This is a genomic window from Pantoea phosphatilytica, from assembly GCF_051025615.1.
In the GTDB taxonomy this organism is placed as follows: domain Bacteria; phylum Pseudomonadota; class Gammaproteobacteria; order Enterobacterales; family Enterobacteriaceae; genus Pantoea.
In genome coordinates this window covers 273521-502250 of sequence record NZ_JBPFDF010000001.1, presented here as the reverse complement: position 1 = coordinate 502250, position 228730 = coordinate 273521, and the positions used below count along the sequence as shown (strand labels likewise).

Below are 228730 nucleotides of genomic sequence, written 5' to 3'. Positions count from 1 at the left end.
GATATCGCCCTGCAGCTGGCGCCGGAAAGCGCCCGCGCGGAGTGGTATCCGCCGCAATTGCCGCAGGTCCTGCCCCAGCCCGCCGAACTGGCGCAGCTGGCCAAGACGCTGAACGAAGCCTCAGAGATTACTCTCCTGTGCGGCAGTGGCTGTGCCGGAGCGCATCAGGAAGTGGTCGCGCTGGCTGAGGCGCTGCAGGCACCGATCGTTCATGCGCTGCGCGGGAAAGAGCATATCGAATATGACAACCCCTATGATGTGGGCATGACCGGCCTGATCGGCTTCTCATCCGGCTTTCACGCCATGATGAACGCCAGCACGCTGGTGCTGCTGGGCACCCAGTTTCCCTATCGCGCCTTCTATCCGGAAAAGGCGCGGATTATCCAGATCGACATCAACCCTGGCAGCCTGGGGTCGCACTGTCACGTCGACCAGGCCTATGTCGGCGATGTGAAAAGCACGCTGCAGGCGCTGCTCCCTCAGCTGACGCCGAAAAGCGACAGCCGCCATCTCGACAGCGCGGTGAAGCACTACGGCGAGGCGCGTAAAAGTCTGGACGAGCTGGCGCAGCCCAACGATAAGCAGGCGATCCATCCGCAATATCTGGCGCAGCAAATCAGCCACTACGCCAGCGACGACGCCATTTTTACCTGCGACGTCGGCACCCCGACCGTCTGGGCGGCGCGCTATCTCAAGATGAACGGCAGACGCCGCCTGCTGGGTTCGTTTAACCACGGCTCGATGGCGAATGCGATGCCGCAGGCGCTGGGGGCGCAGTCGATCGATCGCGATCGTCAGGTCGTCGCGCTGTGCGGCGACGGCGGCTTCAGTATGCTGATGGGCGATTTTATCTCGCTGGCGCAGCTGAACATGCCGGTGAAGATCGTGATCTTCAACAACAGCGTGCTGGGCTTCGTGGCGATGGAGATGAAGGCGGGCGGCTATCTGACCGACGGCACGGAGCTAAGTAATCCCGATTTCGCCGCTATCGCCAGGGCCTGTGGCATCCGGGGGATCCGCGTGGAGAAAGCGTCGGATCTCAACGGCGCGCTGGAAGAGGCCTTTGCCCATGACGGCCCGGTGCTGGTGGATGTCATCACCGCCAAAGAGGAGCTGGCGATGCCGCCGCAGATCAAGCTGGAGCAGGCCAAAGGCTTCAGCCTCTATATGCTGCGCGCCATTATGAATGGCCGTGGCGACGAGGTGGTAGAACTGGCGAAAACCAACTGGCTGCGGTAAAACAGAGAGGCCATCAGGGCGGGCGCGAGGCCCGCCTTTTTTTTCCGCCACGTTCAGGAGCATAAGGTGATCGATTTACGCAGTGATACCGTGACCCGGCCCAGCGCCGCCATGTTAAGCGCCATGATGTCTGCCGAAACCGGTGATGACGTCTATCGTGACGACCCTACCGTGAATGCGCTGGAAGCGGAAGCGGCACGGCTGAGCGGCAAAGCTGCCGCGCTGTTTTTTCCGACCGGCACCCAGGCCAACCTGGTGGCGCTGCTGAGTCACTGCGAACGGGGCGATGAATATATCGTGGGCCAGCAGGCGCACAACTACAAATATGAGGCGGGCGGTGCGGCGGTGCTGGGCAGCATTCAGCCACAGCCTGTGCTGGCCGCAGAGGATGGCACACTGCCGCTCGACGTGGTGGCGGCTGCCATCAAGCCGGACGATATTCACTTTGCCCGCACCCGTCTGCTGAGCCTGGAGAACACCCATCACGGCAAGGTCCTGCCGCTGGCCTATCTGGAGCAGGCGTGGGCTTTTACCCGCCAGCATCAGCTGGCGCTGCATATTGATGGCGCGCGCATTTTCAACGCGGTGGTCGCTCAGCAGACTACGCTGGCGGCGATCGCGCGTTACTGCGACACCCTGACCATCTGTCTCTCCAAGGGGCTCGGCACACCGGCTGGCTCCCTGCTGTGTGGCGACACGGCGCTGATTGAGCGCGCCCGTCGCTGGCGCAAAATGACCGGTGGCGGCATGCGCCAGGCGGGTATCCTGGCGGCCGCCGGTCTCTACGCGTTCGGGCACAATGTGGCGCGTCTGCAGGAGGATCATGACAATGCCGCCTGGCTGGGCGAGCAGTTGCAGGCGCTGGGTGTCAGCGTCATCGATCAGCAGACCAACATGCTGTTTGTGGCGGTGCCGGAAGATCAGGTCAGCGCCCTGGGTGACTGGATGAAAGCGCACGGCGTGTTAATCAGTGTCGGCACCCGCACCCGGCTGGTCACTCATCTGGATGTGGACCGGGCGGCGCTGACGCAGGTTGTCGCCCACTGGAAGGCTTTCCTGCAGCAGCGCTAACCGCACTACTCCGCCGCGCCATACTTCTCCAGCAGCGCGGCGGCGATCGCAGCAGTTTCTGCGTCCGGCAGACCGCGATAATCCGCAGGCCGGAAATGCATCTGAAACGCGGCGATCACCTTCTGCGCCTCACGCGCGCTCATCCCGGCGGAAGCCGGATAGCCATAGCGTTGCAGGCGCGCCAGTAAGGCGTCAGCCGGCACCGCGGCATGCGGATCCTGCCCGGCCAGATAAAAGGCGACCCGGCTGGCGTCGGGCCAGGCACCGATGCCGTGCTGCGCCAGCTGCTGCCAGGGAAACAGCGGTCCCGGATCCTGCTTGCGCTGCGGCGCTATATCACTGTGGCCGACAATGTTTTCCGCCCCGATACCGTAGCGCTGCGTAATGTCGCGCAGCAGCGCCTCCAGCGCGGCGATCTGCGCAGCGGTAAAGGGCTGCCACTCCAGTCCCGTCAGGGTCCGGCGATAGCCCCGGTTGACCAGCTCAATGCCAATCGAGGTGTCATTGATGCGGGTGGCCCCGCGCCAGAAGCTGGGACCGGCGTGCCACGCGAGCTGCTGCTCCGGCACCAGCTGCCAGATGATCCCTTTTCCGGCGCGCTGCGGCGGATTACGCGGGATAAGATAGTGGGCGCTGACCTCACGATCGGTGAGAGTTGCCAGCGATGAGGAGAAATCCTCAGCGGTATAGTGAACCACAATCACTTTCACCCGCGGCCGCGCCCCCTGGGCCGGATAACGCTGATCGGCCCAGTAGCCTTCACGGGATTCCATTCCGGCGTGGCAGCCTGCCAGCAGCAGCGCCAGTATCAGCAGCAGGCCGCGTTTCAACGGATAATCACCGCCGTTCCGGTAACGCTGACCATCAGCATGCTGCCCTCTTTGCCCACCGTTTCGTAGTCGATATCAATACCGACCACCGCATTTGCGCCCAGCGATTTAGCCTGCTGCTCCAGCTCCTCAAAGGCGATCTCCCGCGCTTTGCGCAGCTCCTTCTCATAGGCACCGGAACGGCCACCGACCACGTCGCGGATGCCCGCAAAGAAATCGCGGAAGATATTGGCACCCAGAATCGCTTCACCGGTGACCACACCGCAATATTCGCTGATGCTGTGACCTTCCAGCGTGGGGGTTGTTGAAAATTTCATCCTATTCTCCTCGTTGAAAACCGGACCAGGGCTCTTTCGACTAAAAAGCACGACTATACTCTATGCTAAAAAGGGCACCTTGCCAGAGAACCATAAGGAAATCGAGATGAGAAACAATGCGTTTGCGCTCCTGATCCCAGCGGCGCTGCTGCTCAGCGCCTGTACGACCGTTGAGCCCGTGACAAAGGATAATGGCCCGCGTACCGCACCCTGCATCGAAGGCGGTCCTGACCAGGTGGCCCAGCAGTTTTACGACCTGCGTATCGCGCAGCCTGTCCAGGGGGTGCCTGACAGCAACACCCTGGCAAAATATCGCCCTTACCTGAGTGATGCGCTCTACCACTCGCTGCAGACCGCCAGCAGTGGCACCGTGGGCGCACAGTGGCGCAACGGCGATCTCTTCTCCAGCCTGTCACAGGGTCCGACGGCGGCCAGTGTGGCTGACGCCTCCACCATCCCGAACCGCGATGCGCGCAATATCCCGTTGCGGGTCGATCTGAGCCGTGACGGTAAAAAGTGGCAGGATGAAGTGCTGATGATCCTCCAGGGCAGTTGCTGGGTCGTGGATGACGTGCGCTATATGGCTAATCCTGCTCACGCCACCGGCGGCAGCCTGAGCCAGATGCTTGAGCAGGCGAAAAAATAATCTCCGGCCTGACGCTCAGACAAGCGCAGCTGCCCTCCGGCACTGCGCTTTTTTTGTGTCTGTCATCCGTCGGCGGCCCCGCCATGGCGTCAGACAGCGCACGATATTGTGCTAAACTTTAGGTGTTCAGGACTGTTTTACAAATTTTAACCCACCTTATTTGCATAACTATTCTGGTGACGTTAAAATCCGCGACACTAATAGCTATTCAAATCTGGCGCATGAGTATTCAACTAAACGCAATAAACTGCTTCTACGGTGCTCATCAGGCGCTGTTCGACATCAACCTTGAGTGTCCGCAAGGCGAAACGCTTGTGCTGCTGGGTCCCAGCGGTGCCGGGAAGAGCTCCCTGTTACGGGTGCTTAACCTGCTGGAGCAGCCCCGTTCAGGTCAGTTGCAGATTGCCGGCAATCAGTTTGATTTCAGCCAGAAACCCTCTGACGCCGCGATCCGCGAACTGCGGCAGAATGTCGGCATGGTGTTTCAGCAATACAATCTCTGGCCGCACCTCACCGTGCTGCAGAACCTGATCGAAGCGCCCTGCCGGGTCTTAGGCCTCAGTAAAGGTGAGGCCCACGCCCGCGCCGACAAGCTGCTCGATCGTCTGCGTCTGACCCCTTACAGCGATCGTTTTCCGCTGCACCTCTCGGGTGGTCAGCAGCAGCGTGTGGCGATTGCCCGCGCACTGATGATGGAGCCGCAGGTGCTGCTGTTCGACGAGCCGACCGCCGCGCTGGACCCTGAAATTACCGCACAGATTGTCAGTATCATTCGCGAGCTGGCCCAGACCCGTATTACCCAGGTGATCGTAACCCATGAGGTGGAAGTGGCCCGCAAAACGGCCAGCCGCGTCGTCTATATGGAGAACGGTCATATTGTGGAACAGGGCGATGCCAGCCGTTTTACACAGCCGCAAACCGAGGCGTTTGCTCACTATCTTTCGCACTAAGTCAGGATGCTAAAAATGAAAAAAATGGTACTTGCTGCACTGCTTGCTGGTTTCAGCCTGAGCGCCACAGCGGCGCAGACGATTCGTTTTGCGACCGAAGCCTCCTATCCTCCTTTTGAGTTCGTGGACGCTGACAACAAGATTCAGGGTTTTGATGTCGATCTGGCCAATGCGCTCTGTAAAGAGATCGACGCCACCTGTACCTTCACCAACCAGGCGTTCGACAGCCTGATCCCAAGCCTGAAATTCCGCCGCTTCGATGCGGTGATGGCGGGCATGGATATCACCCCGGATCGCGAAAAGCAGGTGCTGTTCACTAAACCTTATTACGACAACTCGGCGCTGTTTGTGGCACAGAAAGGCAAAGTCGCCAGCGTTGACGCGCTGAAAGGCAAGCGTGTCGGTGTGCAGAACGGCACCACGCATCAGAAATACCTGACGGACAAACACAGCGAGATCACCATCGTTCCTTACGACAGCTATCAGAATGCGGTGCTGGATCTGAAAAATGGCCGTATCGACGCGGTATTTGGTGACACCGCCGTGGTCAACGAGTGGCTGAAGAAGAACCCTGCGCTGGCCGCCGTTGGCGACAAAGTGACGGATAAAGCCTACTTTGGCACCGGCCTGGGTATTGCGGTCCGTACCGGTAACACCGATCTGCAGACGAAATTCAATGGCGCGCTGGATAAGATCAAAGCCGACGGAACCTACAAAACCATCTACAGCAAATGGTTCCAGCAGTAATTCCTGATGAATGAAATGATGACCCTCGCAAGCGCCGCCGGTATGACCGTCGGCCTTGCTGTTTGTGCTCTCATCGCTGGCCTGGTGCTGGCGATGATTTTCGCTGGCTGGGAGTCGCTGCGCCTGAAACCGCTGGCGTGGGCAGGCACCGGACTGGTGACGCTGATCCGCGGCCTGCCGGAAATCCTGGTGGTGCTGTTTATCTATTTCGGTGCCTCGCAGCTTCTGCTCACTCTCTCCGACGGCTTCACGCTCAACTTCGGGCTGTTTCAGCTGCCGGTTCAGATGCAGATCGAAAACTTCGATGTCAGTCCCTTCCTGTGCGGTGTGATTGCGCTGGCGATGCTCTATGCGGCCTATGCTTCGCAGACCCTGCGCGGTGCCCTGAAAGCGGTGCCGGTGGGACAGTGGGAGTCGGGTCAGGCGCTGGGCATGAAGAAGTCGGCCATCTTTATGCGACTGATTATGCCGCAGATGTGGCGTCACGCCCTGCCCGGTCTGGGCAATCAGTGGCTGGTGCTGCTCAAGGATACCGCGCTGGTGTCGCTGATCAGCGTGAATGACCTGATGCTGCAGACCAAAAGTATCGCGACCCGCACCCAGGAGCCCTTTACCTGGTTTCTGGTGGCCGCTGCGATCTATTTAGTGATTACCCTGTTAAGCCAGGCGGTGCTGCGTCGCATCGAACTGCGCACGACGCGGTTTGAACGGGGGAACAGCTGATGCTCGCCTATCTGCCCGAACTCCTGAAAGGCCTGCACACCAGTCTGACGCTGACAGCCGCCTCGCTGATCGTCGCCCTGCTGCTTGCGCTGCTTTTCACCGTGGTACTGTCCCTGAAAACGCCGCTATTTTCGCCGCTGGTCAAAGGCTTTATCACGCTGTTTACCGGCACGCCGCTGCTGGTGCAGATCTTCCTGATCTACTACGGGCCGGGACAATTCCCCTCGCTGCAGCAGGTGCCGTGGCTGTGGCACTTACTGTCGCAGCCGTGGCTCTGTGCCATGCTGGCACTGTCGCTCAACAGTGCCGCCTACACCACGCAGCTCTTTTACGGAGCCGTGCGCGCCATTCCGGCCGGACAGTGGCAGTCGTGCGCGGCGCTCGGCATGAGCCGCAAAGATACGCTGCGCATTCTGCTGCCCTATGCATTTAAACGCGCCCTCTCCTCCTACTCCAATGAGGTGGTGCTGGTGTTTAAGGGCACCTCGCTGGCCTACACCATCACACTGATGGAAGTCATGGGCCACGGTCAGCTGCTCTATGGCCGCACCTATGACATCACGGTCTATGCCGCAGCAGGTCTGATCTATCTCTGCGTTAACGGCTTGCTGACGCTGATGATGCGACTGATCGAGAAGCGCGCCCTGGCGTTTGAACGTCGTCACTGACAGGCGGGCGGGATCCCCCGCCCTTTTTCGCCTGAAAAATCACACCAATTGCATAGAAATTCATTTTATGGCAGGGTATCGCCTTCTCTGGCTGACCTCATCACAGGACTCATAAAATGAAAAAATGGATTATCGCCGCCGCACTGGTTTCCCTTGCTATCAGCGCCCAGGCCGCCGAAAAAATTCGCTTTGCCGCTTCAGCGACCTATCCGCCTTTTGAATCGCTGGACCAGGAGAATAACCTGGTGGGATTCGACATCGATCTGGCCAAAGCCCTGTGTCAGCAGATGAAGGCGGAGTGCTCCTTTACCAACAACGCCTTCGACAGCCTGATCCCGTCACTCAAGTTCCGCCGTTATGACGCGGTGATCTCCGGCATGGATATTACCGCCGAGCGCAGCAAGCAGGTCGATTTTACCCAGCCCTATTACGCGAACTCCGCCATCGTGATTGCCCCCAAAGATAAATTCAGCAGCTTCGCTGACCTGAAAGGCAAGCGTATCGGCGTTGAGAACGGTACTACCCACCAGAAGTACCTGCAGGATAAGCATCCGGAAGTGAAAGTCGTGGCGTATGACAGCTATCAGAATGCGATTCTGGATATGAAGAGTGGCCGGCTGGATGGCGTATTTGGCGACAGCGCAGTCGTGAATCAGTGGCTGAAGAGCAACCCGGAGCTTGCCACAGTCGGCGATCATGTGACCGATGCAGACTATTTCGGCACCGGCCTGGGTATCGCCGTGCGCAAAGGCAACACCGCGCTGCTTAATGAGTTCAATCAGGCGCTGGCTGAGCTGAAAACCAGCGGTCGCTGGCAGCAGCTTAATCAGAAGTGGTTCCCGGAGTAATGTCAGGCCGCGCCCCATGCGGGCGCATGGCCGGCTCAGTGCTGACGGCGGGTTAACAGCGTCAGCACTTCAAAATGGGCGGTATGCGGAAACATATCGAACAGCTGCACCCTGGTTATCTCATAGGCGTCCAGCCGGGCAATGTCCTGCGCCATCGTCTGCGGATTGCAGCTCGAATAGAGCAGATAATCCGGGGCCATCTGGCTCAGATAGTGACACAGCGCCTCACCAATCCCGCGACGAGGCGGATTCACCAGCACCAGCTCAGGCACCGCATCACGCGTGGTCGCAAACGCTGTGGAGTCCAGCGCCGCAAACTGCACCTTTTCCAGCCCCAGCATCTCAGCGGAACGCCGGGCGCATTTGATCGCCTCGGCGCTAATTTCGATACCGGTCAGCGTCATCTCCGGTGTCGCACAGTGCAGACCGAAACCGCCCACGCCGCAGAAGAGATCCCACATGCTGCTGACCGGCAGCGCCCGCACCCAGTCACGCGCGGTGGCATAGAGGGCGCTCGCCACCTGCGGGTTGGTCTGAAAGAAGCTCTGCGGCCGGATCCAGAGCGGCACGCCGTTGAAGTTCTCCGGCAGCGCCTGGGCGGGCGTCAGCGCAATCTCCTCATCCCCTTCCAGAATCGCCATATGCACCGGCTGAATATTGGCCGAGATCACCGTCAGCTGTGGCAGCTGCTGCTGCAGCCACGGCAGCGCGGCGCGCAGCTGGTCCAGTTTGGCGGCCGAACGCAGAACGAAGCGCAGCATCACGCCCCCCTGCTGACTTTCGGTGATCAGCAGGAACTTCAGTTCGCCGCGTCTGCGTGCCACGTTATAGGGTGTCAGCCCGGCCCGGGCGATAAACGGCTTCAGCGCCGCAAAAAGTGGCTGAAAGGAGGCGGGATAGAGCGGACATTCGCAGAGGTCAACGGCCTCGCCATCGGGCCGGACCAGACCCAGCACCGGCCGCTCGACGCTGCCGCTGACCACCATCTTGGCTTTATTGCGAAACGCCTGCTGCGGGGACGCCACCGGCGGCAGCCAGGCCGCGACCGGCTGCCCGGCCAGTAGCTGCGCCAGGATTGCCTGTTTGTCGCTCAGCTGCGTGGGATAGGGTTTTTCCAGCCACTGACAGGAGCGGCAACGGTTAGCGTCATAAAGTGCGCAGTGCATGGTAAAGCCTTAACGATCGGGTCGGGCGGAGCGCGATTCTATCACCGCTTTCCGAAAAATGCGCGGCTGCTGGCGGGCAGAAACAGCAGCATCAGCACCAGCAGATCGGGGATTTTCTGCGCCAGCGTGTGGTGGATGATCTGGACGTTATTGTCGCCATGAATACTGAATATCTCCGGATAGATCCCACCCAGCGAGGCAAACAGCATGTAGATCAGCACAATCACCTGGGTCGCCACATAGCCCCAGCGTCCACGGTTACTGCCGCGCATCAGGGTAAAGGCGCAGCGCAGCTCAAACAGGAAGATCAGCTGGCTGGCAATAAAGATCAGGGTTGCGTCCCAGGACTGGGCGCTGCGGTGCACAAAGTTGGCGAGTTCGCTGTAGCCCAGCTCGTTTGCCAGCATCAGAACGCTCAGGCAGCGGGTCGCAATAATCGCAATGCCCGCTACCGTCACCGGCACCGGCGCGCTGTCCAGCGTAACGCTGCTTTTGAAGATGTCTGACATAGTCCCTGGCTCCACCGGATCAAAAAACGGGCCGGTTAAACCGGCCCGTTCATATAGTGGCAAAGGTTAGCCATTTCAGCCACGTTTAGCTTTCTGAATATCGCTTAAACGTTGCTTTTCTTCGTGTGCCATAAACCGCCAGGCGATAAAACCGACAAGGCCGACCACAAACAGGATCAGGGAAGCCAGGGCATTGATTTCCGGGTTAACGCCGCGTCGCACGGTGGCGAAGATTGCCATCGGCAGCGTGGTCGCCCCCGGCCCGGTGACAAAGCTGGCGATAACCAGATCGTCGAGCGACAGGGTAAACGCCAGCAGCCAGCCGGTGACAATCGCCGGGGCAATCATGGGCACCGTTATCACGAAAAAGACCTTCAGCGGGGTGGCACCCAGATCCATCGCCGCCTCCTCAATTGAGCGGTCCAGCTCACGCAGACGCGAGTTGATCACCACCGCCACATACGCCGTACAGAAGGTGACGTGCGCCAGCCAGATGGTCAGCATACCGCGTTCAGACGGCCAGCCAAAAGCGTTACCCATCGCGACAAACAGCAGCAGCAGCGACAGGCCGGTGATGACGTCGGGCATCACCAGCGGCGCGGTCAGCATAAAGGCAAAGCCGTTGTGCCCGCGAAAGCGGCCAAAGCGCACGATGATCACCGCCGCCAGTGTGCCGAGCACCACCGCCATCGTCGCGGAAAGCCCGGCGATGCTCAGGCTCAGCAGCACCGCATCGATCATCGCGCTGTCCTGGAACAGCACCTTATACCAGTGGAACGAGAAGCTCTCCCACACGGTCACCAGCGGTGAGCTGTTGAAGGAGTAGACCACCAGCAGCAGCATCGGCGCATAGAGAAACAGAAAACAGCAGGCCAGGATGGCGGTCCGCCAGGGCGAGCGGATGGTGGGCAGATTAGTCATGCCTTCTCTCCCATTTCACGGTTTTGATGCTTGTGGAACCAGATAATCGGCAGAATCAGGATGAGCAGAATGATCACCGCCAGCGCCGAGGCCACCGGCCAGTCGCGGTTGTTAAAGAACTCCTGCCACAGGATACGGCCAATCATGATACTGTCCGGCCCGCCCAGCAGTTCCGGGATCACGTACTCCCCCACCGCCGGAATAAACACCAGCATCGAGCCGGCAATAATACCGCCTTTGGTCAGCGGCACGATCACGCTGAAGAAGGTCTTCAGCGGGCGCGCACCCAGATCCAGCGACGCCTCCACCAGCGAGTAGTCGATGCGGGTCAGCGCGGTGTAGATCGGCAGCACCATAAACGGCAGATAGCAGTAGACGATACCGATGTAGACTGCGGTGTTGGTGTAGAGGATCACCAGCGGATGGTCGATCACGCCAAGCCACATCAGGAAGCGGTTCAGAATCCCGTTGTTATTCAGCAGCCCCATCCAGGCGTAGACGCGCACCAGAAAGGAGGTCCACGACGGCAGGATCACCAGCAGCAGCAGAATGGTACGCATCGACGGCTTGCTGTGCGCCACCGCCCAGGCGAGCGGATAGCCAATCAGCAGGCAGATTACCGTGGAGATCGCCGCCACTTTCAGCGACTGCAGATAGGCGTCGATATAGAGCGGATCGTCAGTCAGCGTCAGATAGTTGCCGAAATTCAGCACGATGCTGAACTGGTCGTCGGCCCAGCTCACCAGCTCGGTGTAGGGAGGAATCGCTCGCGCAATGTCGGCGAAGCTGATTTTCAGCACCGTCAGAAACGGCAGCAGAAACAGCAGCACCAGCCAGACATAAGGCAGGGCGATGACCAGTTTGCGGCCATGCTGCATTTTAACCCGCGTGGCCCAGCGCTGCAGCGGCGTGCCAACCAGGCGGGCAGGCGCTTTGGCGCGTTGAAAAATCTGGCTCATAGCCGCTCCTTAAACCGTCAACACCACGCAGCTGTCGCTTTCCCAGCAGAGACGTACTTCATCTCCCCAGGTCGGCAACCCTTTGCGATAGCGATGCGCGTTCTGCAACTGTGCGCTGATCATCTGTCCGCTGTGCAGACGAACATGGTAGATGGAAAGATCGCCGAGATAGGCGATATGCACCACTTCACCCACCGCAAAGTTACAGCCGTCGGCAGGCACCTCTTCGCACAGCATCACTTTTTCCGGCCGCAGTGCGACATGCACCGGCACGTTATCCACCACGGAGACATCGGAGTCGACCTTCAGCGGATGCATCAGGCCGGGACTGTCGATCACCAGGCCATCCGCCTGACGTTCGCGCAGTAAGCCTTCGAAGACGTTCACGGAGCCGATGAACTCCGCACTGTAGCGGCTGGTCGGATGCTCATAGATCTCCTCCGGCTCGCCAATCTGCACGAACTTACCGCGATTCATAATCGCGATGCGGCCTGCCATCGTCATCGCCTCTTCCTGGTCATGGGTCACCATCACGCAGGTAGCGCCGACGCGCTCCAGAATATCGACCACTTCGAGCTGCATCCGGTCACGCAGTTTTTTATCCAGCGCGCCCATGGGTTCATCCAGCAGCAGCAGCTTAGGGCGTTTCGCCAGGCTGCGGGCCAGCGCCACACGCTGACGCTGTCCGCCGGAGAGCTGATGCGGTTTACGTTTCGCATACTCCTGCATGTGCACCAGCGCCAGCATTTCGGCGACGCGGCTGGCGATCTCCCCTTTCGGCAGCCGATCCTGCTTCAGACCAAAGGCGATATTCTGCTCCACGGTCATGTGGGGAAACAGGGCGTAGGACTGAAACATCATGTTAATCGGGCGCTGATAGGGCGCCACATGCGACAGATCCTGACCATCCAGCACAATCTGACCGCTGGTGGGCGGTTCAAAACCGGCCAGCATGCGCAGCAGGGTCGATTTTCCGCAGCCCGAGGCACCCAGCAGCGCGAAAATCTCACCTTTGTAGATGGTCAGGCTGACATCATCCACAGCGTGCTGGCCGTCAAAGGATTTGGTCAGGTTGCGAATTTCCAGCAGGGGCGTTAATGCCTTTGCGGTTTTATGGTGAGGACGGGGAATAGCATCGTTCACAAAGGGTTCTCTCCGGAGCCAGGCGGAACATGGCGGCAAAATCCGCCGCTAAAAATGGCACAACAGAGGCCGACACTGCGCCTCTGTTGCTGATGCGTGACAGGTCAATCCGCTCGGGACGAACTACTTACCACTTTTTACTTTAGTCCATGCGCGCGTACGCACACGATCCAGTTTTGGATCCTGGACTTTCAGCACAAACAATTTCGACATCGCTTCCGGCGTCGGGAAGATACCCGGATTGTTGCGGATGTCGGCGTTGATCAGCGGCAGCGAGGCTTTGTTGCCGTTGGCATAGTTCATTTTGTTAGAGACATCAGCGATCACTTTCGGATCCATGATGTAGTTGAGCCAGGCGTAGGCACCGTCCAGATTTTTCGCATCTTTCGGGATCGCCATCATGTCGAAGAAGGCCAGCGCCCCCTCTTTCGGCACGCTGTAACCCAGATGCACACCGTTTTTCGCGGCATCGGCACGGTTTTTCGCCTGCAGAATATCGCCTGACCAGCCGATCGCTACGCAGATGTTGCCGTTCGCCAGATCGTTAATGTACTGCGACGAATGGAAATAGCGGATATTCGGACGCAGCTTCAGCAGCAGATCCGTGGCCGCACCGGAATAATCTTTTGCATCGGAAGTGTTCGGATCTTTGCCGAGATAGTTGAGCACCGTAGCGAAGATCTCCTCTGGCGCATCCAGGAAGGAGACACCACAGCTTTTCAGCTTCTCCAGGTTTTCCGGCTTCAGCACCAGATCCCAGCTGTTGACCGGTGCATCCGCGCCCAGCGCGGCTTTCACCTTGTCGATGTTGTAGCCGATGCCGGTGGTGCCCCACAGATAAGGGATGGCATATTTGTTACCCGGATCGTGCTGCGCGACTTTTTCCATCAGCGCCGGATCGAGGTTTTTGTAGTTCGGCAGTTTGCTCTTATCCAGCGGCTGGAAAACGCCAGACTGCAGCTGACGCGCCAGGAAGCTGGAGGATGGCACCACCACATCGTAGCCGGTGCTGCCCGCCATGAGTTTGCCTTCCAGCACTTCGTTGGAGTCAAACACATCGTAGACCACTTTAATACCGGACTGCTTTTCGAAGTTCGGCACCGTGTCTGGCGAGATATAGTCGGACCAGTTGTAGACATGCAGCGTTTTATCTTCCGCCATGCTGCTGGCCGAGGTGGCCATCAGCGCAGCAGCTACCACAGCTGACAGCCATTTCTGACGTGAGTTGAACATATTTTCCATCCTCCTGAGCGGGTCATTACAACGCTGCAAATCAGAGATCCCTGCATTGCGTTCTGTACAAGACGTCAGTGACACAATGAATCATTATTCAGCGGGAGTTTAATATCAAAAACCTATAGCCGGGGCGAAGTTACGCGCCTGTTACAGCCCCGCAAGCATAGCCCCCCCGGTCTGGCTGTACCAGACCCCAGCGTAAAAAACGCCTGAAACCGATATTTTATGCATGTTTGAGCTATGAGGTTCGGCTTTGATGGCATAAACCACGACAAATATCTGGCATTAAAGGGCAAAATGCAGAATAAAAAAAGGCGACGGCGGGCGGCGGGTATAAAAAAGCCGTCTCGTGGACGGCTGAGTGGATGACAGTGTCAGGCTTAGTGCAGCACGGAATGGACGCTGGTCACCGGAACGTGCTCCTCTTCTTCGCCGACAATCAGCAGATTGTTGGCAAAGGCTTCCAGGATCACCATAGAGATCTGCTCTTCGCTCTGTTTCATAAAGTGCGAGAACTGACCAAAGGTCAATCCGGCAGTCGTGACCATAGACTGACAGACAATGAGCTTCGGCAGATTGTCATCCTGAATGTCGATAAACGCTTTTACCGTCAGTGAACTGGCGTTGATTTGCGACAAATCGCCGACCAGCGGGATCAGCGCCGTCGGTTTCACTTCCGCCAGCGCCGAAAAGAGAATGACGTTGTCGACCAGATCGATTTTGGCGTCAAACACCCCATCGAAGTTTTGCATGTGTGGCAGATGAAGTGCCTGACAGGCATCGCATTCGAACCAGGTGATATTTTGCTGATCCAGCCAGCGACGCAACAGGTCGATATCCGGAACGACAAGAGAATCCATCGTAAAATCTCAGTGGGGTGATAAACAGGCGACTTAGCTTACGGAAAAATGCACGACGATGCCACGAAAACTACTGAAAAGCGCGTGTCAGCCAGCGGTTTTAGGACGGAGCCCGGGGATGGCCTGCTGCTCAATATGCGCAATCATCAGGCCGGCGATGTTCAGCTCACAGCAGTGCTCAATGCCTTCCAGACCAGGCGAAGCGTTAACTTCCATCACCAGCGGGCCACGACGGGCGCGCAGAATATCGACGCCCGCCACTTCCAGCCCGAGCGTTGCCGCCGCCTGCACGGCGATCTGCCGCTCCTGCTGCGTGATCGTTACCGGATGCGCCGTGCCACCACGATGCAGGTTTGAGCGAAAATCGCCCTCTTTCGCCACCCGTTCGATGGCGGCCACCACCTGATTGCCGATCACCAGACAGCGGATATCGCGCCCTTCAGCTTCTTTGATAAATTCCTGCACCAGGATATGCGCATTCAGGCCGCGAAAGGCATCGATCACGCTCTCCGCCGCCTGGCGGGTTTCCGCCAGTACGACGCCGATGCCCTGCGTGCCTTCGACCAGTTTAACCACCAGCGGCGCCCCGCCCACCATCGCGATCAGATCGTGGGTGTCATCGGGTGAAGAGGCAAAGCCGGTGACCGGCATGTCGATCCCCTCCCGCGCCAGCAGCTGAAGCGAGCGCAGCTTATCGCGGGTACGGGTAATGGCGGCGGACTCATTAAGCGGATAGCTGCCGCACATCTCAAACTGCCGCAGCACCGCCGCACCATAAAAGGTAATGGCGTTACCGATACGCGGGATCACCGCATCAAAATGGGCCAGCGGTTCACCCCGGTAGTGAACCGCCGGAGAGGCCGGGTTGATATTCATATAACAGGAGAGCGGATCAATGATCTGCACAGCATGGCCGCGCGCCGCCGCCTCGTCACGCAGTCGCCGACTGGAGTAGAGCGTCTCATCGCGTGACAGAATGGCTATCTTCATCTCCGCTCTCCGTTTCAGGCTTAACGTGTGGCCCAGCCTTGCTGATGCAGATAATCCAGCATGAACGGGCGCGTCTCTTTGATAATCAGGCGCTGGATCAGCTCGCTCCAGGTTTCGCTACGCTGGTTACTGTCGCGCTGCTGATAGTAGAGTTCGGTGCGGCTATCGTATTCTGCCAGCACCGCCGGATCCAGCGGATGATAGCGGTTCTCATGCACCAGCATCGCGTGCGGCATACGCGGTTTGACGTCCGGTTTTGACTCCGGGTGACCCAGGCAGAAGCCAAACAGCGGCAGAACAAATTTTGGCAGACCCAGCAGTTCGGTTACTTCCGCGATACTGTTGCGGATCCCGCCGATAAAGACGCCACCCAGCTCAAGGGATTCGGCGGCGACCATCGCATTCTGCGCCATCAGCGCGGTGTCCACGCAGCCCAGCAGCAGCTGCTCGGCACGGCCCAGCTGCGCATCCGGACAGATCTGCAGGTGACGATTGAAGTCAGCGCAGAAGATCCAGAACTCCGCCGCGTCCGCCACCCAGGTCTGGCCGCCGGTCAGGGGCACCAGCTTGTCGCGCAGGGCCTTATCGGTGATACGGACGATGGAAGAACACTGTAAAAAACTGGAGGTGGAGGCCGATTGCGCCGCAGTAATGATCGCCTCACGCTGCGCGTCGCTGACCGGCTGGTCAGTAAACGCACGGATAGAACGGTGGCTACACAGTAAATCGATGGTCGGTGTCATAAAATCTCCAGCAATATTATCTTTTTTTATCAATCTGATTGAACAGCTGTGGGGCGATCTCTTTCGCGGTGCGCCACATTAACAGCCAGGCCGCGGGCAGCATCAGGAGCACGCCAGCCATAAACAGCACGGTGGCCAGCGTTCCGGCATCCATCTGACCGGGCAGCGGCAGCCAGTGATTGATCAGCAGCAGCGCGCCCAGGATGAGCAGGCCACCAGCCGCCTCCAGCAGCAGCACAACACGCGGTAATCGGGCTACACTCTGCATCACAACCTCCTGCCTTCGCGGGTGACTGAGCGTCAATTATGGTCAACAACCCAAAAATTGCGCGGGATACGCCGCGCCGCGGGACGAAAAAGCATCAGATTCAGACGCTTCCTGATCGCACGGTCATAGCGAGCGGGCATCAGACTAACAGGCAATTCCTGCTTTCTTTAAGCGATACGAGCGGGCATCATGGTTGCCATTCTCTGTTTTGTTGTGTGATACCCATCACATAATAGCCGCTGTAAGGAGTTCTCAATGATTGCTGTAATTTTTGGCCGTCCCGGCTGTCCCTACTGTGTCCGTGCTCATGAACTGGCCGATAAACTGACGGCTGAACGTGATGATTTCAGCTACCAGTATGTTGATATTCAGGCGGAAGGCATCACCAAAGCCGATCTGGAAGCAAGCGCCGGTAAACCGGTCAGCACCGTGCCGCAGATTTTTGTGGATGAGAAGCATATCGGTGGCTATACCGAGTTTGCCGCCTGGACCAAAGAAAATCTGGGCTTTGTCGCGTAAGCCGTGATCTCAGAAACAGAAAAGGCGAGGCAGGAAATCCTGTCTCGCCTTTTTCTTTGTCCGCCGGAAATGAGCGGCAGCGATTAATGCAATGACGCCATCACGATCTGCATCAGCCGTACCAGCAGAGCACCGCAGCCCGCCCAGAAGAGTGCACTCAGGCACCAGGCGAGCACAAAGAGTGGGCTGCTGTGAACAAACAGGCTGTTATTTAACAGCAGTGCGCCCAGCAACGTTCCCCACAACCCCATCATCAGCGTGCTTTTTAACGGGCTTTCCACCTGCAGCAGGGCCATTACAATGCCGGGTAACATAAAAAGTAGAAGTTCGGGCTGACCCCGAAGCGGGCCGGGACCGACCTGCCAGAAATGACAGGTAAAGACAAACACCAGACTGTACAGCACTACGCCGCACAGGCGGGTAGTCCAGAGATAAGAACGCTGCGGCATATCACCCCACTGAGTAAAAGTAATTCTGACAATAACCTGCTTGTTAACCCTGATGCGTTCAGATGGAAATAAAAAGAAACAGTTCGCCGTGGCAACGAAAAGAAAGAGCCAATGGCTGAGGATGATATTTGTGATTAGAATAGCGCCGCACTCAAGGTTCCCTTTGCAGTGCTGATACAACGGTTCCTCAACGGCCTGCTCACGATAGCGAAAAACAGGCCACTCTTCAACAGGTTACATGTAAACAAGAAGTTAAACAGTGAATATTAACGTCGCAGGATTGTTAAGCGGAAACGACATTTTGTTATTATTTGTCGTTTTAGCGCTCGGCCTCTGTCTGGGTAAGTTGCGCCTTGGTTCGGTTCAGCTGGGAAATTCAATTGGGGTATTAGTGGTTTCCCTGTTATTAGGCCAGCAGCACTTCACCATCAATACGGATGCCCTGAGTCTGGGCTTTATGCTGTTTATTTTTTGTGTAGGTGTGGAAGCCGGCCCTAACTTTTTTTCTATTTTCTTTCGCGACGGCAAAAACTATTTCATGCTCGCCATCGTCATGGTGGTCAGCGCGCTATTACTGGCGCTGGGACTGGGCAAACTTTTTGGCTGGGATATCGGCCTCACCGCGGGGATGCTGGCCGGGTCGATGACCTCTACGCCGGTGCTGGTCGGGGCGGGCGACACCCTGCGACAGAGCATCGGCGATCCGAAACAGCTCGGCATGATGCAGGATCAGCTGAGTCTCGGCTATGCCGTGACCTATCTGATCGGGCTGGTCAGCCTGATATTCGGCGCGCGCTACCTGCCCCGCCTGCAACATCAGGATCTCCCGACCTGCGCCCAGCAGATTGCCCGTGAGCGTGGCCTGGATGCCGACAGCCAGCGCAAAGTCTTCCTGCCGGTGATCCGCGCTTATCGTGTCGGCCCGGAGCTGGTGGCGTGGAGCGGCGGCAAAAACCTGCGCGAGCTGGGTATCTATCGTCAGACCGGCTGCTACATTGAGCGCATCCGCCGCAACGGGATTCTTGCCAGCCCCGACGGAGATGCGGTGTTGCAGCTCGGCGATGATATTTCGCTGGTCGGTTATCCCGATGCCCACGCCCGGCTTGACCCCAGCTTCCGCAACGGCAAAGAGGTGTTCGACCGCGACCTGCTGGATATGCGCATCGTCACCGAAGAGATCGTGGTGAAGAACCACAATGCGGTGAACAAGCGCCTGAGCAAGTTAAATCTCACCGATCACGGCTGCTTCCTGAACCGGGTTATCCGCAGTCAGATTGAGATGCCGATTGACGACAGCATCATGCTCAACAAAGGGGATGTGCTGCAGGTCAGCGGCGAGGCGCGACGGGTGAAAAGCGTGGCCGATCGCATCGGCTTTATCGCCATTCACAGTCAGATGACCGATCTGCTGGCCTTCTGCGCCTTCTTTATTGTCGGGCTGATGATTGGGCTGATTACGTTCCAGTTCAGCAACTTCAGTTTTGGTATCGGCAACGCGGCGGGCCTGCTGTTCGCCGGGATCATGCTCGGCTTCCTGCGCGCCAACCATCCGACCTTTGGCTATATTCCGCAGGGCGCCCTGACGATGGTTAAAGAGTTCGGCCTGATGGTATTTATGGCGGGCGTCGGCCTGAGTGCCGGCAGCGGCATTAATCACGGCATCAGCAGCGACGGTGCGCTGATGCTGCTGTGCGGGCTGCTGGTCAGCCTGGTGCCGGTGATCATCTGCTATCTGTTTGGGGCCTACGTGCTGCGGATGAACCGCGCCCTGCTGTTCGGCGCTATCATGGGCGCACGCACCTGCGCGCCCGCTATGGAGATCATCAGCGACACGGCGCGCAGTAATATTCCGGCGCTGGGCTATGCCGGAACCTATGCCATCGCCAACGTGTTACTGACGCTGGCAGGCACGCTGATTGTGATTATCTGGCCGATATTGCCCTTATAAAATTATTTTGACGGCGTCCAGAACTTTATTGTTAAGCCGCAGTCATAATAAGTGCCACTGCTTTTCTTTGAAAATCCCCAAATTGTGGAGCCCGCTGGTCTTTTTCCCGGCGGGTTTTTTTATGGCTTTTTTTCGCCGCCAGCCTGCGCTGACGCCGCCTGCTCCTCATCTTACTGTCTCTGAACCGTCATAAAACTTAAACCATTCCACAACTTCCCCCCAGATTAAGAGCCTTTCTATGGACGAACTGCGCCGTTAAAAGCAGGATGGATCGCTGTTTGATTAGCAATTTGTGCTGATTAATTGGGGGAGCGCGCTGTCGCCGATCGTTTTTGCCGTGGTTATCGGGCGGGCCGACGCCATGTCGTCCGCTGTCGTTAACCGCACTGCCTGCTGAGGAATTTATCCCGAAATGGAAGAGCTGAATCACGCCCTGTTTACTGCCATCAACGCCACACCAGCATCGCCTGCCTGGTTACTGCACCTGGCGACCTTTATTGCCAAAGATCTGATCGCTATCGTTCCGCTGTTAATCGTGGCGATGTGGCTCTGGGGCCCGCGCGATCAGGTCTCTTCACAGCGGGTGCTGGTCCTGAAAACCGGTATGGCGCTGATCTATGCGCTGGCAATCTCCTGGTGTGTCGGCCAGCTGTTACCGCATCCCCGCCCTTTCGCCATTGGTTTCGGTTATCAGTTCCTGCATCACGCTGCCGATGACTCCTATCCCAGCGATCACGGCACCACCATCTTTACCTTTGCGCTGGCCTTTATCTTCTGGCATCGCCTCTGGTCAGGTGTAGTGCTGATGGTGGTGGGTTGCGCGATCGCCTGGTCGCGGGTCTATCTGGGCGTGCACTGGCCAATGGATATGCTGGGCGGCTTCCTGGTGGGTCTGCTGAGCTGTCTGGCTTCGCATCTGGCGTGGCAGTTCTACGGCGAACGCCTGCTGGCGGTGATCAACCCGCTCTATCGGGCGCTGTTTGCCGTGCCGATTCGCAAAGGCTGGACGCAGAATTAAGAAAGGGACGCGATAGCGTCCCCCTGGATTGTCGGGAAAAGGGGCGTCATCTGGCGGTAAGGTGACGCCCGCACCGGAAATGGGATCAGGCTGGAAGGAGGCGAAAGTGCTGTTACTGTCGCAGGCCGCTTTCCTCATCTGACCCGATTACCTGCATAATAAACGCCTGCGCTGTTACCAGATTCTGATCGGGAAATTACACCGGTGCAGGGACGCCTCAGCGTCCCTGTTCACTTATGAGAACCACTTCCCGAACCAGCCGTTGAACTTCATCATCACGAAGTCAAACATCCGGCTGAAGAAACCCCCTTCCTGCACATCCTGCATCACCACCAGCGGCCGCTGTTCGATCGTCTTCCCATCCAGCTGGAAATCGATGGTGCCGACCACCTGATTTTTCTTCAGCGGCGCTTCCAGCTGCGGCGTAGTGAGTTTGTAGCTTGCCTTGAGGTTCTTCATCTGCCCTTTCGGGATGGTCAGCGCGGCATCTTTCGCCACGCCCAGATTGACCTGGCTGCGATCGCCGAACCAGACCCGCTGCTGCGCAAAAGGCGCATCGGCCTTAATCGGCGTCACGGTTTCATAGAAACGGAAGCCCCACGTCAGCAGCTTTTCGCTCTCCCGGAAGCGGATTGCATCGCTGGCGGTGCCCAGCACCACCGAGATCAGACGCATGTCGCCTTCGGTGGCCGACGCCACCAGGTTATTGCCCGCGCCGGAAGTATGCCCGGTTTTGACACCATCCACGTTGAGGTTGGTGCTCCACAGCAGGCGGTTACGGTTAATCTGGCGGATTTTGTTGAAGGTAAACTCTTTCTCTTTGTTCAGCGCATACTCTTCGGGCACATCGCGGATCAGGGCCTGCGCAATCAGCGCCATGTCGCGCGCGGTGCTGTATTGCCCCTCGGCATCCAGACCGTGCACCGTCATAAAGTGGGTATTCTGCAGCCCCATCGCCTTCACGTAGTTATTCATCAGGCCGATAAAGGAGTCCTGGCTGCCCGCCACATAGTCCGCCAGCGCGATACAGGCGTCATTGCCGGACTGGATCACGATACCTTTATTCAGCTCGTGTACCGGGATGCGATCGCCCGGCTTGAGGAACATCAGCGAAGAGCCGCGCAGCTTAGGGTTGCCGGTAGCCCAGGCATCCTGACCGACGGTGACCATATCATCCGGCTTGATTTTGCCCGCCTTGATCGCCTGACCGACGACGTAGCTGGTCATCATTTTCGTCAGGCTGGCGGGGTCGAGACGCTGATCGGCGCTCGATTCGGTTAACACTTTGCCGCTGGCGTAGTCCATCAGGATCCACGCCTTCGCGTCGATGCCTGGCGCGGCGGGGGCCTGCTCAGCAAATACGCTGACGGGGGCAAGGATCAGTATGGAGGTGGCAGCGAGGTGCCGGAGGCGAGATGTAAAGCGAGTGTTTGTCATGGGTTTGGCCGGATTGTCCTTGTTGAAACGAAATTCCCGAGGCAGAAAATTCTCACTCAAACGCTAACCGTTGGCGGCGGCGAAAAAAACCGTCGAATCGTAAAGTTTTTTAAAGTTCGGTCGAATCAGCCTGACAGGGTCGCCGCTGCAGGGTACTCAGCCACCATAGTAGCGCCATCAGAACTGCGTGAAATTCCGATTTTTCGCAGAAGAGTTAAGCCCGTCACAATTTTCGGCTAACCTGAAAGCCACTCAGCCGAGGAGACCGACCATGGACTTAGCCCTTTTTGATCTCGATGAAACCCTGATTTGTGAAGACAGCACCAGTCTGTGGCTGCGCTGGCTGGTCTCACAGGGTTTCGCCCCCAGCGAACTGATCGATCAGGAACAGGCATTAATGAGTCACTATTATGCCGGTACGCTGTCGATTGAAGAGTATATGAACACAACCCTCTCCCCGCTGGCCGGTATGGCAACGCTGACCGTCGAAGGCTGGGTGCGCCGCTTTATCCATCGTGACATCCTGCCCCGCGTCTTCCCTGCCGCCCGTGAACGGATTGAGTGGCATCGCGCGCGCGGTGACAGAGTGATGATCATCTCCGCCAGCGGTGAACATCTGGTGGTGCCGATTGCGGAGAAACTGGGTGCCTGCGGCGCGCTGGCGATTGGCGTGGAGATCGTCGACGAACGCTACAGCGGCAACACTTACGGCACTATGACCTACAAACAGGGCAAAGTGACGCGGCTGGGCGACTGGAAAGCGCTGCAGCAGGATGAGATCTTCGATCGCACCTGGGCCTACAGCGATTCGATGAACGATCTGCCGCTGCTGGAGCAGGCCGACCACGCCCATGTCATCAACCCGGATGAACAACTGCATCAGGAAGCCGTTAACCGTGGATGGCAGGTCTGCCACTGGTCGCGCTGACCTGAAGTCTGCACTGGCAAACGGTCCGGGCAGGAAGCGCGCAAAACAGCCCGTCCTGCACGCAGGGAGGGTGAACACTGTCCGGCCCGGACTGACAGATAAAACAGGCGATTAGCCGCGTGACGCGCCAGCATCCTGCGCTAAACCCACCTTCAGCAGCTTACCATTGGCCTCATCGGTCAGCACATAGAGATACCCATCCGGCCCCTGTCGCACATCGCGGATCCGCGCCTTCTGATCGTCCAGCAGGCGCTGCTCCTCTACCACTTTTTCGCCGTTGAGCGTCAGCCTGATCAGGTTTTTCTCTTTTAACGCGCCGATAAACAGCGAGTTTTTCCACTGCGGAAAACGGGCGCTGTTGTAGAAGGCCATGCCGCTGATCGCGGGCGACACCTTCCAGTGCCAGAGAGGCTGTTCGGTGCCCGCAACGTGAGTGCCCTGCGACTCCGGCACCTTATCACCGCTGTAATCGATGCCGTAGGTTGCCAGTGGCCAGCCATAATTTTTTCCCCGGCCCATGATATTCACTTCATCGCCGCCGCGCGGGCCATGCTCACTCTCCCATATCATCCCGGTCCAGGGATTAAGCGCCAGCCCCTGCGGATTACGCAGGCCATACGCCCAGATCTCTGGCCGCGCACCACGCTGTTTCACAAACGGATTATCGTCCGGCACGCTGCCATCCGCGTTAAGCCGCAGTAGTTTGCCCTGCAGCTTATCGAGATCCTGCGCTGCGCTGCTGACGAAGTTGTCGCCAAAGGCGATCCAGAGGTAGCCCTGGGTATCAAATGCCAGCCGGGTGCCGATGTTATTGCCGCTGGAGAGCTGTGGCATCTGACGGATCACCTCGCGGAAATCGTTAAGCCTGCGGTTATCCTGGCTCAGCGTGCCCACGCCGACCACCGCGCCCGCTTTGCCGTTGCTGTTCGCTTCGGTGTAGCTCAGCCAGACGTGACGACTGGTGGCGAAATCGGGTGCCAGCACCACATCCAGCAGGCCACTCTGCCGCTCTGCCCAGACCGCAGGCACGCCCCCGATCGGCTGCGACAGCCCCTCCTGCGGGTTCCAGCTGCGCAGCTGGCCGCTGCGTTCAGTAATCAGCAGGGTCTTATTATCGGGCAGGAAGGCAACCGACCATGGATATTGTAACTTATCCTGCAATACCTCCACGTTGACGTCAGCGGCAAACAGCGGCGAGACGCAGAACAGCGTGCTGCCTAGCAGCAGGATAGTTGAAAGACGGGACATAGGGTTCTCCTGACGGGATAGCGTGCCCTTAAGCGTAGTCACGCGCCGTGCAGTGAACCTGAGGATTTACAAAAGATTAAACAGGAAGCCCGCTGCCGGTTGCAGCGGGCAAGAGGCACTATTCGAAGCAGGTGTCAGGGTTGTCAGACAGGGTGATGAACTGCTTGCCGCCCTGGGTCAGCGCCATAATGGTGCCGCTTTCGATATCGTAAACCCAGCCGTGCAGGCGCAGCTTGCCGTTACGCAGCGCAACGGAAACCGAAGGATGGGTTTTGATGTTGTTGAGCTGAGCGATAACGTTCTCTTTAACCATCTCGTTCAGCTTCTTCTCTGGCGAGTCATACTCACGCTGCTCGACCACGGCTTTCGCCGCATCAGCGTAGCGCAGCCAGTGCTCAACGGCAGGCATGGTATCCATGCAGGCGCAGGAGGCGATAGCGTTCATCGCGCCGCAATTGGAGTGACCGCAGATGATGATGTCAGACACGCCCAGCGCCACCACGGCATATTCGATCGTGGCCGAGACACCGCCTGGCTCGGGACCAAAAGAGGGAACGATGTTGCCCGCATTGCGGATAACGAACAGCTCTCCTGGCTCCTGCTGCGTGACCAGTTCAGGCACCAGACGGCTGTCTGAACAGGAGATGAACAGCGCTTTCGGATTTTGATTTGACGCCAGGCTTTTGAAAAGATCCTTCCTTTCAGGAAACACATTCTGCTGGAAATTCAGAAATCCGTTGATGATCTCTTTCATTATTTAGCTCTCACATTATCCATTTCATTACCTGAGGGGCATAGCCCCCTCAGTGGGGTTAGCCGGTTTATTATTAATGAAAACAAGTGAATATCAACCCGCGTTTTTCAGTAAGCGCGAAAACGCCACGGCGGTCAGCGTTTCGCTTATCCGCCGTTCAGAGGCTTTCGCGCCAATTTCTTTTTACAGCACCGCAGGTTACTGGACATGAGGGGATGCAATCCTGCCTCATCGCTCTCCCGGTCAGGTGACGGGCTTTTACGCGTTTTTTCACTACTTTACGCCGTGGAGGGTCGCAGGGGAACGTTTTATGCGCCACCCTGGCCCTGACAGCGTGGCTGGCTCAGACGGTCATGGGGGGCTGCGAAAAGAGGAGAATGCAGAGACGCACGGCCAGAGGCGTCGCGTGCACGGAGGAAAAGAGCCTGCCGGTTCCGCCGTTAGCCATACTGCTGCTGGTGCGCCTTCTTGCGGCGCAGGTAGTCCTCATCCTCACGCAGTCTGTCCCAGTAGCTTTTGAAAATTGCCGCCGCCGCCGCCTTCTCTTCGTTGACGCCGCGCGGCAGCTCCCTGCCGTCGGCATCATATTTTCGTCCCCCTTTATGGTTGCTGTAGCGGCGCGCTCGGGTGTAGCCCATCTGGATAAATTTGCGGGCCATATCCATGCCAACAAAATCATCCTGACGCCGGTACGCCTCAAACAGCGCCATGATCTTTTCTGCCGACGCTTCAGCAATGGGAACGGTACGAAATCGCCAGTGCGGCAGGATTTCGCTCTTATAGGGCTCGACCATCAGCACACCCTGCTCGCCACGCCCGACCTGATAACGTTCGGGATGCTGGCGGAAGTCGATCGTGCTGAAGTCCTGGTCATAATCAAAAGGTTTTATTGTCATCGTTTCAGTTTAGGATCAAGCGCGTCGCGCAGCCCGTCGCCGAGTAAATTAAATGCCAGAACAGTGAGGAAGATCGCCAGGCTGGGGAAAATGGCGACGTGCGGGGCGATCACCATGTCGGCCCGCGCCTCATTGAGCATCGCGCCCCACTCCGGCGTGGGCGGCTGCGCCCCCAGGCCGAGAAACGACAGGCTGGCCGCCGTAATAATCGAGGTGCCGACCCGCATGGTGAAATAGACCACGATCGGCGAGACGGTGCCGGGCAGGATATGGCGCATCAGAATGGTCCAGTCTGAGGCCCCGATACTGCGCGCCGACTCGATATAGGTCTGATGCTTCAGCACCAGCGTATTGCCGCGCACCAGACGGGCAAAGGCCGGGATACTGAAAATCGCGACCGCCACAATCACGTTGCTCATGCCGCTGCCCATGATCGCCACCACCGCAATCGCCAGCAGGATGCCGGGAAAGGCAAACAGCACGTCGCAGATGCGCATGGTGATGCGATCCCACCAGCCTTCGTAATAGCCTGCCAGCAGCCCGAACAGCGTGCCAATCAGCGCGCCGATCACCACCGAGAAGAAGCCGGCAATCAGGGAGATGCGCGTACCCACCAGCACCCGGCTGAAGATATCGCGCCCCAGTGAATCGACGCCAAACAGATGCATCAGCGACGGCCCGTCATTAAGCCGGTCATAATCGAAGTAGTTTTCTGCATCATAAGGGGCAATCCACGGCGCGATCACTGCCAGGACAATCAGCAGCAGGACAAAGGCTCCCGCCAGCATCGCCACCGGCTGACGCCTGAAGCGCCGCCAGAACTCACGCCACGGCGTACGCACCCGGTTCTCCGCGATGGGCGGCATCGTTTTCAGTGCCGCTTCACGTCGCCAGTTTTTCATCGCGACTCCTTAAAGCGAATAGCGGGGTTGATCACCGCATAGAGCATGTCGACAAACAGATTGATCAGAATAAACTCCAGCGAAAAGAGCAGCACTTCGGCCTGAATCACCGGATAGTCGCGCATCGCCACCGAGTCCACCAGCAGACGCCCCAGACCCGGCCAGTTAAACACCACTTCGACGACGATCGAGCCGCCCAGCAGAAAGCCGAACTGCAGCCCCATCATCGTCACCACCGGGATCATGGCGTTGCGCAGGCCATGTTTCACAACCACCAGCGACTCCCGGACCCCTTTGGCCCGGGCGGTACGCATATAATCTTCCTGCATCACCTCGACAAAGGCGGCGCGGGTAAAGCGCGCCATCACGGCCGCCACCGCCGCACCCAGGGTAATGGAGGGCAGGATGTAGTGCTGCCAGCTCTCCGCCCCGACGGTGGGCAGCCAGCCCAGCTCCACTGAGAAGACCTGCATCAGCAGCATCCCCAGCGCAAAGGCGGGAAAGGAGATGCCCGACACCGCCAGCGTCATGCCCAGCCGGTCAGGCCAGCGGTTACGCCAGACGGCGGAGATGATGCCGATAGCCATACCCAGGATCACAGCCCAGACCATGCTGGCCAGCGTCAGCCACAGAGTCGGCATAAAGCGTGTGGCGATCTCTTCGGCAACCGGCCGCTTCGAAACCATCGACTGACCAAAATCGCCCTGCAGCGCGTTCAGCATAAAGTGCCCGAACTGCTGCGGCAGCGGCAGATCCAGCCCCAGCTCCTGACGCACCAGCGCCACCACCGAGGCATCGGCTTCCGGTCCGGCAATCAGACGTGCCGGATCGCCCGGCAGCAGATGGACAAACAGGAACACCAGCACCGCCACAATCAGCAGCGTGGGGATCAGCCCTAAGAGCCGTTTGAGAAAATAGTTAAGCATGTAACATCCTGCAGCTGCGGCCAGCCACACGGGCTGGCCGGCTCCGTTACTTCAGAGTGGCCTCATCGAAATTGAATGAGGTATCGGGCATCACATAAAAACCACTGAGGTTTTTACTGTTGGCAGAAACCAGCTGTTCGACCACCAGCGGGATCCACGGATGGTCCTGCCAGATGGTGTCCTGTGCGTCTTTATAGAGGCGCGCTTTCTCTGCCCGGTCGGTGGTCTTCAGCGCATCGGCCAGATCTTTGTCGACCTTTGGATTGCTGTAAAACGCGGTATTAAAGATCGCCGGTGGCCAGGCCGCGGTCGCAAACAGCGGCGTCAGGGCCCAGTCCGCCTCACCGGTGGATGCAGACCAGCCGGTGTAGAACATCCGCACCCCGCTCTCTTTCTGGCCTTTGCCTTCCACTTCGGCGGCACGCTGACCTGCATCCATCGCCGTAACTTTTACCTTCACACCAATCTGCGCCAGCTGCTGCTGGGTGAACTGCAACACTTTCTGCGCGGTGCTGTGGTTATGGGACGACCAGAGCGTCGTTTCAAAGCCATTCGGATAGCCCGCCTCTTTCAGCAGCGCCCGGGCTTTGGCCGGATCGTAGCTGATGGCCGGATAGGTCTGGGCAAAATCGATGGCGGGCGGCACGATGCCGGTGGCCGGCGTGGCGTAACCGGAGAAGGCCACTTTCGCCAGCGCCTGACGGTTGATGGCGTACTCCAGCGCTTCACGGACCTTTGGATTGTCGAACGGTTTCTGCGTCACGTTCAGGCTGATGTAGCGCTGCATAATGGACGGCGTGGTCACCACATCGAGCTTGCTGTTGCTCTCCAGACGCTTCGCCTGCTCATAGGGCACCGGGAAAGCAAAGTTCGCCTCACCAGTCTGCAGCATCGCGGCACGGGTGTTGTTGTCCACCACCGGACGCCAGGTGATGCTGTCCAGCTTCGGATAGCCTTTCTTCCAGTAGCCATTCCACTTCTTCACCTTAACGAAATCGGTCTGGTTCCAGGTGTCGAAAATAAACGGGCCGGTGCCCACCGGGTGGAAACCGATCTCTTTGCCATATTTCTTCAGCGCGGCAGGCGAAATCATCGCCGCCGCCGGATGCGCCAGGTTGTTGATAAAGGCAGAGAATGGCGTCTTCAGCGTCACCTTCACCGTGGTCGGATCCACCACTTCCGTGCTGGCGATATTTTTAAACAGGTTATAGCGCTTGAGGTGATTGTCCGGGTTGCTGGCGCGGTCGAGGTTGACCTTCACCGCCTCCGCGTTGAAGTCGGTGCCATCCTGGAATTTCACGCCCGGGCGCAATTTTATGGTGTAGGTCAGGCCATCAGGGCTCGCCTGATAACTCTCTGCCAGCACATTGGTCAGCTTCATCTCTTTATCGAAGCCAAACAGTCCCTGATAGAAAGATTTCGCCACCGCCTGCGACAGCGTGTCGTTGGCATCATAGGGGTCGAGGGTGGTGAAGCTGGAGGCCACGGCAATCACCGCATCCTGTGCTGCCCAGGCGGGCAGGGTCATTGCGCTCAACACGCCAGCCGCCACTACCCCTTTACGCATCGTCATCTGCATCTTGTTCTCCTGTAATCCCTGTCGGGTTGGTCGCCGGGGCGACATCGTCACTGTTCAGGTCGCGCTGATAACATGGCGGGCGACGAAATGGCCCGGAGCCACCTCTATCAGCGGCGCCACTTCAGGTTCATCCCCTAACGCATGGATCGGGCTGGGGATCTCATCGACCAGTAAGGCTCGTTCACGACGACGGTGAGCCGGATCGGCTACCGGCACGGCCGCCATGAGTTTTCGGGTATAGGGGTGCTGAGGCCGCTCAAACACCGCCTGACGCGGCCCCATCTCGACAATCTGACCGAGATACATCACCGCCACGCGATGGCTGATACGCTCCACCACCGCCATATCGTGAGAAATAAACAGGAAGGCGATGCCCAGCTCACGCTGCAAATCGAGCATCAGATTAATAATCTGCGCCTGAATCGACACGTCCAGCGCGGAAACAGACTCATCAGCGATCACCACTTTCGGGTTCAGCGCCAGCGCGCGGGCAATACAGATGCGCTGACGCTGTCCGCCGGAAAATTCATGCGGATAGCGCTGAGCGTGCTCCGGCAGCAGTCCGACCTTCTCCAGCAGCGCGGCGACACGCTGTTCGGCCTCGCGGCGCGGCATCACCTTGTGTACCAGCAGCGGCTCCATAATCGAAAAGCCAACCGTCAGCCGCGGATCGAGCGAGGCGTAGGGATCCTGAAAAATAAACTGAATATCGCGCCGCAGGTGTGCCAGCGCCGCCCCTGAGAGGTGGTCTATCCGCTGTCCATCAAATGTCAGGGTGCCGCCCTGGCTGGCCACCAGCTTCAGCAGCGATCGTCCGGTGGTCGATTTACCACAGCCCGACTCCCCCACCAGCGCCAGCGTCTCACCGGCATAGAGATCAAAACTGACTTTTTCCACGGCGTGAACCCGGCTTTTTACGCGATTCAGCAGGCCGCCGCGAATATCAAAACGGGTGACCAGATCGCGCACCTGCAGGATGGGCGGCTGCTGGCGACGGACGGTGTCCTGAGGGGGCTCATCCGCCGCGTTGCCGTGCAGCAGCGGGAATCGGGCTGGCAGAGGCTGGCCCTGCATTGAGCCAAGCTTTGGCACCGCCGCCAGCAGCGCCCGGGTATAGGGCTGCTGCGGGGCGCTGAACAGATCGACGACCGGGGCACTTTCGACTACGTCGCCGCGATACATCACCTGCACCCGATCCGCCATTTCGGCCACCACGCCCATATCGTGCGTGATGAAAATCACGCCCATCTGCATCTCTTTCTGCAGTACGCGAATAAGTTGCAGAATCTGCGCCTGAATCGTCACGTCGAGCGCGGTCGTCGGCTCGTCGGCAATCAGCAGCGCCGGTTTGCAGCAGAGCGCCATCGCGATCATCACGCGCTGGCGCATCCCGCCCGACAGCTGATGCGGAAAACGGGACAGGACACGCTGCGCATCGGGAATGCGCACCAGGTCCAGCATCCGGCGCGCCTCCGCCAGCGCCCCGGCGTGACTCAGCCCCTGATGCAGCCGGATTGATTCGGCGATCTGCTCGCCCACAGAGAAGACCGGATTCAGCGAGGTCATCGGCTCCTGAAAAATCATCGCCATGTCTGCGCCACGCACCCGCCGCATCTGAGCGGTACAAGCCCGCATCAGATCCAGCACCTCGCCGTTGCGACGGCGCAGCCGGACATCGCCGCTGACGCTTCCGCCCGCCTGCTCAATCAGGCGCATCAGCGCCAGCGAGGTCACTGATTTCCCGGAACCGGACTCCCCCACCAGCGCCAGCGTTTCGCCGCGAAACAGATCGAGCGACAGGTGACGCACCGCGTCCGTCACGCTGCTTTCGTGCCGGAAGCGCACACTGAGATCGCGCACTGCCAGCACCTGATCCGGTGCCAGCGGCGGTAACGTTTGCCTGTCGCTCATCTCAGCTCCTTAATTTTCGCGATAGATAGCGACGTCCGCCGCTTCGCCGACCCGCGCCACGGCCCGGTACATGCCTTCACTGTTAAACGGCAGCGCCACGTTGCCAGCGCGATCCACGGCTATCAGCCCGCCGCTGCCGCCCAGTTCCAGCACGCTGTCATGAATGACATTGACGCTGGCCTGCTGCAGCGAGCGTCCGGCGTAGCGCATCTGCGCGGCAACATCGTAGGCGGCCAGCGTACGCATAAAGACTTCGCCCGTGCCGGTACAGGAGACGGCCACGCTGTCGTTGCTGGCATAGCAACCCGCACCCGGCAGGGGCGAGTCGCCGACCCGTCCGGCCTGCTTATTGGTCATGCCGCCCGTCGAGGTGGCTGCGGCGAGATTGCCCGCCAGATCCAGCGCCACCGCGCCGACGGTGCCAAACTTGCGGTCCGGGTCGAGTGGGTCATCGCTGTGCGCGACGCCATCGTGATCCAGCACCGCAGCATCACTGTTCAGAGCGCGCTGTAACTGCTCCCGGCGCGCCGGCGTCGAGAAAAAGTCAGTCGCCACCGGCTCCAGTCCCTGTGCCAGGGCGAACTGCTCAGCGCCTTCGCCGATAAACAGCACATGCTCGCTGTGTTCCAGCACCGCGCGCGCCGCCAGCACCGGGTTACGCACCCGCGTGACGCCCGCGACCGCGCCCGCATTCTGCGTCCGGCCATCCATCACGCAGGCATCCAGTTCATGCGTGCCCTGATGCGTGAACACCGCGCCTTTTCCGGCGTTAAACAGCGGACACTCTTCAAGCAGACGCACCGCCTCAGTCACCGCATCAAGTGCGCTGCCGCCCTGCGCCAGGATCTGCTGCCCCTGGGTGACGATATCCTGTAACGCCTGACGAAATGCCTGCTCCTTTTCGGCGCTCATTGCTGAGCGCGTGATGGCACCTGCGCCCCCATGAATGGCGATCACTGCATTGACCATAAGGCTCTGTCCTGTGGTTGCATCCGGACGAAAAACACTGATTTAAAATGAGTTTCATCTTTTTTGGGTGGATTTTGACTATAGGAAGCCTGCTAAGTGTTGTAAAGCGGAAACTCTCCCCGGGGTTATAACCTTTTCTTACCATCCCGGTTATTTTTGCCATAACAACAGCGGCATCAGGCCGACACCGATGTGACTCAGCGGCCAATTCCCACCATAATAGGCAGCATCTGAAACCACCAGGCTGGACTGTTCATGGAAAGCTTTACCGCAGGTTTAATCTCCCTTGAGGAGGCGCAACAAAAAATGCTGTCACAGCTGACGCCCATCACTGACTCGCTCAGCGTGACGCTGGCGGAGGCCACCGGCCGTATTACGGCCAGTGCCGTCACCTCCCCGATTGCTGTGCCACCCTTTGATAACTCCGCGATGGATGGTTACGCCGTCCGGCTGGCCGACGCCAGCAGCGGTCAGCCGCTCCCCGTGGCAGGAAAAGCCTTTGCCGGCGCTCCGTTCAGCGGTGAATGGCCAGCGGGCAGCGTGATCCGCATTATGACCGGCGCGCCGGTTCCCGCAGGCTGTGAAGCGGTGGTGATGCAGGAGCAGACCGAAACCGAGGGCAACGCGATTGTGATTACCGCCCCGGTGCGTCCGGGACAGAATATCCGCCTGACGGGTGACGATATTCAGCCCGGCAACGTGGTGCTGGCGGCGGGAACGCGCCTGGGCGCAGCAGAGCTGCCGCTGCTCGCCTCGCTCGGCATCGCCCAGGTCAGCGTGCTGCGAAAACTGCGGGTCGCGATTTTCTCCACCGGTGATGAACTCCGGCCGGTCGGTGAACCGCTGGCGGAAGGCGAGATTTACGACACCAACCGCTTTGCGGTGTCGCTGATGCTGCAGAAGCTGGGTTGCGACGTGATCGACATGGGCATCATCAAAGACGATCCCGCCGCGCTTCGCGCCGCGTTTAAAGAGGCGGATCGGCAGGCGGATGTGGTGATCAGCACCGGCGGCGTCTCCGTCGGTGAAGCGGATTTCACCAAAAGTATGCTGGAAGAGCTGGGCGCCATCAGCTTCTGGAAACTGGCGATCAAACCCGGTAAGCCCTTTGCCTTTGGCCGCCTCAGCAGCAGCTGGTTCTGCGGTCTGCCGGGCAATCCGGTCTCTGCCGCCGTCACCTTCTATCAGCTGGTGCAGCCGCTGCTTGCCACCCTCACCGGCCAGCAGAAACCGGCTCTGCCGCCGCGTCAGAAAGTGCGCTGTGCCTCGCGCCTGAAAAAATCACCGGGCCGGCTCGACTTCCAGCGCGGCATCCTGCGGCAGAACGCCCGGGGTGAACCGGAAGTGGAAACCACCGGCATGCAGGGTTCCCACGTCTTCAGCTCGTTCGCTCAGGCAAACTGCTTCATTGTGCTGGAACGGGATCGCGGCAACGTGGAACCGGGCGAGTGGGTGGAAGTAGAACCCTTCAACACCCTGCTGGAGGCGTAAATGCTGCCCGAATTAAGCGATGAGGAGATGCTGCGCTATAACCGGCAGATTGTCCTGCGCGGCTTCGATTTTGACGGGCAGGAGCGGCTGAAAGCGAGTCATGCCCTTATCGTCGGACTGGGTGGACTGGGCTGTGCCGCTGCGCCCTATCTGGCGGCGGCCGGTGTCGGCAACCTGACGCTGCTCGACTTTGACACCGTCTCGCACTCTAACCTGCAACGGCAGATCCTGCATCATGATGCCGATATCGGCCGTGCCAAAGTGGATTCAGCCGCGCAGAGTCTGGCCGCCATCAATCCCCACTGCCAGCTCAGTCCGATCAACGGGCAGCTGGACGATGCGGCTCTGCTGGCGCTGATTGCCCGACAGCAGGTGGTGCTGGACTGCACCGACAACGTTACGGTGCGCGAACAGCTTAACCGGCTCTGTCGTCAGCAGCAGGTTCCGCTGGTGTCCGGTGCGGCGATCAGGATGGAAGGTCAGATTAGCGTATTCAGCTGGCAGCCCGGCACCCCCTGCTATCGCTGCATCAGCCGCCTGTTTGGCGAGCAAACGCTGAGCTGCGTGGAAGCGGGGGTCATGGCGCCGCTGGTGGGTGTCGTCGGCGCGATGCAGGCGATGGAGGCGATTAAGGTGCTGACCGACTTTGGCTCACCCGCCACCAGCCGGTTGCTGATGTACGATGCCATGAGCGCGGAATTCCGCAGCATGAAGGTGGCGCAGGACGCGCACTGTGAAGTCTGTGGCAATGGGGCTTAACCTGCGTGGGCCCGGCCACAGGCGCAACTCAGGGATGGGATATGTCATCGCCCGCACTGCCCTTTTCAGCCAGCTCAATGTCCAAAGCCAGGGGAGCATACGCCTGAAGAAAAGCATAGCGGGCCAGGGATGGCGCTACTGCGTCTTTGCGGAAGGCGTATGCTTCCTGAAGCCCGCACAGGAGCAGCCGATTGCTCAGCCTGGGTCAACTAAACCGGGAAAAGCCTGTGCTGCCCCACTCATCAGCCAAAAAAAACGGGGTGGCCCGCGCCACCCCGTTTTCATCAGACGATGCCCTGACTCCGCAGGTAATCCTCATAATTACCGGTGAAGTCGATCACGCGATCCTCTTTCAGCTCGATCACGCGGGTTGCCAGCGAGCTGACAAACTCACGGTCGTGCGAAACAAAGATCAGCGTGCCTTCATACATCTCCAGCGCCATATTGAGCGATTCAATCGACTCCATATCGAGGTGGTTGGTCGGCTCATCCATAATCAGGATGTTCGGTTTTTCCATCATCAGCTTACCGAACAGCATACGACCCTTTTCACCACCCGACAGCACTTTCGCCGGCTTCTTAATATCGTCCTGGGAAAACAGCAGACGCCCCAGAATACCGCGAATGGTCTGCTCATCATCGCCGGGCTGCTTCCACTGACTCATCCAGTCAAATACCGTCAGGTCATTAGCAAAATCGTCGGCGTGATCCTGAGCGTAATAACCAATACGCGCATTCTCTGACCATTTAATGCTGCCGCTCTCCGGCGTAAGCTGACCCACCAGCGTTTTCAGCAGTGTCGATTTACCAATACCGTTCGCCCCGATGATCGCCAGCTTTTCACCCACTTCCAGCAGCAGATTTAAATTTTTAAACAGCGGACCATTATCAAACCCTTTGGTTATTCCTTCCACTTCCAGCGCATTACGGAACAATTTTTTGTCCTGCTCAAAGCGGATAAACGGGTTCTGACGACTGGAGGCTTTGACTTCATCCAGCTTAATTTTATCCATCTGTTTAGCGCGTGATGTCGCCTGACGTGATTTAGAGGCGTTGGCGCTAAAGCGGCTGACAAACGATTGCAGGTCGGCAATCTGCGCTTTTTTCTTGGCGTTATCGGCTAACAGACGTTCACGCGCCTGGGTCGCCGCGGTCATATATTCGTCATAATTACCGGAATAGACGCGCAGCTCGCCATAATCCAAATCGGCCATGTGCGTGCAGACCATATTAAGGAAGTGACGGTCATGCGAAATGATAATCATGGTGCTGTCACGCTCGTTCAGCACCTGCTCCAGCCAGCGAATGGTATCGATATCCAGGTTGTTCGTCGGTTCATCGAGTAACAAAATATCGGGATTCGAAAACAGCGCCTGCGCCAGAAGAACACGTAATTTAAAGCCCGGCGCAATTTCACTCATCGGGCCATAATGCTGCTCAACCGGAATGCCCACGCCGAGTAATAACTCACCGGCGCGAGACTCGGCACTGTAGCCATCCATCTCACCGTAAAGCGCCTCCAGATCGCCAACCTTATATCCCTCTTCTTCGCTCATCTCCGGCAGAGAATAGATACGGTCGCGCTCCTGCTTCACTTCCCATAATTCATGGTGACCCATGATAACGGTGTCGAGAACGCTGAACTCTTCGAAGGCGAACTGATCCTGACGCAGCTTACCAATGCGTTCATTGGGATCGTAAGAGACGTTGCCGCCTGTCGGCACCAGATCGCCACCCAAAATCTTCATGAAGGTGGATTTTCCGCTGCCGTTCGCACCGATTAAACCGTAACGATTACCGCCGCCAAATTTAACGGAGATATTTTCGAACAGTGGCTTGCTGCCAAACTGCATGGTGATATTGCTGCTAACTAACACGGCATTGACCTTTGTGAAGAAATGGATGAAAAAACGGCGGCTATTATGCCAGATGTGACGCAGCGCACGCCAGCGCCAGGCGTGGATTCCTCGCGGGGCGATTGATATCCCGGCAGAAATAAAAAAGCCGGGAGGCCATTGTGGCCCCCCGGCTCCCGCTTACAAGGATTGTGTCGATCAATCGATCAGGAAACTTTCCAGGGTTTTGCCGGAATCCAGCGCTTTTTTAATCGCTGCCGGGGTACGGCCCTGACCCGTCCAGGATTTCTGCTCACCGTTTTCGTCGGTGTAAGAATATTTAGCCGGACGCGGCGCACGCTTGGTACGTTTTTTTCCGCTTTCCAGCGCGCCTAATAATTCATTAGGGTCGATGCCGTCAGCCAGCAGCATTTCGCGATATTTCGACAGCTTTTCTTCTTTTTCGCGATTCTGCGTCTCTTCCGCTTCTGCTTCTTCACGGCGTTCAGTAACAACGACGGTTAATTTTTCCAGGATCTCTTCGAGATCGGTAAGTGGAAGTTCACGAGCCTGGGCACGTAATGTGCGAATATTGTTCAGAACCTTAAATGCGTCACTCATCACAATGTCCTTGATTAAGGGGGGTTAATAAAACTGTAGCGCCAAGACTACCTAATTCAAATAAAAAAATAAATTATTTTTACGCTACAGATAATTCTTAACTATTAATTGCGCTGAAACAGGACTATTAAAATCGCGCTGGCCTGACGTTTTATTAACGGCTAATTAACAACGAACTGCGTTTCTGCTCCGGGATTGAAAACGATTTCAGCCTCTTTATCCCGCCTGCGGGTCTTAAAACGGCGTGGCAAAAAGCGGGCTGCGCAGCCAGAATATTTCGTGCAACGGCCCGGCCTGCACCGATAAAAAAAGCGTAGCAAACGCGATCTCAGTCACAATACCTTACATATTATGCTTAAAAAACCGCCCCCGCTGCCGGTAAATAGCGCAAAAGAATTAACGCTGTGCGGTTTTTTTATAATACGACTTACCGCCTGTTAACTTTTTCCTGCCGCTGCGGTTTCCGGCAGGGTCAGATTATTCGCAGTTTGCTAAGCAGGACAATAACAGTCGCATCCGGTGCCGCAGAACGAATAGCGCCAGGCTTCCTCTTCACGGAGTCTTAAGGCGCACTGAACAAATCTTCAGGCAAATAAATTCAGAAAAGTGACAGGGTTCAAAATCCTGAATCGACACAGGCCGGTGACTTAAAAATAAATCCGGGCGGCAGAGACGGATAATAAACGGGTGCGTTACACGGCGTTATTTTTCGTCACCTGCCGGGGCAGTTTCACTGAGATGGCCCTTTATTCAACAGGTTAGATCAATACTCGCGTAAGAATAACCTGGAAAATCAGCGGGGAGAGTGAAGCGAAGGAGGTCGGGCGGTCAGGGCCTGTCAGCCGCGACCGCCAGAAGATTAATTCGCCTGCGTGGCCGGGCCAAAGACCGGGAACTGCGGCATATCAACGTTCTGATAGGTTTCCCAGCCGCCACCCAGGGCTTTATAGAGCGCCACAAGGTCGAGCGCGCTCTGCATCCGTGCCTGTGTCGCCTGCTCCTGCGCCTGGGCGAGTTGCCTTTGCGCATCCAGCACCTCCAGGAAGGTGGAGAGCCCCTGACGATAACTGTCGCTGGCAAGATCGAAGGTGCGCTGCAGGGCGCCGGTAGTCTCATCCAGCGCCGTAACACGCTGCTGATCGGCGCGGTAGCTCACCAGCGCGTTCTCCACATCCTGCAACGCCGTCAGAACCGTCTGCCGATATTCCAGCGCGGCGCTGGCCTGCTGCGCCCGCGCCAGCTTCACGCTCGATACCAGCTGTCCCCCCTGGAAGATGGGTATCGATAACGATGGACCGTAACTGTAGAAATGGCTGCTCCAGTTATCCAGATAACTGACGTCGGTGTTGCGGACCCCAAGCTGCCCGGTCAGCGACAGGCTCGGGAAAAGCTGCGCCACAGAAACCCCGATCTCCGCGGTTTGTGCATGCAAGGTCGCTTCAGCCTGACGAATATCGGGCCGACGCCGCGCCAGCGTGGCGGGAATGCCCACCGGCACAAACTGTGGCAGCGTCGGCAGGGCTTTCGGGGTCGCGAGCTCTGCATCCAGCGCTCCGGGCGTTTTCCCGAGCAATACCGCTAATCCATTCATCGCCTGCCGCGCCTGTGACTGATACTGCGGCAGTTGCGCCTGCAGCGAACTGAGCTGGGCACGCGCATTTTCTACATCAGTCAGCGGAGCCAGACCATTCTGCTGCTGACTCCGGGTCAGCTCGGTCGTCTGCTGTGCCACATCAATCTGCTGCTGCAGCGTCTGAATGGTGCTCTGCGCGCCGCGCAGCTGTAGCCAGGCGCGCGCCACTTCCGCCTCCAGTGAAACCAGCGCGTCGTTACGCTGCTCAATCGCCGCCTGCTGCTGAGCATTGGCAGCCTCAACCTGGCGGCGTACTTTGCCCCACAGATCGAGCTCCCAGCTGGCATCGAAACTGCCCTGGTAAAGGTTAACCGGCTGGGTTAACCCGTTAAGCTGGCTGGCCACACTGCTGTCCAGCTGGTCGGTTGCACCATTGGCCTCCAGTAATCCTTTCAGCCCGAGCTGCTGACGCGTCACCTTCGCTGAGCCGCCCAGGCTGGGGAACAGGCTGCCCTGCGCCTGTGTCAGCTGTTCACGCGCACCGGCAATGCGCAGCACCGTCTGTTGCAGGCTCAGGTTGCCCGCCATTGCCCGTTCGATCAGGCTGTCGAGCTGCGGATCGTTGAAGCTGCGCCACCAGCGGGTGTTGATCGCGCGGGTCTGCGGCTTCGACCCCTCCTGTGAATCCAGGCCGTGATAGCTTCCCGGCACCACCGGTTTCGGCGCCTGATAGTCCGGTCCGACGGCGCACCCCGCCAGCACCAGGGCGAGCAGAAGGCTCAGGGGTTTCAGGCGATGAGAGTAAAAAACCTTCATGTTAGTGTGCTCCTGCACTGCCTTCGCTCTTAATCGGCGACAGCAGCCAACAAAATGGAATCAAAATCAGGGCGACAATACTCAGGCCTGAGAAGACATCGATATAAGCGAGAATGCGCGACTGGACGATCATCTCCTTATAGAGCTGACCGGTGGCCAGCGTAATCGGATCGCCCACCGCTGAAGTAAAGTCACGGATAGCCTGTGCCCAGTGCTGCAGCGTAATGTTGAACGGCTCGTTCAGTGGCGTCATGTTGTGCACCATGTGAGCCGACCGTACCTGTTCGCGCTCTGTAATTGCCGCCGTTGAGAGCGAGATCCCGATGGATCCTGCCACGTTACGGAACATGGTGAACAGCGCCGAGGCGTCAGCGTTGAGCCGCTGCGGGATGGTGATAAAGGCGATGGTCGTCAGCGGCACAAACAGGAAGCCCAGTCCGATAGACTGCGCGCTGCGCATCATCACCAGCGTAGTGAAATCCACATCCGGCGTCAGGGTCGAGGAGTAGAAAAACGCCATCGCCAGACAGCTGAAACCAAAGGCGATGATGTAGCGCGTCTGCACGACTGGCATCAGTTTCAGGACCAGCGGGATGGTCAGAACGATCAGTATCGCACCCGGCGAGAGCACCAGACCTGACCAGGTAGCGGTATACCCCAGATCCTGCTGCGCCAGCTGGGGCAGCACCACGGAGCTGCCATAAAGAATCATCGCCATACCCGCCATCAGCAGCCCGGCGACCCAGAAGTTGCGGTCCTTCATCACCAGGATATCAACCACCGGTTTGCGGGCATACATCAGCCAGTAGATCGCACCGACGATACCGACCAGCGCCAGCACCGCAAACAGAACGATAAAGTGTGAGCCGAACCAGTCCTCATCCTCGCCGCGATCCAGCATCACCTGCAGACAGCCCAGCCCCAGGGTAATCAGACCGATGCCGATATAATCGATATTCAGTTTGCCTTTGGCCCATTTACGCTCCCACGGCGGATCTTCCAGCAGCTGATAAATCGCCAGCACCGTCAGCACGCCCACCGGAATGTTAATAAAGAACACCCAGCGCCAGCTGTAGTTGTCGGTGATCCAGCCGCCTAATGTCGGGCCGATGACCGGCGCAACGATAATGGCGATAGAGGAGAGACCAAAGGCCTTGCCGCGATCCTCCGCCTTAAAGTAGTCCAGCAGCACGGACTGCTGAACCGGCTGCAGACCGCCGCCGAAGAAGCCCTGCAGCACACGGAACAGAATGATCTGCCACAGTTCGGTGGCGATACCGCACAGGAAAGAGCAGATGGTGAACATCACGATGCAGATCAGGAAAAACTGTTTCCGGCCAAACAGTCGGCTGAAAAACGCAGAGATAGGCAGGACGATGCCGTTCGCCACCAGATAGGAGGTCAGCACCCAGGTTGACTCATCGTAACTGGAGGAGAGTGAACCGGCGATGTGCGGCAGCGCCACGTTAACGATGGTGGTGTCGAGGATCTCCATAAACACTGCCAGCGTCACCGTGATCGCCACTAACCACGGATTGCTGGCGGGTTTCCAGCTCTGCGCCGTACTCATTCCACTGTGACCTTAGGTTCGACAGAGAGGCCCAGCGGCAGCGGATGGTTCGGGTCCAGACCTTTGTCGATGACGATCTTGACCGGCACGCGCTGTACGATCTTCACGTAGTTGCCGGTAGCGTTTTCAGACGGGAAGGTGGAGAAGCGTGAACCGGACCCCATCTGGATGCTGTCGACATGCCCTTCCAGCTTCATGTCCGGCCAGGCATCCACGCTGATTTCCACTTTGTCGCCCGGATTCATGCGCTCCAGCTGCGACTCTTTAAAATTCGCGGTGATCCAGATATCGGGTGAAACCAGTGAAAACAGCGAGGAGCCCGCCTGCACCAGCGTACCCAGCTGGACGTTACGTTTGGTGATGAACCCGTCATAGGGCGCACGCACCTGGGTGTAAGAGAGATTGAGATCGGCGGTGCTCAGCTGGGCTTTCGCCTGCTCAACCTGCTGCTGACGCGCTTCAACATTGGTCTGCTGCTGACGAATCTGCAGGGCAACCTGAGAGGCGACTTCGACCTGCGCTTTGGCGCTCTGGAGCTGCGCCTGCGCCGAACGTAACTGCGCAGAGGCGCTGTCGATATTGCGCTGGCTTGTGGCCCGGGGATCAACACCGCGCTGGCGACGGTAATCCGCCTGCGCGTTAAGCAGGTTAGCCTCAGCTTTCGCCTGCTCAGCCAGCGCCTGATCGCGCTGCGCCGGATACTGAACCCGCGACAGGGCCAGTTGCGCCTGCGCCTGATGCAGTTGCGCCACGGCCAGACCGAGCTGCGCCTGCGCCTGTTCACGCTGGGCACGGTTGTCGCTGGGATCGATCTCTACCAGCAGATCGCCCTTCTTCACCCGCTGGTTATCGTTCACCAGTAACTTCACGACGTAGCCAGACGCTTTAGGCGCAATGGTCACCGCATCGCCCTCAGTGAAAGCATCATCGGTGGTTTCCAGATTCCGGTTAGCAAACCAGAACCAGAAGCCGACAATCAGCATAATCACCACCACTACCGCCAGAATAATCAGCGGCTTTTTACCGGGGCGTTTACGCTCCGGCTGCTGGTCGTTGTCCTGATTATCGTCTGACTGAGAGTTGTTCTCCGTCTCGTTATCTGCGTCCTGCTGGTGTGGATCGCGTTGCTTGTTCTCGCTCATAGTTTCCATCACTGGCTAAGGCCCTGATTCCGGGCATAAAGGTCCTGTTAACCTTATATCGGAAACTGACAAAATCCAGCGCAACTTTACGAAACTTGAGAAATGGCGCACATCCTGCCACCTGTGCGGGGTGGCAGGACGTGTCAGTGCTAATTGAGCAGCCGCAGCAGCAGCCAGCCGCTGGCCATTGACCAGGCCAGCAGAGGAAGGGAAAAGAGATGGAAGCGCCACCAGACGGCCCGATCTTTCGCCATTCGCAGGGCGATCAGATTCGCGAGCGATCCCGGCAGCAGACCGAAACCACCAATGTTAACCGCCCAGGCAAGCAGATCCGTTGGCGGCACTTTTTGCAGTAGCAGAATGGTCGCGGGCACATTACTGATCACCTGCGACAGGCCAATCGCCAGCAGGTAGAGTTGTCCCTGACCAAAGTGTGACACCGCATCAAAATGAGCCTGCATCACCGGCAGGCGCGTCAGCAGGAAGACATCGATAAACATGGCGATAAACACCGCCAGCAGACTCCAGTCGATGCGCATCAGCACCGGACGGGCCATCACCAGGAAAGTGGCCAGAATCAGCAGCAGGATCCAGCCTGTGATTTCGAGCTCCAGTCCGGCGATAAACAGCAGATAGAGAGCCACGCTGACGATAAATAGCGGTTTCTGCCACTGGGGCTGTTCCGGGTTCTCATGTTTATCAATCGAACGCTTTGAAAAGCTGAACCAGGTCAACACCACCAGACTCAGCAGCAGCCAGACGGCCAGCGGCAGCATCTGCACGATAAACGCGATCACGCTGAGTTTGCCGTGGCTCCATAACAGGATATTCTGCGGATTGCCGACCGGTGTCAGCAGCGATCCGGCATTCACCGCCAGCGCTTCAAAGATGATCAGACGCGAAATCGGCAGATGCGAAAACTTGCGCAGCGTCAGCGTTAACGGCACCAGGATAAACAGCGCCACGTCGTTGGTCAGAAAGGTAGAGAGCAGCGCCGCCGCCAGCACCATAAACAGTGCCAGCGCCCGTTCGTGGCGGAAACGTGCAATCAGCCGGCTTCCCAGCACATCAAAATAGCCGCTGGTTTCCAGCCCCTTGGTCAGAATTAACAGGCCGGTGAGCGTAATAATGGTGTGCCAGTCTACGGCGCCCGGCAGATCGGCCCAGCGAAAATCCGCCAGACATGCCAGAACAACACCAATCACGATTAATAAATGCAAAATTGAGTCATGCAAAAAAGATCGAAGCAGTTGAGGCATGATGAGGGTACGCCTTAGCGTTAGCGGGTTTCGGAGAATTTCTTAAATACAGCCAGAGTTTCATCACTGACGTGATGTTCAATACCTTCTGAATCGCGTCGGGCCGTTTCAGGGCTGATGCCCAACGCCAGCAGAAAACTTTCCACAATATGGTGACGGGCGCGACTCTCTTCCGCCAGCTTTTCGCCTTCACTGGTCAGAAAGACGCCGCGATAAGGCACCTGCTCAACCAGCCCGGCGCTGCCAAGCCGTTTCAGCATTTTTGCTACGGTAGGCTGCGAAACGCCCAGACGGGCCGCCATATCAACCTGACGCGCTTCGCCAAATTCGCCAATTAAATCAGAGATTAACTCAACGTAGTCATCAATTAACTCGCGACGATGCGCTTCGCGCACCTGCCGAAACCCTTCGACATGCTCTTCAATATCTTTCAGTGGTCCTTTCGGCGCAGAAACCACGCTCTTAGCACGACGACTCATTAAGTTTCCTCATTATTATTTTCCGTACGACTGCGGCTGTACGGATTTAGCTGCGCTTATTGTAAACCAGCCGCAAAGAAGCTCAAATTTTTCGTCATTAGCCTTGGCTAAGGGATATAGCCAGTGCTATATTTGATGATAATGTAAGCAGCAAAACGACGATCCTGCGGGATCCCGCTACAATGGTGTTGAGCATGTCTCTCACCCCGGCTGCTGACGATTGCGTCGACAATGATTGGGAGGTGATTCTATGAGCACCCTGAAATGTTGCCTGGATTGCAGCAAATGCTTCCAGATGGAGAAGAAAACATCCACAGAGATGAAATCCTGGCTCTGCCTGCTGACGCGTTCCCCCTTTACACTGCGTCTGATGTTGATTGAAAAACTGCTGGGCCATAAGCCTGCCGACCCCCGCTGTCAGAATCTGATCTGGCGCGGCTAAGCACGATTCAGCGCCTTTCAGCCCCTGGCTGAGAGGCCCCTCTTCTTTCTCATTCTCAGATTTCTTTCTCAGTGCACAAGGTAACGCGTTCAGCGGCGGCACAGTCACGTCCAAAAAGTACGTTGAGGTAGCACAGGGAAAAAGCGGTGCGCGCCAGAGGCGGACATAAATTGCAGGCAATAAAAAACGGCCCGCAAGGGGCCGTTTTCTGGCAGGTCAGCTAAGATTAGAAGCTGTAACCTACGCCAGCAATCCAGGTACCCACGTCGACGCTGCGGATACGGCTCTGCTCGTAGCCCACATCCAGTGCAACGTTTTCGATTGGGTTGAACTGCAGGCCTGCGCCGTAAGAGAAGCCTACGTCGCTTGAATCAGTTTTAGCGCGTGATGCAGTATCGTTCTGCTGGAATTTACCGTAGCCGATACCTACAACACCGTAGATGCTTGCCCAGTCGTTCAGACGGTAAGCAGGACCACCCGTCACACCGTAGTACTGACCTTTGTTGTATACGCCAGCGTCAGTGCGATCTTTTTCGGTGTAGGTGAATGAACCGATCCAGCCCAGTGGGTTAGAACCGTCTTCGTAGCGGTATTTCAGGTTGAAGCCGTTAGCTTTGTTAGCCACGCCCTGATAGTCGCTCTGAGCATAGCCACCAGTTACGGTGCTCTGTGCCATTGCTGAACCTGCAGATACTGCCAGTACACAGGCTAATGCTGAAAGACATGCAATTTTTTTCATAACCACCTCAAATGTGAAAGTACTTCTCTCCTGACAACGCTAAAAATATAACAAAAAATAGCGAGAAACTCTGCCCGGATTTTGTTGTCTAAGAGAATGTTTGGTGTAACAGGAAGTTAATGCGACATCCTATGTCATTCATTTTTCTTATAAAATCCGTCATCTTCCTGCAACAATCATTTTGTGCTCATTTCGTGCTTTAAGTAAATTCCTAAAAAATCCTGACATTTCTTTACCTTGATGGCCCTGATTCTGACTAAAAATCGTACAGTTAACGCAAATTTAAAACGCAAAACTGTGATTTTTTGTTCGTTATTTCCTTTACACTGGCTCTCTCACTATGTCGATGACCAGGAAAAGTACACAGGATGTCTGCCTCTCCCGCTTCTAAAAATCTTACCCCGATAGTGATGCCTGTGGCCGTACTGCTGATCGCGATGCTGTCGCTTCAGGGTGGCGCGTCGCTGGCGAAAAGCCTCTTTCCCGCCGTCGGGGCCACCGGCATTACCGCGCTGCGTCTGACCTTTGGCACCCTGATTCTCTGCGTCATCTTCAAACCCTGGCGTCTGCACTTCCGGCGGGAACAGCGTCTGCCGCTGCTGATGTATGGCGTGGCATTAGGTGGAATGAACTTTATGTTCTATCTGGCGATCCGCACCGCGCCGCTGGGTGTTGCCGTCGGGCTGGAATTTACCGGCCCGCTGGCGCTGGCGCTGTTTGGGTCGCGCCGGCCGCTGGATTTCATCTGGGTGCTGCTCGCTGTGGCGGGTTTATGGTTTCTGCTGCCGTTTGGCTCCGATATGACGGCAATCGATCCGCTGGGCGCGGCGCTGGCCGTCGGCGCCGGTGCCTGCTGGGCGGTTTATATTCTGGCAGGTCAGCGGGCGGGCGCAGAGCATGGCCCGGCCACGGTCGCCCTCGGTTCACTGATCGCTTCGGTGATTTTTGTGCCGCTGGGCGTGTTTTTCGCAGAAAGTGGCCTCTGGCAGTGGGAAGTCATGCCGCTCGCCCTGCTGATTGCTCTGCTCTCCAGTGCCATCCCCTACTCTCTGGAGATGATTGCACTGACCCGCTTACCGGCGCGTATCTTTGGCACGCTGATGAGCCTGGAGCCGGCGATGGCCGCCTTTTCAGGTATGCTCTTTCTGGGTGAGACCCTGACTGCGCTGCAGTGGCTTGCCCTGCTGGCGATCATTGCCGCGTCGGCCGGATCAACGCTGACGATGCGACCCAAAAAGAGCCAGTTAAACAGCGTTGAATTATCAGACGATAAACCTCAATAACGCCTTTCAGCCCATCCCGCCGATGGGCTGAATAACAATCATGATTATCATGAGAATTATTCCCGCCTCTGCATCCTCAACGACTTTTTCTATTTGAAACAGACATTTACTCTTACGCGACAACTAAATATAACGCTTTGATTTGATTACATAAAACAGGCTATTATATTTTAACAAATAGTTAACCCTACGGATTCCGCGGCGTCCTGAGTAAAGAAATACGCTATTTCAGTCATCGTTGAAGCCGTTCCTGCAAAACCGAAAAGCGCTGCTATACTTATCCGGTACTTGATTAGGACAACCATCAAAGAGAGGACTGAAACGATGAGTACCGCTAAATTGGTTAAAACTAAATCTTCCGACCTGATTTACACCCGCAACGACGTGAGCGATGAAGAAAAGAAAGCCACGATTGCGGTGCTGAACCGTCTGGTTGTCGAATTTATCGATCTGTCATTGATCACTAAGCAGGCGCACTGGAACATGCGCGGTGCCAACTTTATCGGTGTGCATGAGATGCTGGATGGTTTCCGCACCACCATCACCGATCACCAGGATACCATTGCAGAACGTGTTGTTCAGCTGGGCGGCGTGGCACTGGGTACGACTCAGGTGGTTAACGACCAGACCCCGCTGAAAAGCTATCCGCTGAATATTCACAGCGTTCAGGATCACCTGAAAGCGCTGGCCGACCGCTACAGCGTCGTGGCTAACGACACCCGCAAAGCGATCGACGAAGTCAAAGATGAAGATACCGCTGACATTTTCACCGCGGCATCACGTGACCTGGATAAATTCCTGTGGTTCATCGAAGCCAACATTGAATAAGCGTAAGCAGAAGCCATCAGGCGGGGAAACCCGCCTTTTTTACGTCTGCGTTACCGCATTTTATGACCCTGTTAACAGTTCTTCCCTCCTCTGCTTCACAGCCTTAACATCTCAGGCAAACTACCGCTTGCACCAAAACAGTCACCTGCACCAAACTTGATCACCATAATGGTGCAAAGGCAGAATTAACTGCAAAATCGTGTCAGCTGTGTTATTTAACTCTCTGATTTCGCGGATTTTGCAAAGTTGGCATAATTCTTTCATATGACAAGCCGCAAACGCAGGCCCTGCCGCCTGATCCTTATAAGGAAAAAATGATGAAGTCACTGTTTAACGTTTCTGTGGCCGCGCTGGCGCTGGCCTTCTCCCTCTCTTCGACTGCAGCAGAAAAGAAGCTGGTTGTTGCAACAGATACCGCTTTTGTTCCGTTTGAATTTAAACAGGGTGACAAATATGTCGGTTTCGATGTGGATCTGTGGGATGCCATTGCGAAAGAGCTGAAGCTCGATTACACCCTGAAGCCGATGGATTTCAGCGGCATCATCCCTGCACTGCAGACGCGCAATGTCGATCTGGCGCTGGCAGGCATCACCATTACCGAAGAGCGTAAAAAGGCTATCGCGTTCTCTGACGGCTACTACAAAAGTGGTCTGCAGGTGATGGTGCGTAACAACGAAAACGATATTAAAGGCATCAGCGATCTCGATGGCAAAGTAGTGGCAGTGAAAAGCGGCACCGGCTCGGTGGAATACGCGAAAGCCCATATCAAATCTAAAGATCTGCGTCAGTTCCCGAACATCGACAGCGCCTACATGGAGCTGGGTACAAACCGTGCCGACGCCGTGCTGCACGATACGCCTAACATCCTTTACTTCATCCACACCGCCGGTAAAGGTCGCTTTAAAGCAGTAGGCGACTCGATCGAAGCACAGCAGTACGGCATCGCCTTCCCGAAAGGCAGCGACGATTTACGTGAAAAGGTCAACGGCGCGCTGAAGACCCTGAAAGAGAACGGTACCTACAACACACTTTATAAAAAATGGTTCGGCACCGAACCTAAATAATAAATGTCTGTATCCGGCTTTCGGCAGGGAAAGTTTTTCCCTGCTTTTTTCCATTGCAACCTATCTGGAGTGACACCATGGAGTTTGACTGGAGCGTCATCTGGCCCGCCATGCCAGCGCTGCTTGAAGGCGCCAAACTGACCTTAATTATCTCAATCATTGGCCTGATTGGTGGACTGATCATCGGACTGATCGCCGGTTTTGCGCGCGCTTACGGTGGCTGGATTGCCAACAATATCGCCCTGGTCTTTATCGAAATTATCCGCGGTACGCCTATCGTGGTGCAGGTAATGTTTATCTACTTTGCGCTGCCGATGGCGTTCCCCGACCTGCGTATCGACCCCTTCACCGCGGCCGTGGTGACTATCATGATCAACTCCGGCGCCTATATTGCCGAGATTACCCGTGGTGCGGTGCTGTCGATCAATAAGGGCTTCCGTGAAGCCGGACTGGCGCTGGGCCTGTCGGGCCGCGAAACGCTGCGTTACGTGATTATGCCGCTGGCGCTGCGCCGTATGCTGCCGCCGCTGGGCAACCAGTGGATTGTCAGCATCAAAGATACCTCGCTGTTCATCGTTATCGGTGTGGCTGAACTGACGCGTCAGGGTCAGGAGATCATTGCCGGCAACTTCCGCGCACTGGAGATCTGGAGCGCCGTAGCGATTATCTATCTGGTGATTACGCTGGTGCTGAGCTTTGTGCTGCGCCGCATTGAGAAAAGGGTGAAAATCCTGTGATTGAGTTTAAAAACGTTTCCAAGCACTTTGGCCAGACCCAGGTGCTGCACAATATCGATCTGAAGATTAACCAGGGCGAAGTGGTGGTGATTATCGGCCCATCCGGTTCCGGTAAATCAACCCTGCTGCGCTGCATCAATAAGCTGGAAGAGATCACCAGCGGTGACCTGATTGTTGATGGTCTGCACGTTAACGATCCGAAGGTAGACGATCGCCTGATCCGTCAGGAAGCGGGCATGGTGTTCCAGCAGTTTCACCTGTTCCCTCAGATGAGCGCCCTGGATAACGTCGCGTTTGGCCCGATTCGGGTGCGCGGCGCCAGCAAAGAGGCGGCACGCCAGCTGGCGCGTGAGCTGCTGGGCAAAGTGGGTCTCGCCGAGCGGGCGCACCACTTCCCGTCTGAACTTTCTGGCGGTCAGCAGCAGCGTGTGGCGATTGCCCGTGCGCTGGCGGTAAAGCCGAAGATGATGCTGTTCGATGAGCCGACCTCTGCGCTGGACCCGGAGCTGCGCCATGAAGTACTGAAGGTGATGCAGGATCTGGCGGAAGAAGGCATGACGATGGTGATTGTGACGCACGAAGTGGGCTTTGCACAGAAAGTGGCCTCGCGCCTGATCTTCATCGACAAAGGACGGATTGCGGAAGATGGCGACCCCGACAGCCTGATCAGTAATCCGCCCAGCGAACGTCTGCGCGAATTCCTGCAGCACGTCTCCTGATCATAACGGGCCGCTTAGCGGCCCGTTTTGTTGAGTGGCTCAATTGCCCGGCACGGCACTTATACCGGGCCTGCACCGGCTACCCGCCCTGCCTTTACTGGCGACGCAGCAGTTTGCTGCGCGCGGCGGCAGGCATAAAACTCCACGCCAGGAAGCGGCTCTGCTTCTGTCCCTGCGCCATATTCACTACGCGCAGTTCAGCCACATCGTGCGCCTGTAGTTGTTTCTCCAGCGCCGCTAAGTTCTCTTTGCGCGACACCAGCGAGGTAAACCAGCCAATCTGGCGACCCAGCGCAACGCTCTCGGCAATCATCTTACCGATAAACGCCTTTTCGCCACCGGGATACCACAGCTCATTGTGCTGCCCGCCAAAGTTCAGCGGCGCGCTCTTATGCAGACCGAGATTGCGCACCTTACGCTGCGTCCCCATCGCCGCCTCTTCTGCCGACGCATGGAACGGCGGGTTACACATTACCGCGCTGAAAAATTCATTCTTACTGACCACCCCGGCCAGAATCGCGTCGCTGTTTTTCTGCCGGCGCAAGCGGATCTGCCGTGTCAGGCGCGGATTGGCCGCGACAATGCGGTTTGCGGCTTTAATGGCGGCCTCGTCAATATCGGTGCCGGTGAAGCGCCAGCCATATTCCGCCGCGCCGATCAGCGGATAGATGCAGTTGGCCCCGCAGCCGATATCCAGTATGTCTGCGGCAGGGATCACCCCGTTGTTGTCCAGCGCCAGCAGATCGGCAAGATAGTGCAGATAGTCGGCACGGCCTGGCACCGGCGGACAGAGTGAACCGGGTGCGAGCTGCCAGTCGATATCGTAAAACAGCTTAATCAGCGCCTGATTCAGCAGCATCACCGCGTCCGGATCCGCAAAATCCACGGACTGCACGCCGTAACCGTTAGGCCGCACTTTCGCCGCCAGCGGCGGATGAGCAGCGGTTAACGCGGCAAAATCGTATTCACCCTGATGGCGATTGCGGGCGTGGAAAGGCGACGTGCGGGCTGACTTTTTCATACGTTCTCTCAGTTATTCAGGCGCGCGTACAATACGCTGTAGGCGACGGAAAATAAACCCGCACCATCCGCTAACCGCTTTCTGTTTTCGTGGGCGATGCTGTCGGGCTAAGATAAATAAAATCCTCTGCCGGAGACGTTATGACCACCAAGCGCTATTCCTATCAACCCCGTGCCGGGCACGGTCTGCCGCACGATCCCCTGAATGCGATTATCGGGCCACGACCGATAGGCTGGATCAGTTCGATCAGCGCCAGCGGCCAGCGCAATCTGGCCCCTTACAGCTTCTTTAACTGCTTTAATTATCAGCCGCCGATTATCGGTTTCGCCAGCAGCGGCTGGAAGGATAGCGTCAGGAATATCGCAGAAACGAAAGAGTTTGTCTGGAACCTGGCGACCCGCTCGCTGGCTGAAGCGATGAATGAAACCTCAGCGTCACTGCCTGCCGACCAGGATGAGTTTGCCTTTGCCGGCTTAACGCCGCTGGCGGCTTCTCAGGTCGCTGCCAGCCTGGTAGCCGAAAGCCCCGTGAACTTCGAGTGCCGCCTGACACAGCTGATTCAGCTGCAGGATGCCAGCGGCAATCCGCTCGACAGCTGGCTGGTGCTGGGTGAAGCGGTGGCGATCCACATCGATGAGTCGCTGCTGGAAGAGGGGATCTACCAGACGGCCAGAGCCGAGCCGGTTCTGCGCGCGGGCGGCCCCAGCGCCTATTACGGCATCAGCGAGGCGCAGCGCTTTGATCTGGTCCGCCCGGACGCGCGCCCTAAGTAATCCTCGTGCCACAAGCGCATCGGCCCGATGCGCTTCTCCTGCCCTCTTTCCAGTGATGTCTGACACTGGCGGCCCCGCTTCCGGCTGCCAGTCAGCATGCTTCTCCTGAACGTGGACCGCCCACGATTCAGCGCGATTCCGCCTGTGCCAGCATGGCGTGGATCAGCGCCTTCAGCACTTTCTGGAGTTGCGCCGCCCGTGCCTGCTGCCAGGCGTAAGGCGGCGTCTCATCCATGTAGTTAAGCTGTGCCAGTTCCAGCTGCACGGCCTCGATCCGCTGTTGCGGCTGACCGTAAGCGCGGGTGATATACCCGCCTTTAAAGCGTCCGTTGATTACCCAGCTGTAGGCCTGCTGACCTGCGCACACCGCCTCAATAGCCGCGCTCATTTCAGGCGTGCAACTGGCGCCATCGTTGGTGCCCATGTTGAGGTCGGGCAGCCGTCCCTCAAACAGCCGGGGAATTTCGCTGGCGATAGAGTGCGCGTCAAACAGCAGCGCGTAGCCGTGCTGCGCCTTAAGCCGCGCCAGCTCCTGCTGCATCTGCTGATGGTAAGGCTGCCAGATCCCGTCGATGTAGCCCTGCCGCGTGGTGGCATCCGGCGTTTTGCCTGGCGCAAAGGTCGGCGTGCCGTCGAACAACGTCTCCGGAAACAGGCCGGTGGTGGCGCTGCTGTAGAGCGGCTGGTTGTCGGGCGGCCGGTTGAGATCGACCACAAAGCGGGAGTAGTGACCGATCAAGACGCTGGCGCCCAGATCGCGGACAAAATCGTAGAGCAGCGGAATATGCCAGTCGGTGTCGGGTAAGCCGCGCGCGGCCTCACTTAATCCCGCCTCCACCTCCGGCGTCAGCCGGGTGCCGGCGTGGGGGATACTGACCAGCAGCGGCAGCGTGCCCTGGGTAAAATCAAAGGGATTCATTGCATTTCTCCACGATAGACAACGGTACAGGGCAGTTCACCGCCCAGCCAGTAAACCAGTTCCGCCGGACGGGCCAGCGGCCAGTGAACGAAGTTTGCCACCTTGCCCCTTTCCAGCGAGCCGTGACTCTCTGCGAGCCCCAGCGCCTTTGCGCCCCACAGGGTCACGCCCGCCAGCGCCTCTTCCGGCGTCATGCCAAACAGGGTGCAGCCCATGTTCAGCATCAGGCGCAGCGACAGCGCAGGTGAGGTTCCGGGGTTGGCATCGCTGGCCAGCGCCATCGGCACGCCGTGGCGCCGGAAGAGATCGACCGGCGGACGCTGCGTCTCGCGCAGCAGATAAAAGGCACCGGGCAGCAGTACCGCGACCGTGCCATGCTGCGCCATCGCCCGGGCATCCTCTTCGGTGGCATATTCAAGATGGTCCGCCGAGAGCGCGCCATAGCGGGCCGCCAGCGCCGCCCCGCCCAGCGCCGAGAGCTGCTCCGCATGAAGCTTCACCGGCATCCCCAGCGCCACTGCCCGACCAAACACCCGCGCTACCTGCTGTGGCGAAAAAGCGAGGTGCTCGCAGAACGCATCTACCGCGTCCGCCAGCCCCAGCGCCTGGACGCGCGGCAGCAGCCTCTCACAGATAATATCGACCCAGCCCTCCGGATCCTCTCTGAACTCCGGCGGAAAGGCGTGGGCCGCCAGACAGGTGGCCCGGACATCGGCGGGCACGCGCTCCCCGAGCTGGCGAATTGCCCGCAGCATCCGCAGTTCGCTCTCCTCATCCAGCCCATAACCGGACTTGATCTCCACGGTGGTGACCCCTTCTGCCAGCAGGCGATCGAGACGCCAGCGGGCCGACGCCACCAGCGCCTCTTCGGTGGCGGCGCGGGTGGCGCGCACGGTCGAGAGGATGCCGCCGCCCTGTGCGGCGATCTCCGCATAGCTGACGCCATTCAGGCGCTGCTCAAACTCTTGGCTGCGGTCACCGCCAAAGACCAGGTGAGTGTGGCAATCCACCAGCCCCGGCGTCACGATGCCGCCCGGCAGACGATGGTGCCGCTCGGCGACGAAGGCGGGCATCTCCGCCTCCGGCCCGACCCACACCAGCCTGCCCGCCCGCACCGCCAGCGCCCCCGCTGGTATCAGATGGTACTTCCCGTCACGCATGGTAACCAGGTCGGCCCCGGTCCACACCGTCTCTACGTGCATCTCATTTCCCATCGCGCGCTCCCGCCTCCGCCGTTTACAGGCTGCCTCAAAGTATGTATATGTATATACAACCACATCCAGTGAGGATCAACCATGGCGACTTTTTTTGCTCCCCGCGCCCTGCTGGCGACGGGATGGCAGCAGCAGGTACGGATCACGGTCAGTGAGACCGGTTTTATCGACGCGATCACGCCGGACAGCCACGCGGACCAGGCGATCCGGCTCGACGGCGAAGTGATCCCGGCGATCGCCAACCTGCACTCTCACGCTTTCCAGCGCGCCATGGCGGGCCTGGCGGAAGTCGCGGGCGATCCACAGGACAGCTTCTGGACCTGGCGGGACCGGATGTACCGCATGGTGCAGCGCCTGACGCCACAACAGGTGGGGGATATCGCCGCCCTGCTCTACATCGAAATGCTGAAAGGCGGCTACACCCAGGTGGCGGAGTTTCACTATCTGCATCACGACCCCGAGGGGACGCCTTACAGCGACGACAGGATGCTGCAACAGCTGATCGACGCGGCCGGGATCGCCGGCATCGGTCAGACGCTGCTGCCGGTGCTCTACAGCTACAGCGGTTTTGGCAGCCAGCCCGCCACGGCCGGCCAGAAACGTTTTATTCAGCAGACCGATCGCTATCTGGAACAGCAGGCACGGCTGGAGAAGTGGCAGCAGCAGCGGCCGCTGCTGAATCGCGGCCTCTGTTTCCATTCGCTGCGGGCGGTGAGCGAAAGCCAGATGCGGGAAGTGCTGGCGGCCAGCGACCCGACGCTGCCGGTGCATATTCATGTGGCTGAGCAGCAGAAAGAGGTCAACGATTCGCTGGCGTGGAGCGGCGAGCGTCCGGTCGCCTGGCTGCTGAACCGCTTTGCGGTGGATGCGCGCTGGTGCCTGATCCACGCCACCCATCTGGATGAGGATGAACGCACCCGCCTCGCCCGCAGCGGCGCGGTGGCGGGTCTCTGTCCGACCACCGAAGCCAACCTCGGTGACGGCATCTTTCCGGCGGTGGCCTATATCGCGCAGGGCGGACGCTGGGGCATCGGCTCCGACAGCCACGTCTCGCTGAGTGCGCAGGAGGAGCTGCGCTGGCTGGAGTATGCTCAGCGGCTGCGCGACCAGCGTCGTAACCGGATTACCCTGCCCGACCAGCCATCGGTAGGTGATCTGCTGTGGCAGCAGGCGGCCGCAGGCGGTGCGCAGGCGTGCGGGATCCGGCAGGGCACGCTGGCGGTGGGACAGCGCGCCGACTGGCTGGTGCTGCGGGATGAGGCCTGGCTCGGCAGCGTGGATTCCCCGGCGCTGATGAACCGCTGGCTCTTTGCCGGGCAGCGCGACCAGATTCGGGATGTCTATGTCGCGGGCAAGGCGGTGATCAAAGAGGGGGTTCATCCGCAGCAGGCGGCATGTGCGGCGCGCTTTGCTCAGGCAATGGCGGTGCTGCGATGATCGCCCGCTTTGCCTATCCGGCGCTGAAGGTCAGCCGCTGGCGTAACGGCGGCGGCGAGACCCGCGAAATCGTCACTTTTCCGCCAGGTGAGGAACGCTTCGGCTGGCGCGCCAGCATCGCCACCCTCGCGCAGGATGGCCCCTTCTCCGCCTTTCCGGGCATCGATCGGGTCATTACCCTGCTGCACGGCGACCCGGTATTACTGACCGCACCCGATGTGCAGCAGCTGCTGCTCCCTCACCAGCCCTGGGCGTTTGCCGGTGAACTGGCTTTAACGGCTCAGCTGCAGGGCGGCGTCAGCGAAGATTTTAATATCATGACGCGGCGGGATGCGTGGCAGGCCAGCGTGGATGTGGTCACCACCTCCGTACACAGTCTCCACGGGGTCGCCTGGGTGCTGGCTGGCAGATGGCAGACGGCGGCTGGGGAAAAACTGTCCGCGCAGCAGGGCCTGTGGTGGGTGGATGAAGAGACCCGCCTCAGCCCGTGCGAAGCGGATGCCAGACTGCTGTTTACCCGCCTCAGCCGTGTCCCCTGAAGCGCCCCAGCAGCTTGTAGCGTGAGCCGGGATAGAGCAGCCGCGCATAGGTCACGATGCGGGTGTCGCTCCACGTCTGACGCCGGATCAGCAGGCAGGGTTCGTGCTCATCCAGCGACAGGTGTTTACGCTGACGCGCATCGGGCAATACGGCTTCAACAATGTGCTCGCCTGCGGTCAGGGGGGCGACCCGCATCAGATAGGTGTAAGGGGTCATCTGCTGATAATCCTGCGTCAGGTAGTCGGGGGCGACCAGCGGATTGACCAGACGATCCTCCAGTTGCACCGGCAGATCGTTTTCATAGTGCACAATCAGCGAGTGATAGAGCATCTGCCCGGTGGTCACGCCCAGCACGGCGGCCTGCTCAGGATCGGCTTTGGTCTGGCCGATAGCGAGAATTTTACAGCTGTGCTGGTGACCACGCTGGGCGATCTCATCGGCGATATTGTGCACCTCCAGCATCGCGGTATATCCCTTCATCTCCGCCACAAAGGTTCCCACGCCCTGCATCCGCACCAGAAAGCCTTCGCTGGTGAGTTCCCGCAGCGCCCGGTTAATGGTCATCCGGCTGACGCCCAGCTCATTGACCAGTTCGCTCTCTGACGGCACGCGCTGATTCGCCTTCCATAATCCTTCGCGGATCTGACTGATAATCGCCTGCTTGACCCGCTGATAGATCGGCGCGGGTTCGTCGCTCATCGCCGCCGCCAGTTGTGCCAGTGCCGTCTGCTCAACCATGTGCTGTTCCTTATGCTGATAATACGTTCAGTTTACTGTCTCATAGCATGAATGTATATACATCCAGTAGCGGGCGCTGTGCCTTTTTCAGGGCAGCGTCTGCCTCCTTATCGTGCAGCGCCAGCAAGGCGATCCTCCCTTTCCCCGCCGCTGCCGGGCGATCCATTTTTGTGATCGGTCTGGCATGCCTCTTGCTTCATCTGTTTAATTGTATAGACAAGCATAGACAGGAATGACGGCTTATGATTCACTCGCATTATCCCGCTGGTCAGGGCAAGGAGAGCAGCTCAGCCACGCCAGCACACACGTACAGACAGGAGCAGACTATGTCAGGTTCGTTTCAGGCATTACGCCTGGTGCCAGGCGAGGTGGATCTCGCCACATTACGCGCTATTTATCAGGGTCAGGTCACACTGACACTCGATGAGGGCGCGCGTCAGGCGATTGCCGCAGCCCAGCAGACCGTAGAGACGATTGTTGCCTCCGGCAACGTGGTGTATGGCATCAACACGGGTTTTGGCAAACTGGCGCAGACGCAGATCCCGGCCAGTCGTCTGGCGGAGCTGCAGCGTAATCTGGTGCTGTCACACAGCGTCGGCCTGGGCGACCTGCTGCCCGACAATGTCACCCGACTGGTGGTGGCGACCAAAATTATCAGCCTGGCGCGCGGCCACTCTGGCGTGCGCATCGAGCTGGTCGAGGCGCTGCTGGCGCTGTTTAACGCGGGTGTGATGCCCTGCATCCCGGAGAAGGGATCGGTGGGCGCGTCTGGCGATCTGGCACCGCTGGCGCACATGTCGCTGATGCTGCTGGGGGAAGGTCAGGTCCGCCACAATGGCGAACTGATCCCGGCAACCCAGGGGCTGGCCAGCGTCGGGCTGTCGCCATTTGTGCTCGGCCCGAAAGAGGGACTGGCCCTGCTCAACGGCACCCAGGTCTCGACCGCGCTGGCGCTGCGCGGCCTGTTTGAGGGCGAGAATCTGTTTGCCGCGGGCCTGATGGCCGGTGCCCTGTCGCTGGAAGCGATTAAAGGTTCGCTGAAACCGTTCGACGCCCGCATCCATCAGGCGCGCGGTCAGCAGGGGCAGATTGCCGTGGCGGCGGCGGTCAGCGCCCTGATCGAAGGCAGCGAGATCCTCTCTTCACATACCCATTGCGGCCGGGTTCAGGATCCCTACTCCATCCGTTGCGTGCCGCAGGTGATGGGTGCCTGCCTGGACAATATATGCCACGCGGCGCGGATCCTGGAAATTGAGGCCAACGCCGCCTCTGACAATCCCCTGGTCTTCAGCGACAGCGGCGATGTGATCTCCGGCGGCAACTTCCATGCCGAGCCGGTGGCCTTTGCCGCAGATATCCTGGCGCTGGCAATTGCTGAAGTGGGCGCCATCTCTGAGCGGCGACTGGCGCTGCTGCTGGATAGCGGCCTGTCAGGCCTGCCGCCCTTCCTGGTGCGGGATGGCGGCGTCAACTCCGGCTTTATGATCGCGCAGGTGACCGCCGCCGCGCTGGCCTCGGAAAACAAATCGCTGGCGCATCCCGGCAGCGTCGACAGCCTGCCCACCTCCGCGAACCAGGAGGACCACGTTTCGATGGCCACCTACGCCGCGCGCCGTCTCGGCAGCATGTGCTTCAACAGTGCGGCGGTTGTCGGCATCGAGGCGATGGCCGCCGCACAGGGCATTGAATTTAACCGGCCGCTGCAAAGCTCCTCGCTGATTGAGCAGGCGCTGGCCACCCTCCGCGAGCAGGTCGCTTTTCTGGAGGCGGACCGCCTGATGGCACCTGATATTGAGGCCATGCGTCAGTGGGCAAGCCGCGCTGACTGGCCTCAGGCACTGATCGCGCTGCTGCCGAGCATGCGCACGACTTCTTAATTAAAGGAATCTTTCATGAGCGAAACCCTTTCTCAGGCTGTAGCGCGCGAGATTCGTGCGCCGCACGGCACCACGCTGCACTGCGCCAACTGGCTGATCGAAGCGGCTTACCGCATGATTCAGAACAACCTCGATCCCGACGTCGCCGAGCGGCCGGAAGATCTGGTGGTTTATGGCGGCATTGGTAAGGCCGCGCGTAACCAGGCCTGTTTCGAACAGATCCTGCGCTCGCTGCAGGTTCTGCAGCCCGACGAGACGCTGCTGATCCAGAGCGGCAAGCCGGTCGGCATCTTCCGCACCCATGCGGATGCCCCGCGCGTGCTGCTGGCCAACTCCAACCTGGTGCCCCACTGGGCAACCTGGGATCACTTCCACGAACTCGATAAAGCGGGCCTGATGATGTATGGCCAGATGACGGCCGGCTCCTGGATCTACATTGGCGCGCAGGGCATCGTGCAGGGCACCTATGAAACCTTCGTCGAGGCGGGACGTCAGCACTACAACAACGACCTCAGCGGACGCTGGATCCTCACCGCCGGACTGGGCGGCATGGGTGGCGCGCAGCCGCTGGCGGGCGTGCTGGCCGGGGCCTGTGTGCTGGCGATCGAATGTCAGGAGTCGCGCATCGATTTCCGCCTGCGAACCCGCTATGTCGACTACAAGGCCACGACGCTGGACGAGGCGCTGGCGATGATCGGCGAGGCGACCGCGGCGAAGAAAGCCATCTCGGTCGGCCTGCTGGGGAACGCGGCGGAGATCCTGCCGGAGCTGGTGAAACGCGCGCAGGCGGGCGGGCCGAAGCCGGACATCGTGACCGACCAGACCTCGGCGCATGACCCGATCAACGGCTATCTGCCGATTGGCTGGGATCTGGTGCGCTGGCAGCAGGCGCGCGTTTCACAGCCGAAAGCGGTCGAGAAGGCGGCGCGCGCCTCGATGGCGGTCCACGTTCAGGCGATGCTCGACTTCTGTCATATGGGCATCCCGACCGTGGATTACGGCAACAATATCCGTCAGGTGGCGCTGGATGAGGGTGTCAGCAACGCCTTCGATTTTCCTGGCTTTGTTCCGGCCTATATCCGTCCGCTGTTCTGTGAAGGTAAAGGCCCGTTCCGCTGGGTCGCACTGTCGGGCGACCCGGAAGATATCTACAAGACCGATGCAAAACTCAAAGAGCTGTTCCCGCACCACAAAACGCTGCATCGCTGGCTCGATATGGCGCAGGAGCGCATCGCTTTCCAGGGGCTGCCTGCCCGTATCTGCTGGCTGGGGCTGGGTGAGCGGCATCTGGCCGGTCTGGCCTTCAACGAAATGGTGCGCAACGGCGAACTCAAAGCGCCGGTGGTGATTGGCCGCGACCATCTCGACTGTGGTTCTGTCGCCTCACCGAACCGCGAAACCGAAGCGATGAAAGATGGCTCGGATGCGGTCTCTGACTGGCCGCTGCTGAATGCGCTGCTGAACACCGCTGGCGGCGCGACCTGGGTCAGCCTGCATCATGGTGGCGGGGTCGGCATGGGCTTCTCGCAGCACGCCGGGGTGGTGATCGTCTGCGACGGCAGCAAAGAGGCAGATGCGCGTCTGAGTCGGGTGCTGTGGAACGACCCGGCCACCGGGGTAATGCGTCACGCCGACGCAGGCTATGAACTGGCGCAGCAGTGCGCGGCAGAGCATGGCCTGAACCTGCCGATGCAGAAATAGCTGTTTACGGGGTAAGCAGCCGCTTACCCCGCTTTGATCCTTATTCCCGTTTCTCCCTCTGCCTGACATCGCTTTCTTATTACTTATTCCATTTTGGTTTAGCCTATAGCCCGATTTCATCCCGACGGCGATAGACGCCGCGTCACCCGATCACTAAAGTGAAATCTTCTCATTCTGTATGGAGCGCGACTCTGCATGACCCTTTCCCCTGCCCTGCTTGAAGATGCCCTGCGCTGGCGCCATGATTTTCATCGCCAGCCCGAACTCGGTTACCAGGAACATGTAACCAGTCAGTTTATTGCGGAAGAGCTGGCTCGGGCCGGATTGCAGGTGTTTCGCGGCCTGGCAGGTACGGGGGTGATCGGCACGCTGGAAAACGGTCCTGGCCCGGTGATCGGGCTGCGTGCGGATATGGATGCGCTGCCGATTACGGAAAAAGGCGACCCCGGATGGCGCTCCGCAACGCCGGGCGTGATGCACGCCTGCGGACACGACGGCCACAGCGCGATTCTGCTGGCTGCCGCCCGGCAGCTGGCCGCCACGCGCCGCTTCAGCGGCACGGTGCATTTCATCTTTCAGCCCGCCGAAGAGAATCTGGGCGGCGCACGCAAAATGGTGGAAGAGGGCCTGTTTCAGCGCTTCCCGATGGATGCCATCTATGCAATGCACAACTGGCCGGGGCTGCCGCTGGGGTCGCTGGCGGTTAATCCCGGTGCGATGATGGCGTCGCTGGATTCCTTTGAGATTACCCTGCACGGCAAAAGCTGCCACGCGGCGATGCCGGAGAGCGGAGCCGATCCGATGGTGGTGGCGGCCGAACTGATTCTGGCGCTGCAGACCATCCCGTCGCGCCGCCTGTCGCCGCTCGCCTCGGCGGTGGTCAGCGTGACGCAGATCCACGGTGGCGAAGCGATTAACGTGATCCCGGAACAGATTGTGCTGCGCGGCACGGTGCGCTGTCTGCAGACCAGCGTGCGTGAAAAGGTGCGCGGGCTGATTGATGAGTTCGTGGGGACCCTGCCGCGGCCGTTTGGCGTCAGGGGTGACATTCACTGGCTGCCGGGCTATCCGGTTACCGCCAACCATGTCGCCCCGGCTGAACAGGTGCGCGACGTGGCGCTGGCGACGCTGGGCGCGGAGCAGGTTCACTGGCAGGTAAATCCGTCGATGGCGTCCGAAGATTTCGCCTGCATGATGGAAGCCTGTTCCGGTGCCTACTTCTGGCTGGGTGCGGATGGTGACACGCCCTCCGCACCGCTGCACAACGCCCGCTATGACTTCAACGATGCACTGCTGCCGATCGGCATCCGCTTCTGGCAGAACCTGGTCGAGCAGGCGCTGCCCGTCGCCTGATTCAGTAACCGGCGGCGCGAATCCTCTGCTCTGCCGCGTCCAGCGAGTCACACTCACCGCTGGCGCGCAGACAGCAGGCGAGCTGCAGCCGCAGCGACGCAGGCACCGGACGCTGCTGGTTCAGCACCTCTTCGATCCAGCGCGCGGTCACCGCCGCCGTTTTATCTGCCGGCAGCTCAACGGCCACCTCCGGCTGACGCTCCACCCACACTTCCGCTTCCGCGCCTGCGCCCTGGATCATGCTGATCGCCGGGCAGCGCAGCGGATTAGCATAGACCTCCCCTTCGGTGCCGTTGAGTAACAGCGCCGGGGCATCGATGTCACTGAAGAATTTCGCCACGCGCGGCACATATTCCGGATGCGAGACGCTCGACAGGCGCAGCGCCGCACGCTCCGCAAACGGGGTCGCCAGCTTTGCCAGCGTATGCGCGCTGTTGCGCACCCCCATCCGCCAGCGCAGCGACAGCTGTTTCGCCATCGGCGGGCAGAGATGATCGATGGTGATAAACGCCAGCCCCTGCTCCAGTTTCGCCTGCGCTGCTGCCGCCGTCGTCACCGGGGCGATCCCCAGCGCCGCAAAGACCGCTTCGCTGGTGATGCGCGTTGCATCGTCGCTGACGCCGTGCACCAGCACCGGAAACCCGAGTTTCGCCAGCAGCAGCGCCAGCAGCGGCGTCAGGTTGCCCTGTCGGCGCGCGCCGTTGTAGCTGGGAATGACAATCGGCATCGGCCGGTTTTCCGGCGCCCGCAGCGACATCATCTGCGCCTGCATCGCCTGGTAAAAGCCGCGCATCTCCGCTTCGCCCTCGCCTTTAATGCGCAGCGCAATCAAAATAGCGCCCAGCTCCAGGTCCGGCACGTCGCCCGCCAGCATCGCGCTATAGAGCGCCACAGCAGTATCAAAGTCGATGTCGCGGGCATGATTTTTACCGCGGCCCACCTCTTTAATAATTTTATTCAGTTCCATCTCTCGCTTCCGGTTAAGTGCGCTCAGCGCCGCGTGGGGCGTCGTTTACGCACGGTATTTTTTGGCACCACACTGGCCGGTATCGCGGCCGGCTCCGGCGTTGCCGGCTGCTCAATCGGAAAGACCGGCAGCGCGGCTAACAACCGGCTGCCGTAGGGTTTGCTCAGCAACCGGCGGTCATAAATCACGATCTCGCCGTAGCATTGATGGCTGCGGATCAGGCGTCCGACCTGCTGGATCAGGGTAAATGAGGCGCTGGGTAAGCTCTGCACCTCAAACGGATAGCGCTTCAGGCTCTTCAGCCACTCGCCTTCGGTCAAAATTACCGGACTGTCCACCGGGGGAAAAGCGATTTTATGGATATGTACCTGACTCAGCAGATCGCCTTTCAGATCCAGCCCTTCCGCAAAGGACTGCAGGCCAATCAGAATGCTGGTTTCTCCCCCGGCGACGCGCTGACGGTGCAGCTCGACCAGGCGGCTGCGCGGCTGATCGCCCTGCACCAGCATCGAGAGCCGCAGATCGGTCAGGCAGGCGACAAACTGCTGCATCGCCCGGTTGCTGGCAAACAGCACCAGCACCCCTTTATGCTTTTTCTCTGCCATCTGCTGGCGGAAGAAGGCGGCCATCTCGGCGATATGTTCGGCTTCATGGCTCATCAGCGGCTCATAGCGCATCTGCGGGATCACCAGCCTGCCCTGCTCTACGTGATTAAACGGGGAGTCCAGCGCCACAAAACGGTCGCCCGCCTTTTCGCTGAGGCCCGACATCTCCTGCAACCGGTTAAAACTGTTGAGCGAACGCAGCGTGGCGGATGTGACCACGACATGGGCGATTTTGCGCCACAGCATCTTCTCCAGCTGGTCGCTGACGCGGATACCGGCGCAGTGAAACAGCAGATGCGCCTGGCCTTCGCGCAGTTCGCGGGTGATCCATTTCGACACCGGCGCACCGGAGGCTTTCTCCATCGACGCCAGCCGCCACAGCTTACTGACGGATTCGAACCAGCCATACTGACGGTTGAGCTGCAGCAGATTACGATGCAGCCGCACCATATCCACCTTACCCGTCTGCTCGCTCAGCGCATTGATCAGCCCTTCGCTCAGGCCACGCAGCGCGTCGCTGAGTTTGAACAGCCGGGCGCAGAGATCGAGCAGCTCCTGCGGCAGCGCGCCCAGCACGAAGCGGAACTCCCCCGGCTGGTTATGCGGCGGCAGCAAGGGGGTCAGCGCCTGGGCGGTAAGCGTCATCAGTTCGCGCAGCTCGTCGCAGTGGGCTTTCAGCCGCTCCGCGTTGGCCAGCGGCGGCGGGGATTTGGGCCGCATCTGCGTCATAATGCTCTCCACCAGCTTCACGAAGAGGTCGAACTGCAGGCTGCTCCAGCCGGGGGTGATATCGGCGCTTATCTCCAGCGCATCGCGGGCCACCTCGGGCAGATGATGTCCTTCATCCAGCACCAGCATCAGATTTTTAGCGGGCGGCAGCACCGACTCATTTTCCATTGCCGCCATCACCAGCGCATGGTTCGCCACCACCACATCCACCTGCTCGATCTCGCGCCGCGCCACGAAAAACGGGCATTCGCGATACCAGCGACAGTGCGCGCCGAGGCAGCTCGCTTTATCGGTCGAGAGCCGCTGCCACAGGCTGTCGCTGACGTTCTCGTCGCTGTGATCGCGCAGGCCATCCCACTGATAGCGATCCAGCGATTTCTGCAGCCGGCCACACTGGGTCTGCTCCTCTTTGGTGCTGCTGACGGCGTCATCATCCAGCCAGAGCAGCAGATCGCCCTGCTGATCATCATCTGCCGCCAGCGCGGCCAGATTGCGCGGACAGACGTAGCGCCGGCGACCAAAGGCGGCGGTAAAAGTCAGGTCAGGGATAATTTTTTTCAGCAGCGGCAGATCTTTGGTGAAGATCTGATCCTGCAGCGCCACGTTAGCGGTGCTGATGACCAGCCGCTTCTCCTGGGCGCGGCTGGCCGCAATGCCCGGGATCAGGTAAGAGAGGGTTTTTCCCACGCCGGTCGGCGCTTCAATCGCCAGATGGCGCGCGTCGTCACCTGACAGGCATTTCGCCACTTCGGCGATCATCTGCCGTTGCGGCGCACGCGGAATGAAGTCAGGCACCTGCTGCTGAAGCGCTTTATACCACTCCGCTATCTGGCTTTTTATTGCGGCTGTCAGGGCCATGATTAGCGTTACCACACCGGAAAAAATGGCCTGTATTTTTACACAGTATCCTGGCGGCGTCAGCTTTCGGGCCGGATTTTTCGTGCGCCGTCGGAAATTTCAGCGTAAGTCAGGGAGCCGCAGCGCGCTCCCGCCGTGCTATGTCAGTACTTTATACATCAGGGTAGTAGCGTCCAGCACGCCCGCGGTGGATTCCGCATAAAACGGAATCGATCCCGCCACCTGCCAGCCCAGCGAGCGATAGAGATCGCTGGCCACGTCGCCGCTGCGGGTGTCGAGCACCAGCAGCGTTTTGCCCTCTGCGCGCGCCTGCTGTTCGGCACGCTGCATCAGCGCCCGGGCAATGCCCTGACGGCGCGCCTGCGGATGCACCAGCAGTTTGCTGACCTCCGCCCGGTGGCGGCCATTCGGCATGGCACTGTGGTTTATCATCACCGTCCCCAGGAGGGTCTCCTGCTGACGGGCGACGAATAGCTGACTCTCTCCGGCGGCCAGGGCGGGAATGCGCTGCTGCCAGAAGTGCCGGATCGCCTGCTGGTCAGCGGCATCCGTAAACCCCACGCTGGCACCCTCCGCCACGCACGCCTGCAGGAGCGCACTGAGGTCACTGAGCTGCTGCTGCGCCTGCGTGGCGCTGAAGCGGGTGTAATCGATCATGGTCTGGCCACCACCAGCAGATAACGAGCCCCGTCGGTGAGGTGCGCCTCAAAGGCGGATTTTCCCGTCAGGTGAAACCGCAGGCAGTCACCGGGCTGCAGCGTCCACTGCTGCAGCCCCATCGAGATGGTCAGGCCGCCCTCGCGCAGCCAGATATGCTGCTCCAGTCCCTGAACGGGCGGCGTGTCATAATCGATCCGCGCGCCGGGTCGTAACTTGCCCTCTACCAGTTCGCATCTAAAATAGAGGGCAGGCGGTGAAACATTGCGGCGGACAAATCCGCTGGCGGCATCCTGCCACACCGGCTGCTGTTCCGCTCTGACCAGCAGAGTGGACTCCTCCTCGACTTCACTCAGCAGACGCGACATCGTGAGTCCATAAGCCGCACACAGCCGGTTAAGCAGTGCCGCCGTGGGGCTGGTCTCGCTTCGCTCAATGCGCGATAATGACGCGCGGCTGATGCCCGTGGCGACAGAAAGTTCATCTAATGACCAGCCGCGTTGCAGTCGTAATTCTGACAGCCTCACCGCCAGTCGCTGCTCAGTATTCAGCTCCGACATGGGTTATTCTCATATGTGGGAAATATTCTCATATTTGAGATGTAGCCTGGAAATGCCGTATCAGTCAAGTTGTACATAGCGAAATGTATTGTACAACTTAAATTGCTTCGTTATGGTAATTGCACTCAGACCAATCGAAAGAGGATTTTATGACCTTATACAGTATCGGTGACGTCGCCGAGCGCTGTGGCATAAACCCAGTCACCTTACGCGCCTGGCAGCGTCGTTATGGCTTACTGAAGCCGCAGCGCACCGAAGGCGGACATCGTCAGTTTGATGAAGAAGATGTTCAGCGCATTGAAGAGATCATGCGCTGGATTGAAAGCGGCGTGCCCGTCGGCAAGGTCAAGGCACTGCTGGAAGGTGGCGATGTGGATGCGCATGATGGCTGGACGACATTACAGGATGAGCTCATCAGCGTCCTGCGTCACGTCAGGCCCGCTAAACTTCGTAACAAAATTGCCGCGATTGGCCGCGAACATCCGATTGATGCGCTGATCGACCACGTTTTTATGCCGGTGCGCCAGAAGCTGAGTCTGGACCAGAACACCGCCCGCACCATGTGCAGTCTGCTGGATGGGTTACTGATTGACTATGTGGCCTTCTGCCTGACCGGCAGCCGCAAAAAGTCAGGCAAAGATGCGCTGATAATCGGCTGGGGTATCGAAGATCGGACCCGTATCTGGCTGGAAGGGTGGCGTCTCTCCCAGCACGGCTGGCGGATTGATGTGCTGGCTGAACCGCTGGATGTGCCGCGCCCTGAACTCTTTCCTGGCATGAATATGTTTGTCTTTACCGGTAAAAAACTGACCCGACGCCAGCAGGAACAGCTGACACACTGGCAGGAACAGGGTTACGCTGTACGTCTGCACGAACCTGCCTGATAACAAAAACGCACGCCGGGCGCTTTGCCTGCTGCCTTGCGCGCGCTATTATCCCCGCCTCACTGTTCACAAGCTCAGGTTTTAACCATGAATGTCAAAAAAGCCTTTTTCGCCACGCTCTTTTTTATCATGGCCGTCGGCGGCACCAGCGGTCTGATGCTGGTGGGATACTCCCTTATCGTTCATTCACGCTAAGCCAGCGTTGCAGGCGTTCAAACAGACGATCGCTGACGATAGCCAGCAGCGCCACCAGCAGCGCCCCCTGAATCACGTAGGCCGTGTTAAACCCGCTTAACCCGATAATCACCGGTGAGCCGAGACTTTTGGCCCCCACCGTCGAGGCGATGGCCGCGGTTCCGATGTTAATGATCACCGACGTGCGTATTCCGGCGATGATCACCGGCGCAGCCAGCGCCAGTTCAACCTGCCACAACCGCTGCCAGGCACTCATCCCGACCCCGGTTGCGATCTCCCGGCTGCTCTCCGGCACACTGTCGATGCCCGCTAGCGTGCCCTGTAAAATCGGCAGCAGGCCATAGAGCAGCAGTGCCACCACCGCAGGCCACGCGCCAAAGCCCATCACCGGTACCGCAATCGCCAGCACCGCCACCGGCGGAATCGTCTGTCCGGCGGCCACAATCGTCTCTGTCAGCGGCCGGAAGGCGCGCCCTGCCCGTCGCGTCACCAGTACGCCGCTGCCGACGCCAGTCACGATCGCCAGCAGGCTGGCGGCGATCACCAGAAACAGATGCGCCAGGGTGAGCTGCCAGAAGCTCTCCTGCTGATAGAGCGGCCGCGCCAGATCGGGAAACCAGCGGTGAAACAGCGGCCCGCTCCAGGGCATCAGGCTCAGCAGCGCGACATAGAGCAGCACCAGCCACAGCAGCGGATCCCTTAACCTGCGCATGGGGCTGCCCCGTGCCGTTGCAGCAGATCGCTGAAGTGGAGAACGCCCAGCGGTTGCTGCTGCGCGTCGACCACCGGCAGCTGGTCGGTTCGCCGGGCGATAAACTGTGAAAGGGCCTCCCGCAGCGTCAGCCCGGCCGCAATCGGTTCGCCCGCCAGCCACTCCCCGTGACGCACGGCCTGGCTGACCTGCTCCAGCGACAGCAGCCGCACCCCGATTTCGCTGCGGCCAAAGAAGTCGCGCACAAACGCATTTTTCGGCTGCGTCAGCAGTTCTGCCGGTCTGCCCTGCTGAACGATCTCGCCGTTATCCATCAGCACCAGACGGTCGGCCAGCGTCAGTGCTTCGTCGATATCATGGGTCACCAGCACAATCGTGCGGCCCGAAAGCCGGTGAATGCGCAGCATCTCCTGTTGCAGCATGCCGCGGGTGACCGGGTCGAGCGCCCCGAACGGCTCATCCATCAGCAGGACTTCCGGGTCCGCCGCCAGCGCACGCGCGACCCCAACCCGCTGCTGCTGTCCGCCGGAGAGCTGATGCGGATAGCGGTCGAGCAGTTGTGTGTCCAGGTTCAGCAGGCCCAGCAGCGTCGCGATGCGCGCATTGATCTGCGCAGCCGGCCAGCCCAGCAGAACCGGCACCGTGGCGATATTCTTCCGCACCGTCCAGTGCGGAAACAGGCCGGTCGACTGGATGGCGTAGCCCATGCGGCGACGCAGCGCGCGGGCATCCAGCTGGCGAATCGACTCACCGGCAAAGCGGATATCTCCGCTGTCAAACTCCACCAGCCGGTTAATCATCTTCAGGGTGGTCGATTTGCCGGAGCCGGAGGTGCCGAGCAGTACGCAGAACTCACCGGCGGCCACCTGCAATGTCAGATCTTTCACCGCCGCTTTGCCGTTAAACGCGCGTGATACGCCCCTGAATTCAATCATCTCTTCTCTCCAGCAGTGAGATCAGCAGGCGGAACAGCGCATCGACTGTCACCGCCAGCGCAATTACAGGGATTACGCCCAGCAGCACCAGATCCAGCGCACTGCTTAGCAGCCCCTGAAAAATAATCGCGCCGAAGCCGCCTGCGCCAATCAGCGCCGCCACCACGGCCATCCCCAGCGTCTGCACCACCACCACCCGCAGCCCCGCCAGCCAGACCGGCAGCGCCAGCGGTACATCCACCGCCCGGAACTGCTGCCAGCCGCTCATTCCCATGCCACGGGCACTCTCGCGCACCTCGCGGGGTACCTGCTGCAGCCCTACCACCACGCTCCGTACCAGCGGCAACAGCGCGTAGAGCACCAGCGCGATCAGCGCCGGAGCCATGCCGATGCCGCTGATCCCCCACGCGCCCAGCCAGGGAAAGTGCTGAGCCAGACCGGCCAGTGGCGCGATCAGCAGGCCAAACAGGGCGACGGAGGGCACCGTCTGAATCACATTCAGCACGCCGAAAATGCTGCCCTGCCAGCCCGGACGCCGGAACAGCGCCACACCCAGCGGCAGCGCGATCAGCAGCGCAGGCAGCACCGTACCCGCCAGCAGAGTGAGATGGCGGCTGAGTGCCGCATCAAACACGGCCTGGCGATTGGTGTACTCCCTGAGCAAAGAGAGATCGGCCAGCTGACCGCTGAACAGCAACAGCAGCGGCAGCAGCCAGACCTGCAGATTGAGCAGCAGCTGAACCAGCCGGTGACGGGTCAGTTGCCGCACCAGGTCGGTGATCAGCAGAACTATAAGGGCGGCGCTGCACCACAGGCCGCTGGCGAAGCTGGTGCGCGCCAGGCGACTGCCCTGCTGACTGAGCAGCGTGGCCTGATGACCGCCCAGCCAGATGAGGAGTGCCAGCATCACCTCTGCGGCCAGCAGCGCCAGCATCAGCGTACTGCGACCGGGCCGACGCCACAGCAGCAGCCAGAGCGCCGCCAGCGGTAACAGCAGCAGCCCGAAGCGGCTGATCTGCCAGAGCCTCAGCGGTTCGCCCGCCACCAGCCGGTTCGGGGCAACGTTGAGAAACGGCAGCACGATCAGCGCCAGACTCAGCAGGGTCAGCAGCAGCCAGGCCACCGGCTGCTGCACCGGACGGCGTATCGCTTCCCGCGCTATCGGCATCGGTTACAGGATCTTCTGCTGCTGCAGCCACTCAGTCGCAACGCTGCTGGCATCCTGGCCGTCGACCGCGATTTTCGCGTTGAGCTGTTGCAGCGTCTTCTCATCCAGCGCGCTGAACACCGGCTTCAGCCACCCCTCAATGCCGGGATAGGCTTTCAGCACCGATTCACGGATAACCGGCGTCGGCGCATAGATCGGCTGAACGCCTTTGGGATCGCTGAGCGTCTGCAGGCCCAGCGCCGCCACCGGCCCGTCTGTCCCATAGGCCATCGCCGCATTGACCCCGGATGTCTGCTGCGCCGCCGCGCTGATGGTGACTGCGGTGTCACCGCCCGCCAGCGACAGCAGCTGATCCTGTTTCAGGTTAAAGCCGTACGCTTTTTCAAAGGCGGGTAGAGCATCACTGCGCTCAATAAATTCTGCCGACGCCGCCAGCTTAAAGGTGCCCCCTTTTTTCAGCCAGGCACTGAGATCGGCCAGCGAGGAGAGCTGATTTTTTTCCGCCAGTTCTTTGCGCACGGCGATGGTCCAGGTGTTATTGGCCGGTGCCGGGGTCAGCCACACCAGGTGATTCTTCTCTGCATCGAGCTTCTTCACTTTCTCGTAGCCGGCGGTAGCACTCTTCCAGGCGCTGTCTTTCTCGTCGTTGAAGAAGAAGGCGCCGTTGCCGGTATATTCCGGATAGATATCAAGTTCGCCCGCCGTGATGGCACCGCGTACCACCTGTGTCGAACCGAGCTGGATTTTATTGACGGTTTTGACCCCATGCTTTTCCAGCACCTGCAGGATCACATTGCCCAGCAGCGACCCTTCGGTATCAATTTTTGAGCCGACCCGCACAGGATCTGCCGCCTGTGCCATTCCCATACTGAGCAGCAAAGCGCTGACGCCGATCCAGCCCCGGGTTCTGATCATGATCTTTTCCTTATCGCGTTTTCGTGTGTCGTTTTTGCGCCGCGCAGGGCGTTATGCGTTCAGGCTGCTCTTCTGCCGCGCAGCCGCAGGCTGACAGACCCGGCAGCGGAGAGTTTCTGCCTTAAAAGCGTAGCCTGGCCTGTGGGTGATGCGGCGGACTTTCTCGAAGCAGAACAGCATTCTGAGATGAGAATCTTATTTCATATAGCTGAAATGAATTTACTTCTGGACGTCTGAATGGCTATCCTTCCAGGCCTGGTATAAATAATCAAAGATGCAGAACATCATGTCAGACCTGATCTCTTCCGCCCATGTGGCAACAGCAGGCCGTGCGCCTGCGGGTGAAACGCAGTGGATCCGCAATGCAGCAGATGTCTCCCGTTTAGTGAACAGCGGCGACAGCGCCCGTAATAACGCCCGTATCGTTATCGCGATTGCGCTGGGGGGCGTGTTTCTCGATGCCTACGACCTGGGTGCGCTGGCCTTTGGCATGAAAGACATTACGCGCGAATTTAACCTGACGCCCTCCGGCACCGGCATGGTCGCCTCGGCCATTACCTTCGGCGCCATCATCGGCGCCCTGATCGGCGGCTATCTCACGGATAAAATTGGCCGTTATCGGGTGTTTATGGCCGATATGTTCTTTTTTGTCGTGGCGGCTTTCGCCTGTGCGTTCGCGCCCAACGAGTATGTGCTGGCGGCTGCGCGTTTTGTCATGGGGCTGGGCGTCGGCATCGATCTGCCGGTGGCGATGGCCTTTCTGGCCGAGTTTTCAAGACTGCGCGGCAAGGGGAACAAAGCGGCCAGCGTGGCGATGTGGTGTCCCACCTGGTATGCGGCGATCAGCATCTCCTACCTGCTGGTGCTGCTGCTCTATGCCGTGCTGCCGGAAAGCCACACCGACTGGCTCTGGCGGCTGATCCTGGGGTTTGGTGCCGTCCCGGCGATTATCATCATCGCCATCCGCAGCCGTTACATGAGCGAATCGCCGGTCTGGGCCGCGAACCAGGGCGACCTGAACGGCGCGGCGGCGATTCTGCGCAGTGCCTGGAACATCAACGCGCAGGTGGCCACCGACGCCGGGCTGACGCCTGCTACGCCGGTGCGCAAGGCAGGCTGGCGCAACTATGGCGCGCTCCTGAAGGGGGTTTATCGCCGCCGGACACTGCTGGCGACCATCACCTCTGTCGCCTCCTCGTTTGCCTATAACGCCGTCGCTTTTGGCCTGCCGGTGATCATCTCCAGTTTCCTTGCGCAGTCGATGCTGACCACAATTCTGGTCTCGCTGGCGCTGAACCTGCTGTTTGCCTTTGTCGGCGGCATTCTGGCCGTGCGGCTGGTGCCGCGCCTGGGGGCGTGGAAAATGTCGGTGGCAGGTTATGGCTGTCAGTGTGTGGCGCTGCTCGGGCTGGCGCTGATTGGCCGCCCGGAAGGGGGACAGGAGGCGGCGCTGGCTATCGCGATGCTGGCGCTGTTCCTGTTTGGTCAGGGATTCGGACCGGGGTCACACACCATGACCTTTGCTTCGCTGAGCTACCCGACCTCGCTGCGCGGCGTGGGTGTCGGCTTCAATCAGACGCTGATGCGCGGCAGTTCGACCGTTTCACTGTTTCTGTTTCCCGTGCTGGTTGCGGCGCTCGGCACCGGCGTCTTCTGGGTGATCTTCCTGGCACCGCTAGCCGGTCTGCTGGCCCTGCTGGCGATCCGCTGGGAACCCTCGGGCTACGATGTGGATGCGGAAGATTTCAGGCCGTTGTGATGGTCAGGGCGGAAAGGCAGTCAGGACACTTAGCGGCTTTAACGTGAGGGGCATCCCGGTGCGTTGTTAAGCGTCGCGGGCCAGGGATGGCAACGTCGCGGAGAAAGCAGGATCCCGCGCAGACAGAGAAACCGCACCGCAGTGCGGTTTTTTTATGCCGTCACGGCCGGAAAAGGAAACTGCGCCAGATAGTCCGGGATGCGCGGAAACGTATGGATAAACCACGGCGTAAACTGCTGTGGCTGCTGCTGCATCTGCTGCTCAATCAGCGCCATCGGGCGATAGTCCCAGGCATCCGCCTCCTGCGGATTCAGCTCAGGCAGGCTGTCGCAGACGGCAAAAAAGACGTGACCATATTCATGTTCGGTCAGGCCATTGCTCAGCTTCAGGTTGTAGCTCAGTTCAAATACCGGCGTCAGCGTCAGCACCATCCCCATCTCCTCCCGCAGACGGCGCTCGGCGGCGTCACGGGTCGACTCATGCGGATAGGGATGGCCGCAGCAGGTATTACTCCATAGCCCGCCACAGTGATATTTATCACTGGCGCGCCGCTGCAGCAGGAGCTCCTGCCGGGAATTGAAGACGTAGACCGTCACCGCACGGTGCAGTAATCCTTTTTCATGCACTTCCAGCTTTTCCATTTTGCCGGTGGGACGATCGAGGTGGTCAACGAGGATAACTTCAATAGCAGACATGGCGTTTCCTTGAGATTAATCCCATCTATTCTGGCACAAGATTAGCGGTTTGGGCGCTCTGCAGAGGATTTTTTGCCTGGGTCGGACGACGGTAAGCAGATGAAGCAGAGAGAAAATCAGGCCAGCGAGGCTGGCCTGAAGAGGGATTACAACCGGAAACTCTGAACGACCCGCTCCAGCTGAGTGCTCTGCGCTTCCATCGCCTGCGCCGCGGCGGAAACCTGCTCCACCAGCACGGCGTTCTGCTGGGTGGTGCCATCAAGCTGCGTAATCGCCACGTTAACCTGTTCGATACCCATGCTCTGCTCACGGCTGGCGGACATGATTTCGCTCATCAGCGTCGTGACGCTGCTCACGCCCTGCATCAGCTCATCCATGGTCTGCCCCGCCTGCTCAACCAGCGCGCTGCCGGTGTCGATGTTGGCCACCGACTCCTCGATTAACTTTTTAATCTCACGCGCCGAATTGGCTGAGCGCTGCGCCAGGTTGCGCACTTCCGATGCCACGACGGCAAAACCGCGCCCCTGTTCACCGGCCCGGGCGGCTTCAACCGCAGCGTTCAGGGCCAGGATGTTGGTCTGGAACGCGATGCTGTCGATGACGCTGATGATATCGACCACTTTGCGTGACGAGTGATGAATTTCACCCATCGTGCTGACGACCTGACGAACCACTTCGGTGCCACGCGCCGCCACCTGTGAGGCATCGCCTGCCAGCTGGTTAGCGTGAGTCGCGTTGTCGGCGTTCTGACGCACGGTGCCGGTCAGCTGCTCCATTGAGGCGGCCGTTTCTACAATCGAACTGGCCTGATCTTCCGTACGGGAGGAGAGATTAGCGTTGCCGCTGGCTATCTCACGCGAAGCCGCAGTGATCGCCAGTGCGCTGTCACCCACCTGCTGCATCAGCCCCTGCAGGTAGCTGATGAACTGGTTAAAACTCTGCGCCACGGCGTTAAATTCCGGGCTGTTGCTGGCGGGCAGACGCTGGGTCAGATCGGCCCCGCCGGTCGAGAGTGCTTCAATATTGCGATTCAGCACGCCAAGACGTTTCATCATCGCCCGGACAAAGCCCAGTGATACCAGCAGCAGGATCACCGCCAGCGGGATCTGCACCAGTCCCAGGCGGGTCAGCATGTTGTGCGACTGCGCTTTCAGCAGGCTGGTCGGCAGACTACTGGCGAGATACCAGGGGCTGCCAGGGATAGCCTGTACAAACAGCGTCTGCTCGCCTTCGCTGCTGTCAAAGGTGGTTTCCAGCGGCTGGCTGCCAACGCCATTCAGCAGGGCTTTCAGTGGGGCCGCCATAGGCATCTGCACGTCAGCCAGATTTTCCAGCTTCGGTGCAGCATTCACCAGCGCGCCGTTACCCACGACTTTGCCATCCGCCTCAACGATCAGCACGTTGCCATGAATCGTTTCGCCCATCTGTTTCGCCAGCTGGTTAAAGAAACCCAGGGTCACGTCGATGGTTGCCACACCCCATGCTGAGCCATTGCGGTAAATGGCCATAGCGCAGTTGGTACGGGGCTGCGGGCTGGCGGCATCCTGATAGGCTTTAGCCCAGGCGCACTGCCCTTTGGCCGCTGCCAGACCATCTTTATACCAGGGTTGTTCCCAGTATTTGTCGGCGGCATCGGAGTTCCAGTAGGTGTTAACCTGCAGTTCGTTGCTGGCATTACGGGCAAAGAAGCTGCTGTCTTTCTCTTTAGCCGGATCGCGACGATTCGGCAGTGGCCAGATACCGCCACCAAACACGTTGCTGTCCTGATACTGGTTTACCAGCGTCGGTAACAGGTTATCGATAGTGGCGCTGTCCATCACCGCTGCAGCTTCGGTGATGGCCCTTTGCTGCGCCTGAACGCGGTTCATCTGTTCGACGATGCCGGAGGCGAGCGAATCAACCTGATAGCGAACCAGACGGCTTTCGCTGTCGACCAGCTGCGGCGCGACGAACTGATTGATGACCCAAACTGTAACGAGTAAAAGCGCAACAAAGAATGCGATCATTGTTGCGGTAAAGCGGGATTGTGTTGTTTTAAACATCTATGTTCCCCTGAACCTGGTGTGGCGCGATTGCCTGATCCGGGTTAACGGCTTGTTAAAGAGGAACTTGAGATGAGCGGGATCACATATTTGAGAAACAATTGATCTGCATGAGGATTTAATTTCATTGCGCGACTATCACCACCTGGCAGGCGCAGGAGTAAGGTGAAACGTCGCGCAATAACCGGCCTACTCTTCCGGATTGACGACCTGATGGCGCGGGCGGAAAATATGATTACTGCCCTCGGCGGTTAACCGTTCCCGTAACTTCTGACCACCATGCTCGTCGGCCTGCGCAAACTGCCGTTCCGCTTCCGTAATCGGCGTGGTCCAGAGTAAGGTGGGTCGATCACCCTCGCGCTTGGGCAGGGCAAACTGCGCCTGTTCGCTGGCCAGTTCATTCGCCAGCAGGAAGCTTTCAAAGCCAACGGGCGCCACTTCCGATGCCAGCGTGTGACCCTCGCCAAGCCATGTCAGCCGTGCCCACGGCAGATGCACAAACTCCGCCAGCGCACTCGCCATCTGCACCGCGTTGCTTTCGGTCATAACCTCGCCGTCCACCGCCATGCCCAGCTCGATGCGACGATACTGCGGGGCCAGCTCATCAAACAGAAAGTCGACCTGCGGCATGGGGCGGATGCTCATGCCGATCGTCAGGAAATACCAGACGCCCTGATGCCAGTGCTGGGAGATCGCCATCGGTGGCCAGCTCCCCTGGTCGATCGCGTAATACTTCACCGACTCGCCGAATCGGGCCTGATAGCAGGCCATCAGATCCTGCTGGACCCTGTCCCACTCGCTGCCGTCGTGCCACTCGCGCCAGAACTGGCGCTGATGTTCCGCACGGGCGTAGTAGTCATTGGTGGAGGCCGAACCCAGCGGCGCCGTGAGGCGATTCTTTTTAATGCAGCCTGCGGAGAAGCTCACCTGCTTCTCCTGGTAGAGGCTCCAGCCTGGGATCACCGCCAGTAGCTGGCCGTAATACCACAGCGCCGCACCATCATCGCTGGGCTCCCACAGCACCTGCAGACCGGCCGGGTCCAGCTCGGGTTCCGCTTCCAGATTACGGCAATATTCGGCGCTGAGCAGCGGCGCAATGCCCTGCTCCATCGCCTCACGATCTTCCTGCGCCGGCGCCGGCAGCAGATTGCGCAGCCAGCAGCCCCGCACCGCATACTGACTGCGGAACAGGTCGGTTGGCCAGATATAGAAATAGGCGGTGCGCGCATCCTGCTCAACGATAGCGGTCAGGGTGCGCTGCTGATTGTGGACTTCAGCAATCAGGGATTTGTACGTCATAGTGCCTCGACAAAGCCTGGAGGAATCCATTTTCCCCGAGATTAGAGCAGGATCCTGGCTGGCGCTATCTGAGACAAGGGTAAAAATCTCAAAGTGTGGGCGGTTAGGGGTAACCCACGGGGATCGGCCCGGCCAAAGCCGCGTTCTCCGATGTTCTGCCCCTGCGCGACGAAACGGCAACCCTCTGTGATTGAAAATCATCAGTACATCCTCACCCCTATTCAGACGATGATCAAAAGCAGAGCAGCATTTATTGATCGCCGCAGGTGTAATGACGCAGGAAACGAATGCTGACATCATCAGAAAAAGAATGAGGATCAAGAGACGGGTCTGGCTGTCCCTGACCTCGGGCCTTTATTTATCGGGATCACGCGAGCTGCTTTTTAAAACGGAAATATTCACAAAAATTCAGGCGTGCGTTTTTTATCGCCTGCGTCCAAACACAGACAATTACCAGGAGACTTCGGAAAGCAGGTTCCTATAATGGCCCCACCCATTAAATAAAAAGGAACCGCAATGCTTTTATTATTCATTCTGATATTGATCGTCGTGATTTTATTTTCGTTAAAAAAGCACGCAGCCTTTAAGAAAAGCAGAGCGCTACCCCGGAGAGATAAACGATAACCGTGATGGCAAAGGCCACGGCCCCCAGCGGAGCCACATCATTATAAAAACAACAAAATCAGAGAGTTAAAAACCAACCAGGTTTTATTTTCAACCATCACAGACGCTCAGACCCACGATGAGAAAGATAAATTTATCGGAAAATTTTATTTAAGAAAATTAAATAAAAAGTAATGGCGATTTTATTTACAACCAGAATCGATGAACCTATGGTGGATACTGACAGGAAGGCCTGTTTAATTTAATCACTCTCCCGCTGGCATGGAGCCTTACATGACAATTCACGCTTACCCGCCTGAAAACAGTTTTCTCGAAGAGGGCATCCGCTCTTACCTGAATAGCCTTCCCGTCCGGAAAAACCGGTTAGAGGAGTCTCTTTTTTTATTGCTGAATAAAAACAGCATCAGTGAAATCATCGTCAACAGAGTGATTGAAAACACCCCTTACTACAGAGTGTTTATCCTGACCTGCGAAAAATTTATGCCGCTGGCGCTCTATTATCTGAATGCCCATCCCGGCAAGGTTTCGATTTTAAGCCGGGATGAGAACCAGTCAGAGGAGCGCGCTTCGGCCGGCTTTACAACCTCTATCACTCATCTGAAAGAGGTCACCTCCATTACACCGGGCGAATATCGCGCGCTGACGCTGACGCTGAGCGAAAAAAGCCTGTGCAGACAGACGGAAAGAACGCGAAAAAAGGTGTTTTATTACCACCGTTCAAGTGCCCTGCAAAAAATGGGATTGAAAAGAATCAACGCGCTTTTTATCTGAGAGGCGGAAGACTGAATAAATGAATGAACTCTATCCCGGCAGTGCGAAAGCGTTAGCCTGCGATTATATCCTCTCTGTTAAAAAGATTGCCCTGGCCCATCAGCAGGGTGCTGATGTCGGTGCCGGAAAGAAAGAGATCGATCTGCTGCTGAAAAAACTCCGGAAAACGATAAATATCTCCTCCCCTCTCAGCCTTTATATCTGGACAAAGATGGAGGCTGAACTCAGGAAGCTGATTGTGATCACCTGCGATCCCGGTTATCTGTCGATCATACGTCACGCGAGATACCGCTCGAGGATATACAGAGATTATGCGTTAAGAAAAGTTCAGGGCGCGCTCTGAGTGTGTCTGGTAATTCCCCGGCCTGCCGGATAACTTTCTGAAAAGATTCCGCGGCTGTTCAGCGCGCGTCGGCACGACTCTCCAGCTCAAGGTTTCTTAAATCTCCGGCATCTTTTTTGTCGGCCGGTCGCGCATCCTCCCGGCGGTAAACCTGAAATCTGCGGCCTCTGACGTGCGGCCGAATAAGCTGACACGTATGCCAGCCTGGAAAAAATAACTGTTTAAAAAGCGTGTATTTATTGATCCTGCTGATAGCCGTTGAATTTCCTCAGCAAAAAAATCCGTTCAATAAAATTTAAGTTAATTAATCATTCCTCACCAGAACAAACAGAATCCGTGCATTTTATCTGCGATAAAATTTAATTTAACTTAATAATAACCTGCTCGATTTCAGAGATTCTCCGTTTTAGCGTTGAAAACAGCGTCAATGCCGGCGCGATAAGGAGAAACCTATGAAGAACGTCAATCCGTTAAAAAAAAATCATGCTGATTTGCGATGACATCTATTTTACTTCGGGTTTTACTGCACTCGCAGAACGGGAAGGGATAGCGTGTCAGCAGGTGACCACTGAACAGTATGCCGCGGGCCTGGTTTTTACAGGCACCGTGCTAATCGACCTTGTTTCATGGTGCAGGTCCGGCCGTGTTGAATCATCCTCGCTGGCCTGGCCCGGTAACTATCCTCCCGATGCCGGATTTATCATCTCCTGTCCGGGACAGAAAAACATCATGGATTTAATCTGCGAGGGCTGTTTTAAACTGGAGAGGAAAAGCACGCCGGGCGAGATCAGCCGATTATTTGCCGCAGATTCGCTGCCTCAGCCACCCTGTGCCTGTAAACCGCTGACCTTACGGGAGAGTGAAATCCTGACCCTGCGGCTGTCCGGGATGAGCACCCGGAAAATCGCCCTGACGCTCCGAATACATGTGAAGACGGTCTATGCGCATCTCTACAATATTCTGATGAAGTCCGGCTGTAAGAGCCTGATCGGTTTTTATGCGCTCGCCCTGCCGCTCAGCGAAATGCTCTGTCGGCTAAGCGCCGGGCAGAACGGGGAAGAAACGGCCATGGAAACACGCCGCTAAAGCCCTGACGGGATTACACTATGGCCTGATCGCCCTGCGCAGCACTGGCAGGGCGATACGTCCCCGCCATGTCGCCGCTCAGGCGCCGATCCGCATCGGCGCAGGGTGATGCGGTCACGCATCGCGCGCCGGAGAGAGGCCGTCATCTGACACGCCGGATGCCCGGCTCGGCTATGCAGGGTTGCGCCCCATCCTCACCATCGCGCGATACCAGGCCCCGCGCTGAATCGACCAGCGCAATCCCACCGCGATCGCATTAATCTTCTGATCGATGAGCGTCTGCTGCAGACGACCGATCTCGCGTCCGGACATCGCCTGCGCCCAGGCGGGCATCAGCCCGAAACCTGACTTCAGCATGATTTTCATCACCGGTTTCGCCTGCCAGCTCGGCGCAGGAGCGTTCATCAGCAGCCGCGTGACTTCTGCGGTGCGCTCGTCAAAGCGCAGCTCAGGCCGCATCTGTTGCAGATAGTCCGCCACATCGACGACGCTTTTGGGCACCCGCTCCGCTCCCAGGGCTTCGGCAATCAGCGCCGCTTCCTGATAATAGCGATCCTGCTCAGCACGGGTGAGGTGCGGATTTTTATAGCGCAGATGGGCCGCCAGAAAACGGCTGGTCTCCGCGACATGAACCCAGGTCAGCAGATGGGGATCGCTGGCCGCATAGGGCTTCCCCATACTGTCCACGCCGCTGACTTTGAGGTGGATGCGTTTTACCCGCGCGATCAGCGTCTGCGCATCCTGTTGGTTACCGTAGGTCGTCACCGCAATAAACTGACTGGTGCGGCGCAGACGGCCCATCATATCTTCGCGGAAGTTGGAGTGATCCCAGACGCCCGCCAGCGCCGCCGGATGCAGCATCTGCAGCAGCAGCGCGCTGATCCCCCCGCACATCATGGCGGTGAAATCGCCGTGGACGCGCCAGATCACGCTGTCCGGGCCAAACAGGCCGGGATCGCCAGGCGGCTGAGAAAGGTCAAATTCATTCATCGACAGGCCATTAAGGCGGAAGACCTGCTGCTGAATGCGGTCACGCAGATTCATAATGGTGGCTCTGATAGTGGATAGGATGCGGCGCGCGGCAGCAGGACGCTGACAACACGCCGCATCCCCCTTTCCCCGGATTCAGGGAAAGGGCTGACGGTTAGAGATAGTTGAACTGCCCATTCTGGGTACGAACGGAGTCGAGCCCAATCATCACGTTAAACCGGCCGGGTTCTGCAACGTGCTGCATCTGCTGATTCCAGAACTTCAGCGCATCGACATCAATCTTAAAGGTCACCGTCTGTGATTCACCGGCTTTCAGCATGATGCGTTTAAAGCCACGCAGCTCCTGCACCGGGCGGCTCATTGAAGCAACCGGATCGTTGAGGTACATCTGCACCACCGTCGCCCCGTCGCGCTGACCGCTGTTGGTCACCGTCACGCTGGCCTCAATGCTGCCGTCATGCGCCATCGTCGGGGAGGACATTTTAACCGGTGACACGGTGAAGCGGGTGTAGCTCAGGCCGTAACCAAATGGATAGAGCGGGCCATTGACCGCGTCATAGTAGTGCGACGTATATTTGTTCGGCTTCGCAAAGTTATAAGGGCGGCCGGTTGGCAGATGGTTGTAATAGATCGGAATCTGACCCACCGAACGCGGGAAGGAGACCGGCAGCTTGCCCGATGGGTTGTAGTCGCCGAACAGCACATCGGCGATGGCGTTACCGCCCTCGGTGCCGCTGAACCAGGTTTCCAGCACGGCATCGGCCATCCGGTCCTCATTCACTATCGACAGTGGGCGTCCGTTCATCAGCACAATCACCAGCGGTTTACCGGTGGCTTTCAGCGCGGCTAACAGCTTCTGCTGATTCGGCGGAATGATCAGATCGCTGCGGCTGGAGGCCTCATGCGCCATGCCCTGCGCTTCGCCCACGGCAGCCACGATCACATCGGCCTGCTTCGCTTTGGCAACCGCCTCATCGATCATCTGCTGCGGCGAACGGGTATCAATCGAAACCGCCGGTTCATACAGGTTCAGGAAATCCTGAATCCCTTTATTGTCGGAGACGTTGGCCCCTTTCTCATAGAGCAGTGTCGCTTTGCCTTCGGTGGCGTTGCGCATCCCCTGCAGCAGCGAAACAGACTGCTTCGCCACGCCAGCGGCCGACCAGCTGCCCATGATGTCGCGCTGGCTGTCTGCCAGTGGACCAATCAGTGCAATGGTGCCCGATTTTTTCAGCGGCAGCGTCTCCAGCCGGTTTTTCAGCAACACGATGCTCTTACGCGCCACGTCGCGCGCTTCAGCCCTGTGCAGACGGCTTTCCGCGTTAGTATCCTGCGGATCGCTCTCTTTCGGGCCTAAATGGCTGTAGGGATCGTTGAACAGGCCCATGTCATATTTGACGTTAAGCACATGGCGCGCCGCATCATCAATTTCCGCCATGCTGACGTCGCCGCGCTTCACCAGATCCGGCAGATATTTACTGTAATATTCGTCGCTCATGCTCATATCGACGCCCGACTTCAGGGCGATCCGCACCGCTTCCTGCGGATCGCTGGCGACGCCATGCTTGATCAGCTCTTTAATCGCGCCATGATCGCTGATGGTAATGCCTTTGAACTTCCACTTATCGCGCAGCAGATCTTTCAGTAACCAGCTATCTGCAGTGGCTGGCACCCCGTTGATGGAGTTGAGCGCCACCATTACCCCGCCGCTGCCCGCATCCAGCGAGGCTTTATAAGGCGGCAGATAGTCCTGAAACATGCGCTGCGGACTCATATCCACCGTGTTGTAGTCGCGGCCACCTTCCACCGCACCATAGAGGGCGAAGTGTTTTACGCTGGTCATCACGCTGTAGCGATCGGCGGCGCTCTTACCCTGCATCGCCTGCACCATGCTGCGCCCCATTTCGCTGGTGAGCCAGGTATCCTCACCGAAGCCTTCGGAGCCACGGCCCCAGCGCGGTTCACGGCTGACATCCACCATCGGTGCCCAGGTCATGTTCAGGCCATCATCGGCCGCCTCATAGGCAGACACGCGCCCCACCTCTTTTACGGCATCCAGATCCCAGCTGGAGGCCAGGGCTAACGGGATCGGAAAAATGGTGCGCTGACCGTGAATGACATCGAAAGCGAAAAAGAGTGGGATCTTCAGGCGGCTGAGCTGCATCGCCTGATCCTGCATGGCCCGGATATCCTGACGGGTTACGGTATTAAAGATCGCGCCAACCTGACTCTTCTGAATCATGTCGCGAATGGCTTCTTTCGGATTATCAGGTCCGACACTGATTAAACGCAGCTGGCCGATCTTCTCGTCCAGCGTCATTTTTTTAAGCAGTTGAGTGACAAAGGCATCCCGCGCCTGTTCGGTCATCGGGTGGTTACCTGGCACTGTCTCAGCCAGTGCGGGTTGCATCGCGAGGGAGACAGCGAGACTAACAGAGTAAATCCATTTCATCAGGTTGGGTTCTCTTAAGTAACTGCGCAATATCGAATAAACAGGCGGCAGTGTGCCACAAGATGAGAATAGCAGGTAGCTGCTGCTGTCACACTGCGTTCAGGTGAGCAGCCGTGCTACAGTTAAGTCGCACTGATAAGACAAGGGAATTGCTCATGATACCAACCTCTGCCCTGCTTTCTGATCTGCGCCGCCTCGTCGGCCCGGCCCATCTCCTGACTGAACCTGAACAGACCGCCCGTTATCGCAAAGGCTTTCGCTCTGGCGACGGCGAGGCGCTGGCCGTGGTGTTTCCTGGTACCCTGCTGGAGCTCTGGCGGGTGCTGCAAACGCTGGTGAAAGCCGATGTTATCATTCTGATGCAGGCGGCGAACACCGGCCTCACCGAAGGTTCCACACCGCACGGCAACGACTACGATCGCCCGCTGGTGATTATCAGCACCCTGCGGCTCGACAAACTGCAGCTGATCGACAATGGCCAGCAGGTGCTGGCGTTCCCCGGCAGTACCCTCTATCAGCTGGAAAAAACGCTCAAGCCGCTGGGACGCGAACCGCATTCGGTCATTGGCTCCTCCTGCATCGGCGCCTCGGTGCTGGGTGGCATCTGCAACAACTCCGGTGGCTCGCTGATTAAGCGCGGTCCGGCCTACAGCGAAATGGCGCTGTTTGCGCAGATTGACGCCAGTGGAAAACTGAAGCTGGTGAACCATCTCGGCATCGATCTGGGCAGTTCACCGGAGGAGATTCTGGGGCGGCTGGATGACGATCGCTGGCAGCCTGGCGACGTTCAGCATGATGGCCGTCACGCCTCCGATCACGACTACGCCGATCGGGTGCGTGAGGTCGATGCCGACACGCCCGCCCGCTACAACGCGGATGCGCGGCGTCTGTTCGAGGCGTCCGGCTGTGCCGGAAAGCTGGCGGTCTTTGCCGTGCGACTTGATACCTTCGCCAGCGAACCCCAACAGCAGGTCTTCTACATCGGCACCAATGATCCCGGCGTTCTTACCGAGCTTCGCCGTCACATACTGGCCCATTTTACCCATCTGCCCGTGGCTGGCGAATATATGCATCGTGACATCTACGATATTGCGGAGGTTTACGGAAAAGATACCTTCCTGATGATCGACAAGCTGGGCACCGACAAAATGCCGCTGTTTTTCACGCTGAAGGGACGGGTCGATGCCTGGCTGAGTAAATTCGCCTTCATTAAGCCCCACTTCAGCGACCGGCTGCTGCAGCGGCTGAGCAGGATGTTCCCGGCCCATCTGCCCAGACGCATGAAGCAGTATCGCGACAAATATGAACACCATCTGATGCTGAAGATGTCTGGCGAGGGTGTGGCGGAAGCGCGTAACTATCTGCGTGACTACTTCCGTGAGGGCGGTGGCGAGTTCTTTGAGTGTGAAGGCAAAGAGGGCGCGCACGCCTTTCTGCATCGATTTGCGGCGGCGGGCGCGGCAGTACGCTACCACGCCGTGCATGCCGATGAGGTGGAGGATATTCTGGCGCTGGATATCGCCCTGCGTCGAAATGACCCTGACTGGTTTGAAAATCTGCCTGACGCGATCCGCGCCTCGCTCAGCCATCGCCTCTACTATGGTCACTTCTTCTGTCACGTATTCCATCAGGATTATATCGTCAGAAAAGGGGTCGATGTGCCTGCGCTGAAAGCGCAGATGCTGGCGATTCTGCAGGCGCGCGGCGCGGAGTATCCCGCTGAACACAACGTCGGTCATCTCTATCAGGCTAAACCGCAACTGGCCGCCTTCTATCGCCAGCTCGATCCGACCAACAGTTTCAATCCTGGCATCGGCAAAACCAGCAAACAGAAAGGCTGGGCGGTGAAACAGGGTTAACTGCGTTTCCGGTCAGCCTGCTTTTCTGAGCAGGCTGATCGTCCGGGCATCGGGTTCCTCCGATGTTATTATTGTCGTCGTTAATGGCCATAATTTTCATCAAAAAATTAATTTTCCTTCCCAGATTGCACCTGCTTTATTTTCTCTGATCGTGTTCTGCGCAACCCCTCACAAAACATCACCCCCGCAATTGATAATTCGCGCCGCGAAAAATAAATTACCGACAGAAAATAGCCACAGCATGTTAATTATGAATTTTTCCAGGGAGGGATAAAGATGCGTAAAATTAATTACGCGCTCGCGTTAATGGAAATAACGGCGGCAACGCTTGCGCTGACCGCAATAAATGCTTTACCGGCTTATGCTTCCGGATTTATTGAAGATGCGTCGCTGAAAGGCAATGTTTTTTACTGGCAGCGACAGCGGGATCGCAAAGAGACCGACCCCGCCAGCGATGCACACGGGAAATATCGGGCCAATCTGCATCACGCCTCGCTCAACAGTAATCTCGACTATACGTCCGGCTATGCCGGCGGCTGGATCGGACTGGACTTTGCCCTGTTTGGTGCCGCAGAGCTCTCCAGCAGCGGCCCCGCAGCACCCAACGAAATTGGCTTCAGCAAGGCACGAACGCGCTGGGAAGAGAAATGGAATGGCGACAGCAGCGGCGCCGCCATTTATAAAGCGGCGCTCAAATTAAACTATCACGACTACTGGTTACGTGCCGGTTATATTCAGCCAACCGGTCAGTCACTAATTGCGTCGCACTGGAGTTTTTTACCCGGCACTTATCGGGGCGTCGAAACAGGTGCGCGGTATGATTTTCAGGCGGCGGGAGAATTATCGCTCTCCTGGATATGGAGCGACAAATATAAAGCCCCCTGGTATCGGGATTTATATGATTTCCGCGAGGCAGATGGTAAAACGGGTATTCGCTACCTGCATTCGTTCGGCATGAAATATGACTTCAAAAATAGTCTTGTTCTGGAAGGGGCATTTGGTCAGGCTGCAGATTATATGGATCAATATTTCGCTAAAGCGTCCTGGTCAGCCACACCGGGCGGCCATGCCCTTAATACCAGCTATCAGTTTTATGGTGCACATGACCACGTTACCGGTGGGGCAGCGAATGTCCGCGATGTCTATGATGGTCTGGCCTGGCTGCAGGCGCTTACGTTCGGTTATAACGTCGGCCCGGTTGATCTGCGCCTCGAAGGCACCTGGGTCAAAGCCGAAGGCAATCAGGGTTTCTTTCTGCAGCGCATGACGCCTGCCTATGCCAGCTCGAATGGACGACTGGATATCTGGTGGGATGCCCGCTCAGACTGGAACGCCAATGGCGAGAAAGCGATCTTTGCCGGGGCGATGCTCGATCTCACTCCCTGGCAGCTGGCTGGCTGGAAAGTGGGAACATCTTATGTCTGGGGCTGGGATGCCAGACCCTCTACGCTGCCCACCGTTGATCAGAGCCAGCGGCTGAAGGAGTCCGCCTGGAACCTCGATCTGATCTATCAAATTCAGCAGGGCCGCGCGAAGGATACACAGTTCAGACTCCACTACACCCGCTACGACAATCACAGCGACCTGCCCAGTTACAGTGGCGGTTACGGCAATATGTTCCAGGACGAAAAGGACATCAAGTTTATGGTTATTGCGCCGTTTACGGTGTTCTGACGCCCTGCACACACGGACCTTTTTCAGCAGCAAGGATGAATCACTATGTTTAAGTTAAGCCTTATCGCGTTTACCCTGCTCGGCGTGGCCACGACAGGCCACGCCAGCCCGTCCGATCAGCAGGTGGTGGATCAGATCAGCAAATTTGGCGTGACCTATCAGGTCACTGACAACCAGGCCGCCCTGCATGGCACCGACTGTGCCGCCCTGGGCGCCGACTACGCCGCCTGTAACCGCGCCACGATCACCCTCACCAATCATGGCCCCGCGCTGAACAGCCGGCACTGGGCGATCTACATGAGCAACGTTCATCAGACGCTGCGGGTCGACAACGAGCAGTTTAAAATGACCCATCTGGTCGGCGACTTAACCCGGCTGGAGCCGACAGAGAAGTTCACCGGCATCGGCGCGGGCGAATCGGTGCAGATCCCCATCGTTAACGAGTACTGGCAGCTTTTCATAACCGATGTCATGCCGCGCTGGTATGTCACGGCTGGCGAGGCCACGCCAAAAATTATTGCCAGCACCGATCATGAGGATCTCAGTCGTTTTGTCTTGCCGCTGGGCGATCACTGGCGGCGCAGCGCCGATGATCACAATATCCTGATGCAGCCTGCCAGCCGTTTTGATCGCAACAACGATGTCGTTACCCTTCCCGCTTCCGCGCTGCGCGGTCAAATAACCCCCACCCCGCTCGATGTGAAACTGCGCCCGCAGAATGCCGATCTCAGCCGGGGCGTCAGGCTGTCGCTGACCGGGCTAAGCAGCGAAACTGTGGAGGCGGTAAAACAGCGCCTGACGCTGCTCGGGCTGAAAACGTCGCCAGAGGGGTTCGCCATCACAACGCAGGTTAAGCCAGGGCATTTCAGCGGCGTGCTGGCGAAATCGGGCGCCTACGATCTGGATATTACCCCCCGTCGTGCCAGCATAACGGGCTACGATGCGGCCGGTGCTTTCTACGGCCTGATGTCACTGTTTTCGCTGATACCCGGTGAAGATGCACCCCGTATTGCCAGCCTGGAAGCGCACGATGCGCCGCGCTTTGCTTATCGCGGCGCACTGCTGGATGTTGCCCGGCATTTTCACAGTAAACAGGCGGTCATGCGGCTGCTGGATCAGATGGCGGCATGGAAGATGAACCGCTTTCATTTTCACCTGAGTGATGATGAGGGCTGGCGGATTGACATTCCTGGCTTACCCGAACTGACCGGGGTGGGTGCAAAACGCTGTCATGACCTGACCGAACAGCGCTGTCTGCTGCCGCAGCTCGGTTCCGGTCCGTTCAGCGATAACAGTGGCAGCGGCTATTTCAGTCGTGACGACTACATCGCGATAGTGAAGTATGCGCAGGCCCGGCATATTCAGGTGATCCCGGAAATTGATATGCCCGCCCATGCCCGCGCCGCCGTGATCGCCATGGAAGCCCGCTACCAGCGGCTGACGGCAGAGGGCAAACCTGAAGAGGCCACACGCTATCGTCTGATGGACCCGACCGATGATTCGCAGACCACCTCTGTTCAGTTCTATGACCGCACCAGCTACCTGAATCCCTGTCTTGAGAGTTCACAGCGTTTCGTCGATAAAGTGATCGGTGAAATCCAGGCCATGCACCAGGAGGCGGGACAACCGCTCACCGTCTGGCATTTTGGCGGGGATGAGGCGAAGAATATCCGGCTGGGTGCGGGCTACTCGGACAAAAACGATCCGAAACCGGGCACCGGCCTGCGCGACCAGCGTCACGAAGATCTGCCGTGGCAGAAATCACAGGTCTGCCAGGCCCTTGTGAAAAGCGGCAAAGTGGAAAATCTGGCCCATCTGCCGGGCTATTTTGCCCTGGCCGTCAGCGATATCGTGAACCGGCACGGCATTGGCAAAATGCAGGCCTGGCAGGATGGCTTAAAAGAGGTCAGCCATGCCGCCGCCTTTGCAACGCCGCGTGTGGCGGTCAATTTCTGGGATACGCTCTACTGGGGCGGTTATGACAGTGCCAGTGACTGGTCTCAGAAAGGCTATGACGTGGTGATCTCCAGCCCTGATTACCTCTATCTGGATTTTCCGTATGAGGTGAATCCGCTTGAGCGCGGCTACTACTGGGGCACCCGCTTCAACGATGAACGCAAAATCTTTGGCTTCGCGCCCGACAACCTGCCGCAGAATGCGGAAACTTCTGTCGACCGTGACGGCAACGCGTTCAGCGCCAAATCGGTGAAGCCCTGGAGCGGGGCCTATGGGGTCTCGGCGCAGCTGTGGAGCGAAACCGTGCGTACGGATGCCCAGATGGAATATATGCTCTACCCTCGCCTTTTTGCGGTCGCAGAACGTAGCTGGCATCGGGCCAGCTGGGAGCGGGATTATCAGGTGGGTCAGGAGTACACGGGCGGCAGTACGCATCTCGTCGATCAGCAGGCACGTCTGCGTGACTGGCAGCGATTTGCCAATCTGCTGGGGCAGCGCGAACTGATGAAACTGGACAAAGCGGGCATCGATTATCGCCTGCCGTTGCCGGGTGCAAAAATCGTCGATGGCATTCTGTCGATGAACGTGGCCTTACCTGGCGTGACGCTGGAGTACAGCCTGGACAACGGCGTTAACTGGCAGCGTTACGATGCCCGCCAGCCCCCCCAGGTCAGCGGAAGTGTATCCGTTCGTTCGGTAAGCCGCGACGGCCAGCGTAGCAGCCGCGTCGAAACGCTCTAGAGAGCCAGGAGGCAGGCGGCTAAGAAGCCTCTGCCTGAAAAATAACATGGCCGACAGATGTCGGCCATGTTACTGCTAAACCAGCTTCTCTTCGGGTTCCGCACCCGGCATCTGACGACGCTCAATAATCATCGTCTGCGGAGTCGAGAGCAGGATGCCCTCCTTGCGCAACCGCGTCAGAATGTCGAACAGCAGGTCGCTTTTGGCACCGGAGATCTGCCGCTGACCCGCCACGTTGCCGGTGACGCTCAGTACAATCCCCTGCTGTGTCAGATCTTTAAACGACACAGAGGGTTCCGGCGTCTCCAGAATACGTTCGTTTTCGTTATACACTTCCAGCAGAATATCGCGCACCTTGCCCGGATCGGTGTTAAGCGGGAAGGTCAGCGTAATCGTTACCACCCCCTGTGCGTTACCCATCGTCGCATTGCGCACGTTCTGCGAAATAAACTGTGAGTTCGGCACGATCACCGTGGATTTATCGCCCAGCTGAATTTCCGTGGCGCGCACGTTAATCCGGCGAATATCCCCTTCGATACCGCTGATGCTGACCAGATCGCCCACCTTTACCGGCCGCTCGGTTAACAGGATCAGCCCCGAGATAAAGTTCTTCACAATCTCCTGTAAACCAAAACCGATACCGACTGACAATGCACTGACGATCCAGGCCAGCTTGTTCCACTGCAGTCCCATAATCGACAGGGTCAGCAGGATGATCAGTACATAGCCGATGTTGCTGAATAGCGTTACCAGCGACACCCGCATACCCACATCCATCGTGGTTTTCGGCAGAAAATCAGTATCGAGCCAGCGGCGCACCGAACGCAGCACATAGATGCCGACGATCAGGCAGATCAGCGCATTGACCATGTGCGCCGGCACGATATTCATCGACTCCAGGCCTTTACCGCCCCAGAATTCAATCACTTTCTGCAGCAGCTCAATCGGCGTGGAGGAGGCAAAGGTCCCGTTAACCAGCGCCAGCGCCACGACCAGCACCAGGAACGTTTTCCCGATGGCTGTCAGCAGCGTCGCCGCCTGCTGAAGGTGACGTTCATTGATGTTCAGCGAATTCTGAATGCGACGACCGGTCGCATTACTGGTCGAGAAGAAACTCTCACAGCCATCATTCAGCAGGTGGCTGAGGAAGTAGAACGAGCCAAACAGCAGGCCGCACCAGATCACCTCGTAACTCAGGAAGCGCGCCAGGGTCACGTAGCCGATCAGCAGCGACACCAGAATAGCGATTGCCGTCAGCGTCAGGCCCATCTGAATCAGCCCGACCAGCGTAGAGCGCGCCTCTGGCGGGGTGCCCGCCAGCGTCATACGACGGCGCACGCGGTTAACCCGCACACTGATCGCCAGCGCAGTAGTGCCGATTAGCAGCGCGGTCAGGCCGTTGGCAAAAATCGTGGTGTTCAGGCTGGTGCCGACACTGTAGTTAAAGGCTTCCACCGTCTGGAAGATAAAGACCAGCACGGCGGTAATCGGTGGAAAGGGCTTTAACGCCATCGCCACCTCATTGGAGATGGTCGGCAGCCGCCAGCTGGGGCGACGCGTAGAGAGAAAAGCGCGGCCCAGTCCGGCGATCAGGCCGCAGAAGACGCTGAGCTGCACCAGCCGATCGACAAAATCCTGCACGTTTTCAGAAACCTCATCGCGGCGCGTAAAGGCCAGCGCGATAAAGTTAAAGGTCAGCACCACCGCCGCCAGCGTGGTCAGGGCTATCGCGGCCGCCAGGAAGCTGCGGCGCAGTTTGCCCTCCGGCAGTTTGTGAATGCTGACCCAGGCGAGAAACTCCTCCCCGTAGCGGCGGCCCACCGTCATCACCAGCAGCGCCGCCAGCAGCCACATGACGCTGCCCACGCGCCAGCCTGGCTCCCAGGAGAGCGCGGCGGTGTCCTGCAGCTCCTGCAGGAATTCAGTGATTTTTTCGCCGTCGAGATCCTGACTGTTGAGCAGCGGTGACCAGAAGCGCGCGCCCAGGATCGTACCGGAGTTCAGCGCCAGCTGGCTTTTCAGCTGATCACGACGCAGGTTGACAATCTGCGAAGAGAGCGTCAGCGCCCCATTTTTGATGCCTTCGGCCTGCTTAATCTGGTCGTCGAGCTTACTTTTCTGACTCTCCAGCGCATTACGCTTACGCGTCACTTCCGGCGTCTCTTTGACGCCGCTGTCGGCTTTAGGCGCGGGGCCCAGCACCTGCAACTGCGCCTCCACCTGCTGCCGATCCGGCACCAGCGCCTGACCCAGCGTATCAGCATTACCCGACAGCTCCAGCGCCATTTCATTCAGCTGAGTCAGCTTGTTTTCACCGGCATCACCCGACACCTGGCTTTTGATTTTATCGAGGATTTTCTGCATCTTCGGCAGTTCTACGGCGGCATTCAGCTTCGGCGCAGCATCCTGTTCCTGAGCAGCAGTGGCCGTATCATCCGCGGCCAGCGTCAGCGCCGGGGTGAACGCCACCAGCACCAGCATCAACAATGCAAAAAGGGATCGTATAAACATATGAGTAAGATTCCGGCAGCTTAAATCAGGCGATCGTCCCTCGCCATTCGCGCGTAGTGTAGGGCTTTACAAGGGATGGCAATATAGGAATAACGGGTATTTTTCAGGCGCATTCCGGGCGGACAGCGGCCTGAAGCGGAACATCGGCTGCGGCCCGGCCGGGTCTGGCGGCTGGTTAGCGCCGCCAGTCAAAGCGGCGCGCGTGGCGCCGCAATCCGGCTGTTATTCTACGTCAGTCGTGCCGCCACCGTTGCTGGCCACCTGGCCCGACTTCTGTTTTTTATACGCCAGCGCGGCGGCAGGCACCGGTGCCGCTTTGCCGGTTTCCAGCCAGCTGCGCAGACGGCTGGCGTCAGCGAAGTGGGTATATTTGCCAAACGCGTCCAGCACCACCAGCGCCACCGGACGATTGTTGATCATCGTGCGCATCACCAGACAGTGGCCCGCCTGATCGGTGTAGCCGGTCTTGGTCAGCTGAATGTGCCAGTCATTTTTATAGACCAGATGGTTGGTGTTGCGGAACGGCAGCGCATAGTTCGGATGGGCAAACACCGCCGTCTCCTCTTTGGTGGTGCTGAGCGCGCCGAGCAGCGGATACTCCCGCGTCGCCTTGAGCAGTTTAACCAGATCCTGGGCACTGGAGACGTTCTGCGTCGACAGGCCGGTCGGTTCGACATAGTGGGTCTGCTTCATGCCCAGTGCGCGTGCCTTAGCGTTCATCGCCCGGATAAAGGCGTTGTAGCCGCCCGGATAGGCGTGCGCCAGGCTGGCGGCGGCGCGGTTTTCAGAGGACATCAGCGCCAGCAGCAGCATATTGCGGCGGCTGATCTGGCTGTTGAGCTTCACGCGTGAAAAGATGCCCCGCATTTCCGGCGTCTGGCTGATATCGACGGTTAACATCTCATTCATCGGCAGATGCGCATCCAGCACCACCATCGCCGTCATCAGTTTGGTGATCGACGCAATGGGCCTGACCCGGTCCGGGTGGCTGGAAAAGAGCACTTTATTGGTGGTGAGGTCGACAATCATCGCACTGCCAGAAGCGATCTGCGGCTGAGCAATAGGCGCAAGTTGCGACAGCGACGTGGTCGCCTGCGCCGGAAGTGACACAATCTGCCCTGAAGCGAGCAGCGCCAGCGAAAGCAGGGTGGAACGAATTTTTGCAGGCATCGTAGAAAAAAACCCGGTTATGATTATGTACTGTGTCAATCCGACACAGGCCGCCCGCTCCCGTCACGTCAGTGCGCGGGCTGGCTGCGGTATCATACGCTTAAGGTTAAGAAATTTCCTGGCGAGATTGTTTCCGGGCGTAAAAAGCACGCTGCCGCCACAGGGCGGCAGCGGTCGGTCAGAACAGATGCGGTCCATAGCCCCACAGCACGACGGTCAGTGCCAGCAACACCTCAAATACCAGCACGCCGATCGCCAGCGTCGAGCCGGAGAAACGCAGGCTCTCTTCACGGTCGATATTGAGGAACAGCGGGATGCCGATATAGAGCAGATAGCCGGTGTAGAGCAGTGCCAGTGCACCCGCCAGCACACAGAGCCAGACCAGCGGATAAAGCGCCACCAGCCCGCTGAGAAACAGCGGTGTGGCCACATAGCCCGCAAATACCGTACAGCGCGGCACGCCAGGCCGCTGCGGATAGTCGCGTGCCATCCAGTGGATCACGCGTCCCATCACAGCCACGCCGCCCAGAATAATCAGATAGAACAGGATGCCCAGCCCGATCCCGGTGGCCAGATTCAGTTGCACATATTGCCCATCGCCCAGATTCCAGCCCAGCTGCGTGGTTCCGATAAAGGCGCAGATCACCGGGATCGCCGCCATCAGCAGGACATGGTGGGTGTAGTGATGCGAAACGCTTTCGTTCTCTTGCTTGATATGACGCATTTCCAGGTTCGGATGCGCCAGAAGTCCCCAGACATGGTTCATACAGTCACTCCTCTGATGCAGTGGGCCGCCCGATGAAGCATGCGTCTTAAGGGCAGCGTCTTCTCAAGTATAATCGGCAGCAAAATTTTCGTGGCGACCGGACAAAAAAACAGCATAAATAAACGCAGCCGTGGGTGCGGGCGGAAGCGAAACGAAATCGCGTATAGACTTGAACAAACAGCCACTGAACAGGGAGTGTCATTTTGCATCTGGACATCAACGCATTAATTACGCAGTACGGTTATCTGGCACTTTTGATTGGCTGTATCGCCGAGGGGGAGACATTCACCCTGCTGGGCGGCGTTGCCGCGCACGAGGGATTACTGCACTACACGGGCGTCGTGCTGGCGGCGATGGGCGGCGGAATCATCGGCGATCAGCTGCTCTACTGGATCGGCCGTCGCTGGGGCACCCGGATCCTGCGCCGGTTTAAAAAACATCAGGACAAAGTGGTAAAGGCTAACCGCCTGATAAAACGCCGCCCCAGCCTGTTTGTGATTGGTGTGCGCTTTATGTATGGCTTCCGGCTGATCGGGCCGGTCATCATCGGTGCCAGCCGCCTCAACCCGATGAAGTTTTTTATTCTTAACGTCATCGGCGCGGCAATCTGGGCGCTGATCTTCGTGACGCTGGGCTATTTCGCGGGCGGCATTATCGCGCCGTGGCTGCACAAGCTCGACCAGCACTTCAAGCATCTGCTCTGGCTGGTTGCAGCAGTGGTGTTTGCCTTTGTGCTGCGCTGGGTGATCCGCCGCTGGCATACCCGTCGCGCCGACCAGTAACCGCGGCTGCGGCCTTCCCTCCTCATTCCTGCAGAATCCGCCACAGGGCCGGACGTTTCAGGCGTCCGGCCAGCTTTCCCCTCTTCCTTTGCAGCCCCCGGCGTTAACCCTCTGTGCGCAAACGAAGCCGCATCGACGGCCTCGGCTATAGTTAAAGGGACACTGACAGGGAGATTAGGATGAGTAAGGTAAAACGTAAGATTGAAGAGCACGGCGTGATCGGCGATTTGCGTACCTGTGCGCTGGTCGCCAATGACGGCACCATTGACTACCTCTGCTGGCCTGAACTGGACAGTCCCTCGGTCTTCGCTGCCCTGCTCGACGGCGAGGATGCCGGACTTTTCTCACTGGCGCCCGACTGGCCCGATGCGCGACGTCAGCAACTCTACCTGCCCGATACCAATATTCTGCAGACCCGCTGGCTTGATGAGAAAGGCGTGGCCGAGATCACCGACTACATGCCCATCTGCGACGATAAAAGCAAGCTGCCGCGCCTGATCCGCCGGGTCAAGATGGTGCGCGGCAGTGCGACCTTCAACCTGCGCTGTTCTCCCCGCCACGACTACGCCCGCGCAGAGACCCAGGCGGAAGCGCACAACGGCTGTATCGATTTTCACGCCGAAGGTCAGCCGTCGCTGCGGCTGGCGGGCAGCGTGGTCATGACGCTGGAGCAGGACGGCGCATCGGCAGCGTTCACGCTGCAGGCGGGCGAACATGCGCAGTTTGAATTTGGCAGCGTAGACGATGCGCATATCGAGGCGCTGGCTACCGAACACTGCTTTGAAGAGACGCTCAGATACTGGCGACACTGGAGCGGACAGAGTACTTATCAGGGCCGCTGGCGCGAGATGGTGCAGCGTTCGGCGCTGGTGCTGAAACTCCTGACCTCACATCAGCATGGCTCTATCGCGGCCGCCGCTACCTTTGGCCTGCCGGAGGAGCTGGGCGGTGAACGGAACTGGGACTATCGCGCCTCCTGGATCCGGGACGCCTCCTTCAGCATGTATGCCCTGATGCGGCTGGGCTACGTCGATGAAGCCAAACATTTTACTCAATGGGTGGGCCGTTGCGTCGCTAACAGCCATCATGATGAGATGCGTCTGCAGGTGATGTACCGGCTGGACAGCGGCACGGAGCTGCATGAGATGGAGCTGCTCAATCTCTCTGGCTATGCCGACTCACGGCCGGTGCGCATCGGCAATGACGCCTGGCAGCAGACCCAGCTGGATATCTATGGCGAGCTGATGGATGCGGTCTATCTGGCGAACAAATATGGCGAGGCGATCTCCCAGCGCGGCTGGGAGTATGTCGTCAGCATGATCGACTGGCTGAGCGAAAACTGGGATCAGCCCGATGCCGGGATCTGGGAGATGCGCGGCGAGCCGCAGCATTTCCTTCATTCACGCCTGATGTGCTGGGTGGCGATGGACCGCGCGCTGCGCCTGGGCATGAAGCGATCGCTGCCGATGCCTTATGAGCGCTGGGATCGGGCCCGCCGGGCGATCCGGGAAGATATCTGGGCGAACTTCTGGAACGCCGAACGCGGCCACTTCGTTTCGACCCGGCACGGGGACTACCTCGACGCCTCGATGCTGCTGATGCCGCTGGTGCGCTTCGTCGGCGCCACCGATCCGGACTGGATTGCTACCCTGGATGCGATCAAAACCCAGCTGGTCAGCGACGGCATGGTGCGACGGTATAACATTCATGAGACACCGGCCGATGGTCTGAAAGGCACCGAAGGCTCCTTTGGTGCCTGCTCCTTCTGGTATGTCGAGTGCCTGGCGCGCGCGGGCCGGGTGCAGGAGGCGCATTTCGAATTTGAGAAACTGCTGAGTTACGCCAATCCGCTGGGCCTTTACGCAGAGGAGTTCGACAGTCACGGTCATGCGCTGGGAAATACCCCGCAGGCGCTGACCCATCTGGCGCTGATCAGTGCCGCCTTTTTCCTGAACCGGAAACTCAGCGGTGAACAGACGCAGTGGCAACCTTAGCCCCCCCGGCCACGCCGGAAAGCCCCATTTTATGCGTCCGGTTTTCCGGAAATGGGCTAACATCCGCCGTGAATTTACGTAAAGTATTGCAGGCAGGTTAAAATCCCGATTCACAACGTCAGATTAATGAACATATAATGCGCAGCAGGTCACATTGGCCGGCATAGATTCGACACACTGAACAGCCTGAAATATGGCGATAAAGAATTGTAAAATATGAAAATCATTCGCGCTTTCGCTTCAATCGCACTGGCTCTGGCGGCGTTCAGCCAGTCCGCCTTTGCTGTGGTTTACCCGTTACCGCCGGCCAACAGCCGTCTGATCGGGGAAAATATTGAAATTACTGTCCCTGAAGACAGCAAGCTGCCGCTGGAAGCTTTTGCGGCGCAATACCAGATGGGCCTCAGCAACATGCTGGAAGCCAATCCGGGCGTTGACGTTTATCTGCCTAAGGCTGGCAGCAAAATGATCATCCCACAGCAGCTGATCCTGCCTGACGCTCCGCGTGAAGGCATCGTGATTAACAGCGCGGAGATGCGTCTTTATTACTATCCGAAAGGCAGCAAAACCGTTGTGGTCCTGCCGATTGGTATCGGTGAGCTGGGTAAAGATACCCCGATAAACTGGACCACTACCGTAGAACGCAAGAAAGATGGCCCGACCTGGACACCAACCAAAGGCATGCATGCGGACTACGCGGCACGCGGTGAAACGCTGCCAGCGGTCTTCCCGGCCGGCCCGGATAACCCGATGGGCCTCTACGCCCTCTACATCGGCCGCCTCTATGCGATTCACGGCACCAACGCTAACTTCGGTATCGGCCTGCGCGTCAGCCACGGCTGTGTGCGTCTGCGCGCCGACGACATCAAATGGCTGTTCCAGAACGTGCCGGTTGGCACGCGCGTTCAGTTCGTCGACCAGCCGGTGAAAGCGACCGTAGAGCCAGACGGTTCGCGTTATCTCGAAGTGCACAACCCGCTGTCGACCACCGAAGAGCAGTTTAACTCCCGTGAGCTGGTGCCGATTACGCTGACCCAGGCTGTGAGCAAAGTGCTGGTCGATGCCAGCGTCAATCAGGATCAGGTCAATGGCGCGATTCAGAGCCGTACCGGTATGCCAGTGAAAGTGAACGGTGTGGAAAACAACATCCAGACCGCGCCGGTTCAGGTACCGGAAAACTCACAGGCGCAGCCACAGGAAGAGCCGATGACCCCGGTGACACCACAGGGTGCGAACAGCGATGCGGCCCAGCCGCAGCAGCCAGCCGACACCGCGGCACCGGCGGCACCGGTCACCCAGGCCGCACCGGCAACCCCGGCGAACAGCAACTCGTAATCGCCTCTCTGCCTCCGGAAGCCAGCGCCCGTCGCTGGCTTTTTTTTGCCTGAATTAAGGCAATTTCTGCGTATTTTCTCCGCCCGCCCATCATTTTTCTGTCATATAAAGCGCGTATCACACTGCTTTGATCGGGTGCAATCGGCATCCGGCATCAGTGACCTGAGGTACACCATGAGCGAAAACAGTCTCTCCTCCTCATCCGCCCGCGGCCGCCCCGACTTCAGCGGCAAAAACAGCCGCTTCAGCAAACCGCTGTTTTTTCTTCTGCTGATCGCCGGACTGGCCTTTGCCGGACTGAACCTGGTCAGTGACGTGGAAGAGACCAATATGCCGGTCACCAGCTACCTGCCCTTTTTTCTGCTGGGGCTGGCGCTGCTGATTGCGCTCGGCTTCGAGTTCGTCAACGGTTTTCACGACACCGCTAACGCGGTCGCCACGGTGATCTACACCCATTCGCTGACGCCGGGCGCGGCGGTGATCTGGTCCGGCTTCTGTAACTTTATGGGGGTACTGCTCTCCAGCGGCGTGGTGGCGTTCGGCATCATCTCGCTGCTGCCGGTTGAGCTGATCCTGCAGGCCAGCAGCGGCAATGGCTTCGCGATGGTCTATGCCTTGCTCTTTTCCGCCATTATCTGGAACCTCGGCACCTGGTATTTCGGCCTGCCCTCCTCCTCCTCCCATACGCTGATTGGCTCAATTATCGGCGTCGGCGTCGCCAACGCGATGCTGCACGGGCGCAGCGGAGTGAGCGGTGTGGACTGGGATCAGGCCCTCAAGGTCGGCTATGCGCTGCTGCTGTCGCCGGTGGTCGGTTTTGTCTGCGCCGGACTGCTGCTCTGGGTCATGAAGCTCTTTATCCGCAATCGCCAGCTCTATCAGGCACCGGAAAGCGATCAGCCACCGCCGGTCTGGATCCGCGGGCTGCTGATCCTGACCTGTACCGGGGTCTCATTTGCGCACGGCTCCAACGACGGGCAGAAAGGGATGGGGCTGATTATGCTGATCCTGGTCGGCACCATGCCGATCGCCTACGCCCTGAACCGATCGCTGCCCGCCGATCAAATCCCGCGCGTGGCCGCGCTGACGGAAGTAACGGCCCACCAGCTGCTGCAGCTGCAACCGGCTGCCACGCCGTCGCCGGTGGCCCGTGACGTGCTGACCGGTTTTGTCGGCAGTAACCGGATGAATGCCAGCGTGCTACCGGCGCTGGCGGAGACGCTCAGCGAGGTGGGCGATCAGATCCGTCGCTACGGCTCTATGGACAATATTCCGGCGCAGGCGGTGACCAACACCCGCAACCAGATGTATCTCGCCTCAGAGTCGATCAAACATCTGCAGACGGCGAAGGTGGCTCTGCCGCCGGAGACGGCGCGGAACCTCAAAGCGGTGAAAACGGAACTCGACAGCGCCACCCGCTTTATCCCGATGTGGGTGAAAGTGGTGGTGGCGATTGCGCTGGGGCTGGGAACAATGGTGGGCTGGCGCCGGATTGTAGTGACGGTGGGAGAACGGATCGGGAAAACGCATCTGAGCTATGCCCAGGGTGCCAGCGCCGAGCTGGTGGCGATGGCTACCATTGGTGCAGCCGATGGCTTTGGCCTGCCAGTCTCCACCACCCATGTGCTCTCATCCGGCGTGGCGGGAACGATGGCGGCGAACCGCTCCGGCCTGCAGTTTTCGACGCTGCGTAACCTGGCCGTCGCCTGGGTCTTAACGCTGCCGGTATCTGTGCTGCTCTCCGCCCTGCTCTACTGGCTCTTTACCCATTTCTGACCGGCCGCTGGCTCGCCGCTCAGCCGGCGGCGAGCCGCTGCTGCTGCCAGAGCCGCAGCGTGATCAGCAGCGCGCCCAGCACCATCATGGCGGCGGCCAGATAGACCGACTGCATCCCCCAGTGCCCGATCAGCACGCCCGCCACCGGGCCGGTTAATCCCAGACCCAGATCGAGAAAGGCGGAATAGGTGCCCAGCGCCGAGCCCTGGTCCTGCCGTTCGACCCGCTTAACCGCCTCCACGCCCAGCGCAGGAAAGACCAGCGAAAACCCGCTACCGGTGAGAAACGCGCCTGCGCCCACCAGCCAGGCGCTGTCCGCCTGCCAGATCAGCATCAGCCCCAGCGCCTCCAGCAGGAAAGAGCAGAGCGAAACGCGCAGGCCACCAAAGCGGATGATAAAGCGACCAAACCCCAGTCGCACCAGCACAAAGCCCAGACTGAAGAGCGTCAGCGCATAGGCGGCCCCCTGCCAGCCGCGACTGGCGAAATAGAGCGTAATAAAGGTCGCGATCACGCCAAAGCCAATCGTGCCAAACCCCAGCGCCAGGCCATAAAGCCAGACGCGGGAGAAGACGCGATGAAACGGGATGCGCTCACCGACGCTGACCGTGACCGCCGGTTTGCGGCTGGCCATCAGATAGCCGCCCAGGCCCATCAGCGCAATCAGCCCGGCAAACCCGCTCATGCCTGCGGCGCTGTTCAGCAGCACGCCCAGCGGCGCGCCCACGGCCATCGCCAGATAGGTTGCGACACCATTCCAGGAGATGACGCGCGCCGTCTGCAGCGGCCCGACAATATTCATCCCCCACAGCGTGGAGCCGGTGCTGCTGAAGCTCTCCCCCACCCCGAGAAACAGCCGGCCAATGGCCAGCAGCGCCAGACTCAGCCACGGCCAGCTGCTCATCAGCGCGGCCAGAATGGTCAGCACCCCGCTCATACCGCAGCAGAGCAGCCCCAGCATCACCACCCGCTTCGGCCCCAGGCGATCGGCCAGGCGACCCGACTGAGGACGACTGAGCAGCGTGGCAAAATACTGAATGCTGATAATCAGCCCGGCGATGAAAGAGCTGAAGCCCAGGTGATTTTTAACGAAGCCCGGCAGCACCGCCAGCGGCAGCCCTACAGAGAGATAACAGAAGAAGGTGAAGATGATGACAGAAAGGATACGTTTGTTGAGCTGGCTGTTGCTCAACCCGGCAGTGTCAGACATAGCAGCCCTGGAGGGTCAGGAAGTTTGGCCCACTATACCGTCAGGCGATCGGTGGGTCGCCAGATTTTTTTTCACAAACCGTGAACGTTCGCGTGACGATCGATCGCCTGCGCGATGTCGCCCGAGTTCTTTAACGCCCGGATTTCACTGAATAAGCCGTCTGCTTCGCCATAAGCTTTGCGCAGATAGCCAAGCCACTGCTTGATGCGTGCCACATGATAGAGGCCGGTGTCGCCCTGCTTCTCCAGGCGGCTGTATTTCTGCAACAGACGCACCACCTCAGGCCAGGCCATCGGCGGTTCGTTATATTTCACCACCCGGCTCAGGTTCGGGATGTTCAGTGCGCCACGGCCAATCATCACCGCATCGCAGCCGGTCACCGCCATACAGTTTTGCGCGCTTTGCCAGTCCCATATCTCGCCGTTGGCAATCACCGGAATCCGCAGCCGCTGACGAATTTCGCCAATCGCCTGCCAGTTGATCGCCTCTGCGCGATAGCCCTCTTCTTTGGTTCGTCCGTGTACCGTCAGTTCGCTGGCACCGGCCTGCTGAACCGCATCGGCAATCTCCAGACTGCGGGCGCTGGAGTCCCAGCCGAGCCGCACTTTTACCGTCACCGGCAAATCCGCAGGCACCGCTTCGCGCATCGCTTTCGCGCCGCGATAAATCAGATCGGGATCTTTCAGCAGCGTTGCGCCGCCTCCGCTGCCGTTGACCAGCTTAGAGGGACAGCCGCAGTTGAGGTCGACACCCCAGGAGCCCAGCGCCACCGCGCGTGCGGCGTTCTCGGCCAGCCATTCGGGATGCTGCCCCAGTAACTGCATACGCACCCGCGTGCCGGAGGGCGTGCGGCTGGCGTGATGCAGTTCGGGGCAGAGGCGATAAAAGGATTTTACCGGCAGCAGCTGATCGACCACGCGCAGAAACTCTGTGATACAGAGATCGTAGTCATTCACTTCCGACAACAGCTGGCGCACCAGTGAATCCAGTACACCCTCCATCGGAGCCAGTAAAACCCGCATTATCAGACGTTCCCGGTGCGCTTCGGAGCGGGACGACGCGGACGGGACGCGGGCTTATCGCCCTGCGGAGCAGGCTGACCCTGACGACGCGCCTGTGGGCGGCGTTCGCCGGATGAGCGTGGTGCGCCTGCCCCCTGCCCGCCCTGGCCGCGACCCCGGCCGCCGCCTGCACCACCGCGTGACTGCTGCTGACGGCCGTTGATGATCGGTTCCGCTTTAATGCTCGGATCCGGCTCAAAACCGGCAATCGCCAGGCGTGGGATCTCGCGCTTCAGCAGACGCTCGATATCACGCAGCAGTTTGTGCTCATCCACGCAGACCAGCGACAGTGCTGAACCGGTGGCCGCCGCACGGCCGGTACGGCCAATACGGTGAACGTAATCTTCGGCCACGTTCGGCAGCTCGTAGTTCACGACGTGCGGCAGCTCTTCGATATCCAGGCCGCGCGCGGCGATATCGGTGGCGACCAGGACACGGATCGCGCCTGACTTAAAGTCGGCCAGTGCACGGGTACGGGCACCCTGGCTCTTGTTGCCGTGGATAGCGGCGGCGGTAATACCATCTTTGCCCAGCTGCTCGGCAAGGTGGTTAGCGCCATGTTTGGTACGGGTAAAGACCAGTACCTGCTGCCAGTTGCCTTCGCCAATCAGTTGCGACAGCAGTTCCCGCTTACGCTTCTTATCCACGAAGTGCACCTGCTGGGCAACCTGCTCAGAGGCGGTGTTGCGGCGAGCCACTTCCACCATCTCCGGGTTGGTCAGCAGTTTTTCCGCCAGGCCTTTGATCTCGTCAGAGAAGGTGGCGGAGAACAGCAGGTTCTGACGTTTGGCCGGCAGGCGCGCCAGCACGCGGCGGATGTCGTGGATGAAGCCCATATCGAGCATCCGGTCCGCTTCATCCAGCACCAGCACTTCGACCTGCGACAGGTCAACCGCATTCTGGTGCGCCAGATCCAGCAGACGGCCTGGGGTCGCCACCAGCACATCAACGCCGCCGCGCAGTTTTACCATCTGCGGGTTGATGCTGACGCCGCCAAACACCACCATCGAGCGCAGGGTCAGGTATTTGCTGTAATCGCTGACGTTTTCGCCAACCTGCGCGGCCAGCTCACGGGTCGGGGTCAGGATCAGGGCACGCACCGGACGACGGCCGCGCACGGGTTTCGCGCTGGCAGAGAGTTTCTGTAAAAGGGGTAAGGTAAAACCGGCTGTTTTACCGGTGCCGGTCTGGGCACTCGCCAGCAGATCGCGGCCAGCCAGCACCACAGGAATCGCCTGGCGCTGGATAGGTGTCGGTTCGCTGTAGCCTTGTTCGGCAACCGCGCGCAAAATATCGGCACTCAGGCCGAGAGAGTCAAAAGACATTACGTGGTTTACTCCGGTCCGCTCTGACCGTGATTCACGGTGTAGTTTTCAGAGGGATAGTGACGGCAGCTGGGGCTGACGCGTGAAAAGGGCACAAACTACGATGCGTAAGCGGCCGAGTGTAGCAGCTTTAAATGAAGTGTGCGAGATAGCTCACATTTACTGACAACTTAAGGCGCTGAAAACAGGAAGGCCACCTCGCGGTGGCCTTCAGCTTAGCTACGTTTGTTTTCGATTCGCCGCGCCGGCTCTTTCGCCAGCAGCGAGACCAGCGCCGGGCCCAGCAACATCACTACGCCGAGAGACGCCAGCAGCAGGTTGTTGTGGTAGATCCGCGACACCAGAAACAGTGTCATCATGGCGGCGCCAAAGTAGTAAGTGGTGGTCGCTTCTTCAAAATAATCACCCAGCGTCCGTAAACGTGCGATGCGCTGTGTTACCAGCATGGCAACAAACACCACTGCATACATCGCCACCAGCACACTGCAGACATCCACCAGCGCTTTATGCTGCCAGCCCCAGATGAGTGCCGCGACGACCAGCAGATGCATCACGATATGCATCAACGTCTGACCCGTAATGATTTGAATACGATTAGACCATTTCATTCATTTCTCCTGGCAGACCCAACAGGTCGCCCAAGTGCTACCGGCACAAGCCGGAAACGGTTTCCTCAATGTAAAACAATTTTCGGATAACGCCCTAAATATCGCGCGCCTTCCCCCTCCATTTGTGACAAAGACTACACTTTGATTCTGTTGATGATGAAAAGGAGCGCGTCGCGAGTATGCCACAAAACCAGCAAGGATTTTCAATAAAAGTCCTGACGATCAATACACACAAGGGTTTCGCCCCTTTTAATCGCCGCTTCATCCTGCCGGAATTACGCGAAGCCGTTCGCGCCACGGCGGCGGATGTGGTCTTTCTGCAGGAGGTGATGGGCACCCACGCTATTCATTCGCTTAATCATGAAGCGTGGCCCGCCTCCTCCCATTACGAGTTTCTGGCTGACACCATGTGGAACGACTATGCCTACGGGCGCAATGCCGTCTATCCCGAGGGCCATCACGGCAATGCGGTGCTGTCGCGCTTCCCGATTACTGAGTATGAGAACCGCGATATTTCGGTCGCGGGCAGCGAGAATCGCGGCATGCTGCACTGTCAGATCGCCCTGCCCGAGCCGCACGGCACGCTGCACGTTATCTGCGTGCATCTGGGTCTGAAGGAGGCCCATCGTCACGCGCAGATGAAAAAAATCTGTGAAATGGTGACCTCTCTGCCGCCCGATGCCCCGGTCGTTGTGGCGGGCGATTTCAACGACTGGCAGCGACGTGCTAACGCCATTTTAAAACAGGGCGCAGGCCTGAAAGAGGTATTCAGCATGAAGACCGGACGCCCGGCGCGCACCTTCCCGGCACGCTTCCCTATCCTGCGGCTCGACCGCATCTATGTCCGCAACGCCACCGTCAGTCATCCGTGGGCGCTGCCGCGTAAACCCTGGTCACACCTTTCCGATCACGCGCCGCTGGCGGTGGAGATTCACCTATGAATTTTAACTGGCAGGACGGCAACCGGCTGCTGTTGCTGGAGAATGGCGAAGCGTTTTTCCCACGGGTCTTTGGTGCGATCCAGCGGGCGGAGCGTACGGTGCTCATCGAAACCTTTATCCTGTTCGAGGATGAGGTGGGCAACGCCCTGCACCGTGAACTGCTGGCGGCGGCCCAGCGGGGTGTCCGGGTCGAGGTGATGGTCGACGGTTACGGCTCCGCCGAGCTCTCCGATCAGTTCGTGAACAGCCTGACCAGCGCGGGCGTGCGCTTTATCTATTACGATCCACGTCCGCTGGTGATGGGGATGCGCACCAACGTGTTTCGCCGTCTGCACCGCAAAACCGTGGTGGTGGATGACGTGGTAGCCTTTGTCGGCGGCATCAACTTCTCCGCCGAGCACAACACCGATTATGGCCCGGAGGCGAAGCAGGATTACGCGGTGCAGGTCAAAGGACCGGTGGTGGGCGATATCGCCCGCTATCTGCAGCAGGCGATCGGCAGCGAACAGCCTACCCGCCGCTGGTGGGGCGGGCGCTCTCATCGTCCGGCGGTGAACGCCACACCCGGCGATGCGCAGGTGCTCTACGTCTATCGCGACAACGACGAGCATCGCGATGACATCGAAAAGCATTACATGGAGATGCTGCGCAAGGCGAAACGGGAGGTGATTATCGCCAACGCCTACTTTTTCCCCGGCTACCGGCTGCTGAGGGAGATGCGCAATGCCGCGCAGCGCGGCGTCCGCGTGAAGCTGATCGTTCAGGGCGAGCCGGATATGCCGATTGTAAAGGTGGGCGCAGAACTGCTCTACAACTATCTGGTGGATGGCGGCGTGGAGGTCTATGAATATATCCGTCGTCCGCTGCACGGCAAAGTGGCGGTCTGCGACGATCACTGGGCCACCGTTGGCTCCAGCAACCTCGATCCGCTCAGCCTGTCGCTGAACCTGGAGGCTAACCTGATCATCCACGATCGCCCCTTTAACCAGACGCTGCGTGACAATCTGGATGCGCTGATAACCCACGACTGTCAGCGTGTGCAGGAAGATCGCCTGCCGCCACGTAACTGGTGGCAACTGAGTAAAAGCGTGGTGGTGTTCCACTTTCTGCGTCATTTCCCGGCCATCGCGGGCTGGCTGCCTGCGCATACCCCGCGTCTGGCGCAGGTCGCCGCGCCGGTTCAGCCTGAAATAGAAACTCAGGATCGCATTGAAGCTGACAACCCGGGAGCGAAATCCTGATGGCAAAAAAACATCCACGCTGGCAACTCGCCAAAAAAATCCTCACCGTGCTGTTCTTCATCGCGGTCGTGGTGCTGCTGGTGGTCTACGCCCGCAAAGTGAACTGGGAAGATGTTTATGACGTCATCGTCAACTACAACCGCTTTGTGGTACTGACAGCCGCCGGACTGGTAGTGCTGAGTTACCTGGTTTATGGCTGCTATGACCTGATCGGCCGCGCCTACTGCGGTCACAAACTGGCGAAGCGACAGGTGATGCTGGTGTCGTTTATCTGTTACGCCTTTAACCTGACGCTGAGTACCTGGGTGGGCGGCGTCGCCATGCGCTACCGGCTCTACTCCCGGCTGGGGCTCGACAGCGGCACCATCACCCGCATCTTCTCTCTGAGTATCGCCACTAACTGGCTCGGCTATATTCTGCTGGCGGGCGTGGTGTTCAGCGCGGGTATGGTGTCGATCCCCGGCGGCTGGTTCATCGGCGAAACCACGCTGCGTCTTATCGGCGTCATCCTGCTGGTGCTGGTGGCGGTCTATCTCTGGGCCTGCGCCTTCTCGAAGCAGCGCCGCTGGACGTTAAAAGGCCAGACGCTGCAGCTGCCCTCGCTGCGCATGGCGCTGCTGCAGTTCGCCGTCTCCTGTGCCAACTGGATGGTGATGGGCGCGATTATCTGGCTGCTGCTGGGGCGTGACGTCGGGTATCCGATGGTGCTGGGCGTGCTGCTGATCAGCAGTATTGCGGGGGTGATCATTCATATTCCGGCCGGCATCGGCGTACTGGAAGCGGTCTTCCTCGCCCTGCTCAGCGGTCAGCACGCCTCGCACGGCACCATTATTGCGGCGCTGCTGGCCTATCGCGTGCTCTACTTTATTCTGCCGCTGCTGCTGGCGCTGGTGCTCTATCTGGGGCTGGAGAGTCGGGCAAAACATCTGCGTCAGAAGAACGAGCAGAAGCTGCAGAAGTCGTAATAAAAAAAGGAGGCGCAGCCGCTGCGCCTCCTTTTGTGCATTATCCGCTTAGCGGCGGTTGCCGAAGATCCGCAGCAGCATCAGGAACAGGTTGATGAAGTCGAGATAGAGCGTCAGCGCGCCCATAATCGAGTAGCGACGCAGGTTTTCCGTGTCGCGGGCATCGATCTGCTCACCGATATTTTTCAGCTTCTGCGTGTCATAGGCGGTCAGGCCCACAAACACCACCACTCCGATATAGGTAATCGCCCACATCAGCGCCGGGCTTTTCAGCCAGAAGTTCACCAGCGACGCCAGCAGGATACCAATCAGCGCCATAAACAGCAGGCTGCCCAGACGGGTCAGGTCGCGTTTAGTGGTGTAGCCGTAGAAGGTCATCGCACCAAACATCCCCGCCGTGACGAAGAAGGTGCTGGCGATAGAGGAGTAGGTGTAAACCAGGAAGATGCTCGCCATCGTCAGGCCGGTCAGCGCCGAATAGAGCATAAACAGTCCGGTGGCCACTGCCCCGCTCAGACGATGCACCATGCCGGAAAGGACAAACACCAGCGCCAGCTGCGCGATAATCAGCCCGAAAAAGGTGATGCGGTTAGCGAACACCAGCTCCATCACCGCTGGCGTACGGGCCGCAAACCAGGAGACAAATGCCGTCAGTAACAGGCCGCATGTCATCCAGCCATAGACCTGAGCCATATAGGCCTGCAGCCCGCGCGAGGCGGGTTGAACGATAGAATCATTTCGTGGATATCGGTCCATGATGCACCTCTTGTTAAAATGGGAACGCGCTTCCCGCAGGAAGCCGGTTTAATGCGGGGCCGCCAGGGTCAGCCTCCACGGTCTGTACGACCGGAAGCGGCTGAGCGCGGAACAGAACGGCGGCCATCTGCCGCGCCTGCCGGCACCATCTCTAAGTGTGGCACAGCTCAGCTCAACTGCGCCACAACCTGCCGCTTAGCGCCGCGACAGACACTGCTGATAACGACTGTCGACGCGCTGCGCAAACCACGCCGTGGTGAGGTTACGGGTGATTTTCGGGCTTTCGAGCTTAATGCCCGGCAGCATTTCGCGCGGTAACCGGCGGCCGGCCATCTTATCCGCCAGGGTAAAGACCTGTTTCCACAGCGTGCTGTCGCTGAAACTTTCCTTATCCCCTTTTTCCAGATCGCGTCGGATCGCGCTGTTGCTCATATCAATCTGCTTCGACAGCGTCCGCACCGCCAGCTCCGTGCTGCCCGCCGCGTCCGATCCATAGAGGATCAGATCGCCATCCAGCGCCAGCTTCATCCCGGTCGCGCGCGCCACCGCTGCCTGAAACGCCGCGTTGCGGCTTGCATACCAGCCCGCGTTGAAATCAGCGAAGCGATAGAGCGGCTGAGTATAGTCCGCCGGGTAGCCAAGCAGATGCATCGTGCCGAAGTAGATCCCGCCGTGGCGGGTAAAGACTTCCCGCCGGATGGTGCCATCGACGGGCCACGGATAGCCTCTGGCATGTGCTTCGGCAAAGGCAATGCTGACCTGCATCGGCCCGCCAGTGTGGATCGGGTTGAGATGACCAAACAGCGTCTGGCCCATCGGCACCATATCGATCAGGTCGTCAAAAATCGCGCTCAGCTCTTTTTCACTGCGCACGTTATCCAGCCGGGTGGCATAGCTCTCGCCGGTCGGCGATTTAATCTGCAGCGCGGTGCGCACCAGGAAGGCGGGGACGTGTACTTTTGCCGCCCGGCGGTCGATCTCACCCCAGGCGATCTTTGACAGGCCCGGCACGGCGGCTTCGGCGCTGAAGTTGCTCTCCTGATCCGCGACGGCGATCACCGCACAGAGATTGCTGACGCTGGGATCGATCTGCTGCGTGCGGAAGGTGGTGTAGATGTCGTCGCGCCACGCCGCTTTATTGCTGACGTGCGGTGGCAGCAGCCGCTGGATCTGCGCTTTGACATCGTCGGGCTGCCGGACCGGGGCCTCAGGCGTTTTTTTGCTGCTACAGCCTGCCAGCACCAGTGCGGCGACCAGCGTCAGACGTTGCAGTATCGGAGTGAATGACATACCTGTCCTCAGAATTGACGAAAGCCCTACTCTATCATCGCCCGCACTGCGCAGGCAGGAGAGAACTGAACTAAGGTTAGCTTTTTTAACGGTAAAGGAACTTACGATGTTTAAACTCTGGCCAGTTGCGGCGTTCAGCCTGATATTAACCGGCTGTGGCGCCAATAATACGCCCGCGCAGGTGCACTCACCGGGTGCGCCCACCTCCTCCTCGCTGAAGGTGCTGGAAAGCGGTGCCAGCGTGCTGCAGTCGCGCCCGCCGATTGACGCTATCAATACCTACCTCGACGGCTTCCATTTTTACAACGGCGATAAGAACGGTCAGATGGAGGCGCACCACTATGTTACCGTCCTGAACGACGACGTGATGCAGGCGGTGATCTATGACGGCAACACGCGCGACGCGCGGCTGATGGGGGTCGAATACATCATCAGCGAACGGCTGTTTAACACGCTGCCGCCCGACGAGAAGAAGCTGTGGCACAGCCACCAGTATGAGGTGAAATCGGGCACGCTGATTGCACCCGGCTTACCGCAGGCCGCCGACCACGCCCTGATGACGCGCATCGTGAACACTTACGGCAAAACCTGGCACACCTGGCACACCGATCGCGACAAAACGCTGCCAATCGGCATTCCGGCGCTGATGATGGGCTTTACCGCGGATGGGCAGATGGACTCGCGACTGCTGGCCGATCGCGATCGCCGGTTTGACGTTGATACTAAACAGATCCGAGCCGGGCGGGCGGATATCGTCGCGCATCCGGCGGCAGCGGGCGCCAACGCCTGGCAGCAGGGTCAGGTGATTCAGCTTAAGCGCACAGAGGGCGGCGGTGAGCACAGCCACGGCCAGACCGGATTTGGCCCGGCGGAGCAGCTGAAACAGCCTTAAACAGGCTGGCGGGATCGTCAGCGGGCCGCACGCGCGTCCCGCTGAGCCTGACAGCCTACTCCCAGCGCCGTGCGGCCTGGTGATCGCTGTCGCGGGCGTCCACCCAGCGGTCGCCCTGCTCTGTGGCTTCGCGCTTCCAGAACGGCGCGCGGGTCTTCAGGTAATCCATGATGAACTCTGCGGCAGAAAAGGCGCTGCCGCGATGGGCGCTGGTGACGCCCACCAGCACGATTTCATCGCCGGGAAACAGCTCGCCAACGCGATGGATCACCGTCACGCGCTGCAACGGCCAGCGTTCACGCGCCGCGTCGACGATCTCCTGCAGCGCTTTCTCGGTCATGCCGGGATAGTGCTCCAGGGTCAGCGCGGCGACGTTATCGCCCAGATTATGATTGCGGACTTTACCGGTGAAGGTCACGACCGCCCCATCCTCATCACAGGCCGCCAGCCAGCGATAGGCTTCTGCCATCTCGAAAGGCGCGGGGCCAACCCGAATCTGCGTCTCCATCTCAGCCTCCGGTCACGGGCGGGAAAAAGGCGACTTCATCCCCGTCATGCAGCGGATGGGTCATCGGCACCAGCGTCTGATTCACGGCAGCCAGCAGTTTGCCCGGCTCCAGTGCCAGCGCCCAGCGGTCGTCCCGATCGGCCAGTGCCGCGCGCAGCGTGGCCACATCCGGATAGTCCGCAGCCACCTCAAGCGACGCGGTGCCGGTCAGCTCACGCACCTGGGCAAAAAACAGTACGTTAATCATGCGTCACCGCCTGAAAATCGCCGCTTTTGCCGCCGCTTTTGCTGATTAAACGCAGCTGGTCGATAACGATGTCCTTCTGCACCGCTTTGCACATGTCGTAGATGGTCAGTGCGGCCACCGAGGCGGCCGTCAGCGCTTCCATCTCCACGCCGGTCTTGCCGGTCAGACGGCAGAGGGAGGTGATGCGCACCCGGTTGTGAACCGGTTCCGCTTCCAGATTGACCTCCACCTTGCTCAGCATCAGCGGATGGCAAAGCGGGATCAGCTCCCAGGTGCGCTTCGCGGCCTGGATACCGGCGATGCGCGCGGTGGCAAAGACATCCCCTTTGTGATGACTGCCTTCGATAATCATCTGCAGCGTGTCCGGCTGCATCAGCACCAGCACTTCGGCCCGCGCTTCGCGGACGGTTTCGGCTTTGGCGGAGACATCCACCATATGCGCTTCGCCCGCCGCGTTAATGTGTGTGAGTTGAGACATGCTTACCGTTCTTACCGTTTCTTCAGATGGGAGACAAAGTTGCAGGGCGCAGTGCGCGCATCGAGCTGATCCGCGATAATCCGCTCCCAGGCTGTGCGGCAGGCGCTGGTGGAGCCCGGCACGGCCAGGATCAGCGTCCCGTTAGCCAGACCGGCAACGGCGCGTGACTGCAGCGTCGAACCGCCAATCTCCTCATAGGAGATCATCCGAAAGAGTTCGCCGAACCCGTCAATTTCGCGATCAAACAGCGGCTGCAGCGCTTCCGGCGTGCTGTTTTTCAGGTTAAAGCCGGTTCCGCCATTGATGATCACCACCTGCACATCTTCACTGGCGATCCAGCGCGACACCGTGGCGCGAATGCGATAGAGATTTTCCGGCACGATGGCGTGGTCGACCACCTCATGGCCCGCTTCTGCGGCGGCGGCGCGCAGATAGTCGCCGGAGGTGTCGTTACTGGCGTCACGTCGATCGGACACCGTCATCACCGCAATCTGTACGGTCTGAAATTCGCTGGCGGATTTACCCATACTTCCTCCTGAAATTAGCCACCAATATAAGAGAGATTCTGTGTGATGCCGGTGTTGCCCTGATGCAGGAAGTGCGTCTGCTTTTTCTGCCCCAGGCTGCTGGCGATCCGCGCCTGCAGTTCGGCCTGCTGATCGTCAGATGCCAGCAGATCGCGCAGCGGCACGCCGCCATCGCCAAACAGGCAAAGGTGGAGATTGCCCTGCGCCGACACGCGCAGGCGATTGCAGCTGGCACAGAAATCTTTGGCGTAAGGCATGATCAGGCCGATTTCGCCGACATAGTCGGGGTGATAAAAGACCTGCGCCGGGCCGTCACTGCGGCCGCTTTCGCGACGCTGCCAGCCCTGCGCGATCAGCTGATCGCGGATCACGGTGCCGGAAACGTGCTGATCGCGGAACAGCGTGCCGCCGTCGCCGGTCTCCATCAGCTCGATAAAGCGCAGCTGGATCGGCCGGGTGCGGATCCAGTCAAGGAAAGTGGCGAGATTACGGCTGTTGAGATCACGCATCAGCACGCTGTTGACTTTGACCTGGCGGAAGCCAGCGTCCAGCGCCGCATCAATACCGCTCATTACCTGATGGAACTTATCCTGACCGGTGATGGCGTGAAACTGACGGGCGTCCAGACTGTCGACGCTGACGTTGAGCGCGGTCAGCCCCGCCTCGCGCCACTGCTTCACATCACGCGCCAGCCGGTAACCGTTGGTAGTGACCGCAATCTGACGAATCGCGGCGTTTTCACGTACGGCCGCAATGATGTCGGTGAAGTCGCGACGCAGCGACGGCTCACCGCCGGTCAGCCGCACTTTTTCCGTGCCGGCGGCGGCAAAGGCGCGCGTGACACGACGGATTTCATCCAGTGAGAGAAAGCTTTTGTTACGAATTCCCTGCGGTTTATAGCCGTCAGGGAGACAGTAGGTACAGCGGAAATTACAGACATCCGTGACCGACAGGCGCAGGTAATAGAACTTACGCGCGTATGCATCAGTAAATTGTGACACCAGAACACCTTTCCAGATTGGGAGATGCAGTCATTTCTTCCTGCACCCTGGCAGCTCTAAGGCTACGGCCTGAATCCCCTATCCGCAGACGTAGGCATTCAGGCTTGAGTGTACGCTGACCCCTTGATCAGCGCGGTAATCATGATGGTAGCGTGATTTACGCCACTCTTCCATGTGCTGTTTTCGCTATATAATCTTATACATAGCGAATTTTCACCGCATTTTCGCGACAGGATACGTTAAAATACCCGCCAGATTTTGACGCAAGTCATGCGCGCGGGCTTAGCGTTTAGAGCCTCGCCACGCGAACAGATTTTAAGGAGAAGTATGAATCGCACACTGGCCGATCTTGATCGCGTTGTGGCGCTGGGTGGCGGACACGGTTTAGGCCGCGTGATGTCTGCCCTTTCCCCGCTGGGCTCGCGTCTGACCGGTATCGTTACCACTACCGACAACGGCGGTTCAACCGGCCGTATCCGACGCTCCGAGGGCGGCATCGCCTGGGGCGACATGCGCAACTGTCTCAATCAGCTGATCGCCGAACCCAGCGTCGCGTCGGCGATGTTCGAGTATCGCTTTTCCGGGAATGGCGAGCTGGCCGGACACAACCTCGGCAACCTGATGCTGCGGGCGCTGGATCAGCTGAGCGTGCGTCCGCTGGAGGCGATTAACATCATCCGTAATCTGCTGAAGGTGGATGCTTTTTTAATCCCGATGTCGGAGCAGCCGGTAGACCTGGTGGCGATGGATGCCGAAGGCAATATGGTTTACGGCGAGACGGCGATTGACGAGATGAAGCAGCCGCCGCAGGAGCTGATGCTGCATCCCACTGTGCAGCCCACACGGGAGGCGCTGCAGGCCATCGGTGAAGCGGATCTGATCCTGATCGGGCCAGGGAGCTTTTATACCAGCCTGATGCCGATCCTGCTGATGGAGGAGATGGCGCAGGCGCTGCGTCGCACGCCCGCGACCATGGTGTTCATCGGCAATCTGGGCCGCGAACTCAGCCCGGCCGCCGCCAGCCTGACGGTCGCCGACAAGCTGCAGATGATGGAGCGTTATATCGGCAAGCGGGTGATTGATGCCGTGGTGGTCGGTCCCTCGGTGGCAACTCAGGGCATTGAAAACCGCCTGATTGTCCGTGAACCGCTGGAGGCCGCCGACATCCGCTATCGTCACGACCGCCAGCTGTTACGGGTGGCGCTGGAACACGCCATTCAGGGGTTTTGACAGCACTACGAGGCCGCAATAAACAGCGTGCGCAGCTCATGCAGTTGATCGCGCACGCTGGCCGCCTGCTCGAACTCCAGGTTCTGCGCATGCTGCTGCATCTGCCCTTCCAGTTCGTGGATCTTCTTCTGCAACGCCTGCGGCGTTAACGTCAGCAGATCGGCCTGGGCCTGTGCTTCGCCAGGACGGGCCGGCTTCGCTTTACCCCGGGTTTTCACTACGTTGTTGCCGAGTTCCAGAATATCGGTGATCTTCTTGTTCAGGCCCTGCGGAACGATACCATGCTTCTCATTGTGCAGCTGCTGTTTCTCACGGCGGCGTTCGGTTTCTTCAATCGCACGCGCCATCGACGGCGTAATTTTATCACCGTAGAGAATCGCCTTACCGTTGATGTTACGCGCCGCACGACCAATGGTCTGGATCAGCGAGCGCTCAGAGCGCAGGAAGCCCTCTTTGTCCGCGTCCAGAATCGCCACCAGCGACACTTCCGGCATATCCAGCCCCTCACGCAGTAAGTTGATGCCCACCAGCACATCAAACTCTCCCAGGCGAAGGTCGCGGATAATCTCCATACGCTCGACGGTGTCGATATCGGAGTGCAGATAGCGCACTTTCTCGCCGTGCTCGGTCAGATACTCGGTGAGATCTTCCGCCATGCGCTTGGTCAGCACCGTCACCAGAATACGCTCGTTGATCGCCACACGCTGGCGGATCTCCGACAGCAGATCGTCAACCTGCGTGCCTACCGGGCGCACTTCGATGATCGGATCCAGCAGGCCGGTCGGACGCACTACCTGATCCACCACCTCGTTACCCGACTTCTCCAGCTCATATTTGCCGGGCGTCGCCGAAACATAGATGGTCTGCGGGGCCAGCGCCTCAAACTCTTCAAACTTCATCGGACGGTTATCCAGCGCCGACGGCAGGCGGAAACCATACTCCACCAGCGTCTCTTTACGCGCCCGGTCGCCTTTGTACATGCCGCCAATCTGCGGGATGGTGACGTGGGACTCATCCACCACCAGCAGGCCATCGGCAGGCAGGTAGTCAAACAGCGTCGGGGGCGCTTCGCCCGGCCCGCGCGCGGACAGGTAGCGCGAATAGTTTTCGATGCCTGAGCAGTAACCCAGCTCGCTCATCATCTCCAGGTCAAACTGGGTTCGCTGCGTAATCCGCTGCTCTTCCAGCAGTTTGTTGTTCTCCAGCAGCACCCGGCGACGATCCGCCAGTTCCACTTTGATCTCCTCCATCGCCTGCAGGATACGTTCGCGCGGCGTCACGTAGTGCGTCTTGGGGTAGATCGTGAAGCGGGGAACCACCGAATCGACCTGGCCGGTCAGCGGATCAAACAGCGACAGCCGCTCCACCTCCTCGTCGAACAGCTCAACCCGCAGGGCGATATCGTCCGATTCCGCCGGGAAGATGTCGATCACTTCGCCCCGCACCCGGAAGGTGCCGCGCTGGAACGCCTGGTCGTTGCGGGTGTACTGCAGCTCGGAGAGGCGACGCAGGATGCTGCGCTGGTCGATGATCATGCCGCGGGTCAGGTGCAGCATCATTTTCAGATAGAGATCGGGATCGCCCAGACCATAAATCGCTGAAACCGAGGCTACTACGATGACATCGCGCCGCTCCAGCAGCGCCTTGGTCGCCGAGAGACGCATCTGTTCGATGTGCTCGTTCACCGACGCATCTTTTTCGATGAAGGTGTCGGAGCTGGGCACGTAGGCTTCCGGCTGATAGTAGTCGTAGTAGGAAACGAAAAACTCCACGGCATTTTCCGGGAAAAACTCTTTCATCTCGCCATAGAGCTGGGCCGCCAGTGTCTTGTTAGGCGCCAGCACCATCGTCGGCCGGTTAAGATCGGCAATCACGTTGGCGACGGTGAAGGTCTTACCGGAGCCGGTCACCCCCAACAGGGTCTGATGGGCCAGTCCATCCTCCAGCCCCTCTTCCAGGCGACGGATCGCCTCGGGCTGATCGCCCGAAGGTTTAAAGGCGGAATTCAATTTAAAGGCTTTACTCATGAATGCAGTTCCTGCTGGAGAAGTCGGCGGGCAGGCACTTATTTTACTCTGCTATGGTGATTTTGCCAGAAAAAAATACTGGATATAAAAACAGTAATAATGCAGTGTAGAGGCGAGAGGCACAATTTCTGCCGCTTCGATACCCAACCTGAACCGGCGTAAAGGGTGTTGCGCAATGTTATCCCCAGGCGAGGATCAGATTTAACATTTGTCAATAGAGCGTCACAAAATTACAGTTCGGTTAACTGACAGAAAATTCGCAGGCTTGTTTTTTGATAAGCAACTGATTTTATTAGATTAAGCTTATAAGGCCAGATTCTCGTCATTATGTTACCAGGCCCCGTATTTCCTCGCTTCCAACTGGTTTTCATGACCTAATGCACAAGGTTATCCACAGGAATGGTGGATAAGTGATGGCAGCCCCGCCGCCATCAGCTGTGTATAATTTTTCCCTCTCCTCCCGTCACCCCGAAAATAATTTTTTTTGCGTTAAATTTCGCACCAGGCAGTGACGGATAATTCTGCAATTTTACGCTGTCGCGCGGCCCGTCACGCAAAATTTCGCCGATCCACTAAGATTCTTAATCAGATGTCCTGCTTCTTTACCGCCCGTCTGCACCAGAAACAGTGCTTCGCAGCACTGCAAAAGTGCAGGCGCGTGATTGCCGTGGGGAATTGATAAGTTTTTCTCATATTTTCTCCCGCAGGCAGGCCAGCGCAGCCACAAAACAGGGCCATTTTCAGACCTGGCCTGGTAATTGCAGCACTCCATCGCGTCACCGGATGTTGTGCGCACTGAGTGGCAATGGCGAGACCACCGTTGCTGATGACTGGGTTGCCAGACGACAGAGAGCGGAAGCAATCAGGCTAATGATCGGGAAGGAGAGTGTCAGATGCTGAGTTTACGTTCGGTCAATCAATTTTACGGTCAGAACCATATTCTGTGGGATGTGGACCTGGATCTGTCGCCTGGCACCTGCACCGGCATTCTTGGCCGGCCCGGCATGGGTAAAACCACGCTGGTGAACTGCATCATGGGCAGACTGCCGATTAACAGCGGCTCCATCTCCTGGAAAGAGGATGGTTCGCCGCCGGAAGATCTGCTGCTGCAACCGGCTGAACAGCGGGCGCAGATGGGCATTGGTTATGTTCCGCAGGGGCGTCATATTTTTACCCAGATGAGCGTGGAAGATAACCTGCTGATTGCGCTGCTGGCCGGTGCCAGCCAGCAGGATCGCCACCGCGCCATACCCGAAATGGTCTTCGATCTCTTTCCGGCGCTCTACTCACTGCGTCAGCAGCGCAGCGGCGATCTGCCCATCGATCAGCAGCAGCAGCTGGCCCTGGCGCGCGCGCTGGTGCTGCAACCCAAGCTGCTGATTCTGGATGAGCCGACCGACGGCATGTCGCCGTGGCTGGAAGAGGAGATGGGTAACCTGATCCGTCGGCTTAACCTCGATTACGGGCTGACCATCCTGCTACTGGAACAGCGTCTGTCGCTGATCCGGCGGGTAGCCGACTATTTTCTGCTGCTGCACCGTGGCCGCAATGTGGCGCAGGGCAGCATGGCGCAGCTCGACGATTACACTGTCGATAAGTGGCTGACCGTGGCCTGACGGGCGGGAGCCGGACCGCGCAGCACAGCCTGACATACAGGCTGTGCTACGCGGAAAGGATGACGATGAAGCCCTGGCCCGGCGCTTATTCCGGCAGCGTCAGATAGTGACCACAGTCAGCCTGCTGCGCCGCCTCGGTAAACCAGGGAAGTGTGCCCAGGCAGGGTGCAGGCAGACGGTTTTTCAGGCTGGTGAGATACTCCGCATAGCGCCTGCCCGGTGGCTCGACGGTGTTGGCGATCCAGCCCACCAGCGGCAGGCCGCACGCCTGTATCGCCTCTGCGGTCAGCAGGGCGTGGTTGATGCAGCCCAGCTTAATCCCCACCACCAGGATGACCGGCAGCCGTTCGCTGACCACCCAGTCGGCATAGGTGTGCGTTTCGGACAGCGGGGTGTACCAGCCGCCCGCGCCCTCCACCAGAATCCAGTCCGCCAGCGGCTCCAGCGCCGCCAGCCCCGCCGAGAGAGCCAGATGGGTGATCGGCCTGCCCTCTTCGGCGCTGACGATGTGCGGCGAGGTCGGCTCCATAAACGCCAGAGGATTGACCTGCTGATAGGTCAGCGGCACGTTGCTGTAGCGCTGCAGCGCCAGCGCATCGCTGTTGCGGATCCCTTCCGGCGTCAGCTCACAGCCCGAGGCCACCGGCTTATAGCCCGCACAGCGGTAGCCTGCGGCGGCGGCGGCCTGCAGCAACGCGCCGCTGGCGACCGTTTTGCCGACTTCGGTGTCAGTCCCGGTGATAAACAGGCGTTTCATGATGCACTTACTCCATAGATTAAATGGTAACTCAGACGATAGCCGTGCCGATCGCGCGGCCAGTGCGCCTCCAGCTGGCTGAGCCGTTGCCGGGTCAGGATCTGTCCGTCGCGCCCCTGATGCAGATGGGTTGCCCCGATCCCCTTCAGGGAGCGCATCGCGCTGAGCGCGTCGGGAAAGTGCAGCGTCACCCGCTCCGAGGAACAGCCGAGTTGCTGAGCATGACAGGCCGCGGCAATCTGCGACTCGCTGAGAAAGCGGTTGGCATGCGGCATGGCATCCAGATGTGACCAGGCCTCATGCACCTCCTGCAGCGAACCATCGCCCAGGGTGGAGAACAGCAGCGTGCCGCCGGGCCGGAGTACCCGCCGGAACTGGCGCAGTGCGCCGGGCAGATCGTCACTCCACTGCACCGCCAGATTGCTCCACACCAGGTCCGTCGAGTTATCCGCCAGCGGCAGCGCGTCGATGTCCCCGACCAGATAGTGCTGCGCGGCATCGTTATCCCGTGCCTGTTGCAGCATCTGTACAGAGAGATCCAGCGCCGTCACCTGTTTGCCGCGTTCACGCCACAGCCGGCTATACCAGCCGGTGCCGCAGCCGGCATCCAGCAGCTGCAGGCCGCTCTGCGCGGGCGCACGTGCCAGCAGCGCATCTCCGCTGAGACGCTGCAGCGCGGCGTGAGCATCGTATCCTCCTGCCGCCCGGCCAAAGGCGCGCGCCACCGCCTGTTTATCAACCCGCAGCGTCATGCAGTGCCTCCAGTAAACGATCGATATCGTCCGGGCGATGCGCCGCCGTCAGGGTGATGCGAAGCCGCGCGGTGCCCGGCGGCACGGTAGGCGGCCGGATCGCACTGACCCAGCAGCCCGCCTCCGCCAGCCGCTGTGAGAGCGCCAGCGCCTCGCTGTTTTCCCCTACCAGCAGTGGCTGAATCGCACTGGCTGACGCCATCAGTTGCCACGGCAGCGACGCCGCCCCGCGCCGGAAATGTGCAATGTTCTGCTGTAACTGCTGGCGCAGCGCCTCGCCATGCTGAATTTCGCGCAGCGCCGCCTGCAACGCGACCGCCTGGGCTGCGGGCATCGCCGTTGAGTAGATGAGATGGCGGCTGAACTGTAAAAAGTAGTCGGCGGTGTCACCATCGCAGAGCAGCGCGGCCCCGCTGACGCCAAACGCTTTGCCAAAGGTGATCACCAGCAGTTCCGGTTTAACGCCCTGCTGCCAGCAGCTGCCGCGCCCCTGCTCGCCCACCACGCCGATGCCATGCGCATCATCCACCAGCAGCCAGCCTCTGGCCTGCTGCGTCTGTTGCGCCAGGGCGGCCAGCGGCGCGCTGTCGCCATCCATGCTGAAGATGCCTTCCGTCACCACCAGCGTTTCCCCGGCGCAGGGGGCGGCGAGTCGGGCCGCCAGGCTCTCCGGCGCGTTATGAGTGAAACGTCGCAGCTGAGCCGGGCTGTGGCTGGCGGCGTCGAGCAGCGAGGCGTGGCTGAGCCTGTCCGCCAGAATACGGTCGTCCTTCTCCCCCAGCAGATGGATTACCGCCTGATTTGCCGCAAAACCGGAGATGAACAGCAGCGCCCGGTCATAGCCGAGCCACGCCGCCAGCTCCGCCTCCAGATCGGCGTGCTGGCGGTGATAACCGGTGACATGCCCCGAGGCGCCCGCGCCCGCGCCCGCCAGCGCCGCGCCCTGCTGCCAGGCGGCGATCACCGCCGGATGCCGGGTTAAACCGAGGTAGTCATTGCTGGAGAAGTGGAGATAGTCGCGGCCACCGCTCCGCAGCGTGCGGGTAGACTGCTGATCAATGATCCGACGCTGCCGCCAGCCGTCGGCCGCACGGCGCTGCTCCAGCGCCTGCCGGAGTCGTTGCTGCCAGCTCATTACAGCGCCGCGTTGTAGAACTGTTCAGTGTCGGCATGGAAAAGCTGCTCGCTGAGTGCCTGCGCCTGCTGCTGATCGCCATGATGGGTGTGCGTATGTTCCGGGTTAAGCCCCAGCTTGCGGAACAGCACGCGGTCTTTATCCTCTTCCGGGTTCGGCGTGGTCAGCAGTTTGCAGCCGTAGAAAATCGAGTTGGCCCCGGCCATAAAGCACATCGCCTGGGTCTGCTCGCTCATCTGCTCACGGCCCGCCGACAGACGGACGTGCGAGGTCGGCATCATGATGCGCGCCACCGCAATAGTGCGGATAAAATCGAACGGCTCCACATCCTCGTTATCGGCCAGCGGCGTGCCTTTGACCTTGACCAGCATGTTGATCGGCACGCTCTCCGGCGGCGTCGGCAGATTGGCTAACTGCACCAGCAGCCCGGCGCGGTCGTTTACGGTTTCGCCCAGGCCGACAATGCCGCCTGAACAGACCTTAATCCCGGCGTCGCGCACTTTGCCCAGCGTATCCAGACGCTCCTGATAGCTGCGGGTGGTGATGATGGAGCCATAGAACTCCGGCGAGGTGTCGAGATTATGGTTGTAAAAATCCAGACCCGCGCCCGCCAGGCGCTGCGCCTGCTGCTCGCTGAGCGTGCCCAGCGTCATACAGGTTTCCATCCCCATCGCTTTAACGCCTTCCACCATCTTTTCCAGATAGGGCATGTCGCGCTCGTGAGGATTTTTCCACGCCGCCCCCATGCAGAAGCGGGTCGACCCGGCGGCTTTCGCCTGACGCGCAGAGGCCAGGACCTCCTCCACCTCCATCAGACGTTCCGACTCCAGGCCGGTCTTGTAGCGCGCGCTCTGCGGGCAATATTTGCAGTCTTCCGGACAGGCGCCGGTTTTGATCGACAACAGGGTACTGACCTGCACCTGGCGCGGATCGAAGTGCTCACGATGCACCTGCTGCGCTTTAAACATCAGTTCAAGAAAAGGTGCATCAAACAGGGCTTGCGCCTGTGCAATTGTCCAGCGTTGAGCCATTACTTACTCCAGAAAAGGGTGTCATCCCGACGAAAAGCAGGGTTATACTTGTAAACTATATTTTTTTATTTTGGTTTACAACTCCGATGACTACCGCCGTTTTTTCCGCAGACGATGCCCGTTTTGACCGCCAGCATATCTGGCATCCTTACACCTCAATGCAGGATCCGCTGCCCTGCTATCCGGTGGTCGCTGCACACGGTTTTCAGCTGCAGCTGGCCGATGGGCGCGAACTGGTGGACGGTATGTCCTCGTGGTGGGCGGCGATCCACGGCTACAACCATCCGCGTCTGAACCGGGCGCTGACGGAGCAGGCTTCACAGATGTCGCACGTCATGTTTGGCGGCATTACCCACCCGGCGGCGGTGGCGCTCTGTCGTCAGCTGGTGGCGATGACGGCCGATCCGCTGGAGTGCGTCTTTCTGGCTGATTCCGGCTCGGTGGCGGTGGAAGTCTCGATGAAGATGGCGCTGCAGTACTGGCTGGGACGGGGCGAAACCCGCCAGCAGTTTCTGACGCTGAAACGCGGCTATCACGGCGATACCTTTGCCGCGATGTCAGTGTGCGATCCTGAGAACTCGATGCACAGTCTGTGGCGCGGCTATCTGCCCGAACATCACTTTGCGGCGGCACCGGCCTGCGGCTTTGATGAGGCGTGGAACCCGGCCGATTTCGACAATTTCGCCCGGCTTATCGAAACGCATCACCGGCAGCTGGCGGCGGTGATCCTGGAGCCGATCGTGCAGGGCGCAGGCGGCATGCGTCTCTATCATCCGCGCTACCTGCAGCAGGTGCGTGAGGCGTGTGACCGCTATGGCGTGCTGCTGATTGCCGATGAGATCGCCACCGGTTTTGGCCGCACCGGCAAACTGTTTGCCTGTGAACATGCGGGCATCACGCCGGATATCCTCTGTGTTGGCAAAGCGCTGACCGGCGGCATGATGACGCTCTCCGCTACCCTGGCCACCCGCGAGGTGGCCGACACCATCAGCCGCAGCGCAGCCGGGTGCTTTATGCATGGCCCGACCTTTATGGGCAATCCGCTGGCCTGCGCGGTGGCGGCAGAGAGCCTGACGATGCTGGCCGAGGGGCACTGGCAGCAGCAGGTGGCGGGTATCGAACAGCAGCTGCGGGCCGAACTGCTGCCGCTGCGCAGCTCACCGCAGGTGGCGGATGTGCGCGTGCTGGGCGCGATTGGCGTGGTAGAGACGCATCAGCCGGTCAATATGGCGGCGCTGCAGCAGTTCTTTGTGGAGCAGGGTGTCTGGATCCGGCCGTTTGGCCGGCTCATCTACCTGATGCCGCCCTATATCATTACGCCGCAGGCGCTGAGTCAGCTGGTGCAGGCGATTGGCGGCGCGCTGGCGCATCCGCAACATTTTAGCGGCTGAGGCGGGTGGCCCCCTGGCATGGGTGGCGCTTTTGGTTATGATGAAAGACTATTCATCGACAATCGAGGAGATGTGATGCGCATTGTGAGTCAGGATTTTAATGACGGCGAGAAGATGCCTGAAAAGCATGTTTTCAACGGCATGGGGTATCAGGGCGAGAATATCTCTCCCCATCTGGCCTGGGAAGAGGCCCCCGAAGGCACCCGAAGTTTTGTCGTGACCTGCTACGATCCTGACGCGCCGACCGGCTCCGGCTGGTGGCACTGGGTGGTAGCAAACATTCCGGCCAGCACCACGTCACTGCCGCAGGGTGCCGGTTCCGGCAAAGCCTCACTGCCCGCAGGCGCGATCCAGACCCGTACCGATTTCGGTCAGGCGGGCTACGGTGGCGCCGCGCCGCCACAGGGCGAAACCCATCGCTACATCTTCACCGTGCATGCGCTGGATGTGGAGACAATTGAGGTAGATGAGGGCGCCAGCGGCGCGATGGTCGGCTTTAACGTGCATTTCCACGCGCTGGCAAGTGCCTCGCTGACCGTGAACTATCAGTAGTGCAGTACGCCTCTCCCGCCCAAGAGAGGCGTCTTTCGTGGCGGGTTACGCCTGCAGTGCGTGGATCACCACCCACATCGGCCCCTGCCCTACCGCATAACGGCCCAGCGGCTGCAACAGCCCTTTGGGTTCGCTAATCGCATAGACTTCGATGTGATGAGATTTCTGCCCGGCGGCCACCAGAAAACGTCCGCTGTGATCGATATTAAAGCCGCGCGGCTGGGTTTCGGTCGGCTGGAATCCTTCCAGGGTCAGCTCATCGCCCGCTTCGCTGACGCTGAAGATCGCCAGCGTGCTGCTGGTGCGATCGCAGGCGTAGAGGAAGCGGCCATCAGGCGTCAGATGAATATCGGCGGCCCAGCGCGTGCCGTTAAAGTCCGGCGGCATCATATCCAGTGTCTGCACGCTTTCGGCTTCGCCTTCACCGTTATTTAATGCCCAGACCTCAACCGTGCTGTCGAGTTCGTTAACGCAGTAGGCGTAGTGGCCGCCCGGATGGAACTGCATATGGCGCGGACCGGCACCTTCCACCGTCGTCACCTGCGCCTGCGGGCGCGGCGTCAGCTGACCCGCCTCATTCAGCGCAAACAGGCAGATGCGATCCTGCTTCAGTGCCGGAACATAGAGCGTCGTGTTGTCGTTATCGATATTGGCGGAGTGACAGCCGTCAAGGCCGTTAATAACCTGCAGCGGTGCCTGCGGAATGCCCTCTTCATCGATCGGGCTGACGCTGACGCAGGCATCATTGTAAGAGCCGCAGAACAGAAACCGGCCCTGATGATCGGTGGAGATGTGGGTCGGGCTGCCGGGCAGCGGCGCCTGGCCCGCCTCGGTCAGCGTGCCATCGGCGGCGATACGAAACGCCAGCACGCGGAAATTGGGACGCACACCGACATAGAGAAAATCGCGTTTTGGACTCACCACCATCGGCTGAACCTGGCCGGCGACATCCGTCACCTGAAGCAACGTCAGCCCGCCCTCATCATTCATCTGCCAGACGTGAATCTGCTGGCTCTCGGGACTGGCGGTGTAGACAACCTGTTTCATGCATTCTCCTTTTTTGCTGCCTGTTCATGATCTGTGACTCACTGTAGCGCGTTTTACTGCCCGACGCTGAAATCATTTGTGTCCGGTTTTTTGTCTCCGGGCCGTGGTCAGGTGTAGACTTTACCCCCTGCAAACCCGGAAAAATGGAAGGATAAATGCGCTACCGTGTCATTGCCCTCGACCTCGACGGCACGCTGCTGACCCCAGCTAAAACGATTCTGCCGCAGTCTGTTGACGCCCTGCACCAGGCACGCCAGGCGGGCGTGCATGTCGCTATCGTTACCGGACGCCATCACTGCGCCATTCACCCTTTTTATCAGGCATTACAACTGGATACACCCGCAATCTGCTGTAATGGCACCTACCTGTATGATTACCAGGCGAAAAAGGTGCTGGCCGCCGATCCGCTGGAACCGGCGCGGGCCTTACAGGTGATTGAGATGCTGGATCGTCAGCAGATTCACGGGCTGCTCTATGTGGATGACGCGATGCTCTATCAGACCCCGACCGGTCATGTGACGCGCACCCTGAAATGGGCCGAATCTCTGCCGCCCCACCAACGCCCGCTGTTCCGTCAGGTGCCCGACCTGGCGCAGGCTGCGCGTGACGCCGGTGCGATCTGGAAGTTTGCCCTGTCGCACGAAAACATCCCCGAACTGCAGCAGTTCGCCCGCACGGTTGAAGCGGAGCTGGGCCTGGCGTGTGAGTGGTCCTGGCACGATCAGGTGGATATCGCGAAGGGGGGTAACAGCAAAGGCAGACGGCTGGCGCAGTGGGTCGAATCACTGGGCCTTACCATGGATGATGTGATTGCGTTCGGCGATAACTATAACGATCTCAGCATGCTGGAAACGGCCGGGCTCGGCGTAGCGATGGGCAATGCCGATGAGGCGATCCGGGCGCGGGCGAAAGTGGTGATAGGCACCAACCTGGAACCCGGTATTGCCGATACCCTCTATCGGTACGTGCTGTAATCAGGGCGTCACCGAGACGCTCTTTATCTGGGCATACAGCCACTGATCGGGCCGGATGCCCAGCTCATCACGCGCCCACGGCGTGATGCGCGCCCAGAGTTCACTGATGCCGATGCGCAGCTTCACCTCGACCTGATCCCCGACCTCCAGCAGCTCCACCACCTGCGCCGGTAAGATGTTACGGATCGAGCTGTGCTGCGGCGGTTGCAGCGCCAGCGAAACGTCGGCTGATGCGATGCGGATACGCAGCGGCGTTTTGACCGGCTGATTCACCCGGCTGACCCAGATGTGCTGATCGCCCAGCGACAGTGCTGTCATCGGATAGTCGGGATGCTGTTCCAGCACCTGCACCCGCAGCACGCTGGTCAGCTCGCTCACCGGCAGCCACGGCCGCATCGCGCTGCTGCTCCAGACCCGCTCCAGCGGACCAAAAGCTTTGACTTTGCCCGCATCCAGCACCAGCACGTTATCGGCCAGCTGCAGGATCTCCTCCAGGCTGTGCGAAACGTAGAGCATGGGGATGTCGACCTGCTTCGCCAGCTTCTGCAGATAGGGCATCAGTTCCCGTTTACGCGGCAGATCCAGCGACGCCAGCGGCTCATCCAGCAGCAACATATCCGGGGCGGTCAGCAGTGCACGGCCAATCGCCACCCGCTGTTTTTCCCCGCCCGACAGCGACCGGGGAAAGCGAGCCAGCAGCGCCTCCAGGCCCAGCAGCGACACCAGATTATCGAACTGCGCTTTCATCCCCGATGCCATGCCATATTGCAGGTTGCCCCGCACCCGATAGTGCGGAAACAGCCGCGCATCCTGGAACACATAGCCGATGCGCCGCTTCTCCGGTGGCAGCGAGATCTGCTGCTCCGCGTCGAACAGCAGACGATCTTTCAGCTGGATGCGTCCGTGCTGCGGCTGCGTCAGGCCGCTGATGGCGTTGATCAGCGAGGTTTTCCCGGCGCCGGAGACACCAAAGATGGCGGTGATCCCCCTGGCCGGGATCTGCAGGTCTACCGCCAGCTGGTGTTCGCCCTGCTGCTGAGTAAAGTTAAGTGATAGCATCAGTTCCCCATCCGCTTGCGGCTCTGCCGTGCCAGCCATTCCGACGCCAGCAGCGAGGCGAGCGCCAGCACGATAGCGATAACGCAGAGCCGCGCCGCCGCCCCTTCCGCGCCGGGCGTTTCGATCAGGGTATACATCGCCAGCGGCAGCGTGCGCGTCTCGCCGGGAATATTCGAGACAAAGGTGATGGTGGCGCCGAACTCGCCCAGCGATCGGGCAAAAGCCAGCACCGTGCCGACGATCACGCCCGGCAGAGTCAGCGGCAGCGTGATGGTCAGGAAGACCCGCCAGCGGCCGGCGCCCAGCGTGCGTGCCGCCTGCTCCAGCCGGCTATCCACCGCCTCCAGCGCCAGACGGATGGCGCGCACCATCAACGGAAACGCAATCACGGCCGACGCCAGTGCGGCTCCGCGCCAGCTGAACGCGAAGCTGAACCCGAACCAGTCGTAGAGCTTTTCTCCGATGATGCCGCGGCGGCCCAGGGTAATCAGCAGCAGATAGCCCACCACCACCGGCGGCAGCACCAGCGGCAGGTGGATCAGGCTGTCGAGCAGCGCCTTGCCGGGAAAACGGCAGCGCACCAGAATCCACGCCATCAGGATGCCAAACGGCAGACTGCCAAGCACGGCTATGCCAGAGACTTTAAGGCTAAGCACTACCGCCTGCCATTCGGGATCGCTGAGTATCATTTCGTCGGTGTAAATCCGTAATGTTTGAAGATCGCCGCGGCCTGCGGCCCTTTCAGGTAATCATAAAACGCTTTTACGCTGGCCGTGTCGCGATCGTTCACAATCGCCAGCGGATATTCCACGGGCTTGTGGCTGGAGGCCGGAAAACGCCCCACCACCGCCACCTTATCACTGGCGATCGAGTCGGAGCCGTAGACGATGCCGTAGGGCGTTTCGTTACGCTCAACCAGCGCCAGCGCCGCCCGCACATTGTTTGCAGGCGCTAACAGGGGTGCCACCACCGGCCAGGCCCCCAGCGTCTGCAGCGCCTCTTTCGCATAGATCCCCGCCGGAACGTGGTCCGGATCGCCGACCGCCAGACGTTCGCCGTGCAGCAGGGTTTTCCAGTCGGTCTGTGCGTCCAGCGTGACCGCGCGGGCGGCGGCACGGCGAGGGGCAACCAGCACCAGATCGTTGCCCAGCAGGGTAAAGCGACTGCGGGTAATCACGCTTTTTTTCGCCACCGCATCGTCCATCCACTGCTGATCGGCAGAGATAAAGAGATCGGCAGGCGCACCCTGCTCAATCTGGCGCGCCAGCGTTGACGAGGAGGCGAAAGAGGTGACGACTTTCACCCCTTTTTCCTGCTGATAGCGGCTGGCAATGTCCCGAACGGCGTTGGTCAGGGAAGCCGCCGCAAACAGGGTAATGTTATCGGCTGCCACAGCCTGCCCGGCCAGCGAAACGGTCACCAGCGCCGCAAGGCCCCAGCGATGAAAAGATAATGACATGATGCTCTCCGGCTATTCGTTGTGTAGCGGATGATACAACGCCGGTTCGGGCAGCGTCATGAAATTATCGGCAGAAGAGAGAGAAGATTGAGCAGAAGCGAGGGGAAGAAACGACCACGCCCGCACAGACGGCGGGCGTGACAGAGATTAATTATGCGAACGGGCGGAAGATTTTTCGCGGTGCCCCACTTTCGAGAAGATGTTGAACACTTCACCTAGGCCATAAATCATACCCAGCATCAGTGCCATCACCACAGGGACCATCAGGATCGCCACGGCGAGGCTTTTCAGTAATTCCAGCATGGAGAGTCTCACTCTGCGAACAAAGAAGTGATTGTAACGGGTCAGTAAAATTTTGCGCAGCCCTTTTCGTGCTTTTACTTTGGTCACAAAACGCCGCTATCATCGGCCTCTGCCTTTACCCTTTGCCGGAGCTGTCATGGAAGCCGAACTGTCCCTTCACATCCGTTTACATCAGAAACTTTTTGCCGATCCGCGACGTATTGCGCTGCTCAAACAGATTCAGCAGACCGGATCGATTAGTCAGGGCGCGAAGCTGGCCGGCATCAGCTACAAAAGTGCCTGGGATGCGATCAATGAGATGAACCAGATGGCGGATGAAACCCTGGTCGAGCGGGCCACCGGCGGTAAAGGCGGCGGCGGTGCCACCCTGACCCGCTATGGAGAGCGTCTGATTCAGCTTTTCCAGCTGATGGAGCAGATTCAGCAGAAAGCCTTTGATGCCCTGCAGCAGGACACGCTGCCGCTCGACAGTCTGCTGGCCGCCATCGCCCGTTTCTCGCTGCAGACCAGCGCCCGCAATCAGCTCTTTGGCACCGTGATCAGCAACGATGCCCGCCAGGTGGTGCAGCATCTGATTATTCAGCTGGCCGATGGCGTCACCCGGCTCAGCGTGGCGCTGACCCAGCGCAGCGCCGATCGCCTGCAACTGGCCGCCGGTAAAGAGGTGCTGGTGCTGATCAAGGCGCCGTGGATCCGCGTCAGTCGCGACACGACTGAGCAGGACAATCATCTGGCGGCCACCCTGACGGCCATTGAGCCCGGTGAGCAGAGAAGTGAACTGCTGATGCAGCTCGCCAGCGGCGAAACCCTGTGCGCGACCCTGAGCAACGATCGGCTTCATCAGCTTGCGCTACAGCCTGGCGATGCCGTGTTCGCCAGTTTCAATGCGGAGGAGGCCATCGTCGCCAGCCTGCTCTAGCGCCTGATTTGACTTCACCACGGGCAATGGTTACAACTCACTCATACGATGCAAAAAATGGAACAGATCATGGCTTCATTGCACATTTCGCAAGGCACGTTTCGTCTGAGTGATACCCGGGTTCTGCGTCTGGATACGCTGAACCTGCAGCGCGGAGAGAGCTGGGCGTTTGTTGGTGCCAACGGCAGCGGCAAATCCTCACTGGCGCGCGCGCTCTCCGGTGAACTTCCGCCGCTGAGCGGTTCGGTCCGCAGCACGTTCAGCCGGCCGGTCCGGCTGTCGCTGGAGCAGTTGCAGACGCTGGTGGCGCAGGAGTGGCAGCGCAATAACACCGATATGCTCAGCGAAGGAGAAGAGGATACCGGGCTGACGGTGGCAGAGGTGATCCAGGCGGAGGTCAGCGACCCTGGCTGGTGCGAACAGCTCGCGCGCCAGTTTGGCATCGTGCCGCTGTTATCGCGTCGCTTTAAGTACCTCTCAACCGGCGAAACCCGCAAGACCCTGCTCTGTCAGGCGCTGATGAAGCAGCCCGATCTGCTGATCCTCGATGAGCCGTTCGACGGTCTGGATGTGGCGTCGCGCACCAGCCTGGCCGACACGCTGCGCAGCCTGCAACAGCCGGACTTTACCCTGGTGCTGGTGCTCAATCGCTTTGATGACATTCCCGATTTCATTCAGCAGGTGGGCGTGCTGGCAGAGTGTACGCTGACCCACAGCGGGCCGCGCCGGGCCATTCTCACCGAGGCGCTGGTGGCACAACTGGCGCACAGTGAACAGCTGATGGGGATGGCGTTGCCGGAGGCGGACGCGCCGGACCAGCTTCCCCGTCTGGCAGATGACGCGCCGCGCGTGATCCTGCGCGACGGCACCGTCTCCTATCACGATACACCGGTCATTAAGGGGCTGAACTGGCAGGTCAGCGCAGGTGAACACTGGCAGATTGTCGGCCCGAACGGTGCCGGGAAATCGACCCTGTTAAGCCTGATCACCGGCGATCATCCGCAGGGCTACAGCAACGATCTCACGCTGTTTGGCCGCCGTCGCGGCAGTGGCGAAACCATCTGGGAGATCAAGCAGCATATTGGCTATGTCAGCAGCAGCCTGCATCTTGATTATCGCGTCAGCACCAACGTGCGGACCGTGATTCTGTCAGGCTTTTTTGACTCGATCGGCCTCTATCAGGCCGCCTCTGACCGGCAGAAGGCACTGGCGCGGCAGTGGCTGACGCTGCTGGGAATGGATGACCGGCTGGGCGATGCGCCCTTCCATTCTCTGTCATGGGGCCAGCAGCGGCTGGTGCTGATTGCGCGCGCCCTGGTGAAACATCCGACGCTGCTGATTCTGGATGAGCCGCTGCAGGGGCTGGACCCGATTAACCGCCAGCTGGTGCGACGTTTTGTCGATGTGCTGATCGGTGAGGGACATACCCAACTGCTGTTTGTTTCCCATCATGCCGAAGATGCGCCCGGCTGCATTACCCATCGCCTGAGCTTTGTCCCGTACGAAACGGGCTATCACTACCGGCAGGAGACGCTGCGCTAGCGCCCTGCCGCGCAGACGCCGCAGCGGCGGCGTTCTGTCGCCTCCGAATGTAAGCGTTACCATACCGGCTCTCTTTTACTCTGCTTTTACCTCACGCAATGCCATAAAATAAGATTAGTCAGCTTGTGTAAACGATACCATTTATCCAGACTTGATCACGCTTTCAGTCGCGCTGATATGTTATTTTTTACAGATGCCTTTCTGGCTTTTGACGCTTACCAGGATCTCACATGGACAAATTTAACCCGGTCGATCATCCGCATCGCCGTTACAATCCACTGATTGATCAATGGATTTTAGTTTCACCTCATCGGGCCAAACGTCCGTGGCAGGGCGCACAGGAAACTCCGGCGGTGAATACATTGCCGAGCCACGATCCCGACTGCTTCCTGTGTGCCGGCAACACCCGCATTACCGGCGACAAAAACCCGGACTATCCCGGCACCTACGTCTTCACCAATGACTTTGCGGCGCTGATGACTGACACGCCCGACGCGCCAGAGAGCGATGATCTGCTGATGCGTTGTGAAAGCGCCCGCGGCACCAGCCGGGTCATCTGCTTCTCACCCGATCACAGCAAAACCCTGCCGGAGATGTCACTGAGCGCGCTGGAAGAGGTCGTGCGCACCTGGCAGGCGCAGACCGCCGATCTGGGTCAGCACTACCCCTGGGTGCAGGTTTTCGAGAACAAAGGCGCGGCGATGGGCTGCTCTAACCCGCATCCGCACGGTCAGGTCTGGGCCAACAGCTTCCTGCCGAACGAAGCGCAGCGCGAAGATGACCACCAGCGCGACTACTTCGCTAAAAAAGGCGTACCGATGCTGGTCGATTACCTCGCACGCGAGCAGCAGGATGGCAGCCGGACGGTGGTGGAAACCGATCACTGGCTGGCCGTGGTGCCGTGGTGGGCCGCCTGGCCGTTTGAGACGCTGCTGCTGCCCAAAGCGCACGTCAGACGTCTGACCGACCTGAATGGGGCGCAGCGCACGGACCTGGCTCTGGCGATGAAGAAGCTGACCAGCCGCTATGACAACCTGTTCCAGTGCTCCTTCCCCTACTCCATGGGCTGGCACGGCGCGCCGTTCAACGGCGAAGCCAACGATCACTGGCAGCTGCATGCGCACTTCTATCCGCCCCTGCTGCGCTCAGCAACGGTACGAAAATTCATGGTTGGCTATGAGATGCTGGCCGAAACCCAACGCGATTTAACGGCGGAACAGGCGGCGGAACGTCTGCGTTCTGTCAGCGACGTTCACTTCCGTGAGGCACAACAATGAGCTTAAAAACCATCACGCAGCAGCTTTTCTCTGACACCTTCGGTTACGCCGCCACGCACACTATTCAGGCGCCAGGCCGCGTTAACCTGATTGGCGAACATACCGACTACAATGATGGCTTTGTGCTGCCGTGCGCCATCGATTATCAGACCGTGATCGCCTGCGCGCGCCGTGACGACCGTCAGATCCGCGTCATCGCCGCAGACTATGACAATGCGCAGGACACGTTCTCGCTGGATGAGGCGATCGTCAGCGTACAGGAGCCAATGTGGGCCAACTATGTGCGCGGCGTGGTGAAGCATCTGCAGCAGCGTCATGCCGATTTTGGTGGTATCGATATGGTGATCAGCGGCAACGTGCCGCAGGGCGCGGGTCTCAGCTCCTCCGCCTCGCTGGAAGTGGCCGTTGGCACCGTGGTGCAGCAGCTCTATAACCTGCCGCTGGATGGCGCGGCCATCGCGGTTAATGGCCAGGAAGCGGAGAACCAGTTCGTGGGCTGCAACTGCGGCATCATGGACCAGCTGATCTCGGCGCTGGGCCAGAAAGATCATGCGATGCTGCTTGACTGCCGCACGCTGGGCACCCGTCCGGTTTCGATGCCCGACGATGTTGCGGTGGTGATCATCAACTCCAACTTCCGTCGTACCCTGGTCGGCAGCGAATACAACACCCGCCGTGAGCAGTGCGAAGCGGGCGCGCGTTTCTTCAATAAAAAAGCGTTGCGTGACGTGGAGCTGGCGGAGTTCGAAGCGGCAGAATCGCAGCTCGACCCGCAGGTGGCAAAACGTGTGCGTCACGTTCTGACCGAAAATGCCCGTACGCTGGAAGCGGCCGATGCGCTGACCCGGGGCGACCTGACGCGCATGGGCGAGCTGATGGCCGAATCGCACGCCTCAATGCGTGACGATTTTGAAATCACCGTGCCGCCAATCGATACGCTGGTGGAGATCGTTAAGGCGCAGATCGGCGGGCACGGTGGCGTGCGCATGACCGGCGGCGGCTTCGGCGGCTGTATCGTCGCCCTGATGCCGCAGGATCGCGTTGAGCAGGTGAAGGCGGCCGTGGCGGAGCAGTATGAAGCCGCGACCGGCATCAAAGAGACCTTCTACGTCTGCAAAGCCTCTGAAGGAGCGGGCCCATGCTGAATGACGTCAACTCTCACGCGCCCGACGGTCAGCCGTGGCGTATCACCGTGCTGCGCAATGCCAGCGGTATGCTGGTGACCTTTATGGACTGGGGCGCGACCTGGCTCTCCGCCCGCGTGCCGATGCAGGATGGCACGGTACGTGAGGCGCTGCTCGGCTGCGCCACGCCCTCTGACTATCTGCATCAGGATGCCTATCTGGGCGCAACGGTGGGCCGTTACGCCAACCGTATCGCCGGGGCAAAACTCAATAAACTGAATCGCCAGCTGGTGGCGAACCAGGGGGCGCATCAGCTGCATGGCGGACCGGAAGGCTTTGACAAGCGCCGCTGGCAGATCGTCAGCCAGAGCGACAGCGAGGTGCACTACCGCATCGACTCGCCGGATGGCGATCAGGGCTTTCCCGGCAATCTGATTGCCGATCTGCGCTATCATCTGGATGACCAGAACTGCCTGAGCATCCATTTTGAGGCGCGCTGCGATCGGCCCTGCCCGGTCAACCTGACTAACCACGCCTACTTTAACCTTGATGCGCATCATGGCGATGCCCGCCAGCATCGCTTACAACTGCACGCTGACCACTATCTGCCGGTCGACAGCGAAGGCATTCCGAATGCGCCGCTGAAAGCCGTGGCGGGCAGCAGCTTCGATTTCCGCCATGCCAAAGTCGTGGCGCAGGATTTCCTGGCAGACGAGGATCAGCGGGCGGTGAAGGGCTATGACCACGCCTTCCTGCTTAACAGCGCAGGCGATGACAGTCAGCCCGCAGCGGAACTCTGGTCGGCGGATGGCAAACTTCAGCTCAGCGTGACCACCTCAGCACCGGCGCTGCAGTTCTACTCCGGTAACTATCTGGCTGGCACCCGTGCCCGCGAACAGGGGAGCTATACTGCCTTTCAGGGCATCGCGCTGGAGAGTGAATTTTTACCGGATTCACCTAATCACACTGAGTGGCCTCAGCCCGATTGCTGGCTGCAGCCGGGAGACCGCTGGGAAGCCGTAACGCGTTATCGCTTCACGCCGCGCTGAGCCTCCGGCTGAAAAACGCGCAGTGCGTCACACACAGGCTTACGCGCTGCCCGCTTTTCCGTTATGGTATGGCGCTATCAGCCCGTGTGTCAGGCGGGCAGCAGCAGGTTTCAATCTCACAGAAACATCACAGTATTAAGGAGTTAAGCTATGGCTGTAACTAAGCTGGTTCTGGTGCGACACGGCGAAAGCCAGTGGAACAACGAAAACCGCTTTACCGGTTGGTATGATGTTGACCTTTCTGAGAAAGGTCGTGGCGAAGCCAAATCAGCGGGACAGCTGCTGAAGAAAGAGGGCTTTGTTTTTGATTTCGCTTACACCTCCGTACTGAAGCGTGCGATTCACACGCTGTGGAACGTGCTGGATGAGCTGGATCAGGCCTGGCTGCCGGTTGAGAAAACCTGGCGTCTGAACGAGCGTCACTACGGTGCGCTGCAGGGTCTGGACAAAGCGGAAACCGCTGCCAAATATGGCGACGAGCAGGTTAAACAGTGGCGTCGTGGCTTTGCCGTCACCCCACCAGAGCTGGATCGTGCCGATGAGCGTTTCCCTGGCCACGACCCGCGTTACGCAAAACTGACCCCGGAGCAGCTGCCAACTACCGAGAGCCTGGCACTGACCATCGACCGCGTTATCCCCTACTGGAACGACACCATTCTGCCGCGCATCAAAAGCGGTGAGAAAGTGATCATCGCCGCACACGGTAACTCCCTGCGCGCGCTGGTAAAATATCTGGATAACCTGAGCGAAGATGAGATCCTCGAACTGAACATCCCGACCGGCGTACCGCTGGTGTATGAGTTCGATGAAAACTTCAAGCCGCTGAAACGCTACTACCTGGGCGACCAGGACGAGATTGCTGCGAAAGCCGCAGCCGTTGCGAATCAGGGTAAAGCGAAGTAATTCCGCGCTGAAAGGCAAAAAGGCCAGACGTCCGTCTGGCCTTTTTTATTGGCTCTTCTCAGCCTCTGCGATCAGCCGCGACGCTGTTTCACCGCTGCCGCCAGCTGACGCAGCACTTTGTCCGTATCTTCCCAGCCGATGCAGGCGTCGGTGACGCTTTTGCCATAGACCAGCGGCTCACCGCTCTCCAGGCTCTGGTTGTCTTCCACCAGATGGCTCTCGATCATCACGCCGATAATCGCCTGCTCTCCGCCGCTCAGCTGCTGCGCGACATCATCTGCCACGACCAGCTGACGCTGGAACTGCTTGCTGCTGTTGGCATGGCTGAAGTCGATCATCACCTGCTGTGGCAGACCCGCTTTCGCCAGCCCCTCTTTCACCGCGGCCACATGCTGCGCACTGTAGTTCGGCTCTTTGCCGCCGCGCAGGATAATGTGGCAGTCGCCGTTGCCGCTGGTTTCGACAATCGCCGAGTGGCCATATTTCGTCACGGAGAGGAAACAGTGCGGTGAACCCGCCGCGTTAATCGCATCGATTGCCACCTTAATAGTGCCATCGGTGCCGTTCTTGAAACCGACCGGGCAGGAGAGCCCGGAAGCCAGCTCGCGGTGAACCTGAGATTCGGTGGTCCGCGCGCCAATCGCGCCCCAGCTCATCAGGTCAGCCACATACTGCGGGGTAATCATATCCAGGAACTCACCCGCCGCCGGTAAGCCGCTGTCGTTGATGTCCAGCAGCAGTTTGCGCGCCAGACGCAGGCCGTCGTTGAGCTGGTAGCTGTTGTCCATATAGGGGTCGTTGATCAGCCCTTTCCAGCCCACCGTGGTGCGTGGCTTCTCGAAATAGACGCGCATCACCACTTCCAGTTCGCCCTTTAGCTCCTCGCGCAGCGTCAGCAGGCGACCGGCATACTCTTTCGCCGCTTCAGGATCGTGAATGGAGCAGGGTCCAATCACCACCAGCAGGCGATCGTCCTGACCCTGCAGAATCTGATGAATCGCCTGACGGGCCTGTGAAACGGTCTGTGCAGCACGATCGGTCGCCGGGAATTTTTCGAGCAGCGCAACCGGAGGTAACAGCTCTTTAATCTCTTTGATGCGTAAGTCATCGTTCTGGTAATTCATACTGATTCCATATTATTTCTGGCCCGGCGCCCGCCGGACACAACCCGCCCAATGTAGCCCGAAGCGCCATGGGTGTAAATTCCCGCAGCGGAACAGTTGTGCGGGTGATATTTGCAATAATCAGGTTACCGACTAGACTTTTTAATGGTAAGCACTGAGGAACGTCCCGCTTACACAATTTAATCACCCTGTTTAAGCAAACTGGCGGATATTATTTCGTCAGGGATTTTCTTACCCGAAATTGCACCTCTGGGCTTAAAGCCTCTTCATTGATTAACGGGAGCATAATGATGAAAAAGTTTGCCTTACTCTTTTTGACAGCAGCAATGACACTGAGCAGTGGCGCGGTCCTGGCTGAGGGCAGCAACAACGGGACAGCGAACCAGGCTGCCAGTGCAGGCGCAGCAGCCGGCGGAGCAAAAGAAAATCTGCCGCCAAATAAGGTTGATAACAGCAAAATTAATAACACCGGTCAGGATATGAACCCGGCCACCTCTGGCAGCAGCACCAGCATGGGCAATATGACGGCTGATGAGATCGACCAGAACAGCCAGTGTAAAGATGGCAAGTGTCCGAATATCAACCGCAAGGTTGAAACCAAAGTGGGCGGCGGTGACGTGAATAAGAAAACCGACGGTACCACTCAGTAATCCTGTTTTATCCAGGAGAGCGCACGCTCTCCTGGTTTCTCTCCCTTCCGCCCGGCTCTTCCGCTATGCTAATCCTGTTAAATTGACAGGGAATCCTTCATGGCCGTTTTGCTTTTGATTGACGATCACCCGCTGGTCGAAGTGGCACTTGACGCCGCGCTGAGCCAGTCCCCCATTCCGGTTCAGCTCCTCTCTGCCAGCAGTGAAAAAGCCGCCCGTCCTCTGCTTCAGCAGCCGCTGGATATCATCGTACTGGATATTGGCCTGCCGGATGGCGATGGGCTGGAGATCCTGCGCCGCCTGAAGATCCACCGGCCCGACTGCCCGGTTCTGATCTACTCTGCGCAACAGACGCGGCACTATGTGCGCCGCGCGCAGGCGCTGGGCGCGGCGGGTTATGTGGTGAAAAGCCAGCGCATGGCGCAGCTGCTCAGTGCCATCCTGGCAGTGCTGGGCGGGCAGACGGCTTTTCCGCCGATGGAGGAGGATGAACCTGAACTGCCGCTGACGCAGAAAGAGCGGCAGATTCTGGCGCTGCTGGCCAGCGGCCTGTCCAATCTGCAGATCGCCGATCAGCTCCATATCAGCAATAAAACGGTCAGCACGCATAAAAAGAACATTCTGGAAAAAACCGGTGCCCGCTCGGTGGTGGAGCTGGCTGACCTGTGGAAGGCGCAGCAGTGAGAACACTCCTGCTGATCCTGTTGCTGCTGTGCGGTCCGGCGCTGGCGGAGGTGCGGCCGGTGAGCAGCGTGAACCTGCCGATGATGCTGCCGGTAACGCATGCCGACACCATGCAGGGTAAAATTCTGCGTGTCGGCCTGCTGGAAGAGAACCATGCGCCCTGGACGATGCGCGTCGGCAACGATCTCTATGGCATCAACGCCGACTACCTCTCTGCGCTGCGACAGCTGACCGGCGCACAGTTCACGCTCAGCCTCTACCGCGATCAGCCACATCTGCTGGAGGCGCTGAACAGCGGCCAGCTCGATTTTGCGCTGGGCATGTGGGTTTCGCCGCTGCCCGATGCCATCCTGAGCAGTGACAACTGGTACAGCAGCCCGCTGCGGGTCTATCGCAATCAGCAGAACCAGCGTGCCGTGATGTTCAACAGCCACAACGCCTCGCTGGCGATCAGCGACAGCACCCTGGCGCAGCTCCCGCCCGGGCTGGCGGCCCGTCACAGCTGGCGTCACTACAGCAGCGATCTGCAGGCGATCTATACCCTGATAAATCAGCAGAATGATTATGTGGTGGCGGATGAGACCAGCGCCGGTTTCCTGCTGAGCCAGCTGCAGCAGGGGCAGATCTACCAGATCGCCTCCCACATCGACGCCGGACAACTCAATCTGCGGGCGATTGCGCGCGACCCTCAGCTGATCGACTGGATTAATCAGAGCCTGCGTCAGCTCCCTGCGGAACTGATGAACACGCTGCAGGCGCGCTGGAGCAGCAGCCTGCCGCGCTATCAGGATACGCAGACCCTGATGCTCAGTCCGACGGAACGCGCCTGGATAGCCAATCATCCGCGCATCACCTACGCCGCCGAACCGGACAACTATCCCTGGAGTTATCGTGACGCCAGCGGCATCGCCCGGGGCTACAGCGTCGATTTGCTGAAGGCAGTGGCCCAGAGCACCGGCTTGCAGTTTGAACCGGTCTGGGTCAGTAATCCCCGCCAGGCCAGCGCGCTGATGGCGCAGCATCAGGCGATGCTGCAACTGATGCAGCCGCTGGACGGTGATGCGATGCAGAGCACCTCGCTGCCGGTATGGCGTGCGCTGTGGGGGATCTACAGCATCCGCACCGATACGCCCGCACACTGGCACGATCTGCACGGCAGGCGGATCGGCGTGTTGCAGGGGGATCTCGCACTGAGGCTGCTGCCTGCGGATCTGCAGGCACAGCCGTTTGCCGACCGCAACAGCCTTTATGACGCACTGGCAAAGGGCGAGATCGATGCGCTGGTTGATAACGTGCTCTCCGCCCGCTGGCGCATCGCCAGCCGCGACGATGCGCGCATTCATCTCGCCTTTGCCGCCAGCGACATCGCCTGGCCTGTCGCGCTGGGCGTAACGCCTGACGAGCCGGTGCTGCGAACCCTGCTCGATCGCGCCTTACAGCAGATCCCGGCCGACACCCAGAGCCGGATGCGCGACAGCTGGTCTACCCCGCCGCAGCCCGGCAGCGTGAGGGTGATGCGTTCGCTGCCGATGATGGTGCTGGCGGTGGCGGCGATTGTGCTGCTGCTGCTGCTGCTGGCCCGCCGCTACTGGCAGCAGCGCCGGGAGCGACAGCAGCGCGAACAGGCCGAGCACGCCAACGCGATGAAGAGCCAGTTTCTGGCAACCGTCAGCCATGAGCTGCGTACGCCGATGCAGGCAATTCTTGGGCTGCTGGAGCTGGAGAAGCAGCAGCGCAGCAGCCAGAACCTGACGCTGCTGCACAGCAGCGCACAGTCGTTACTGACCCTGCTGAATGACCTGCAGGATCACGCGCGTATCGAGAGCAACAGTTTTACCCTGGCGCCGCGTCCGCTGGCGCTGGCGCAGTGGCTTAATCAGCAGCAGCACTTCTATCATCCGTTAATGCGCGCAGAGGGGCCACGCCTGATCGTTGAGGCCCTGACGCCGCTGCCTGACCTGATAATGATCGATGCCGATCGCCTGCAGCAGGTAGTCAATAATCTGATGACCAATGCGCTGAAATTTACCCGTCACGGTACCATCCGCCTGACCCTGGCCGCAGAGCAGCAGCTGATCCTGACGGTCAGCGACAGCGGCAGCGGGATCCCGCCGGATGAGCAGCAGAAGCTGTTTGATCCCTGGTATCAGGCACCGTCCGGCAAATCTGTTTCGGTGCAGGGCAGCGGGCTGGGGCTGTTTATCTGTCGTGAGATGGTATTGCGGATGGGCGGCGACATCCGGCTCGCCTCTGAACCCGGACAGGGAACGCAGGTGACTGTCACGCTGCCGCTGGAGCCTGCTTCGCCGCCCGGTCATAGAGAGGAGACCGCCCTGCCCGCCTTTCCTGAACTGCGGGTGGCGATTGTGGATGATCATCCGACCAACCTGCTGGTAATGCAGCAGCAACTGGCGCGCTTCGCGATTCAGGCTGATATTTTTGAAGAGGGACGTGCGCTGTTGCGGGCCGATGCACAGCAGCCGTATGACCTGCTGTTTATCGACCAGATGATGCCACGGCCCGACGGCACGCTGCTGCTGCGCCTGCTGCGACGGCGTGACCGCCAGCGGGGACGGCAGGCGATGCGGGTGCTCTGCTCGGCCGATGCGCAGCTGCTGACGCGCACCCTGGAGGCGCGGGAGCAGGTACTGATCAAACCGGTCCAGTCAGCCGATCTCCGCGCACTGCTGGCGGCGTTTCAGCGCGATCCACTGGCGGCGCTGGATGACAATCTGTGGCAGCTGGCACAGCAGAATGAGACCTTTCTCACTCGCCTGAGCCGTACACTGCATAGCACACTGACACAGGACCTGGCAGCCATGCATGAGGCGTATGCCCGGGCAGACTGGCCCGCGTTCGCCGCAGCGGCGCACCGCATGAAAGGAAGCTGGCTGCTGGCGGGGCTGGAACAGGGCGCACAGCTCAGCCAGCAACTGGTGGAACAGGCAGGCGCGCGTCAGGATCCCTCTGAGACATGGCAATCACTGATATTATTAACAGACAGGTTACTCAAAAAACTGGAATCTTATGGCACACACCCACACTCATAGCGGGCAGGACAGTAATCGCACGCGTCTGGCGGCCGCCTTCGGGGTGACCGTTCTCTTTATGGTTGCCGAAGTCATCGGCGGCTGGATCTCCGGCTCGCTGGCGCTGCTGGCCGATGCCGGGCATATGCTGACCGATGCCGCCGCGCTGCTGATGGCGCTGCTGGCCGTGCAGTTTTCACGGCGCAAACCCAACGCACGCCACACCTTTGGTCTGCTGCGGCTGACCACCCTGGCGGCCTTTGTGAACGCCATCGCGCTGCTGGGCATCACCGCGCTGATCGTCTGGGAGGCGGTGCGCCGCTTTGCCGATCCGCAGCCGGTGACCGGCGGCCTGATGCTGGGGATTGCGATTGGTGGCCTGGTCGCCAATATTCTGTCGTTCTGGCTGCTGCATCACGGCAGCGAAGAGAAAAACCTCAACGTGCGCGCCGCCGCGCTGCATGTGATGGGGGATCTGCTGGGTTCGGTGGGGGCGATTGTCGCGGCGGTGATCATTCTGCTGACCGGCTGGATGCCTATCGACCCGATTCTGTCACTGCTGGTTTCGCTGCTGGTGCTGCGCAGCGCCTGGTCGCTGCTGCGGGAGAGTCTGCAGGAGTTACTGGAAGGCGCCCCGCATTCGCTGGATGTGAACCGGCTGATGCGCGATCTTACACTGAACATCGCCGAGGTGCGCAATGTTCACCATGTGCATTTGTGGCAGGTGGGGGAAAAGCCGCTGCTGACGCTGCACGCACAGGTGATCCCGCCTTACGATCATGATGCGCTGCTGCACCGTATTCACGACTATCTGCGGAAGCACTATCAGATTGAACATGCCACGGTGCAGATGGAGTATCAGCCCTGCACCGGAGCCGACTGTGAACTGGGCTTAAGCAGCGCGGCGGCCAGCGGCCATCACCATGCGCACGATCATGACCACAGGCATGATGCTGCTCACGCCAGCGGCAAGGCGCACACTCACTGAGCCGACAGCGCGCGGGAACCCTGTTGCCGCGCGCTGCGGATCCAGATACGTGAACCATTCAGCGCGATCAGCGTCAGAATCGCATACTCCAGCGACATCGCATACACGCCCTGACGGGCGAATATCATCACGCTGATCACATTGATGATCACCCACAGCAGCCAGTTCTCAACATATTTGCGCGTCATCAGCACCATCGCCGCAATCGACAGCACCATCATGCAGGCATCCCAGAACGGGAAGGCGTCCGGCTGCAGTTCGGGCATCGCCACCGCCAGACCTAGCGCGTTCATCAGTGCAACGGCCGCGCGGGTCAGCAGCGCGAATACCGGGTCGATATAGCGGGTCATCAGCGCAATCGCGATCACACAACCCGCCCCCCAGGCCAGCGCCCTGGGCAGCGGCAGCCAGCGGATTTTCAGCGCCGCCTCGTTATCGGCCGTCTGACGACTCCAGGCGTACCAGCCGTAGAGGTTGGCGGCAAAGAAGAAGAGTTGCAGCAGCAGGCTGGCGTAGAGCTGGATCTGAAAGAAAATCACCGCAAACAGCGTGACGTTAAGCAGGCCGAATGGGTAGTTGATGATTTTTTCCAGGCTGGCAAACCAGATGCAGAGTAAGCCCGCCAGGGTGCCGATAGCCTCAATCCATGAGAGATCGTAGCCGCCAGCCCCCAGGGGGATATGAACCAGAATATTGTGTGTGCTGAAGAAGTCCATGCAGAGCACCTGTCCGGGAAACGCTTACGCGTTGCCCTTCACGTTAAGTTTAAGGTCTGCTGCAAAGGATAGCATGCGATTAAGCGGCAGTAACGCCGCCTCACGCAGCGTCTCATCCACCTGAATCTCATGTTCCACCCCACCCGACTCCAGCGCCTCTGCGATGGCTTTCAGGCCGTTCATCGCCATCCACGGACAGTGTGCACAGCTGCGGCAGGTCGCCCCCTCACCCGCCGTCGGCGCCTCCAGCAGCTCTTTATCCGGCACAGCCTGCTGCATTTTGTAGAAGATGCCACGATCGGTAGCCACAATCATCTGCGGATGCGGCAGCGACTTCGCGGCCTGAATCAGCTGACTGGTCGAGCCAACCGCGTCCGCCAGATCGACAATCGCCTGTGGCGACTCCGGATGTACCAGCACCGCCGCGTCAGGATAGAGCGCCTTCATCCGCTGCAGGGCCTGGGTTTTGAATTCGTCATGCACGATACAGGCGCCCTGCCAGCACAGCACATCCGCGCCCGATTTTTGGGTAACGTAACGGCCAAGATGGCGATCCGGTGCCCAGATGATCTTTTCGCCCAGACTGTCGAGGTGCTCAATCAGCTCGACCGCAATACTGGAGGTCACGACCCAGTCGGCACGCGCTTTCACGGCGGCAGAGGTATTGGCATAGACCACGACGGTGCGATCGGGGTGCGCATCGCAGAAGGCATTGAACTCCTCAATCGGGCAGCCGAGATCCAGCGAGCACTCCGCCTGCAGGGTAGGCATCAGCACGGTTTTTTCCGGGCTGAGAATTTTGGCAGTTTCCCCCATAAAGCGTACACCCGCCACCAGCAGCGTGGTTGCGGCGTGATTGCTGCCAAAGCGTGCCATCTCCAGGGAGTCGGAAACGCAGCCGCCCGTCTCCTCTGCCAGCGCCTGAATCTCCGGATCCGTGTAGTAATGCGCCACCATTACCGCGTTGCGTGCTTTCAGCAACGCTTTGATTTTCTCACGATAGAACGCCTTCTCATCGTCACCTAAACGGGCAGGTTTCGGCGGAAAGGGGTAAACGGCGCTTTCAGGATCGAACATCACACTCATGACACAGCTCTCGTTTTATCTAGTTAACGAAAATCGCCTTATCAGGCAACTTATGACGTTGATCACGCCATCTTGTTTTATATGCTAAACACGATAGCGGAAAAAACCGGCCCTGTCGTGAGCTTTTTATTCCTGGCGGATCATAAGGCCTGTTCCGCCGGCGGTGTTTCCCCGGCCAGCGCCAGCGATGGCTGAGCGCTTTCCAGCGACAGCAGGAAGGCTTTGATCTCCAGGCCGCCCGCAAAGCCGGTGAGCTTGCCGTTGGATCCGATAACCCGATGGCACGGCGCGACAATCGAGAGCGGATTACGCCCGTTGGCCGCGCCGACCGCACGCACGGCCAGCGGATGGCCGATCTCCCGCGCAATCTGGCTGTAGCTGCGCGTTTCGCCAAACGGGATCGCTATCAGCGCCTGCCAGACTTTTTTCTGGAAATCGGTGCCGACAAAATCAAGCGGCAGCTCGAAGTCGCGCCGCTCTCCGGCAAAATACGCCTTAAGCTGACGCCCGGTTTCACGCAGAACAGGATGGTCGTCATCCTGCACCTGCGGCAGAAATCGGGTGCGTTTCGGATCGTCATTTTCCCACAGGATGCCCGCCAGGCCGCTGTCGCTGGCGACCAGTTTAAGCTCACCCACCGGGGTGGCTATCATTCTGAAGTAGTACATGGTGATTCTCCCGTCGCGATTCTGTCGCCCATTATCGCACTTTTCCGTGGACTGACTGGCTGTTTCCGGTCATGGCGCTAAACTATTGTGCTGTCCGAAAACAGCCAGTCTGACGGCGTTTGCCGGTATAGACTGCGGCTCTTTACCGGAGAAATGCCATGCTCAGTCCCGACATTGCCTACCAGGCACTGACCTCCCGCGATACCCGCTTCGACGGCGTTTTCTTTGTGGGCGTCACCTCCACCGGCATCTACTGCCGTCCGGTCTGTCCGGTGAAAGCCCCGATGCTTAAAAACTGTCTGTTCTTCAGCAGCGCCGAGGCGGCGGAGAAAGCCCGCTTTCGCCCCTGTCTGCGCTGTCGCCCTGAGCTGGCGCCGGGTAACGCACCGGTCGATCAGCCTCATCGCGTGGCGGAGCGGCTGGTTCAGCGCATTGAGGAGGGGATGCTGGAGGAGCGCGAAGGGCTGGATGCGATTGCGGCGGAGTTCGGACTCAGTCTGCGCCAGCTGCGGCGCATCGTGCAGCAGGAGCTGGGGGTATCGCCGCTGGAGCTGAAACAGACGCGGCGTATGCTGCTGGCAAAACAGCTGCTGACGGAGACCCGGTTGCCGATCACGGAGGTCGCCTACGCCAGCGGTTTCCGCAGCCTGCGGCGTTTTAACGATGTCTTTCAGGCGCGCTATCGGATGACGCCCAGCGCGCTGCGCCGGGATGAGCCCGCAGTTCAGGCTACGCAGCCAGGCGACCGCATTACGCTGCGGCTGACTTATCGCCCGCCCTATGACTGGGCGGCGATGCTCTGGTTTTTGCAGACGCACCTGATGAAAGAGGTTGAAGCGGTGGAGGATGGCAGCTGGCGGCGCACTGTGGCGCTGGGCCGCTGTCGGGGCTGGGTCAGCGTGTCGCATCTGCCGCAGAAGAATGCGCTGCAGGTGACGCTCTCTGCCTCGCTGACACCGGTGCTGCCGCTGCTGTTGCGTCGCCTGCGCGATCTGTTCGATCTGGATGCTCAGCCGCAGCGTATCGCGGCCTGCCTGTCTCAGGATCCGCTGCTGGCCCCCAGCCTGCTTGCTCATCCCGGGCTGCGCGTGCCTGGCGCGTTTGACGCCTTTGAGCTGGGCGTGCGTGCCATTATCGGCCAGCAGGTGACGGTTAAAGCGGCGACCACCGTCAGCAGCCGTTTTGCCGCCGCGTTTGGCGAGCCCTGTGAGACGCCTTTTCCCGATCTGACCCGCTACACGGCGCTGCCTGAACGCATCGCTGCGTCGTCGGTGGATGATGTGGCGCCGCTCGGCATCGTCAGCGCCGCGCGCTCCCGCGCCATCATCGCCTTTGCTACGGCCTGTGCCAGCGGCGATCTGCGGCTCAGTGCCGCTCAGTCACCAGACGAGGTGATAAAGAAGCTGGTCAGCCTGCCGGGTATTGGTCCCTGGACCGCACACTATATTGCGATGCGCGCCCTGCGCTGGCCGGATGCCTTTCCTAAAGAGGATATCGCCATCCGCAATAATCTGGGCGGCATGACGGCCTCACAGGCCGAGGCGCGCTCACTCGCCTGGCGTCCCTGGCGCAGCTATGCGGTGATGCATATCTGGGAGAGCCTGGCGGTGGCGAAGACGAAGAAAAAGCTGTAACGGTGGCAGTGAGGAGGCGGGCAGGCGATTCAGTCGGACCTGCGGCAGGTTCTCATCCTGCACGATTATCACCGTGCGTCAGAAACGAAAAAAGCGCCTTAAAGGCGCTTTTTTCTGAATTGGTGGGTCGTGCAGGATTGCCATCGGCCCTTACGGGCCTCGCCCTCCGGGTGATGCTCACGCATCAGCCTGAATCGCAGGCGATTCAGTCGGACCTGCGGCAGGTTCTCACCCTGCACGCCAGACGCCATGCGCTGAAAACGAAAAAAGCGCCTTAAAGGCGCTTTTTTCTGAATTGGTGGGTCGTGCAGGATTCGAACCTGCGACCAATTGATTAAAAGTCAACTGCTCTACCAACTGAGCTAACGACCCGCTGGGGGGCTTACAATCGTTCAGCACGCCGGGCGGCTGAGATAAGATGGTGGGTCGTGCAGGATTCGAACCTGCGACCAATTGATTAAAAGTCAACTGCTCTACCAACTGAGCTAACGACCCATCTTATGACTGTGAAGCGATGCTGAAGGCTTCTTCGTAACACGGCGCGATTAACGCGGGTCTGAAGAAGATGGTGGGTCGTGCAGGATTCGAACCTGCGACCAATTGATTAAAAGTCAACTGCTCTACCAACTGAGCTAACGACCCATCTTCAGGCTTACCAGACACATCTGCAATGTGTCCCGGCAACGGCGGCATATATTACTGATTTAGCGAGGTAGCGCAACTCTTATTTCTGCCAGAGGCGTCAACTGCTTACCTTTCATACGGCAAGACCAGAAATCACACGATATCTGGTCAAAACCGGTCAGATTACAGGCTTGCCAGACGTTTCTGAGCCTGTTTCGCAGAATCGCTATCCGGATAAAGTTTGATCACCTGCTGGAAGACCGCTTTGGCTTTCGCCGTGTCTTTTTTCTCCTGCATGATGACGCCCACTTTAAACAGCGCTTCTGCGGCTTTCGGCGACTTCGGATAGTTCTTCACTACCGTGGCGTAATAGTAAGCCGCGTCGTCCTTTTTACCTTTGTTGTAGTTCAGCTGACCCAGCCAGTAATTCGCATTCGGCTGATAGGTCGAATCCGGGTAACGTTTTACCCACGCCTGAAGCGCGCTGATCGCCTGGTCATACTGCTTCTTCTCCAGAATCAGCGCCACAGCCGCATTGTAATCGCTGTTAGCGTCACCGGTCTGCGCCGGAGCACTCTGCGCCGATGCGGCCGCGCCTGCGGTGGCTGCTGCGCCGGTATCTGCTGCAGCATCGCCGCCGGCCGCCTGCTGACCACCGCTGCTGCTGGCGCTGCTCAGGCTGTCGATCTGCTGGTAAAGCTGCTTCTGCCGCTCGACCACCTGATTCAGCTGATACGTATTTTGCTGGATTTGCCCACGCAGCGCATCGATATCACGCTGGTTATCGCTCATCTGCTGCTGCAGTTGTTGCATCAGCTGAGCCTGGGCATTGGAGATTCGTTCAAGAGTGGTGACACGGTCTTCGACCGAGCCGGAGCCAACGCTACTGATTGACGCTTGGGCATTAGCGGCCCAGGGGGCCGCTACGCCAATCAGTAACGACAGACTCAACAGATGACGTCTGAAGTTACTAACCATGTGATTCTCTTAGTAGACCAGTACGGCACGACGGTTTTTAGAGTACGCTGCTTCGTCATGACCCAGAACGGCTGGCTTCTCTTTACCGTAAGAAACGATAGACATCTGATCAGCCGACACGCCTTTACCCTGCAGGTACATTTTCACAGCGTTAGCACGACGTTCGCCCAGGGCGATGTTGTATTCCGGCGTACCGCGCTCATCCGCATGACCTTCGATGGTCACTTTGTAAGACGGGTTGCTGCGCAGGAAGCTTGCGTGCTGATCCAGCATCTGTGCGTAATCAGACTGGACATCATATTTGTCCAGACCGAAGTACACGATGTTGTTCTGCTGCAGCTGCTGCATCTGCAGACGAGCCTGCTCGTCAGAAGACATGTTGCCGCCGTTGCCGTTCATGCCAGAGTTTGCACCGTAAGCGCCATCAGCGCCCATGCCAGTCTGGTCATTGTTGTTGTTTTTGTGTGAGCTACAAGCCGCTACTGCCAGAACCGGCAGAGCCAGCATCAAACCCTTCAGCACTTTGTTCAGTTGCATTTCAAAAATCCCATTATTGTTTATTGTTTGCGATGTCTGACGGATCAGACATTACAGATACGGCGACCAGGCAGGAAATTTTACCTGTCCATCGGTTGCCGGAAGACGCGCTTTGAAACGGCCGTCGGTTGAAACCAGATGCAGCACGGAACCCATACCCTGAGTAGAGCTGTAGATTACCATTGTGCCGTTTGGTGCCAGGCTCGGCGTTTCATCCAGGAACGTGTCCGTTAACGTTTGAACGGCTCCCGTTTCCAGATCCTGTTTGGCGACGTGTTGCGCACCACCGCTGGTGCTGATCATCACCATTGATTTACCGTCTGTAGCGACATCCGCGTCCTGGTTCTGACCGCCTTCCCAGGTAATACGCTGTGGCGTGCCGCCATTAACGCCAATTTTGTAGATCTGAGGCGCACCGGCCTGGTCGGAGGTATACGCCAGTGTCTGGCTGTCCGGGAACCAGGTCGGTTCAGTGCTGTTATAGCGACCATCGGTCACCTGACGCGTCTGACCAGAGGCCAGATCCATCACATAAAGGTTCAGGCTGCCGGTTTTAGAGAGCGCGAACGCCAGCTTAGAACCGTCCGGCGAGAACGCCGGGGCACCGTTATGGCGTGGATACGAAGCCACCTGACGGATCGCACCGTTAGAGAGTGTCTGAACCACCAGTGCCGACTTGCCACTCTCAAAGGTTACATAGGCAACTTTGCTGCCGTCCGGAGACCAGGCCGGTGACATCAGCGGCTGGGGTGAACGGTGCACGACGAACTGGTTGTAACCATCGTAATCGGCCACGCGGAGCTCATACGGGAACTGCCCGCCGTTAGTCTGTACGACATAGGCGATACGGGTGCGGAAAGCGCCCTTGATGCCGGTCAGCTTCTGGAAAGTTTCATCACTGGCAGTGTGCGCCGCATAACGCAGCCACTGCTTCGTCACTTTGTAGGAGTTCTGAGCCAGTACGGTCCCTGGCGCGCCGCCGGTATCCACCAGCTGGTAAGAGACCTGATAGCTGCCATCCGGGTTAGCGGCGACCTGACCTACCACGACTGCATCGATGCCGAGCGCGCTCCAGGCGGCAGGCTGCACTTCCTGCGCGCTGGTGGGCTGCTGTGGCAGACGTGAGCGATCCAGCGGATTGAATTTGCCGCTGTTGCGCAGGTCAGCGGCCACGATGCCGCCCACATCTTCCGGCGCGGCGCCAGCGCCGGCCCATTTAAACGGCACCACACCAATCGGACGTGCGGTGTTCACGCCCTGGGTGATCTCAATCCGGACCTCTGCATGCAGCACGGCTGCCCACAGCAGGATAAAAAAGCCTAACGTAACGCGAAGAGCTTGCTTCATTTTATCTCCCTTATCTGAACCTCAGTCCACGATAATTGGCACTGTTCCTGGAAACCACGAGTAAGACTTAGTACGGCAAGCTAACCATAGATCAACTTGCCGCCCGTTACTGCATTATTGCGGTTTAAAACGCATCGGGGCGTTTTTAAACACTTCGTAGACCGCCTGCGAAGGCGGCTTCGGAATTCGTGCCTGTCTGGCGGCTGCAATCGCGGCCTGGCAGAGCGCAGGATCGCCCCCCTCTGCCTTAACATCAATCAACAATCCATCAGGCGCAAGTTTAATCCGCAAATCACAGGTTTTTCCGCGATAGAGATCCGCATCATAGAACCGGCTCTGAATCGCACTGACCACCTGTCCCATGTAGGAGTTGATTTCCGCGCCTGTTGCACCGGCTTTCTTCTGGTTTCCCTGCCCTGCTGCGCCACCGGAGGCACCGCTTTTCGGTGCATTTTTACCGGACGTCAGGCCGCCCAGTAAATCATCGACGTCGCTGTCATTCGCCGCATCGGCGGCCGCTTTCGCTTTCGCGTCAGCTTTGGCTTTTGCCGCGGCATCCGCTTTGGCTTTTGCGGCCGCATCCGCTTTGGCTTTCGCTGCGGCTTCGGCCTTCTCTTTCGCGGCCTCTTTCGCCGCTTCGGCTTTCGCTTTGGCCGCTTCGGCGGCTTTCTCTTTGGCTGCCTCGGCAGCTTTTTCTTTCGCCTCTTCCGCCGCCTTCGCTTTGGCTTCGGCAGCTTTCTCTTTCGCCTCTTCCGCCGCTTTGGCTTTGGCTTCGGCGGCCTTCGCTTTGGCCTCTTCCGCCGCTTTGGCTTTCGCGTCGGCAGCGGCTTTTGCTTTGGCTTCGGCGGCCGCTTTGGCATCCGCTTCCGATTTAGCCTTAGCTTCGGCTACGGCTTTCTCTTTGGCCACCGCCGCTGCGGCGGCTTTGGCCTGCTGATCAGCCTGCTTTTTTGCTTCGGCTGCCGCCTGCTTCGCCTCTTCGGCAGCGGCTTTGGCCTGGGCATCCGCCTGAGCTTTTGCCTCGGCTTTGGCTTTCGCCGCCGCCGCTTCAGCCGTTTTCTGCTGCTCCTGCGCCTGCTTCGCCGCCTCTTCTGCCGCTTTCTGCTGGGCCGCCTGCTGCTTAGCCTCTTCTTTCGCCGTTTCCTGCGCCGCTAAGCGCTCTTTCTCCAGCGCTTTCAGACGCTGCTGTTCAGCAGCCTGTTTCTGCTGCAGCTCTTCAGCCTGCTGCTGCGCCTGCTTTTTACGCTGCTGCTCAGCACGCTGACTGTCGCTCTGCTGGTTCTGCTGACGATTGTATTGACTGACAACGGCACCGGGATCGACCATGACCGCATCAATATCCCCGCCGCCGCCCCCCGCACTGCTGGGGTCAATGTGCTCATTAAACGAGCTCCATATCAGCAGCGCGATCAGCACGATATGCAGAATCACCGAAATGATTATCGCGCGCTTTAACTTCTCGTTTTGCTCGGTTGCCTTCGACACACTCGGTTCCCAAAAAACGGTTCGATTTTAAATCGGCTGCGTCATCAAACCGACAGATTTAACACCCGCCTGGTGCAGCAGGTTCAGCGCTTTAATAATTTCATCGTAAGGCACCTCTTTCGCGCCCCCGATTAAAAAGACCGTCTTAGGATTCGCCTCCAGCCGACGCTGCGCTTCGCTGATCACCTGCTCTGGCGGAAGTTGATCCATGCGGTCATGATCCACGACCAGGCTGTATTGCCCTACGCCCGCGACTTCAACAATCACCGGCGGATTATCATCGCTGGAAACGGTTTTCGAGTCGGTCGCATCGGGCAGATCCACTTCCACGCTCTGGGTAATAATGGGCGCCGTTGCCATGAAGATCAGCAACAGCACCAACAGGACGTCCAGGAGCGGAACGATGTTGATTTCCGACTTCAGGTCGCGGCTTTTGCGACCACGTACTCTGGCCATCATTAACCTCTATTTACTTAGCGCTATCGCTGGAGAAAGCCTGGCGATGCAGGATGGCAGTGAACTCTTCCATGAAGTTGTCGTAGCCCTGCTCCAGTTTGTTGACGCGCTGGTTCAGACGGTTGTACGCCATGACCGCCGGAATCGCGGCAAACAGGCCGATCGCAGTCGCAATCAGTGCTTCGGCGATGCCGGGTGCCACCATCTGCAGCGTCGCCTGTTTTACCGCGCCCAGCGCGATAAAGGCGTGCATGATCCCCCAGACCGTACCGAACAGCCCGATATAGGGACTGATGGAGCCCACGGTGCCGAGGAACGGGATATGGCTTTCCAGCGCTTCCAGCTCGCGGTTCATGGAGATGCGCATCGCACGGCTGGCCCCTTCGATGACGGCTTCCGGCGCATGATTGTTGGCGCGATGCAGTCGGGCAAACTCTTTAAAGCCGGAGTAGAAGATCTGTTCAGAGCCTGCCAGCTCATCCCGACGCTCCTGGCTCTCATGATAAAGACGGGAAAGCTCGATGCCGGACCAGAACTTGTCTTCAAACGCCTCCGCTTCTCTGCCTGCCGCATTCAGAATGCGTGTGCGCTGAATAATGATGGCCCAGGAGGCAATAGAAAAGCCGATCAAAATCAACATGATAAGTTTGACCAGAAGGCTCGCCTTCAGGAACAAATCAAGAATGTTCATGTCAGTCACTGCTTGAACTCCGCGACAATAGACTTGGGAAGCGCAATCGGCTTCATCAGATGTGGGTTAATGCAGGCAATCAGGACTTCTGCCTCATTGAGCACTTTGCCTTCAGTATTCACGATACGTTGCGTGAACGTCATGGTAGCCCGTGTCATTGATGTCACTTCGCTCTGGATCTCCAGAAGGTCATCAAGACGCGCCGCCGCCAGATAGTCCACCGTTATACGCCGCACCACAAAAGCGACCTGCTGCTCTAACAGCGTCTGCTGACTGAAATGGTGCTGGCGCAACATTTCGGTGCGTGCTCGTTCATAAAAAGCGATATAGCTGGCGTGATAAACCACACCACCGGCATCAGTGTCTTCGTAATAGACCCGAACCGGCCAGCGAAACAGCGTTGTACTCACTCTACATCCCGGCCTCGTTTTAAACGTTGCTACTATACGCAAGAGAATTGGGGTTGGGAATGGGTCGCCAGAGCCAGACGAAAATAATTATCGCTCCGTAACAAACGGAACGATTTCAGGGAGATTTATTGACCAGACGCTGACATAAATTCACTGTCAGCGCCGGTGAGACGGGGATTCAGAGGTAAAAACGGTAAAGCGCCAGGCCCAATACCAGCATGGCGGGTAACGGCGTGAAGATCGCCTGCCATCGGCTTTTCTGTGGCCGGAAACCCACGCCGTGGATCACGCCGGTGCAGACCGCCCAGATCAGCACCAGCCCCTGCAGCGCCGGCAACGGTCCCGCCTGGCTGCCAGAGCGCGTCGGGTCCCACATCACCGCCCCGGCCATGACCAGCGCCAGCAGCAGTGAAAGGGCCCGCAGCGGGCCCCTGTCCATCAGGTCGTAGAGCATCCGGATGGGCTTACGCATCAGCGCGGCTCATCCTGTGCATCAGCCTGCTCAATCGCCAGCGCGGTCACAATACCAAAAGCACAGGCCAGCAGGGTGCCAAGAATCCAGGCAAAATACCACATGCGACATCTCCTTAATTAATAGAGTGAGTGACTGTTGCTTTCAATATGCTCTTTGGTGATACGGCCAAACATCTTCCAGTAGCACCAGGTGGTGTAAGCCAGAATGATCGGCACGAAGATCACGGCGGCCACAGTCATGGTCTGCAGCGTCAGCAGGCTGGAGGTCGCATCCCACATCGTCAGACTGACGCCCGGCACGGTGCTGGAGGGCATGATAAACGGAAACATTGCAATGCCCGCGGTCATGATGACGCAGGCCAGCGTCAGTGAGGAGAACAGGAACGCCCAGGCGCCCTTCTCCATCCGTGAGCAGAGAATCGTCAGCAGCGGAAGCACCACGCCCAGCAGCGGGAACAGCCACAGCGCAGGATGCTGGCGGAAGTTGACCATCCAGGCCCCCGCTTCGCGCACCACGGTTTTACCCAGCGGGTTCGATGCCGCGAAGTGATCCATTGTGCTGGTGACGACATAGCCCGGAATGCCATAGTTGACCCAGACGCCCGCCAGAATAAAGCAGACCATCATCACCAGCGCGGCAAGCTGCGCGGCGGTGCGTGCGCGCAGATGCAGCTCACCCGTGGTGCGCATCTGCAGATACGTTGCGCCCTGCGCCAGAATCATCGCGACGCTCACCACACCCGCCAGCAGCCCGAACGGATTCAGCAGCTGGAAGAAGTTGCCGGTGTAGAACAGACGCAGATACTCATCGGCATGGAAGGGGACCCCCTGCAGCAGGTTGCCGAACGCCACACCGATCACCAGCGGCGGCACAAAACTGCCAATGAAGATGCCCCAGTCCCAGGCCGCGCGCCAGCGGGTGTCTTCAATCTTCGAACGATAATCAAAGCCGACCGGGCGGAAGAACAGCGACGCCAGCACCAGAATCATCGCCACATAGAAGCCGGAGAAGGCCGCCGCGTAGACCATCGGCCAGGCCGCAAACAGCGCACCGCCCGCGGTGATCAGCCAGACCTGGTTACCGTCCCAGTGAGGGGCGATGCTGTTAATCATGACGCGCCGTTCGGTGTCGGTGCGTCCCAGGATACGCGTCAGCATCCCGACGCCCATATCAAACCCATCGGCGACCGCGAAACCGATCAGCAGCACGCCAATCAACAGCCACCAGACAAAGCGCAGAACTTCATAATCAAACATGGTCGCTCTCCTTATCCCTGCACCGGCCGGGGGGTTGCCGTGATCTGCTCATGGTGATAACGCCCGGTTTTCAGGCTGCTCGGCCCCAGACGGGCGAATTTAAACATCAGATACATCTCAGCCACCAGGAACAGCGTGTAGAGTCCGCAGATCAGGATCATCGAGAACAGCAGATCGCCGGTGGTCAGCGAGGAGTTGGCTACCGCGGTCGGCAGGATCTCACCGATTGCCCAGGGCTGACGACCATATTCCGCCACGAACCAGCCCGACTCCACGGCAATCCAGGGAAGCGGGATCCCGAACAGCGCCGCCTTGAGTAACAGGCGGTTTTTGCCTACGCGATTACGTATTACGCTCCAGAATGAGAGGGTGATAATGCCCAGCAGCAGCACGCCACACAGCACCATGATGCGGAACGCGAAGTAGAGCGGCGCAACGCGCGGGATGGAGTCCTGCGTTGCCTGTTTGATCTGCGCTTCTGTCGCATCCGCCACGTTGTCGGTATAGCGTTTCAGCAGCAGGCCGTAGCCGAGATCCTGTTTGTGCTGGTTAAAGGCGTCACGCACCGCCGGATCCTGGCTGCCACTGCGCAGTTCATTCAGCAGGGTGTAGGCTTTCATACCGTTACGGATGCGGACTTCATGCTGCGCCATCAGATCTTTCAGGCCGGTCACCGGCTTATCGACAGAACGGGTGGCGATCAGACCCAGCAGCCAGGGGATCTGCACGGCATAGCGGTTCTCCTGCGTTGCCTGATCGGGCAGGCCAAACAGGGTGAAGGAGGCGGGTGCTGGCTGGGTATCCCACTCCGCTTCGATAGCGGCCAGCTTGGTTTTCTGCACGTCGCCCATCTCATAGCCCGATTCGTCGCCCAGCAGAATCACGGAGAGCACTGCTGCCATGCCAAAGCTGGCCGCGATAGCGAAGGAGCGTTTCGCGAAGGCGAGGTCGCGGCCTTTCAGCATGTACCAGGCGCTGATGCCGAGAATAAACATCGCCCCGGTGGTGTAACCCGCCGCCACGGTGTGAACGAATTTCACCTGCGCCACCGGATTAAGTACCAGCTGGGAAAAGCTCACCATCTCCATGCGCATGGTTTCGAAATTGAATTCAGAGGCGATGGGGTTCTGCATCCAGCCGTTGGCGACCAGAATCCACAGGGCAGACATGTTTGAACCCAGCGCCACCAGCCAGGTGACCGCCATGTGCTGCACTTTACCCAGCCGATCCCAGCCAAAGAAGAACAGGCCGACGAAGGTGGACTCCAGGAAGAACGCCATCAGCCCTTCGATAGCGAGCGGCGCGCCAAAGATATCGCCGACGTAGTGAGAGTAATAGGACCAGTTTGTCCCGAACTGAAATTCCATGGTCAGTCCGGTGGCCACACCCAGCGCAAAGTTAATGCCAAATAACTTGCCCCAGAATTTGGTCATATCTTTATAAATCTGTTTGCCGCTCAGGACATAGACCGTTTCCATGATTGCCAGCAAAAACGCCATACCCAGCGTTAAAGGGACGAACAGAAAATGGTACATCGCCGTTAAGGCAAACTGTAACCGCGACAGCTCGACGATATCTAACATAAGGACTCCTTGCTCCTCGCTTTTGCCTCCGTCACGCGCGCGTTACATTCGGACGTAATCAGAGTCAGGAACAGCTGTTTATTAATTCCAGTTTTTATTACCCGCAGAACAGGGCTGTGAGCTGCCCGACCAGGGGAGTCGCGAATAAAGCAGCTCTGAGAATTGTCAATCCACGCTTTCATTAACGCGTGCTTAAACAGGAGAAAGCGGGTGTCATCCCGGGATGAGCAGACGTTTGAAAATGTATGTAAAAGGCTGGATTGATGCAGCGCAATTTACGCCCTTAACGCTGCGCTTTGCCAGCGGAATAGTTGGATATAAATCGCGATTAATTGATCTGGATTAACGCAATAAGTTTCCAGATAGAGTCGGGTAGGTTTCTTGTTAATGAGATGTCATTAATGAACTATGGAGTGGAATAATAATTTACTATTGTCACTATCTGTTAACGTAACAGAGGGCGTGATGGTCAGCTGACATCCCCTCCCCTCGCCGCTGACGGCGGTCGTTCTGTTCATTTCGCCCATAAAAAAAGCCACCCGAAGGTGGCTTCTTACACTCTGCCGATCAGACTCAGCGAGCAGGTAAAACGGCTTTCACCGCGTCACCAATGTCCGCCAGGCTGCGAACGGTTTTCACGCCTGCGGCTTCCAGCGCAGCAAACTTCTCATCTGCGGTGCCTTTACCACCGGCGATGATCGCACCGGCGTGACCCATACGCTTGCCTTTCGGCGCAGTCACACCTGCGATGTAGCCAACCACTGGCTTGGTCACATGCTCTTTGATGAAAGCAGCCGCTTCTTCTTCTGCGCTGCCGCCGATCTCACCGATCATCACGATCGCTTCCGTCTGCGGATCGTCCTGGAACATTTTCAGGATGTCGATGAAGTTAGAGCCCGGAATCGGGTCACCGCCGATGCCGACGCAGGTGGACTGACCGTAACCGATATCGGTGGTCTGCTTAACCGCTTCATACGTCAGGGTACCGGAACGGGAAACGATGCCGACGCGGCCCGGCTGGTGAATGTGGCCCGGCATGATGCCGATTTTGCATTCGCCTGGAGTAATGACGCCCGGGCAGTTTGGACCGATCATCCGCACGCCCGCTTCATCCAGCTTCATTTTCACGGTCAGCATATCCAGCGTCGGGATGCCTTCGGTGATGGTGATGATCAGTTTGATGCCCGCTTCGATCGCTTCCAGGATGCCATCTTTGCAGAAAGGCGCCGGAACGTAGATCACGGTGGCGGTGGCGCCGGTGGCTTCTACCGCTTCGCGCACGGTGTTGAACACCGGCAGGCCGAGATGGGTGGTGCCGCCTTTACCTGGGGTCACGCCGCCAACCAGTTGCGTACCATAGGCCAGCGCCTGCTCAGAGTGGAAAGTCCCCTGGCCGCCAGTGAAACCCTGGCAGATGACTTTGGTGTTTTTGTCGATCAGAATGGACATTATTTACCCTCCGCGGCAGCAACAACACGCTGTGCGGCGTCTGTCAGGCTGGTTGCTGCAATGATGTTCAGACCGCTGTCCGCCAGTTTCTGGGCGCCCAGCTCGGCGTTGTTACCTTCCAGACGTACCACTACCGGCACGTTCACACCCACTTCAGCGACGGCGCCGATGATGCCGTCGGCAATCAGGTCGCAGCGTACGATGCCGCCGAAGATGTTTACGAAGACGGCTTTCACCGCATCGTCAGACAGGATGATTTTGAAGGCTTCGGTTACGCGCTCTTTGGTTGCGCCGCCGCCGACATCCAGGAAGTTGGCTGGCTGACCGCCGTGGTGCTTAACGATGTCCATGGTGCCCATCGCCAGGCCTGCGCCGTTAACCATACAACCGATGTTGCCTTCCAGCGCAACATAGTTCAGTTCCCACTGCGTAGCATGGGCTTCACGCGGGTCTTCCTGGCTTGGATCGCGCATTTCGCGCAGCTCTGGCTGACGGAACAGCGCATTGCCATCGGCACCCAGTTTGCCATCCAGGCAGATCAGATCGCCCTGTTTAGTGATGACCAGCGGGTTGATTTCAACCATCGCCAGGTCGCGCTCCAGGAACAGCGTCGCCAGACCCATGAAGATCTTGGTGAACTGACCAACCAGCTTACCGGTCAGGCCCAGTTTGAAGGCCAGTTCGCGGCCCTGATATGGCTGTGGCCCGGTCAGCGGGTCCAGCGCCATTTTGTGGATCAGGTGCGGGGTCTCTTCCGCGACTTTCTCAATTTCCACGCCACCTTCAGTAGAGGCCATGAAAATGACGCGACGCGTCGCGCGATCGACCACGGCGCCCAGGTAGAGTTCCTGATCGATATCTGTCGCCGCTTCCACCAGAATCTGGTTAACCGGCTGACCGTTTGCATCTGTCTGATAGGTTACCAGGCGCTTGCCCAGCCAGTTCTCAGCAAAAGCACGGATCTCTTCTTTGCTGTTAACCACTTTCACACCGCCCGCTTTACCGCGGCCACCGGCATGAACCTGACATTTAACTACCCACGGGCCTGCGCCAATTTTAGAGGCTGCTTCTTCCGCTTCGCGTGGTGTAGTACAGGCGTAACCCGTTGGTGCCGGCATGCCATACCGTGCAAACAGCTGTTTCGCCTGGTATTCGTGTAAGTTCATGATGTTCTATCCATTCAGGTCTGAAAAGAGTAATGAGGTTGGGCGCGCGAGGCGCGCCCGGTGAAAATCAGACATCCAGCAGCAGGCGCGCCGGATCTTCCAGCATCTCTTTCACTGCAACCAGATAACCCACTGATTCGCGGCCATCGATCAGACGGTGGTCATAAGAGAGTGCCAGGTACATCATTGGCAGCACGACAACCTGACCATTGACCGCCATCGGGCGATCTTTGATAGCGTGCATACCCAGGATGGCGCTCTGCGGTGGGTTGATGATCGGGGTGGACATCAGTGAACCAAAGACGCCGCCGTTGGTGATGGTGAAGTTACCGCCGGTGAGATCTTCAACGGTCAGCTTGCCATCACGGCCTTTCACAGCCAGCTCTTTGATTTTCTTCTCAATGTCCGCCATGCTCAGCGCATCCACATCGCGCAGAACCGGTGTCACCAGGCCACGCGGCGTGGAGACGGCGATGCTGACATCGAAGTAGTTATGGTAAACCACATCTTCGCCATCGATAGACGCATTCACTTCCGGATAGCGTTTCAGCGCTTCAACTACCGCTTTCAGGTAGAAAGACATAAAGCCCAGACGTACGCCGTGGCGCTTCTCAAACGCCTCGCCATACTGCTTACGCAGGTCCATGATCGGCTTCATGTTGATTTCATTGAAGGTCGTCAGCATCGCGGTGCTGTTTTTCGCTTCCAGCAGACGCTCGGCCACGCGCTTGCGCAGACGCGTCATCGGCACGCGTTTTTCGCTGCGATTCGCAACAGGCTGCTGGACCGCGGCGCTATCCGCTGCCGGTGCGGCGCTGCTGGCCTTTGGCGCGTTCGCCAGATGTTTTTCAACATCTTCGCGGGTCAGACGTCCGCCCACACCGCTGCCTTTGATCTGCGAGGCATCCAGGTTGTGCTCGGCAATCAGGCGGCGAATCGCCGGGCTGAGCGCATCGTTGCTCTCTTCTTCCAGAGACGCGGTCTGACGCTGAGCCGGGGTAGACTCTTTGCTTTCAGACTTCGCGCTGGTCTCTTTACCGGCACTGTTGCCCTCTTTCAGGCGACCCAGGATCTGGCGGGAAGTGACGGTGGCGCCCTCTTCTTCCAGAACGGCTTCCAGGATACCGTCAGCAGCGGCTGGCACTTCCAGCACCACTTTATCGGTTTCGATTTCAACCAGCACTTCATCGCGCGTGACGGCATCGCCTGGTTTTTTGTGCCAGGTTGCCACTGAGGCATCGGCAACCGATTCAGGCAGGTCGGGAACGAGAATATCTACGCTACTCATTATCTTTCCTTTTAATTAATTAACGTTCAGCGCGTCATTAACCAGGTCTTGCTGCTGTTGTTGGTGTACGGACATGTAACCCACGGCCGGTGAGGCCGAGGCCGGGCGGCCGGCATAACGTAAAGTGGCACCAAACGGCACAACTTCACGGAAGTGATGCTGACTGCAATACCAGGCGCCCTGATTCAGCGGCTCTTCCTGGCACCAGACAAAGTCCTGTACGTGAGAATACGCTTTTAATGCTTCCTGCACCGCCTGGTGCGGGAACGGATAAAGCTGCTCGATGCGGACGATAGCCACATCGGTCTGCTCGTTTTTACGACGCTGCTCCAGCAGATCGTAATAGACTTTACCGGAACAGAGCACGACACGTTTCACGCCCTGTGGATCCAGATCGTCGATCTCACCAATGGCTGGCTGGAAGCTGCCATTCGCCAGCTCATCCAGTGTGGAGATTGCCAGCGGGTGACGCAGCAGCGATTTCGGTGACATCACGATCAGCGGGCGACGCATACCGCGCAGCGCCTGACGACGCAGCATATGGTAAACCTGCGCTGGCGTGGATGGCACGCAGACCTGCATGTTCTGCTCTGCACAAAGCTGCAGATAACGCTCCAGACGCGCCGAGGAGTGCTCCGGGCCCTGACCTTCATAACCGTGCGGCAGCAGCATAACCAGGCCACACATCCGGCCCCACTTCTGCTCGCCGGAGCTGATGAACTGATCGATAACAACCTGAGCACCGTTGGCAAAGTCACCAAACTGCGCTTCCCAGATGGTCAGGATGCGCGGCTCTGCGGTGGCGTAGCCATATTCGAACGCCAGTACCGCCTCTTCAGAGAGCACGGAGTCCCAGACTTTGAACTGACCCTGGCCGCTGTGCACATGGTGCAGAGGGGTATAGGTCGAACCGTTTGACTGGTTGTGGATCACTGCATGGCGATGGAAGAAGGTGCCGCGACCGCTATCTTCGCCCGACAGGCGTACCGGAATGCCCTCATCCACCAGGGTGGCGTAGGCCAGGTTTTCCGCGCCGCCCCAGTCAAAGGCTTTCTCACCTTCAGCCATCAGACGACGGTCGTTATAGATTTTGGCGACACGCGACTGCACTTCCACCTCTTCAGGCACCTGGCTGATACGCAGCGCCAGCTCCTTCAGACGTTTTAACTCAACCTGGGCCGGATAAGGCTCGTCCCACTCATGGTTGAGATAAGGCGACCAGGTAAAGGAGTGCAGGCTCATCGGACGCCATTCCGGCACCACACACTCGCCCGCATCCAGCGCATCGCGATAAAGATTGACCATCTCGGTCGCATCTTCCTGCGTGGCAACGGCTTCGCTTTCCAGACGGTCGGCGTAGATTTTGCGCGGCGTCGGATGCTTTTTGATTTTCTGGTACATCAGCGGCTGAGTCGCACTTGGCTCATCCGCCTCGTTGTGACCATGACGGCGATAGCAGACCAGGTCGATAAACACATCACGCTTGAAGGTGTTGCGGTAGTCGAGCGCCAGACGGGTGACAAACGCCACCGCTTCCGGGTCGTCCGCGTTGACGTGGAAGATCGGGGCCAGCACCATTTTGCCGATGTCAGTGCAGTAAGGGGTCGAACGCGCATCTTTCGGGTTGGAGGTGGTGAAGCCAACCTGGTTATTGATGACGATGCGAACGGTGCCGCCCACTTCATAACCGCGCGCCTGAGACATGTTCAGGGTTTCCTGCACCACGCCCTGGCCGATCACGGCCGCATCACCATGAATGGTGATCGGTAAGACTTTATTGCTGGCAGGCTCATCCAGACGATCCAGACGGGCGCGGACAGATCCCATGACCACCGGGCTGACGATCTCCAGGTGCGACGGGTTAAACGCCAGCGCCAGGTGAACCAGGCCGCCTTCGGTTTCCACGTCTGAGGAGAAGCCCATGTGATACTTCACGTCACCGGTGCCAAGATGCTCTTTATGCTTACCGGCGAACTCGTCGAACAGATCCTGCGGTTTTTTGCCCAACACGTTGATCAGCACGTTGAGACGGCCACGGTGTGCCATCCCCAGTACGACTTCACGGGTGCCGCTTTTACCGGCGTGACGGATCATCTCGCGCAGCATTGGCACCAGCGCATCGCCGCCTTCCAGCGAGAAGCGTTTGGCACCCGGGAATTTCGCGCCCAGGTATTTCTCCAGCCCTTCTGCTGCGGTCAGCTCTTTCAGGAAACCTTTCTTCTCTTCGTTGCTGAACGCTGCACGGCCTGCGACGGATTCAAGACGCTGCTGGATCCAGCGTTTCTCGTCCGTGTTGTTGATGTGCATATACTCCGCACCGATTGAGCCGCAGTAAGTCTGAGTCAGCGCCTCGAAGAGATCGGCCAGCTTCATGGTCTCTTTGCCGATGGCGAAAGAGCCGACGTTAAAGCTTTCCTGAAAATCGGCCTCAGTCAGATCGTGAAACGCGGGATCGAGATCGGCGACCCGATCCTGTTTCCACAGGCCGAGCGGATCAAGATTGGCATGCTGATGGCCGCGGAAACGAAACGCGTTAATCAGCTGCAGCACTTTCACTTGCTTGGAGTTGGTTTCCGGATCGGAGAGAGATGAGGTGTAACGAGATGCGTCTTTCGCCAGGCGACGGAAGTACTCACGTGTGGTGGAGTGAAACTGCTCAGGTTTCATTCCGGTGCCCGGTAACTGTTGGAACATCGAGCGCCACACTGCATCGACAGAGTCAGGATCGGTCAGGAAATCCTCATAGAGCTGCTCTATGTAAGACTGATTCGCGCCGGCCAGCCAGGAAGAGTCCAGCCAGGGCTTCATCGCGCTGTTCTGCATTGTGATCCCTTAAGCATTGCTATGCTTTTTTGAGGTTTCATTTGTTGCCGCTTTCGCGGTTTGCCGTAGTGAGTTCAGCGATACGAGCACTCTGCGCAGCGCGCGTGGCCCGTAAGGGAACCTTTGTAAACGTGGTCATCACCGCGCTTACAGAGGCTTCCGTAAAACACCGGGAACCTGAGGTTCCCGGCAGAGAGTAACTATGCGCCGCGCTGCAGCAGCATCGACTTGATATGGCCGATGGCGCGCGTCGGGTTCAGCCCTTTCGGACAGACGCTCACACAGTTCATGATGCTATGGCAGCGGAATACGCTGAACGCATCGTTCAGATTGTCGAGACGCGACTCAGTTTCGGTGTCGCGGCTGTCAATCAGGAAGCGATACGCGGCCAGCAGACCGGCCGGACCGATGAACTTCTCAGGGTTCCACCAGAATGACGGGCATGAGGTAGAGCAGCAGGCACAGAGAATACATTCATACAGGCCATCCAGGTGCTCACGCTCATCCGGTGACTGCAGATGCTCGCGTGCTGGCGGATTTTCCCCATTATTCAACAGGAAAGGCTTAATTTTCTCATATTGTGCATAAAACTGGCTCATGTCCACGACCAGGTCGCGTACCACCGGCAGACCGGGTAACGGACGGATAACAATTTTCTGTTTGCCGTTGCCCAGGGCCGAAACCGGCGTGATACAGGCCAGGCCGTTTTTGCCGTTCATGTTGAGGCCATCAGAGCCGCAGACGCCTTCACGGCAGGAGCGACGAAAGGCCAGCGTTGGATCTTTCTCTTTCAGGCGAATCAGCGCGTCCAGCAGCATCATGTCGCGGCCATCTTCCGATTCCAGGGTGTAATCCTGCATCCGTGGCTTGTCGTCAACGTCCGGATTGTAGCGATAAATGGAAAACTCAAGTCTCATGATCGTCTCCGAAATTAGTAGGTACGCACTTTCGGCGGGAAGGCCGCGCGCAGTTTCGGCTGCATGTTCACCTCACGGCGCGTCATGCTTTCGGTTTCCGGGACATAAAGACTGTGGCACAGCCAGTTTTCATCATCACGATCCGGGAAGTCGAAGCGACTATGGGCACCGCGGCTCTCGGTGCGGTAGTTCGCCGCCACCGCCGTGGCATACGCCGTCTCCATCAGGTTGTCCAGCTCCAGACACTCAATACGCTGGGTGTTGAAATCCGGTGAGCGGTCATCCAGACGGGCGGATTTCAGGCGCTGACGAATCTCTTTCAGCTCTTCCAGTCCCTGGGCCATCGCCTCGCCTTCGCGGAACACTGAGAAGTTGTTCTGCATGCAGCGCTGCAGCGCTTTACGAATTTCAACCGGGTCTTCACCGGTGGTGTTGTTTTCCCAGCGGTTGAAGCGTGCCATCGCCACGTCAATCTCATCCTGGGTGGCATCGCGCAGTTCGCCCTGCTCCTGAATACTCTCCAGCAGATGCAGGCCGGCCGCACGGCCAAAGACCACCAGGTCGAGCAGTGAGTTACCACCCAGACGGTTAGCACCGTGCACCGATACACAGGCGATTTCGCCGACGGCGAACAGGCCCGGGATCACCACATCTTCGCCCTGCTCATTGACGCGCAGCGCCTGGCCGGTCACTTTGGTCGGAATACCGCCCATCATGTAGTGGCAGGTCGGGATCACCGGAATCGGCTCTTTAATCGGGTCGGCGTGCGCAAAGGTGCGCGACAGCTCAAGGATGCCCGGCAGACGGGATTCCAGCACCTCTTTACCCAGGTGGTCGAGTTTCAGTTTGATGTGCGGCCCCCACGGACCGTCACAGCCGCGACCTTCACGGATTTCGATCATCATCGAGCGCGCAACCACGTCGCGGCCCGCCAGGTCTTTAGCGTTTGGCGCATAACGCTCCATGAAGCGTTCGCCATGTTTGTTCAGCAGATAGCCACCTTCACCACGGCAGCCTTCGGTCACCAGGACGCCCGCGCCCGCGATGCCGGTCGGGTGGAACTGCCACATCTCCATATCCTGCACCGGCACACCTGCGCGCAGCGCCATACCCACGCCGTCTCCGGTGTTGATGTGGGCATTGGTGGTGGACTGATAGATACGGCCAGCGCCGCCGGTCGCCAGAATGGTCGCTTTCGCTTTGAAGTAGACCGTTTCGCCGGTTTCGATGCAGATAGCCGTACAGCCGACCACCGCGCCATCGGCGTTTTTCACCAAATCCAGCGCATACCACTCCGAGAAGATAGTGGTTTTGTTCTTCAGGTTCTGCTGATAGAGGGTGTGCAGCAGGGCATGACCCGTACGGTCAGCGGCGGCCGCGGTACGCGCTGCCTGCTCGCCACCGAAGTTCTTCGACTGGCCACCAAACGGACGCTGATAGACGCGACCATCTTCCAGACGGGAAAACGGCAGGCCCATGTGCTCCAGCTCCAGAATCGCTTCCGGGCCGGTTTTACACATATATTCGATCGCGTCCTGGTCACCGATATAGTCGGAACCTTTGACGGTGTCGTACATGTGCCATTCCCAGTTATCTTCATGGGTGTTACCCAGCGCAACGGTGATACCGCCCTGCGCAGAAACGGTGTGGGAACGGGTCGGGAAAACTTTAGACAGCAGCGCACAACTCTGGCCGCCCTGGGAGATTTGCAGTGCGGCACGCATGCCTGCGCCACCTGCGCCGATCACCACGGCATCAAACTCTCTGATTGGCAAACTCATTTACACACCCCACACCACAACAAAGCCATAAATCGCATACCACAACAGTGCCACGACAATCACAAACTGTAACAACAGACGGGTTGGCAGCGATTTAACGTAGTCTGTTAACACCTGCCACATTCCGATCCAGCCGTGGATCAGGATAGAAAACAGCGTCAGCAGCGTGAACACTTTGGTGAAGGCAGAAGCGAAGAAGCCACGCCACAGGTCATAGGTCAGCGTGTCTGTCATCACCACGAAACCGAGGATGTAGACGATGTAGAGTGTAATGAGAATTGCAGTTGCCCGCAGCAGCAGCCAGTCCTGAATGCCGTTGCGACCCAACGCGGATGCATTGCTTACCATACGAGGACTCCCGCCAGAATTGCCAGCACGACAGTGATCACAAAAGATATATGCGCTGAGCGCTTACCAGCCTGCAGCGTTTCAGCCAGATAACCAAAATCCATCAACATATGACGAATCCCGCTCACCGCGTGATAGGCCAGCGCAGTCAGGATGCCCCACATGATGAACTTCGCGAAGAAGCCATCCATAATGGATGCAGCATGCTGGAAACCTTCAGGAGAGGAGAGAGAGAGACCGAGCAGCCACAGCAGGATGCCAATAGCAACCAGGGTGATGACGCCGGAGACGCGGTGAAGAATGGACGATATTGCAGTAACGGGAAACCGGATCGTCGAGAGATCCAAGTTGACAGGTCTTTGTTTTTTCACGGTTTTGCCCACACAGCCTTTTTTTATTTTGCTTCCTCCGGACCTGAGGCGGAGTCTATTCACAACGCGTGGCAGACTTTAACCGTCACCAAAAAAGCAACATCCAGTGTTAAGTGACGCGGTAGTAAACGCTGGGTGGCTCCTGGTGTCAGGGTGTTCCGGAGACCTGGCGGAAGTATAGGAGGATCACATTCTGATTACAATTCCCCTACAAACTCTTTGGTATATTTTGGGTAGAACAGTGATCAGACTCACGATTTTCACAATTGATACAATTTTAATTATCTGATTTGACAATAGTTCAACAATTCAGTTACAAACTAAGCCTGTAAATTCCTATGATGCACAAAAGTTATGGGGATACACTTTCCCCTAAGCGCAAGTTATGTAACATTGCGATAATGAGCATTAAAAAGCATCAGGTTATTGGTTACCAAGAAGTTATATCCTGACCGGATCTTTAACAACCGCGATATGCAGCATGTCCATGGCTCACCGGTTCCTCCCGTGGAACGCGCCGCTCACTCTGTACCCTGCACCCGCTTTACCCCCGCAGAGTGATACTGTGTAGTTTTGCCAACCGCAACATGAACGCGTTTCAGGTGTCTAAAGATCCTTACCTACATAAGGCGCTATGGAGACGAAAATGACAGATAAAAAAGTAACGCTAACCCTGCAAGATGGAACATCGGTGGAGCTGGACGTGCTGAAGGGCACGCTGGGCCAGGATGTGGTTGATGTCCGCGCTCTGGGTTCAAGTGGCCTGTTCACCTTCGATCCCGGTTTCACTTCTACAGCGTCCTGCGAATCTAAAATCACTTTCATCGATGGTGATGAAGGCATCCTGCTGCACCGTGGTTTCCCGATTTCTGAGCTGGCTACCCACTCTAACTATCTGGAAGTCTGTTACATCCTGCTGAATGGCGAAGCGCCGAACCAGAAGCAGTTCGACGAGTTCCGTACCACCGTTACCCGTCACACCATGATCCATGAGCAGATTACCCGTCTGTTCCACGGTTTTCGTCGTGACTCTCACCCGATGGCCGTCATGTGTGGTGTGACCGGCGCACTGGCAGCGTTTTATCACGATTCACTGGATGTAAACATTGAGCGCCACCGCGAAATCGCGGCATTCCGTCTGCTGTCGAAAATGCCGACCATGGCGGCGATGTGTTACAAATATTCTATCGGCCAGCCTTTTGTCTATCCGCGCAACGACCTCTCTTACGCAGGTAACTTCCTGCATATGATGTTCGCCACGCCGTGCGAAGAGTACAAGGTGAACCCGGTGCTGGAACGCGCAATGGACCGTATCCTGATCCTGCACGCGGACCATGAGCAGAACGCCTCCACCTCAACCGTCCGTACCGCCGGTTCCAGCGGCGCGAATCCGTTTGCCTGTATTGCCGCGGGTATCGCCTCCCTGTGGGGACCAGCGCACGGGGGTGCCAACGAAGCGACCCTGCGTATGCTGGAAGAGATCAGCAACGTTGAACATATTCCTGAGTTTATTAAGCGCGCCAAAGATAAGAATGACTCCTTCCGTCTGATGGGCTTTGGTCACCGCGTTTACAAAAACTACGATCCGCGTGCGACCGTGATGCGCGATACCTGCCATGAAGTGCTGAATGAGCTGGGGATGAAGGATGACCTGCTGGAAGTGGCGATGGAGCTGGAACACATTGCGCTGAACGACCCCTACTTCATCGAGCGTAAACTCTATCCAAACGTGGACTTCTACTCCGGTATTATCCTGAAAGCGATGGGTATTCCTTCCTCCATGTTTACGGTGATCTTCGCGATGGCCCGTACCGTTGGCTGGATTGCGCACTGGAAAGAGATGCACGACGAAGGCATGAAGATTGCCCGTCCGCGCCAGCTCTACACCGGTTATACCGAGCGCGAGTTTACCTCACAGCTGAAGAAGTAAGATCCAGGGCGGAGAGCGATCTCCGCCTGATCGCTTATCACGCCTGGACGCTTCGCTGTGATACTGCACCTGCGCAGAGGACAGGGTCAGAGAGCAAAGAGGCAACAGGCGTCATTCGCGATCCGCACGGTTACGCACCTCATTCGGGAGATGCGCCCGTTACCGGAACGCTCTCCTCCCCCTGTTTCCTGCGCGTCATACTGCTTCGTAGCGGCTGACGTCACCCGGTCTGACGTTTATTAGCCGTCTGCTGTCAGCACCTTTCGCGCGTTTAACTTCACGCCTCAGCTTATCGCTGACACCCCGGACACCAGTAGAACGGCCGGGACGACAGCGTGCCCTTCTCGACGACCGTGCCACAGCGCCGGCATTTTTTGCCCTGCCGATGAAACACCTCAAACTGAAATGCCGCTTCCTCATGATATTTCTTCATGGTGCCGCGCATCCGGTAGGCGTGCCGCGGCACCGACAGCAGCGCCTCGCTGAATGCAGTCAGCTGATCTTCACTCAGATCCTGTGCCCGGTGGTGCGGCAGCAGCTGCGCCAGCCAGAGAATTTCGGCGCGCAGGTAGTTACCCAGCCCGGCCAGAAACGCCTGGTCCAGCAGCAGACCGCTGAACTGACGACGCCGGAAACGGGGCGACAGCAGCCGCTCCCGCACCTCTTCAACGGTCAGGGCACTGCTCAGCACATCCGGCCCGATGCGATTCAGGAACGGGTGCGCCCCCAGGGTATCGGCGTTAAGCAGTTCAATATCGGAGGCGCTGTAGAGCAGAATCGCTTTATCTGCTGTCGCCAGCCGTACCCGTAGCTGACGGGTGGTATTGAGTTCGGTGTCGGGTTTTACAATGCGCCAGATGCCATAAAGCTGGTTATGGCTGTAGAGCGTCAGGCCGTTGCTGAAATGTGTCAGCAGCGCCTTGCCCCGCGTTTCAATGGCCTGCACCTGCTCACCAATTAATGCCGGTTCATAGGTTTTGAGCTGTGGAAACGCAAACCACGCTTCCGTTAACGGCTGCCCCACAATGGCAGCTTCGAGTTTATCCGCCACGCGGCGGATTTCCGGTCCTTCAGGCATCCTTCATCCTCTTAGTGGGTGGCACCGCCAGCCTGTTTAATATCGTCACCGTTCTCCAGCGTGACCCGAACAGCAATCTCCAGCGCCTGAACAATGGTCGCCAGCGCCATACTCGGCGCGCCGGGGTGCTGCGCCGCCTGTTCAGGCAGATAAGGGATATGGATAAAGCCGCCCCGCGCCGGGCTCTCCTGCTGCTGAAGCCAGTGCAGCAGGCCATACATCACCCGGTTACAGGTAAAGGTGCCCGCCGTCTGCGACACCGACGCCGGAATGCCCGCCTCCCGCACCGCGGCGACAATCGCTTTGATCGGCAGCCGCGAAAAATAGGCTGCCGGACCGCCGGCAACCACGGGTTCATCGACGGGCTGATGCCCGGCGTTATCCGGGATACGGGCGTCGTCGACATTAATACCGATACGCTCGACGGTAATGTCGCTGCGACCGCCCGCCTGCCCTACCGACAGCACCGCATCCGGTCTGATCTCCTCCAGCGCCTGGTTCAGCACGCCGAGGACCTCACGGAAGATCACGGGCAACTGGCGGATGACGATCTTCGCCCCGCCGATCGCTTTGCCCTCCAGCGTCCGCACCGCTTCCCATGAAGGATTAATCGTTTCACCGCCAAAAGGTTCAAAGGCTGTTATCAGGACCGTTTTCATGCTGCCTCACAGAAACATCAGGAAATAGAGCAGAAAAATGTTAACGATTAACAGTAGCACACCGGTCGGAATCTGAGCCCTGATCACCGCGTTTCGGTTGGGCAGTTCCAGCAGCGCCGCCGGGACAATATTGAAGTTGGCCGCCATCGGCGTCATCAGCGTGCCACAGTAGCCGGAGAACATGCCGATCGCCGCCATCACCGCCGGGTTGCCGCCGTGCTGCAGTACCAGAATCGGGATGCCGACGCCGGCGGTGATAATCGGAAAGGCGGCGAAGGCGTTGCCCATGATCATGGTTAACAGCGCCATGCCCACGGCATAGACGATGACCGCAATCAGGCGATTGTCCACCGCCAGCCAGGTCTGGGTCAGATGTGAAATCGCGCTGCCAACACCGGCGCTGGTAAACAGCAGCCCCAGGGTGGCGAGGATCTGCGGCAGGATAAAGGCCCAGCCTATCGAATCCAGCAGGCGGCGGGTCTCCTGCATCGACTGCACCGGTTTTTCATGGGTCAGTTTCAGGGCCACCAGCCAGCCCGCTACACAGCCGACCATCATCGAAAAGAGCGTCACCAGCGTTGCATGATTACCGGGTCCGAATACCGAATCCTGCAGGCCGGGAATATGGTTAAACACCAGCACGCCGACCACGGTGACCACCGGGATCGCCAGCGCGGGCAGGAAGAGTTTATTGCGCAGACTTTGTGCGCTGGCCTGCTTCTCCTCTTCGCTGCGCTGATGATAGCGTCCCAGCCGGACGCCGCCCAGGCCCGCAATCAGCGCCATGATGACCACCACGACCCCGACAGCGATGTGCAGCGTGCGGGTGCCCGCCGCTGCCGACCCCAGCCCCTGGCCCAGCAGATCTGCCGTCCAGTCACCGATCAGGAATATCAGGCCATACAGCGCCCAGAACAGGCCGGTCGTCAGGCGGCGCGGATTCGCGCGATCGCGCCAGGAGAGGATCGCCACCACCAGCAGCATGATGCCTGCCAGCCACATCAGATACTGTTGCTGGAACATTATGCGCCTCCTTTGGTCTTCATCGCCTGGCTGTTCAGCCGCTGCAGCTCACGCGCCAGCTGGCGGTCCAGTCGCACCAGACGAGCCGAGTGGATTAGGAACGCGGCCACCGCGGTCGGGATCCCCCACAACGCGATGTGCAACGGTTCGGTCTGGATCCCGGCGGACTCCTGCATGAAGTTATGCATAAAGATAATCGCACCAAAGGCGACGAAGATATCCTCGCCAAAGAACAGGCCGACGTTGTCGGTCGCCGCCGACATCGCGCGCAGACGGTGGCGCAACTCAGGTGTGATCTCGCCATAGCGATTCTCTGTTGCCCCTTCCGCCATCGGCGCCAGCAGCGGACGCACCATCTGCGGATGGCCGCCGAGGCTGGTCAGCCCCAGCGCGGCGGTGATTTCGCGTACAAACAGATAGACGATCAGCAGACGGCCTGCGGTGGCCGTTTTAATCTGCGCAATCCACGCCTGAGCCCGCTCTTTCAGCCCGTGACGCTCCAGCAGGCCAATCACCGCCAGCGGCAGCAGCAGGATCAGCGGCAGATTGCGGGTGTTCAGAAAGCCCGCGCCCAGCTTTTCCAGAATATCTGCCAGCGGCATCAGCGCGGCCAGCCCGGTCACGAACCCGGCGATGATCACCACCAGCACCGGATTAAAACGCAGAACGAAGCCGATCACGATGGCGGCAATGCCCAGTAATGGCCAGAGATTTACGGCACTCTCCATGATTTTCCCTCAGAGTGAAAAACCCGGCACGGGCCGGGTTAAAGGTTGTTATTCAGTCACTGGTGACGCGAATCTGCTGACGGGCAAACGCCTCACATAACCGCTGCGCAAACTGCAGGGCATGCGCACCGTCACCGTGCAGGCAGACGGTCTGCGCCTTCACCGCTACCCATTCTCCTGTGATGCTTTTTACCCTGCCCTGCTGCACCATCGTCAGCGTCTGCTCGATCGCCTGCTGCTCATCTTCAATCAGCGCACCGGGTTCACTGCGTGGCACCAGTGCGCCGGAACGGAGATAGCCCCGGTCGGCAAAGACCTCTTCCCGGGTGCGTAAACCGTAATGCGCCGCAGCCCGAATCGATTCGCTGTTGGCCAGCCCTACCAGGATCAGCTGGCTGTCGACCGCGCGGATGGCTCGGGCGATGGCGTCAGCCAGCACCGGATCGGCCGCGGCCTGGTTATACAGCATCCCGTGCGGCTTCACATGGACCAGCTGCGCACCCTCGCTTTCCGCCAGCGTTTTCAGCGCCCCGATCTGGTAGATCATCTGGGCGTAGACTGTTTCGGGCGGGAGCTGCATGGCGCTGCGGCCAAAGTTCTCCCGATCGGGAAAGGCGGGATGCGCACCAATCGCGACACCGGCAGCCTGTGCCCAGCGCACCGACTGCAGCATGGTCTGCGCATCCCCGGCGTGAAAGCCGCAGGCGATATTGGCCGAACTCACCCGCTGCAGCAGTGCCTGATCGCTGGCGCAGCCCTCGCCCAGGTCAGCATTTAAATCAATCTTCATTGAGTCCCCACATCATCTGATCCAGTGCGCGCTGCTGATGCTGACGGGCCAGCATCGCTTCCGGCAGGGTGCAGTGAATAAAGTGAATCGGCTCACCCAGCCGGATTTGCGCCAGGTGATAGAGATCGGCTTCGATAACCGAGGCGATGCGCGGATAGCCGCCGGTGGTCTGCGCATCGGCCATCAGCACGATGGGCTGCCCGTTAGGCGGCACCTGAACCACACCCGGCATCACGCCGTGCGACAGCAGTTCACGCGGGCTTTCGCGTTTCAGCTTACGCCCCTCCAGCCGGTAACCCATGCGGTTACTCTGCGGGCTGAGCTTCCAGCCGGTACGCCAGAACGCCTGCTGCGCCTCGCGGCTGAATTCGTGATACTCCGGGCCAGGCAGTGCGCGGATGCGGTTGCCCCACAGCAGTTGCCGCACCCCAGCCTGACGGTCGAACTGACGCGTCGGTTTCCCCAGCGGGATCTGATCGCCATCCCGCAGGGTGCGTCCGTGAAACCCGCCAAACTGCGCTTTCAGGTCGGTGCTGGCCGAATCCAGCATCGCCGGGATAGCAAAACCGCCATGCACCGCCAGATAGCTGCGCATCCCGCGCAGCGGCATCGCCAGCGACAGGACCTGACCCCGTTTCACCGGGGTGCGCCAGCCCGTCCAGACCGGCTTGTCGTCAAGCTGCGCCTGGCACCCTGCGCCCGTCAGCGCAAACCAGCCGTCGCGGGTAAACTCCGCTTTGAACTGGCCGAGCACGATCTCCAGCACGGCGCTGTCCGGGGCATTGCCCACCAGCATGTTGGCGGTCAGCATCGCAGGCTGATCGAGAACGCCGCACGGACTGATCCCGAACTGGCGCCAGCCGTATCGTCCCGCATCCTGAAGGGTGGCGGCCAGACCGGCTCGCAGAATGTTTAACATACGCCCTCCTGCTGTGGCACAAAGCGGACCCGGTCGCCGGGACGGAGCAGAACGGGCGGTTGCCGTTGCGGATCAAACAGTGCCGTGCGCGTCTGGCCAATCAGCTGCCAGCCACCCGGCGAGGCGAGCGGATAGACGCCGGTCTGGCTGCCGCCGATACCCACCGATCCGGCGGGGACAGTGACTCTGGGTTCCGCCCGGCGCGGCGTGTGAAGACGCGGATCCAGCCCGCCAAGATAGGGAAATCCGGGCTGGAAGCCGATAAAGAAGACCACATACTCGCTGCTGCTGTGCAGCTCAACAACCTGAGGGGGCGTCAGCCCGGCCTGGTCCGCCACGACCGCGAGATCGGGCCCCGCCTCGCCGCCGTAGATCACCGGGATTGCGACCTGCCGTGACTCGGGCAGCTGCGCCTCGCTCTCTTCCCACCAGCGCTGCAGCCGCTCGATGGCATCCAGCGCATTCTGCTGGGGGTCACGCAGGAGCAGGGTGATGTTGTTCATGCCGGGGATCACCTCCAGCACGCTGTCGTAGGCGTGCAGCCGCTGGGTCAGCCCCCAGATACGCTGCTGGCTTTCCAGCGAGACCGGCGGTTCCAGCTCCAGCACGACAGCGCGTTCACCCAATAAATAACATCGTGCTCGTTGCAACAGCCACCTCCCGCCTGGTTAAAATCGCGCCAGGCCGATCGGATCCGATGCCCGGATCGACCCCTTGCTTATCGACTTAAAGCAAATAGTTATGCGAAAGTGACAGAGATGTGTCAACCGATTTCAGTCCTGCGCAGGCGCGCAGGACCGGGGAAGAGGGTCAGGCAGGATTAGGGATGTCGATGAAGGTGACGTCCAGGCCGTGATGCTGCGCCAGCCAGTCGCCCAGTGCTTTTACGCCGCCCCGCTCGGTGGCGTGGTGGCCTGCGGCAAAGAAATGCACCCCCTGCTCGCGGGCGCTATGGATGGTCTGCTCGGAGACTTCGCCGGTGATAAAAGCATCGACGCCCGCAGCGGCAGCCTGGTCAATAAAGCCCTGTCCCCCACCGCTGCACCAGGCGATGCGACGGATTAGCGCAGGCGCGTTGTCACCACAATGCAGCGGTTCGCGGCCCAGCCGTTCAGCGATGCGGCGGGCCAGCTGATCGCCGGAAAGCGGCTCACTCAGCTCACCGTGGAACACCAGCGGCATCACTTCGCCCTGCACCTCAATCTCCAGCAGCTTCGCCAGCTGAGTGTTATTCCCCAGTTCAGGGTGCGCATCGAGTGGCAGGTGCCAGCCATAAAGATTGATGTCGTTAGCCAGCAGGGTCCGCAGACGACGACGCTTCATGCCTTTGATCACCGCCGGCTCGCTCTTCCAGAAATAGCCGTGATGCACGATGATCGCATCGGCCTGGCGGGCCACCGCCTCATCCAGCAGTGCCTGACAGGCGGTCACACCGGTGACGACGGTTTTGATCTCGCTGCGTCCCTCGACCTGCAGTCCGTTGGGCGCATAATCGCTGAAGCTGTGGCTGTCGAGATGCTGATTGATCAGCGTCTCCAGTTCGTAATGGTTCATTCAGGCTCCTTCGAAGCCTCAGGCGGCGCTTTTCGCGCGCTCAAAGGCGTCTAATGTCTTTTTACGGGCTGCCTTATGATCCACGATTGGTGCCGGATAATCGAGTTTCTTCTTGTGCTTCTCCGCCCACTGATGCGGCTGATGAATATCGCTGTCGGGAACCTCGGCCAGCTCCGGCAGGTAGTGACGGATAAACTCTCCCTGCGGATCAAAGCGTTCGCCCTGAGTGGTCGGATTAAAGATGCGGAAATAGGGAGCCGCGTCCGTGCCGGTCGAGGCCGCCCACTGCCAGCCACCATTATTGGCCGCCAGATCCCCATCAATCAGCTGCTGCATGAAGTAGCGTTCACCTTCGCGCCAGTCAATCAGCAGATCTTTGACCAGGAAACTGGCGGTAATCATCCGCAGACGATTGTGCATCCAGCCCAGCTGATTCATCTGACGCATGGCCGCATCAACAATCGGGAAACCGGTCCTGCCCGCTTTCCAGGCCTCAAAATGGGCCGGGTTTTTCTGCCATTCGACGTTGCGCGTCCAGTCAATAAACGGCTGATGGCGGCACAGCGCCGGGTAGGCGACCAGCAGATGACGGTAAAACTCGCGCCAGATCAGCTCATTCAGCCAGGTGAACGCACGGCCATTTTCCAGCGCATCGGGATGTTCGTGCAGGAGACGATGCAGACACTGACGGGGCGACAGCACGCCAGTCGACAGATAGACCGACAGGCGGCTGGTCGCATCCAGCGCCGGCAGGTCGCGCTGAGCCGGATAATCGACCACCGGCTTGCCCGCGAAGTGGCGCAGCCGTTTCAGCGCGGCATCTTCGCCTGCCGGAAAGCGTTCTTCGTCGAACGCTTCACAGGGGCAATCAAAGGCAGGGATCCGGGTGGTCTTCAGCGGCGCACCCTCGCGCGCTTTCGGTGCGGGTACGCACTCCGGTAATCCCTGCTGCAGACGGCGGACGAAGGCTTTGCTGAACGGCGTAAAGACCTTGTACATCGAGCGATCGCCGCTCTGCACGCTGCCTGGTGGCAGCAGCAGGCTGTCATCAAAGCCCTGACAGGTGACACCGGCGTCGTTAAGCCGCTTTTCAGCCTCGGCGTCGCGCTCGCGCTCATTCACTTCATACTGATAGTTGTAGAAAAGCTGATCGACCTTGTGCTCGTCGCAGAACGTCACCAGCGCATCGACGCTGTCGCCAAAAGCTTTACACGCTTTGTAGTGCAGTTCGATACCGCGTTCGGCCAGCGCATCCTGAACCGCGGTCAGGCTGGCATGAATAAATGCCGCCTGCTTTGGCGACATATCATGCTGCTGCCACTGCTCAGGTGTGGCAAGGAAAAGCGCCATCACCTTTGCTTTGCTGTCCCGGCAGGCGGCATGCAGTGCAAGATTATCGTTGATGCGTAAATCGTTACGCAGCCAGACCAGATGGGTGGTCATATGCCTCCTGAATTACTGTCCGTAGCGTAAGCACAAGGCTTCGGGATAGGGATCGAAATAGCGTTGCTGGGCCAGCCAGGGGTGCGGATACTCTGCCATGTAGTGTTTGAGGATCGTAATCGGTGCCAGCAGCGGCTGCGTCCCCTGACGATAGCGGTCAATCAGCGTTGCCAGCTCCTGACGCTGGGGTGAACTGAGCTGACGGCGGAAGTAGCCCTGCACATGCATCAGCACGTTAGTATGGTTACGACGTGACGCCGGACGGGACATCAGCGCCATCATGCGGTTGCGGTACTCAAAAGCGAAGGCATCCAGCGACTCCCACTGGCTCATCGATGCAACAAACGGACCCAGTTCGCGATATTTTTCCTGCGAGTGCGCCAGCATCATCAGCTTATAGCGGCTGTGGAAAGCAATCAGTCCGTGACGGGTCAGGCCGTTTTCCCACATCTCGTTGAACTCATGCAGCGCGCAGATGCGGCCGATAAAATTCTCACGCAGCGCCGGGTCATGCAGACGACCATCCTCCTCCAGCGGCAGCCAGGGCATCTCACGCTGCAGGAACGCCGCAAAAATACCGGTGCCGACTTTGCGGTTGTTATTATTATCAGGCTCGTAAACCCGCACCCGCTCCATGCCGCAGCTGGGCGATTTCGCGCACAGGATATAGCCAGACAGATGGTGCAGCGATTTCACCCGTTCGGCAGACCAGGCACGCATCTCCTGCGTCACCTCTTCACCGCCATCTTTGCTGAAACAGAGATGCAGTTCGTCATCATCCTGTTTTACCAGCCGTAACGCCGGACGCGGTGTAGGCAGGCCGATCGCCATTTCCGGGCAGATCGGTTCGAAGCGGACAAATGGGGTAAGATCCTGAGTCGCAAAAGTAAGACGTTTATGGCCACCATCAAACCTGACACTGTCGCCGAGCAGGCATGCACTGATTCCAACGGGGATTTTTTTGCCCATACTTGTACAACCTCCAAAATCTTGTAGAGGTTTAAGTGTAGCGCAAAAGTGACAGGAATAAAGCCCGATTACGCAGTTCAGAACTGCTTATTCTCAGAAAAAACGCAAAAAAAAGCCTGGTCAGCAGACCAGGCCTCTCGTGCGCGCGGGCAGATTACCAGAACGCCCCGCCACCGGCTTCAGACTGCGCCAGCCAGACCGGTTTGGCACTGGTTTTACACCAGATGCGATGCAGATAGCTGTAGAAGCGCGCTCTGTCCTGGCGGAACAGCATAACAGGCAGAGCCAGCACGCCGAGAAGAATCACCAGCGTGCGTCGTGCAATAATTTTGTAACGTGGATAAGCCTGATACATGGTTTCTCCTCCCGGCAATGATAAGTCTGTGAATGTGATCTGTGTCTTAATTTACGCCAGGTTGTGTAATTTTACTACTCATCTGACCACTTATTTACTGCCTTTTTTATTGATTAAGAATCAGCCTGTAACTAAGTTACAAAATGGTTATTGCCAGGTTACGGTTGAGTTTAAAATTCTCACCCGCCAGGCACGCGGACGACGACCTGAAATCTTGATAAAGTAACGCTTCGGCCCTCACTTAAGGCAGGTAATGCGTGACCACGGTGTTAATCGTTGAAGATGAGAAAGAGATCCGTCGCTTTGTCCGGCTGGCGCTGGAAAATGAAGCGCTGAAAGTAGTGGATGCCGACACGCTGCAGCGCGGGCTGATCGAAGCGGCGACCCGCAAGCCCGACCTGGTGATCCTCGATCTTGGCCTGCCGGATGGGGATGGCACCGATTTTATTCGCGACCTGCGCCAGTGGAGCGCCATACCGGTCATCGTGCTGTCGGCGCGCAGCGATGAGCAGGATAAAATCGCCGCGCTGGATGCTGGCGCGGATGACTACCTGACCAAGCCCTTTGGTATTGGTGAACTGCTGGCGCGCGTCCGGGTCGCGCTGCGGCGTCACAGCCGCCCGCAGCCGGATGCCCGCATCCATTTTGCCGACGTCAGCGTCGACCTCGCGGCGCGGCGGGTGCAGCGCGGTGACAGCGAGATCCACCTCACTCCGATCGAGTTCCGTCTGCTGAGTATTCTGCTCAATAACGCCGGAAAGGTGCTGACACAGCGGCAGCTGCTGAGCCAGGTCTGGGGACCGAATGCAGTGGAGCACAGCCACTATCTGCGGATCTACATGGGGCATCTGCGGCAGAAGCTGGAAGCGAATCCGACCCAGCCCGCCCATCTGCTGACCGAAACCGGCATTGGCTATCGCTTTATGCCATAAAAAAAGGCGCCAGAGGCGCCTCGTTTTCTGCCCGACTTATCAGGCGTTTTTCAGCACTTCGCTGACGATCTCTACCGCTTCTTTCTCGATCTGCGCGCGATGCTCGGCGCCCAGGAAGCTTTCGCAGTAGATCTTGTAGGCGTCTTCGGTGCCTGACGGACGCGCTGCAAACCAGCCATTCTCCGTCATCACCTTCAGGCCACCGATCGACGCACCGTTACCCGGTGCTGCGGTCAGACGCGCAGTGATAGGATCGCCCGCCAGGGTATCCGCGCTCACCATCTCCGGTGACAGCTTCGACAGCGCGGCTTTCTGCGCGGAGGTGGCTGACGCCTGCAGACGGTTGTAGCTCGGTGCACCAAAGCGCGCGGCCAGCTCGTCATAGTGCTCCTGCGGATTCTTACCGGTCACGGCAGTGATTTCCGCCGCCAGCAGACACATGATGATGCCATCTTTGTCGGTTGACCACGGTGTGCCGTCGAAACGCAGGAATGAAGCACCTGCGCTCTCTTCGCCGCCGAAACCGAAGCTGCCGTCATACAGGCCATCAACAAACCACTTGAAGCCCACCGGAACTTCGACCAGCTTACGGCCGATGTCGTTGACCACGCGGTCAATCATGGCGCTGGACACCAGCGTTTTACCAACGGCAACGTCCTGGCCCCACTGCGGACGGTGCTGGAACAGGTAGTTGATCGCTACGGCCAGGTAGTGGTTTGGATTCATCAGACCCGCCGGGGTCACAATGCCGTGACGGTCATAATCAGGATCGTTACCAAAGGCCAGATCGAACTTGTCACGGTAGGCCAGCAGGCCAGCCATGGCGCTCTCGGAGGAGCAGTCCATACGCACAACGCCATCTTTATCCAGGTGCATAAAGCGGAAGGTCTGATCAACCGCGTCATTCACCAGCGTCAGATCCAGCTTGTAGTGCTCGGCGATACGCTGCCAGTAAGCAATACCGGAACCGCCCAGTGGATCAACACCCAGCTTCAGACCGGCTTTTTGAATTGCCGGGAAGTCGATGATCTCCGCCAGACCTTCAACATAAGGCTGGATCAGATCTTTCTCTACAACGTGACCGCTGGCCAGCGCCTGCTCCAGAGGCAGACGTTTCACCTCTTTCAGTCCCGCCTGCATCAGCTGATTCGCGCGATCTTCCACGACTTTCGTGACGTTGGTGTCAGCCGGGCCGCCATTCGGTGGATTGTACTTGATGCCGCCATCTTCCGGTGGGTTGTGCGACGGCGTAATCACAATACCGTCAGCCAGCGCGCCACCCGCTTTGTTATGCTCAAGAATCGCATTCGAGATCGCAGGGGTCGGCGTGTAGCCGTTGTCCTGCTGCACAATCACATCAACGCCGTTAGCCGCCAGCACTTCCAGCACCGAGAGCATGGCCGGTTCGGACAGCGCATGGGTGTCTTTACCGACGTAGCAGGGTCCGGTGATGCCGTTCTTTTTGCGCTCTTCGGCAATGGCCTGGGCGATTGCCAGAATGTGCATCTCGTTGAAGCTCTGACGCCCTGCGCTGCCGCGATGGCCAGAGGTACCAAACTTCACCGCATGTTCCGGGTTCGCCACATCGGGCTTCAGGACATAATATTGTGACGTTAACTGTGCAACATTAATCAAATCGCTCTGCTGGGCGGGTTGCCCGGCACGTGGGTGATTGGCCATTGGCGCTGCTCCCTGACGCTTAAGTTTTAGATGGTGCCGCAAACTTTCTCGGTCAGTTCCGCAGGGAACTGCATCGAGAGCATGATGTGTTCGACCATGCTGCATTTACGACCCGTGTTGGTATTGGTGATGACCCAGTACGGCGTGCCGGGCACATGCTTCGGCTTAGTATGGGTGCCATTCTGTAACAGCGTATGCTCGTCACCGGCAAAATAGACGCGGGTGCGGCCCTGCAGAGAGGCAGTGGCTTCAGCAAAGGCTGTGGTGTCGAGACGATAGAGCGTTGACAGGATAAGCATAAAACGATTTACCGCCCGCTTCTGCTCCGCATATTCATCGGACAGCAGCAGCTCACGCACCGCGCGAACACGATCCTGCGGGCGCGATCCTACAGACACAGGCTGAGACTCTTTCGCTGCATCTTTTGAAACGGGCTGCGCAGGCGACGCGGGCGCCGTCTGACCGGCGGTGAACTTCAGCATGCGGCGCAGAATGTCGGATGCGCTTTCACCAATATGTTGCGTGTGGCTGGCGATATAACGGTAGAGCTCTTCGTCAACTTCGATCGTTTTCATCTTATTCCGTACGGTTCTTTCTCATGACAGAACCACCTGTTGCCTGAAAAGCCCTGAGTATAGTCGGGCGATTCAAAGGATGTGTGGGTTCTAACATCAGGATTATAAAGTTAAATTCAGGCGGGTTGTTAGTAATCAAACGGTTTACGGGCAAAAGTCAGAATATGTCCTAATGCCGCCGGAACCGGCGCGCCTGAAAAGGTGAAACCATGATAACCTAAGCTCAGGTCTCAAACTTAAGAACTTTGCTATGATTTTGAACGCCCGTCTGCAAACTGAACAATCTCCTGCTGATTCCCTGCCCATCCTGCTTATTCATGGTCTGTTTGGCAGTCTGGATAACCTTGGCGTGCTGGCGCGCGGGCTGAAAGATGCCGGTCCGCTGCTGCAGGTCGATGTCCGTAACCACGGACTTTCCCCCCGTTCTGACGAGATGAACTACGCTGTAATGGCGCAGGATATGGTCGATACCCTGGATGCCCATGGCATCAACCGCGTTGCGGTGATCGGTCACTCGATGGGTGGCAAAATTGCCATGACGATGAGTGCACTGATACCGGACCGCATTGATCGGCTGGTGATGATTGACATCGCACCGGTGGACTATCAGACCCGCCGCCACGACGACATCTTTGCCGCTATCCGTGCCGTGACGGACGCGGGCGTGACACTGCGCAGCGAGGCGGCGCGCATTATGCGTACGCTGATCGACGAAGAGGGAGTCATCCAGTTTCTGCTGAAGTCGTTTCAGGAGGGCGAATGGCGCTTTAACGTGCCGGTGCTGTGGGACAACTACACGACGATTTCTGGCTGGCAGCCGGTGCCCGCCTGGCCGCATCCGGCGCTGTTTATTCGCGGCGGGGAGTCCAGCTATCTGGATAATTGTTACCGCGATGCCCTGCTTCAGCAGTTTCCGGCGGCGCAGGCGCACGTCATCGGTGGCGCAGGACACTGGGTCCATGCGGAAAAACCCGATGCCGTTTTGCGCGCAGTTCGTCGATTTTTTGCGCTTTAAAAGCAATCAGATGGCGGTAAAGGTTTAGGATTGGCGTCGGGCGTAAGCGTGAAGTATGATGTCGCGCTAAAATTTTGCCGCAGGTCAGTTTTGCTGCGGCAGCGGCCAATAATTTATAATCTGCGCGGTGAGTGTCTGACACCCGCACCCATTCAGTTTTACTAAGCCATGGCAAAAGAACAGACTGACCGCACGACGCTCGATCTCTTTGCTGATGAGCGCCGCCCGGGTCGACCCAAAACCAGTCCGCTTTCGCGTGATGAACAGCTGCGCATCAACAAGCGCAATCAACTGAAACGCGACAAAGGGCGCGGACTTCGGCGTGTCGAGCTGAAAATGAACAGTGAAGCCGTCGATGCACTCAATACGCTGGCCGAACAGCGCAATCTCAGCCGCAGCGAACTGATTGAACAGATGCTGCTGGCACAGCTCAAACTGGATTAACGCGGGCAAATCGCACGCAGGAGCAAATGTCGAGGCTTTAACCGTTCCGCGGGTTTGTCTCGTCTGCTATTATTCGCTGAATTGTGCTGCGGCACACATCTCATTATCAGGATTTAAGAGGTTATTTTACTCATGGCACTCGTAGGCATCTTCTTTGGCAGCGATACCGGCAATACCGAAAACATTGCAAAAATGATCCAGAAGCAGCTGGGTAAAGACGTTGCAGAAGTGCATGACATCGCAAAAAGCACAAAAGAAGATCTGGAAGCGTTTGATATCCTGCTGCTGGGTATTCCGACCTGGTATTACGGTGAAGCGCAGTGCGACTGGGATGACTTCTTCCCGACGCTGGAAGAGATCGACTTCAACGGCAAACTGGTGGCGCTGTTCGGCTGCGGCGACCAGGAAGATTACGCAGAGTACTTCTGTGACGCGATGGGCACCATCCGCGACATCATCGAACCCCACGGTGCGGTCATCGTCGGCCACTGGCCGACCGAAGGCTACCATTTTGAAGCCTCAAAAGGTCTGGCAGATGACAAGCACTTTTTGGGCCTGGCGATCGACGAAGACCGCCAGCCTGAACTGACCAGCCAGCGTGTTGAGCAGTGGGTTAAGCAGATTTTCGATGAGCTGCAGCTGAAAGAGATTCTGGAAGCCTGATCCTGCATGCCTCAATGTGAGCGCCAGCTCACATTGAGGCAATGGAAATTCCTATAGAAATAATAGCCACATTTTTTTAACTTTCTCCGTTTAATCTGTAGAATACCCGCATCGATCTTCCGCGTATTTTCTCAGGCGGTAAGACGAAGTGATGGTCAAACAGACTCTGCCAGAATCCTCCCCGGCCCGGTGACGTATCCCCTCTCGCCCATGATGATTCAGGCACGCCCTCTGGTTTTCATTTCATCGCTTCAGCTCTATAATGAGACGCAAATGAGAATAAGCGCAGATCGACATTCAAGGCGACAAGCCACAAAAGTGATATTAGTAACAGGACAAAATCCGCATGACTGACAACAACACCGCATTAAAGAAGGCTGGCCTGAAAGTGACGCTGCCCAGACTGAAAATTCTGGAAGTGCTTCAGGAACCTGAGTGCCATCACGTCAGTGCGGAAGATTTGTACAAACGCCTGATCGACATTGGCGAAGAGATTGGCCTGGCTACCGTTTACCGTGTTCTGAATCAGTTCGATGACGCGGGCATTGTCACACGCCATAACTTTGAAGGCGGCAAATCTGTCTTCGAACTGACTCAGCAGCATCACCACGATCACCTGATCTGCCTGGATTGCGGCAAGGTTATTGAGTTCAGCGATGAGTCGATCGAAACGCGTCAGCGCGAAATCGCGACCCGTCATGGCATCAAGCTGACCAACCACAGTCTCTATCTTTATGGCCACTGCACGGTGGGCGACTGCCGGGAAAACGAAACGCTGCACGACCAGTAATTCTGGCGCGGCTGGATACAAAAAAACCGGTGAATGCACCGGTTTTTTTTCGTCCGTACTGCCGCCGGGTCAGGCGACCAGCGTCTCCTGCAGATAACGCCAGCGCGGGATAGTACTGCTGCAATCCAGAATCGCCAGGGAGATGCGGCTCTGATTATTGCCATTCATCATCTGCATTTCGCGATACTGCACCGTGATCTCTTTTTCATGGTGCGACAGGATCACATGTTCACAGGTGGCGATGCGCATCCCCTCCCGTTGCCCCTGCAACTGCCGGAAAAGATCCTCAACGTCATTGAGGTTGTACTCTTTACCCTTCGGCGTCACCATGCGAAATTCGGGATGGAAATAGGACATCAGCAACTCAAAACTGTCATCAGAGCCTGCTGCCTGATTAAAAATACGTTCAATGAGCTGATGTAAAACGACGACACTGTGTTTGGCTTCCTGGGCGAGAGCGTTCATTTTTTTTCCTTCTGTAACCCGCTTTGCGACCGTTGAGAGCGCATAGCCTACCTGAAAGCGGCTAATTCACACTCTGAAATTGATTAATTTTTTTAAACTCAGATTACTCTCACAGGGGGCGCAGGGGGAGTTGCAGTTAGTGCAGAATAAACGTCGGTGATGATGAAAATCGGGGCCATAAAAAAGGGCGATAAATCGCCCTTTTGCCATTTTATGGGGTCAGCCCGAAAATGTTTTACTCGCCGGTTTTTGCCCAGGTATCGCGCAGGCCCACGGTGCGGTTAAACACCAGCTGCGACGGCTTCGAGTAAACACTGTCGGCGCAGAAATAGCCTTCGCGTTCGAACTGGAACGGCTCGCCCGGTTGCGCATCGCGCAGGCCCGGCTCGACAAAGCCATTTTTGATGCTCAGCGATTCAGGATTGATGACCGCCAGGAAGTCCTCGGCCGCGCCCGGGTTTGGCACACTGAACAGACGGTCATACAGGCGGAACTCAGCAGGCTGCGCATGGTCGGCAGAAACCCAGTGAATCACCCCTTTGACCTTACGGCCATCGGCCGGATCTTTGCTCAGCGTATCGACGTCGCTGGTGCAGTAGATGCAGGTGATGTTACCCGCTTCATCTTTAGCGACGCGCTCGGCACGAATCACATAGGCGTTGCGCAGGCGCACCTCTTTGCCCAGCACCAGGCGTTTATACTGCTTGTTCGCCTCTTCGCGGAAATCAGCCCGATCGATCCAGATTTCGCGGCTGAACGGCACGTCACGCGTACCCATCTCCGGCTTACCCGGATGATTCGGCATGGTGATAATTTCGTTATGACCCGCCGGCAGATTCTCAATGACGATTTTAAGCGGATCCAGCACAGCCATGGCGCGTGGCGCATTCTCGTTGAGATCGTCACGGATGCACGATTCCAGCGACGCCATCTCCACGATGTTGTCCTGTTTAGTAACGCCAATGCGACGGCAGAACTCACGGATAGAGGCGGCGGTATAACCACGACGACGCAGGCCCGACACGGTCAGCATACGCGGGTCATCCCAGCCTTCGACATGCTTTTCTGTCACCAGCTGGGTGAGTTTGCGTTTCGACATCACCGCATACTCCAGGTTCAGGCGCGAGAACTCATACTGACGCGGATGCACCGGAATGGTGATGTTATCCAGTACCCAGTCGTAGAGACGGCGGTTGTCCTGGAACTCCAGCGTACAGAGCGAGTGCGTAATGCCTTCCAGCGCATCGGAGATGCAGTGGGTAAAGTCATACATCGGGTAGATGCACCACTTGTTGCCCGTCTGATGATGTTCCGCGAACTTGATACGGTAGATCACCGGATCGCGCATTACGATGAAGTTCGAGGCCATATCGATTTTAGCGCGCAGGCAGGCGGTGCCTTCGGCGAACTCACCGTTGCGCATCTTCTCAAACAGCGCCAGGTTCTCTTCCACGCTGCGATCGCGATAGGGGCTGTTTTTACCCGGCTCTTTAAGGGTACCGCGATATTCACGGATCTGATCCGGACTCAGTTCATCGACGTAGGCCAGCCCTTTGGAAATCAGCTCAACGGCGTAGTGATAGAGCTGATCAAAATAGTCTGATGAGTAACGGACTTCACCGCTCCACTCAAAACCCAGCCACTGGACGTCACGCTTGATAGATTCAACGAACTCGATATCCTCTTTAACCGGATTGGTATCGTCGAAACGCAGGTTGCATTGACCCTGATAATCCTGGGCGATGCCAAAATTCAGACAGATCGATTTCGCATGACCAATATGCAGATAGCCATTGGGCTCTGGCGGAAAACGGGTATGCACGCTGCTGTGCTTACCGCTCGCCAAATCTTCGTCGATGATCTGACGAATAAAGTTAGTTGGGCGGGCTTCAGCCTCACTCATCTCAAAAATCCTCAATACGAATAACGGGTGATTTGTACCACGAAGTAACGGAGTATGATCCACAAAGCGTCTGAGGGAAACAACCGTTTGTTAAGCCTTTAAAACAAAAAAGGCAGGAATCGCTTCCTGCCTGTGGGGTTCTGTTGCGGGGATTAGCCTTTCACTTCGTATAGCGGGGTTTCGCCCGCGATGACCTGTCCCTGGGCCAGCAGCGTCAGACCGGCGAAATCATCGCTGTTGCTGACCACGACCGGACTCACCATTGAACGCGCGTTGGCATTAAGGAAATCAAGGTCCATCTCCAGCACAGGCTGACCTGCGACTACGCTGGCCCCCTCTTCCACCAGACGCTTAAAGCCTTTGCCGTCGAGCGCAACGGTATCCAGCCCCATGTGCACTACAATCTCCACGCCGTTGTCCGTCTCCAGACAGAAGGCGTGATTGGTGTTGAAGATTTTCACTACGGTGCCCGCAATCGGTGCCACGACCCGCTTGCCGCTGGGTTTGATCGCCAGACCGTCGCCTACGGCTTTGCTGGCAAAGGCTTCATCCGGCACCGCCTCCAGCGCCACGACCTCACCGGAGACCGGTGCCAGCAGGGTCGCAATGACCCGCTTCTCACTGTTCAGTACCGCCTGAGGCTTAACGTCCGGCTCTGCTGGTGTGCTGCCAGCCGCAGCCGCAGCAACCGGCCCCCTGGTCAGCACTTTTTTCATGGCGGAAGCGATGCTTTCAGCCTGGGTGCCGACGATGATCTGCACGCTCTGTTTATTAAGGCGGATCACGCCGGAGGCACCGAGACGTTTCGCCACACCCTCATTTACCTGGGCGGAGTCATTCACGTTAAGGCGCAGACGGGTGATACAGGCGTCGATGCCGGTCAGGTTGGTCGAGCCCCCTACTGCACCGATGTAGCGACGCGCCAGAGATTCAGTCGCCGTCTCATCGTTTCCGGTTTTGTCCACGTTGACGTCATAACCATCACTTTCATCACCCGCTACAGCCAGCTCACGGCCCGGCGTCATCAGGTTGAATTTTTTGATGGTGAAGCGGAAGACCACATAGTAAATGGCGAAGAAGACCAGCCCCTGCGGGATCAGCATGTACCAGTGTGTAGCCAGCGGGTTACGGGTCGACAGCACCATATCCACCAGCCCGGCGCTGAAACCAAATCCGGCAATCCAGTGCATGCTGGCGGCGATGAAGACGGAGAGCCCGGTCAGCACCGCATGGATCAGATAGAGCACCGGTGCCACGAACATGAAGGAGAACTCCAGCGGTTCGGTAATACCGGTAAAGAAGGCAGCAAATGCCGCAGCCAGCATGATACTGCCCACTTTGACGCGGTTCTCAGGACGTGCGCAGTGGTAGATCGCCAGCGCGGCACCCGGCAGACCGAACATCATAATCGGGAAGAAGCCCGCCTGATAACGACCGGTAATCCCTACGGTAGCCGTGCCGTCCGCCAGTGACTGCGCGCCGCCGAGGAATTTCGGAATGTCGTTGATACCGGCGACGTCGAACCAGAACACGGAGTTCAGGGCGTGATGCAGACCCACCGGGATCAGCAGACGGTTGAAGAAGGCGTAGATACCGGCGCCGACAGAGCCAAGCTTCTGGATATGTTCACCGAAGCCGACCAGACCGTTAAAGATCACCGGCCAGATATACATCAGGATAAAGGCGACCAGAATCATCAGGAACGAGACCAGAATCGGCACCAGCCGGCGTCCGCTGAAGAAGGAGAGTGCTTTGGGCAGTTCGACATGGCTGAAGCGGTTATACACCTCAGCCGACAGAATCCCGACCAGGATACCGACAAACTGGTTGTTAATCTTGCCAAAGGCCACAGGCACCTGATCGACCGGCATCTTCTGTATCATCGCCACGGCGGCGGGTGAGCAGAGCGTGGTAACGACCAGGAAGCCGACAAAACCGGTCAGCGCGGCTGCACCATCTTTATCCTTTGACATACCGTAGGCGACACCAATCGCAAACAGCACTGACATGTTTTCGATAATAGCGGCACCTGACTTGATCAGCAGTGCGGCCAGCGCATTGCCCGCCCCCCAGCTGTCCGGGTCAATCCAGTAACCGACCCCCATCAGGATTGCTGCTGCTGGCAGGGTTGCCACCGGCACCATCAGTGCGCGCCCTACCTTCTGTAAGTAACCTAACATACCCCTTCCCCCTATGAACCTGAATTGTCGCTTTGCGCCGCTTAATGTTGTTATGTCAGCTGCAAAGATCGTTAATACACTTCATATCACGCAGCGAAGTGTAATGATAAATTAATTCGCCTCGCAAATTAAAACCCTGGTAAATGTGATTTTTATCACTAAAAAACATCGTATTGAACGGCAACATCTGGCTATGCCTGCAAACTTATTTTATGATTCGAAATATTGAATTCTGCGCGAGCCGCCGCGAGAATAAGCCCCAGGTTCAGGCTGATGAATAACGCAGCGGCTTAGCACTCCCCTTTCTGTTTTCAATGAGGTGAAACATGAGACTGATTCCTTTAGCGACCCCGACTCAGGTAGGCAAGTGGGCGGCCCGACACATTGTTAACCGCATTAACGCGTTTAACCCGACGGCAGACAGGCCGTTTGTCCTGGGGCTGCCGACCGGCGGCACGCCCCTGGAGGCGTACAAGCACCTGATTGCTATGCACAAAGCGGGCCAGGTCAGTTTTAAACATGTTGTCACGTTCAATATGGATGAGTATGTCGGTCTGCCAAAAGAGCATCCTGAAAGCTATCACAGCTTCATGTATCGAAATTTCTTCGATCATGTTGATATTCAACCGGAAAATATCAATCTGCTGAATGGTAATGCACCCGATATTGACGCAGAATGTCGCCAGTATGAAGAGAAAATTCGCGCGCTGGGTAAAATACACCTGTTTATGGGCGGTGTCGGTAATGACGGCCATATCGCCTTTAACGAACCGGCTTCATCGCTGGCTTCCCGTACCCGCATTAAAACGCTGACCCATGACACCCGCGTGGCGAACTCTCGCTTCTTCAACGGCGACGTTGATCAGGTGCCTAAATATGCGCTGACGGTCGGCGTCGGCACCCTGCTGGATGCCGAAGAGGTCATGATTCTGGTGACCGGCCATGTGAAAGCGCAGGCCCTGCAGGCGGCGGTCGAGGGCAACGTCAACCACATGTGGACCATCAGCTGTCTGCAACTGCACGCAAAATCGGTGGTGGTGTGCGATGAACCCGCCACTATGGAACTGAAAGTGAAAACCGTGAAATATTTCCGCGAAATGGAAGCGGAAAATATGAAAGGCGTGTAACAGAACAGTGACCTGCTGTTACGCTGAGTGACAGCAGGCCTGGACGGGAGAAGAGAGATGTACGCATTAGTAAACGGCCGAATCTACAGCGGCTACGAGGTTCTGGATAATCACGCGGTCGTGATTGCTGACGGACGTATTGCGCGCGTCTGCCCGCGTGAGGCGATCCCGGCCACCATTGAGCAGCGGGATATGGCGGGCGCGCTGATTGCGCCTGGCTTTATTGACCTCCAGCTCAACGGCTGCGGCGGCGTGCAGTTCAATGACAGCCTTGAGGCGCTCAGCGTGGAAACGCTGGAAACGATGCAGCGCGCGAATGAGAAGTCGGGCTGCACCAGTTTTTTACCCACGCTCATCACCAGCAGTGACGCCCTGATGAAGCGGGCGATTGAGACCATGCGGGCCTATCTGCAGAAACATCAGCATCAGGCGCTGGGCCTGCATCTGGAAGGTCCCTGGCTGAGCAAGGCGAAAAAAGGCACCCACGATCCGGCGCTGATTCGCCTGCCCGATACAGAGATGGTGGAGTATCTCTGCGCCAATGCGGACGTCATTACTAAAGTAACCCTGGCTCCCGAGAATGCCGGCAGCGACGTGATTCGTCAGCTGACCAACGCCGGGATCATCGTCTCAGCCGGTCACTCTAATGCGACCTATGAAGAGGCGAAAGCGGGTTTTTCTGCGGGGATCCGGTTCGCCACGCATCTCTACAATGCGATGCCCGCCTTTGCCGGACGTGAACCGGGCCTTATCGGTGCGCTGTTTGATGCGCCTGATGTATACTGCGGCATCATTGCAGATGGTTTACATGTACATTACGCTAACGTGCGCAATGCAAAACGGATTAAAGGTGACAAACTGGTGCTGGTAACCGATGCCACCGCACCGGCAGGCGCCGCCATCAGCGAGTTTATTTTTGCAGGCAAAACAATCTACTATCGTGACGGGCTCTGTGTTGATGAAAATGGCACATTGAGCGGTTCTGCCCTGACGATGATTGAAGCGGTACAGAACAGCGTTGAGCATGTGGGTATCGCACTGGATGAAGCGTTACGCATGGCAACACTCTACCCGGCACGGGCGATGGGCGTGGAAAGGCAGTTAGGCTCGATCGAAGCAGGAAAAATCGCGAACCTGACTGTGTTTACCCGCGACTTTAAAATCATTAAGACGTTTGTCAACGGAGACGACGTCCTGAGCGAGTAAGCACTGAATGACCACTGGCGGCCAGTCACAAATAGGAAATGTCGATCTTGTTAAGCAACTTAATAGCGCAGCGGTTTATCGGCTGATTGACCAGCAGGGGCCGATATCGCGCATTCAGATTGCCGAACTCAGCCAGCTCGCGCCCGCCAGCGTCACCAAAATTACCCGCCAGTTGATCGAGCGCGGCCTGATAAAAGAGGTAGACCAGCAGGCGTCTACCGGCGGTCGCCGCGCCATCTCCATCATCACTGAAACCCGCAACTTCCACACCATCGGCGTCCGGCTCGGACGCCACGACGCCACCCTGACCCTGTTCGATCTCAGCGGCAAATCGCTGGCGCAGGAAGATTATGCGCTGCCGGAGCGCACGCAGGAGACGCTGGAACATGCGCTGTTCAACGCCATCGCCAGCTTTACTGAACAGCATCAGCGGAAAATCCGCGAACTCATCGCAATTTCGGTGATCCTGCCGGGGCTGGTCGATCCGGTGAATGGCGTGATCCGCTATATGCCCCATATTTCTGTCAGCCACTGGCCGCTGGTTGCCAGCCTGCAGAAGCGGTTTAACGTCACCAGTTTTGTCGGTCACGATATCCGCAGCCTGGCGCTGGCCGAGCACTACTTCGGTGCAAGCCGCGACTGTGCGGATTCGATTCTGGTGCGCTTACACCGCGGCACCGGCGCAGGCATTATCGCCAATGGTCATATTTTTCTCGGCAGCAACGGTAACGTGGGCGAAATCGGTCATATTCAGGTCGATCCGCTTGGCGAGCGCTGTCACTGTGGCAACTTTGGCTGTCTTGAAACGATTGCGGCCAATGGTGCCATTGAGAACCGGGTACGGCATCTGCTCAATCAGGGCTACCCCAGCGTGCTGACGCTGGAGGCGTGTCAGATGGCCCACATCTGCAAAGCGGCTAATCAGGGTGACGCGCTGGCCTGCGAAGTGGTTGAGCACGTTGGCCGCTATCTGGGTAAAGCGATTGCGATCGCCATCAACCTGTTTAATCCGCAAAAAGTGGTGCTGGCGGGCGAGATCACCGAGGCGGAGAAAGTACTGCTGCCCGCCATTGAGGGCTGCATCAATACGCAGGCCCTGGCGGCGTTCCGTAAGAATCTGCCGGTTGTGCGCTCCACCCTGGATCATCGCTCGGCGATTGGCGCGTTTGCGCTGGCAAAACGTGCCATGCTTAACGGCATTCTGCTGCAACATCTTCTGGAAGACTAAGCTATCCCGCTGCTATGGCGGGCCACATCGGATCTGACTATGACCATTAAAAGCGTAATTTGTGATATTGATGGCGTGCTGATGCACGACAACACGGCCGTTCCCGGCGCACAGGAGTTTTTACAGCGTATTCTGGCCAAAGAGATGCCGCTGGTGGTGCTGACGAACTATCCCTCGCAAACCGAGCAGGATTTAGCTAACCGCTTTGCCTCGGCGGGCGTCGAGGTGCCGGAATCCGTTTTCTACACCTCCGCCATGGCCACTGCCGACTTCCTGCGCCGTCAGGAGGGCAAAAAGGCGTATGTGATTGGTGAGGGCGCGCTGATTCATGAACTCTATAAAGCCGGTTTTACCATTACCGATGTCAATCCCGATTTTGTGATTGTCGGCGAAACGCGCTCGTTCAACTGGGACATGATGCATAAAGCCGCTTTCTTTGTGGCCAGCGGCGCGCGCTTTATCGCCACCAATCCAGACACCCACGCGCGCGGGTTTATCCCCGCCTGTGGCGCACTCTGTGCCGGTATCGAGAAGATATCGGGTCGCAGCCCGTTTGTGGTCGGCAAGCCCAGCCCCTACATCATGCGCGCCGCCCTGAACAAAATGCAGGCCCACTCTGAAGAGACGGTGATCGTCGGGGACAATCTGCGCACCGATATTCTGGCCGGATTCCAGGCGGGTCTGGAGACGGTGCTGGTGCTGTCGGGTGTCTCAACGCTGAGCGATATTGATGCCATGCCGTTCCGTCCGGACTGGATTTACCCTTCCGTGGCCGATATTGACCTGTTCTGATTGCGTTTGCTTATGACGCATCCGGCTGCACTGTGATGCGTCTCCCCTTTTCCGCCCTCTCCCGCCCCATTCAGCCGCCTGTTTTTTGCGCAAAAAAGTCAATCCATTGCCGATCCAACAATAAAAAAACGTTTTAATTATCGTTTATTCAATTTTATTGCCATGTGAACAATATTTTTATCAGTAAATCACGATTCCTCTTGCATTGATCACACCAAATAGCGCATTTTCTTATGTATCACGCAGCGTCAGGCTGCCGGACAAACAGTAAAAGATAACATCGCCGTAAGGTGAGATCAGGAGTCAGTTATGTGTTCAATCTTTGGTGTGCTGGATCTGAAAAGCGATCCTGTTGAGCTGCGCAAGAAAGCGCTGGAATGTTCACGCTTAATGCGTCATCGCGGCCCGGACTGGTCAGGTGTCTACGCCGATGACCATGCAATTCTGGCGCATGAACGCCTCTCAATTGTTGACGTTAACAACGGCGCACAGCCGCTCTATAACGCCGACCACACCCACGTACTGGCGGTCAACGGTGAGATCTACAACCATCAGGCGCTGCGCGCTGAACTCAGCGATCGCTACGCGTTCCAGACCGGTTCTGACTGTGAAGTGATCCTGGCGCTTTATCAGGAAAAGGGGGTCGATTTCCTCGACGAACTGGAGGGCATGTTCGCCTTTATCCTCTATGACAGCGTGAAACAGACCTATCTGATCGGTCGCGATCATATCGGTATCATCCCGCTCTATATGGGCAACGATGAGCACGGCAACCTCTATGTCGCGTCAGAAATGAAAGCGCTGGTGCCGGTCTGCCGTTCAATCAAAGAGTTCCCGCCGGGAAGCTATCTCTCCAGCACCGATGGCGAAATCCGTCGTTACTGGCAGCGTGACTGGATGGAATACAAAAACGTTGAGCACAACACCACCGACGCCGCCGGTCTGAAACATGCGCTGGAAGAGTCAGTGAAAAGCCACCTGATGTCCGATGTGCCTTACGGCGTCCTGCTGTCGGGCGGTCTGGACTCCTCTATCATCTCCGCCGTGACTAAGCGTTTCGCCGCTAAGCGCGTGGAAGATCAGGATAAAAGTGATGCGTGGTGGCCTCAGCTGCACTCCTTCGCGGTCGGACTGGAAGGTTCACCCGATCTGAAGGCGGCAAAATCCGTAGCGGAGCATCTGGGCACCGTTCACCATGAGATCCATTTCACCGTTCAGGAAGGTCTGGATGCGATCCGCGATGTGATCTACCACATCGAGACCTATGACGTTACCACCATCCGGGCATCGACGCCGATGTACCTGATGTCGCGTAAAATCAAGGCGATGGGCATCAAGATGGTGCTGTCGGGCGAAGGCGCAGACGAAGTGTTTGGTGGCTATCTCTACTTCCATAAAGCCCCCAACGCCAGAGAGTTCCACGAAGAAAACGTGCGCAAACTGCAGGCGCTGCATATGTTTGACTGCGCCCGTGCCAACAAGGCGATGTCCGCCTGGGGCGTCGAAGCGCGAGTGCCGTTCCTGGACAAAAAATTCCTGGATGTGGCGATGCGTATCAACCCGGCCGACAAGATGTGTGGCAGCAACGGCAAAATGGAGAAGCACATCCTGCGTGAATGTTTCTCCTCTTACCTGCCAGAGAGCGTGGCGTGGCGTCAGAAAGAGCAGTTCTCGGACGGTGTGGGCTACAGCTGGATCGACTCACTGAAAGAGGTGGCCGCGAAGCAAATCAGCGACCAGCAGCTGGCAACCGCCCATTTCCGCTTCCCGTTCAACACGCCGGGTTCAAAAGAAGCGTATCTCTATCGTGAGATCTTCGAAGAGCTGTTCCCGTTAGCCAGCGCAGCAGAGTGTGTGCCAGGCGGTCCATCCGTGGCCTGCTCGTCTGCCAAAGCGATTGAATGGGATGAAGCATTTAAAAACATGGATGACCCATCAGGCCGTGCGGTCGGTGTGCATCAATCCGCCTATAAATAAGGCAACAGAAAAGCGTCAGAATGGGCCCGCTGCGGCCCATTTTTTTGACGATCGGCGTTGTATTCACTGAAAAATTGCCGAATAAACACCCAGGCTGGTTATAAGCCAGTCAAACAGCGATTATCTGGCAAAAATCGGTAAAAAAATTGTTGACGCTGTCAGGTCAACTCCGCATAATGCGCCCCGCAACGCCGATGAAGGTAACGCGAAAAAAAAGATGGCTACGTAGCTCAGCTGGTTAGAGCACAGCACTCATAATGCTGGGGTCACAGGTTCGATTCCCGTCGTAGCCACCATCTTTTTTTGCGGGAGTGGCGAAATTGGTAGACGCACCAGATTTAGGTTCTGGCGCCGCAAGGTGTGCGAGTTCAAGTCTCGCCTCCCGCACCATTTCATTATTCGGCAGCGTGGATGGGATATCGCCAAGCGGTAAGGCACCGGTTTTTGATACCGGCATTCCCTGGTTCGAATCCAGGTATCCCAGCCAATTTTGATGATTCTCGATGCTGAGAACGGACGAATGGGATATCGCCAAGCGGTAAGGCACCGGTTTTTGATACCGGCATTCCCTGGTTCGAATCCAGGTATCCCAGCCATCATTGAAATGCAGTACAATTTGGCTACGTAGCTCAGCTGGTTAGAGCACAGCACTCATAATGCTGGGGTCACAGGTTCGATTCCCGTCGTAGCCACCATATAATTGGGGTGTCGCCAAGCGGTAAGGCACTGGTTTCTGATACCAGCATTCCGGGGTTCGAATCCCTGCACCCCAGCCATACAAAGACAATTTGATTAACACCTATTGGGGTGTCGCCAAGCGGTAAGGCACTGGTTTCTGATACCAGCATTCCGGGGTTCGAATCCCTGCACCCCAGCCAAATTGCACAACAAAGCCCGCTTTTGCGGGCTTTGTTGTTTTTGTGCTTTGCTTATCCTGATACCTGATTCAGGCCCGCCCTGCGGCGAGCCTGAGAGCACGACTACAATCCCAGCGCGTAACGCAATACCTGCCGCTTCAGCACGCCGGAGTGTTCTGCCGCGATCAGCCCGAGGTTACGCGCAAACCGCAGCGGTGCGAGCTGGTTACTGAAGGCGAAGTAGAAGAGATCCATTCCCCCCTGCATCAGCATGTTGTCTTTACGCCGCTGGCGATGATAACGCTGCAGTACCCGTTCGGAGGCCCAATCCTCCGCCGCTCCACGCGCGCTGACCAGCACATCAATCAGAGCATCCACATCGCGATAGCCCAGATTCACGCCCTGCCCGGCCAGCGGATTAATCGTATGGGCGGCATCACCGACCAGCGCCAGTCCCGGCAGAACATACTGCGAAGCATGACGCCGCACCAGCGGGAAGCCGCCGGCCGCGTGCGCTTTGAAGCGTCCCAGCCGCGCCGGGAAGTGACTGGCAACCTCTTTTTCCAGCTGGGCCAGCGGCATCGCCTGTAACTGGCGGACTCTGGCGGGCGCGTCATACCAGACCAGCGAGGCCCGGTTGCCATACAGCGGCAAAAAGGCGCGCGGCCCCTGAGGCGTGAAGTGCTGCCAGGTGGCGTCGCCCGCCGGGTGTTCGCAGGTGACGCTGATCAGTAAACAGGACTGCGCATAGCTCCAGCCGTGAATACCGATGCCGGCCATCTGACGCACCTGCGAGTTCGCCCCATCGGCCCCCACCACCAGCCGGGTATGCAGAACCACGTTGTCGCTGAGATCCATCCGCCAGCCGCCATTTTCGGGCTGCAGATTTTCCAGCGTGGTCGGGCAGTAGCAGGTCACGCCCAGCGACTGCATCTCCTCCCACAGCGCCCGCTGCAGCACGCTGTTCTCGACCATAAAGCCCAGTTCGGGCAGCCCCAGCGAGGCCGCATCAAAGCTCACCTGCGCCGTCTGCCACTCCCAGGTTTCCAGTTTACGATAGGGCGCACTGCGCATCGCCTCAACCCGTGACCAGACGTTGAGCTGCTTCAGTAGCCCCACCGACGCGGACCCAATCGCCGAAATCCGCAGATCGGGATCGCTGTCGGGATCGAAAGGCGCAGGTTCGGCGCGTTCAATCACCGCTACGCGAAAATGGTGCTGTGTCAGTCCACAGGCCAGCGCGGCACCGACCATGCCACCGCCGACAATCACTACATCAAACTGATTATCCTGCATTGCTAATGTCCCTCTCGTAAGCCCGACTGCCAGCGCAAACCGGGTCTGAATAAGGCAAAGTGTACCGGAAAACCCGATGGCTGGCAGAAAAGCCCTCAGGCTGGTCACCACAGCATCAAAGCATTACAATGTGCGCCCCGCACTTCACTGCACTGAATCAATGGCTAGCGCGATGACAAAAAAACTGCATATCAAAACCTGGGGATGTCAGATGAATGAATATGATTCATCCAAGATGTCTGATCTGCTGAACAGTACGCACGGCTACACGCTGACCGAGGTCCCTGAAGAGGCGGATATTCTGCTGCTCAATACCTGCTCTATTCGTGAGAAGGCGCAGGAGAAAGTGTTCCATCTGCTGGGACGCTGGAGAAAGCTTAAAGAGCGTAACCCGGATGTCATTATCGGCGTGGGTGGCTGCGTCGCGTCACAGGAAGGCGACCATATTCGCCAGCGCGCGCCCTGCGTGGATATTGTGTTTGGTCCGCAGACACTTCATCGCCTGCCGGAGATGATCAATACCGTCCGCGGCAGCAAGAGTCCGGTAGTGGATATCAGCTTCCCGGAAATCGAAAAATTTGACCGTCTGCCGGAGCCACGGGCAGAGGGTCCGACCGCCTTTGTCTCGATCATGGAAGGCTGCAACAAATACTGTACGTTCTGCGTGGTGCCCTACACCCGTGGCGAAGAGGTGAGCCGTCCCAGCGACGACATTCTGCTGGAAATCGCGCAGCTGGCGGCGCAGGGCGTCCGTGAAGTCAACCTGCTGGGTCAGAACGTTAACGCCTATCGCGGCGCCACCTTCGACGGTGAGATCTGCACCTTCGCTGAGCTGCTGCGCCTGGTCGCCGCCATCGACGGTATCGACCGTATCCGTTTCACCACCAGCCATCCGATTGAGTTCACCGATGACATTATCGATGTTTATCGCGATACCCCGGAGCTGGTGAGCTTCCTGCATCTGCCGGTGCAGAGTGGTTCAGACCGCATTCTGACCCTGATGAAGCGTGCGCACACCGCGCTGGAGTACAAGGCGATTATCCGCAAGCTGCGCGCGGCGCGTCCCGACATCGAGATCAGCTCCGACTTCATCATCGGTTTCCCGGGTGAGACTCAGCAGGATTTCGAGCAGACCATGAAGCTTATTGGCGAGATTAATTTCGACGTCAGCTTCAGCTTTGTTTACTCGGCCCGTCCCGGCACGCCCGCCGCGGATCTGCCGGATGATGTCAGCGAAGAAGAGAAGAAGCAGCGTCTCTGGATCCTGCAGGAGCGGATCAACCAGCAGGCGCAGGCCATCAGTCGCCGTATGCTCGGCACCGTGCAGCGCATTCTGGTGGAAGGCATCTCCCGCAAGAATGTCATGGAAGTCTCCGGCCGCACCGAAAATAACCGCGTGGTCAACTTCGAAGGCTCGCCTGAGATGATTGGCCGCTTCGTGGATGTGGAAATCGTCGATGTCTACACCAACTCGCTGCGCGGCAGGCTGGTCAGAACCGAAGAGGAGATGGGACTGCGCATGGCACAGAGCCCGGCCTCGGTGATTGCCCGTACCCGCAAAGAGAATGACATCGGCGTCGCCCTCTTCCAGCCGTGAAACCTGCTTTATTGTGCGGCAGCGCGCATCGCGTTGCCGCCAATTTCACTCTGCGCCACTTGGTTTCCGGACGTGCTGCCCAAATATCTCTCCTTAAGCTTGCGCCCCGGCGTTACGGCATAAATAATTTCGTTATGGTGCATCCGGTTAACGCCTGTGATGCGTCAGACACATCCCATAACTGGCCCTGAGGGACCCAAAGGATTCGTTTGAATATCGAAACTCGTGAAATCGCCCTTGAACCGGCTGATAACCGTCGTCTGATGAGCCTGTGCGGACCGTTTGACGATAATGTGAAACAGCTCGAACGTCGTCTGGGTATTGAAATCAATCGTCGCGACAACGTCTTTAAGCTGGTGGGACGTGCGCTCAGCGTCAATGCCGCAGCCGATATTCTGAAAACCCTGTATGTCGACACCGCCCCTGTGCGCGGTGAAATTCCGGATATTGAGCCTGACCAGATCCATCTGGCGATCAAAGAGAGCCGGGTGCTGGAGCAGACCGCCGAGAGCGTGCCGGAGTATGGCAAAGCGGTCAACATCAGGACCAAGCGCGGCGTAATCAAGCCCCGCACGCCGAATCAGGCGCAGTACATCGCGAATGTGCTCGACCACGATATCACCTTCGGCGTCGGCCCGGCGGGCACCGGTAAAACCTACCTGGCCGTTGCGGCGGCTGTGGATGCGCTGGAGCGCCAGGAGATCCGTCGTATCCTGCTGACCCGCCCTGCGGTAGAGGCGGGCGAAAAGCTCGGCTTCCTGCCAGGCGATCTGAGTCAGAAGGTCGATCCCTATCTGCGTCCGCTCTACGATGCCCTGTTCGAGATGCTGGGCTTTGAGCGGGTTGAAAAGCTGATGGAGCGTAACGTCATCGAAGTGGCGCCGCTGGCCTACATGCGTGGCCGCACGCTGAACGATGCGTTTATCATCCTGGATGAGAGCCAGAACACCACCATCGAGCAGATGAAGATGTTCCTGACGCGCATCGGCTTTAACTCCAAAGCGGTCATTACCGGCGACGTCACCCAGATTGACCTGCCGCGTCACGTTAAATCGGGACTGCGTCACGCCATCGAGGTGCTGGCGGACGTGGAAGAGATCAGCTTCAACTTCTTCCACAGCGAAGACGTGGTGCGTCACCCGGTGGTTGCCCGTATTGTCAACGCCTATGAAGCCTGGGAAGCGGCCGATCAGACCCGCCGTGACCAGCAGGCAGAAGAACGTAAACGCGACGCGCTGGCTGCCCAGAGCGCCCCGCAGGAGAGCAAATGAGCGAGGTAGTTCTCGATCTGCAGGTCGCCTGTGAAAACAGCGCTGACCTGCCAGATGAAAGCCAGTTTCACCGCTGGCTGACCGCGGCGGTCACCCCATTTCAGCCCGACAGCGAAGTTACCGTGCGTCTGGTCGATGAAGCGGAGAGTCATGAACTGAACCTGACTTACCGTGGTAAAGATAAACCGACCAACGTGCTCTCTTTCCCGTTTGAGGCACCGCCCGGCATTGAACTGCCCCTGCTGGGCGATCTGATCATCTGCCGTCAGGTGGTTGAGCAGGAAGCCGCAGAACAGGGCAAGCATGTCGAAGCCCACTGGGCGCATATGGTGGTGCACGGCACCCTGCATCTGCTGGGTTACGACCATATCGACGACGATGAAGCCGACGAGATGGAAGGACTGGAGACCGAGATAATGCTTGCTCTCGGTTATCCTGATCCGTACATTTCGGAGAAAGACGACGCCTGAGTGCTGAACGCAGGCCATCCGGCTGTGAGTCACGATGACTGACAGCCCCCCTTTCCTCACCAGAGAGATCTTTAAAAACCGCCATGAGCGACGACCATTCTCAAAACAGCGATGCACCCAGTAGTAAAAAGGGATTTTTTTCCCTGTTAATCAACCAGCTTTTTCACGGTGAACCCAAAAACCGTGATGAGCTACTGGAGCTGATCCGCGACTCGAATCACAAAGAGCTGATTGACCAGGACACCCGCGACATGCTTGAAGGGGTGCTGGATATTGCGGAGCAGCGTGTGCGCGACATCATGATCCCGCGCTCGCAGATGATCACCCTGAAACGCAATCAGAACCTCGAAGAGTGCCTGGATGTCATCATCGACTCCGCCCACTCCCGCTTCCCGGTGATCAGCGAAGACAAAGATCATGTGGAAGGCATTCTGATGGCGAAAGATCTGCTGCCATTTATGAGCAGCGAGTCTGAGCCTTTCAGCATCGAAAAAGTGCTGCGTCCCGCCGTCGTGGTGCCGGAAAGTAAGCGTGTTGATCGGATGCTGAAAGAGTTTCGTTCACAGCGCTACCATATGGCGATCGTGATTGATGAGTTTGGCGGCGTCTCCGGTCTGGTGACGATTGAGGATATCCTGGAGCTGATCGTCGGCGAGATCGAAGATGAGTATGACGATGAAGAAGATCGTGATATCCGTCAGCTCAACCGCCACACTTTCACGGTGCGCGCCCTGACCGCTATTGAAGATTTCAATGAGGTGTTCGGCACGCAGTTCAGTGATGATGAGGTCGACACCATTGGTGGTCTGGTCATGCAGGGCTTCGGCCATCTGCCCGCCCGCGGTGAAAGCATCGAGATCGAGGGTTATCAGTTCAAGGTGGCGATGGCGGACAGCCGCCGCATCATCCAGGTTCACGTCACTATTCCGGAAAATTCGCCACAACCTCAACTGGAAGACGAATAAGTCTATGGCTTTAGCCTCACTCTACCCGCGTCAGCGGGTTCGCCTGCTGCTGGCTGTATTAACGGGTGCCGCAGGCACCCTTGCCTTCTCCCCCTACGATTTCTGGCCCGCCGCCCTGCTTTCGCTGTGCGGTTTACAGTTACTGACTCTGAACCGCTCCAGCCCGCAGGCCAGCGCCATCGGCTTTTTCTGGGGCGTGGGACTGTTCGGCAGCGGCATCAACTGGGTCTACGTCAGTGTCGCCACTTTCGGCGGCATGCCCGGACCGGTTAACGTCTTTATCGTGGCGCTGCTGGCGGCTTATCTGGCGGTCTATCCGGCGCTGTTTGCCGGCATCCTGAACCGCCTATGGCCGCGCACGACGCTGTGGCGTCTGGCGCTGGCGGCACCGGCGCTGTGGCAGATCACTGAGTTTCTGCGCGGCTGGGTGCTGACCGGCTTTCCGTGGCTGCAGTTTGGTTATAGCCAGATCGATGGCCCGCTGAAAGGCCTCGCGCCGCTGGCGGGCGTAGAGACCCTGACGTTTCTGCTGATGGTGGTTGCGGGCCTGCTGGCGTATGCCCTGCAGCAGCGCAACGTCAGAAGTCTGGTCGCCGCACTGCTGCTGCTGGCGCTGCCGTGGCCATTACGCTACATCCAGTGGGTTCAGCCGATCCCCGGCCGTGCCGTCGAGGTGGCGCTGGTCCAGGGCAATATCCCGCAGTCGATGAAGTGGGACCCGCAGCAGCTGCTCAATACCCTGCGGATCTACACCGGTCTGAGCCAGCCGCTGATCGGCAAAGCGCCGATGATCATCTGGCCTGAATCGGCGATTACCGATCTGGAGAGCAATCAGCAGCCGTTCCTGCGTTCGCTGGATGATGAACTGCGCGCGGGCGGCAGTTCGCTGGTCACGGGTATCGTTGATTCCCGGCTGGAGCAGAACCGCTATCACGATTACAACACCGTTATCGTGCTGGGCGGCAAGATGCCTTACAACTACTTCAGCGATAACCGTTACCAGAAGAACCATCTGGTGCCGTTTGGCGAATTTGTGCCGCTGGCCGACCTGCTGCGTCCGCTGGCCCCGTTCTTTGATCTGCCGATGTCGGCCTTCAGCCGGGGTAACTATCTCCAGCCGCAGTTGCGCGTCGCGGGTTATAACCTGACCAGCGCCATCTGTTATGAGATCGTGCTGGGTGAGCAGGTCCGGGCCAACTTCCGGCCCGACACCAGTTTCCTGCTGACCGTCTCAAACGATGCCTGGTTTGGTCACTCGATCGGCCCCTGGCAGCACTACCAGATGGCGAGAATGCGGGCGCTGGAACTGGGTCGTCCGCTGCTGCGCAGCACCAACAATGGCGTGACGGCGGTGGTAAACGCCCAGGGCGATACCGAGGCGATGCTGCCCCAGTTCACGCGGGACGTGCTGACCAGCAAAGTTACGCCAACCGAGGGGATCACCCCTTATGCCCGCGCGGGCCTCTGGCCGGTGTGGTCACTGACGCTGCTGGCGGCACTGGTTGCCCTGCTGCGCAGGCGGCGTTAACCGCTCATCAGCGAGGCCGGCTGTGCGTTGCAGCCGGCGCTTTACGCTCAGACACTGCTTTTTGCATTCCGCGCCTGCTGTGGCGCGGAATGGCTTCTCTTCTGCCCGCACGCCTGACAGCCCTGTTACTGCCCGATGCGTGCCGCGCTTACCGACCCGCCACTTTTACTGATTTCCCGATATTTCCTTCTCCTCCGGCCGCAGACGCTGCTGCCTTTCACCGGCTGCACCGCTTTCTGGCACGATGATTGCTAAATATTTCACTGTTTTTCGCTAACGGGCGGATTGCAGGCGCTGTCGCCTGACCGGTTGCACCAAAACAGTCACTTCTGCTGCACCCTAAACGCGCAGAATGAAAAAACTGCCTTTTTTTGGTGCGTATCACCTCGCAAAAAAGAAACTTTTTTGTTTCATTGCGTTAACAATCCGTTATGTTAATCACTCATCTGCGGCGACGAAAACCGCAGTATGAGCAGAAGCGCAGCAAAACAGACACAACATCATAATCAGCGCAGGTTATAACCTGTGCCTTTTCCATACTAAGGAGTTGGAACATGCAACTACGCAAAGTGGCATTATCTCTTCTGCTGATCGGCGCAGCGGCGGGAGCGGCCCAGGCGGAAGATCTCAGCGGCACTCTGAAGAAGATCAATGACAATGGCGTCATTGTGGTCGGGCATCGCGAATCATCAGTTCCCTTCTCTTATTATGACAACCAGCAAAAAGTCGTGGGTTATTCGCAGGCTTACTCCAATGCTATCGTGGACGCGATCAAAGCGAAGCTGAACAAGCCTGACCTGCAGGTCAAAATGATCCCAATCACCTCACAAAACCGTATCCCGCTGCTGCAAAACGGCACCTACGATTATGAGTGTGGATCGACCACGAATAACCTTGAGCGCCAGAAACAGGCCGCGTTCTCAGACACCATCTTCGTCATCGGCACCCGTCTGCTGGTTAAGAAAGGTGGCCCGATCAAGGATTTCGCCGACCTGAAAGGCAAGACCGTGGTCGTGACGTCCGGCACCACCTCTGAAGTGCTGCTGCACAAACTGAATGACGAACAGAAAATGGATATGCGCATTATCAGCGCAAAAGATCACGGTGACTCTTTCCGTACCCTGGAAACCGGTCGTGCCGTGGCCTTTATGATGGATGATGCCCTGCTGGCCGGCGAACGCGCCAAGGCTAAAAAGCCGGACAACTGGGAGATCTTAGGTACGCCACAGTCGAAAGAAGCTTACGGCTGTATGCTGCGTAAAGACGATCCGCAGTTCAAAGCACTGGTCGATGAAACCATCGCGAAAGCCCAGACCTCGGGTCAGGCCGAAAAATGGTTCGATACCTGGTTCAAGCAGCCGATTCCACCGAAGAACCTGAACATGAACTTTGAGCTGTCTGACGACATGAAAGCCCTGTTCAAGACGCCGAATGACAAGGCACTGAATTAACAAAAAAATACCCAATGGATTTCAGGTTGCCTTATGGCAGGCGCATGTATCCCGGCGCGTGACCCAGGTCAGCGCGGCGGATACGTGCACCGGGCCAGACGAAGCCTGAAAGAGAACGGGTATAACAAGGGCGGCCTGGCTGCCCTCTCGATTGCTGAAACCGCGGCATGGACAGACAGACTGATTCGGGTCGTTCCCCTGAATCAGGCAATAAAACGCCGTTCATCAATCTTCAGGGTAGCTTAGCTACCCTTTTTTTCCGGAGCTCGTTATGGGTATCGATTGGAACTGGGGCATTTTCCTCGAACAGGCCCCGTTCGGTAATACGACCTACCTTGGCTGGCTGTGGTCCGGTTTTCAGGTGACTATTGCGGTCTCCTGCTGTGCCTGGATTATCGCCTTCTGCGTAGGTTCATTTTTCGGCATTCTGCGCACGGTGCCGAATCGCCTGCTTTCCACCCTTGGCACCTGCTATGTGGAACTGTTTCGTAACATCCCGCTGATCGTCCAGTTCTTCTTCTGGTATCTGGTCGCGCCCGAACTGGTGGGCGAAAAGCTGGGCATGTGGTTTAAGTCTGAGCTGGACCCGAATATTCAGTTCTTCCTCTCCTCGATGATCTGTCTGGGTCTGTTTACCGCCGCCCGCGTCTGCGAGCAGGTACGCGCAGCCATTCAGTCACTGCCGACGGGACAGAAGAATGCGGGGCTGGCGATGGGCTTGACCCTGCCGCAGACCTATCGCTATGTCCTACTGCCGAATGCCTATCGCGTGATTGTGCCGCCGATGACATCGGAGATGCTCAACCTGGTGAAAAACTCCGCGATCGCCTCCACCATCGGTCTGGTCGATATGGCGGCGCAGGCGGGCAAACTGCTCGACTACTCTGCGCACGCCTATGAATCCTTTACTGCCATTACGCTGGCCTATATCGCCATCAACCTGGTGATTATGTTCTTGATGAGTCTGGTCGAACGCAAAGTCCGGCTGCCAGGCAATGCGGGAGGCAAGTAATGTACGAGTTTGACTGGAGTTCCATTGTACCCAGCATGCCCTATCTGCTTAACGGCCTGGTGATCACCTTTAAGATCACCCTGACCGCCGTGGTGTTCGGCATTCTGTGGGGCACCCTGCTGGCGGTGATGCGTCTGTCGAGCATTAAGCCTGTCAGCTGGTTCGCTAAAATTTATGTCAACCTGTTCCGCTCGGTGCCGCTGGTCATGGTGCTGCTGTGGTTCTATCTGGTGGTGCCGAGCTTCCTGCAGCAGGTGCTGGGGCTGTCGCCGAAGACCGATATCCGCCTGATTTCCGCTATGGTCGCCTTCTCGCTGTTTGAAGCGGCCTACTACTCGGAAATTATCCGTGCGGGCATCATCAGTATCTCGCGTGGACAGGGTAATGCGGCGCTGGCGCTGGGTATGACACCCTGGCAGTCGATGCGGCTGATCATTCTGCCGCAGGCGTTCCGCGCCATGGTTCCGCTGTTACTGACCCAGGGTATCGTGCTGTTCCAGGATACCTCGCTGGTCTATGTCTTAAGCCTGGCGGACTTCTTCCGCACCGCGTCCACCATCGGTGAGCGCGACGGAACCCAGGTTGAAATGGTTCTGTTTGCAGGCCTGGTCTACTTCGTTATCAGCCTGAGCGCCTCGTTGCTGGTCAGCTATCTCAAAAGAAAAAGGACGGTTTAAATGATTAGCCTGAAAAATGTTTCTAAGTGGTATGGTCACTTTCAGGTGCTGACCGACTGCTCAACCGATGTCAAAACCGGTGAGGTGGTAGTGGTGTGCGGACCGTCCGGTTCCGGTAAGTCGACGCTGATTAAAACGGTGAACGGCCTTGAGCCAATTCAGCAGGGTGTGATCGCCGTCAACGGCACCGAGGTGAACAACAAAAAAACCAATCTGGCGCAGCTTCGCAGCCAGGTAGGCATGGTTTTCCAGCACTTCGAGCTGTTCCCGCATCTGAGCATTATCAACAATCTGGTGCTGGCGCAGGTAAAAGTGCTGAAGCGCGATAAAGCGGCGGCCCGTGAAAAGGGGCTGAAACTGCTGAAGCGCGTAGGTCTGGCGGCGCATGCGGAGAAGTTCCCCGGCCAGCTTTCCGGTGGTCAGCAGCAGCGCGTGGCGATTGCGCGGGCGCTCTGCATGGATCCCATCGCGATGCTGTTTGATGAGCCGACCTCGGCGCTGGACCCGGAGATGATCAACGAAGTGCTGGATGTCATGGTTGAGCTGGCCCAGGAGGGCATGACGATGATGGTGGTAACACATGAGATGGGCTTTGCCCGCAAAGTGGCTAACCGCGTCATTTTCATGGATGAGGGGAAAATTATCGAAGACACCAACAAGGATGACTTCTTTAATAACCCGCAGTCTGACCGTGCGAAAGAGTTCCTCGCTAAAATCCTGCACTAATCTGCGTAACCGGCGGGTCACACAGCGTGACCCGCTTCCTTTCATTCACGCAATCCTGTCAGGGCTCAAATGGCTGACGCTGGAACTGATCGTGGCCGCACTCCGGGCAGCGCGACAGGGTTTCAGGCGTGTAAATAGCGCGGGTAAACTGACACTTTTCACACACCAGATTGCCCAGCCCTACCACTTCTCCGCTCTGATACACCCCGTGGTGATGCAGATCCTGAAAGACCTCGCGCCACTCCAGCTGACTTTTATCGGTGATGTCCGCCAGCTCTTTCCAGACGCTCTCGCGGATAATGCGCATAAACAGCGAATCCGCCAGCGGCTCTTCGACATCGGTATAACTGCGTGCAAACTCCCCCAGATCGCGGCGCACGGAACTCAGCGCCTGATCAATTTCCGCTTCCGTTAACGTTTCGCGCGCCATCAGCTGCTGTCGCCGTCCGGCAATCAGTTCATCAAGGTTACGATCGCCCTGACGAAGACGCTCGGTCAACACGGCTAACGACTCGCGATATTCCTGAGCCACTTTATTCATTTTATTCTCCTTTATGCAGACCCTCGCTGAAGTAAGTTTAGTCGCAATGTGGCTGTTGCCGTGTCGTCTGTACAGTGAATTACAAAAGAGTGAGAGCGCTGACGCTTTCCGCAGAAATCGTCGCCGCCAAAGTGGGAAGTGTTGTTGAGATGCGGCCTTATGGGTATGCTATGCGGATCTTAGAGCCAGAAAAATGTTATTCACAAAGGACCACAGGCAGCCATGCAAGAGCAATACCGCCCGGAAGAGATTGAATCCCGTGTGCAGCAGCACTGGGATGAAAACGAAACGTTTAAAGTGACTGAGCAGGAAGGGAAAGAGAAGTACTACTGCCTCTCCATGCTGCCCTATCCTTCTGGCCGCCTGCACATGGGCCACGTTCGTAACTACACCATCGGCGACGTAATCGCGCGTTATCAGCGCATGCTCGGCAAAAACGTTCTTCAGCCTATCGGCTGGGATGCTTTCGGCCTGCCTGCAGAGGGCGCGGCGGTTAAAAATAACACTGCTCCGGCTCCGTGGACCTACGACAATATTGCCTATATGAAGAACCAGCTCAAGCTGCTGGGCTTTGGCTATGACTGGAGTCGTGAACTCGCGACCTGCCAGCCAGAATACTATCGCTGGGAGCAGTGGTTCTTTGCCAGACTGTATGAAAAAGGCCTGGTCTATAAAAAGACCTCCGCCGTGAACTGGTGCCCGAACGATCAGACGGTGCTGGCGAACGAGCAGGTCATCGATGGCTGCTGCTGGCGCTGCGACAGCAAAGTTGAGCGCAAAGAGATCCCGCAGTGGTTTATCAAAATCACCGATTACGCGGAAGAGCTGCTGAACGATCTGGATACGCTGGAAGAGTGGCCTGAACAGGTCAAAACCATGCAGCGTAACTGGATCGGCCGCTCCGAAGGCGTTGAGATCACCTTCGACGTCGCCAACAGCGAAGAGCAGGTCACCGTCTACACCACCCGTCCGGACACCTTTATCGGTGCGACCTATGTGGCCGTGGCTGCCGGTCATCCGCTGGCCACCCAGGCGTCGGTGAACAACCCTGCGCTGGCTGACTTTATCGCTGAATGCCGCAATACCAAAGTGGCCGAAGCCGATATGGCCACCATGGAGAAGAAAGGCATGGCGACCGGTCTGGCGGTGACGCATCCGCTGACCGGCGAACAGCTCCCGGTCTGGGTGGCTAACTTTGTGCTGATGGAATATGGCACCGGCGCCGTGATGGCCGTTCCGGCGCACGACCAGCGCGACTGGGAATTCGCCACCAAATATGATCTGCCGATTAAGCCGGTCGTCCTCAATCTGGATGGCTCTATCCCTGACGTCAGCGCCGCGGCGATGACCGACAAAGGTGCGCTGTTCAACTCCGGTGAATTCAACGGACTGGATCACGCGGCAGGTTTCAACGCCATTGCGGACTCGCTGGCCGCCAAAGGCGTGGGCGTACGCAAAGTTAACTATCGCCTGCGCGACTGGGGTGTCTCCCGTCAGCGCTACTGGGGTGCCCCTATCCCGATGGTGACGCTGGAAGATGGCACCGTGATGCCAGCACCGGACGATCAGCTGCCGGTGATCCTGCCGGAAGATGTGGTGATGGACGGCATTACCAGCCCGATCAAAGCCGATCCGGAGTGGGCGAAGACCACGGTCAACGGTCAGCCTGCGCTGCGCGAAACTGACACCTTCGATACCTTTATGGAGTCCTCCTGGTACTACGCGCGTTATACCTGCGCCAGTTATAAAGAGGGCATGCTGGATCCGGCTGCGGCCAACTACTGGCTGCCGGTCGATCAGTATGTCGGCGGCATCGAACACGCCATCATGCACCTGATGTACTTCCGCTTCTTCCACAAGCTGCTGCGTGACGCGGGCCTGGTGAACTCTGATGAGCCGGCTAAACGTCTGCTGTGTCAGGGCATGGTGCTGGCTGATGCCTTCTACTACTCTGGCGCCAACGGCGAACGCAACTGGGTATCACCGGTTGACGTAGAGGTTGAGCGCGACGAGAAAGGCCGCATTGTCAAAGCGACCGACAAACAGGGCCGCGAAGTGGTGTATGCGGGCATGAGCAAAATGTCGAAGTCGAAAAACAACGGCATCGACCCGCAGCTGATGGTTGAGCGTTACGGCGCGGACACCGTGCGTCTGTTCATGATGTTCGCATCACCGGCGGATATGACGCTGGAGTGGCAGGAATCAGGCGTTGAAGGGGCGAACCGCTTCCTGAAACGTGTCTGGAAACTGATCTACGAACACACCCAGCAGGGTGCGACCGTGGCGCTGGATGTGAACAGCCTGAACGACGAGCAGAAATCGCTGCGTCGCGATCTGCACAAAACCATCGCCAAGGTGGCGGATGACATTGGTCGTCGTCAGACCTTCAACACCGCGATTGCGGCGATCATGGAGCTGATGAACAAACTGACCCGCGCGCCGCAGGAGAGCGAACAGGATCGCGCCCTGATGCAGGAAGCGCTGCTGGCGGTCGTGCGTCTGCTCTATCCGTTTACCCCACACGCCTGCTATGTTCTGTGGCAGACGCTGGGCGGTGAAGGCACCATCGACGACGCGAGCTGGCCGGTTGCGGATGAAGCCGCTATGGTTGAAGATTCACTGCTGGTCGTGGTGCAGGTGAACGGCAAAGTGCGCGGCAAGATTACCGTACCAGCCGATGCCACGCAGGAACAGGTTCAGGCACGCGCTGCCCAGGAGCATCTGGTGGCGAAGTATCTGGACGGCGTGACTATCCGTAAAGTCATTTATGTACCGGGCAAACTGCTTAACCTGGTCGTAGGTTAAGTTCAGGAGGAACTGTGCGACATCCGATTATCAGGCTGTTTGTCATGCTGGCGGTGGTGATCACCGCCGGCTGTGGTTTTCATCCGCGCGGCACCACGCAGGTGCCCAGCGAACTGAAGACGCTGATTGTTTCATCCGGCGATCCTTATGGTCCGCTGGCGCGCACGGTACGTCAGCAGCTGCGTATCAACAATGTCACCATTGTTGAGGACAGCAAGCAGAATCGCACCGATATTCCGACACTGCGTCTGGGCCCTGAGGCGCAGGGACGAAACACCGCCTCGGTCTTTATCAGCGGCACCTCTGCGGAGTACCAGATGGTCATGACCCTGACGGCGCAGGTTCTGCTGCCGGGCAAAGGCCTCTACCCTATCAGCACCACGGTTTATCGCTCGTTCTTCGATAACCCGAACGCGGCGCTGGCGAAAGATGCCGAGCAGGATCTGATCGCGCAGGAGATGCGTCAGCGTGCTGCCGAACAGCTGGTCCGTAAGCTGCTGACGGTGCATGCCGCGCAGATGAACAGCAAAGAGACCTTACCGGCTTCCGTGATTCCGGTGCCGGGTCAGCGTTCGCAGGAAGCGCCGTCGTCCTCGGCTACCAGCCTGCAATGATCAGGATTTATCCTGAGCAACTCAGCGCGCAGCTCCGTGAGGGGCTGCGCGCCTGTTATTTGTTAGCGGGCAATGAACCGCTGCTGTTGCAGGAAAGTTCAGATGCGATCCGCAGCGCTGCCACCGCGCAGGGCTTCGAAGAGCATTTCAGTTTTACGCTGGACGCCCAGACCGACTGGGAGAGCCTGTTCGTCAGCTGCCAGTCCCTGAGCCTGTTTGCTCAGCGTCAGACCATAACGCTACAGTTCCCCGATAATGGCCCCAACGCCGCGATGGCCGAGCAGCTGGTAAAGCTCGCTCAGCTGCTGCACGCCGATATTCTGCTGATCTGCCGGATGCCAAAACTCACCAAAGCGCAGGAGAACAGCGCCTGGTTCAAAGCGTTGTCCGCCTCCGCGGTGCTGGTGCCCTGCCAGACGCCGGAACAGGCGCAACTGCCGCGCTGGGTCGCTAATCGCGCTAAGGCTCAGAAACTGTCGGTGGATGATGCGGCTATCCAGCTGCTGTGTTACTGCTATGAAGGCAATCTGCTGGCACTGGCGCAGGCACTGGAGCGGCTTTCGCTGCAGTGGCCCGACGGCAAACTGACCCTGCCCCGGGTGGAAGAGGCGGTCAGCGATGCGGCGCACTTCACGCCGTTCCACTGGGTCGATGCCCTTCTGGCGGGCAAGAGCCGTCGCGCCCTGCATATCCTGCATCAGCTGGAAAAAGAGGAGAGCGAAGTCGTGATTCTGCTGCGCACGCTGCAGCGCGATCTGCTGACGCTGCTGCATCTGCAGCGCCATCAGCATGAACAGCCGCTGCGCACGCTGATGGATCAGCAGCGTATCTGGCAGAACCGCCGTACGCTGTTTACCGATGCCCTGCAGCGACTGGAGGGGACGCGCCTGCAACGGGCTATCCATCTGCTGAGTCAGATTGAGATCACTCTGAAGCAGGATTATGGTCAGTCGGTCTGGCCGCAGTTACAGACCCTGACGCTGCTGCTCAGCAGCCGTGCTTTCCCGACGAGCTTCGCCCATGTCTGAGCTACACGCGCTGTTTGGCGGCACCTTCGATCCCATCCATTTTGGTCATCTGCGTCCGGTCGAGGCGCTGGCTCAGCAGACCGGCCTGCAGCGCGTGACGCTGCTGCCCAACAACGTGCCACCGCACCGGCCACAGCCGGAAGCGACGGCGGCGCAGCGGGTGGCGATGCTGCGCTGCGCAATCCGCGACCTGCCCCTGTTTGACGTCGACACCCGCGAGCTGCAGCGCGACACCCCCTCCTGGACGGTAACGACGCTAGAGAGCTGGCGCGCGGAGCGCGGTGCCACACAGCCCCTGGGATTTATCATCGGTCAGGATTCGCTGCTGAGCCTGGCAAAATGGCATCGCTGGCAGGATCTGCTGTCACTCTGCCATCTGCTGGTCTGCCAGCGTCCCGGCTACGCGACCCGGTTCGACACGCCAGCGATGCAGCACTGGCTCGATCGCCATGTCACCCGCGATATCCGGCAGCTGCACGAACAACCCGCGGGCCATATCTGGCTGGCGGACACCCCACTCTATGATATTTCGGCGACCGAAATTCGCCGCCGTCGCCATCAGAACCAGCCCTGTGGCGATCTGCTGCCGGCGTCGGTTATCGATTATATCGACCGCGAAGGCTTATATCGCGACTGATCCAGGCATGCTATACTGCGCCGCTTAATTTTTTGGCTGCACTCTCCGGGCTTACAGCCGGCTCGTTACTACCAGATTTCAAGGGGAACCTTTTGCAAGGTAAAGCACTCCAAGAGTTCGTTATTGATAAGATTGATGATCTCAAAGGCCAGGACATTGTCACCATCGACGTTCAGGGCAAATCCAGCATCACCGACTTCATGATCATCTGCACCGGGACCTCGACGCGTCATGTGACCTCTATCGCAGAACACGTTGAGCAGGAATCCCGTTTAGCGGGCCTGATGCCACTGGGTATCGAAGGCAAAAGCGCGGCAGACTGGGTGGTGGTCGATCTCGGTGATGTGATCGTGCATGTGATGCAGGAAGAGAGTCGCCAGCTGTATGAGCTGGAAAAACTCTGGAGCTAATCGGTGAAACTGCAACTTGTTGCCGTCGGCACAAAAATGCCCGACTGGGTGCAGACCGGTTTCATGGAGTATCTGCGCCGCTTCCCGAAAGATATGCCGCTTGAGCTGACCGAAGTGACCGCGGGAAAACGCGGTAAAAATGCCGACATCAGACGCATTCTTGAAAAAGAGGGCGAAGCGATGCTGGCGGCGGTCGGCAAAGGCAATCGCATCGTGACGCTGGATATTCCCGGACATCCGTGGGAAACCCCGCAGCTGGCGCAGCAGCTTGAGCGCTGGAAGCTGGATGGTCGCGATGTCAGCCTGCTGATTGGCGGGCCTGAAGGCCTGGCCCCTGCCTGCAAAGCCGCGGCAGAGCAGAGCTGGTCGCTGTCAGCATTGACGTTGCCCCATCCGCTGGTGCGCGTGCTGGTAGCGGAAAGTCTCTATCGCGCCTGGAGTGTGACGACAAATCATCCTTATCATCGTGAATGACCGATCAGCCCACTTCAGACATGACAAGTAGCGGATGAAATTACAAAGCAACGCCTTTCGCGATTACAGCGCCGAACAGAAACTCTTTGTCCGTCGGGCGTTTATCGCCTTCGTCGGCATCTTACTGCTCTCTTCAATCCTGGTGGTTAACCTTTACCATCTGCAGATCCTTCGCTTTGATGATTACAGCACCCGCTCCAACCAGAACCGCATCAAACTGGTACCTGTCGCGCCCAGTCGCGGCATTATCTACGATCGCACCGGCACGCCGCTGGCGCTGAACCGCACCATCTATCGGGCCGAGCTGGTTCCGCAAAAAGTCGATAACCTGCAGGAGACGCTGGAAAATCTGCGGCCGATTCTCGAGCTGACGGATGATGACCTCGAGAATTTCCAGAAAGAGCGCAAGCGTGCGCCGCGCTTCACCTCGATCCCGATCAAGACGGGTCTGAATGAGGTTCAGGTGGCGCGCTTTGCGGTTAATCAGTACCGCTTTCCCGGCGTCGAAGTCAGAGGCTATCAGCGCCGCTACTACCCTTATGGCGCTACACTGACCCACGTTGTCGGCTACGTCTCCAAGATTAACGACCGCGACGTGGCCCGCCTCGACAAAGAGGGCAAGATGGCCAACTATGCCGATACCCACGATATCGGCAAGCTCGGGATCGAAGCTTATTATGAGGATTTGCTGCACGGCAAAACCGGCTTTGAAGAGGTAGAGGTCAACAACCGGGGTCGGGTGATCCGTCAGCTGCACGAGGAGTCGCCGCAGGCTGGCCGCGACATCTATCTGACTATCGACCTGAAACTGCAGCAGTATATCGAGACGCTGCTGGCGGGCAGTCGCGCGGCTGTGGTCGTCAGCGATCCGCGCACCGGTGAAATCCTCGCGATGGTTTCCACGCCCAGCTACGATGCCAACTTGTTTGTTGATGGCATCTCCAGTAAGGATTACCGCGGCCTGCTGGAAGATGAAAACCGTCCGCTCTATAACCGTGCGATTCAGGCCGCCTACCCGCCTGCCTCGACGGTGAAACCTTATGTGGCCGTCTCCGCCATGAGTGCAGGCGTCATTAACCGCAATACCAGCCTGTTCGATCCCGGCTGGTGGCAGTTACCCGGCTCCGAAAAACGGTTCCGCGACTGGAAGAAATGGGGCCACGGCCGTCTGAACGTCACCAAGGCGCTCGAAGAGTCCGCCGATACCTTCTTCTATCAGGTCGCCTATGACATGGGTATCGACCGCCTGTCGGAGTGGATGAATAAATTCGGCTACGGCAGCCGCACCGGCATCGACCTGCCGCAGGAGAGCGCCGGTAACATGCCGACACGCGACTGGAAGATGAGACGCTTTAAAAAGCCGTGGTATCAGGGTGATACCATTCCGGTGGGGATCGGTCAGGGTTACTGGACAGCTACCCCGCTGCAAATGAATAAAGCGATGATGATTCTGATCAACGACGGCGTGGTCAAAGTGCCGCACATGCTGCGGGCGACCCGCGAAGGGCGCACCCTGGTGCCCTATCGCCAGCCGCCGGAAGCGCCAATCGGCGATATCCACTCCGGCTTCTGGGAGATCGCCAAAGATGGCATGTATGGCGTGGCGAACCGGCCCAACGGAACCGCGCACAAGAGTTTTGCTGATGCGCCCTATAAAATCGCCGCCAAGTCCGGTACGGCGCAGGTCTTTGGCCTGAAAGAGAACGAAACCTATAACGCGCACAGAATTGCTGAACGATTACGCGACCATAAACTGATGACCGCGTTTGCCCCCTTTGATAAGCCTCGGGTCGCCGTGACCATTATTCTGGAAAACGGTGGCGCCGGTCCGGCTGTCGGCACCGTGATGCGCCAGATTCTGGATCACATCATGCTGGGTGATAACAATACAGTCCTGCCGGACGCAGCACCTGTGCCGCCCGGTTATGAAGGTGAATAAACATGTCGATGCAAGATAGTCCGCAGAAACGATCGATCTGGATGCGCATCCATATCGATCCGCTGTTTATGCTGATCATTCTCGGCCTGCTGACCTACAGCGCCGTGGTGATCTGGAGTGCCAGTGGTCAGGACCCTGGCATGATGGAGCGTAAGCTGGGCCAGATTGCGATGGGTCTGGTGATCATGATTGTGCTGGCGCAGGTGCCACCGCGCGTCTATGAAGGCTGGGCGCCCTATCTCTATATTGTCTGCGTCATTCTGCTGGTGGCGGTTGATGCCTTCGGGCAGATCAGTAAAGGCGCACAACGCTGGCTGGATCTCGGCTTTGTCCGCTTCCAGCCCTCGGAAATCGCCAAGATAGCAGTGCCGCTGATGGTGGCGCGCTTTATTAACCGTGACGTCTGCCCGCCGACGCTGAAAAACACCGGCATTGCGTTGCTGCTGATCTTTGTCCCTACCCTGCTGGTCGCCGCTCAGCCCGATCTCGGCACCTCGATTCTGGTGGCCGCCTCCGGTCTGTTTGTGCTCTTCCTCTCCGGCATGAGCTGGAAACTGATCGGCGTAGCGGTGCTGCTGGTTGCGGCCTTTATCCCGATCCTGTGGTTCTTCCTGATGCACGATTATCAGCGCGACCGCGTGATGATGCTGCTCGATCCGGAAACCGACCCGCTGGGCGCCGGGTATCACATTATCCAGTCGAAAATTGCCATCGGCTCGGGCGGGCTGCGCGGCAAAGGCTGGCTGCAGGGCACCCAGTCTCAGCTGGAGTTTTTACCGGAACGTCACACCGACTTTATCTTTGCGGTTCTGGCCGAAGAGTTAGGTCTGGTGGGCGTCCTGCTGCTGCTGCTGCTTTATCTGCTGCTGATTATGCGCGGACTGGTGGTGGCGGCCCGGGCGCAGACCACCTTTGGCCGGGTCATGGCCGGGGGTTTAATGCTGATTTTATTCGTTTATGTTTTCGTTAACATCGGCATGGTTAGTGGTATCTTACCGGTGGTTGGCGTACCGCTGCCGCTGGTCAGTTATGGCGGCTCCGCGCTGATCGTGCTTATGGCGGGATTCGGCATTGTGATGTCGATCCACACTCACCGAAAAATGTTATCTAAAAGTGTCTAAGAGGCTGCAGATGCGTAAGGAATGGCTTGGCGTTGCACTGGCATCACTGGTTCTGGCGGCCTGTACCACGCCGGAACCCCAAAATACGGCGCCGCCGCAACCGGCTTACAATGGGCCGGTCGTGGAGATCCCAGGCGTTGAGCCACGTTATGAGCCGATCAATCCGGGTACCAGCCAGGATTACAGCGTAAACGGCAAAAATTACCGCATCATCAAGGATCCGTCGAACTACAGCGAAATCGGCATCGCCGCCTGGTACGGTGAAGAGGCGCAGGGCAGCCGCACCGCCACCGGCGAAGCCTACGATCCCGATGCGCTGACCGCCGCCCATCCTACTCTGCCGCTGCCGAGTTATGTGCGGGTCACGAACATGGCAAACGGTCGTCAGATTGTGGTGCGCGTCAACGATCGTGGCCCCTACACGCCGGGCCGCATTATCGACCTGTCGCGGGCGGCGGGTGATCGTCTGAACATTTCCAACAATTCGCGCGTGCGGGTCGACTATATCAGCGTCGCGCCGGACGGCACGCTTTCTGGCCCCGGCACCATCGGCACCGTGGTCGCCAGACAGAGCTACTCGCTGCCGGCGCGTCCCGATCTGAGCGGTGGTAACGTGATGAACGGCGGCAGCGCCGCTAACGCCGAACCGCCGGCGCAGAATGTCGATGCCATCAGCAACAGTACCCTGCAGAGCAGCGACAACATGGGTGCGCCGGTTCAGAGCAGCGGCTTCCTTGGCGCCCCTCAGCCCTTAGCGAATGGCGTGCTGGAAGGCAGTGAACCGCCTGCTGCGGCCCCTGCCGCCGTTGCCGCACCGGCGGCGGCCCCCGCTGCCAGCAGTGCGCCCGCCGCCAGCAGCGGTGAAGCCGCAGGTTATGTGGTTCAGGTGGGTGCGCTGAACGATCCGGCCCGCGCGCGTCAGATGATGAAAAGCCTGAGCCAGCGTTACGGCGTGCCCGGCAAGGTCGAAGAGGCAGGCAACAATGTCTATCGCGTCCAGCTTGGCGGCTATGCTTCCCGCGCTGAAGCGGCAGCCCTGCAACAGCGCCTGAGCAGTGAGGGGCAGACCGCCTCATTTATTACCAATACGCGTCGCTGAATCGTTAATCAGACCGCTGCACGTTACGTCTGCTAACAACCCAATCATCACGCCCGGTGCCAGATGAACTGGCATTGGGTATGATGAGTGACATTTTTAACCTTAAACTCACGGATGTTGTAGTCCTACACATGAACACGCTGAAATCATCTCGTTTGCTGAAACGCCTGACAGTGGGATCACTGATCGCCTTCTCTCTCAGCCATGCTGCTATTGCTGATGACGTCAATCTCAAGACCATGATTCCGGGCGTGCCGGACATTGATGCCGAAGCGTATGTCCTTATCGACTACAACTCGGGCAAAGTGCTGGCTGAGAAAAATGCCGATGCGCGCCGCGATCCTGCCAGTCTGACCAAGATGATGACCAGCTATGTCATTGGCCAGGCCGTGAAAGCGGGCAAAATTCATCAGGACGATATGGTCACCGTGGGCCCGGATGCCTGGGCGACCGGTAACCCGGTATTCAAGGGCTCCTCGCTGATGTTCCTGAAGCCTGGCGACCGCGTACCGGTCTCTCAGCTGACCCGTGGGATCGTGCTGCAGTCTGGCAACGACGCCTGTGTTGCCATGGCGGACTATGTCGCCGGCAGTCAGGATGCGTTCGTTAACCTGATGAACAACTACGTTAAAGCAATTGGCCTGCAGAATACCCACTTCGGCACCGTACACGGTCTGGACGCTGAAGGTCAGTACAGCTCCGCGCGCGACATGGCGCTGATTGGTCAGGCGCTGATCCGCGACGTGCCGGATGAGTACGCCATCTACAAAGAGAAGGAATTTACCTTCAACAACATCCGTCAGATGAACCGTAATGGTCTGCTGTGGGACACCAGTCTGAACGTAGATGGCATTAAAACCGGTCACACCAACTCCGCAGGCTATAACCTGGTGGCGTCGGCGACCGAAGGCCAGATGCGCCTGATTTCTGCCGTGATGGGCGGCCATACCTTTAAAGGTCGTGAAACCGAGAGTAAGAAACTGCTTACCTGGGGCTTCCGCTTCTTCGAAACCGTTGCGCCACTGAAAGCGGGCAAAGAGTTTGCCTCTGAGCCGGTCTGGTTCGGCGATAACGACCGTGTGCAGCTGGGTGTGGAGAAAGATGCTTACCTGACCATTCCGCGTGGCCGGATGAAAGATCTGAAAGCCAGCTATGTGCTGACCAACACGGAGCTGCATGCACCGCTGAAGAAAAATCAGGTCGTCGGCAGCATCAACTTCCAGCTGGATGGCAAGACTATCGAACAGCGTCCGCTGGTGGTGCTGAACGAAGTTTCGGAAGGGGGCTTCTTTGGCCGTATCGTGGATTACATCAAGCTGATGTTCCATCACTGGTTCGGTTAAGCGTGGCGGGTGATTGAAAAATCACCCCTTCGCCCCCATTACCAGATATTATGATGCTCCCGCTCAGGCGGGAGCCTGTTTTTTATGCACCGGAGTAAATATGAAAACCAAACTGAATGAACTGCTCGAATTTCCTACCCCCTTTACCTATAAAGTGATGGGTCTGGCGCAACCGGAGCTGGTTGATCAAGTGGTTGAAGTGGTGCAACGTCATGCGCCCGGCGACTACAGCCCTGAAGTTAAGCCGAGCAGCAAAGGCAACTATCACTCCGTTAACATCACTATCACCGCCACCCATATCGAACAGGTTGAACGCCTGTATGAAGAGCTGGGCAAAATCGAAATTGTGCGGATGGTTCTGTAATTAGCGGGTCGGCAAGACGCCTCTGCCTGACGCTTTGCCGACATTTTCTTCAACGTATCCCCTTTAACGGACTCCTGTTTTGTCATCTGAAACTCTTCTCGTCCGCCAGTCAGGTCTGTGCGACTGGCAATCAGCTTCCGACGCCATGCATGCCTACACGGACCAGCGCGACGAACACAGTCGCGATGAAATCTGGCTGGTCGAACACCCTCCGGTCTTTACCCAGGGCCAGGCGGGAAAAGCAGAGCACTTGCTGATGCCGGGCGACATTCCGGTGGTGCAGAGTGACCGTGGCGGCCAGGTCACCTATCACGGCCCGGGCCAGCAGGTGATGTACGTGCTGATCGACGTGAAACGCCGTAAGCTCGGCGTGCGTCAGCTGGTGACCATTCTGGAAGAGACGGTCATCGCCACTCTGGCCGATTTTGGCGTCAGCGCCCGGGCGCGTGCCGATGCGCCAGGTGTCTATGTCGGCGACGAGAAGATCTGTTCTCTGGGCTTGCGTATCCGTAAAGGCTGTTCGTTTCACGGTCTGGCGCTCAATGTGGCAATGGATCTCACGCCCTTCCTGCGCATTAATCCCTGCGGCTATGCCGGAATGAGCATGACCCAGCTTAAACATTTTCAGCCTGAGGTGACCACAGCTCAGGTTCAGGCACCGCTGGTCAGCGCCTTTGCGCGGCTGGCAGGTTATGAAAATGTTGAATGGGTAGCTGGCGATCTGCCTGTTGAGCCTTAACGCAGCGTGCGGATTTACAAATATGTAACTTATCTGCGCTGACTGTGGCTGCTTCGCAGACGATGAGATGATATAATTTTTGCACTTTTTTCAAATAAAGTTGAAAGCCCCCTTCCCGGTTTGAGTGGGAAAGCTTTCAAATCGCAATCCGACCGGAACCCGCTGATTTATGAGTAAACCAATTCAGATGGAACGCGGCGTCAAATATCGTGACGCAGACAAAATGGCGCTGATCCCGGTGAAAACCGTGGCTGTTGAACGGCAGGAGATGTTGCGTAAGCCGGAATGGATGAAAATCAAGCTGCCGGCTGACTCCAGTCGTATTCAGGGCATCAAGGCCGCGATGCGTAAAAACGGGCTGCACTCAGTCTGTGAAGAGGCCTCCTGCCCGAACCTTGCAGAATGTTTCAACCACGGCACCGCCACGTTTATGATCCTCGGCGCGATCTGTACCCGCCGCTGCCCGTTCTGCGATGTGGCCCACGGTCGCCCTAATGCACCGGATGCCAATGAACCCGCGAAACTGGCGCAGACCATTGCCGATATGGGCCTGCGTTACGTGGTGATCACTTCGGTTGACCGCGATGACCTGCGAGACGGCGGTGCGCAGCACTTTGCCGACTGTATCAGCGCCATCCGGGAAAAAAACCCCACGATTAAAATTGAAACGCTGGTGCCGGACTTCCGTGGCCGTATGGATCGTGCGCTGGAGATTCTCACCGCAACGCCACCGGATGTGTTTAACCACAATCTGGAAAACGTTCCGCGTGTTTATCGTCAGGTGCGTCCGGGTGCCAACTACGAGTGGTCACTGAAGCTGCTTGAGCGTTTCAAAGAAGCGCATCCGGATGTCCCGACCAAATCGGGTCTCATGGTGGGTCTGGGCGAAACCAACGCCGAAATCATTGAAGTGATGCGCGATCTGCGTCGTCATGGCGTCACCATGCTGACGCTGGGACAGTATCTGCAGCCCAGCCGTCATCATCTGCCGGTTCAGCGTTATGTCAGCCCGGCTGAATTCGATGAAATGAAAGAAGAGGCGATGGCGATGGGCTTTACCCATGCGGCATGCGGGCCGTTTGTCCGCTCCTCTTATCATGCTGACATGCAGGCGAAAGGCGAAGAAGTGAAATAAGCGCCCTTTCAGACGCCAGAAAACAAAAAACCAGACTTTGCGGTCTGGTTTTTTTGTGTACGCGAAATAAAAAGTAACAGTTATTTGCAGCCAATAACCGATTAATCTTTATGAACGACGCGTTCTGCCGGCACATCTTCGGCTGTTGTCCGGGTTGCGCTGGTGTCTTCATCTTTCATGGCTTTTTTGAAGCCCTTGATGGCAGAGCCCAGATCGCCGCCCAGCGAGCGCAGCTTGTTAGTACCGAAAAGCAGTACGATAAGCGCACCGATAATCAGCAGCTTGGCAATACTGATACCTTCCATATTTAACCTTTTAACTTTATTGAATCACGGTGACTGTTATTTACGCGCAGTTTGCCAGTGTCGACAACTGCAATCTGTAACAGAGTAAGATCGCCAGCGCCGGACCGGGGAGTCTCAGACTGACCGGGACACGGCCCCCCTTTCAGACGAACGCACTAACGGCGTCCGGCGTGGAGAGTGTACCACCTGTTTCTGCGCCTGGCAGGCTTTATAGCGATCCGTTGAGTTCAGGACGCGCAAAGCGCCGGTTCTCCAGCACCGGTAACACCTGACGCGCATAGGCAATGCGTTCCGGATCGATGTCGGCAAACAGCAGCGCAGGCGACTCAGCCGCATTCGCTATTGCCACGCCCAGCGGATCGACAACCAGACTGTTGCCGATATTGCGTGGGCCACATTCACCCACCGCCACCATATAGCAGGTGTTCTCCAGCGCACGGGCGCGGGTCAGCAGCTCCCAGTGCATCTCTTTCAGCGGACCTTTAACCCAGGCGGCCGGCAGCACCAGCACCTCTGCGCCATCCAGCGCCAGCCGCCGTGCCAGCTCCGGGAAGCGCACGTCATAGCAGGTCATTAAACCGACCTTCATCCCTGCCACCTCAATCAGCGGCGGCACGGCATGGCCCGGATTGACGCGCCGGGACTCCTGCATCGCAAAGGCGTCGTAAAGATGGAGCTTTTCATAGGCGGCGATGACTTCTCCGTTGCGGATAGCCACCAGTACGTTAAGCACTTTTTGCTGACCGGTGGGGACATGCACGCTCATAATGGTAGTCAGCGCGCTGTGCTGGCTGGCGGCGAGCAACCGGCTCAGAAAAGGACCCTCCAGCGGCTGCGCCGCCTGAATCACAAAATCGGGATCGCTGTTATCGCGCGCCAGTACCGCTTCGGGCAGCACCAGCAGATCAACATCAGCCTCTGCCGCGCGCTGCATGAAATCCAGACAGGTTGTGGCGTTCTCCTGCCATTCACGGCTCACCGCAAACTGCCCCAGTGCGACTTTCATTGTTCTCTTCTCCTGTTACCCCGTTCTGATGAAAGGGAATGGCTTACCGCAGCCAGCATTCCGTCTGTTCCACGCTGTCTCCGGCTACGGCAGCCGCTCGCCTGTGACCGCTCTGCTGCCGTGACGACCTGTGAAGGGCCAATCCCCCGGCGGCAGTTACAGACAGCGCCGGAAATGAAGCGTGCCGCAGAACGCCGCTGAGGGTTTCTGCTGGCTGAGCGCCCTGCGGAAAGCATAAACGGCTGAGAGGCGACCCGGCGGCAGCTTCGGCCTTCAGCGCAGACAGAGAAACCGGGGCTACGCGTCTGTGCCCCCTCCCCGCTTACAGCGCTTTGATCAGATAACAGGGAGACTCACTGTAGCCTTCGCGGGCGTAAAACTGGTTGGCTTTGAGACGCGACTGATGACAGTGGACTTCCATACGATCGCAGCCACGCTGCGCCGCCAGCGTTTCGGCGTGCTGAATCAGCTGCTGACCAACGCCTTTGCTGCGTTCCCCCTCGGCGATGCAGAAATAGCTGATGCGGGCGAAATCACCGGCCAGTGCCAGCTGAGGGATGAAATGCAGGGAGAGAAAGCCAAGCACCTGGCTGCCATGCTCTGCCACCAGCAGGGCTTCGCTGGGATCGCTGCACAATTGCGCCAGGCGCTGTTCAATGAAGCCCTCTGTTTTCCCATAACCTAACTCGCTCAGCAAGGCGCTCAGCGCAAAACTGTCTTTCAACTCTGCCTGTCGTATCTTCATCCTGCCTCCTCACACCGGGTTCTGTCGCACAGTTATATAGCGTTGCCCGCCAAAAAGCTGCACTTCAGGTTGTTATAAATATGTTATGAGGATTTATTGTGAGGCGTCACGCAGTTTGTGCGGCGTGGTAGCGATGCGGGCGTGAGAGGTGGGGAGGAGAAGCGCGGATGGCAGCCATAAAAAAACCCGCCATCAGGCGGGTTTTTAGAATTCTGACTGTTAACTTACAGACTGATAACGTTAGCAGCAGATGGGCCTTTCGCGCCGTCGGTGATTTCAAACTCAACGCGCTGACCTTCAGCCAGAGTTTTGAAGCCGTTGCTCTGGATTGCAGAGAAGTGTACGAATACATCTTTGCTGCCATCTTCAGGAGTAATGAAACCGAATCCTTTAGATTCATTAAACCACTTAACGTTACCTTTGATCTTAGACATCTATATTACCTTTACATGAAAAATGGACACTAAACTGTGTCGGGGTCTAGTACAGCAATTGCGGAGGGATTTGTCCAGTACGATTTGATGAAAAAGTGATAAATATCGACTTTCTGTGCACACATCACACTTTCCTGCTTTTAGACTTGCATAACCCTCCAGAAGAGGAAGATGAGATGTTAACCGTTCTGTTGGCTAACCTGCTGGAAAGGCGGCGCTTTTCCGTTTTCAGCGTGAAGGGGAGTGCATGTTAAAAAGAAAATTCTTATTCGGAGGAATTTTTGTGGTTAGCGGCACTGATGAACCTCAGCAGGCTGTTTTTTACCGTTAATGCGCGCCTCTTTTTCCTGACGCAGGCCCATTTTTTCCACGTTAAACGTATGGCATAGCACGAAAGATCAAAAAGCAGCCATCTCCCTCCGATTTATCTCAGCGCAAATCGGCTTCTGCCCGGCCAGAAATGAACCAGTTGCGTCATTTACGCCAGTGCTGGCGCGCTATTCGCGGATATTTTATCCATCAATGAGTAAGCGTTGATCAATATCAAAGAAAACTATTTTAAGCATCAAATTCGCATTTGACAGCAAACATTGCAGTCTGGAAAAAATTACGTTTCTGGTCGCAGCACGAAATAATATTGTCCGGTAATAGATAACGCCTGCTTAACCGGTCAGGGACGCGCAGCAGAAACGCGCATTAAAAAGGAGGGTAAAACAGAATGGTAATGAAGATACGCTGCACGCAGTGTGGAAGTGCCCGGTTTGTTTTCACGGATTTCAGCGAAGCTCAGCGCAATTTTCATGGCGCCTGTTGCGCAAGCTGCCACAAGCCGCTGGGCTTGAAGGATCTGCTACCCAATACGCCGATGGACCCAATCAGCCAGTGCCTCCTGGCCAGCCAGAAAACATTGCGGGCACCTGATTAGGTGCCCGCTGCTGCTGTTCCGGCCATCTGCCATCAGAAAATCAGTTTGAATACCCCTGTCAGGGTCAGCAAGCCTACGATAAAGATGATTGCGATAATCCACAGAATAATTTTCATTTCCTTTGCCCCTCATCGGTTAAACACTTTTCCTGTAAGCAGTATAGACAGAAAAAATTGTTATGCCGCTTCACTTAGAGGCCGACTGTTCATAAGTTCAGCAACTTTTGCTTTTATTCCAGTTCTGAGATTAGGATCGCAACACCGCTTTTTAGTGGCACGCTTTTTTCGTTAATCAGGTGACTCCTGGCTAAAATTTAGGCGGCAAGGCAGCCCTCAATAGTGATCAGATTGAAATGAGTTGCGAGGAGATCTTATGAGCACGATTAATACCAGCATGGGCCGCTACAGCCTCAAGGCAAAAAACAGCGGTAATCACATCAAAGGTTCATTCGCCATCAACGATGAAGGCGGCACTCAGCTCACGATGCAGGAATTTGACGAGCATTACCTTGATGATGTGGTGAACAACGTTATCTACCCGGTCACCGGTGGCAACCGCGAGATTGCACGCGCACTGCGGGAAGAGATGGTGAAAGCCGGTTTCGGACCGTCTTACTGAGACGCCTGATTCAGGCTGATAAAGATGTCGGGCCGCACGTTGCGGCCCGTTTCAGGTCAGTGCCCTGCTCTGCGATCGTTGTCGGGTCATTCTTATCCCGGCCGGAAAGGCCACTCTCCCGCCCGTGTGCAGACAGGCCGCGATTAGATCATCCAGGAGAGCAGCAGGCAGCCCACCAGTCCACACACCGAGATGATGGTTTCCAGCGCCGACCAGGAGCGAATGGTTTCGCCAATTGTCAGATTAAAGTACTCCTTGAACAGCCAGAAGCCCGGGTCATTAACGTGAGAGAAGATTACGCTGCCGGAACCCACCGCGATCACCATCAGTTCCGGGCTGGCACCGCTGGTGACAATCAGCGGCGCCACAATCCCGCCCGCGGTGATCGCCGCGACCGTCGCCGAGCCGAGTGCGATACGCAGCACCGCAGCAATCGACCAGGCCATAAAGATCGGCGAAAGCTGGGTCGAGTGCATCATGCTGGCGATATATTTATCCACGCCGCTGTCGACCAGAACCTGTTTAAAGGCCCCGCCACCGCCGATGATCAACAGCATCATGGCGATGATTTTGATGGAGTCGGTCAGGGTATCCATAACCTGTTCCATCGTGCGGCCACGGTTGAGGCCAAAAGTGAAAATCGCAATCAGCACGGCAATCAGCGTAGCCATCACCGGGTCACCAAAGAACTCGGCGTAAGGCAGCAGCGCGTGGCCCTTAGGTAACAGCATCTCCGCCACCGCACGCAGCGCCATCAGCACCACCGGAACCAGCGCCGTCCAGACGCTGACACCAAAGCCGGGCATTTCCGCTTCGGTAAAGGTTTTCGGGTTATAGAGGCCCTGAGGAATCGGCTTGTCGATGTTTTTCAGGAAACGGGCGTAGACCGGCCCGGCCAGAATCACCGTCGGGATCCCGAGCAGCGTGCCGAACAGCAGCGTTTTACCCATGTCGGCGTTGAACAGCGTCGCAATCGCGGTCGGACCCGGATGTGGCGGCAGGAAGCCGTGCGTCACGGAGAGAGCCGCCGCCATCGGCACCCCAACGTAGAGCAGCGGCACGCGCGCCGAGGCCGCCACGCTGAACACCAGCGGCAGCATCAGCACAAAACCGACTTCATAGAACAGCGCGAACCCGACGATAAAGCCGGTCAGCACCAGCGCCCACTGGATATGCTTCGTACCGAATTTTTCAATCAGAGTGGTCGCAATACGCTGCGCACCGCCGCAGTCGGCCAGCAGTTTCCCGAGCATGGCACCAAAACCCATGATCAGCGCCAGGCTGCCCAGCGTGCCGCCGACGCCCGCTTTGATTGAGGTGATGACTTTATTAACCGGCATGCCCTGCATCACACCGACCGCCAGCGCCACCAGAATCAGCGCGATAAATCCATTGAGCTTAAAGCGAATCATCAGCAGCAGCAGTAGCGCGACGCCGATCGCCACATAGAGTAATGGCATAGCTTTTCTCCACCTTGCGCACCGGACAGCATCCGGTGTCGTTTATTATCGTGAGCCCCTGAAGGCGACAAAACAGAGCGTCTGTAAAAGGTTTACACATTCCGACAAACGCTGTTACCGATAACATGTTAAGGGTAACATCCGCATGAAAGCACCACTCCGCCGGGGTGAATTTCTGTTTTGCGAAGGTGATCAACTTTTTGCCGGTACGTTATCAGAAAGTTTGCCAATGCCCGCCCGGCGCTTTTCGTTACACTCAGATTTTAGCGAAACAGACAAAGGATGCGCTGGTGAGTGAGAACCTGAGTGAGCTGTACAGTAATCAACGAACCCTCTTTGGCCGCGGGAGCCTGAATAAACTGGTGCCGCTGCTGGCCGCCCGTCCGCAGCCTACGCTGCTGTTTTGCGGGCACTCTTTTCTGCAGGGCCCGGCCTACGCCAGGCTGAAAGCCGGACTCAACGATCACATCATCGGTTACGAGATCGTCAGCCATGAAGCCTCTCCCGCCGACATTGATGGCTGGGTGGCGCGCTGGCGCGGCCATGTCGATCGGGTGGTCGCGATTGGCGGAGGGAGCGTGCTGGATGCGGCGAAAGCTTTCAGCGCGATGGTGCAGCATCCGTTGCCTGTCGCCCGCTATCTGGAAAAAGTGGGTGACACGGCGGTTCAGCCCATCACCCTGCCGCTGATCGCCATTCCGACCACCGCCGGAACCGGGAGTGAAGTCACCCAGAATGCGGTGGTGACCGATCAGCGTGATATTCAGATCAAAGCGTCACTGCGCCATCCGGTCTTTGTGCCGGAAGTCGCGATTCTCGACCCTGACCTGCTGAAAGGCGCACCGGATCGGGTGCTGGCGACCTGCGGTATCGACGCCTTTACCCATCTGTTTGAAGCTTATCTCTCCAGCAAGGGGAATCTCTTCACTCGCCAGCTGGCCCTGACCGGCCTGCGTCAGTTTATTCAGGCCTGGCCCGATCTGAACCGGGAGGATGACGCAGGCGATCGGGCACGGGACGCGATGATGATGGCCTCCTGGCTGGGCGGCGTCAGCCTCAGCAGCGCCGGCCTGGGGGTGATCCACGGCATTGCCGGTGAGCTGGGGGCGATTAAACCCTTCCATCATGGTGAAGTGTGCGGCCGTCTGCTCTTTCCGTTCCTGGAGCTGCTGGCCGACAGCGGCCATCCGCTTCAGCGCCAGCTGATGGCCGAGCTGCATGCAGAGCTCTTTAACGAAACCACAGATTCTCCGGCCCGGTTCCTTAAGCAGTGGCTGCAGCAGCAGGCGATCGTGGCTTTCTGGCAGGATGGGCCGTCGCTGAGCCATGCGGAGATGGAGTGGATTCTGGCGCGCGCCAGCAGTAAAAATTCACTGATTGATTACAGCCGTGAGCAGATGCAGAAGATGCTCGCCCAGGCCTGGCCCGTGACAGAGTAACCCGCCCTATAGCCGGGGATCGGCTGGTCAGGCCGATCTCCGGCTGCAGAGTGGCGCGGTTTGCCGCGCCGCTCTGCTAAGCCGATGTGGCGCTAAAGGGTCCGCTGCCAGCCAGCATCTGCTCAATCACCTGCAGCACGCCCTGCTCGTTATTGGCGGGGGCCGCATAGCGCGCCGCCTGCTTCACCCGCTCGGGCGCGTTAGCCATCGCAAAACTGAAGCCCGACTGTCTGAGCATCTCCAGATCGTTGCCACCGTCACCAAACGCCAGCACCTGATCGTGCGAAATACCCCAGCGCCGGGCCAGCAGGTCCAGACCGTGCGCTTTATGGTTTCCGGGCACGATCAGATCCACCGAACCGTGACCGCTTGAGGTCGCGGCTATGCGGCCCTGATGCAGCCGCTCAATATCCGCCATTAAGGGTTCGATGTAGTCATCCGAGAGGTTCAGCGCGAACTTGAACAGCCGGTCATCCTGCACGTCATCCAGCCTGTTAATCGGCTTCAGCCGGTGGCAGTAATGCCGCATTTTCTTCAGCCACGTCTCATCCATGCCCTCGAAGTAGTAAGCGCTTTCCCGGCCGCACAGCAGGTAGCGCAGGCCCGGATAGTCCCCGTTTTTCAGGGTGGCGATCACAGCTTCCACATCGCGGCGTTCAAAGGCACCGCAAAACAGCTCCTCATCACGGTCGATAATCCAGGCGCCGTTCTCTGCGACAAAGGCGATCTCGCTGGCGATCGCCGGGAAGAACGATTTGAGCTGGTAATACTGATTGCCGCTGGCCACCACAAATCTGATGTCACGGGCGATGAGTTGCTGATAGCAGGCGAGAAAACGGGATCGGTCATACTGCTTGCTATCGTCCAGAAAGGTGCCGTCCATATCTACCGCCACCATCTTAACCGTCGTCATCATGACTCCTTACACAGGGAATGTTCAGCATGGAGTCTCAGAATAGACGCTGGGGCCGTAAAACGGAAAGAAAGCGGGATGACCGATGCCATCCCGGAAGAATCAGTTCATGGCACTGTTCAGCACCAGGGCGGTAATGACACCGGTTGCGGCCGCAATTAAGACATAGTTGCCGTCGATGTCTGCCCAGTGATAACCGCGCGGCGGCTCACGCAGACCGCGTTCATGCCAGTTGTCTACCCGGTAATGGTCGCCGCGATATTCCGGCGGGATGGGATGGCCGCGACGGAAGTCGTGCCCCTGCCAGGCGAAATGATCGCGCGCATCGTCTCTGTCGCGACGGCTGTGATCTTCATGGCGATCCCGGCCCTGATCATGCGGGTTTCTGTCGCCATGACCCGGATTGTCGCGGCCACGATTCGGCGTGTGATCGCGACTGTCCGGTCCGCGATCGCTGTTCTGATGCGGTACCGGCATACGGTGTCCGTTATCGTGGTCATCCGCCTGTGCGGCCTGCGAGAAGAGTGTGCTGCATGTCAAAAGTGAAGCGATAAGCGTTAACGTTGTTTTTTTCATGATCTTGTCTCCGAAATCACGGCGATTCAGGCACCGTTAAGCGGCATCATGGCAATCACTGAGGCAGCAAACATCGGCAATAGTCTTAAAAACCATTAACTTACAAAGAATTACGCTTGCTTATCGCTTTCTTAACAGAGCCAGGCCTCTCAGGGCCAGCCGGACAGAGAAACTTCCATCCGGCTGGTCACGCTGAAATGCCTCAGCCCCTGCGCGCTCCGTTCAGGGCGTGCTGAGGATCACCGGGGCATCCGGTAATCCGGTAAAGCGCGTCACAATGTGATGGTAATCGGCTGCAGGATCGAGATCGCGGAAACTCCCGGGGTAGAGATCTTTTGCCAGGATCTCCATGCCGATGATGTTGTAAGGGTGATTATAGAAATGGTGGTAAACGCCATAAACCCGTTTCTGTTTCACCGGTTCGATCTGCGCCAGACCCGTACGGCTCTGCAGACGGTTGAAGGTAGCGGTCACATCGGTCTGACTCGCGCCATAGCCAAACGGCAGCACGTTGCTGTTCGGGCGCTTCGATCCGGTCATGATGTAGACATCCGGCTTCATGGCGATAATCTTCTCCAGCGACACAAAGCCTGAGCTGCCGGGCAGCAGCGAAGAGCCGATATTTTTTCCGCCAACCGCTTCCACCAGCGCACCCCAGCCGTTGTGACCGTGGGTAAAGCAGCAGTTATCGCTGTTACCGGCGATCGGTTCGATAAAGACCGTCGGCTTCTCCGGCACCTGAGCAATCTTCCGCTGAAGCATCTCCCAGCGCTGCTGATAGAAATCGGCGTACTCTTTCGCCTCCGTTTCGCGGTTCAGCACGGTGCCCAGCACTTTCACACTTTTCAGCGTGTTCTCTTTCGGGTGCAGCTCATCATCCAGGAACAGCACCGGGATGTGCAGATTTTTCAGGGTGGCAAGGACGCCCGACTGGGCCAGCGCCGGTTTTGCACGCAGCTGGGCAAT

General features: G+C 58.3%; 215 protein-coding genes, 10 tRNA genes, 1 other RNA gene and 1 riboswitch (2 of these 227 cut by a window edge). Of the genes, 101 read left to right on the top strand and 125 right to left on the bottom strand.

Annotated features, from left to right (window positions below):
• Together poxB and ltaE are read left to right on the top strand one after the other, a co-directional pair.
• Positions 1-1239: the 3' portion of a ubiquinone-dependent pyruvate dehydrogenase gene (poxB, locus tag ACR6AS_RS02640; RefSeq protein ID WP_111141232.1), read on the top strand. 483 nt of this gene lie to the left of the window's left edge; only the last 1239 of its 1722 coding nucleotides appear in the window; the start codon falls outside the window, past its left edge; the stop codon is at positions 1237-1239.
• Between the two features lie 66 nt (positions 1240-1305).
• Entirely contained in the window at positions 1306-2310 is a 1005-nt protein-coding gene (gene ltaE, locus ACR6AS_RS02635) for a low-specificity L-threonine aldolase (RefSeq protein ID WP_293773866.1), read from the top strand.
• Positions 2311-2315: 5 nt separating this feature from the next.
• Here the strand turns inward: ltaE and ACR6AS_RS02630 are convergent, their stop codons facing one another.
• The gene (locus ACR6AS_RS02630) at positions 2316-3140 is read right to left on the bottom strand and encodes an N-acetylmuramoyl-L-alanine amidase (RefSeq protein ID WP_111141230.1); all 825 of its coding nucleotides are present in this window, start codon (positions 3138-3140) and stop codon (positions 2316-2318) included.
• Positions 3137-3457 (bottom strand): heavy metal-binding domain-containing protein, encoded by a 321-nt coding sequence (locus ACR6AS_RS02625; protein ID WP_111141229.1) that lies wholly within the window; start codon positions 3455-3457, stop codon positions 3137-3139. The genes ACR6AS_RS02630 and ACR6AS_RS02625 overlap by 4 nt, the downstream gene beginning before the upstream one ends.
• 106 nt (positions 3458-3563) lie before the next feature.
• Here ACR6AS_RS02625 and ACR6AS_RS02620 point away from each other — a divergent pair, with 106 nt between their 5' ends.
• The 6 genes from ACR6AS_RS02620 (at position 3564) to ACR6AS_RS02595 (ending at position 8039) form a co-directional block, all read left to right on the top strand.
• Positions 3564-4103: a lipoprotein gene (locus ACR6AS_RS02620; RefSeq protein WP_434161047.1), complete on the top strand. Its 540-nt coding sequence runs from the start codon at positions 3564-3566 to the stop codon at positions 4101-4103.
• 221 nt (positions 4104-4324) lie between these two features.
• Entirely contained in the window at positions 4325-5053 is a 729-nt protein-coding gene (artP, locus tag ACR6AS_RS02615) for an arginine ABC transporter ATP-binding protein ArtP (protein ID WP_111141227.1), read from the top strand.
• Positions 5054-5068: 15 nt separating this feature from the next.
• On the top strand, positions 5069-5800 hold the full coding sequence (gene artJ, locus ACR6AS_RS02610) for an arginine ABC transporter substrate-binding protein (protein WP_111141226.1): 732 nt from the start codon (positions 5069-5071) through the stop codon (positions 5798-5800).
• Between the two features lie 6 nt (positions 5801-5806).
• Complete coding sequence (gene artQ / locus ACR6AS_RS02605; RefSeq protein ID WP_111141225.1) at positions 5807-6523, top strand: arginine ABC transporter permease ArtQ; 717 nt, start codon at positions 5807-5809, stop codon at positions 6521-6523.
• On the top strand, positions 6523-7191 hold the full coding sequence (artM, locus tag ACR6AS_RS02600; protein ID WP_111141224.1) for an arginine ABC transporter permease ArtM: 669 nt from the start codon (positions 6523-6525) through the stop codon (positions 7189-7191). Before artQ ends, artM begins: the two co-directional genes overlap by 1 nt.
• A 116-nt stretch (positions 7192-7307) precedes the next feature.
• Positions 7308-8039, top strand: coding sequence for an arginine ABC transporter substrate-binding protein (locus ACR6AS_RS02595; protein ID WP_111141223.1), 732 nt, complete (start codon positions 7308-7310; stop codon positions 8037-8039).
• 35 nt (positions 8040-8074) lie between these two features.
• Here the strand turns inward: ACR6AS_RS02595 and rlmC are convergent, their stop codons facing one another.
• The 10 genes from rlmC to ACR6AS_RS02545 all read right to left on the bottom strand — a co-directional run bounded on the left by rlmC (position 8075) and on the right by ACR6AS_RS02545 (position 16834).
• Positions 8075-9205 carry a 23S rRNA (uracil(747)-C(5))-methyltransferase RlmC gene (gene rlmC, locus ACR6AS_RS02590; protein WP_111141222.1) on the bottom strand — a complete coding sequence of 377 codons (1131 nt, stop codon included), beginning with the start codon at positions 9203-9205 and terminating at the stop codon, positions 8075-8077.
• A gap of 41 nt (positions 9206-9246) precedes the next feature.
• Positions 9247-9714, bottom strand: a complete 468-nt coding sequence (locus ACR6AS_RS02585) for a YbjO family protein (protein WP_111141221.1) — start codon at positions 9712-9714, stop codon at positions 9247-9249.
• Between the two features lie 75 nt (positions 9715-9789).
• On the bottom strand, positions 9790-10635 hold the full coding sequence (potI, locus tag ACR6AS_RS02580; protein ID WP_111141220.1) for a putrescine ABC transporter permease PotI: 846 nt from the start codon (positions 10633-10635) through the stop codon (positions 9790-9792).
• On the bottom strand, positions 10632-11594 hold the full coding sequence (gene potH / locus ACR6AS_RS02575; protein ID WP_111141219.1) for a putrescine ABC transporter permease PotH: 963 nt from the start codon (positions 11592-11594) through the stop codon (positions 10632-10634). Before potH ends, potI begins: the two co-directional genes overlap by 4 nt.
• A 9-nt stretch (positions 11595-11603) precedes the next feature.
• Positions 11604-12737 carry a putrescine ABC transporter ATP-binding subunit PotG gene (gene potG, locus ACR6AS_RS02570; RefSeq protein ID WP_111141218.1) on the bottom strand — a complete coding sequence of 378 codons (1134 nt, stop codon included), beginning with the start codon at positions 12735-12737 and terminating at the stop codon, positions 11604-11606.
• A 123-nt stretch (positions 12738-12860) separates the two neighbouring features.
• On the bottom strand, positions 12861-13970 hold the full coding sequence (gene potF, locus ACR6AS_RS02565) for a spermidine/putrescine ABC transporter substrate-binding protein PotF (RefSeq protein WP_434161042.1): 1110 nt from the start codon (positions 13968-13970) through the stop codon (positions 12861-12863).
• Positions 13971-14353: 383 nt separating this feature from the next.
• Positions 14354-14833, bottom strand: a complete 480-nt coding sequence (locus ACR6AS_RS02560; RefSeq protein WP_111141217.1) for a YbjN domain-containing protein — start codon at positions 14831-14833, stop codon at positions 14354-14356.
• An 87-nt stretch (positions 14834-14920) separates the two neighbouring features.
• Positions 14921-15823: a 30S ribosomal protein S6--L-glutamate ligase gene (rimK, locus tag ACR6AS_RS02555; RefSeq protein ID WP_111141216.1), complete on the bottom strand. Its 903-nt coding sequence runs from the start codon at positions 15821-15823 to the stop codon at positions 14921-14923.
• 20 nt (positions 15824-15843) lie between these two features.
• Positions 15844-16566 (bottom strand): oxygen-insensitive NADPH nitroreductase, encoded by a 723-nt coding sequence (gene nfsA / locus ACR6AS_RS02550; protein ID WP_111141215.1) that lies wholly within the window; start codon positions 16564-16566, stop codon positions 15844-15846.
• Positions 16567-16582: 16 nt separating this feature from the next.
• On the bottom strand, positions 16583-16834 hold the full coding sequence (locus ACR6AS_RS02545) for a DUF1418 family protein (protein WP_434161039.1): 252 nt from the start codon (positions 16832-16834) through the stop codon (positions 16583-16585).
• Between the two features lie 255 nt (positions 16835-17089).
• Here ACR6AS_RS02545 and ACR6AS_RS02540 point away from each other — a divergent pair, with 255 nt between their 5' ends.
• Positions 17090-17353 (top strand): GrxA family glutaredoxin, encoded by a 264-nt coding sequence (locus tag ACR6AS_RS02540; protein ID WP_111141213.1) that lies wholly within the window; start codon positions 17090-17092, stop codon positions 17351-17353.
• A gap of 83 nt (positions 17354-17436) precedes the next feature.
• Here the strand turns inward: ACR6AS_RS02540 and ybjM are convergent, their stop codons facing one another.
• The gene (ybjM, locus tag ACR6AS_RS02535; RefSeq protein WP_111141212.1) at positions 17437-17802 is read right to left on the bottom strand and encodes an inner membrane protein YbjM; all 366 of its coding nucleotides are present in this window, start codon (positions 17800-17802) and stop codon (positions 17437-17439) included.
• 259 nt (positions 17803-18061) lie between these two features.
• Between ybjM and ACR6AS_RS02530 the strand changes: the two genes are divergently transcribed.
• Together ACR6AS_RS02530 and ybjG are read left to right on the top strand one after the other, a co-directional pair.
• On the top strand, positions 18062-19750 hold the full coding sequence (locus ACR6AS_RS02530) for an aspartate:alanine antiporter (protein WP_293773849.1): 1689 nt from the start codon (positions 18062-18064) through the stop codon (positions 19748-19750).
• Between the two features lie 412 nt (positions 19751-20162).
• On the top strand, positions 20163-20768 hold the full coding sequence (ybjG, locus tag ACR6AS_RS02525) for an undecaprenyl-diphosphate phosphatase (protein WP_111141210.1): 606 nt from the start codon (positions 20163-20165) through the stop codon (positions 20766-20768).
• Positions 20769-21002: 234 nt separating this feature from the next.
• On the opposite strand, the gene ACR6AS_RS02520 is transcribed toward ybjG, so the two are convergent.
• Positions 21003-22205, bottom strand: a complete 1203-nt coding sequence (locus tag ACR6AS_RS02520) for a serine hydrolase (protein WP_111141209.1) — start codon at positions 22203-22205, stop codon at positions 21003-21005.
• Between the two features lie 271 nt (positions 22206-22476).
• Between ACR6AS_RS02520 and ACR6AS_RS02515 the strand changes: the two genes are divergently transcribed.
• Entirely contained in the window at positions 22477-23133 is a 657-nt protein-coding gene (locus ACR6AS_RS02515; protein WP_293773845.1) for an HAD family hydrolase, read from the top strand.
• 111 nt (positions 23134-23244) lie between these two features.
• Here the strand turns inward: ACR6AS_RS02515 and ACR6AS_RS02510 are convergent, their stop codons facing one another.
• From ACR6AS_RS02510 to ACR6AS_RS02475, 8 genes are all read right to left on the bottom strand, one after another.
• Positions 23245-24381: a PQQ-dependent sugar dehydrogenase gene (locus ACR6AS_RS02510; RefSeq protein ID WP_434161035.1), complete on the bottom strand. Its 1137-nt coding sequence runs from the start codon at positions 24379-24381 to the stop codon at positions 23245-23247.
• Between the two features lie 118 nt (positions 24382-24499).
• On the bottom strand, positions 24500-25135 hold the full coding sequence (locus tag ACR6AS_RS02505; RefSeq protein WP_111140549.1) for a carbonic anhydrase: 636 nt from the start codon (positions 25133-25135) through the stop codon (positions 24500-24502).
• A gap of 440 nt (positions 25136-25575) precedes the next feature.
• Positions 25576-26025 (bottom strand): DUF4385 domain-containing protein, encoded by a 450-nt coding sequence (locus tag ACR6AS_RS02500; RefSeq protein WP_111140580.1) that lies wholly within the window; start codon positions 26023-26025, stop codon positions 25576-25578.
• Positions 26026-26027: 2 nt separating this feature from the next.
• Entirely contained in the window at positions 26028-26933 is a 906-nt protein-coding gene (gene gsiD / locus ACR6AS_RS02495) for a glutathione ABC transporter permease GsiD (RefSeq protein WP_111140550.1), read from the bottom strand.
• Positions 26930-27859, bottom strand: coding sequence for a glutathione ABC transporter permease GsiC (gene gsiC, locus ACR6AS_RS02490; protein WP_111140551.1), 930 nt, complete (start codon positions 27857-27859; stop codon positions 26930-26932). The genes gsiD and gsiC overlap by 4 nt, the downstream gene beginning before the upstream one ends.
• Positions 27860-27905: 46 nt before the next feature.
• Complete coding sequence (gene gsiB / locus ACR6AS_RS02485) at positions 27906-29438, bottom strand: glutathione ABC transporter substrate-binding protein GsiB (RefSeq protein ID WP_434161032.1); 1533 nt, start codon at positions 29436-29438, stop codon at positions 27906-27908.
• 54 nt (positions 29439-29492) lie between these two features.
• Positions 29493-31349, bottom strand: coding sequence for a dipeptide ABC transporter ATP-binding protein (locus ACR6AS_RS02480; RefSeq protein ID WP_434161030.1), 1857 nt, complete (start codon positions 31347-31349; stop codon positions 29493-29495).
• 9 nt (positions 31350-31358) lie between these two features.
• Positions 31359-32318 carry an isoaspartyl peptidase/L-asparaginase family protein gene (locus ACR6AS_RS02475; RefSeq protein ID WP_111140554.1) on the bottom strand — a complete coding sequence of 320 codons (960 nt, stop codon included), beginning with the start codon at positions 32316-32318 and terminating at the stop codon, positions 31359-31361.
• A gap of 255 nt (positions 32319-32573) precedes the next feature.
• Here ACR6AS_RS02475 and moeA point away from each other — a divergent pair, with 255 nt between their 5' ends.
• Positions 32574-33809 carry a molybdopterin molybdotransferase MoeA gene (gene moeA / locus ACR6AS_RS02470; RefSeq protein ID WP_434161028.1) on the top strand — a complete coding sequence of 412 codons (1236 nt, stop codon included), beginning with the start codon at positions 32574-32576 and terminating at the stop codon, positions 33807-33809.
• Positions 33810-34568 (top strand): molybdopterin-synthase adenylyltransferase MoeB, encoded by a 759-nt coding sequence (moeB, locus tag ACR6AS_RS02465; RefSeq protein ID WP_111140556.1) that lies wholly within the window; start codon positions 33810-33812, stop codon positions 34566-34568.
• 284 nt (positions 34569-34852) lie between these two features.
• Here the strand turns inward: moeB and ACR6AS_RS02460 are convergent, their stop codons facing one another.
• From ACR6AS_RS02460 to mntR, 7 genes are all read right to left on the bottom strand, one after another.
• Positions 34853-36445: an ABC-F family ATPase gene (locus ACR6AS_RS02460; RefSeq protein ID WP_111140557.1), complete on the bottom strand. Its 1593-nt coding sequence runs from the start codon at positions 36443-36445 to the stop codon at positions 34853-34855.
• A gap of 177 nt (positions 36446-36622) precedes the next feature.
• Entirely contained in the window at positions 36623-37024 is a 402-nt protein-coding gene (locus tag ACR6AS_RS02455; protein ID WP_111140558.1) for an H-NS family histone-like protein, read from the bottom strand.
• 859 nt (positions 37025-37883) lie between these two features.
• On the bottom strand, positions 37884-39413 hold the full coding sequence (locus ACR6AS_RS02450; protein WP_434161025.1) for an efflux transporter outer membrane subunit: 1530 nt from the start codon (positions 39411-39413) through the stop codon (positions 37884-37886).
• Position 39414: 1 nt separating this feature from the next.
• A complete protein-coding gene (locus ACR6AS_RS02445; protein ID WP_111140560.1) occupies positions 39415-40983 on the bottom strand; it encodes a DHA2 family efflux MFS transporter permease subunit in 1569 nt (522 codons plus the stop codon).
• Positions 40980-42125: an HlyD family secretion protein gene (locus ACR6AS_RS02440; RefSeq protein WP_111140561.1), complete on the bottom strand. Its 1146-nt coding sequence runs from the start codon at positions 42123-42125 to the stop codon at positions 40980-40982. The genes ACR6AS_RS02445 and ACR6AS_RS02440 overlap by 4 nt, the downstream gene beginning before the upstream one ends.
• Before the next feature lie 149 nt (positions 42126-42274).
• Positions 42275-43384 carry an SLC13 family permease gene (locus tag ACR6AS_RS02435; RefSeq protein WP_293773828.1) on the bottom strand — a complete coding sequence of 370 codons (1110 nt, stop codon included), beginning with the start codon at positions 43382-43384 and terminating at the stop codon, positions 42275-42277.
• Between the two features lie 20 nt (positions 43385-43404).
• Complete coding sequence (mntR, locus tag ACR6AS_RS02430; protein WP_003850512.1) at positions 43405-43863, bottom strand: manganese-binding transcriptional regulator MntR; 459 nt, start codon at positions 43861-43863, stop codon at positions 43405-43407.
• A gap of 250 nt (positions 43864-44113) precedes the next feature.
• Here mntR and ACR6AS_RS02425 point away from each other — a divergent pair, with 250 nt between their 5' ends.
• The gene (locus ACR6AS_RS02425; protein ID WP_111140563.1) at positions 44114-44305 is read left to right on the top strand and encodes a hypothetical protein; all 192 of its coding nucleotides are present in this window, start codon (positions 44114-44116) and stop codon (positions 44303-44305) included.
• A gap of 226 nt (positions 44306-44531) precedes the next feature.
• Here the strand turns inward: ACR6AS_RS02425 and ompX are convergent, their stop codons facing one another.
• Positions 44532-45044, bottom strand: coding sequence for an outer membrane protein OmpX (ompX, locus tag ACR6AS_RS02420; protein ID WP_111140564.1), 513 nt, complete (start codon positions 45042-45044; stop codon positions 44532-44534).
• Positions 45045-45412: 368 nt separating this feature from the next.
• Here ompX and rhtA point away from each other — a divergent pair, with 368 nt between their 5' ends.
• The 5 genes from rhtA to glnQ all read left to right on the top strand — a co-directional run bounded on the left by rhtA (position 45413) and on the right by glnQ (position 49675).
• Positions 45413-46327 (top strand): threonine/homoserine exporter RhtA, encoded by a 915-nt coding sequence (rhtA, locus tag ACR6AS_RS02415; protein WP_434161021.1) that lies wholly within the window; start codon positions 45413-45415, stop codon positions 46325-46327.
• Positions 46328-46651: 324 nt separating this feature from the next.
• Positions 46652-47155 carry a DNA starvation/stationary phase protection protein Dps gene (gene dps, locus ACR6AS_RS02410; protein ID WP_111140566.1) on the top strand — a complete coding sequence of 168 codons (504 nt, stop codon included), beginning with the start codon at positions 46652-46654 and terminating at the stop codon, positions 47153-47155.
• A 317-nt stretch (positions 47156-47472) separates the two neighbouring features.
• Entirely contained in the window at positions 47473-48219 is a 747-nt protein-coding gene (glnH, locus tag ACR6AS_RS02405; protein ID WP_111140567.1) for a glutamine ABC transporter substrate-binding protein GlnH, read from the top strand.
• Positions 48220-48296: 77 nt separating this feature from the next.
• The gene (gene glnP / locus ACR6AS_RS02400) at positions 48297-48956 is read left to right on the top strand and encodes a glutamine ABC transporter permease GlnP (protein ID WP_111140568.1); all 660 of its coding nucleotides are present in this window, start codon (positions 48297-48299) and stop codon (positions 48954-48956) included.
• Positions 48953-49675, top strand: coding sequence for a glutamine ABC transporter ATP-binding protein GlnQ (gene glnQ, locus ACR6AS_RS02395; RefSeq protein ID WP_293773823.1), 723 nt, complete (start codon positions 48953-48955; stop codon positions 49673-49675). Before glnP ends, glnQ begins: the two co-directional genes overlap by 4 nt.
• A gap of 94 nt (positions 49676-49769) precedes the next feature.
• Here the strand turns inward: glnQ and rlmF are convergent, their stop codons facing one another.
• Positions 49770-50696, bottom strand: a complete 927-nt coding sequence (gene rlmF / locus ACR6AS_RS02390) for a 23S rRNA (adenine(1618)-N(6))-methyltransferase RlmF (RefSeq protein WP_434161018.1) — start codon at positions 50694-50696, stop codon at positions 49770-49772.
• Positions 50697-50836: 140 nt separating this feature from the next.
• On the opposite strand from rlmF, the gene ACR6AS_RS02385 reads away from it, so the two are divergent.
• Positions 50837-51469, top strand: coding sequence for a flavin reductase family protein (locus ACR6AS_RS02385; RefSeq protein ID WP_111140571.1), 633 nt, complete (start codon positions 50837-50839; stop codon positions 51467-51469).
• A 127-nt stretch (positions 51470-51596) separates the two neighbouring features.
• Here ACR6AS_RS02385 and hutG read toward each other — a convergent pair whose 3' ends face one another.
• Together hutG and hutI are read right to left on the bottom strand one after the other, a co-directional pair.
• Positions 51597-52388, bottom strand: a complete 792-nt coding sequence (hutG, locus tag ACR6AS_RS02380) for an N-formylglutamate deformylase (RefSeq protein WP_434161015.1) — start codon at positions 52386-52388, stop codon at positions 51597-51599.
• On the bottom strand, positions 52385-53602 hold the full coding sequence (hutI, locus tag ACR6AS_RS02375; RefSeq protein ID WP_434161013.1) for an imidazolonepropionase: 1218 nt from the start codon (positions 53600-53602) through the stop codon (positions 52385-52387). The genes hutG and hutI overlap by 4 nt, the downstream gene beginning before the upstream one ends.
• 81 nt (positions 53603-53683) lie before the next feature.
• Between hutI and ACR6AS_RS02370 the strand changes: the two genes are divergently transcribed.
• Positions 53684-55039 (top strand): formimidoylglutamate deiminase, encoded by a 1356-nt coding sequence (locus ACR6AS_RS02370; RefSeq protein ID WP_434161011.1) that lies wholly within the window; start codon positions 53684-53686, stop codon positions 55037-55039.
• The gene (locus tag ACR6AS_RS02365) at positions 55036-55578 is read left to right on the top strand and encodes a HutD/Ves family protein (protein WP_434161009.1); all 543 of its coding nucleotides are present in this window, start codon (positions 55036-55038) and stop codon (positions 55576-55578) included. Before ACR6AS_RS02370 ends, ACR6AS_RS02365 begins: the two co-directional genes overlap by 4 nt.
• Here ACR6AS_RS02365 and hutC read toward each other — a convergent pair.
• Positions 55562-56317: a histidine utilization transcriptional repressor HutC gene (gene hutC / locus ACR6AS_RS02360; RefSeq protein ID WP_434161007.1), complete on the bottom strand. Its 756-nt coding sequence runs from the start codon at positions 56315-56317 to the stop codon at positions 55562-55564. The genes ACR6AS_RS02365 and hutC overlap by 17 nt on opposite strands.
• 326 nt (positions 56318-56643) lie before the next feature.
• Here hutC and hutH point away from each other — a divergent pair, with 326 nt between their 5' ends.
• From hutH to ACR6AS_RS02345, 3 genes are all read left to right on the top strand, one after another.
• Positions 56644-58194 (top strand): histidine ammonia-lyase, encoded by a 1551-nt coding sequence (hutH, locus tag ACR6AS_RS02355; protein WP_434161005.1) that lies wholly within the window; start codon positions 56644-56646, stop codon positions 58192-58194.
• 15 nt (positions 58195-58209) lie between these two features.
• Positions 58210-59895: a urocanate hydratase gene (gene hutU, locus ACR6AS_RS02350; RefSeq protein ID WP_434161003.1), complete on the top strand. Its 1686-nt coding sequence runs from the start codon at positions 58210-58212 to the stop codon at positions 59893-59895.
• 195 nt (positions 59896-60090) lie between these two features.
• Positions 60091-61248, top strand: a complete 1158-nt coding sequence (locus tag ACR6AS_RS02345; RefSeq protein ID WP_434161001.1) for a M20 aminoacylase family protein — start codon at positions 60091-60093, stop codon at positions 61246-61248.
• A gap of 1 nt (position 61249) precedes the next feature.
• Here the strand turns inward: ACR6AS_RS02345 and ybiB are convergent, their stop codons facing one another.
• The 4 genes from ybiB to ACR6AS_RS02325 all read right to left on the bottom strand — a co-directional run bounded on the left by ybiB (position 61250) and on the right by ACR6AS_RS02325 (position 65624).
• Positions 61250-62215, bottom strand: coding sequence for a DNA-binding protein YbiB (gene ybiB, locus ACR6AS_RS02340; protein ID WP_434160999.1), 966 nt, complete (start codon positions 62213-62215; stop codon positions 61250-61252).
• 23 nt (positions 62216-62238) lie between these two features.
• Positions 62239-64407, bottom strand: coding sequence for an ATP-dependent DNA helicase DinG (gene dinG, locus ACR6AS_RS02335; protein WP_434160998.1), 2169 nt, complete (start codon positions 64405-64407; stop codon positions 62239-62241).
• 138 nt (positions 64408-64545) lie between these two features.
• The gene (locus ACR6AS_RS02330) at positions 64546-65064 is read right to left on the bottom strand and encodes a GNAT family N-acetyltransferase (RefSeq protein WP_293773812.1); all 519 of its coding nucleotides are present in this window, start codon (positions 65062-65064) and stop codon (positions 64546-64548) included.
• Positions 65061-65624, bottom strand: a complete 564-nt coding sequence (locus ACR6AS_RS02325; protein WP_293773811.1) for an XRE family transcriptional regulator — start codon at positions 65622-65624, stop codon at positions 65061-65063. The genes ACR6AS_RS02330 and ACR6AS_RS02325 overlap by 4 nt, the downstream gene beginning before the upstream one ends.
• Positions 65625-65773: 149 nt before the next feature.
• On the opposite strand from ACR6AS_RS02325, the gene ACR6AS_RS02320 reads away from it, so the two are divergent.
• Together ACR6AS_RS02320 and ACR6AS_RS20525 are read left to right on the top strand one after the other, a co-directional pair.
• Positions 65774-66508: a MerR family transcriptional regulator gene (locus tag ACR6AS_RS02320; RefSeq protein WP_111139863.1), complete on the top strand. Its 735-nt coding sequence runs from the start codon at positions 65774-65776 to the stop codon at positions 66506-66508.
• Between the two features lie 87 nt (positions 66509-66595).
• Positions 66596-66703 carry a hypothetical protein gene (locus tag ACR6AS_RS20525; RefSeq protein ID WP_008925078.1) on the top strand — a complete coding sequence of 36 codons (108 nt, stop codon included), beginning with the start codon at positions 66596-66598 and terminating at the stop codon, positions 66701-66703.
• On the opposite strand, the gene ACR6AS_RS02315 is transcribed toward ACR6AS_RS20525, so the two are convergent.
• From ACR6AS_RS02315 to osmF, 4 genes are read right to left on the bottom strand one after another with little or no spacing between them, the layout of a single operon-like run.
• On the bottom strand, positions 66684-67415 hold the full coding sequence (locus ACR6AS_RS02315; protein WP_128086669.1) for an ABC transporter permease: 732 nt from the start codon (positions 67413-67415) through the stop codon (positions 66684-66686). The two genes, ACR6AS_RS20525 and ACR6AS_RS02315, sit on opposite strands and share 20 nt — an antisense overlap.
• Positions 67403-68350 (bottom strand): ABC transporter ATP-binding protein, encoded by a 948-nt coding sequence (locus ACR6AS_RS02310; RefSeq protein ID WP_434160995.1) that lies wholly within the window; start codon positions 68348-68350, stop codon positions 67403-67405. Before ACR6AS_RS02310 ends, ACR6AS_RS02315 begins: the two co-directional genes overlap by 13 nt.
• Positions 68343-69518 carry an ABC transporter permease gene (locus ACR6AS_RS02305; RefSeq protein WP_293773805.1) on the bottom strand — a complete coding sequence of 392 codons (1176 nt, stop codon included), beginning with the start codon at positions 69516-69518 and terminating at the stop codon, positions 68343-68345. The genes ACR6AS_RS02310 and ACR6AS_RS02305 overlap by 8 nt, the downstream gene beginning before the upstream one ends.
• Positions 69519-69521: 3 nt before the next feature.
• Complete coding sequence (osmF, locus tag ACR6AS_RS02300; RefSeq protein WP_111139859.1) at positions 69522-70433, bottom strand: glycine betaine ABC transporter substrate-binding protein OsmF; 912 nt, start codon at positions 70431-70433, stop codon at positions 69522-69524.
• 286 nt (positions 70434-70719) lie between these two features.
• Here osmF and ACR6AS_RS02295 point away from each other — a divergent pair, with 286 nt between their 5' ends.
• Complete coding sequence (locus ACR6AS_RS02295; RefSeq protein WP_111139869.1) at positions 70720-72192, top strand: MFS transporter; 1473 nt, start codon at positions 70720-70722, stop codon at positions 72190-72192.
• Between the two features lie 152 nt (positions 72193-72344).
• Here ACR6AS_RS02295 and idi read toward each other — a convergent pair whose 3' ends face one another.
• From idi to ACR6AS_RS02280, 3 genes are all read right to left on the bottom strand, one after another.
• A complete protein-coding gene (gene idi, locus ACR6AS_RS02290; protein ID WP_111139858.1) occupies positions 72345-72887 on the bottom strand; it encodes an isopentenyl-diphosphate Delta-isomerase in 543 nt (180 codons plus the stop codon).
• Positions 72888-73033: 146 nt separating this feature from the next.
• A complete protein-coding gene (locus tag ACR6AS_RS02285; RefSeq protein ID WP_434160991.1) occupies positions 73034-74929 on the bottom strand; it encodes a methyl-accepting chemotaxis protein in 1896 nt (631 codons plus the stop codon).
• Positions 74930-75118: 189 nt separating this feature from the next.
• Positions 75119-76228 carry a suppressor of fused domain protein gene (locus ACR6AS_RS02280; protein WP_293773797.1) on the bottom strand — a complete coding sequence of 370 codons (1110 nt, stop codon included), beginning with the start codon at positions 76226-76228 and terminating at the stop codon, positions 75119-75121.
• A gap of 885 nt (positions 76229-77113) precedes the next feature.
• On the opposite strand from ACR6AS_RS02280, the gene ACR6AS_RS02275 reads away from it, so the two are divergent.
• From ACR6AS_RS02275 to ACR6AS_RS02265, 3 genes are all read left to right on the top strand, one after another.
• Positions 77114-77623, top strand: a complete 510-nt coding sequence (locus ACR6AS_RS02275; RefSeq protein ID WP_146240843.1) for a hypothetical protein — start codon at positions 77114-77116, stop codon at positions 77621-77623.
• A gap of 19 nt (positions 77624-77642) precedes the next feature.
• A complete protein-coding gene (locus ACR6AS_RS02270) occupies positions 77643-77966 on the top strand; it encodes a hypothetical protein (RefSeq protein ID WP_111139854.1) in 324 nt (107 codons plus the stop codon).
• 729 nt (positions 77967-78695) lie between these two features.
• Positions 78696-79052 carry a helix-turn-helix domain-containing protein gene (locus ACR6AS_RS02265; RefSeq protein WP_158527488.1) on the top strand — a complete coding sequence of 119 codons (357 nt, stop codon included), beginning with the start codon at positions 78696-78698 and terminating at the stop codon, positions 79050-79052.
• Between the two features lie 171 nt (positions 79053-79223).
• Here the strand turns inward: ACR6AS_RS02265 and ACR6AS_RS02260 are convergent, their stop codons facing one another.
• Both ACR6AS_RS02260 and bglX read right to left on the bottom strand, forming a co-directional pair.
• Complete coding sequence (locus ACR6AS_RS02260; RefSeq protein WP_293774049.1) at positions 79224-80099, bottom strand: oxygenase MpaB family protein; 876 nt, start codon at positions 80097-80099, stop codon at positions 79224-79226.
• A 97-nt stretch (positions 80100-80196) separates the two neighbouring features.
• On the bottom strand, positions 80197-82494 hold the full coding sequence (gene bglX / locus ACR6AS_RS02255; RefSeq protein ID WP_111139851.1) for a beta-glucosidase BglX: 2298 nt from the start codon (positions 82492-82494) through the stop codon (positions 80197-80199).
• 155 nt (positions 82495-82649) lie between these two features.
• Between bglX and dld the strand changes: the two genes are divergently transcribed.
• From dld to ACR6AS_RS02240, 3 genes are all read left to right on the top strand, one after another.
• Positions 82650-84353, top strand: a complete 1704-nt coding sequence (gene dld / locus ACR6AS_RS02250) for a D-lactate dehydrogenase (RefSeq protein ID WP_111139850.1) — start codon at positions 82650-82652, stop codon at positions 84351-84353.
• A 276-nt stretch (positions 84354-84629) separates the two neighbouring features.
• Positions 84630-86027 carry a chitoporin ChiP gene (gene chiP / locus ACR6AS_RS02245; protein ID WP_434160988.1) on the top strand — a complete coding sequence of 466 codons (1398 nt, stop codon included), beginning with the start codon at positions 84630-84632 and terminating at the stop codon, positions 86025-86027.
• A gap of 45 nt (positions 86028-86072) precedes the next feature.
• Positions 86073-88724, top strand: a complete 2652-nt coding sequence (locus ACR6AS_RS02240; RefSeq protein WP_418802237.1) for a beta-N-acetylhexosaminidase — start codon at positions 86073-86075, stop codon at positions 88722-88724.
• A gap of 75 nt (positions 88725-88799) precedes the next feature.
• On the opposite strand, the gene ACR6AS_RS02235 is transcribed toward ACR6AS_RS02240, so the two are convergent.
• From ACR6AS_RS02235 to ACR6AS_RS02225, 3 genes are all read right to left on the bottom strand, one after another.
• Entirely contained in the window at positions 88800-91235 is a 2436-nt protein-coding gene (locus tag ACR6AS_RS02235) for a DUF3772 domain-containing protein (protein ID WP_434160986.1), read from the bottom strand.
• 222 nt (positions 91236-91457) lie between these two features.
• Positions 91458-92405 carry a D-alanyl-D-alanine endopeptidase gene (pbpG, locus tag ACR6AS_RS02230; RefSeq protein WP_111139846.1) on the bottom strand — a complete coding sequence of 316 codons (948 nt, stop codon included), beginning with the start codon at positions 92403-92405 and terminating at the stop codon, positions 91458-91460.
• A 178-nt stretch (positions 92406-92583) separates the two neighbouring features.
• The gene (locus tag ACR6AS_RS02225; protein WP_111139845.1) at positions 92584-93171 is read right to left on the bottom strand and encodes a Yip1 family protein; all 588 of its coding nucleotides are present in this window, start codon (positions 93169-93171) and stop codon (positions 92584-92586) included.
• Positions 93172-93374: 203 nt separating this feature from the next.
• On the opposite strand from ACR6AS_RS02225, the gene ACR6AS_RS02220 reads away from it, so the two are divergent.
• The 4 genes from ACR6AS_RS02220 to ACR6AS_RS02205 all read left to right on the top strand — a co-directional run bounded on the left by ACR6AS_RS02220 (position 93375) and on the right by ACR6AS_RS02205 (position 99058).
• Entirely contained in the window at positions 93375-93953 is a 579-nt protein-coding gene (locus ACR6AS_RS02220) for a DedA family protein (protein ID WP_128085916.1), read from the top strand.
• A 179-nt stretch (positions 93954-94132) separates the two neighbouring features.
• The gene (locus ACR6AS_RS02215) at positions 94133-95947 is read left to right on the top strand and encodes a glycoside hydrolase family 15 protein (RefSeq protein ID WP_434160983.1); all 1815 of its coding nucleotides are present in this window, start codon (positions 94133-94135) and stop codon (positions 95945-95947) included.
• 216 nt (positions 95948-96163) lie between these two features.
• On the top strand, positions 96164-97282 hold the full coding sequence (locus ACR6AS_RS02210; RefSeq protein ID WP_111139842.1) for a L,D-transpeptidase family protein: 1119 nt from the start codon (positions 96164-96166) through the stop codon (positions 97280-97282).
• A gap of 174 nt (positions 97283-97456) precedes the next feature.
• Positions 97457-99058, top strand: a complete 1602-nt coding sequence (locus tag ACR6AS_RS02205) for an inorganic phosphate transporter (RefSeq protein WP_111139839.1) — start codon at positions 97457-97459, stop codon at positions 99056-99058.
• Between the two features lie 19 nt (positions 99059-99077).
• Here the strand turns inward: ACR6AS_RS02205 and ACR6AS_RS02200 are convergent, their stop codons facing one another.
• The 4 genes from ACR6AS_RS02200 to ACR6AS_RS02185 form a co-directional block, all read right to left on the bottom strand.
• A complete protein-coding gene (locus ACR6AS_RS02200) occupies positions 99078-100268 on the bottom strand; it encodes an MFS transporter (protein WP_111139838.1) in 1191 nt (396 codons plus the stop codon).
• 71 nt (positions 100269-100339) lie between these two features.
• Entirely contained in the window at positions 100340-101290 is a 951-nt protein-coding gene (gene dusC / locus ACR6AS_RS02195; RefSeq protein ID WP_111139837.1) for a tRNA dihydrouridine(16) synthase DusC, read from the bottom strand.
• A gap of 2 nt (positions 101291-101292) precedes the next feature.
• Positions 101293-102654, bottom strand: coding sequence for an ATP-dependent RNA helicase RhlE (gene rhlE / locus ACR6AS_RS02190; protein WP_111139836.1), 1362 nt, complete (start codon positions 102652-102654; stop codon positions 101293-101295).
• Positions 102655-102869: 215 nt separating this feature from the next.
• Positions 102870-103262, bottom strand: coding sequence for a YbhQ family protein (locus ACR6AS_RS02185; RefSeq protein WP_111139835.1), 393 nt, complete (start codon positions 103260-103262; stop codon positions 102870-102872).
• Positions 103263-103441: 179 nt separating this feature from the next.
• Between ACR6AS_RS02185 and ACR6AS_RS02180 the strand changes: the two genes are divergently transcribed.
• Genes ACR6AS_RS02180 through ACR6AS_RS02170 form a run of 3 tightly spaced genes read left to right on the top strand, consistent with a single transcriptional unit; the run spans position 103442 to position 106409 of the window.
• Positions 103442-104203 (top strand): endonuclease/exonuclease/phosphatase family protein, encoded by a 762-nt coding sequence (locus ACR6AS_RS02180; protein ID WP_111139834.1) that lies wholly within the window; start codon positions 103442-103444, stop codon positions 104201-104203.
• The gene (clsB, locus tag ACR6AS_RS02175) at positions 104200-105444 is read left to right on the top strand and encodes a cardiolipin synthase ClsB (RefSeq protein ID WP_288477823.1); all 1245 of its coding nucleotides are present in this window, start codon (positions 104200-104202) and stop codon (positions 105442-105444) included. Before ACR6AS_RS02180 ends, clsB begins: the two co-directional genes overlap by 4 nt.
• Positions 105444-106409, top strand: a complete 966-nt coding sequence (locus ACR6AS_RS02170) for a lysylphosphatidylglycerol synthase domain-containing protein (RefSeq protein WP_434160979.1) — start codon at positions 105444-105446, stop codon at positions 106407-106409. Before clsB ends, ACR6AS_RS02170 begins: the two co-directional genes overlap by 1 nt.
• A gap of 48 nt (positions 106410-106457) precedes the next feature.
• Here the strand turns inward: ACR6AS_RS02170 and ACR6AS_RS02165 are convergent, their stop codons facing one another.
• Positions 106458-107165: a Bax inhibitor-1/YccA family protein gene (locus tag ACR6AS_RS02165; RefSeq protein WP_111139831.1), complete on the bottom strand. Its 708-nt coding sequence runs from the start codon at positions 107163-107165 to the stop codon at positions 106458-106460.
• Between the two features lie 195 nt (positions 107166-107360).
• A complete protein-coding gene (locus ACR6AS_RS02160) occupies positions 107361-108455 on the bottom strand; it encodes a DUF1615 domain-containing protein (RefSeq protein ID WP_111139830.1) in 1095 nt (364 codons plus the stop codon).
• 106 nt (positions 108456-108561) lie between these two features.
• Between ACR6AS_RS02160 and ACR6AS_RS02155 the strand changes: the two genes are divergently transcribed.
• Entirely contained in the window at positions 108562-109347 is a 786-nt protein-coding gene (locus ACR6AS_RS02155; RefSeq protein WP_111139829.1) for an OBAP family protein, read from the top strand.
• 55 nt (positions 109348-109402) lie between these two features.
• On the opposite strand, the gene moaE is transcribed toward ACR6AS_RS02155, so the two are convergent.
• The 5 genes from moaE to moaA all read right to left on the bottom strand — a co-directional run bounded on the left by moaE (position 109403) and on the right by moaA (position 112108).
• Complete coding sequence (gene moaE, locus ACR6AS_RS02150) at positions 109403-109855, bottom strand: molybdopterin synthase catalytic subunit MoaE (protein WP_111139828.1); 453 nt, start codon at positions 109853-109855, stop codon at positions 109403-109405.
• Between the two features lies 1 nt (position 109856).
• On the bottom strand, positions 109857-110102 hold the full coding sequence (gene moaD, locus ACR6AS_RS02145) for a molybdopterin synthase sulfur carrier subunit (RefSeq protein WP_111139827.1): 246 nt from the start codon (positions 110100-110102) through the stop codon (positions 109857-109859).
• The gene (gene moaC, locus ACR6AS_RS02140) at positions 110095-110580 is read right to left on the bottom strand and encodes a cyclic pyranopterin monophosphate synthase MoaC (protein ID WP_111139826.1); all 486 of its coding nucleotides are present in this window, start codon (positions 110578-110580) and stop codon (positions 110095-110097) included. Before moaC ends, moaD begins: the two co-directional genes overlap by 8 nt.
• 11 nt (positions 110581-110591) lie before the next feature.
• Positions 110592-111107 (bottom strand): molybdenum cofactor biosynthesis protein B, encoded by a 516-nt coding sequence (gene moaB / locus ACR6AS_RS02135; protein ID WP_111139825.1) that lies wholly within the window; start codon positions 111105-111107, stop codon positions 110592-110594.
• 14 nt (positions 111108-111121) lie between these two features.
• Entirely contained in the window at positions 111122-112108 is a 987-nt protein-coding gene (moaA, locus tag ACR6AS_RS02130; protein ID WP_111139824.1) for a GTP 3',8-cyclase MoaA, read from the bottom strand.
• Positions 112098-112231, bottom strand: a riboswitch (molybdenum cofactor riboswitch). Its footprint overlaps the gene before it by 11 nt.
• A 204-nt stretch (positions 112232-112435) precedes the next feature.
• Here moaA and ACR6AS_RS02125 point away from each other — a divergent pair.
• Positions 112436-113338 carry a gluconeogenesis factor YvcK family protein gene (locus tag ACR6AS_RS02125; protein ID WP_111139823.1) on the top strand — a complete coding sequence of 301 codons (903 nt, stop codon included), beginning with the start codon at positions 112436-112438 and terminating at the stop codon, positions 113336-113338.
• 5 nt (positions 113339-113343) lie between these two features.
• Here ACR6AS_RS02125 and uvrB read toward each other — a convergent pair whose 3' ends face one another.
• A complete protein-coding gene (uvrB, locus tag ACR6AS_RS02120; protein ID WP_111139822.1) occupies positions 113344-115365 on the bottom strand; it encodes an excinuclease ABC subunit UvrB in 2022 nt (673 codons plus the stop codon).
• Between the two features lie 893 nt (positions 115366-116258).
• Here uvrB and ACR6AS_RS02115 point away from each other — a divergent pair.
• Positions 116259-116981 carry an ABC transporter ATP-binding protein gene (locus ACR6AS_RS02115; protein WP_111139821.1) on the top strand — a complete coding sequence of 241 codons (723 nt, stop codon included), beginning with the start codon at positions 116259-116261 and terminating at the stop codon, positions 116979-116981.
• A gap of 85 nt (positions 116982-117066) precedes the next feature.
• Here ACR6AS_RS02115 and bioD read toward each other — a convergent pair whose 3' ends face one another.
• From bioD to bioB, 4 genes are read right to left on the bottom strand one after another with little or no spacing between them, the layout of a single operon-like run.
• Complete coding sequence (gene bioD / locus ACR6AS_RS02110) at positions 117067-117738, bottom strand: dethiobiotin synthase (RefSeq protein ID WP_434160974.1); 672 nt, start codon at positions 117736-117738, stop codon at positions 117067-117069.
• Positions 117735-118490, bottom strand: a complete 756-nt coding sequence (bioC, locus tag ACR6AS_RS02105) for a malonyl-ACP O-methyltransferase BioC (RefSeq protein ID WP_293773762.1) — start codon at positions 118488-118490, stop codon at positions 117735-117737. The genes bioD and bioC overlap by 4 nt, the downstream gene beginning before the upstream one ends.
• Positions 118474-119625 (bottom strand): 8-amino-7-oxononanoate synthase, encoded by a 1152-nt coding sequence (gene bioF, locus ACR6AS_RS02100; RefSeq protein WP_434160972.1) that lies wholly within the window; start codon positions 119623-119625, stop codon positions 118474-118476. The genes bioC and bioF overlap by 17 nt, the downstream gene beginning before the upstream one ends.
• Complete coding sequence (gene bioB / locus ACR6AS_RS02095; protein ID WP_111139817.1) at positions 119625-120656, bottom strand: biotin synthase BioB; 1032 nt, start codon at positions 120654-120656, stop codon at positions 119625-119627. The genes bioF and bioB overlap by 1 nt, the downstream gene beginning before the upstream one ends.
• Before the next feature lie 86 nt (positions 120657-120742).
• Here bioB and bioA point away from each other — a divergent pair, with 86 nt between their 5' ends.
• Together bioA and ACR6AS_RS02085 are read left to right on the top strand one after the other, a co-directional pair.
• The gene (gene bioA, locus ACR6AS_RS02090; RefSeq protein WP_293773758.1) at positions 120743-122047 is read left to right on the top strand and encodes an adenosylmethionine--8-amino-7-oxononanoate transaminase; all 1305 of its coding nucleotides are present in this window, start codon (positions 120743-120745) and stop codon (positions 122045-122047) included.
• A 75-nt stretch (positions 122048-122122) separates the two neighbouring features.
• Complete coding sequence (locus ACR6AS_RS02085; RefSeq protein ID WP_111139815.1) at positions 122123-122599, top strand: kinase inhibitor; 477 nt, start codon at positions 122123-122125, stop codon at positions 122597-122599.
• A gap of 45 nt (positions 122600-122644) precedes the next feature.
• Here the strand turns inward: ACR6AS_RS02085 and pgl are convergent, their stop codons facing one another.
• A complete protein-coding gene (gene pgl, locus ACR6AS_RS02080; RefSeq protein ID WP_434160970.1) occupies positions 122645-123646 on the bottom strand; it encodes a 6-phosphogluconolactonase in 1002 nt (333 codons plus the stop codon).
• Between the two features lie 155 nt (positions 123647-123801).
• Between pgl and ACR6AS_RS02075 the strand changes: the two genes are divergently transcribed.
• Positions 123802-124620 (top strand): pyridoxal phosphatase, encoded by an 819-nt coding sequence (locus ACR6AS_RS02075; protein WP_434160969.1) that lies wholly within the window; start codon positions 123802-123804, stop codon positions 124618-124620.
• Here the strand turns inward: ACR6AS_RS02075 and modC are convergent, their stop codons facing one another.
• The 4 genes from modC to ACR6AS_RS02055 all read right to left on the bottom strand — a co-directional run bounded on the left by modC (position 124621) and on the right by ACR6AS_RS02055 (position 127441).
• Entirely contained in the window at positions 124621-125679 is a 1059-nt protein-coding gene (gene modC / locus ACR6AS_RS02070; RefSeq protein ID WP_418797198.1) for a molybdenum ABC transporter ATP-binding protein ModC, read from the bottom strand.
• On the bottom strand, positions 125679-126368 hold the full coding sequence (modB, locus tag ACR6AS_RS02065; protein ID WP_293773750.1) for a molybdate ABC transporter permease subunit: 690 nt from the start codon (positions 126366-126368) through the stop codon (positions 125679-125681). The genes modC and modB overlap by 1 nt, the downstream gene beginning before the upstream one ends.
• Complete coding sequence (modA, locus tag ACR6AS_RS02060; protein ID WP_434160967.1) at positions 126365-127138, bottom strand: molybdate ABC transporter substrate-binding protein; 774 nt, start codon at positions 127136-127138, stop codon at positions 126365-126367. The genes modB and modA overlap by 4 nt, the downstream gene beginning before the upstream one ends.
• Positions 127139-127285: 147 nt before the next feature.
• Positions 127286-127441, bottom strand: coding sequence for an AcrZ family multidrug efflux pump-associated protein (locus tag ACR6AS_RS02055; protein WP_098051177.1), 156 nt, complete (start codon positions 127439-127441; stop codon positions 127286-127288).
• A gap of 136 nt (positions 127442-127577) precedes the next feature.
• Here ACR6AS_RS02055 and modE point away from each other — a divergent pair, with 136 nt between their 5' ends.
• The 6 genes from modE (at position 127578) to gpmA (ending at position 134255) form a co-directional block, all read left to right on the top strand.
• Entirely contained in the window at positions 127578-128360 is a 783-nt protein-coding gene (gene modE / locus ACR6AS_RS02050) for a molybdenum-dependent transcriptional regulator (protein ID WP_111141959.1), read from the top strand.
• 69 nt (positions 128361-128429) lie between these two features.
• A complete protein-coding gene (gene modF, locus ACR6AS_RS02045) occupies positions 128430-129902 on the top strand; it encodes a molybdate ABC transporter ATP-binding protein ModF (protein WP_434160965.1) in 1473 nt (490 codons plus the stop codon).
• 230 nt (positions 129903-130132) lie between these two features.
• Positions 130133-131179: a galactose-1-phosphate uridylyltransferase gene (gene galT / locus ACR6AS_RS02040; protein ID WP_418797195.1), complete on the top strand. Its 1047-nt coding sequence runs from the start codon at positions 130133-130135 to the stop codon at positions 131177-131179.
• Entirely contained in the window at positions 131176-132324 is a 1149-nt protein-coding gene (galK, locus tag ACR6AS_RS02035) for a galactokinase (protein ID WP_367396175.1), read from the top strand. The genes galT and galK overlap by 4 nt, the downstream gene beginning before the upstream one ends.
• Complete coding sequence (gene galM / locus ACR6AS_RS02030) at positions 132318-133352, top strand: galactose-1-epimerase (RefSeq protein WP_434160962.1); 1035 nt, start codon at positions 132318-132320, stop codon at positions 133350-133352. Before galK ends, galM begins: the two co-directional genes overlap by 7 nt.
• Before the next feature lie 150 nt (positions 133353-133502).
• Positions 133503-134255 (top strand): 2,3-diphosphoglycerate-dependent phosphoglycerate mutase, encoded by a 753-nt coding sequence (gene gpmA, locus ACR6AS_RS02025; RefSeq protein WP_009091367.1) that lies wholly within the window; start codon positions 133503-133505, stop codon positions 134253-134255.
• A 71-nt stretch (positions 134256-134326) separates the two neighbouring features.
• On the opposite strand, the gene aroG is transcribed toward gpmA, so the two are convergent.
• Positions 134327-135379: a 3-deoxy-7-phosphoheptulonate synthase AroG gene (gene aroG / locus ACR6AS_RS02020; RefSeq protein ID WP_434160959.1), complete on the bottom strand. Its 1053-nt coding sequence runs from the start codon at positions 135377-135379 to the stop codon at positions 134327-134329.
• Positions 135380-135666: 287 nt separating this feature from the next.
• Between aroG and ACR6AS_RS02015 the strand changes: the two genes are divergently transcribed.
• From ACR6AS_RS02015 to zitB, 4 genes are all read left to right on the top strand, one after another.
• The gene (locus ACR6AS_RS02015) at positions 135667-136029 is read left to right on the top strand and encodes a YbgS-like family protein (RefSeq protein ID WP_199560045.1); all 363 of its coding nucleotides are present in this window, start codon (positions 135667-135669) and stop codon (positions 136027-136029) included.
• Between the two features lie 99 nt (positions 136030-136128).
• Entirely contained in the window at positions 136129-136713 is a 585-nt protein-coding gene (locus ACR6AS_RS02010; protein ID WP_111141953.1) for a response regulator transcription factor, read from the top strand.
• Complete coding sequence (locus ACR6AS_RS02005) at positions 136695-139763, top strand: ATP-binding protein (protein ID WP_434160957.1); 3069 nt, start codon at positions 136695-136697, stop codon at positions 139761-139763. The genes ACR6AS_RS02010 and ACR6AS_RS02005 overlap by 19 nt, the downstream gene beginning before the upstream one ends.
• Positions 139741-140730 (top strand): CDF family zinc transporter ZitB, encoded by a 990-nt coding sequence (gene zitB, locus ACR6AS_RS02000; RefSeq protein ID WP_367396171.1) that lies wholly within the window; start codon positions 139741-139743, stop codon positions 140728-140730. The genes ACR6AS_RS02005 and zitB overlap by 23 nt, the downstream gene beginning before the upstream one ends.
• Here zitB and pnuC read toward each other — a convergent pair.
• The 3 genes from pnuC to ACR6AS_RS01985 all read right to left on the bottom strand — a co-directional run bounded on the left by pnuC (position 140724) and on the right by ACR6AS_RS01985 (position 143200).
• Complete coding sequence (gene pnuC / locus ACR6AS_RS01995; RefSeq protein ID WP_111141621.1) at positions 140724-141446, bottom strand: nicotinamide riboside transporter PnuC; 723 nt, start codon at positions 141444-141446, stop codon at positions 140724-140726. The two genes, zitB and pnuC, sit on opposite strands and share 7 nt — an antisense overlap.
• A 24-nt stretch (positions 141447-141470) precedes the next feature.
• The gene (nadA, locus tag ACR6AS_RS01990) at positions 141471-142532 is read right to left on the bottom strand and encodes a quinolinate synthase NadA (RefSeq protein ID WP_111141619.1); all 1062 of its coding nucleotides are present in this window, start codon (positions 142530-142532) and stop codon (positions 141471-141473) included.
• A 140-nt stretch (positions 142533-142672) separates the two neighbouring features.
• Complete coding sequence (locus ACR6AS_RS01985) at positions 142673-143200, bottom strand: methylated-DNA--[protein]-cysteine S-methyltransferase (RefSeq protein WP_111141617.1); 528 nt, start codon at positions 143198-143200, stop codon at positions 142673-142675.
• Positions 143201-143358: 158 nt separating this feature from the next.
• Here ACR6AS_RS01985 and ACR6AS_RS01980 point away from each other — a divergent pair, with 158 nt between their 5' ends.
• Positions 143359-144834, top strand: coding sequence for an AlkA N-terminal domain-containing protein (locus ACR6AS_RS01980; protein WP_293773728.1), 1476 nt, complete (start codon positions 143359-143361; stop codon positions 144832-144834).
• Between the two features lie 120 nt (positions 144835-144954).
• Here the strand turns inward: ACR6AS_RS01980 and ACR6AS_RS01975 are convergent.
• The 23 genes from ACR6AS_RS01975 to sdhC form a co-directional block, all read right to left on the bottom strand.
• Positions 144955-145087, bottom strand: a non-coding RNA gene (locus tag ACR6AS_RS01975) — RtT sRNA.
• A gap of 43 nt (positions 145088-145130) precedes the next feature.
• Positions 145131-145206, bottom strand: a tRNA-Lys gene (locus ACR6AS_RS01970).
• A gap of 47 nt (positions 145207-145253) precedes the next feature.
• A tRNA-Lys gene (locus ACR6AS_RS01965) sits at positions 145254-145329 on the bottom strand.
• 71 nt (positions 145330-145400) lie between these two features.
• Positions 145401-145476: transfer RNA gene (locus ACR6AS_RS01960), tRNA-Lys, on the bottom strand.
• Positions 145477-145641: 165 nt separating this feature from the next.
• Entirely contained in the window at positions 145642-146436 is a 795-nt protein-coding gene (cpoB, locus tag ACR6AS_RS01955; RefSeq protein WP_111141613.1) for a cell division protein CpoB, read from the bottom strand.
• Between the two features lie 9 nt (positions 146437-146445).
• Positions 146446-146973 carry a peptidoglycan-associated lipoprotein Pal gene (pal, locus tag ACR6AS_RS01950; RefSeq protein WP_111141611.1) on the bottom strand — a complete coding sequence of 176 codons (528 nt, stop codon included), beginning with the start codon at positions 146971-146973 and terminating at the stop codon, positions 146446-146448.
• Between the two features lie 51 nt (positions 146974-147024).
• Positions 147025-148320, bottom strand: coding sequence for a Tol-Pal system beta propeller repeat protein TolB (tolB, locus tag ACR6AS_RS01945; RefSeq protein ID WP_111141609.1), 1296 nt, complete (start codon positions 148318-148320; stop codon positions 147025-147027).
• A 114-nt stretch (positions 148321-148434) separates the two neighbouring features.
• Entirely contained in the window at positions 148435-149805 is a 1371-nt protein-coding gene (tolA, locus tag ACR6AS_RS01940) for a cell envelope integrity protein TolA (RefSeq protein WP_434160952.1), read from the bottom strand.
• A 27-nt stretch (positions 149806-149832) separates the two neighbouring features.
• Positions 149833-150261, bottom strand: coding sequence for a colicin uptake protein TolR (gene tolR, locus ACR6AS_RS01935; protein WP_013357153.1), 429 nt, complete (start codon positions 150259-150261; stop codon positions 149833-149835).
• A gap of 13 nt (positions 150262-150274) precedes the next feature.
• Positions 150275-150961 (bottom strand): Tol-Pal system protein TolQ, encoded by a 687-nt coding sequence (tolQ, locus tag ACR6AS_RS01930; protein ID WP_111141605.1) that lies wholly within the window; start codon positions 150959-150961, stop codon positions 150275-150277.
• Entirely contained in the window at positions 150958-151362 is a 405-nt protein-coding gene (gene ybgC / locus ACR6AS_RS01925; RefSeq protein WP_111141603.1) for a tol-pal system-associated acyl-CoA thioesterase, read from the bottom strand. Before ybgC ends, tolQ begins: the two co-directional genes overlap by 4 nt.
• Positions 151363-151540: 178 nt before the next feature.
• Complete coding sequence (ybgE, locus tag ACR6AS_RS01920) at positions 151541-151834, bottom strand: cyd operon protein YbgE (RefSeq protein WP_434160950.1); 294 nt, start codon at positions 151832-151834, stop codon at positions 151541-151543.
• Entirely contained in the window at positions 151834-151938 is a 105-nt protein-coding gene (cydX, locus tag ACR6AS_RS01915; protein ID WP_111141599.1) for a cytochrome bd-I oxidase subunit CydX, read from the bottom strand. Before cydX ends, ybgE begins: the two co-directional genes overlap by 1 nt.
• A gap of 15 nt (positions 151939-151953) precedes the next feature.
• Positions 151954-153093: a cytochrome d ubiquinol oxidase subunit II gene (cydB, locus tag ACR6AS_RS01910; protein WP_293773714.1), complete on the bottom strand. Its 1140-nt coding sequence runs from the start codon at positions 153091-153093 to the stop codon at positions 151954-151956.
• A gap of 11 nt (positions 153094-153104) precedes the next feature.
• On the bottom strand, positions 153105-154676 hold the full coding sequence (gene cydA / locus ACR6AS_RS01905; RefSeq protein WP_293773711.1) for a cytochrome ubiquinol oxidase subunit I: 1572 nt from the start codon (positions 154674-154676) through the stop codon (positions 153105-153107).
• A 573-nt stretch (positions 154677-155249) separates the two neighbouring features.
• The gene (gene sucD, locus ACR6AS_RS01900; RefSeq protein WP_111141778.1) at positions 155250-156125 is read right to left on the bottom strand and encodes a succinate--CoA ligase subunit alpha; all 876 of its coding nucleotides are present in this window, start codon (positions 156123-156125) and stop codon (positions 155250-155252) included.
• On the bottom strand, positions 156125-157291 hold the full coding sequence (gene sucC, locus ACR6AS_RS01895) for an ADP-forming succinate--CoA ligase subunit beta (protein ID WP_003853151.1): 1167 nt from the start codon (positions 157289-157291) through the stop codon (positions 156125-156127). Before sucC ends, sucD begins: the two co-directional genes overlap by 1 nt.
• A 67-nt stretch (positions 157292-157358) precedes the next feature.
• Positions 157359-158579 (bottom strand): 2-oxoglutarate dehydrogenase complex dihydrolipoyllysine-residue succinyltransferase, encoded by a 1221-nt coding sequence (odhB, locus tag ACR6AS_RS01890; RefSeq protein ID WP_111141776.1) that lies wholly within the window; start codon positions 158577-158579, stop codon positions 157359-157361.
• Positions 158580-158594: 15 nt separating this feature from the next.
• A complete protein-coding gene (gene sucA, locus ACR6AS_RS01885; protein WP_111141774.1) occupies positions 158595-161402 on the bottom strand; it encodes a 2-oxoglutarate dehydrogenase E1 component in 2808 nt (935 codons plus the stop codon).
• A 200-nt stretch (positions 161403-161602) separates the two neighbouring features.
• On the bottom strand, positions 161603-162319 hold the full coding sequence (locus ACR6AS_RS01880; RefSeq protein ID WP_009091413.1) for a succinate dehydrogenase iron-sulfur subunit: 717 nt from the start codon (positions 162317-162319) through the stop codon (positions 161603-161605).
• 14 nt (positions 162320-162333) lie between these two features.
• On the bottom strand, positions 162334-164100 hold the full coding sequence (gene sdhA, locus ACR6AS_RS01875; RefSeq protein WP_111141772.1) for a succinate dehydrogenase flavoprotein subunit: 1767 nt from the start codon (positions 164098-164100) through the stop codon (positions 162334-162336).
• Positions 164101-164448: a succinate dehydrogenase membrane anchor subunit gene (sdhD, locus tag ACR6AS_RS01870; RefSeq protein ID WP_009091417.1), complete on the bottom strand. Its 348-nt coding sequence runs from the start codon at positions 164446-164448 to the stop codon at positions 164101-164103.
• Entirely contained in the window at positions 164442-164831 is a 390-nt protein-coding gene (sdhC, locus tag ACR6AS_RS01865; RefSeq protein ID WP_111141770.1) for a succinate dehydrogenase cytochrome b556 subunit, read from the bottom strand. Before sdhC ends, sdhD begins: the two co-directional genes overlap by 7 nt.
• Positions 164832-165465: 634 nt before the next feature.
• Here sdhC and ACR6AS_RS01860 point away from each other — a divergent pair.
• A complete protein-coding gene (locus ACR6AS_RS01860; RefSeq protein ID WP_111141768.1) occupies positions 165466-166749 on the top strand; it encodes a citrate synthase in 1284 nt (427 codons plus the stop codon).
• A gap of 289 nt (positions 166750-167038) precedes the next feature.
• On the opposite strand, the gene nei is transcribed toward ACR6AS_RS01860, so the two are convergent.
• From nei to ACR6AS_RS01805, 11 genes are all read right to left on the bottom strand, one after another.
• Positions 167039-167827: an endonuclease VIII gene (nei, locus tag ACR6AS_RS01855; RefSeq protein ID WP_293773695.1), complete on the bottom strand. Its 789-nt coding sequence runs from the start codon at positions 167825-167827 to the stop codon at positions 167039-167041.
• 11 nt (positions 167828-167838) lie between these two features.
• Complete coding sequence (gene pcp, locus ACR6AS_RS01850; RefSeq protein WP_434160944.1) at positions 167839-168486, bottom strand: pyroglutamyl-peptidase I; 648 nt, start codon at positions 168484-168486, stop codon at positions 167839-167841.
• 6 nt (positions 168487-168492) lie between these two features.
• Positions 168493-169509: a DUF979 domain-containing protein gene (locus ACR6AS_RS01845; protein ID WP_293773691.1), complete on the bottom strand. Its 1017-nt coding sequence runs from the start codon at positions 169507-169509 to the stop codon at positions 168493-168495.
• Positions 169509-170237, bottom strand: coding sequence for a DUF969 domain-containing protein (locus ACR6AS_RS01840; protein ID WP_111141009.1), 729 nt, complete (start codon positions 170235-170237; stop codon positions 169509-169511). The genes ACR6AS_RS01845 and ACR6AS_RS01840 overlap by 1 nt, the downstream gene beginning before the upstream one ends.
• A gap of 52 nt (positions 170238-170289) precedes the next feature.
• The gene (pxpA, locus tag ACR6AS_RS01835) at positions 170290-171027 is read right to left on the bottom strand and encodes a 5-oxoprolinase subunit PxpA (RefSeq protein WP_111141011.1); all 738 of its coding nucleotides are present in this window, start codon (positions 171025-171027) and stop codon (positions 170290-170292) included.
• Positions 171017-171946 carry a 5-oxoprolinase subunit PxpC gene (pxpC, locus tag ACR6AS_RS01830; protein ID WP_111141013.1) on the bottom strand — a complete coding sequence of 310 codons (930 nt, stop codon included), beginning with the start codon at positions 171944-171946 and terminating at the stop codon, positions 171017-171019. The genes pxpA and pxpC overlap by 11 nt, the downstream gene beginning before the upstream one ends.
• Positions 171940-172596: a 5-oxoprolinase subunit PxpB gene (pxpB, locus tag ACR6AS_RS01825; RefSeq protein WP_111141015.1), complete on the bottom strand. Its 657-nt coding sequence runs from the start codon at positions 172594-172596 to the stop codon at positions 171940-171942. Before pxpB ends, pxpC begins: the two co-directional genes overlap by 7 nt.
• A 160-nt stretch (positions 172597-172756) precedes the next feature.
• Positions 172757-173500: a type 2 GTP cyclohydrolase I gene (locus ACR6AS_RS01820; RefSeq protein ID WP_367396164.1), complete on the bottom strand. Its 744-nt coding sequence runs from the start codon at positions 173498-173500 to the stop codon at positions 172757-172759.
• 18 nt (positions 173501-173518) lie between these two features.
• Positions 173519-174943 carry a deoxyribodipyrimidine photo-lyase gene (gene phrB / locus ACR6AS_RS01815; protein ID WP_434160942.1) on the bottom strand — a complete coding sequence of 475 codons (1425 nt, stop codon included), beginning with the start codon at positions 174941-174943 and terminating at the stop codon, positions 173519-173521.
• A 12-nt stretch (positions 174944-174955) separates the two neighbouring features.
• Positions 174956-175912 (bottom strand): YbgA family protein, encoded by a 957-nt coding sequence (locus ACR6AS_RS01810; RefSeq protein WP_111141021.1) that lies wholly within the window; start codon positions 175910-175912, stop codon positions 174956-174958.
• Positions 175913-176066: 154 nt separating this feature from the next.
• Positions 176067-176267 carry a YbfA family protein gene (locus tag ACR6AS_RS01805; RefSeq protein WP_111141023.1) on the bottom strand — a complete coding sequence of 67 codons (201 nt, stop codon included), beginning with the start codon at positions 176265-176267 and terminating at the stop codon, positions 176067-176069.
• Positions 176268-176524: 257 nt separating this feature from the next.
• Between ACR6AS_RS01805 and kdpE the strand changes: the two genes are divergently transcribed.
• On the top strand, positions 176525-177199 hold the full coding sequence (gene kdpE / locus ACR6AS_RS01800; RefSeq protein WP_111141024.1) for a two-component system response regulator KdpE: 675 nt from the start codon (positions 176525-176527) through the stop codon (positions 177197-177199).
• Between the two features lie 39 nt (positions 177200-177238).
• On the opposite strand, the gene pgm is transcribed toward kdpE, so the two are convergent.
• Complete coding sequence (gene pgm / locus ACR6AS_RS01795; RefSeq protein WP_111141025.1) at positions 177239-178879, bottom strand: phosphoglucomutase (alpha-D-glucose-1,6-bisphosphate-dependent); 1641 nt, start codon at positions 178877-178879, stop codon at positions 177239-177241.
• A gap of 26 nt (positions 178880-178905) precedes the next feature.
• The gene (seqA, locus tag ACR6AS_RS01790) at positions 178906-179454 is read right to left on the bottom strand and encodes a replication initiation negative regulator SeqA (RefSeq protein ID WP_111141026.1); all 549 of its coding nucleotides are present in this window, start codon (positions 179452-179454) and stop codon (positions 178906-178908) included.
• 250 nt (positions 179455-179704) lie between these two features.
• Here seqA and ybfF point away from each other — a divergent pair, with 250 nt between their 5' ends.
• The 4 genes from ybfF (at position 179705) to fur (ending at position 182366) form a co-directional block, all read left to right on the top strand.
• The gene (gene ybfF, locus ACR6AS_RS01785; RefSeq protein ID WP_111141027.1) at positions 179705-180469 is read left to right on the top strand and encodes an esterase; all 765 of its coding nucleotides are present in this window, start codon (positions 179705-179707) and stop codon (positions 180467-180469) included.
• A 168-nt stretch (positions 180470-180637) separates the two neighbouring features.
• Entirely contained in the window at positions 180638-180913 is a 276-nt protein-coding gene (ybfE, locus tag ACR6AS_RS01780; protein WP_003852811.1) for a LexA regulated protein, read from the top strand.
• A 132-nt stretch (positions 180914-181045) separates the two neighbouring features.
• Positions 181046-181576, top strand: a complete 531-nt coding sequence (gene fldA / locus ACR6AS_RS01775) for a flavodoxin FldA (RefSeq protein WP_111141029.1) — start codon at positions 181046-181048, stop codon at positions 181574-181576.
• A gap of 346 nt (positions 181577-181922) precedes the next feature.
• Positions 181923-182366, top strand: a complete 444-nt coding sequence (gene fur / locus ACR6AS_RS01770) for a ferric iron uptake transcriptional regulator (protein WP_111141031.1) — start codon at positions 181923-181925, stop codon at positions 182364-182366.
• 69 nt (positions 182367-182435) lie between these two features.
• On the opposite strand, the gene ACR6AS_RS01765 is transcribed toward fur, so the two are convergent.
• From ACR6AS_RS01765 to nagE, 3 genes are all read right to left on the bottom strand, one after another.
• Positions 182436-182831, bottom strand: coding sequence for a hypothetical protein (locus tag ACR6AS_RS01765; RefSeq protein WP_111141033.1), 396 nt, complete (start codon positions 182829-182831; stop codon positions 182436-182438).
• Between the two features lie 235 nt (positions 182832-183066).
• Complete coding sequence (gene glnS, locus ACR6AS_RS01760; RefSeq protein ID WP_111141035.1) at positions 183067-184734, bottom strand: glutamine--tRNA ligase; 1668 nt, start codon at positions 184732-184734, stop codon at positions 183067-183069.
• Between the two features lie 152 nt (positions 184735-184886).
• Positions 184887-186914, bottom strand: coding sequence for an N-acetylglucosamine-specific PTS transporter subunit IIBC (gene nagE / locus ACR6AS_RS01755; RefSeq protein WP_434160938.1), 2028 nt, complete (start codon positions 186912-186914; stop codon positions 184887-184889).
• 326 nt (positions 186915-187240) lie between these two features.
• Here nagE and nagB point away from each other — a divergent pair, with 326 nt between their 5' ends.
• The 12 genes from nagB (at position 187241) to ACR6AS_RS01695 (ending at position 194122) form a co-directional block, all read left to right on the top strand.
• The gene (gene nagB / locus ACR6AS_RS01750) at positions 187241-188041 is read left to right on the top strand and encodes a glucosamine-6-phosphate deaminase (RefSeq protein ID WP_111141039.1); all 801 of its coding nucleotides are present in this window, start codon (positions 187241-187243) and stop codon (positions 188039-188041) included.
• 57 nt (positions 188042-188098) lie between these two features.
• Positions 188099-189247 (top strand): N-acetylglucosamine-6-phosphate deacetylase, encoded by a 1149-nt coding sequence (nagA, locus tag ACR6AS_RS01745; RefSeq protein WP_367396161.1) that lies wholly within the window; start codon positions 188099-188101, stop codon positions 189245-189247.
• A gap of 7 nt (positions 189248-189254) precedes the next feature.
• A complete protein-coding gene (nagC, locus tag ACR6AS_RS01740; protein ID WP_111141043.1) occupies positions 189255-190475 on the top strand; it encodes a DNA-binding transcriptional regulator NagC in 1221 nt (406 codons plus the stop codon).
• Between the two features lie 39 nt (positions 190476-190514).
• Entirely contained in the window at positions 190515-191267 is a 753-nt protein-coding gene (locus ACR6AS_RS01735; protein WP_111141045.1) for an HAD-IIA family hydrolase, read from the top strand.
• Positions 191268-191576: 309 nt separating this feature from the next.
• Positions 191577-193244, top strand: a complete 1668-nt coding sequence (asnB, locus tag ACR6AS_RS01730; protein WP_293773651.1) for an asparagine synthase B — start codon at positions 191577-191579, stop codon at positions 193242-193244.
• A 219-nt stretch (positions 193245-193463) separates the two neighbouring features.
• A tRNA-Met gene (locus ACR6AS_RS01725) sits at positions 193464-193540 on the top strand.
• Positions 193541-193549: 9 nt separating this feature from the next.
• Positions 193550-193634 (top strand) — tRNA-Leu (locus ACR6AS_RS01720).
• 22 nt (positions 193635-193656) lie between these two features.
• Positions 193657-193731 (top strand) — tRNA-Gln (locus tag ACR6AS_RS01715).
• A gap of 34 nt (positions 193732-193765) precedes the next feature.
• Positions 193766-193840, top strand: a tRNA-Gln gene (locus ACR6AS_RS01710).
• Between the two features lie 22 nt (positions 193841-193862).
• Positions 193863-193939: transfer RNA gene (locus tag ACR6AS_RS01705), tRNA-Met, on the top strand.
• Between the two features lie 6 nt (positions 193940-193945).
• Positions 193946-194020 (top strand) — tRNA-Gln (locus ACR6AS_RS01700).
• Between the two features lie 27 nt (positions 194021-194047).
• Positions 194048-194122, top strand: a tRNA-Gln gene (locus ACR6AS_RS01695).
• Between the two features lie 102 nt (positions 194123-194224).
• Here ACR6AS_RS01695 and ubiF read toward each other — a convergent pair.
• Positions 194225-195397 carry a 3-demethoxyubiquinol 3-hydroxylase gene (ubiF, locus tag ACR6AS_RS01690; RefSeq protein WP_434160935.1) on the bottom strand — a complete coding sequence of 391 codons (1173 nt, stop codon included), beginning with the start codon at positions 195395-195397 and terminating at the stop codon, positions 194225-194227.
• 172 nt (positions 195398-195569) lie between these two features.
• Between ubiF and miaB the strand changes: the two genes are divergently transcribed.
• The 9 genes from miaB (at position 195570) to ACR6AS_RS01645 (ending at position 205094) form a co-directional block, all read left to right on the top strand.
• Positions 195570-196994, top strand: a complete 1425-nt coding sequence (gene miaB / locus ACR6AS_RS01685; RefSeq protein ID WP_128085766.1) for a tRNA (N6-isopentenyl adenosine(37)-C2)-methylthiotransferase MiaB — start codon at positions 195570-195572, stop codon at positions 196992-196994.
• A gap of 209 nt (positions 196995-197203) precedes the next feature.
• Positions 197204-198265: a PhoH family protein gene (locus tag ACR6AS_RS01680; RefSeq protein ID WP_111142184.1), complete on the top strand. Its 1062-nt coding sequence runs from the start codon at positions 197204-197206 to the stop codon at positions 198263-198265.
• Complete coding sequence (gene ybeY, locus ACR6AS_RS01675; protein WP_434160932.1) at positions 198262-198735, top strand: rRNA maturation RNase YbeY; 474 nt, start codon at positions 198262-198264, stop codon at positions 198733-198735. The genes ACR6AS_RS01680 and ybeY overlap by 4 nt, the downstream gene beginning before the upstream one ends.
• Before the next feature lie 83 nt (positions 198736-198818).
• Positions 198819-199700: a CNNM family magnesium/cobalt transport protein CorC gene (corC, locus tag ACR6AS_RS01670; RefSeq protein WP_111142186.1), complete on the top strand. Its 882-nt coding sequence runs from the start codon at positions 198819-198821 to the stop codon at positions 199698-199700.
• A gap of 4 nt (positions 199701-199704) precedes the next feature.
• Positions 199705-201228, top strand: coding sequence for an apolipoprotein N-acyltransferase (gene lnt / locus ACR6AS_RS01665; RefSeq protein ID WP_293773637.1), 1524 nt, complete (start codon positions 199705-199707; stop codon positions 201226-201228).
• Between the two features lie 554 nt (positions 201229-201782).
• On the top strand, positions 201783-202679 hold the full coding sequence (locus ACR6AS_RS01660; protein WP_128086250.1) for an amino acid ABC transporter substrate-binding protein: 897 nt from the start codon (positions 201783-201785) through the stop codon (positions 202677-202679).
• 271 nt (positions 202680-202950) lie between these two features.
• Positions 202951-203691, top strand: a complete 741-nt coding sequence (locus ACR6AS_RS01655) for an amino acid ABC transporter permease (protein ID WP_111139035.1) — start codon at positions 202951-202953, stop codon at positions 203689-203691.
• On the top strand, positions 203691-204368 hold the full coding sequence (gene gltK, locus ACR6AS_RS01650; RefSeq protein ID WP_111139034.1) for a glutamate/aspartate ABC transporter permease GltK: 678 nt from the start codon (positions 203691-203693) through the stop codon (positions 204366-204368). Before ACR6AS_RS01655 ends, gltK begins: the two co-directional genes overlap by 1 nt.
• Positions 204369-205094, top strand: coding sequence for an amino acid ABC transporter ATP-binding protein (locus ACR6AS_RS01645; RefSeq protein ID WP_111139033.1), 726 nt, complete (start codon positions 204369-204371; stop codon positions 205092-205094). It begins immediately after the preceding gene.
• 58 nt (positions 205095-205152) lie between these two features.
• Here the strand turns inward: ACR6AS_RS01645 and ACR6AS_RS01640 are convergent, their stop codons facing one another.
• The gene (locus ACR6AS_RS01640) at positions 205153-205635 is read right to left on the bottom strand and encodes a zinc ribbon-containing protein (protein WP_111139032.1); all 483 of its coding nucleotides are present in this window, start codon (positions 205633-205635) and stop codon (positions 205153-205155) included.
• Between the two features lie 222 nt (positions 205636-205857).
• On the opposite strand from ACR6AS_RS01640, the gene leuS reads away from it, so the two are divergent.
• From leuS to lipA, 13 genes are all read left to right on the top strand, one after another.
• The gene (gene leuS, locus ACR6AS_RS01635) at positions 205858-208440 is read left to right on the top strand and encodes a leucine--tRNA ligase (protein WP_288475783.1); all 2583 of its coding nucleotides are present in this window, start codon (positions 205858-205860) and stop codon (positions 208438-208440) included.
• A gap of 14 nt (positions 208441-208454) precedes the next feature.
• Positions 208455-209054 (top strand): LPS assembly lipoprotein LptE, encoded by a 600-nt coding sequence (lptE, locus tag ACR6AS_RS01630; protein ID WP_111139030.1) that lies wholly within the window; start codon positions 208455-208457, stop codon positions 209052-209054.
• Positions 209051-210082: a DNA polymerase III subunit delta gene (gene holA / locus ACR6AS_RS01625; protein WP_434160928.1), complete on the top strand. Its 1032-nt coding sequence runs from the start codon at positions 209051-209053 to the stop codon at positions 210080-210082. The genes lptE and holA overlap by 4 nt, the downstream gene beginning before the upstream one ends.
• Positions 210075-210719, top strand: coding sequence for a nicotinate-nucleotide adenylyltransferase (nadD, locus tag ACR6AS_RS01620; protein ID WP_111139028.1), 645 nt, complete (start codon positions 210075-210077; stop codon positions 210717-210719). The genes holA and nadD overlap by 8 nt, the downstream gene beginning before the upstream one ends.
• A gap of 92 nt (positions 210720-210811) precedes the next feature.
• The gene (gene rsfS, locus ACR6AS_RS01615; protein WP_111139027.1) at positions 210812-211129 is read left to right on the top strand and encodes a ribosome silencing factor; all 318 of its coding nucleotides are present in this window, start codon (positions 210812-210814) and stop codon (positions 211127-211129) included.
• Positions 211130-211132: 3 nt separating this feature from the next.
• Positions 211133-211603, top strand: coding sequence for a 23S rRNA (pseudouridine(1915)-N(3))-methyltransferase RlmH (gene rlmH / locus ACR6AS_RS01610; protein ID WP_111139026.1), 471 nt, complete (start codon positions 211133-211135; stop codon positions 211601-211603).
• 34 nt (positions 211604-211637) lie between these two features.
• Entirely contained in the window at positions 211638-213542 is a 1905-nt protein-coding gene (gene mrdA, locus ACR6AS_RS01605; RefSeq protein WP_111139025.1) for a peptidoglycan DD-transpeptidase MrdA, read from the top strand.
• A gap of 8 nt (positions 213543-213550) precedes the next feature.
• The gene (gene mrdB, locus ACR6AS_RS01600; RefSeq protein WP_111139041.1) at positions 213551-214663 is read left to right on the top strand and encodes a peptidoglycan glycosyltransferase MrdB; all 1113 of its coding nucleotides are present in this window, start codon (positions 213551-213553) and stop codon (positions 214661-214663) included.
• 10 nt (positions 214664-214673) lie between these two features.
• Positions 214674-215762 (top strand): endolytic peptidoglycan transglycosylase RlpA, encoded by a 1089-nt coding sequence (gene rlpA / locus ACR6AS_RS01595; protein ID WP_434160926.1) that lies wholly within the window; start codon positions 214674-214676, stop codon positions 215760-215762.
• Between the two features lie 131 nt (positions 215763-215893).
• A complete protein-coding gene (dacA, locus tag ACR6AS_RS01590; protein ID WP_111139023.1) occupies positions 215894-217105 on the top strand; it encodes a D-alanyl-D-alanine carboxypeptidase DacA in 1212 nt (403 codons plus the stop codon).
• A gap of 100 nt (positions 217106-217205) precedes the next feature.
• Positions 217206-217469, top strand: a complete 264-nt coding sequence (gene ybeD / locus ACR6AS_RS01585) for a DUF493 family protein YbeD (protein ID WP_031377758.1) — start codon at positions 217206-217208, stop codon at positions 217467-217469.
• Between the two features lie 79 nt (positions 217470-217548).
• Positions 217549-218208: a lipoyl(octanoyl) transferase LipB gene (lipB, locus tag ACR6AS_RS01580; RefSeq protein ID WP_111139022.1), complete on the top strand. Its 660-nt coding sequence runs from the start codon at positions 217549-217551 to the stop codon at positions 218206-218208.
• 169 nt (positions 218209-218377) lie between these two features.
• Positions 218378-219343, top strand: coding sequence for a lipoyl synthase (gene lipA / locus ACR6AS_RS01575; protein ID WP_111139021.1), 966 nt, complete (start codon positions 218378-218380; stop codon positions 219341-219343).
• 101 nt (positions 219344-219444) lie between these two features.
• On the opposite strand, the gene tatE is transcribed toward lipA, so the two are convergent.
• The 5 genes from tatE to ACR6AS_RS20520 all read right to left on the bottom strand — a co-directional run bounded on the left by tatE (position 219445) and on the right by ACR6AS_RS20520 (position 222874).
• Positions 219445-219648 (bottom strand): twin-arginine translocase subunit TatE, encoded by a 204-nt coding sequence (gene tatE / locus ACR6AS_RS01570; RefSeq protein WP_003854033.1) that lies wholly within the window; start codon positions 219646-219648, stop codon positions 219445-219447.
• Between the two features lie 208 nt (positions 219649-219856).
• Positions 219857-220654 (bottom strand): deaminated glutathione amidase, encoded by a 798-nt coding sequence (locus tag ACR6AS_RS01565; protein WP_111139020.1) that lies wholly within the window; start codon positions 220652-220654, stop codon positions 219857-219859.
• Between the two features lie 322 nt (positions 220655-220976).
• On the bottom strand, positions 220977-221399 hold the full coding sequence (locus ACR6AS_RS01560; protein WP_111139019.1) for a GNAT family N-acetyltransferase: 423 nt from the start codon (positions 221397-221399) through the stop codon (positions 220977-220979).
• Positions 221400-221623: 224 nt separating this feature from the next.
• Positions 221624-221833: a transcription antiterminator/RNA stability regulator CspE gene (cspE, locus tag ACR6AS_RS01555; protein ID WP_006118399.1), complete on the bottom strand. Its 210-nt coding sequence runs from the start codon at positions 221831-221833 to the stop codon at positions 221624-221626.
• A gap of 957 nt (positions 221834-222790) precedes the next feature.
• Positions 222791-222874, bottom strand: coding sequence for a small membrane protein YohP (locus tag ACR6AS_RS20520; RefSeq protein WP_019105993.1), 84 nt, complete (start codon positions 222872-222874; stop codon positions 222791-222793).
• A 256-nt stretch (positions 222875-223130) separates the two neighbouring features.
• Here ACR6AS_RS20520 and ACR6AS_RS01550 point away from each other — a divergent pair, with 256 nt between their 5' ends.
• The gene (locus tag ACR6AS_RS01550) at positions 223131-223376 is read left to right on the top strand and encodes a hypothetical protein (protein ID WP_111139016.1); all 246 of its coding nucleotides are present in this window, start codon (positions 223131-223133) and stop codon (positions 223374-223376) included.
• A gap of 143 nt (positions 223377-223519) precedes the next feature.
• Here the strand turns inward: ACR6AS_RS01550 and gntT are convergent, their stop codons facing one another.
• A complete protein-coding gene (gene gntT / locus ACR6AS_RS01545; protein ID WP_111139015.1) occupies positions 223520-224836 on the bottom strand; it encodes a gluconate transporter in 1317 nt (438 codons plus the stop codon).
• Between the two features lie 290 nt (positions 224837-225126).
• Between gntT and ACR6AS_RS01540 the strand changes: the two genes are divergently transcribed.
• Positions 225127-226275: an iron-containing alcohol dehydrogenase gene (locus tag ACR6AS_RS01540; RefSeq protein ID WP_418797173.1), complete on the top strand. Its 1149-nt coding sequence runs from the start codon at positions 225127-225129 to the stop codon at positions 226273-226275.
• 76 nt (positions 226276-226351) lie between these two features.
• Here ACR6AS_RS01540 and ACR6AS_RS01535 read toward each other — a convergent pair whose 3' ends face one another.
• The 3 genes from ACR6AS_RS01535 to ACR6AS_RS01525 all read right to left on the bottom strand — a co-directional run.
• Positions 226352-227188: a Cof-type HAD-IIB family hydrolase gene (locus ACR6AS_RS01535; RefSeq protein ID WP_293774043.1), complete on the bottom strand. Its 837-nt coding sequence runs from the start codon at positions 227186-227188 to the stop codon at positions 226352-226354.
• Positions 227189-227290: 102 nt separating this feature from the next.
• Complete coding sequence (locus tag ACR6AS_RS01530) at positions 227291-227764, bottom strand: RcnB family protein (RefSeq protein WP_111139013.1); 474 nt, start codon at positions 227762-227764, stop codon at positions 227291-227293.
• Positions 227765-227986: 222 nt separating this feature from the next.
• On the bottom strand, positions 227987-228730 hold the 3' portion of the coding sequence (locus tag ACR6AS_RS01525; RefSeq protein ID WP_367396155.1) for an ABC transporter substrate-binding protein. The gene runs 354 nt beyond the window's last position; 744 of the gene's 1098 nt are visible here — the last part of the coding sequence; its start codon lies beyond the right edge, outside the window; the stop codon is at positions 227987-227989.

Coding starts and splice junctions, on each gene's coding strand:
- ACR6AS_RS02625 (WP_111141229.1), bottom strand. CDS start 3,457: ATGAAATTTTCAACAACCCCCACGCTGGAAGGTCACAGCATCAGCGAA.
- ACR6AS_RS02620 (WP_434161047.1), top strand. CDS start 3,564: ATGAGAAACAATGCGTTTGCGCTCCTGATCCCAGCGGCGCTGCTGCTC.
- artP (WP_111141227.1), top strand. CDS start 4,325: ATGAGTATTCAACTAAACGCAATAAACTGCTTCTACGGTGCTCATCAG.
- artJ (WP_111141226.1), top strand. CDS start 5,069: ATGAAAAAAATGGTACTTGCTGCACTGCTTGCTGGTTTCAGCCTGAGC.
- artQ (WP_111141225.1), top strand. CDS start 5,807: ATGAATGAAATGATGACCCTCGCAAGCGCCGCCGGTATGACCGTCGGC.
- artM (WP_111141224.1), top strand. CDS start 6,523: ATGCTCGCCTATCTGCCCGAACTCCTGAAAGGCCTGCACACCAGTCTG.
- ACR6AS_RS02595 (WP_111141223.1), top strand. CDS start 7,308: ATGAAAAAATGGATTATCGCCGCCGCACTGGTTTCCCTTGCTATCAGC.
- rlmC (WP_111141222.1), bottom strand. CDS start 9,205: ATGCACTGCGCACTTTATGACGCTAACCGTTGCCGCTCCTGTCAGTGG.
- ACR6AS_RS02585 (WP_111141221.1), bottom strand. CDS start 9,714: ATGTCAGACATCTTCAAAAGCAGCGTTACGCTGGACAGCGCGCCGGTG.
- potI (WP_111141220.1), bottom strand. CDS start 10,635: ATGACTAATCTGCCCACCATCCGCTCGCCCTGGCGGACCGCCATCCTG.
- potH (WP_111141219.1), bottom strand. CDS start 11,594: ATGAGCCAGATTTTTCAACGCGCCAAAGCGCCTGCCCGCCTGGTTGGC.
- potF (WP_434161042.1), bottom strand. CDS start 13,970: ATGTTCAACTCACGTCAGAAATGGCTGTCAGCTGTGGTAGCTGCTGCG.
- ACR6AS_RS02560 (WP_111141217.1), bottom strand. CDS start 14,833: ATGGATTCTCTTGTCGTTCCGGATATCGACCTGTTGCGTCGCTGGCTG.
- rimK (WP_111141216.1), bottom strand. CDS start 15,823: ATGAAGATAGCCATTCTGTCACGCGATGAGACGCTCTACTCCAGTCGG.
- nfsA (WP_111141215.1), bottom strand. CDS start 16,566: ATGACACCGACCATCGATTTACTGTGTAGCCACCGTTCTATCCGTGCG.
- ACR6AS_RS02545 (WP_434161039.1), bottom strand. CDS start 16,834: ATGCAGAGTGTAGCCCGATTACCGCGTGTTGTGCTGCTGCTGGAGGCG.
- ACR6AS_RS02540 (WP_111141213.1), top strand. CDS start 17,090: ATGATTGCTGTAATTTTTGGCCGTCCCGGCTGTCCCTACTGTGTCCGT.
- ybjM (WP_111141212.1), bottom strand. CDS start 17,802: ATGCCGCAGCGTTCTTATCTCTGGACTACCCGCCTGTGCGGCGTAGTG.
- ybjG (WP_111141210.1), top strand. CDS start 20,163: ATGGAAGAGCTGAATCACGCCCTGTTTACTGCCATCAACGCCACACCA.
- ACR6AS_RS02520 (WP_111141209.1), bottom strand. CDS start 22,205: ATGACAAACACTCGCTTTACATCTCGCCTCCGGCACCTCGCTGCCACC.
- ACR6AS_RS02515 (WP_293773845.1), top strand. CDS start 22,477: ATGGACTTAGCCCTTTTTGATCTCGATGAAACCCTGATTTGTGAAGAC.
- ACR6AS_RS02510 (WP_434161035.1), bottom strand. CDS start 24,381: ATGTCCCGTCTTTCAACTATCCTGCTGCTAGGCAGCACGCTGTTCTGC.
- ACR6AS_RS02505 (WP_111140549.1), bottom strand. CDS start 25,135: ATGAAAGAGATCATCAACGGATTTCTGAATTTCCAGCAGAATGTGTTT.
- gsiD (WP_111140550.1), bottom strand. CDS start 26,933: ATGAAAAACTGGCGACGTGAAGCGGCACTGAAAACGATGCCGCCCATC.
- gsiC (WP_111140551.1), bottom strand. CDS start 27,859: ATGCTTAACTATTTTCTCAAACGGCTCTTAGGGCTGATCCCCACGCTG.
- gsiB (WP_434161032.1), bottom strand. CDS start 29,438: ATGCAGATGACGATGCGTAAAGGGGTAGTGGCGGCTGGCGTGTTGAGC.
- ACR6AS_RS02480 (WP_434161030.1), bottom strand. CDS start 31,349: ATGAGCGACAGGCAAACGTTACCGCCGCTGGCACCGGATCAGGTGCTG.
- ACR6AS_RS02475 (WP_111140554.1), bottom strand. CDS start 32,318: ATGGTCAATGCAGTGATCGCCATTCATGGGGGCGCAGGTGCCATCACG.
- moeA (WP_434161028.1), top strand. CDS start 32,574: ATGGAAAGCTTTACCGCAGGTTTAATCTCCCTTGAGGAGGCGCAACAA.
- moeB (WP_111140556.1), top strand. CDS start 33,810: ATGCTGCCCGAATTAAGCGATGAGGAGATGCTGCGCTATAACCGGCAG.
- ACR6AS_RS02455 (WP_111140558.1), bottom strand. CDS start 37,024: ATGAGTGACGCATTTAAGGTTCTGAACAATATTCGCACATTACGTGCC.
- ACR6AS_RS02450 (WP_434161025.1), bottom strand. CDS start 39,413: ATGAAGGTTTTTTACTCTCATCGCCTGAAACCCCTGAGCCTTCTGCTC.
- ACR6AS_RS02445 (WP_111140560.1), bottom strand. CDS start 40,983: ATGAGTACGGCGCAGAGCTGGAAACCCGCCAGCAATCCGTGGTTAGTG.
- ACR6AS_RS02440 (WP_111140561.1), bottom strand. CDS start 42,125: ATGAGCGAGAACAAGCAACGCGATCCACACCAGCAGGACGCAGATAAC.
- ACR6AS_RS02435 (WP_293773828.1), bottom strand. CDS start 43,384: ATGCCTCAACTGCTTCGATCTTTTTTGCATGACTCAATTTTGCATTTA.
- mntR (WP_003850512.1), bottom strand. CDS start 43,863: ATGAGTCGTCGTGCTAAGAGCGTGGTTTCTGCGCCGAAAGGACCACTG.
- ACR6AS_RS02425 (WP_111140563.1), top strand. CDS start 44,114: ATGAGCACCCTGAAATGTTGCCTGGATTGCAGCAAATGCTTCCAGATG.
- ompX (WP_111140564.1), bottom strand. CDS start 45,044: ATGAAAAAAATTGCATGTCTTTCAGCATTAGCCTGTGTACTGGCAGTA.
- rhtA (WP_434161021.1), top strand. CDS start 45,413: ATGTCTGCCTCTCCCGCTTCTAAAAATCTTACCCCGATAGTGATGCCT.
- dps (WP_111140566.1), top strand. CDS start 46,652: ATGAGTACCGCTAAATTGGTTAAAACTAAATCTTCCGACCTGATTTAC.
- glnH (WP_111140567.1), top strand. CDS start 47,473: ATGAAGTCACTGTTTAACGTTTCTGTGGCCGCGCTGGCGCTGGCCTTC.
- glnP (WP_111140568.1), top strand. CDS start 48,297: ATGGAGTTTGACTGGAGCGTCATCTGGCCCGCCATGCCAGCGCTGCTT.
- rlmF (WP_434161018.1), bottom strand. CDS start 50,696: ATGAAAAAGTCAGCCCGCACGTCGCCTTTCCACGCCCGCAATCGCCAT.
- ACR6AS_RS02385 (WP_111140571.1), top strand. CDS start 50,837: ATGACCACCAAGCGCTATTCCTATCAACCCCGTGCCGGGCACGGTCTG.
- hutG (WP_434161015.1), bottom strand. CDS start 52,388: ATGAATCCCTTTGATTTTACCCAGGGCACGCTGCCGCTGCTGGTCAGT.
- hutI (WP_434161013.1), bottom strand. CDS start 53,602: ATGGGAAATGAGATGCACGTAGAGACGGTGTGGACCGGGGCCGACCTG.
- ACR6AS_RS02370 (WP_434161011.1), top strand. CDS start 53,684: ATGGCGACTTTTTTTGCTCCCCGCGCCCTGCTGGCGACGGGATGGCAG.
- ACR6AS_RS02365 (WP_434161009.1), top strand. CDS start 55,036: ATGATCGCCCGCTTTGCCTATCCGGCGCTGAAGGTCAGCCGCTGGCGT.
- hutC (WP_434161007.1), bottom strand. CDS start 56,317: ATGGTTGAGCAGACGGCACTGGCACAACTGGCGGCGGCGATGAGCGAC.
- hutH (WP_434161005.1), top strand. CDS start 56,644: ATGTCAGGTTCGTTTCAGGCATTACGCCTGGTGCCAGGCGAGGTGGAT.
- hutU (WP_434161003.1), top strand. CDS start 58,210: ATGAGCGAAACCCTTTCTCAGGCTGTAGCGCGCGAGATTCGTGCGCCG.
- ACR6AS_RS02345 (WP_434161001.1), top strand. CDS start 60,091: ATGACCCTTTCCCCTGCCCTGCTTGAAGATGCCCTGCGCTGGCGCCAT.
- ybiB (WP_434160999.1), bottom strand. CDS start 62,215: ATGGAACTGAATAAAATTATTAAAGAGGTGGGCCGCGGTAAAAATCAT.
- dinG (WP_434160998.1), bottom strand. CDS start 64,407: ATGGCCCTGACAGCCGCAATAAAAAGCCAGATAGCGGAGTGGTATAAA.
- ACR6AS_RS02330 (WP_293773812.1), bottom strand. CDS start 65,064: ATGATCGATTACACCCGCTTCAGCGCCACGCAGGCGCAGCAGCAGCTC.
- ACR6AS_RS02325 (WP_293773811.1), bottom strand. CDS start 65,624: ATGTCGGAGCTGAATACTGAGCAGCGACTGGCGGTGAGGCTGTCAGAA.
- ACR6AS_RS02320 (WP_111139863.1), top strand. CDS start 65,774: ATGACCTTATACAGTATCGGTGACGTCGCCGAGCGCTGTGGCATAAAC.
- ACR6AS_RS20525 (WP_008925078.1), top strand. CDS start 66,596: ATGAATGTCAAAAAAGCCTTTTTCGCCACGCTCTTTTTTATCATGGCC.
- ACR6AS_RS02315 (WP_128086669.1), bottom strand. CDS start 67,415: ATGCGCAGGTTAAGGGATCCGCTGCTGTGGCTGGTGCTGCTCTATGTC.
- ACR6AS_RS02310 (WP_434160995.1), bottom strand. CDS start 68,350: ATGATTGAATTCAGGGGCGTATCACGCGCGTTTAACGGCAAAGCGGCG.
- ACR6AS_RS02305 (WP_293773805.1), bottom strand. CDS start 69,518: ATGCCGATAGCGCGGGAAGCGATACGCCGTCCGGTGCAGCAGCCGGTG.
- osmF (WP_111139859.1), bottom strand. CDS start 70,433: ATGATCAGAACCCGGGGCTGGATCGGCGTCAGCGCTTTGCTGCTCAGT.
- ACR6AS_RS02295 (WP_111139869.1), top strand. CDS start 70,720: ATGTCAGACCTGATCTCTTCCGCCCATGTGGCAACAGCAGGCCGTGCG.
- idi (WP_111139858.1), bottom strand. CDS start 72,887: ATGTCTGCTATTGAAGTTATCCTCGTTGACCACCTCGATCGTCCCACC.
- ACR6AS_RS02285 (WP_434160991.1), bottom strand. CDS start 74,929: ATGTTTAAAACAACACAATCCCGCTTTACCGCAACAATGATCGCATTC.
- ACR6AS_RS02280 (WP_293773797.1), bottom strand. CDS start 76,228: ATGACGTACAAATCCCTGATTGCTGAAGTCCACAATCAGCAGCGCACC.
- ACR6AS_RS02275 (WP_146240843.1), top strand. CDS start 77,114: ATGGAGCCTTACATGACAATTCACGCTTACCCGCCTGAAAACAGTTTT.
- ACR6AS_RS02270 (WP_111139854.1), top strand. CDS start 77,643: ATGAATGAACTCTATCCCGGCAGTGCGAAAGCGTTAGCCTGCGATTAT.
- ACR6AS_RS02265 (WP_158527488.1), top strand. CDS start 78,696: ATGGATTTAATCTGCGAGGGCTGTTTTAAACTGGAGAGGAAAAGCACG.
- bglX (WP_111139851.1), bottom strand. CDS start 82,494: ATGAAATGGATTTACTCTGTTAGTCTCGCTGTCTCCCTCGCGATGCAA.
- dld (WP_111139850.1), top strand. CDS start 82,650: ATGATACCAACCTCTGCCCTGCTTTCTGATCTGCGCCGCCTCGTCGGC.
- chiP (WP_434160988.1), top strand. CDS start 84,630: ATGCGTAAAATTAATTACGCGCTCGCGTTAATGGAAATAACGGCGGCA.
- ACR6AS_RS02240 (WP_418802237.1), top strand. CDS start 86,073: ATGTTTAAGTTAAGCCTTATCGCGTTTACCCTGCTCGGCGTGGCCACG.
- ACR6AS_RS02235 (WP_434160986.1), bottom strand. CDS start 91,235: ATGTTTATACGATCCCTTTTTGCATTGTTGATGCTGGTGCTGGTGGCG.
- pbpG (WP_111139846.1), bottom strand. CDS start 92,405: ATGCCTGCAAAAATTCGTTCCACCCTGCTTTCGCTGGCGCTGCTCGCT.
- ACR6AS_RS02225 (WP_111139845.1), bottom strand. CDS start 93,171: ATGAACCATGTCTGGGGACTTCTGGCGCATCCGAACCTGGAAATGCGT.
- ACR6AS_RS02215 (WP_434160983.1), top strand. CDS start 94,133: ATGAGTAAGGTAAAACGTAAGATTGAAGAGCACGGCGTGATCGGCGAT.
- ACR6AS_RS02210 (WP_111139842.1), top strand. CDS start 96,164: ATGAAAATCATTCGCGCTTTCGCTTCAATCGCACTGGCTCTGGCGGCG.
- ACR6AS_RS02205 (WP_111139839.1), top strand. CDS start 97,457: ATGAGCGAAAACAGTCTCTCCTCCTCATCCGCCCGCGGCCGCCCCGAC.
- ACR6AS_RS02200 (WP_111139838.1), bottom strand. CDS start 100,268: ATGTCTGACACTGCCGGGTTGAGCAACAGCCAGCTCAACAAACGTATC.
- dusC (WP_111139837.1), bottom strand. CDS start 101,290: ATGCGGGTTTTACTGGCTCCGATGGAGGGTGTACTGGATTCACTGGTG.
- rhlE (WP_111139836.1), bottom strand. CDS start 102,654: ATGTCTTTTGACTCTCTCGGCCTGAGTGCCGATATTTTGCGCGCGGTT.
- ACR6AS_RS02185 (WP_111139835.1), bottom strand. CDS start 103,262: ATGAAATGGTCTAATCGTATTCAAATCATTACGGGTCAGACGTTGATG.
- ACR6AS_RS02180 (WP_111139834.1), top strand. CDS start 103,442: ATGCCACAAAACCAGCAAGGATTTTCAATAAAAGTCCTGACGATCAAT.
- clsB (WP_288477823.1), top strand. CDS start 104,200: ATGAATTTTAACTGGCAGGACGGCAACCGGCTGCTGTTGCTGGAGAAT.
- ACR6AS_RS02170 (WP_434160979.1), top strand. CDS start 105,444: ATGGCAAAAAAACATCCACGCTGGCAACTCGCCAAAAAAATCCTCACC.
- ACR6AS_RS02165 (WP_111139831.1), bottom strand. CDS start 107,165: ATGGACCGATATCCACGAAATGATTCTATCGTTCAACCCGCCTCGCGC.
- ACR6AS_RS02160 (WP_111139830.1), bottom strand. CDS start 108,455: ATGTCATTCACTCCGATACTGCAACGTCTGACGCTGGTCGCCGCACTG.
- ACR6AS_RS02155 (WP_111139829.1), top strand. CDS start 108,562: ATGTTTAAACTCTGGCCAGTTGCGGCGTTCAGCCTGATATTAACCGGC.
- moaE (WP_111139828.1), bottom strand. CDS start 109,855: ATGGAGACGCAGATTCGGGTTGGCCCCGCGCCTTTCGAGATGGCAGAA.
- moaD (WP_111139827.1), bottom strand. CDS start 110,102: ATGATTAACGTACTGTTTTTTGCCCAGGTGCGTGAGCTGACCGGCACC.
- moaC (WP_111139826.1), bottom strand. CDS start 110,580: ATGTCTCAACTCACACACATTAACGCGGCGGGCGAAGCGCATATGGTG.
- moaB (WP_111139825.1), bottom strand. CDS start 111,107: ATGGGTAAATCCGCCAGCGAATTTCAGACCGTACAGATTGCGGTGATG.
- ACR6AS_RS02125 (WP_111139823.1), top strand. CDS start 112,436: ATGAATCGCACACTGGCCGATCTTGATCGCGTTGTGGCGCTGGGTGGC.
- uvrB (WP_111139822.1), bottom strand. CDS start 115,365: ATGAGTAAAGCCTTTAAATTGAATTCCGCCTTTAAACCTTCGGGCGAT.
- ACR6AS_RS02115 (WP_111139821.1), top strand. CDS start 116,259: ATGCTGAGTTTACGTTCGGTCAATCAATTTTACGGTCAGAACCATATT.
- bioD (WP_434160974.1), bottom strand. CDS start 117,738: ATGAAACGCCTGTTTATCACCGGGACTGACACCGAAGTCGGCAAAACG.
- bioC (WP_293773762.1), bottom strand. CDS start 118,490: ATGACGCTGCGGGTTGATAAACAGGCGGTGGCGCGCGCCTTTGGCCGG.
- bioF (WP_434160972.1), bottom strand. CDS start 119,625: ATGAGCTGGCAGCAACGACTCCGGCAGGCGCTGGAGCAGCGCCGTGCG.
- bioB (WP_111139817.1), bottom strand. CDS start 120,656: ATGGCTCAACGCTGGACAATTGCACAGGCGCAAGCCCTGTTTGATGCA.
- bioA (WP_293773758.1), top strand. CDS start 120,743: ATGACTACCGCCGTTTTTTCCGCAGACGATGCCCGTTTTGACCGCCAG.
- ACR6AS_RS02085 (WP_111139815.1), top strand. CDS start 122,123: ATGCGCATTGTGAGTCAGGATTTTAATGACGGCGAGAAGATGCCTGAA.
- pgl (WP_434160970.1), bottom strand. CDS start 123,646: ATGAAACAGGTTGTCTACACCGCCAGTCCCGAGAGCCAGCAGATTCAC.
- ACR6AS_RS02075 (WP_434160969.1), top strand. CDS start 123,802: ATGCGCTACCGTGTCATTGCCCTCGACCTCGACGGCACGCTGCTGACC.
- modC (WP_418797198.1), bottom strand. CDS start 125,679: ATGCTATCACTTAACTTTACTCAGCAGCAGGGCGAACACCAGCTGGCG.
- modB (WP_293773750.1), bottom strand. CDS start 126,368: ATGATACTCAGCGATCCCGAATGGCAGGCGGTAGTGCTTAGCCTTAAA.
- modA (WP_434160967.1), bottom strand. CDS start 127,138: ATGTCATTATCTTTTCATCGCTGGGGCCTTGCGGCGCTGGTGACCGTT.
- ACR6AS_RS02055 (WP_098051177.1), bottom strand. CDS start 127,441: ATGCTGGAATTACTGAAAAGCCTCGCCGTGGCGATCCTGATGGTCCCT.
- modE (WP_111141959.1), top strand. CDS start 127,578: ATGGAAGCCGAACTGTCCCTTCACATCCGTTTACATCAGAAACTTTTT.
- modF (WP_434160965.1), top strand. CDS start 128,430: ATGGCTTCATTGCACATTTCGCAAGGCACGTTTCGTCTGAGTGATACC.
- galT (WP_418797195.1), top strand. CDS start 130,133: ATGGACAAATTTAACCCGGTCGATCATCCGCATCGCCGTTACAATCCA.
- galK (WP_367396175.1), top strand. CDS start 131,176: ATGAGCTTAAAAACCATCACGCAGCAGCTTTTCTCTGACACCTTCGGT.
- galM (WP_434160962.1), top strand. CDS start 132,318: ATGCTGAATGACGTCAACTCTCACGCGCCCGACGGTCAGCCGTGGCGT.
- gpmA (WP_009091367.1), top strand. CDS start 133,503: ATGGCTGTAACTAAGCTGGTTCTGGTGCGACACGGCGAAAGCCAGTGG.
- aroG (WP_434160959.1), bottom strand. CDS start 135,379: ATGAATTACCAGAACGATGACTTACGCATCAAAGAGATTAAAGAGCTG.
- ACR6AS_RS02015 (WP_199560045.1), top strand. CDS start 135,667: ATGATGAAAAAGTTTGCCTTACTCTTTTTGACAGCAGCAATGACACTG.
- ACR6AS_RS02010 (WP_111141953.1), top strand. CDS start 136,129: ATGGCCGTTTTGCTTTTGATTGACGATCACCCGCTGGTCGAAGTGGCA.
- zitB (WP_367396171.1), top strand. CDS start 139,741: ATGGCACACACCCACACTCATAGCGGGCAGGACAGTAATCGCACGCGT.
- pnuC (WP_111141621.1), bottom strand. CDS start 141,446: ATGGACTTCTTCAGCACACACAATATTCTGGTTCATATCCCCCTGGGG.
- nadA (WP_111141619.1), bottom strand. CDS start 142,532: ATGAGTGTGATGTTCGATCCTGAAAGCGCCGTTTACCCCTTTCCGCCG.
- ACR6AS_RS01985 (WP_111141617.1), bottom strand. CDS start 143,200: ATGTACTACTTCAGAATGATAGCCACCCCGGTGGGTGAGCTTAAACTG.
- ACR6AS_RS01980 (WP_293773728.1), top strand. CDS start 143,359: ATGCTCAGTCCCGACATTGCCTACCAGGCACTGACCTCCCGCGATACC.
- cpoB (WP_111141613.1), bottom strand. CDS start 146,436: ATGGTTAGTAACTTCAGACGTCATCTGTTGAGTCTGTCGTTACTGATT.
- pal (WP_111141611.1), bottom strand. CDS start 146,973: ATGCAACTGAACAAAGTGCTGAAGGGTTTGATGCTGGCTCTGCCGGTT.
- tolB (WP_111141609.1), bottom strand. CDS start 148,320: ATGAAGCAAGCTCTTCGCGTTACGTTAGGCTTTTTTATCCTGCTGTGG.
- tolR (WP_013357153.1), bottom strand. CDS start 150,261: ATGGCCAGAGTACGTGGTCGCAAAAGCCGCGACCTGAAGTCGGAAATC.
- ybgE (WP_434160950.1), bottom strand. CDS start 151,834: ATGCGTAAGCCCATCCGGATGCTCTACGACCTGATGGACAGGGGCCCG.
- cydX (WP_111141599.1), bottom strand. CDS start 151,938: ATGTGGTATTTTGCCTGGATTCTTGGCACCCTGCTGGCCTGTGCTTTT.
- cydB (WP_293773714.1), bottom strand. CDS start 153,093: ATGTTTGATTATGAAGTTCTGCGCTTTGTCTGGTGGCTGTTGATTGGC.
- cydA (WP_293773711.1), bottom strand. CDS start 154,676: ATGTTAGATATCGTCGAGCTGTCGCGGTTACAGTTTGCCTTAACGGCG.
- sucD (WP_111141778.1), bottom strand. CDS start 156,125: ATGTCCATTCTGATCGACAAAAACACCAAAGTCATCTGCCAGGGTTTC.
- sucC (WP_003853151.1), bottom strand. CDS start 157,291: ATGAACTTACACGAATACCAGGCGAAACAGCTGTTTGCACGGTATGGC.
- odhB (WP_111141776.1), bottom strand. CDS start 158,579: ATGAGTAGCGTAGATATTCTCGTTCCCGACCTGCCTGAATCGGTTGCC.
- sucA (WP_111141774.1), bottom strand. CDS start 161,402: ATGCAGAACAGCGCGATGAAGCCCTGGCTGGACTCTTCCTGGCTGGCC.
- ACR6AS_RS01880 (WP_009091413.1), bottom strand. CDS start 162,319: ATGAGACTTGAGTTTTCCATTTATCGCTACAATCCGGACGTTGACGAC.
- sdhA (WP_111141772.1), bottom strand. CDS start 164,100: ATGAGTTTGCCAATCAGAGAGTTTGATGCCGTGGTGATCGGCGCAGGT.
- sdhD (WP_009091417.1), bottom strand. CDS start 164,448: ATGGTAAGCAATGCATCCGCGTTGGGTCGCAACGGCATTCAGGACTGG.
- ACR6AS_RS01860 (WP_111141768.1), top strand. CDS start 165,466: ATGACAGATAAAAAAGTAACGCTAACCCTGCAAGATGGAACATCGGTG.
- nei (WP_293773695.1), bottom strand. CDS start 167,827: ATGCCTGAAGGACCGGAAATCCGCCGCGTGGCGGATAAACTCGAAGCT.
- pcp (WP_434160944.1), bottom strand. CDS start 168,486: ATGAAAACGGTCCTGATAACAGCCTTTGAACCTTTTGGCGGTGAAACG.
- ACR6AS_RS01845 (WP_293773691.1), bottom strand. CDS start 169,509: ATGTTCCAGCAACAGTATCTGATGTGGCTGGCAGGCATCATGCTGCTG.
- ACR6AS_RS01840 (WP_111141009.1), bottom strand. CDS start 170,237: ATGGAGAGTGCCGTAAATCTCTGGCCATTACTGGGCATTGCCGCCATC.
- pxpA (WP_111141011.1), bottom strand. CDS start 171,027: ATGAAGATTGATTTAAATGCTGACCTGGGCGAGGGCTGCGCCAGCGAT.
- pxpC (WP_111141013.1), bottom strand. CDS start 171,946: ATGTTAAACATTCTGCGAGCCGGTCTGGCCGCCACCCTTCAGGATGCG.
- ACR6AS_RS01820 (WP_367396164.1), bottom strand. CDS start 173,500: ATGAACCATTACGAACTGGAGACGCTGATCAATCAGCATCTCGACAGC.
- phrB (WP_434160942.1), bottom strand. CDS start 174,943: ATGACCACCCATCTGGTCTGGCTGCGTAACGATTTACGCATCAACGAT.
- ACR6AS_RS01810 (WP_111141021.1), bottom strand. CDS start 175,912: ATGGGCAAAAAAATCCCCGTTGGAATCAGTGCATGCCTGCTCGGCGAC.
- ACR6AS_RS01805 (WP_111141023.1), bottom strand. CDS start 176,267: ATGTATCAGGCTTATCCACGTTACAAAATTATTGCACGACGCACGCTG.
- pgm (WP_111141025.1), bottom strand. CDS start 178,879: ATGGCCAATCACCCACGTGCCGGGCAACCCGCCCAGCAGAGCGATTTG.
- seqA (WP_111141026.1), bottom strand. CDS start 179,454: ATGAAAACGATCGAAGTTGACGAAGAGCTCTACCGTTATATCGCCAGC.
- ybfF (WP_111141027.1), top strand. CDS start 179,705: ATGATTTTGAACGCCCGTCTGCAAACTGAACAATCTCCTGCTGATTCC.
- ybfE (WP_003852811.1), top strand. CDS start 180,638: ATGGCAAAAGAACAGACTGACCGCACGACGCTCGATCTCTTTGCTGAT.
- fldA (WP_111141029.1), top strand. CDS start 181,046: ATGGCACTCGTAGGCATCTTCTTTGGCAGCGATACCGGCAATACCGAA.
- fur (WP_111141031.1), top strand. CDS start 181,923: ATGACTGACAACAACACCGCATTAAAGAAGGCTGGCCTGAAAGTGACG.
- ACR6AS_RS01765 (WP_111141033.1), bottom strand. CDS start 182,831: ATGAACGCTCTCGCCCAGGAAGCCAAACACAGTGTCGTCGTTTTACAT.
- glnS (WP_111141035.1), bottom strand. CDS start 184,734: ATGAGTGAGGCTGAAGCCCGCCCAACTAACTTTATTCGTCAGATCATC.
- nagE (WP_434160938.1), bottom strand. CDS start 186,914: ATGTTAGGTTACTTACAGAAGGTAGGGCGCGCACTGATGGTGCCGGTG.
- nagB (WP_111141039.1), top strand. CDS start 187,241: ATGAGACTGATTCCTTTAGCGACCCCGACTCAGGTAGGCAAGTGGGCG.
- nagA (WP_367396161.1), top strand. CDS start 188,099: ATGTACGCATTAGTAAACGGCCGAATCTACAGCGGCTACGAGGTTCTG.
- nagC (WP_111141043.1), top strand. CDS start 189,255: ATGACCACTGGCGGCCAGTCACAAATAGGAAATGTCGATCTTGTTAAG.
- ACR6AS_RS01735 (WP_111141045.1), top strand. CDS start 190,515: ATGACCATTAAAAGCGTAATTTGTGATATTGATGGCGTGCTGATGCAC.
- asnB (WP_293773651.1), top strand. CDS start 191,577: ATGTGTTCAATCTTTGGTGTGCTGGATCTGAAAAGCGATCCTGTTGAG.
- ubiF (WP_434160935.1), bottom strand. CDS start 195,397: ATGCAGGATAATCAGTTTGATGTAGTGATTGTCGGCGGTGGCATGGTC.
- miaB (WP_128085766.1), top strand. CDS start 195,570: ATGACAAAAAAACTGCATATCAAAACCTGGGGATGTCAGATGAATGAA.
- ybeY (WP_434160932.1), top strand. CDS start 198,262: ATGAGCGAGGTAGTTCTCGATCTGCAGGTCGCCTGTGAAAACAGCGCT.
- corC (WP_111142186.1), top strand. CDS start 198,819: ATGAGCGACGACCATTCTCAAAACAGCGATGCACCCAGTAGTAAAAAG.
- lnt (WP_293773637.1), top strand. CDS start 199,705: ATGGCTTTAGCCTCACTCTACCCGCGTCAGCGGGTTCGCCTGCTGCTG.
- ACR6AS_RS01660 (WP_128086250.1), top strand. CDS start 201,783: ATGCAACTACGCAAAGTGGCATTATCTCTTCTGCTGATCGGCGCAGCG.
- ACR6AS_RS01655 (WP_111139035.1), top strand. CDS start 202,951: ATGGGTATCGATTGGAACTGGGGCATTTTCCTCGAACAGGCCCCGTTC.
- gltK (WP_111139034.1), top strand. CDS start 203,691: ATGTACGAGTTTGACTGGAGTTCCATTGTACCCAGCATGCCCTATCTG.
- ACR6AS_RS01645 (WP_111139033.1), top strand. CDS start 204,369: ATGATTAGCCTGAAAAATGTTTCTAAGTGGTATGGTCACTTTCAGGTG.
- ACR6AS_RS01640 (WP_111139032.1), bottom strand. CDS start 205,635: ATGAATAAAGTGGCTCAGGAATATCGCGAGTCGTTAGCCGTGTTGACC.
- leuS (WP_288475783.1), top strand. CDS start 205,858: ATGCAAGAGCAATACCGCCCGGAAGAGATTGAATCCCGTGTGCAGCAG.
- holA (WP_434160928.1), top strand. CDS start 209,051: ATGATCAGGATTTATCCTGAGCAACTCAGCGCGCAGCTCCGTGAGGGG.
- nadD (WP_111139028.1), top strand. CDS start 210,075: ATGTCTGAGCTACACGCGCTGTTTGGCGGCACCTTCGATCCCATCCAT.
- mrdA (WP_111139025.1), top strand. CDS start 211,638: ATGAAATTACAAAGCAACGCCTTTCGCGATTACAGCGCCGAACAGAAA.
- mrdB (WP_111139041.1), top strand. CDS start 213,551: ATGCAAGATAGTCCGCAGAAACGATCGATCTGGATGCGCATCCATATC.
- rlpA (WP_434160926.1), top strand. CDS start 214,674: ATGCGTAAGGAATGGCTTGGCGTTGCACTGGCATCACTGGTTCTGGCG.
- dacA (WP_111139023.1), top strand. CDS start 215,894: ATGAACACGCTGAAATCATCTCGTTTGCTGAAACGCCTGACAGTGGGA.
- ybeD (WP_031377758.1), top strand. CDS start 217,206: ATGAAAACCAAACTGAATGAACTGCTCGAATTTCCTACCCCCTTTACC.
- lipA (WP_111139021.1), top strand. CDS start 218,378: ATGAGTAAACCAATTCAGATGGAACGCGGCGTCAAATATCGTGACGCA.
- tatE (WP_003854033.1), bottom strand. CDS start 219,648: ATGGAAGGTATCAGTATTGCCAAGCTGCTGATTATCGGTGCGCTTATC.
- ACR6AS_RS01565 (WP_111139020.1), bottom strand. CDS start 220,654: ATGAAAGTCGCACTGGGGCAGTTTGCGGTGAGCCGTGAATGGCAGGAG.
- ACR6AS_RS01560 (WP_111139019.1), bottom strand. CDS start 221,399: ATGAAGATACGACAGGCAGAGTTGAAAGACAGTTTTGCGCTGAGCGCC.
- cspE (WP_006118399.1), bottom strand. CDS start 221,833: ATGTCTAAGATCAAAGGTAACGTTAAGTGGTTTAATGAATCTAAAGGA.
- ACR6AS_RS20520 (WP_019105993.1), bottom strand. CDS start 222,874: ATGAAAATTATTCTGTGGATTATCGCAATCATCTTTATCGTAGGCTTG.
- ACR6AS_RS01550 (WP_111139016.1), top strand. CDS start 223,131: ATGAGCACGATTAATACCAGCATGGGCCGCTACAGCCTCAAGGCAAAA.
- gntT (WP_111139015.1), bottom strand. CDS start 224,836: ATGCCATTACTCTATGTGGCGATCGGCGTCGCGCTACTGCTGCTGCTG.
- ACR6AS_RS01535 (WP_293774043.1), bottom strand. CDS start 227,188: ATGACGACGGTTAAGATGGTGGCGGTAGATATGGACGGCACCTTTCTG.
- ACR6AS_RS01530 (WP_111139013.1), bottom strand. CDS start 227,764: ATGAAAAAAACAACGTTAACGCTTATCGCTTCACTTTTGACATGCAGC.